The organism is Aliiroseovarius sp. M344, from assembly GCF_025140835.1.
Taxonomy (GTDB): domain Bacteria; phylum Pseudomonadota; class Alphaproteobacteria; order Rhodobacterales; family Rhodobacteraceae; genus Aliiroseovarius.
Genome location: NZ_CP081153.1, coordinates 284,980 through 509,946 on the forward strand (window position 1 = coordinate 284,980; position 224,967 = coordinate 509,946).

A 224,967-nucleotide genomic window follows, 5' to 3' on the forward strand; every position below is an offset into this window, starting at 1 on the left:
CACCCCGAACAGGGCTACCGGAGCTGTCTGGGCGTCATCCGGCTGGCCGACAAGTTCGGTGCCGCCCGCCTTGATGCGGCGTGCCGCCGCGCGCTCGAGATCAACGCCCGTTCTTACTCGTCACTCCAATCCATTCTCAAGAATGGGCTGGAGAGCAAGCCCCGCACCCGCGCCACGGAGGAGCCTGCCATCACCCATCCCAACATCCGTGGCGCCGATTATTTCCATTGAAAGGAACACAATGCTTGATCACCCAACCCTCGATCATCTGAAGGCCCTGCGGCTGGACGGTATGGCCGAAGCTTTTGCCGAGCTGCAGGCGCAGGATGCTGCAGCAGACTTCAGCCACGCAGAATGGCTTGGCTTGCTGGTTGACCGTGAGGTCGCCAGCCGTGAGACCAAGCGGTTTGAAGCCCGGATGCGCTCGGCCAGGCTGCGCCACGTCGGCGCCTGCCCGGAAGATGTCGATTACCGCGCGCGCCGTGGTCTCGACAAGGCGCTGTTCCAGAGCCTGCTCACCGGTAGATGGATCACTGACAAGCGCAATCTGATCATTACCGGCCCCTGTGGTGTTGGCAAAACTTGGCTCGGCTGCGCATTGGCGCAAACGGCCTGTCGCGACGGTGTCACTGTGGCCTACAAGCGGATGCCGCGTCTCTTCGAAGAACTCGAACTGGCCCATGGCGACGGGCGCTTCCCCCGCCTGTTCCGCAGCATCACCAAAGCACAGCTGCTCATCCTTGATGACTGGGGCCCAGACCGACTGACCGCCACGCAACGCCGGGATCTCATGGAGATCGTGGAAGAACGCTACGGCCGCGGCTCAACGATGATCACCAGCCAATTACCCATCAAGGCTTGGCATGACGTCATCGGCGAACCAACCTTCGCTGATGCCATCCTCGACCGCATCGTTCACAACGCTTACCGCCTCGAACTCGAGGGGCAGTCCCTCCGAAAAACCGTCACAAAAATGGATGACGAAAACCCTCAAACCTGATAACCGAAATCCACTGCCTCACGGCAACGCGTCACAAGTGGGCGGATACCCCGGAATAGGTGGGCGCATGTTGTCGGAATGAGTGGGCGGATCCTCCGGAATACGCATTTTTGGGTAGTACGGCAGAAATAGCCATGGCAGCAGACGCGCCGCAAATGGCAACAGATCCGCCTGTGAGCAACCCAAACCGCCATCCGCGTCCCAAGAAACGGGCGCACAGAATTCCGAACAGAATGGTCAGGATCACACCCAAAATAACAACGGCAATCAGTCGCGGCCCCAGGCCAATCATCAACTCAACAGAGATACGCGCGCCAAGCAGCGCCACGCCAATCCGCAATACTGTGCGTGCGGTGAATTCGACACCAGGTTTGCAGGCTCCTTCTTCGGCAAGAAAGTGGAAAGCAATACCCAACAGCAAGGCCATCAACATTGCCGGAGCACCGTAATGCTCTGAAAGGAATTGTGCGGCGGCGGCCACAACAATCGATACGAGGAAACCTTTCCAGTTTTCCTGCGCAAACTCCGCTGCGCGAGGAAAGCGCTCCGTTAACGTGTATTCCGACATGATTTTGAAACTCTTCGTGGGAGAAAGTGCCTCCTCTCTCAAAAGGTGGAAGAAAGAGGAGGCGTGGACGCAACAGGAGCGTAGGCCAGCTCCGGCTGCAGTCGTTTTTTTAAGCTGACCGGTGATTGGTTCGCATGTCGCTTGCGTTGATCCCTGCCACGCTGACGGGTTTTTTCATTGCGTCACGGCGGAAGGGCTCTCCCAGTTCTTGATTCAGAAGAATTTCGATGAATGTGGTTTTACCCTCGTCCATCTGGCGCTTGACGGCCTTATTCAACTCGTCGGTCAGTTCTTCCATCGTGGTGACTGCGATACCTTCGACACCGCAGGCACGTGCGATCCCGGCATAGCTCACTTCTTGCGACAATTCGGTTCCGACAAAGTTGTCTTCAAACCACAAAGTCGTGTTCCGCTTTTCAGCACCCCACTGGTAATTACGGAAGATCACCATGGTTATGGCAGGCCAATCATCACGATTGATGGAAACCATCTCATTCATCGAGATGCCGAATGCTCCATCACCTGCAAACCCAACAACAGGCGTGTCAGGGCAGGCAATTTTTGCACCGCAGATTGCTGGAAATCCATATCCGCAAGGACCGAACAAGCCTGGTGCCAGATATTTCCGAGTTTCTTCGAAAGTTGGGTACGCATTGCCGATCGCGCAGTTGTTACCAATATCAGACGAGATGATCGCATTTTTGGGCAAGGCCGACTGAATAGCGCGCCAAGCCATACGAGGGCTCATTTTTTGTGGTTCACGCCCACGCGCGCGTTCGTTCCAAGTGGTGCCTGGGTCATCATCCTCGTGATCCATCGACGTTAGCTCTTGTGCCCAACGTGATTTCGTTTCCGATATCGCTGTTTCACGCGCTTTGCGACCTTCGTCGCCCGCACCATCGGTAAGTTGCGCCAAGATACTCTGAGCCACTTTCTTGGAATCTCCAACGATGCCCACAGAAACGGTTTTGGTCAGTCCGATGCGGTCGGGATTGATATCAACCTGAATGATCTTGGCGTCACGCGGCCAGTAATCGATCCCATAACCCGGAAGGGTCGAAAATGGACTAAGCCGAGTACCTAGGGCCAACACGACGTCTGCTTTCGAAATTAGCTCCATCGCAGCTTTCGACCCGTTATATCCCAGAGGGCCGGCAAAAAGCGGATGCGAACCCGGGAAAGCATCGTTGTGCTGATACCCCACACAGACAGGAGCGCTCAGACGTTCGGCAAGGGCCATTGAATCGTCGATCGCATCGCCCAAAACAACGCCAGCACCGTTTAGAATTACTGGGTTTTTCGCATTCTGTCCGTCGTCAGAGTTTTTCGGAATGCTGAGGCGTTTTCGTAACGGAGGCTCTGGTTCGGTTTCTGTTTGAGTTTAGGCGGCCGCGGCTTGGTGCTGCAACCGGCGTTTTTGGATTGTCTGTTTCTTGATCTCCTCTCTCCTCTTCAGGATCTTCGCGCCTCGTCCTTGGTAGACATCGGCGGGCGTCAGATTTTTCAGGCTCTCGTGGTAGCGGTGGTTGTTGTAGTGATCGACGAAGGCGCTGATCTGGCGTTCCAAGTCGCCGGGCAGGAAGTAGTTTTCCAAGAGAACACGATTCTTCATCGTCTGGTGCCAGCGCTCGATCTTGCCCTGGGTTTGGGGATGGTGCGGCGCACCACGAACGTGAGCCATGCCTTTACCCTCGAGATAATTAGCCAGATCGGCGGCGACATAGGATGAGCCATTATCACTGAGCAGCCGTGGCTTGTGCACGACGTTCGCGCTGTTGCAGCCAGATGCATCCAACGCCAGTTCCAGCGTGTCGGTGACATCAGCCGCTTTCATGGTGGTGCAGAGCTTCCAGGCGATGATGTATCTGCTGTAATCGTCCAGGATCGTGCTGAGATAAAACCAACCCCAGCCGATGACCTTGAGATAGGTGAAGTCGGTCTGCCACAGCTCGTTCGGTCTGGTTGTCTTGTCACGGAACTCATCGGCGGCGCAGATCACCACATGGGCTGGTGCCGTGATAAGGTCTTCGGCCTTGAGGATACGATAGGCCGAAGATTCCGAGACAAAATACCGTTTCTCATCGGTGTATTTGACCGCCAACTCACGCGGCGTTAGGTCCTCGTGGTCAAGTGCAAAGTCGACAAAGGCCTTGCGGATGGTGTCCGGGATGCGGTTCCATACCGACCTTGGCCGGTGTGAGCGGTCTGCCAGTGCGTCAACGCCACCTTCGACCCACCGCGCATACCAATCGTAGTAGGTGCTGCTGGGGATACCGATCATCTTCAGGGTCTGCCGGGTCGGCAAATGCGAGGCCTCGACCGTACGGATGATCTCAAGCTTCTCAGAGGCGGGGTATCTCATTCGTCGAACTCCCCATCCCCGATCATGCTTTTTTTGAGCAGGCGGTTCTCAAGCGTCAGCTCAGCAACCACCTCTTTCAGAGCGGCAGATTCCGACCGCAGGTCTTTGACTTCAGGAGATGTCGCTTGTCGCGCCGTGTCACCCGCCAGCCGGTTCTTGCCCGCTTCAAGGAACTCCTTCGACCAGGAGTAATACAGGCTCTCTGCAATCCCTTCGCGACGGCACAGCGCGGCGATGCTCTCCTCACCACGTAGACCAGCAAGGACGATCCTGATCTTCTCTTCGGCTGAGTAGTGTTTGCGTGTTTTACGTTTGATACCCCTGACCAGCTTGTCAGCGGCATCCTTCGATGTTCCGGACTTCTTGTTCATCTTCGCTCCTTAATAGCTTCGATGAACCAGAATTCCTCCGTTGTTCAAACCCTCAAATCTGTCCGGTAGGCGCTGACGTCAGACATGTGGCACTGAGCACACCTCCATGAGCTCTTCGGTATTCGATAGCCTTGATGGTCATCTGCAAGATGCCGTAATGGAATCGTCCTACTGGGCACAAACCCACGTGCAGGCAGCAAACGAGGCAGCACTTGTAAAAACAGTTGGTCACTCTGATCCGCAACTGCCTGGTACAATCTTTGCTGAAAACAACGTCCGCAATGCTTTCCTGGCAGATGATCAGATCAAGATGGCAGAAGAGATGTGTTCGCCAGAGTTCCAACCACAACTTTGGGAAGATTGGCGCGAACGTCTGAACGGCTGGGCCGGTGGCATCGACACTTATCAGGAAATCTATGACATCGCGCGTCAGGTTCCCGCAGATATGAAACCTGAAAATGTCGAACCCCGCCGCTGGTGGAAAGGGTAACCAAAGCTGCATTACAGAGGCTGGCGCCGATTTGTGCGTCAGCCAACCAATTTGTGTCTTAGTCAAGATCAACTGGCAGGCACGTCAGGGAGGAAAATATGGCAATCTGGTCAGAGATCGGAGAAATCCTTAGTGCATTTGCATCACAGGATAGCTTCGAAATCCGTAACGCACTGAAATCAGATGCTGCTTGGCTTTTCGGAGCTTTCGCTACGGTGGCAAGTGGACTGCTTGTTTTGTGGATCTACAAAAAGGTACCTTGGCTTGATCGTCATCTGGAACGCACGATCATGGTATACAGCTATCTTGCGATTGCGTTTATCATTTTTTGGGGCGTTATCGATAGGTTTGTATTTGCCAATCAACAGCCTTGGTCGACAACCATCCCTCCTTTGTTGTTCATGATTATGGCGTGGTTTGGCGCAGCCTTTAACGTGCGTCTTAGGACCCATTTGAGCTTTGCCGAATTCAGATCCGTTATGCCGCGCGCTGGCCAGATGGCCTGTCTGACTTTGGATGCGGTGCTGTGGTTCATCTTCTCTGTCATCGTTTTGGTGACAACCGCTCGGGTCACAGCGCTGTCAGCCTCTAATTTCCAGATCGTTCTGGGAACTGACAACATCATGCAGTGGTGGTTTCTTATTACCGCTCCCATGGCATTTGTGCTGATGGCTTCACGTGTTTTTGAAAACTTTTTTGAAGACATCAGAAACTTTCGCAGCGGCGAGCCGCTGATAAAACAAGCCGTAATCGGAGGAGATGTGTGATGACCGATGGAACTCTTGTAACACTGATTTCTCTGGGCGTGACTGGCCTGTTCATGTTAGGGGTGCCGGTTCTGCTGGTCATTGCCTATTGGGTAATTGGCTGCTCCTTCGTGCTTGGTTTGACTCTCGATAACATGGGGGCTGAGTTGCTCAACGTGTTTAACAAAGGCTTTGCGCTGCTTGCGATGCCGCTGTTCATTCTTACCGGAGATCTGATCAACCAATCTGGCATCGCGCGTCGGTTATCGGACTTTGCCTATTCGTGTTTGGGGTGGCTGCGAGGTGGGCTTGCCATGGCTTCGCTTGGCGCATGTGGGTTGTTTGCGGCCATATCAGGTTCAAATTCTGCAACAACGGCCACTATCGGCTCAATGCTGCACCCCGAGATGGTCAAAGGGGGGTACGATGAGCGATTTTCTGCGGCAACAGCTGCAGCGGGCGGAACCGTCGGGATCATCATCCCGCCATCAATTATCTTTATCGTCTATGGTTTCTTGCTAAATCTGCCGATCTCGGATCTGTTTGTTGCGGGTATTTTGCCCGGCACGTTGATGGTTGTCGGAATGCAACTCGCCTGCTGGATCATTTGTCGCATCAATGGTTGGGGCTACCTGATCCCTCTGCAGCTGAACCGGGTTTTGAAAACCGCCTTTGGCGCATGGCTAGGTTTCTTTGCCATCGGTCTTGTCCTTTGGGGGATCTACACTGGCAAGTTCTCTCCAACCGAAGCGGCGGGCGTGACCGTTGGTTTCTGCATTATCGCCGGGCTTATCAGTTATCCACTAAACAAAATACTTGGGACGGATCGGGAAAAGCCCGCCACCGAAAAGAGCTATCTCGAGATGTTCGTAGTCGAAGGGTTCACCATTCCGCAAATCCCATCGATTGTAGTGCGTTCTGCACAGATCAGCGGCATCCTAGCACCTCTGATCGCGGTGTCTGTGGTCATGCAACAGATCCTATCCCTATTAGGCGCTCAGCAAACCATCGGAGATTTTGTAACTGGTATGGGAGGGTACTACGCGGTGTTGTTTACCTCCATGGTTATCGTGTTCTTCTCAGGCATGGTTCTGGAAAGCTTGCCTGTTACAATCATCCTTGCACCGATCCTTGCACCAATTGCAGCATCGGTTGGCATTGACCCGATACACTTCTCAGTAATCTTCCTTGTTGGTGCATCCATTGGGTTTATTACACCCCCATATGGATTGAACCTCTATGTGGCTTCCGGTGTAACAGGTGTTCCCTACTTCCGATTGCTACGTTATACGGTTCCTTACCTTGCAGCGTTGATCAGCGTTTGGGTCCTTGTTTCACTGGTTCCAGAGCTTGCGTTGATCCTATTGCCTAACAGATAGGTGTCGTAAATGCCCAATGATCAGGCTTCTTCAAAAGACAGTCAAATCCCGACCAACCTTCGGCTTTTGATGATAATTGAAGAAGTCGTCAAACGGGGTGTGTCAGTAAGGCCAGTCGATCTTATTGATGTGATAGAGCTTCCAAAACCGACAATTCATCGGCTTCTGCAGACTGCAGAAGCCGAAGGATTCTTGCAACGCGACATTGATGGCCGTTCCTACGGTCCGGGTGACAGATTACGCGCTCTAGCGATCAATACCATGTCGTCAGAGCGCGTGCGTACAGCGCGTCTTGCTATCCTGAAAGGCTTGACCGAGGAAATTGGAGAAACCTGTAATCTGGCCACTCCCGACAGAGAAGGCATGACCTATCTCGACAGAGTTGAAACCAAATGGCCGATTAGAGTTCAACTACCTCGAGGCACACAGGTTCCATTCCATTGTACCGCAAGCGGGAAATTGTACCTATCTTCTCTGCGCTCGAACACACTAACGGGCGTGTTGTCAGCCAGGCCTCTTGAGAAATTGACCGAACACACGATTACATCGCCAGAAACTCTGCGCGATGAATTAGCCAAAACACGCCAAAGGGGATACTCGACAGACAACCAAGAATTCATGACTGGGATGATCGCAATTGGTGTGCCTATTCTAAGTCCCAACGGTAGGCTTTTGGCCACGCTATCTACACATGCGCCAGTTATGCGTTGCTCGCTTGATCATATGAAAGAGTTTCTAGAGCCGCTTAGATTGGCGGCTAAAAAACTATCGGAACTCAACGGCAATCAATAGATAATGCAAGCAGAAGTGAGCTTGTAGCGGTAATGCGAGCGCAGTTTTAAACCGCGTATGCTTTTGCCGTGAACACTGAATTTTTTCACGGTCTGTTTAAAGCCCTTGCAACTGGTTGTAACGTCATCAAAAGGCCGCCGCGCTATCTGAAACTCGGGGTGAGACATGGCCGCTCGCAGCAGAAAACTCGTGGCGGAGCAGCGCCGCAGAGAAAGATTGGTTGATACCTCGTTCAGGTTGGTCTTAGGCAATGATCGGTCCGGCGGCTTCAGCTGAAATGCAAAGCAATCTCTGCTGCGCGGGCGAAGACTTTCTGCATCAGCGAACGCTGCAAGCGCGAGAGGCAGCTAATCCCGCGTAGCCGACTTCCAGACGCGCCCAGCTCAATGTCGGCTTATAAACCGCCCCGGACAACCGTGGCTTGAATTTACCGATCGCAACAAACCAGGAACGTCGCGGAACGGGTGTTATGTTAACCGCCCTGGGGTTGAATCGCTCGGCGCAGCCTGCGCCGTGATCCGCCCTAGTCATCCCCCCACATTTCGTCCAGATAGGCCTTCATGTCGAAATCCGGATCCCCCGGTCCAAGCGCGTCAGCGCGGTCCAGAATGGGTTTTAAGCGTTCCATTAATGGCCTTGGGTTTTCAAGGCACCTGAGCTGGAAACGGACCGCTCCCAGGATCGCTTCGGCTTCGCTTTCAGCCCAGAACAATCGCATTCGCAGTGAACTTCCGGTTCTCGCCCGACAAGCTAAGCGAAGAGCGGAGTATTCTTCATATTGACCCAATGGGATTTGGACAAGCCAAACGCCATTAGACGTTAGGGGGAAGGCGCTGCCTTCCCCCTCGGGCAACCCCATTAGACAAAACCGTGTCCTCGGCTGCGCCTGCGGGCCGCACCACTTTTGTCGAATAGCATTGCCTCGCCCCCATCCGCGTTCGCCACGTGGCAGATCAGCAGGAACAGGCGGCTTCGCCGTCTGACCTGCAAATCAGCCCTGATTTTCCGAAAAGGAACTCAGAAAACTCGAAACCAAAGGCAATGCGATGTGGCGTTCAGGGACACAAAAAAGGAAAGGTTCTGTCGCAAATGGAAGTACTATGTGTCGCCTGACAAAAAGGAAAGTGGCGCTCTGGGGAGGATTCGAACCCCCGACCCCTTGATTCGTAGTCAAGTACTCTATCCAGCTGAGCTACCAGAGCGCGGTAGGCGGGGATTTAGCGGTCCCGTGCAGGGTTTGCAAGGGGCAAATTGGGAATCTGGGAAGTCTTTGTGGCGATCGCTGGGCCAGTGCCATGACATGGGTTTGGTCGAATGCGCTGAACCGAAGCGTCATTCATCTCGACAATGCAGATCGCGGTCTAAGACCATCGCGTCAGCACGTTTTTTGCTGTTTCTGGCTTTTGTTCATCCCCGGCAACAGCTTGTCCAGCCGACGGTGACAGTTTCGGAGCGGCTTCGGGCTGGATTACGGTTTGGATATTGGTAAATGCACTACGCGCTTTGTTGTGCGGGTGATTGGGTGCCTCCTCTAACGACAAGACAGGCGCGCAACAGGCATCTGTGCCTTCAAGTAAGGTTGCCCATTCATCTCGGGTTTTGTGTATGAAAGCGGCAGCAAAAGCGGCGCGCAACTTCGGCCAACCCTCAAGATCCATCTGGTCGGGTAGATCCGTTTTTTCCAATCCCAACCGGGATAACAGTTCTGCGTAAAACTGGGGCTCCAATGCGCCAACCGACATGTGGCCACCGCAGGCGCACTCATAAACAGTATAGAAGGGTGCGCCACCATCCAGCAGGTTCGCCTCGCGTTGGTCGACCCATATCCCTGATCCGTGCATGGAATAGATCATTGCCATCAGATGCGCTGTGCCGTCAGTGATAGCGGCGTCGACCACCGATCCATGACCTGTTTCGCGCGCAGCGTGAAGGGCGGCCAGCATTCCGGCGACAAGATACATGCCGCCGCCTCCAAAATCACCGAGCAGGTTCAGGGGCGGCACTGGGTGGTGCCCCCCTATGGCGTGCAGGGCGCCCGTGATCGCGATATAGTTGATGTCATGTCCGGCAGCGTGTGCCAGTGGACCGGATTGCCCCCATCCTGTCATCCGCCCATAAACCAACCTTGGGTTCGATTGACGGAACGCGTCAGGGCCAAGGCCCAAGCGCTCCATCACGCCGGGTCGCATCCCTTCGATCAACATATCGGCGCGTCTGATCAGCGCGCGGGCGGTGGCGCGACCAGCTTTGTCTTTCAGGTCCAGTTCGACGAAACCACGTCCCCGGTTCAAGACATCAACGTTCTGTGGGATCAGCGGTTTGAGGTTTGGGCGCTGGATGCGCACAACGTCTGCCCCCATATCCGCCAGCCACATTGCGGCAAAGGGGGTCGGGCCAAGACCTTGAATTTCAATGACTTTGACGCCACACAGAGGGCCGCGTGCCGCTGCCTTACTCATCGATCGACCGCGCGATCAGTTCCTTCATGATCTCGTTGGTGCCGCCGTAAATCATCTGGACGCGCGCGTCAGCGTACAGTCGGGCGATGGGGTATTCCATCATGTAGCCATAGCCGCCGAACAGTTGCAGGCATTCGTGCATGACTTCGTTCTGCACCTCACTGCCCCAATACTTCGCCATCGAAGCGGTGGGCGCATCCAACGTGCCGTCGATCAACCGCGCGATCCCATCATTGACGAAGCTGCGCAAGACTTCGGCTTTGGTTTTGCATTCGGCCAATTTGAAACGGGTGTTCTGGAAATCCATCACCCGCTGGCCGAAGGCTTTGCGTTCCTGTGTATAGGCGATGGTTTGTTCCAACGCGAAATCGATCGCACCCAAAGCCTGGATCGCGATCAACAACCGCTCCCACGGAAGTTGTTTCATGAGTTGATAGAAGCCTTGCCCCTCTTCCGAGCCAAGCAGGTTGGTTTGGGGAACTTTTACGTCTTCATAGAACAATTCCGACGTATCGTTCGCTTTCATACCGAGCTTCTTGAGGTTCTGACCGCGCTTGAACCCTTCGCAGTGTTCCGGTTCGACCACGATCAGGGACACGCCCTTCGACCCGGCATCTGGGTCCGTTTTACATACTGTGATGATCAGATCGGCAGCTTGTCCATTGGTGATAAAGATCTTCGAGCCGTTGATCTTGTATTGGTTGCCATCTTTCTCGGCACGTGTGCGGACGGCCTGAAGGTCGGACCCGGTGCCCGGTTCGGTCATGGCGATCGCGCCGACAATCTCGCCTGAGGCAAGGCCGGGCAGCCAACGGGCTTTTTGCTCTTCAGTGCCGTACGCTGTGATGTAGTGGACCACGATGGATTGGATCCCATAGCCCCAACCGCAGTCGCCTGTCCGAGTCTGTTCATAAATGACGATACTTTCGAAACCCATATCTGCACCGGCGCCGCCAAAATCTTCGGGAATGGCGCCGCCCATGATGCCAGCTTGCCCGGCCAAACGCCAAAAATCGCGATCGACGATGCCTTGTTCGACCCAGCGCTCAATGTTGGGTGTCAGTTCATCGGCAAAGAAGCGGTTTGTCATATTGGCGAACATGCGATGCTCGTCGCTGACCCAAGCAGCAGAAGGTGTGAAAAGGCTCATTATCGGCTCCGAATATAGAGGGCTTTTCTGAACTATACCCGACCGGGAATTGTTAAGGCTGGTAACGTCGCGTTACAAAGGATAGACGATTTGCGAAGCAATCCGTGCATTTGCGCGACAATCCACTGCAAACCGTTGTTCCGTGACGGTTTTGCGTGATTTGTCCGCAAGGATCGCGTATTTGAACAAAAAAAGATGTTGAACGGAGATGGCAGTGAGCATTTCTCGGGTGGATTTTTGTAAATTGGCAGCCCTTGGTCTGGCAGCGGCGGCGACGCCCGCAGCGGCAGAGGTTGGCACGTTAACAACAAGCTATACAATTTATGGCACGCCCGGTCTTATCGCGATGCCAACAGCCGAAGCCGCAGCAGATAGTGAGCTGGCTTTTACCTATTCGCAATTCGGACCGAATGCGAACGGCACGTTGAGCTTTCAGATCACCCCGCGTCTTTCAGCCAGTTTCCGTTATGCCAAGATCGCCGATTTCCATCCCGTGGTTGGGGATTACTTCGACCGTAGTTTTGATCTCCGGTATCGGGTGCTAAACGAAAGTAAATATTTCCCGGCAGTGTCAGTTGGTATTCGCGATTTCATCGGCACCGGCATTTATTCCGGCGAGTATGTTGTTGCAACCAAATCCATCGGTGAACGCCTGCGTGTCACAGGCGGCATCGGCTGGGGGCGGCTAGGCAGTTACGAGCCTATCGGCAATACCGGTTCGCGGCCCCCATGGGATTTTGGCCAGGGCGGCACCGTGAATGCAAGCCAATGGTTCAAAGGCGACTTGGCGCCGTTTGCCGGCGTGTCCTATAAAGTTAACGACAAGCTGACGCTGAAAGCTGAATACAGCTCGGATGCTTATGTGCAAGAAGTCGCGGCTGGAGTGATGGAACATAAGTCGCCGTTTAACTTCGCGGTCGACTATCAGGTCTCTCCCGCCATTCACGTTAACGCCTTCTATTTGGCAGGTGATACGATCGGGGCAAATGTCGTCATTCGACTGAACCCGCGCCAACCCATTTCACGTTCCGGAAACGAACGGGCGCCATTGCCGGTCAAACCAAGACCCTCGCGCAGCAATGCAGATGCATGGAGCACTGGCTGGATATCTGATCCAACCAACGAAACCGGTATTCGCAAGGCTGTGGGTGATGCGTTGCACAAAGAAGGGATCACGCTACAATCCCTTGCGCTGGGCTCAACCCGCGCCGAGTTGGAAGTCGACAACCGCAAATACCATTCACAAGCACAGGCTATCGGGCGCACTGCACGGATTTTGACTCATGCCATGCCGCCCTCGGTCGAGACTTTCGTCATAACGCTGGTCGACAAAGGGATACCTCTTTCGACTGTCACCATGCGGCGCAGCGATATTGAGCGTTTGGAACACGCCCCGGCCATCGATATGTTCGATCGCGTGTCTATTGATGAATCCACACCGCGTGCGGTGCGCAGTTCTGAAATGGTTCGCACCGACAGTCGGTTCCGTTGGGCCTTGGCCCCCTATATGGGCTTGAGCTTCTTTGACCCGACCAGCCCCATCCGCGCAGATTTCGGACTGAAGCTGAGCGGGTCATATGAGGTCGCCCCGAACATTTTCCTTTCGGGGGCAATTTCGAAGAGCCTGTGGGGCAACTTGGACGAAGATACGAATGGCAGCTCCTCGGCACTGCCGCCTGTGCGGACGCAGGCCGGGCGATATGCAGCGGAGGGTGATCCTGCGATCTCTCATTTGACCGCAAGCATGTATGGCCGTCCGGGCAAGAACCTCTATAGCCGCGTGACCGTTGGTTACCTTGAAAGCATGTTTGGCGGTGTCTCGGCCGAGGTGCTTTGGAAGCCGGTCGACAGCCAACTCGCGATAGGTGCTGAAGTCGCTTGGGTGAAGCAACGCGCGTTCGATCAGCTGTTCAGTTTCCAAGATTACAGCGTCGTAACCGGGCATGTGTCCGCGTATTATGATTTTGGAAACGGGTTTACCGGCCAAGTTGACGTGGGTCGCTATCTGGCTGGTGATTACGGTGCCACATTGTCCATCGACAGAACCTTTGACAACGGGTGGAAGATCGGCGGCTTTGTGACCAAGACGAATGTTTCGGCAGAGGATTTCGGCGAAGGGTCATTTGACAAAGGCATCCGCCTGTCGATCCCGTTCGAGTGGGCATTCGGCACGCCCTCACGCGGGGCATCAAACGCAGAGCTACGGTCTTTGTCACGTGACGGTGGCGCGCGATTGGAAGTGGATGGCCGCCTGTTCGAATGGGTGGACGAAGGCCACGGAGATGCTTTGGCGTCCCGTTGGGGCAAGTTCTGGAGATGAGCGTGAAAGATCGTTTCACTAAGCAAGCCATGCGTGTGGCCGGCTGCGTTCTTGCCACCTCGCTTGTGCTTGGCGGATGCGGGTCGGACACGGATGCTGTTGAACTGCCGAAGATTACCGCCAGTCTTTTGAAAAACTCAGGCAAACAGCTGGGTGCAAAACTGGGCGGCTCGAAAGAAACTGCACCAACCGCAGAGACGACCGCGCCGACCGATCCCAATGCCGTTGTGAGCAAGGCATTGGCAGCGACAAAGGGGCCAATCGCGCTGGTTGTACGCATCGAGACCAAGGCGGTCTTGGCAATCAGTCCGGTCGGTCGGAACGGCGACTACGTCACCTGGGGCAGCGCCCCTGGTCAGGGTCTGACCTTCAAACGTGGGGTTTTGGCAAACACGCGTGGTCTTGGCGAAGACCTGATGGCATCACGTATTGATGCCGCTGTGTCTGCGATCACTGCGCGCCGCAATGCCACCTACAAGCGCGAACATTTCTATCTTGGTAATTTGGGACAAAGCACAAGTCTTGTGTTGGACTGCTCGCTAACACGCGGCAAATCTGAGCAGGTGAAACTGGGCGCGATCAATGCGAATGCCGTCATCATGAAGGAAAGCTGCAAGCGCGGCGAGATTGCTTTCAGCAACGTCTATTGGGTTGATGGAAACGGCCGCGTCCTGAAGTCCAGCCAATGGGTTGGTCAACGGATCGGCAGTCTGGCCATTCAGAATCTGCGTCTGTAAACCGCGCTGGCACTATTTACTAACTGCGCGAATAGGCGTCCTCGTATCGGACAATATCATCCTCTCCCAAGTAAGGGCCGGTTTGGACTTCGATAAGAACGGCATCAGTCTGGCCATTGTTTTCCAACCTGTGAACCTCACCTGTTGGCACGTATGCGGACTGGTTTGCCGACAACTCCACTGTATTGTTCCCGATAGTCACGCTTGCAACCCCCTCGACCACCACCCAATGTTCGGCGCGATACTCGTGTGACTGAAGTGATAAAACACCCCGCGGGTGCACAGTGATAAGCTTCACTTTGAACCCCGGTCCAGAGACCAGTTCTTCGAACCAGCCCCATGGCCTGAAGTCTTGCGGCCGAACAGTGGCTTGAGGCGTACCCCTGCTTTGCAACATCTCAACCACCGCGCCGATGTCATTAGAGCGCCCGCGATCTGCCACCAGCACAGCATCCCTCATCGCCACGGCAACCAGATCGCGCAGCCCCAAGCCGACAATTGTTTGCTCGGGACTTTCGGACATAAGCAAGCTGCCTTCGCAGTCGATGCTGTGCGCATTCCCAATCGCCACAACACCTGTTTGGGTGTCATCCGACACTACCTTTTCGCGCCAAAGCCCTTGCCAGCTTCCCAGATCGGACCAGTGACCCTTATATGGCACCGCGTAGATATTGTCCGCGCGCTCCATTATCGCGAAGTCCAGCGAGATATCAGGAAGCATCTCCCACGCCTTTTTTTCGAGACGCGAGAAGCCAAGGTCCCGTTCCTTGTGTTCAAGCGCGGCGGAGACATGGGTGACAATTTCTGGCGCATAACGCGCAAACGCCTCTTTGATGGCGGCGCTTCTAAACATGAAAATTCCGGCATTCCACAGGTGCTTGCCGCTGGCCATCATATGTGTTGCGGCTTTGAGGTTCGGTTTTTCAGTGAAAGACAAAACAGGCGCGGGTTGATTGGCGGGCAGATTGTCATCGCATACTTCAAGATAGCCGTAACCAGTCTCGGGCCGATCGGGGGTGATGCCGAACGTCACCAACTTGCCGGAGTTCGCGACGGCAATGCCCTGCTTGACGGCGGCAAGAAACCCATCGGGAGCAGAAAGTAGATGGTCAGACGGCGCGACAATACAAAGTGCGTTGGCGTCGCGATTGGCGAGCTCTGTGGCCGCAGCCAGGACGGCACCAGCAGTGTTTCTTGAAAACGGTTCGAGCAAAATGAGCTCGGGCAGGGTGCCTATTTCCCCCATCTGTTCGACGATATGGAAGCGATAGTTTTCGTGGGTTACGACGATTGGCCGCGCGAAAATTGGGGAGTGAAAGCGAAGCACAGTTTGTTGAAACAGGCTTGGCGCATTATCGATTTTCAGAAACTGCTTGGGGTAGCTTTCGCGAGATATTGGCCAAAGACGCGATCCAACGCCGCCTGCCAAAATGATCGGCGTAATTTTTTGCAATTCAGAGCGCCCTTCGCACCGACGGGTGATAATTCATCCGATGGTGGAATCATGACCTCTGAAAACAAAAACGGCAAGCCCCGAGGACTTGCCGTTTCAGTTTGAACGCTTCCTTAGAAGCGATCAAATTAGTTCGATGTGTCGGTCGAGTCGTCCGAAGCAGCGATGATGCCAGCCACAACAGCCAGACCCAGCAGAGCCAGACCGGTGTTGCCCAGCGAGCTACCAGCTTCTTCAACTACAACTACTTCTTCTTCCACAACTGCGTCGCCGTATGCGCCAGCGAAAGCAGGTGCGGACAGAGCGATCATGCCAGCAGCGGCAAGGGTCATCACTTTTTTCATGTTTCATACTCCATAATTAATTAGCGGGCAGCGCCAATTCAGCGAGCCGTCCATGTTTGTTTTGCATACCACGAACACTATTGGAAGTCTGTTCTTGCATTCAACACCTCCTAAACGCAGAACTTTGCCGCCCTGTGGCAGCGATGCAATAGTCATCATTATCCAGCGAAGATATGGGTAAGGAAAACCGAACCGCAGTACTTCGAACCCGGCTGAACGCCTGCGCCTACGCCACTATAGCGAAGGTTTTTGCGAAGAATATTTTTTCTATGTCCGGGTGATTCCATCCATTTTCGAACAATCAGGCTGGCAAGGCTGTTATAGCTGTGGCGGCCAATTCTGCGACCTCCATTTGTGGTGAAGTGGCATTGTTCGGACGAGCGAATCATGAACCGATTTCCGTCAATTCCATACAAATGCACCCACCCGATGTTCTCGGCTCCGGTCCGAAAGCGCACGCCAGAAGCCCGCAGGCGGTCGGTAAGCGAGCGATTGAACGATCCACTCGCTTTGTGGCTGAGTTTCTGACTGCGAGCCATCCACTGTGAATGTCGTGCCGCCTGCTTTCGAAGACCGGACGCCGTGGTCAGAGCGGGAAGGCCGCGTCGACACCGTTCGGCATTCACCCGCGCAACAACCGCTTTATCGAGCAGGCCCTGATTTAACCCTTTGACAGGAATTACTTTTTCTGCACCTGAAGCCTTTGCAACAGAACAAGAAGTGGCCGCAGCGCTGGTTGGGTTGGCAAGCGATAGAAGCGCAGCGACGCTTAGTGTTTTAAGTACATTCCCAAACATGCTTCAGTCCTAAACATCCAGTCTCACCCCGAAGCGTACAAACTTGCCATGGCAAAGGCATGACGGGAATAGGGCGATGTCAGGATGGGCGGAGGTTCGCCGTCCGTTGACAGTGTTTGCGTGATGCATCATCTCGGCGTAGATTATTTAAAAAAAGAGGTTTCGAGCCAATGAAGATAGCGATGATCGGCACCGGGTATGTGGGCCTGGTCTCTGGCGTGTGCTTTTCAGATTTTGGTCATGACGTCGTCTGTGTCGACAAAGATCCCAGCAAGATCAAAAAACTGGAGGCGGGGCACGTACCAATTTACGAGCCCGGCCTTGAAGAACTGATGGCGAAAAACGTCGCTGCAGGCCGACTTTCCTTCACCCAGAACCTAAAAGAGGCCGTGCAGGGTGCGAAAGCGATTTTTATTGCTGTTGGCACGCCGACTCGCCGCGGAGATGGCCATGCGGACCTGTCTTTTGTTTTTGCCGCTGCGGAAGAGATCGCTGATTCGCTCGAAGATTATGCCGTTGTGGTGACAAAATCGACAGTACCGGTTGGAACCAATCGCAAGGTTAAACAACTGATCCAGAAGGCGCATCCGAAGCTTGAATTTGACGTCGCCTCGAACCCGGAATTTCTGCGCGAGGGCGCGGCAATCGACGATTTCATGCGACCTGACCGCGTCATCGTTGGCGTCCAGAACGATCGCGCCACCGACATCATGGCCGAGATTTATCGGCCGCTTTTTCTTAGGGACTTTCCGATTGTCACGACCGATCTGGAAAGCGCTGAGATGATCAAATATGCAGCGAACGCTTTCTTAGCGACCAAAATCACCTTCGTGAACGAAATTGCAGCTTTGTGCGAACGTGTCGGGGCGGACGTCAAGCAGGTGTCGAAAGGCATTGGTTTGGACGGCCGAATTGGCAACAAGTTCCTACATGCCGGACCGGGCTATGGCGGAAGCTGTTTTCCGAAAGACACCAAAGCCTTGGCGCGGATCGGCCAAGAAGCCGGAATGCCGATGCAAATCACAGAGACTGTGATTACCGTCAATGAAGAAACCAAACGCCGGATGGTCGACAAGATTACTGATCTGTGTGGTGGCTCGGTCTCGGGCAAAACGATTGCAGTTTTGGGTGTGACTTTCAAACCCAACACAGATGATATGCGCGATGCACCCAGTTTAACGATTGTTCCAGCGCTGATCGGCGGCGGCGCTAAAGTGCGCGTCGTGGACCCACAGGGATTAAACGAAGGCGAATCTCTTTTGCCGGGTGCACATTGGTTCGAAGATGCGTATAAGGCTGCTCAGAATGCGGATGCTGTTGTGATTTTGACAGAATGGAACGAATTTCGCGCCCTTGATCTGAAACGGTTGTGTAAGCGAATGGAAACTCCAAGAATGGCGGATTTGCGCAATATTTATTCGCCAAAAGATGCAAAAAAGGCTGGCTTTGTCTCATACTGCGCTGTTGGTCGGCGTGGATTTGGACCGGATGGTTGGGATGGTTGAAGTCACGTATTCGAAGACCGTACAGAGCGAACGGGAAGCACTGGGGATGAAGCGTCTTTTTGATATAGTTCTGGCGTTGATGTTGTGCATCCCTGTCATCCCAACGCTGCTTGTTCTGTATGTGGTCGTGACAATTCGTGACGGCCGACCATTTATTTACCGCTCGGAGCGGAACACCACGTTCGACAAGACCTTCGATCTTTTGAAAATACGGACCATGCGCACTGTGCCCGATCATGAAAATGTCGGTATTACCGGGGGTCACAAACAAGATCGCATAACACCTATGGGAAAATTTCTGCGTGCCCATCGTCTGGATGAGCTGCCACAGGTCTGGAATGTGCTTAAAGGCGAAATGAGCTTCGTTGGTCCTCGCCCACCCGAGCCACGCTATGTTCAAGCGCGCCCGAACATCTACAAGCAGGTTTTGACGGACCGCCCCGGCATCACCGGACTCGCGTCGATCGTTTTCCACAGCCATGAAGAAAAAATGCTGGCGGCGTGTGAAACGCAGAAAGAGTCAGAGGGCGTTTACCTACGTCGTTGTGTTCCCCGGAAAGCCGCGTTGGACCACATTTATCACAAGAATAAATCGCTGCGTTTGGATATCTATATCCTCTACCTGACCGCCGCCAAGTTGTTCCCTTTACCCGGTCGACGCGCAAAACGCATTCGGGGTTAAAACCAGTAACTTCCTGACTCCGCAGCCGATATCTGTCGGCATGCGGGGTCACAAAAAATTTGATGGAGCCGCATCCATGAAGGTCGAAACAACCAAGCTAGACGGTGTTGTGATCGTGACACCAGCGCGCCACGGCGACAATCGAGGTTTCTTTAGCGAAACATTTTCGACCAACGCGATGGGGCAGGCAGGCTTGCCGTCAAAATTTGTGCAGGACAACCTATCGCGCTCGGCCAACAAGGGCACTGTGCGCGGGCTCCATTGCCAAGCACCGCCGCATGCGCAAGCCAAGCTTGTGCGTTGCCTTCGGGGCGCCATTTTGGATGTCGCCGTTGATGTGCGACACGGTTCGCCAACTTATGGCGATTGGGTTGCGGTCGAACTGTCAGACGATAATGGCTCGGCCTTACTGGTACCCGAAGGGTACCTGCACGGGTTTATCACGCTAACTGACGATGTGGACGTATTCTACAAGTGTTCTGATCACTACGCGCCCGAGACCGAAATGTCGGTTCGGTTTGATGATCCGGACATCGGTATAGAATGGGGGATGCCGTCGGACCAGACCACGCTAAGCGGCAAGGATGCCGAAGCGGGATCGTTGTCCGCGTTTGCGACACCCTTTGGCCTAGATGGCGGCCCACGCACATCATGACGAAAACGCCCGCAGAGTTAACAAGCGGGCGTTCGTTTTTCGATTGCGGAAACGTATGATCAGACCGCGCTGCCATCACGGACCTTCAGCCATGACGTTCCATCGCTGTAAGCCAGCTGCGCGCCACCCGTGGCGTCAGAGACAAAGGCGATACCACCCGAGCCAACCGTGTTTGCTGCCGGCAGACCAGCGATCGCAGTCGGTGTCAGTCGTAAGACACCATTCACGTCAAGTTTCGCCACGGGGCTTTTCCCGATGCCGACATCGCCCGCACCGGTCGCGATAATCGCTTCGTTCCAACTGCTACCATCGGCACTGGTTTTGACGCGAAAATTGTCGTCCCCGGTCAAGCCGAATTCAGCGCGTCCAGACCAATTCGATTGAAACAACAGGGACGCGGTGTCGCCCGTGTTCGCCTTGTTGATCTTCACTTGATGCGATGTCCCATTATGCGAAAGAAGTGTAGCATCCGCCGCGACGGCCAGCTTGTTGGTTGCGTCTGCCGTCGTGTTCACGCCGACAAGATCCAGGTTATTTGTTGTACCCGCAGTGTCGACCCATTCGGTTCCGTCAAAGCGTATCTGTTGCGCAGTGCCTGTAATGTCTGCACGCCAACCATCCAATGGGGGGATGAATTGCCACGACCCATCCTGCAGCCAAGTAACGCTCTTCTCTTGCCCGGCCCAATCCCCGGTAGCTCCTGCCGGCACGATGTAACGATCGCCTTCATTTGCCGCAGGGGGCGGGTTGAGTTCGTTGGCAGAGGTGACAGACAATTGCACAAGGATGTCCAATATCCTCACAGCTTCATTGTGCGTGACGTGCTTCTGCGCCTGCGCGGCTTGGATCAGGGGAAGGGATAAAATGGGCGACGTGTCAGGCATATCGGAATCTCCGTTGCAAAAATTGCTCGCTACGATTGATCGCCCCAAAGGGTTTACGTTTACTAACGTCAGCGTTCGCGCACGATTTGATGAGTTTTAATGTCCGACTGGTTATCACATCAGGAAGACATTGTTGTGCAGATATTCGATCTGATCGATATCATCGACCGTCAAAATGTTGCCATTGCCAAAATCGAACACGGCATCTCCATCAATGATATTTGCGTAGGAGAGGATTTCCTGCTGCGTTTTATGCCCGCCGCCCCAGAGCTCTGACGAGAGCAAAATAGTTTCCTGGTCGTGGTCAAAATCAGTGATGCAGTCCTGCCCATCGGTGAAAATGAAGGTGTCGACCTGTTCGCCGCCCGTCAGCAGATCGTCACCATCGTCACCTGAAAGCACATCCATCCCGCTTCCTCCTGACAGGATATCCGCGCCAGAATTACCATTAAGGCGGTCATTCCCCGAACCGCCAAACAACGCGTCGTTTCCCGCAGCACCCCACAATATGTCATCACCGTTTAGGCCCAGTAAGCGGTTGTCGGCTTCATTGCCGACAAATTTGTCGTCGAAGTCGGTACCGATCAGGTTCTCGACACTAAAAAAAGTGTCGCCAACCATACTTCCAAATCCTTTTCCAAGCGCGAGTGAGACCACAGCGCGCGAGGCGGCACCAGACATCAAAACGGTATCCTCGCCGTTTCCCCCGTCATATTTTGCTGTGCCCTGACCTGCAGCAATGAAGATGTCATCGCCATCACCGCCATACAATTTGTCGTTGCCCCCCATGCCTTTCAACTTGTCATTGCCCTGGCCGCCGAACAAAGAGTTGCTTCCTTTGCTGCCTATTATCGTGTCGTCGTGTTCCGATCCAAAAATATTCTCGATGGAAAATAGTTTGTCGCCAAACGCGCCCCCCGCATGCACGTTGTGGATAAGATTGATGATCACTGCCGCGTCCGCGGTTGCATAGCTGGCTGTGTCCCAGCCAGTGCCTCCGAAAAGCCGATCATACCCGGCTCCGCCATCCAGAATATCGTGACCATTGTCGCCTTTCAGGATGTCGTGGTGGTCACCGCCAAACAGCCGGTCGTTTCCGGTGCCGCCGGAAAGCCGATCCTGCCCGCCGTCGCCGTAAAGTTGGTCTGCACCGGCTTGGCCGCGAAGGTCGTCGTTTCCGCCGCGACCTTCGATACGATTGCTACCATTGCTCCCAATGACTAGGTCGTGAAAATCCGAGCCGATCGCGTTCTCGATCGAGTGGAAACGATCAGTCGAACTTGCGGCCATGCCCTTGCCATGAGCAAGTAAAATTTTCACTCGCGTGGCCAATGCCGAATAGTCGACGTAATCCCAACCGTTACCGCCCAGATATCGATCGCCGCCGCCGCCGCCGATAAACCTGTCGTGACCATTCCCGCCCCAGATCACATCCTGTCCAGATCCGCCAACTAGTTGGTCATTGCCTTCCCCGCCGCTGATTTTGTCGTTTCCGTACCCACCGTAAATCCAGTCATCACCCGCGCCGCCAAGCAAGCCGTCATCACCGTCGTCCCCGAACAGCCTATCATCTCCACCGTCGCCTTGAATCCGATCCAAACCAGTGCCGCCATAAAGGGTGTCGCGACCATCTCCGCCGACAAGGGTGTCGTTTCCGCCACCGCCTTGCAGGTTGTCGTCACCTGCCATGCCTCGAATATGGTTTGCCGCTGCATCGCCAATAATGGTGTCAGAAAAAAGCGAGCCCGTTACATTTTCGATCGAGATCAAGGTATCGCCAGGGACTACGGAAAACGATGATGTCGGTGCCAGATTGACCGAAATCGCGCTCGTATCACTGCGGAAATCAACCCAATCGAACCCCGACCCACCATCAAGAATATCAGTGCCCTCGCCACCGATCAGGGTGTCATTGCCCGCCCCGCCCAGTAGATGGTCATCACCGGCCCCACCAATCAGGGTGTCATCTCCAGCAAGACCGATAAGGGTGTTGGCATGAGCATTACCGGTTAGAGCGTCGTGGAAAGAAGAGCCGGTTACGGCCTCGATATCGACCAGTGTATGGCCATGGGCCGCGCCGGCTGCCAGGTTATCCAGCAACGAGATGATGACTGCCTGATCCATGGTCTCGTAACTGACGGTGTCCCAACCCGTCCCGCCATCCATCATGTCGGCACCGAGGCCACCGACAATGGTGTCGTCGCCAGAACCGCCATAGATTTCATTTGCCAAATTATTGCCGATCAGTATGTCGTCGAAGCCTGACCCGATGAGGTTTTCGATCGAGATGTATTGATCGCCAACAGCTGCGCCGTTTGAATCGTTTCTGGTCAGATCCACCGTAACAGCCGCAGGTGCAGAAACATACGACACCGTATCCTCGCCATTTCCGCCGTCAAAAAAGTCGGCGCCTTCAGACCAAAGAAAAGTGTCGTTACCGCTGTGCCCTTTCAATGTCTCGACGCCTTCGTCACCGGCGAGGATATCGTTACCTTCAGTGCCTTCGATGACCTCGGGAATGTAGTTGAAACCACTCGGAGGCCGATCCAGGGCCAATGTGTCTTTGGTTGTGAAATGCTGTGCCGTTAACGCAGCGCCAGAGGCGCTGAAAACGTGTACAACCTCGTTTCGATAGGTAATGTCCGCCCCCCAGCTGCGTGAGGTAATGTTAAGTTGACTGGCATCATACAGCATGAAGAAACCGGAAAGGTCCAAGCGGTCAATGCCGGGCTCGAAATCCTTTATTGTGTCAGGCACATCATCGGCGGTGAGTAAGAAAATATCCGCGCCAGCGCCACCGGTCAGCTGGTCCTGTCCTGTACCATCGTGCAAGATATCGTCGCCAGCTGCGCCATTGATCTGATCATTGCCAGAACCACCGTCTATCAGGTCGTTTTGGGCGGTGCCGGTGACTTGGTCGGCTGATCCATCAGCTTGCACTGTCAAGCCAACCGCACCGACGTCGACTTCAAACTGCGTAATCCCACTTTCAGTTTCGCTTGTTGCATAGACTTGAATCTTGCCTCCGACGAAACCGGCCGAAAGAGAGGCGATATTCTGTAGCGCTGTCGCGTGGCTGTCCGCAATAGTATCGAGCAAAACCAGTTTACCATCCGGCAGCAGTGTAAAAAGCGACAACCCGTCATCAGCGCCACCAGCGATAACATACATGCGGTCGCCAACTTGCACCGAGGTGATTTCCGACGTGTTTTGAAAACGAGTCCACAGGTTGTCGATAACGTGATCAACTGGTTCGAGCGTGCCGTCAGCATGGACTTTTAGAACTGTAAGGGACGAGCTTCCGCTACTTGCAACTACTGCAAAGGTCTGACCAGCGACAGTGCCAGTCGTCAGCGCGGTTGGTACCGCGACGGGTAGCATTTCACCAGACGACAACTCCGAGACTTGATCCGGGTTGCCATCGTTGTTCACAGCATAGCTCTTCAGCCCGTCAAGCTGTCGCGATAGCGAGAGAAGCACTTGGCTTCCTTCTACCATGACAACTTCAAGGGCGGCCATGTCTATTGCGCCGGCCGACGAAGGTGCGCTGAGGTTGTTCTGAACGACAAGCTGAAGCGACCCGTCAACCGTATAATGGGCGAAACCAGTGCTGTTGGCGTTGGCTGCATAGACATGAGTAACACCATCTATCGAGGTAGATCCTAGCGCCGACAGATTGCCCAACCCGCCGGCACCCCAATTAAGCTGGACGCTGCTGCCAAGCTGTCCGCCGCTGTCGACCGGAAGACCCTCTAACAACCAATCATACCTGCCGTAGGCGACAAACTGCGTTTGGCCTGCAATTTCCAGAAACTCGATCTGAGCCGATGGGGATGCCATCAGGTCGTAAGAATATTCAACCTGATCGACGACCTGCGTGATACCGCTGGACGCGATAGAAAAGACGGTTGCTCCGCCTCCATATCCGGTCGTCGAATAAAGGTATGCCGCCCCACCGCGCCATGAAACCTCTAGATCAGTCACACCCGATACATATTGCAACCCGGGGCCCATCAGGGTTCCGGACAATACAAAACTGGTCATGCCAACCACCCCACGTGTCAGCCCCGCAAGAAATACTTGCTTGTTCAGGGTGGCGAACAGACTCTAACAAGTGCTTTGCAAATTGCGGCCAAGGTGGGGAAAGAACTGAAAACTGAAAGTTAACGCTTACAGTTTGACTGCTGAGAAACCGAGCCGCTGCTGCGCCCGTTCAATACGTCTGATCTGAAAATCCGGTTGTCAGATCCGCTTGGTCAGTGTTGCAAACCATAACGCTAAGGTGCCAACCAAAGTCTGCCGGTATATTCCAATACGCCAAACCATTCTGAGGCGCTGCCCGGCAGGGAGTTGTGTTAAACGCGCGAAATCATCAAGGACTGCGCTGTTTTCGGTTAGAAGGCGATGCTTGGAACAGCGCAGTGCGGCGATGTTAGTCTTATTCCAGACAGCATAGTTTCCGCTGAGCAGCATAGAAACGCGTTTTAACTTGGCGCGAGCGCCGTCGTTTGCTCCGATTTCATTGTCGTCATGTTGCCGATACATCAGCGTTGGCTCGTTATCATGTATCAGCTTCCCGCCAACCCCAGAGATAATTTGGTACACCCACCAATCATGGACAACGACCGCTTTAGGTTCATGTGACGCGTCGGCCACCAGTTGTGATGCTGCAGGGTTCAGAAGGATCGTGTTACCGGAGGCCACGTTTTGAACGAGAGCATTGCGAAAGCTCAATCTTCGCGGACGCGGCGCGGACATCCGACGCACGTTCAGTCCAGCATCGGTCAGCCAAGTCCGGCTGCAATATAATGTCGGAACATTTTCTTCTAAAGATCCAAGCGCTGCGATACCGCGCGAAAGGCGGTCGGGAAGCCAAACATCATCTTGGTCGCAAAAAGCCAGGCAGGTTTGCGTCGTGATGTGATCGCGATATCGCTTGAGCAACGACATGAAGTTTGCGCCAGCGCCATGGTACGGACCGTCCAGTAAAGTGACATCGTGCCCTTCGCCTGCAAACTCTTCGATTATCTTGCGAGTGTCATCTGTCGAATTGTCATCGCTTACGATTAGCGACCAGTCAGAGAAGTCCTGTAAAGCGATGCTTTCCAACTGTGCCTGTAAGTTTTTCGCGCCATTATGCGTGGCAAGCAGGATGGTGACGTGAGCGGTTTGCGCCATTTGCAGTTCTCGTTTCAAGCGTTAGCGTTTGCTATTTGCAAGGCGAAGCAGATACCGGCCATAGTCATTTTTTGCGAACAGATCACCACGTTCTTGCAAAGCGCGTGCGCTTATCCAGCCATTCTCGAATGCGATTTCTTCCAAACAACCAACTTGTTGTCCTTGCCGCTTCTCCAGCGTGCGAACGAAGTTACCTGCATCAAGCAAACTGCCATGCGTGCCAGTATCCAACCAGGCATAACCTCGGCCCATCAGTTGAACCGACAGCTGGTCTTCTTGCAGGTACATCTCAAGTAAGGACGTTATTTCAAGTTCGCCGCGAGCAGACGGTTTCACCTTCTTCGCGCGCTCTGGCGCGGTTCCATCAAGAAAATATAGTCCCGTAACAGCATGGTTGGATGGCGGCACCTCTGGTTTTTCGATGATAGATACGACCTTACCGCTATCGTCGAAATCCACGACACCATAACGTTCCGGGTCTGCCACTTGATAGCCGAAGACTGTTCCACCAATTTCCCGTTCGCTGGCTTCAGCCAGCAATTGGGGAAGTCCGTGACCGAAGAAAATATTGTCACCCAGCACCAGCGCTGAAGGCGCGCCGTCCAGAAAGTCTTCGGCCAGGATATAGGCCTGTGCCAACCCGTCCGGTGAAGGTTGTTCGATATAGGTGAAAGACATGCCAAGCTGGCTGCCGTCACCAAGGACGCGGATGAATTGATCCTGATCCTGTGGCGTCGTGATGATTGCGACCTCGCGAATTCCAGCCAGCATCAACGCACTAATGGGATAGAATATCATAGGCTTATCGTAAATCGGCAGCAGTTGCTTCGAGACCGACATGGTAATCGGATACAGCCTTGTTCCCGAGCCGCCGGCGAGAATAATACCTTTTCGGTTGGTCATAATTGTTTTCCTTCATAAAAAAGGGGGGCGGCACTTTTTTGGCCCAAATCTGTTAAGACCGCTGCCAAAGCGTGTTTCCAGTCGGGCGCGTTTATCCCAAAATCCTGAACCAAAGTTGAACAATCCAGTCGGGAGTTCAGCGGACGCGCTGCCGGCGTCGGATAATCAATTGTTGGGATGGCGCTGACTTTGGTCGGTCGACCCGCCTGTAAAAAGATCTCGTTGGCAAATTCGGCCCAGCTTGCGCTGGGTTTACCAGAAAAATGGTAGGTACCGCCTGTTTGCCCAGAAACCATGGCTTGGGCCATAACCAATAGTGCATTTGCGATGTCCGCAGCCGAAGTCGGACCGCCAACCTGATCGCCTACGATGTTCAATTCGGTGTGACTTTCAGACAGGCGCAGCATCGTCTTGACGAAATTGTTGCCGTGAGCTGAAAAAACCCAACTGGTTCGCAGGATCGCATGATTTCCGCCACTTGCCCGCACACCGTTTTCACCAGCAAGCTTTGAGCGACCATAGGCGTTTGTCGGCGCGACCGGATCGCTAGTTTTCCAGGGTTGATCACCGGTGCCGTCAAAAACATAATCAGTTGAGACATGTAGAAAGGGAATGCCTCGCTTAGCCGCAGCACTTGCCATTGCGGCGGGTGCTTCCCCGTTTATTATCGTGGCTAATTCTTCGTCCTCTTCCGCCTTGTCGACAGCCGTGTAGGCGGCGGCGTTGATCACCACATCGGCATCACATGCAAGAATGGCATCGGCGCAAGCCTTGGGGTTCGAAAGATCAGCGTGTTCGCGACCAAGCGAAATCACGTCAGCTTGCCGCTGAAGTTCAGTTGCCACTTGGCCCGTCTTCCCAAACACAAGCACCTTCATTTCAACGTCTCCTGCTTGTTTGAGCTAGCCCGTACCGAGCCGCTTTCCTACACCATCGCGGTTTAGAAGCGCTTGCCACCAATCCTTGTTTTCCAAATACCATTGGACGGTTTTCTTCAGGCCTTCCTCTACCGTGACGGAAGGACGCCAACCCAATTCGTTTCGAATGCGTGTTGGATCAATTGCATAGCGTGCATCATGACCCGGGCGATCTTTTACAAACTCGATCAGATCACCATACCGACCGCTGTTGCGGGGCTGCATTTCGTCCAATATGGCGCAAATAGTCTCGACCAGTTCCAAATTGGTGCGCTCGTTCTCGCCGCCGATATTATAGGAGCGGCCGAGCTCGCCTTTGTTGAGCACTGTCAAAAGCGCATCTGCATGATCTTCGACAAAAAGCCAGTCGCGCACGTTCTTGCCGTTGCCGTAAATCGGAAGCGGTTTCCCAGCCAACGCGTTGATGATGACCACCGGAACCAGCTTCTCTGGGAAATGATATGGACCGTAGTTGTTTGAGCAGTTCGTCAGGACAATCGGCAAGCCATAAGTCTCATGCCAAGCACGCACCAGATGGTCCGACGATGCCTTCGACGCCGAATAAGGGCTGCGCGGGTCATAGGGCGTATCTTCTGTAAATTGGACGGATGGATCATCGGGCAGGGACCCGAAAACCTCGTCTGTTGAAATGTGGTGGAACCGAAACCCGTCGGGTCGACCTTGCGTTTCCCAATATTTGCGGGCCGCTTCCAACATGTTGAACGTGCCGGTGATGTTGGTTTCCACGAAATCGGCTGGCCCGTCGATCGAGCGGTCGACATGGCTTTCGGCAGCAAGATGCATCACGGCATCGGGCTCATGTTCGGTGAAAATTCGGTCAAGCGCATCTCGGTCGCGTATGTCGGCGTGCTCAAAACAGTAAAGTGGGCTTGCAGAAACATCTGCCACATTTTCTAGGCAGGAAGCATAGGTTAAAGCGTCGAGATTAACGACCTCAATGCCCTGATTAACCGATTGGCGAACCACAGCCGATCCGATGAAACCAGCGCCTCCGGTGATGATGAGCTTCATATCTGCACCTCTTATACGCGACAAAACAGCTAGAAAGTCTTGCCCCTTTTGCCAAATGCGCGACCAAGCCGCCAGAACAAATCTACGAATGAGCGCTGGCAGGGTCGTCATGCGATCCGTCCAACACAGCTAGCTGTCACTAGGCGTGTGTTACTGTTTGTTCCTTTTGAACACTTTTCTAAGATTTGCCGAGATTCCGATGTGTTCTTTGCGTAAGAATTCGAACCGCGCGTCGGCTACAATCCGAGCGTGTTCATCAAGCTGTGGTTTGAGTGCAGCGAAGATGTCACCAGACTGTTGGCTGACCAGTTGCTCGACGCGACGATCAAGGTTTGCTGCGACCTGATCCAGACCGAACTGGGCTTCAACATCGCGGGCAGATTCTAAGGCGACGCGCTGCAGCCCACGCGCGAACACGTGCTCGTTGCCAATCTCACCGCCGTTTCGGGTGATCAGTTTGGCCTCAAATGTGGTCGACTTTGTTACCCGCTCGCCGGCAAATGTCATGACGTCTCGCAATACACCGGCCTCAACAGCGCCAAGCGAGCTAAGGTTGCGAAAATCACCATTTGTGCTGGTCCCAAGACACAAGACACCCAAGCCGTTTGAGTGGGTAAAATTGAAGCAGCGCCCAGAGTATTCTTGTTCAAGCTCTTCCCAGAACTGCCAGACACCAAACCCTTCTGTTTTTACCATAGTGTCATGAAACAGAACGACGCCATCCGCTGCCATTTTTGGAAGCCAAGTTTCGAAATCTTCGCGGACCGAAGCATAGTCATGGGCCCCATCAATGTGCAGAAGGTCGATGGAGTTAGCCTTGAACTGCTGGGCGGCATTTACAAAGAAATCCCGAATGGACCGCGCCCGCGGATCCTTGCGGCTGTCAAGTTCAGTATGAAACTGCTTGTGCACGTCTTCGACATAAGCGCCGGTGTGCTGATCGCCTTCCCACGTGTCAATGGCGACGAGGTCCTCAAGCTCTGAAACGCTCTGCGCCGCTTGCAAGAACGAAAAAAAGCTGTCGCCTCGATAAGACCCCAATTCGACTACACGGCGCGGTTTAAGGTCTATGATTGCCCAGGCTGCGATTGGCGTCAGACCTTGCCAGGCTATCTGCGTGGACCGGTATTCAGGAAAAAACTCAATGATCTGCTCGGAAGGAAGGAACATTTTTGGGGACTCCTATTTGCCAACAAAGCGGTCAAGCGCTTGATTATAAAGTATGATGTCGTCAGCACAGTTTTCTTCGATCAACGGATAGGCCGCTGGATCAAGCGGGATAGCCTTAGTGTCCCAAGCCCTGTCTTCACGTGAATTTATGGGTTTGGCGACCAAAGCCTGAATTTTGGGGTGGTTTGGATCAAAACCAACCCCTTCGCAAAAGGCTTCTACGGTCTCGGCAAAATGTTCCTGAATAATGGCATGGGCGAGACGTTCGATTGGCATATCCTTTAGGAACTCGGACTGGGCATTTCCGATAAAGCGGATTTTCGAGAATTCAACCACATCCATTTCACCATCCATAATCTTACGGTGCCGATCATTGTTTCGATCTCCATTCAAAGCGACATGCCGGTACTGCGAGACGACGCGAGCAACAGGATGCCGCAAAGTTGCGAGAACCGGTACGTCGCCAAACACTTCAGCGTATTTAGGATAGTGAAAGTGGCCGTGAATAACGTCGAATTTTTTCCGAAACTTCTCGGGCTTGGCAAGAATGCTTGGCGCACAGGTGCGTGCGGCGGTCAGATCCCGTTCGGTGCCATAGTCAAAATGGATGCGCTTGCCATAGATCAACCGAAGTGTCTCGGTGAAGTTGGTGCCTGCCGTTTTCGGGACATGAATGGAAATGAGTGAGAGCATAGCGTCTTTCTTTGCAATATCGTGTTGGGATCATTCGATCCACAAGTCGACAAACGAGCGTGTGATTTGTCCGACAAGATCTGACTTGACGTGGATTTCATCGTCTTCCCAAGTGTGTTCACGCGGAGAACTCATGACCATCTCATAGGACGGGAAGTAGTCGACGTGATCGAAGCTGTCGCGCGCATCTTCCGCGACGACGCGAAGAAGGCTTTTCGACAAAGTCGACGACGCGACGACATCGTCTGAGGTCATAGTGGCTTGCAACGGCACAGGCGACACAGAGATGACAATCTTGGCGTTGGGCGCATGGGTGCTGATCGTTTTGATCAGGTGATGCATCTTGTCCCGCAGGAACGCGAAGTTTGGACGCATGTGAACGAAGCGATTTGGCTTTTTCTTTATCCAAGACGCCTTCTCACGCACTATTTCAAGCTTCATCGCGCGTCCATGAGGCGACGTGTTGAGATACAGACCGGATGCGCGGTCAAACCATGCTTCGACAAGGCCCAGCGTGATAATCACGCAGTCCGCATCGGCGAGGCGCAAAGTCGTTTCTTTGATGCAGTCGCGAACAATTGCGTGTTGATCGAGGGTTAGAAGCCCCAATCCCGATGTCGCAGGATCAAAGTATTTGTTTAGTCCGACTTCGATATAGCGACCCGGTTCTTTGTGTTCCGGATTAAATGTCCGCTCCACTTCATCGATCATCGAAGGGATATTGAACTTGTTCATCGCAGCCCGCGGGTCGCGCTTGGCGGTGTAGAATTCCTGTGGGATGTTGGTGCCTTCTGTCAGGCACGTCATACCTTGTGCGGACAGTTCTCGTTCGATGTTGCGCGCAAAGCAGGACCCGATACCAAAGAATTTGTCGGTGCGCTTCAGCTTGAACTTGGGAAGGCTTCCGACGAAGAAGAAGTCTTCCTTAAAGCGCTGCTGGGCCGCACGTTCGTCGTTGCCGGTATCAATCCAGCGATTGTACTTGTTCTGCCGCCTGTTCTCTCGAATTTTGTCGTAGGAGGTGATGTGCGGCTCCGGTTTCTGATCATCAGAACTGACCACATAAATCGGCGCGAGATCTTTTTCGACTTTGGTCATTTGCAGGACTCCATTCCTACGAACGTCGCTTGCCATAGATCAACCGAAGTGTCTCGGTGAAGTTGGTGCCTGCCGTTTTCGGGACATGAATGGAAATGAGTGAGAGCATAGCGTCTTTCTTTGCAATATCGTGTTGGGATCATTCGATCCACAAGTCGACAAACGAGCGTGTGATTTGTCCGACAAGATCTGACTTGACGTGGATTTCATCGTCTTCCCAAGTGTGTTCACGCGGAGAACTCATGACCATCTCATAGGACGGGAAGTAGTCGACGTGATCGAAGCTGTCGCGCGCATCTTCCGCGACGACGCGAAGAAGGCTTTTCGACAAAGTCGACGACGCGACGACATCGTCTGAGGTCATAGTGGCTTGCAACGGCACAGGCGACACAGAGATGACAATCTTGGCGTTGGGCGCATGGGTGCTGATCGTTTTGATCAGGTGATGCATCTTGTCCCGCAGGAACGCGAAGTTTGGACGCATGTGAACGAAGCGATTTGGCTTTTTCCTTATCCAACCCTTCTTTTCGCGCCGGATTTCCGCTTGCATCGCGCGAGGGTGCGGCGACGTGTTGAGATACAGACCGGATGCGCGGTCAAACCATGCTTCGACAAGCCCCAGCGTGATGATCACGCAGTCGGCCTCGGCAAGGCGCAATGTGGTTTTCTTAACGCTCTCTCTGACAATTGCATGTTGGTCGAGTGGCAGAAGTTTTACGCCTGACGTCGCTGGATCAAAATATTCGTCTTGCCCGACTTCGATATAGCGACCCGGTTCTTTGTGTTTCGGATTAAATGTCCGCTCCACCTCATCGATCATCGAAGGGATGTTGAACTTATTCATTGCCGAACGTGCGTCACGGTCGCCAACATAGAATTCCTGTGGGATGTTGGTGCCTTCTGTCAGGCACGTCATACCTTGTGCGGACAGTTCTCGTTCGATGTTGCGCGCAAAGCAGGACCCGATACCAAAGAATTTGTCGGTGCGCTTCAGCTTGAACTTGGGAAGGCTTCCGACGAAGAAGAAGTCTTCCTTAAAGCGCTGCTGGGCCGCACGTTCGTCGTTGCCGGTATCAATCCAGCGATTGTACTTGTTCTGCCGCCTGTTCTCTCGAATTTTGTCGTAGGAGGTGATGTGCGGCTCCGGTTTCTGATCATCAGAACTGACCACATAAATCGGCGCGAGATCTTTTTCGACTTTGGTCATTTACTCGGTTCCGTTCTTTGAAAAAATAGCGTGGCCCAATTGCGCAGGTAGATCGGCAAAACTTTCGTCCCAATTGCTTGGGTGATAAGTCTCGGTTGCCGCAAGTCGCGCGTCAATATCGCCCACGCGCGCCGTCGCGCGCTTGATTGCATCAGCAAGCCCGTCCACCGACGGTTCGCCGGGCTCGAAATTCGCAGAAATGCTGCGATACCATTCATCTGGTCGTCTGGGTGTAGTGTTGACCACCGTTACCATGCCCGATCGCACCATCTCAAAGGGCGGGACGGATGGATGTGGGGCATACATAAGGCTTAATCCCACGTCGAAGCCTGCGAGCGTCTCGCGGTAGGCGTCATATCCTTGATAGGGCAGGCACTTCACACGCACACCTTCCAGGTCGAAAGATTTGCCCATGCGTGGTGAACCCATCATGCAAAACTCCCAAGGCTCGGCGTCGAATGCTCCAGACTTCTTGGCTTTGGCGATCGCCATCATAGCAATCGACATCAGATTTCGCTTTGCGTGGTCTTCTGGGCGACCGTAGAAGACAAATCGTCGTGGCGACCGTTTTTCCATGGCTTCGCGGCTCAGTGAGGCCGGGGCGGGAAGGCCTTGCTCGAAAACGCCGACAACTGTTTCATCCGACACCAGACCTTCGGCCCGGTAGTGATCAAGAAGCTTTGCTGAATTGCAGATCAGTCTCGGCTTTGGGTCGTTTAGAAAAACACTTTCCGCAAGAAAGCGGTGACTGTCATTGGAATAGAAGCAGCGCTCGTCTTCCTGCACGAAATAGTAATAGGCCGGATCGTCAAGATGGCGGGACATCGTTGCGGCGGCAATCGATGTCGTCCAATTGTAGGAAACTATCATGTCCTTAGGTGACATTCGCATAGTCTTTGTGGCGTTCATGTCCGATATCTCGCTTTCGGATAGAACTTTGTGCACCAACGCGTTGGATTCAAAAGTCTCAAGAAGCGCTTTTAGGTTACCCACTGGGGTCAGTACAAAGACACCAGTTTTCCAGCCACGATCTTGCAGGAAGTTGGCAAACTGGAATAGCGCCGTATAGCCGCCAAAGATCACTGAAGCATTCAGTTCAGGCAGCAAAAATCGAATTCGGGGTGTCAGATCTGGGTCGATATCAACTTTTATGTCGCGACACACATAGCTGAGAAGGTGATAATCCGCCCACGCGTCAGCGGCAACGGACTTGTCCGATACAGCGCTGGCGTTGCTCCGCAGTCTGGACCTCAGCGCAACCTGCGACAGCTGGCGAAAAGTGCTGATTTTCCCACGTAACCCCGGAGCTTGGTTCACTCTGACAAGGCCTGCGCCGATCTTGTTCCACAGTTTCAAATTGTATCCTTTATTTTCCGGGCTGGCTGGCTTGTTGGTCAACCTTACCTGCTTGGGTCGCAGGCGGAAGGGCATTGCGCGATGCGTAGTAGCGGGCGATCTTCTGTTTGTCGGCGTCTGACATCGCAAGCTTCTTGTTGCCCCATGATAAACGTCGAAGCGGTTTTTCGACCTTTTGCCAGAAGGGTGTATCTCCCAAGTATTCCGGCTTCTCGTCTATTTTTCCAAAAGGCAACCTGTTCCATAGGCGGATTGATTTCTTGGCAGCGCGGTGCAGCTCTGACACAGCGCGGTTTTGCGATACGTTAAGCGGTTGGTTAGTCACAGCCGCAAATTGATCGATTTCGTCGGAGTCGGTATCCAATAACTGGCGTAAGAATTCGGTACTGTCTTTGCGCAACAAAGAGAAATCGACCGCCCGCACCGTTTTGAAATGCGCGCCAAAACTATTTTCAATCAACTGCCAATCGTAATAACGAACAGCGACGTCCCGGTGGTCAAAAGTTGGATTGAACAAAACCTGATCAAGCCACTTTGAGAAACTCAAGTTGGTCCACGCCCTAGCGTATAGCCACCGATGCGAGCTGCGAAGCCCTCCGACTGGATCACGTCGCACGTAGACCACTTCGCTATTCGGGAAAAGAACAGCGAGGCGGCGCGCTATTTCGCTATAATCAACATTATCTGTGATGCAGAGGCGCTCTTCGGACAGAAATCTGGGTAAATAAGAGCCATCGGACTGCTTTTGTGCATCGGGTGCGTGCTCTAACCATTCTGCCACTGCTTGTTTAGCCGCCGTTTCATCAAATGAGGATCGATCCGTCTTTGTGACACTGTCGATTGCCCGATGCAGTCCGACACACTTGTCATACGGTATTTCTGGATTCCACCATGGCTTTCCCAAGAAACAAATGGACGATAGCTTTGCCAGCACATTCTCTTGTACAGTGGTTGTCCCTGTCTTGGGGGGGCCGATGTGGATAATAGTCCGAGGGGAGTTGGCCTGATAGACTTCCATTTATTGTTCGCCTCAACATACTTGACCGCACACAAGGCGATGCCTCCCGCTTTCAGGGCGCACTAATACGTGAGTGAAAGCAGGGTTAAAAGGTATTTTTGGGTCGTTAGTGCAGCTGGCGGGTATGTGTCGTGGTGAAGGCCGCGACTCAAACGGCGAGGTTGGCAGCTCAGCCACGCGGGTTGTGCTGCAAAAAACCTCCTAGCGCGGCAACCAATCGGGGACATTTCCCTTCATTGCGGCTTCGTGGACGTCGATCGCCTTATCAATATCCTGGTAATATTTGGCGTGGCCGTTGATCATGACGATTCCGACGTCGCAGAGCTGTTTCATGAGCGGCATGGAATGAGAAACGATGATCGCCGCGCTATTGCCGATGCGTTGCTTCAGCAACTCAGTGCTCCGCGCACGAAAGGCTGCATCACCAACAGACGTCACCTCGTCGACCAAGTAGGTATCAAACTGAATGCCCATGGACAGACCAAACGCCAGCCGTGACCGCATACCAGACGAATAGGTGCGAAAGGGGGCGTGGAAATGCGCCCCCAGTTCGGCAAAATCTTCGACGAAAGCGATCAACTCATCAGTGTCGACCCCATATACCCTTGCAACAAATCGGGCGTTCTGAGCACCAGTGAGTTCGCCATGAAAACTGCCCGAGAAACCAACCGGCCAAGATATCGTGCCATCAGAGGCGATCGAACCTTTATCGGGATCCTCCACCCCCGCGATCATCCGCAGCAACGTCGACTTTCCTGCACCGTTTCGACCAAACAGCCCTACAGACAGGCCGGAAGGGAACGTAAGGTTCAGGCCGTTTGCGACAACTTTGGGAGTCCCCTTAACATAATAGGTTTTCCACAGGTTGCGGATTTGGATCATCAGCGGCGATCCTTGATGGCATAATAAACCAGCGCGGCGATGGCCCATGAGAAGAACAGGAACAGCCCGACCAGTGCAAGTAGCAACCCCCGTTCGGGATATTCAGCCCGCTCGGCGAGGGTAGGCTTGATGTAGGCCGCGAGATATTTGCTTTTTCGCTGCGCCTCGGTCAGCGCGGCATCATGTGCAGCAAGTGCGGCCAGATAGGTCTGCTCGGCAAATTCTCTATCCACTGCAAGGCGCTCGTACTCACCAACAAGGGTGGGGTAATCTACTTCCCCGTTGCTGCCGACACCGAATTTCAAACGCTCTTCGTCAATGCGTTGCCGAATGACTTCAATTCGCAACTCGGCCTGCGCTATACGTGGGTCATTGGTATTCGCACTTTCACTGAGCAGATCGAAAGCGATCAACGCGTCTGACAGCTTTGTCTGTAGCGCAATCATCATGCCGGTTTGCGCCCCAATTTCTGCTTCAGGATCAACAATTTGATTGCGGGATCGATACTCGGTTACAGCTTGCCGGGCCACTTTCAGGCGTTCGACAGCGCGGTCAAGCTCCTCGCGCGCATAACGCGTCGCATCCTCGCGGGCGATTGCACTGAGGTCGTTGATCATCGCGGAGCTGTTGGTAAAAATACTGTTAGCGATGTTTTTCGCGTCCGTCGGCGTAAACGCATGGACCCGTAACTCGATCAGGCCTGTGCCGCTGTCATAAAAGATTTTGACCATGCGCCCCCAATATTTGGTCAAATCTTCGATAGTGCCGTCATTCGCATATGCGAATACAGGGTCGGTCGAGTAGGGCGCAGAAAACATGCTTCGCAGGTCGAGCTCTTTGTCGATCACGTCCACCAACTCTCGACTCTGAATAAATTCATACAGAATATCTGCGTCTTCCGAGCCACCCGACCCGAACGCACTAAGGCCACCCAACAAATCAATTGCCGAGCTTACATCTTCGGATCGCACCGAAAAGGCGACGTATGAAGCATACTGGTCCTTCGCAAAAGCAAACAGATACCAAGCCGAGATCGCCAATGGTGCCAAGACTACAAACAGGAAGCTGCGCACGATGCGGCGGTGCCGTTTGCGCATGCGTGCAGGCTTTGCCATCGGGGCGGTGGGTCCGACATCCGGTTTAGGCGCAGCAGGCGTTTCGGGCTTTTTGTTTTCCTGCGTCGGGTTTTTGCCAGCAGAATCATCAGGTTCACTAGTCCCGCTGCGGAAAAATTTGGCCGACGTGGGCGGCTGAGGCGTATCGGTCAATGTTTTTCCCATCATTACGAAGCAACTCGTCTATAGCATCGAACTATTTCCGGTGAAAAGAGCCTGCCCCGTCGGTCGGAGTCTTATTTCGACTTGCGGTAGTCCGTTCTTTAAGGTCAACAAGGGGGATGAGCTTTTCGGCCGCAGGACTTCACGCGCGGAGTTTCAAAACCTTCCGCACCATTTTCGCACTGATGATGCGGGAAATGGTTACGACCTATGGCCGTTCTCCGGGTGGTTACCTTTGGGCGATACTTGAGCCGGTCGGCGGGCTCACGGTGATGTCGATTGCATTCTCAATGGCGTTTTCCTCACCGGCCTTAGGGAACAATTTCCCTTTGTTTTATGCGACGGGATTTCTTCCGTTTATGATGTATTCCGACCTTGCCGGAAAACTTGGAAAATCACTTATTTTCTCAAAACCTTTACTGTTCTACCCGTCGGTGACCTATCTTGATGCGCTCGTCGCTCGATTTCTTCTGAATGGATTAACGCACCTTATGGTGCTTTACATCCTGCTGTTCTCGATCATCACTATTTTCGATACAGGAAATATCCTGACTTATCCGTCGATCCTGAACGCCGTTTGTATGGCGCTTGCATTTGGATTCGGAGTCGGTGTCTTTAACTGTTTTTTACTTGCGCGCTTCTCAATTTGGGAGCGGGTTTGGGGAATTATCACGCGGCCTCTTTTTATCATCTCGTCGATTTTTTTCCTGATGGAAAGCCTGCCTTCACAAGCTCGAGATATCCTTTGGTATAATCCTCTGGTCCACATCGTCGGCGTAATGCGACGTGGTGTCTATGCGACCTATGATGCCACATGGGCCAGCCCCATATATGTTTATGGCATTTCAATGGTTTTGACATTTATTGGTCTGGTCTTCTTGGCACGATATCATCGTGAACTGTTGAACAGCCGCTAGGCCCAGCCGATCTTTGGTGAAAATATCGCTTTCGGCGGCAAATCGTGTCTTGATCGACTCGAACAGAAGTTTGTCGCGCATTGCCCGCTTGTCGAGCTTGTGAAAAAAAGCGCCACCACTTATGGTGTCGAAAAGTTGGGCTTGGCCAAAATTCGGGGTTTCATGAAAGTAGCGAACATGCGTTTGGTCTTGGTTGCTTTTGCGCTATTTGCAATGGTGAGCTGTGGACTGCCCCGTGGTGGTGCCATTCAAAACGAAGTCATCGGCAAAGAATCTCAAGCTAGGTCCGATATCGCGGTATACCGGGTGTCGCGAGAGACGCTGTCATCAATATCTCGATGGCCGTCGCCAACAATGAACGGTTCCTATGCTTGGCCGCGCCGTGGCAGCCCAGCTGCCGATACGCCAATTCGTGCGTTTGATAAGGTTGATGTTGTTGTTTGGGACAGTGAAGAAAACTCGCTGTTAACTGCACCAAACACAAACACCGTCCGGATGCAGAATATGACTGTGTCGTCCGCAGGCACCATTTTTTTGCCGTTTGTCGGCACGCTTCACATTGCCGGTTTGCCGCAATCAGCGGCCCGCACGCGAATTCAACGTAAATACGAAGAGGTGATTCCATCTGCGCAAGTGCAATTGGATGTTCACACCGGGACACGCGGCGTAATTTCGATGGTGTCTGGCGTCAATCGCCCCGGCCCAATCCAAGTGTCTGACCCCGATTTCACCGTTCTTAACGCGATCTCGGCGGCAGGAGGGCCTTCGGCGCAACTAGAGAACCCACAATTGAAACTGATTCGTGGCAGCAAGACATATCGGCGTCCGCTTGAACAAGTTTTGAGCAACCCACAGTATGATGCGCTATTGCTCCCAGGCGACAAAGTCGCAATTGAAAATGACGAAAGATATTTCCGTTCCCTTGGTGCGGCGAGCCGCGAGGCCATCGTACCTTTTGGTAAGGCTAGTATCTCAGCCCTTGACGCTATGTCGCTGATCGGCGGTTTGTCAGATTTGCGAGCCAATCCCAAGGGCATCCTTGTGCTGCGGGAATACTCACCAAAGGCAGTTCGATCCGATAGTTCAGGCCCGAACAATGCGCGTAGTGTTTTTGTGATCGATCTGACCACGGCTGACGGGTTGTTTAGTGCCGGGAAGTTCGACATTCATCATCAAGATACTGTGCTGGTCACTGAAAGCTCTGTCGCGTCGGCAACGCTTCTATTTAGTCTGATCCGTCAGATGACAGGCGCTGCATTTGATGTCAGTCGCCTTTAATTAGGCCGCCCACGATGGCCGAGCTCTTGTGCGAAGGCGCTATGCTTCGCGTCCCAAGTGCCGTTCGCCGCGCGCGCGTGCCAGTGCCATTTGTTTCTGCCGCTCTCTAAACCGTTCGCGACGGCCCTCATCGAACTCGCCGAGACATTGGTGGCAGCTGACACCGTCTTCATATTCGGGTCGGCTTTTGTCTTCAGGCAGGATGGGGCGGCGGCAGGCGTGGCATAGCTCGTGCGGACCTTCTGACAGCCCATGTTCGACGGACACGCGATTATCGAAGACGAAGCAAGCGCCGTCCCATTTGCTGTCGTCTTCCGGCACGTCTTCAAGATACTGAAGGATGCCGCCCTTCAGATGATAGACATCGTCGATCCCCTGACTGATCAGAAAGTTGGTCGATTTTTCGCAGCGGATCCCTCCGGTACAAAACATCGCCACCCGCTTGTTGTGGAAGCGGTCTTTGTTTTTGTCCCACCACGCAGGAAACTCGCGGAAAGTTTTTGTCTTGGGATCAACCGCGCCTTCGAATGTGCCAATCGCAACTTCGTAATCGTTGCGGGTATCGATCACCACCACATCGTCTTGCGCGATCAGATCGTTCCAGTCCTCAGGATTGACGTAATGCCCGACCGACGCCAGAGGGTCCACATCAGGCACCCCCATCGTCACGATCTCTTTCTTCAGCCGAACCTTCATTTTGCCAAATGGTTGGTCAAGCGCTGTGGATTCCTTCCACGACAACTCAGCACAACCCGGCAGCGCTCGGATAAAGGCGATGATCGTGTCGATCCCTATACGCGAGCCGGCAATCGTCCCGTTGATGCCTTCATGCGCCAACAGAAGTGATCCACTGATCCCTTCGCGCTGCGCAACCTCCAGCAAGGGCGCTTGCAAAGCTGCAGGATTGTCAAAACGGGTGAAGTGATAGAGAGCGGCGATTGTATACATAAACGCGGCATACGCCCATGTATTCAAAGGTTCAAGACTGCCAATTGCTTGACCCGCCCGAAAGCGATCCTTACCCATTGAGTTTCAAGGAGGATCGCCCATGCGTGATGCAAACGAAGCCCTGATCGTGATCGATGTGCAGAACGATTTCTGCCCCGGCGGCGCACTGGCCGTCGCTGGCGGCGACGAGGTGGTGCCACTGATCAATGAAATGTTGCCAGATTTTCAGGTGAAAGTGTTTACGCAGGATTGGCATCCAGCGGGGCACAGCTCGTTTGCTTCGTCGCACGATGGCAAGGACCCCTATCAGACGACAGAGATGCCATATGGCACGCAGGTCCTTTGGCCTGATCACTGCATTCAGGGCAGCATCGGGGCAAATTTTCACGATCACTTGCACCGTGATCGGGCCGACATGGTGATCCGCAAAGGGTTCCGCACCGAAATAGACAGCTACTCGGCTTTTTTCGAGAATGACCGCACCACCCCCACCGGGTTGGAAGGGTACCTGCGAACCCGTGGCGTCCAGAAATTGACGCTTGTTGGGCTGGCCACAGATTTCTGCGTTGCATATTCGGCCATCGACGGGGCGCGGCTGGGCTTTGAGGTGACCGTGCTGGAACCTGCGTGCCGCGCGATTGACCTGAATGGGTCACTGGATGCCGCCCGCGCTGACATGCGCGCCGCTGGCGTGAAACTGGAGGCCTGAATGGTCGATATTGCAAGCCGGGTTTATAACCACCACTGGAAGATCGACCCGATTGTACGGTCGCTGATCGACACGGATTTCTACAAGCTTCTGATGTGCCAGTCGGTGTTTCGCAACAAGCCAGACACCAACGTCACGTTTAGCCTGATCAACCGCTCAAAACACGTGCCCTTGGCCGATCTTGTCGACGAAGGCGAATTGCGCGAGCAATTGGACCATATCCGTTCGCTCAGCCTGTCGCGCGGGGAAAGCACGTGGCTGCGCGGTAACACGTTTTACGGCAAGCGCCAGATGTTCCGCTCGGATTTCATGGAGTGGTTTGAAAGCATGCGCCTGCCGCCTTATCACCTAGAGCGTGTTGGCGACCAGTATGAACTAACCTTCGAAGGATCATGGCCCGAGGTCATGATGTGGGAAATCCCCGCGCTCGCCGTGCTGATGGAGCTTCGTGGGCGTGCCGTACTGCGCGACATGGGCCGGTTCGAACTTCAGGTCCTGTATGCCCGTGCCATGACCCGCATCTGGGAGAAGATCGAACCGCTACGCGAACTTGACGGCCTGCGTCTTGCTGATTTCGGCACCCGCCGCCGCCATTCCTATCTGTGGCAGGACTGGTGCGTGCAGGCGATGATGGAAGGGCTGGGCGACAACTTCGTCGGCACCTCCAACTGCTCGATCGCGATGAAACGCGATATTGAGGCGATCGGCACCAACGCCCACGAACTGCCCATGGTCTATGCGGCCTTGGCCAAGGACGACGCCGCACTGGCCCAAGCCCCCTATGACGTGCTGGCCGACTGGCACGAGGAACACGACGGCAACCTGCGCATCATCCTGCCCGACACCTATGGCACGCAGGGCTTTCTGGACAACGCGCCGGATTGGCTGGCCGGCTGGACCGGCATCCGCATCGACAGCGGAGACCCGGCCACAGGCGCCGAGATTGCCATCAAATGGTGGAAAGACCGTGGCGAGGATCCGACACAGAAAATGGTCATCTTCTCGGACGGTCTGGACACCGACAAAATCATCGAACTGCACACGCAATTCGCAGGCCGCGTGAAAACCAGCTTCGGTTGGGGCACGCTTTTGACGAATGATTTCCGAGACCTCGTCCCCAACAACGCCCTCGCCCCATTCTCGCTGGTCTGCAAAGCGGTCGAGGCGAACGGGCGCGCGACGGTGAAACTGTCGGACAATCCCAACAAGGCGATGGGGCCAGAGGACGAGATTACTCGCTATAAACGGGTATTTGATGTTGGGAATCAATCTGCTATGGAGGTGGTGGTTTAGGCCTCTCGTGTTTCCGAATTGATGCTTTGAGAGCCGGTTTATCTCTTGTTAAAGAATTTGTGTTGACTTATATGGCAACAATAGAAAAGCTCTGTATAGACAAAAAGCTTGAAAAGGTAAGCGGGCTATTGGACCGTGGAGAGATGCCTCTTAGGGCCATCTATCTACTGCCAGCAGCTGCGGAATGGATGAGAAATGTTCTACCCGGTTTGAAGGCAGATGGGTTCAACGATGGCGCTGTGAGCCCTAATCAACAGGCATTTGTACTCTTGCGTGACTTCGTTGTTGGGAGAGATATGTTTGCTGACGATATGTATCCAAAGCCGATGCGTCCAGACGATGTTGATCACGGGATATGGGAGTTGCGAACGGCGGATTTACGTTTCTTCGGTTGGTTTGTTCGAAAAGGTTGCTTTGTAGTGTCGAGCGTAGAGACAAAAGAAAAGCTTCTTTTGCACAAGCTTTATGCAGGGCATCGCGAGCAAGCGATCCAACGTAGAAATGCTTTGGACTTAGATGATCCAAAGTTCTTAAAGAGGAAAAGAAAAGATGTCTTTTGAATTTTCAATATCGCCAAAAGACAAGGCCTCTGCTGAGTTCATGACACGTGTGCATGGGGTTCTAGCGCGAGAAGTCGTTAATGCGGCTAAGTCGAAAAAGATTAGTCGGTCAGACATTGCGCGTTTGCTAGAAGTTGACCGAAGCGTTGTCACTCGCGCACTGGATGGCAAAGCGAATCTAACGTTGCGTACCATTTCCGAACTCTGCTGGGCTTTGGGAGTAGTGCCAGAGTTCGACGCCTGTGAAAAAGAGTACAAGCATGGCTGTAACCATCGTCAAGGCTCCGATCACAAGTTTGTTTCAACTCCTCTTAGAGGAGGTGGGTTTTCTGGCGACGGAACAAAAAATCCTAAGACCGTAAGTCTCATGAGAACTCCCACGAAAGAAATCCAGAATGTCGGCTAGAATCTCGGCAACCATCTGCGACGACTTTCGCCGCGAAGATAGTGGGAAGTTCATCATAGTTGGTGGATACTCTGGAGGCTTAGGGGCCTTTGAATTTCCAGTAGACGACTCGTTTTCCTGCTTGCTCAGGGGAGATTCGCTGCCGTCTGACACAAAGATTCTCACATTATTTTTTCGCCATGTGGGTTACCCGATGGAAAGCAAAGTACTTGATGTCGATGGGTTGGAAGGAGACCCGTTCCTATTTGCTTTGCCGAAAATACCTGTCCGCGCTAAATCACCTGGTGATTTCTTTATCGAGGTAGCATTGGACGACGGCAGGAAGAAGAAAATCGAAAAACTCTCGATTTTTGATGCTAGGGAAGATAGCTGAATCCCCTCTTTAAACCCTTTAAAACCCACCCCAAAATGCCGTTAAAACCTTTAAAACCCCGACCTGTCCCGCGTAAAAAGCCTTAAACATTTCCGCCCACCTCGCAGCCCCTCATCCCCCAAGAAACCCCCGCGCCGCTGCGACAGCCTTCTGGGCGTACCCAGCAACCTCCGGCCCGGTTGGATTGTATCGAGGAACCGCCCAGCCCATCGACGCAAAGCGGCGCATCATCAGGAACATGGGCAGCAGGTCTTCCGCCTCTTGGCTCAGCGCCCGGTGTTCACGATATCCCGCCAACGCCGCCGCTTTGATCGCCTCATAGGCCGGTTCGCCCTCGTTCTGGGTCATCATCACCGCAAGGTCATATAGTCGAAAGCCAAAGCCCGCGTCGTCAAAGTCGATCAGAGTCAGGGTGCCATCGTGAACAAACACGTTCTCACGCAACACATCCGCGTGGATCAGCCCGAAATCTGCGCCGTTGTCCATGAAAGCGGTTGCCCTATCGTGCGCAACGGCACGGGCGCGTTGGATCAAGGCGCGTTCATCTTCCGTCAGCGCGGGGCATTCCCAGAACTTGCCCCAGAAAGGTGCCTCGCCAAGAAGCCCCGGAATGTCCCAGCGGTGGCGCGCGAAATCAACCGGCAGGGTCATGGCGTCGGTCAGATTATGCAGTGTCGCAATCTCTCCGCCGACCTTCCGATACAGGGCCGCCTGCTCAGCCTTGCTGCCCGGCAAAGGCACGCCGCCTTCGCCGATGGGCGCGCCGTCGACCCACGTGACCACGGTCGCGATTTGACCCGCACCCAGATCGGCAACCGTGTCCCCGGCTCGCGTAGGGATGGGGGCGGGGACGCGCATTCCGGCGGCGGCCAGCCCAGCCATCCAGTCCAGTTCCGACTGGATCGCGGCTTTGCTTTGATAGCCGGGGCGGTGCAGGCGAAGGGCGGCAGGACGTCCGCCCACGCGCACTTCGTGAACGATGTTTTCGCGGTTCTTGATCATGCGGATGTCTTGCGCGCCCCACACCTCCAGCGCCTTTTTCAACGCAGTCATGCGGGCAGGGCCTTCAACGCACCGTCCAGTGTTTCCGCCAGAAGCTCGGCTTGCCCGCGATCAAAACACATGGGCGGGCGGATTTTGATGCCGTGATAATAACGTCCAACAGAATGGAGCAACACACCGCGCTGGCGCATGTCTTCCACCAGCAGCTTGCAGAAATCTGCGGCGGCTTTTGTGTCGCCATCAAGGGCGAACTCCAGCCCCATGAACATGCCCGCGCCACGCACGTCAGCAATCATCGGGTGATCCAGTTGTTTCAGCAGCCCCAGCGCGTAGTCACCGGTGTCGCGCGCGTTGTCCATCAGCTGCTCATCCTCCAACACATCCAGAACCGCCATCGCCGCGGCGGCGGAAACGGGGTTGCCCCCAAACGTGTTGAAATAACCGAAGCGGGTGCGGAACTCGGTCATGATTTCGGGTCGGGTGACGACCGCGGCGACGGGATGCCCGTTGCCCATCGGCTTGCCCATCGTCACGATGTCCGGCGCCAGTCCGATCCTTTGGTGTCCCCAGAAATGCCGCCCCGTGCGACCAAAGCCCGGTTGAACCTCGTCTGCGATAATGACGCCGCCTGCTTTGCGCACAACATCGACCGTCGGATCAAGAAACCCTTGGGGCAGGTCGGGAAAGCCTTCGTTGGCGAAGAACGGACAAAGGATCAACGTGCCAAACCCGTGGCCTTCGGCCTCCAACGTATCAATCGCCTTCTGAATTTCGTCTGCAAATGCCTGCGACTGGGCTTTTAAGCTTCCGCCAAGCGGCGCTAGCGTGTCGGGCGACGGCACTTTCTTGATCCAATCCACCGGGCCACCGATGGGCGTTTTCTTGGCAGACAGATGCGATACCAGATCCGTGTTGCCGTGATAGGTATTGTCGGTGCAGATGATCCCCGTCTTTCCGGTCACCGCACGACCCATACGGAGCGCAATATCATTGGCTTCGGACCCGGTGCAGACCATGATCATGGCGTCCAGATCGTGGTCCATTGTGCTGGTCAGACGCTCGGCATAGTCCAGAATGCCCTCGTGCAGATAGCGTGTATGAGTGTTTAGCGTGGCTGCCTGTTGGGTGATCGCCTCGACGACTTTCGGATGGGCATGGCCGACATGAGGCACGTTGTTATAGCAATCCAAAAACTTTTTGCCGTCCACGTCCCACAACCACGCGCCTTCCCCGCGCACAATATGAACAGGGTCGGCATAGAAGGTCGTCATATTCGGCCCAAGAAGTCGTTCACGACGTTTCAGTATGGTGGCGTTGTCCGACATCTTGTGGCTCCGGTCAGGTTAATCTTCGTTAATAGGTCCGCGCAGGGCTTTGACTTGGCCACGGCGAGTTTTGGCATCCAAACGGCGCTTCTTTGAGCCCAATGTGGGCTTGGTTGCGATGCGCCGTTTCGGTGCGACCAGTGCTCTGCGGATCATCTCAGCAAGTCGGTTTTGTGCAATTTCTCGATTGCGCGCCTGACTGCGTGTGTCCTCGGCGCGGATTACGATAGCTCCATCCAGTGTCCATTTGCGTCCCGCGATACGTTTCAGCCGCGCTTTCACCGCTTGGGTCAGATTGGGGGAGCGTGCGGCCTCAAACCTCAACTCGACGGCCGTCGCCACTTTGTTGACGTTCTGTCCACCAGGTCCAGAACTGCGGGTGAAACTTTCGCTCAGCTCCCAATCTTGCAGGGTGATATCGTCAGTTACTCGGATCATGGGCGCACCCTAGCGAATTGGATCCAATTCGGAAATCCCGGAAACGACAAAAGAAAAGGGCCGCCCGCTTTGGGACGACCCTCTCGAGAATTAAGGAGGTGGGACCGGTTAGACCGCCGTAAAATAGGGATCAAAGAGGTCCGCATTCCTCACCGGGGGCTGCCCCAGAAAGTCGCGACCTAGATTGTCCCGGCACCTCGCTCCGTTGTATCTCTTGACATGGACACCTCCTTTCTCGCTGTTGCTATATCTAGGAGGTTGCCACAGATTTTGCGTTTGTCAAAACTTTTCACGCAGGATTTGGTGAAAGTTTCGTAACGATGAGGCGAAATGGGACCAGTGCGATAAGTGCAAGAGCCAGTTTCACCATCCAGTCGGCCATCGCAAGCGATACCCAAAGAGGGGCATCCGGGCCTTGACCCAGCAGGGGCAGAACCTCTCCTGCCCAGCTGACATCGTTGGCCGGTTCCAAAAATGTCAGGCTCGCCGAGAATGCGATCGTGAAAAAGATGACAGTGTCAACCGAACTGCCAATGATGGTGCTGGTGACAGGTGCGCGCCACCATTTCCCGCCGCGCAGACGATCAAAGACCGCGACGTCCAGAAGTTGGGCGGTTAGGAAAGCAAGGCCAGAACCCATCGCGATGCGCAGGGTAACAAGCGGGCCGAATTCGCCCATGATTTGCGTGCCGATGAAGCTGCAGATAACACCTGTGACGAAACCGGCAAAGACCACTTTGCGCGCAGCATTAACGCCGTAGACGCGGTTCATCACGTCGGTCACAAGAAAAGCGAGCGGATAGGTGAACGCACCCCAGGTCAACCATTGACCGAACAGGTGTTGCACCAGAATATTTGACGCCACCACGATGGCGGCCATGGCAATGACGCCAGGAAGTATGCGGTTCATGTTTTTGATCCGTTTTAGCAAGGTTGCGGAGACTTGGTCCCTGAATGTCAGGAACGCGCCGCGTTTAACCGCTCATTGCCCGTTGATCAAGGGGTCTATTTGGGCACCCGCCCCTTCCGGCACTACGTATTCCACGATCTCGGTGACTTGGAAGAATTTGAAATTATCGTCCGATACCATGGTCAAACGGATCAGCCCGTTTTCATCACGCCACACGGCAAGCCCTTCCAAATTGTCATGCTGGCCAGCTTCAGTTTGAAGTAAAACGGTTTCGTTGACCAGGCCCTCTGGCGCAATGTCGAACCGCCGCACGCGATTGGTAAAACCAAAGATGCCGCTCAGGTGTCGTTCCAGCAGATACAGGCGGCCATCCGGACCGAGGTCTGCGCCCACAGGCACATAAGGGCGATAGCGCGGGATCAAAAAGGCTTTCTCCCAAGACTGTGCACCCGCGCGTAAACGATACGCCGGATGCGGTGTCTTTTGGTTCGCGCTGCCTTCGGGGATCATCAAGACGGAGCCATCCGTCAGGACGGCAAGTGCCTCTTGCGCGGCGTTAGGCTCCATTCTCTTGGTAGCTGGGTTTTTCGGTAAGTTTCGTACTCTTGCCTGTCCGGATGGATACTTAACAATTCGATGTCCAACTTCAAAACTGACAAACATCGTGCCATCTTCGGCAATCGCCAGACCTTCACTGTCAGACCAGATCCCACGCACGTTAACACCACGCGGGGTTGTAAGTTTGATGAGCGCACCGTGGGCAACTTTCGTGATCTTGCCATTTTCACGTAGAAATTTACCGCGTGTGATATCGCCTCGATCAGTTATTGCGACGAAAGAAGACCCATCTTCGCTGACCTCGATACCGGAAAACCCACCAAACGCCGGGTCCTCGCCGCCATACCAACGTGTTGCCGATACAAGCTTCGCATCGGACACCGTCTGCGCCCCAAGATCAACGGCTAAGAAGCCAACCAGCGTAATCAGCGCTCCTAGCGCGATGACAAGACGGAACGGCATTGTTTTGGCAAATCGGATAGCGTCAGAGGTCCACGCGGTTTGCTGGGCTTTGGCGGATTGGGCGGCGGCGGCTTGGGATGGAGGATATCATTGACCCAGTTAACCGCATCTTGGCAGCCATCGCCCGGCGGCGGCGGAGCCTGATCGACACAACCGCGCATACCCTTTGGGCAAGTCAAGCGGACGTGGAAATGATAATGGTGCCCCCACCATGGCCGGATCTTCCTGAGCCAGCTTCGGTTACCTTTCTCGTCCTTACACATTTGAACTTTCGCGCCGGGGAAGACAAAAATCCGCGCGACACGCTTGTCTTTTGCAGCGGCTTTCAAAATTTCATGATGTGCGCGTGTCCAAGACTTATTGACGAATGCGCCCTTGGCGCGTCGCATTGAAATGGACGAGATGCTTTCACGGGCGTTCGCCGACAGGTTCAAACGTTTGGCGGGTAACATCCAGATATCGGCATCCAACCCGATCTGGTGCGATCGGTGGCCAGTCAGCATCGGTCCGCCGCGGGGTTGGCTCATATCACCAACATAGAGCCCGTTCCAGCCGGGTTGCTTTGCAGCTTTGCGCGAGAGTTTCTTGACGAAATCTATCAGTTCAGGATGGCCCCAGTTTCGGTTTCGTGACAGGCGCATGGCTTGCCAAGTAGGGCCGGACTGCGGCAATTGCTCAGCACCCGCAAGGCACCCCTTTGAATACGATCCGAAAGGCGCAGATTTTTGCGTTGAGCCGGCGCGCGCTGCGCCGAACAGCTGCTTGGCGGCCGTTTCGGCACCTGCCTTATCAGGCGCGGTCAATACAGTCGCAAAAAGCAATGCGCTGAACGCGAACGACTTTCTAATGATTTTCATACCCATGAACCTATGACCTCTCACTGCTCGCCTTCTGGTTTAACCCAAAACAGAAGGAAAAGCCCTATTGCAAACAATCCGATCAGCGGAGACACGCCGAGCCGGGCGCTGCCCGTCATTGTCGTAAACCACGCAATCAAGGCGGGGGCCATGAAGGCTGTTGCTCGCCCTGACAAGCCGTAAAGCCCGAAGCTTTCGGTTGGGGCTTTGGGGTCGACATGGCGCACCATCATTGACCGACTGGCTGATTGCAACGTGCCGCCCATCCCGCCGATCAGCATACCGCAGCCGAAAAAGATGATATCGGGAATGTTCGATCCTTCTGGCAACCCGATGCCAAACACGGACTCGCGCGTCATGTTCACGATCAGGAAGCAGACTGCCATCAAGACAAGAACAGACCCGATGATAACCGGTTTTGGGCCACGCTTCTTATCGACACGGCCACCCAGCCAACTGAAACCGGCTGCCGCGAGGCCCGAGATAATTCCGAAAACACCAATCAGCACAATGGACCAGTTCAGAACAAGGCTCGCATAGACCCCGCCGAAGCCATAGAGGCCATTCAACGCATCACGGTAAAACATTGAGCTTCCCAGATAGGCCGCAAGGCTTTTCTTGTGCTTAAGTCCCCGCAGTGTTCGGCCCAGAATTGCAAAGGCACCAGAAAGGCTGTGTTTTGAAGCCTGCTTGGGGGTGTCTTTGACCCACAAGGCATAGGGGATCATGAAAACAACAAACCAAAGCGCCACAAATGGCCCGACAATCCGCGTGCCTTCACGCGCGTCGGCATCCAGAAGACCAAGGCCGGGCGCTATCCCAATCAACGTTTTGCCGTTAGGTTGTTCAACAAATAAAGTCAGCATGATCGCCAGCGCGACCAATCCGCCGATATAGCCGAAGGCAAATCCCGAACCGGAAATCTCTCCGACCTCGGCCTGATCGGCGAGGCTGGGCAGTTGCGAGTTGGTAAAAACCAATGCGAATTCTGCCCCGATGAAGCCAATGGCAAACATCAAGATCATGGCCCACATGTTCGACCCATCGGGTTGCGTCCACCACAAGGACCCAGCCCCGATCACATAAAGCAGCCCGAAAAAAGCGACCCAAGGGCGCACCCGCCCGGCTGTATCAGCCAAGGCCCCCATGATGGGCGCGCCAAACCCGACGATCAAACCTGCGGCCGCCAGACCCCATGACCAGATACTTTGCGCCTTCGCGTCGGCCGCTTGCTCGGCAAGTCCCTGACCCATGAAAAATTCGGTCGCGACGGCTGCAAAGAAGGGGCCGAAAATGAAGGTCAAAATCAGGGTGTGATAGGGCTGGCTGGCCCAGTCGAACCAATACCAGCCCCAGATGCGCTTTCGCGTAGAAATGTCTGCCATGCCTGCTCCCTGTTTGCGTAGATCAAACAGCGAAACCTAGGCGTGGGCAAGGGCTGTCATGCCTCGGGCGGCCAAGGACGCAGAGCATCCGCATCGATCCAGGCCTGGATCCATGGCGGCAACTCAGGTCGCGGACCGTCGAAGCCCAGGGCGTCGGCCACGCGCGTGGTTGGAACGATACCGTTGCGATCCGTCACCGCAGAACGATAAACGATCTGGTTTGCACATTCGCCGCCCAGCCACATGCTTTGCTCGACATAGATAAACCGGTCGTCCCAACCCGCCACTCGGCTGCGCATTTCGATCCGAACAAAAGTGCGGACCCGTTTGCGATAGCGCACTGATGCGCCCGCCATGGTCAAACCCCAACGGTTTTTGATCAACATCCGGCTTAGTCCGGTTCGTCCGGCCAAAGGAATGCGTCCCAAGTCGTAAAGCGTCAGGGTGCGCCCGTTGTTCAACTCGCGCCACAGGTCGATGTCCCACGGCCAACACATGTGATGGCTGATATGGGTGCCGGTCATCGGCAAGGGCTTGGCCCGCACGTTAATGATCAGCTCTTTGAACATACGTATGAACGGGTACATGGCGGCTCCTTCAGGTTGTGGTCGACCTGCCCTTGGTCTTTGGAAACGTCAACTGGAACCACGCGTCACCCTTGCCCTAAGGTGCAACCTTCCCTAGATGGAATTGACAACCCAGTAGGAGCCAACATGCAGTCCTTGTTTCAAATCCTGATGCTCATAGTGGATATCGCCTGGTTTATCCTGATCGCGCATATCGTGATGTCCTGGCTGATTAACTTTCAGGTGCTGAACCTGCGGCAACATGTTGTGGCGCAAATCTGGTATGGGCTGAACCGACTGCTAGAACCGGTCTATTCCCGGATCCGAGGTTTCCTGCCACAAATGGGCGGGCTTGACCTTGCACCGCTCGTTGCCCTGATCGTGCTTTACGCAATCCGGATCATCCTGATCAACAACGCGCAGTCCTTTTACTAAATCCCTTGTCCCTTGCGGTTACGCGTGGGATTGTGCTCTCAAAATAACGAGCAGCACACATGCCCCGCGATCTGGACCTTTTGAAAACCGTTTTCGGTTTCGATGAATTTCGCCCCGGACAGGCCGAAATAGTCGACGCCGTGTCCTGTGGCGAAAACACATTGGCAATCATGCCGACGGGCGGCGGCAAGTCACTTTGCTTTCAACTTCCAGCCTTGATCCGAGACGGTGTCACAGTTGTGATATCGCCTCTTATTGCTTTGATGCGTGATCAGGTGCGGGGACTACAAGCCGCGGGTGTGGCGGCGGGCGCGTTGACCTCGGGCAATACGCAAGAGGAAACGGATGCGGTTTTTGACGCACTGTCCCGGGGCGAACTGAAGCTTCTTTATATGGCGCCAGAACGATTGGCGTCGGGCGGCACGCTGAACCTGTTGCGCAACGTGGGCGTGACCATGATCGCCGTGGACGAGGCGCATTGCGTCAGCCAATGGGGGCACGATTTCCGCCCGGACTATCTGCGGATCGGCGAATTGCGTCGCGCACTGGACGTGCCTTTGGCGGCGTTCACTGCCACGGCAGATGAAGAAACCCGCGCCGAGATTATACAAAAACTGTTTGACGGAGCCGCGCCGCGCAGCTTTTTGCATGGGTTCGACCGGCCAAACATTCATCTGGCCTTTGCAGCCAAAGACAGTCCGCGCACTCAAATCCTGAATTTTGCGGCAGCGCGCAAAGGGCAATCGGGCATCGTCTATTCCGCCACCCGTGCTCGCACGGAAACACTTGCCAAGGCTCTGCGTGACGCGGGTCATCCAGCGGTGTCTTACCACGGCGGAATGGAAGCCGATGACCGCCGCGAGGTCGAGCGTCAGTTCCAACAGGAAGACGGTTTGATCGTTGTGGCTACGGTGGCATTTGGCATGGGGGTCGACAAACCCGATATCCGCTGGGTTGCGCATTCCGACCTACCCAAGTCGATCGAGTCTTACTATCAGGAAATTGGTCGGGCCGGGCGCGACGGTGCACCTGCCGATACGCTGACCTTGTTTGGTGCGGACGACATCCGGTTGAGAAGATCCCAGATAGACGAGGGGCTGGCGCCGGCTGAGCGTCGCGTCGCGGATCACGGTCGATTGAATGCGTTGCTGGGGTTGGCCGAAGCACATGGCTGTCGCCGGCAGCAGCTATTGGCCTATTTTGGGGAGGACACGCCGACCTGTGGCAATTGTGATCTGTGCGCTACGCCACCCGATCTGTTCGATGGTACTGTAGATGTCATGAAAGCGTTGTCTGCCATTTTACGAACTGGCGAGTATTTCGGGTCCGGCCACCTGATCGACGTTTTACGCGGCACGCTGACCGACCGCATTCGTGATCGAGGCCATGACGCGCTGCCGACATTTGGTGTTGGCAAGGATCACGACAAACGCATGTGGCAGGCGATTTTTCGACAGATGCTTGGCCTTGATCTGGTGCGGCCTGATCCAGAACGCCACGGAGCGTTGCGGATCACCGAAAAAGCGCATCCGGTCCTGCGTGGAGATGCGCCGGTTGAATTGCGCCGTGATACGTTAAAAAGCACTTCCCGCAGGCCAGCCGCCAAGATGATGGTGTCGGATGAGGATGCGCCCTTGCTGTCGGCTCTCAAGGCCAAACGCCGCGCTCTGGCAGAAGCGGCGCGCGTCCCGGCCTATGTGGTGTTCAACGACAAGACATTGATCGAGATGGCCGAGAAGCGGCCCTTTGATCTGGACCAAATGGCAGCGATCGGCGGCGTTGGCGCCAAGAAACTGGAAAGCTATGGCCGTGCGTTTCTTGAGGTTATCGCAGGTGACGCCCCGGACCTGCACCCACAGCGGCGAAAATTAGCGGGGCGGGCAACAGGCGGCGTGTTTGATCATTTGCACACCATCGCAACAGATTTGGCGCGCGGGGAAGATGGCACCGGAAAGTACTTGACCGTAAACGCTGCTACATTGCGCCAGATTGCTGAACGAAAGCCAATGACGATTGGCGATTTGGGCCGCATATCAGGCATGAACGAACAAAAGGCGGACCGGTTCGGCGCCGCATTCATTGACGCCCTGACAGAAGGAAGCTGACATGTTGGTTGTTGTTTCACCGGCCAAACGGCTGGACGAAAAGCCTGCGAAAACACCCAGGGGGTCGCAGCCAGTTTTTCAGGATCAGGCGTGCCAACTTGCGGCTGTTGCTCGGGATTTATCGAGCAAGGATCTGGAGCGGCTCATGCACATCTCGCCTGCTTTGGGCGCGTTGAATGTCGAACGGTTCGCCCGGTTTGGTACCGGAACGGGCGAAAAGCCAGCAATAGACATGTTTGCAGGCGACACCTATGCCGGGTTGGACGCGGGAAGTCTGGAAGATGACGAGTTGCGTTATGCTCAGGATCATCTTTCCATCCTGTCTGGGCTCTATGGGCTGCTGCGGCCCTTGGATCAGATCGCGCCACATCGGCTAGAGATGGGCACACGTTTGAAGAACCAAGGGGGCAAGAACCTGTATGAGTTCTGGGCCGATCATATCTCGAGCGAGTTGAACCAGCGTGCCAAAGCGACATCCAGCAATGTCCTCGTCAACTGCGCGTCTGTAGAGTATTTTTCAGCGGTGGATAAGGATACGCTCGATTTGCGCGTAATCACGCCACAGTTTCTGGACATGAAGTCGGGCCAACCAAAAGTGGTCAGTTTCTTTGCGAAGAAGGCCCGCGGTGCGATGGCGCGCTTTATCGTACAGAACCGAGTTCGCGATCCTGAGACGCTGAAAAGTTTCGACCTTGGTGGCTATAGATACCGACCAGACATGGGTGATGGTGACGGTTGGGTATTCTTGCGAGACGAGGCCTAGGGGCAGCTTCCGGGCAAGGGGCAACGTGCTTCATCCGGGCAATGCGTTAATATTTCATGCAAGATTTCGGGTTTTTTCAGCGGTTTCGTAAGATGTTGATCAAGCCCGTGCGCCAGAATTTCGCGATCATCGCCGGTCAATGCGTGGGCTGTTAAGGCAACGATGCGCGTCGGATCCATACCTTGATCGCGCTCAAGTGTGCGGATGCGGTGCGTGGCTTCTTTTCCGTCCATCTCGGGCATAGAGATATCCATAAAGATAATGTCGGGCTGGAAATCCAGAAAGGCTTCGACCGCCTCGATACCATTGTTCGCAAAACGTAATTCCATCTCCAACTCTTTCAGAAGTTTGGTAAAGACGAGTTGGTTGGTCTTGTTGTCCTCGGCGGCAAGGATCCGCATTTTTCGAACCCCGGATTTGCCAGTTTTAGGCATAACAAGGGGCACCTCCGGTTGGGCATCCTGCTTGTCAATCGGAAGGCGTGCAGGTGGCTTGTCGATTTGGTCGATGATCTCGAACACCGTGCTGCGGATCAGCGGCATCTGTAAAACCCGCGTCGCGTCTGCTGCGTCCTGGCTATGTTTGGCGGCGGTCGATCGCGGGGCCGCCAGAAAATAGATCGGCGCAGTTTGGTTTTGTTTTCTCAAACTTTCGATAAGGTTGCAGCCATCCTGACTGCGTGCCTTGGCGCTGCATTGTTCGTCCACAAGTATCATGTACGCATTGCGTACCAACTTCTTATCAGGTTCTTGCGGATCAAAAAGTTCTGTTTGCAACCCCGTCGCTTCCAGCCGCTTTTCCAGAATGGCGCGGTTTAGACGATCTTCCATGGCCAATACTACAGTGCCAGGGATATTGGGTAACTTTGGCAACTTGACGGTTTGCTCTACTGGAAGCGTGATATGGAAGCCGAAACATGACCCGGCACCCTCTTGGCTGTCGACCCAGATCTCTCCACCCATCAACTCTACCAACTGGCTGGAGATGGCGAGCCCAAGTCCGGTGCCTTCGAATTTGCGATTGCGGTCAGAATCGACCTGATTGAATTCCCCGAAGATGTGACTCTGCATGTCCTCTGGAATACCGATGCCGCTATCTTCTACGGTGATGTGAACCTTTTGCTCATCGCTCTCGCCCAATGGCAACCCAATGGCTCGCACCAACACGTGCCCTTCAGACGTGAACTTGACCGCGTTACCGATCAGGTTGGTTAGAATTTGGCGAATTCGCACGACATCGCCAATGAATTTTGACGGCATGAACAAATCGAAATCCAGAATCAACTGAATGCCTTTATCTTGCGCAGCAGGCTGCAACAACGTCACGACATCCAAGATCACCCGCTCAAGGTCGAAAGGTTCGGGTTGTAGAGTCAATTTTGCCGCTTCGATTTTCGAGTAATCGAGGACATCGTTGATAATGGTGAGAAGCGCCTCGCCAGATTGCCGGATCGTGTTCACATAAAGGCGCTGCTCGTCATCCAGATCGCCCTCAGCCATGATTTCTGCCATCGAGACGACACCATTCATGGGTGTGCGTATCTCGTGGCTCATGTTGGCAAGGAATGTGGATTTCGCGCGATTCGCAGCTTCCGCCCGCTGTCGCGCTTCGCTCAGTTCAGCCTGATACTTGACGGTCTCAGTAATGTTCAGCCCTAGGCTGACCATATCGCCATCACGTGATCGACGGTCGACCAGTTTGATATGGGTGCCGTCCCATAACCGCAGCACGACCGGTTCACATGACGGTGCGCGCCAGCGGTCCAGCATCATGTCACGCCAAGCAAGCGGGCGCATGTCGCCAATATCGACGATACCTTCATCGGTCGCGATGTGCAGGATGTCGGTATAGGGGATGCCGGGTGCCACACAGCTTAGCCCGTCAAAAGGTTCAAGATAGGCGCTGTTGGCTGCGATCATTTTGTCCGCTTGATCAAAGACCGCAAAGCCATCTTCGATGGTTTCCAGCGAGTCCCAAAGGCGGCGTTTGGCAATAACGATTTCTTCGTTGGCCTTTTGCAGGTCGGCGCGCACTTGGAAATTTTCGCCCTTGATTTCCTCGACCGCTACGCGCGTCTCAAGAATTTCGTCCGACAAGGTCAGGGCATGCTGCGACAACACGCGATTCGCGCTGGTCAACTCTGCTTGCTTCTGTGCCAAAAGGCGTTCGGCGGCCATTCTGGCACGCCGCTCTTGCGCAAGAATATCTTCGATTTTCATCCCCGGTTCTCCGAGTCCTATGTCCTATGTGACACAGCATTGCGGAACAGGGTGAACAGGGTCTTAACGACCGGACAGAAAACCATCGTGCCAATCAAAAAAGCCCCGGCGCTGGGCCGGGGCTTTGCTGGATCGGGTTTGGATCAATCCTATTTGCCGTCATCCTCGTCGTCTTCGTCATTGTCCGGCAGATTGAAGAAGCTTTCCGCGTCTGGAACAGCTTCCTCTTTATCGTCGTCCGGTGCGCCCGACAGAGTGAAAGTTTCAAGACCCTCAATGGCACTTGGCATTTTCGGCTCTGTGTCCATGGCAAGGCTTTGCTCGGTCGACACCAACTTACGACGCTCGTCATCCGACATCACGCCGCCTTCTTTGGCTTTCTTGGCGGCCGCCTTCTGAACGGCAAGGTCCAGTTCGCTTTGTTTACACAGGCCCAATGCAACCGGATCAATCGGCTCCATATTCCCAATGTTCCAGTGGGTGCGCTCGCGGATCGACTGGATGGTTGGCTTGGTCGTGCCAACCAGTTTCGAGATCTGGGCGTCCGCCAACTCGGGATGGAACTTCACCAGCCACAGGATCGAGTTCGGACGGTCCTGACGTTTGGACAGCGGGGTATAGCGTGGACCGCGGCGTTTTTCTTCGCCGGTGGCGGCCGCATAGAATTTCTGCTTCAGCTTGTGCAGCGGGTCTTTTTCGGCCTTTTCGATCTCGGCCGCGTCCAACTGGTTGTTGGCAACGGGATCAAACCCTTTAACACCAGTCGCGACATCGCCATCGGCAATGCCCTGAACCTCAAGCTCGTGCAGGCCGCAGAAATCTGCGATCTGTTTGAAGCTCAGTGTTGTGTTGTCCACCAGCCAAACGGCAGTGGCTTTTGCCATGATCAGTTTGCTCATCTGAACACTCCTTAAGATATGACCCCGGATACATCTTTCCCGTGCCCTGGCTGGGCTGCCTGGGTCGCTTGGACTGTCTCAGGCCGGTTTCCGTTGTCGGGGAACTTGGGGCCTATATAAGGGGGAAGCGTAAAAGAGGAAAGACAAAATGCGGCAGACCCTTTTTGGCGGCATTCTATGGCTCGCATCGGCGCTCATTGGCTGGGCAGATGGCGAACAGGCGGGCGATTTCGACTATTATGTTCTGTCACTCAGCTGGTCGCCCAATTGGTGCGCCGTTGAGGGCGATCGGCGTGGGTCAGAGCAATGTGATGCGGAGCGTGACCTTGGCTGGGTCGTGCATGGGTTGTGGCCGCAATACGAACGCGGTTGGCCAAGCTATTGCCGCACATCTGCGCGCGCACCGTCGCGTGGCCTGACAAATGCGCAAGCGGACATCTTCGGAGCAGGTGGCGCTGCGTGGTATCAGTGGAAGAAACACGGCGTATGTGCCGGGCTTGAGGCAAAGGACTATTTTGCTTTGGCGCGCGAGGCTTTTGAGCGCGTGAACCGCCCCGAAGTGCTGCGCAAACTTACGAAACCCGTTCGTCTGCCTGCGTCGGTGGTAGAAGAGGCGTTCTTGCAAGCCAACCCAAACTGGCATGCTGATATGCTGACCATCACTTGCCGAAGCGACCGTATTCAGGAGGCGCGGTTGTGCCTGACCAAGGACCTAGAGCCGAGAGTTTGCGCGCGCGATGTGCGAACGGATTGCCGGGCGCAGAAGGCGTTGATGGATCCGATGAGGTAGGTGAAATAGCGAGGCCTCAGGAAGATAACAAAACATCATCTTTGATTGGAACGTGCTGCAAAGTCAGCTTCGAGCCCGGAGTGGGAATTCTGTTTTCTCGCTGCGAGCGCACGCAGCATGTTATATGCCGCAACTGTCAACAAGTTGATTCAACAATGAACTGGATAACCGGTCATCCAAAAGATGTTAGACTTGGCTGGCTGCAAGAGCGCATAGATCGCCGAGAGATTTACTGCGAAACGACGCCGCCCCGGTACGCCAAACTTGGGAGACGGCACAAGCAACAATAGCGCATGCCAAAAGCGCAATGCTGCCGCAATAAAACTAAGCCAAGGTATCATCAGCCCTTAGCCGTTCGTTCTGATTCTATATTTAGGCGTCAGCGCCGTTCTGACGAATGGGTTTGGAGGGAGGATTGGAGGGCATGTTATGCCAAGAGTTCAACGTCCTGCAGTCACCCCAAAGCGTAAAGCCCGGAACAAAGGGCGGATCATCGGCCAGAAACAACCTCTGCTTTCGAAACAGGTCTGGGCCATTCGTGCCCGGCTTGAACCAGCGGGCTATTTCCGCGCTTTGCTGCTTTTGCTTGGCCATACCAAAATCGACAGCACAGTGCGTTACCTTGGTGTTGAACTGGAAGATGCCCTCGGTATTGCGGAGAGCATCGACATTTGAAGCATGTTGTCGGACGGCTCTCGCCGTCCGACACGCTTCATCACAACCTAAAGCGTAAACGCCGCACGGAAGGCTTCTAACGCTGCGACTTCGTCGCCTTGCGCAAAGGCTTCCATACCGACAGGGCCTGAATATCCCAGTTTCGACAACGCTTGCGCCACACCGGAGAAGTTGATCTCTCCGGTGCCGGGCTCACATCGGCCCGGATTATCGGCGACCTGCACCTCACCGACCCAAGGCAGGCATTTCTCGCACCAGCGGATCAGATCACCTTCGCCGATCTGCGTGTGATACAGATCGAGGTTGATGCGCAGCTCAGGCCGGTCGATCGAAGATACCAGCGCCAGCACATCTTCCGTGGACCCAAAAGGGCAACCCGGGTGATCTAGCAGGTTGAGGTTTTCCAGTGTGAAGACAACGCTTTCTTCCTCGGCCAAGTCACAAATGCGGTTGAGCGTGTCGCGGGCCTTGAGCCACATTGCGCCCGGGGTCACCTCGTGTTGCCAGATAGGAATGCCGCCGTCGCCAAGGCCGGTGCCGTGCAGGTTCAGACGGTCCACGCCCAGCCGCTTGCCGATCTGTGCCGTTTCACGCGCAGACTTCAGAAGCATCTCGGCCCCGTCGTCATCGGCCAGTCTGCCCTCGAGATAACCGTTCATGATCGTGAAATTCGCGCCAGTATTCTCAAGCGCGTCAATGTCCCACGCTGGCCAGTTCCAGAGGCCAACGCCAAAGCCCATCTCGTGCAGCTTGGCCGCTCGCCATGCGATTGACTTGTCTTGCCAAAGCATTTCTGCACAGGCAGCGAGTTGAAAAGGTGCAGTCATTTGGAGTGTCCTTAATGAGAATGACAGGTGCGGAACGCTAGATTGATCCGGCTTCGACCATGAAGTTGTTGGCTGTGCACATCGCAGCGTCATCCGACGCCAGAAACAGGACCATGCGCGCCACATAAACGGGGTCTACAGGGTCGGGAAGGCATTGACGGTCCACCTGCTTGGCAAGCGCTTCGGGCGTCACCCAAAGCTCTTTTTGCCGTTCCGTCATTATCCACCCGGGCACAACAGTATTCACGCGAATGCGGTGCTCCCCCAGATCGCGCGCCATTGTCCGTGTCAGACCATGCACCGCAGATTTTGCGGTCGCGTAGGCCGGAAAACCGCCCCCCGCTTCCCACCATGAATTTGATCCGATGTTGACGATAGCCCCACCGCCTGCGTCGATCATCGCGGGTGCAACGTTCTGGATGGCGAAGAACATGTGGCGCAGGTTGGTCGCCATCCGCTCGTCCCAATAGTCTGGCGTGACGTCCCGCCAGTCATGTCGGTCATCATGTGCTGCGTTGTTTACCAGAACCTCGGCATTGCCAAGTTTTGCCGCCAAATTCCTGAAGGCGAATCGTGTTGCCTCGATATCCCTAAGGTCGCATTGCTCAAAGGCGTGATCACCGCCGATCTCCTTGAGCAGCGCCCCTCCGGCGTCCGCGTTGAGATCAACGAAGCCGACCTTGGCCCCCTGCGCAGCGAAAGCCCTGACGGTTTGCGCACCGATGCCGACAGCACCACCTGTCAGAAAAACGGTCTTGCCGCGAAGGCTGGGATAATTGGCAAAATCTGCCATTAGGCGTCCCGTTCCATGATCCACTCGACCTCAGGTGCCGGGACGAAGCGCCATTTGCGTTTTGGCCCGGCCATCACATTTAGGTAGTACATTTCAAACCCGTAGGGGGCGCCGCAGGGGTGGTGGCCACGGGGGACCAGTACCACGTCGCCGTCGCTGACGGCCATTGTCTCGTCCAGTTGCCCATCGTCCGTGTAGACCCGCTGGATGCCGAAACCATCGGCAGGATTCAGGCGGTGGTAATAGGTTTCTTCCAGATAGGTGATGCGCGGAAAATCGTCTTCGTCGTGGCGGTGGCTGGGGTAGGATGACCAGTGGCCTGCTGGCGTGAAGACCTCTGTGACCAACAGGCTGTCACAATAGTCTTCGTTTTCCATCGCAATGTTGTTGATGTGGCGGGTGTTGGTGCCCTTGCCCCGCTCGGTCAGGCTGATGCCATCGGGCCCGATGCGCCGCGCCTCGTGGCCGCCCATGCCGGGGGCAGAGCAGACAGCAATGACGCAATCTGTTTCCGCGACGGCATCCCATTCGGTTCCGTTGGGCAGGTAAAGGCAATGTGGCGGGGTTTTCTCGAATACATTCATCCGCTCGCCCAGAACGCCCCAGTCTTGACCTGCACCGGTGATCTTGGCCTTGCCTTCGACCATCACAAGAATGACCTCGCGCTCGCCAGTCGCCTCGGCTGCCTTATCGCCCGCCTTCAGGTGATAGAGCGAAAAACCAACGTAGCGCCAGCCCGCGCTTTCCGGTGTGATCTGGTGCACCTTACCACGGGTGCCGAACGGTTTTTTCAGAAGATCAGGCATATTGGGTCCTTTAGGTTTTGTGGCGGTTGGTCAACGCATCAAGTGCATCGTGCAGGGCCGCGTCCTCCCAGCCTTCGGCGTGGGCGCGGCGCAGGATATCCGCTTGGGTTTCGGGTGCATTGCCGCCAATGGGCGGATCGGTATCGAGGTTCGTTGGAAAGGCATAGCCTTCGGCGGTTGAGGCGATCACGTTCCGCGCTTGGGTCTTTGGCAATGCCTTCAACGCGGGGTAGACGGTACGGCACATAGCGTCACGGTTGATCGCCTCCATAGCGCGCCCGAAGGGCGAGGAGACCTGCAGCAGGTTCGCCATCCGATCAGTGTCGGCGCTGCGGTTCTCACCTGCGGCATGAAACAGCGCGGGGTTGAAGAATACCGCATCCCCCTTTTCGAGGGGCAGCTGGATATAGTGGTCCTCAAAGAACGCGCTGTGGCCCGTTTGATGAAACGCGATATAGCCCGGCGCGTAGCGTTGCGAAAACGGCAAAAGCTTTGTCGGCCCGCTTTCAACGGGCATGTCGCAATGGGCAACCGCCCCTTGCAGGGTTAGCGTCGCGGTCAGATCATGGACATGCACGGGATAGCTGGCGGCGGTCTCAGCTGTCTGGAAGCCAAGGTGATAGTCCCGATGCGCACGTTGCGCCTTGCCACCGGGGCGGACCTGATTAACTTGCGCGGTCATCTGGTAATGAGGCCCGAGCCACGCGGTCGATGCCGCCGCGATGGCCGCGTTCGCGTAATAGGCAGCAAAGCCTTCGGGATCGCGCGCGCAGTGCTTTTGCAGCGCGTTCCAGATCCGGTCATTCGCACCTGAGGCTGCGAAATGATCACCCTTGCCAGCGCCCTGCGTGCGCTCGTCTTCGATAATCCGCTGAAACACCTGTGTCGCGCGATCCACGGGGGTAGTGTCCGCATAGGTCCGCTTGAGGCAGATCACCCCTGCGCCGCTGCGCAGGACCCGCGCCCATTCGGCCAACAGATCGGGATCGGTTAGATCAAGCGACGGGATATCATAGACCGGCACATTCTTTTGAATATCCGCGGCAAGCGGTACATCCGCGGGGGCCAGATTCTGTTGGATCAGGGCCTCAAGCGTATGAACGTCACCGCTGTCGATCAGATAATAGCCCGTGTCCATAGGATAGAGCCCCTCTATCCCGCTATTGTCAGGCCGGAGCGGCCGCAGATTTCGGTGATGTGGTCAAAGCCGATTTTGGAATACTCATAGGGCGCGGCCTTGGCGGGGTCTTGCTCTGCCTCGACCACGATCCATCCTTTGTAATCCATCGCCTTGAGCTTGTCCGTGATGGCCTGAAAGTCGATGCAGCCTTCCGGATCGCCGGGTACCGAGTAGACCCCGGCGGCAACCCCGTCGAGAAAGCTTTTGTCCTCGGCGCGCACCCAATCCAGCACCGGCTGGCGCACGTCCTTGAAGTGGACGTGAAGCACGCGGTGGCCCCATTTATCCAATACGGCCACCGGATCAGCACCCGCAAAATGCAAATGTCCTGTGTCGTACAAAAGCGTCAGATCATCGGTAGAGCCTTCCATCAGCCAGTCGATATCCTCGGCGTCCTGCACCATCGCACCCATGTGGTGGTGATAGCTGAGGCCGGTGCCGATATCGCGGGCCCATTTGGCGACCTCTGACAGTTTCGCACCATAGGCCATAACCTCGTCGCGGGTCAGCTTGGGGCGTTGGCTGACAGGCTGGCCGATATTGCCCTGAATGGTGTTGGAACACTCCGCATAGACGATGCAGGGCGCGTTCAGGGCTGCGAACTGTTCGACCTGCTGGCGAATGGCTTCTTTCTCGGTCGCAATGTCATTGACCATCAGGTTGCCCGAACACCAGCCACCGCAGAGCGACACGCCATAGCGGTCCAGATAGGCCCGCAGGCCCTCGGTGTCGCCGGGCATCCGGCGGCCACGTTCGACGCCGGTATAGCCGATGCGCCCCGCATCCTCCATCGCGCCTTCGGTGGTGTAGTCTTTCGTCAGCTCTGGCAGATCGTCGTTCTGCCACGCGATCAGGGAAATGCCGATTTTAACAGCCATCAGTCCGCCCTTTGTGTTTTCTTGTTGGTTTCGTACTGGGCGCGCGCGGCGTTTACTTCGGCACGCTCGCTGACTTCCGGGACACCCACGTCCCACCACGTGCCGCCCGGCTCGGTGCTGGGATAGGGGTCTGTGTCGATCACGATCACGTAAGGGCCCTTGGCCTGCGCCCGCTTCGCCAGTGCCTCTTCCAGCTCGGCAATCGAGCTGACTTTGACGCTGACAGCGCCCATGGCTTCGGCGTGTTTGGCAAAGTCGATGTTGGAGTTCTCACCGCCGATCGAGTGATCCAGCAGGTTGTTGAACTCCGCGCTGCCTGTGCCCATTTGCAGCCGGTTGATGCAGCCATAGCCACGGTTGTCGGTCACGACCACAGTGAAGGGAATGCCCATCATTGCCGCCGTCGCCATTTCCGAATTGGCCATCATATAGGTGCCGTCGCCGGTAAAGCAGATCACGTCCCGCTCTGGCTGGGCCATCTTGATGCCCATGGCGCCGGCGATCTCGTAGCCCATGCAGCTAAAGCCGTATTCCATGTGATAACCGCCCGGCTTGCTGGCTTTCCACAGCTTGTGCAGCTCGCCCGGCATGGTGCCAGCCGCACACATCACAACGGTTTCTTCGGTAGATGCCCGTTGCACCGCGCCGATCACCTGCATATCCGTGGCAAGAGCATTGCCCTCGGGTGCATCGGTCAGCGGATCAACCTTGCCGAACCAATCGGGCTTCAACCCGTCGATTTTGCCCGGCGACGTGTAGCCGTTCAGCGCCTCGCCCAATTCGCCCAACCCGACCAAAGCGTCAGAGTTGAGCGGCACAGCCCCGTGTTTCATCGCATCATAGGCCGCCACGTTAAGCGAGATCAGCTTGCGTTCGGGGTTGGCAAACAACCCCCAGGATCCGGTCGTGAAGTCCTGAAAACGGGTGCCAACGCCGATCACAACATCGGCTTCGGCGCAGACGATGTTCGCAGGCTCGCCGCCTGTCACGCCAATCGGGCCGAGGTTCAGCGGGTGGTCCCACGGCAGCACGGATTTGCCCGCCTGCGTTTCCGTCACCGGAATGTTATGCGCCTCAGCGAAAGACGCCAAAGCCTCGGTCGCCTGCGCATAAAGAACGCCGCCGCCCGCCACGATCACAGGGCGCGTCGCGGTGCGGATCAGTTTAGCGGCATCCGCCAGTTCAACCTCATCAGGGCGCATACGGCGCTGGCGCCAGATTTTGGGCTCAAAGAAGCTCTCGGGGTAGTCATAGGCCTCGGCCTGAACGTCCTGACAGAAAGACAGGCACACAGGGCCGCATTCTGCCGGGTCGGTCATGATGCGGAAGGCGCGTGGCAGGGCTGTCAGCAATTGTTCGGGGCGCGTGATGCGGTCGAAATAGCGGGTCACCGGCTTGAAGGAGTCGTTCACCGTCACGGTGCCATCGCCCCAATCCTCGACCTGTTGCAGCACTGGGTCGGGACCACGGTTCGCAAAGACATCCCCGGGGATCAGCAGCACAGGCAGGCGGTTCACATGGGCGAGCGCCGCCGCTGTTACCATATTGGCCGCACCTGGCCCGATAGAGGAGCTCACCGCCATCGCCTTGCGCCGGCCCAACTGCTTGGAATAGGCGATAGCAGCATGGGCCATCGTCTGCTCATTATGGCCACGCCATGTGGGGAAGTCGTCCTTGGCGCCATGCAGCGCCTCGCCGATCCCCGCGACGTTACCATGACCAAAGATCGCCCAGCAGCCTTCGATAAAGCGCTCGCCGTCGTCGTTCTGTTGCGCCGCGATATAACGCACCATCGCCTGAGCGGCGGTCAGTCGGATTGTTTTGTCCATCGGGTCACTCCACGTTCAGGCGGGCCTCTGCCCGCGCATTGTCCCAAATATTACACAGCGCCGTATAGCGTTCGGCCATCTGCGACACCGCCGCATCATCGGCCATATCGCCCTTCAGCCAAGCCCGCGCGGCATCGCCAAAGATTGTCCGACCGACGGCAAAGCCTTTGACCAGCGGCTGTTTGGCCGCCAGCGCGAAACTTGCCGCCAGCTCTGCCTCGGGCGCATCAAGGCCAAGAACCACGATACCACGGGTGCGCGGATCGTTGCGCTCGATCGCGTTGACAGCATTTTGCCACGCCGCGTCCGTTTTGAACGGCTCCAGCTTCCACCAATCGGGGTAAACGCCCGCGTCATAGAATTGCTGGATCAGCGTGGCAGATGTTTCATCATCCACGGGGCCAACCTTGGATGGAATAATCTCAAGCAGGAATTCCAACCCGTTGCGCCGCGCTGCGGTGAACATACGCTTCACCCGCGTCAGGTGCTTTTGTTGCGTTTCGGCATCATCATCGGGATGCACAAAGACCAACAGCTTAACGATATTTTCACGGGGCCATTCGCGCAGCTGGCCGAGGTCGTGGCCAAGCTCCGGTTCAAACTCAATCGGGCGAGATCCGGGCAGTTCTGTCGGGCGACCGATCCACAGGCCACTGCCACTTGCCGCGTGCAACGCGCTGCGGCCGATCCGGTTGTCACACAGGATGCCGAAACCCGGCTGCCCGTTCTGCACTTTTAGCGCGGCCTGAAGGCACAATTCTTTGAAAGCCCCGCCTTTTTCCAGCGAGTACCCGTCCATCTCTTCCAGTTGCAGACGGTGATCGAAGGCAAAGGTTTTCACCGAAGACCAATCACCGTGGCGGTTCGTGGCCCAGTGCACCTGCTCCAGCTCCACATCGTTGCGCAGGTCGGCCTGTTTCATGCCGCGTTCAAAGAAGAATTGCAGCTCGTCCCAGCTTGGATAGGCAGGCGTGCAGCCATGGCGGCTGACGGCAAAGGCCCCGCAGGCGTTGGCGTATTTCAATGTGGTTGGCCAGTCTTCGCCGTCCAGCCAGCCTTTCAGCAGGCCAGACATAAAGCCGTCGCCCGCGCCCAGCACATTAAACACCTCGATCGGGAAACCGGGGCCGGTTTGCCCGTCGTCCAAAGTATCGGGAATATCACCCTCAAAGGCCACCGCGCCATCGGCGCCGCGTTTGCACACCAAGGTCGCACCCGACACAGCACGCACAGCGCGGAGCGCTGCGATTGTGTCGGTGGTGCCGCCCGCGATGTGGAACTCTTCTTCGGTGCCAACAATAAGATCAAAGTAATGCAGCGCCGACTGCAACTTGGCCGTCACTGCTTCGCTTTCGACAAACCGGCTTTCACCGTCGCCGTGCCCCGCCACGCCCCAAAGGTTCGGGCGGTAATCAATGTCCAGCGCCGTCTGCTGGCCGTTGGCGCGGGCAATCTCTAGCGCCTTGATCGTCGCCGCCTCAACCTGTGGGTGGCTCAGGTGGGTGCCGGTGGCCACGACCGAGCGCGCGGATTTGATGAAATCCGCGTCGATATCATCAACCGTCAGCCCCATATCCGCGCATTTTTCGCGGTAGAAGATCAAAGGAAACTGTTCTTCGTCGCGGATCCCCAAAAGCACCAGCGCGGTCAGCCGGTCAGGATCAGTCTTCACCCCGTCCGTATTGACGCCCTCGCGCGCCAACTGCTCAACGATAAAGCGTCCCATGTGCTCGTCACCGACACCGGTAATCACCGCAGATTTCAGCCCTAGCCGCGCCGTACCGCAGGCAATGTTGGTCGGTGAGCCGCCGATATACTTATCAAACGACCCCATGTCCTCCAACCGCCCGCCAATCTGCGCACCGTAAAGATCCACTGAGGACCGACCGATTGTGATGAGATCGAGTTTTGTCATTGTCCACGCCTTAAACATCATTTTGAAAAAGTGGGGCTGATAAGACTTCTCTCATCAGCCCCACTGACCACTTTTTTCTTAGGAGGAAACTGAGTGGTATTCGAGAACCGTGATCAGACCGTCCCGCCGAGCGAGCCTTCCAACTGCGCGAGTTCCTGACCGCCGGCCATGAGCTCTTGCAGTTCTTCCGGACTGATCTCGCCCCTCTTCGCAGTGCCAAGGGTCTTGCCGCGGTTGAGCACGGTGAACCTGTCGCCCACGGCCAGCGCGTGGCGCACGTTGTGGCTGATAAAGACCACGCCGACGCCCTGTTTGCGCACCTTGTCGATGGTCGCCAGCACGTTCGAGGTCTGGCGCACACCAAGCGCCGAGGTCGGCTCATCGAGGATCAGCACCTTCGCGCCGAAATGCACCGCACGGGCAATCGCGACGGTCTGACGTTCACCACCTGACAGAGTGCCAACCGCTTGATCAGGACCGCGAAGGTTGATGCCCATTTTGCGCATCTCGGTCATGGTGATCTCGTTGGCCTTGTCCACATCAAAGCGTTTCGTGATGCCGCGCCCCTTTGTAGGCTCGCGCCCCATAAAGAAGTTACGCGCCACAGACATCAGCGGGATCATCGCGAGATCCTGAAACACGGTCGCAATGCCGGCCTCCATTGAATCGCGCGGCGTCGCAAAGTGAAGCGGTTTACCCTCGAACAGGATTTCCCCATGGGTTGGTTGGTGCACGCCCGACATCGTCTTGATGAAGGTCGATTTGCCCGCGCCGTTGTCGCCCAGCAGGCAGTGGCATTCGCCGGGGCGGATATCAAAGCTGACGCCCGCCAAGGCGATGATGTTGCCGAAGTGCTTTTCGATGTCCTTCATCTGGACAATTGGCGCGACGCTGTCGTTCACGTCACCGTGGTGGAATTTGCTATCTTCGGTCATATCAACGCTCCCCCGTTACGCGTTTGCGAATGGCATTGTTGAACAGAACAGCGATCAGAAGCATGCCGCCCAGGAACACCTGGAACCAATCCTGATCAAAGTTGGTGTAGGTTAATCCGATGACTACCATTCCGAAGATGATGGAACCGAAGAAAGCCCCGATTGCAGAGCCGTAGCCCCCGGTGAGCAGACAGCCCCCGATAACCGCCGCGATGATCGCTTCGAACTCTTTCTGGAAGCCACGACGTGCATCAGTTGAACCCGCGTCGATCACTGTGATGATTGCGACGAGCGCAGCACAGCAGGCGGTAACCATGAACAACGAGATTTTGATCCGATTAACAGGCACACCAGAATTCGAAGCTGCGATGGAATCGCCACCGGCGGCGAAGACCCAGTTACCCGCAGGGGTCCGCAAAAGAATATATGTGGCGACCAGAGCAAGAACGACGAACCAAAGAATTTCGACAGGGATACCTGTAACCTTCGGAGTGCCATTCCTGAAAGTTTCGACCATTCCTTTCTCAGCAAGCCATGCGAACAAGCCTGGGAAGGCATCACCGGAAAAGAACGGTGCAAGCCAGTCGTTTTCGGTCGCTTCGCGCATGCCGCGGAGTTGAGTTGACCCACCAGATGCCCATTTCAGGCCAACAAGCGACAAGCCTCGAAGAATAAATAGGAAAGCCAGAGTTACGATAAATGACGGCAACCCGGACCGGATCACGATCATGCCGTTAATCGCACCGACAAAAGCGGAAAAGATAAACGTAAGTGGTATGGCAACGATCAAGGGCAAGCCCCAGACCATGATGCAAACCCCGAAGAAAAGTCCCGCGAAAGCAACCATGGATCCGATCGACAGATCAAATTCGCCGCCAATCATAAGCATAGCAGCGCCGATCGCCAGAATACCAAGCTGGGCCGCTGGAGTCATAAAGTTGATGATGCCCGAGGTCGTAAACATCGCGCCATCTGCTGTTATCAAGAAGAAGATCGCGACCAGTACGACGCCCGCGATCGCGCCCAGTTCAGGCCGTTTCATCAAGCGTGATATCAGAGGCTCTTCCTTGATCCGTTCGTCACTCGTTTGATTTGGTGTTGTGTCGCTCATTGCGCCCTCTCCCGTTTCTGTTGAAAGCGGCACCGAATGGTGCCGCTTCCGTGTTCTTAATCGCGAGGTCTAGCGGATGCCTTGTGCGGACAGCTCAATTACCTGAGCAGCCTTGTCAGCTGTGATCAAGTTTGGACCAGAAGCAACGTCACCACCTGGCATCAGGCCAAATTTGGCCTGCAGCGCCATAACGGAAACACCCATGTAACCTTGCAGGTACTGCTGCTGGTCAAGTGCGAATGCTGCGTCGCCATCAACGATGGACTGCAAGAAGCCAGGGGACATATCGAACGTCGCAACGTTCACGTCACGGCCGGAAGCTTTAGCAGCAGCAACAGAAGGTTCGCCAGCTGTAGATGCACCAAGAGCCATCACTGTGTCGACGCTTTCGTCAGACGCCAGCGCAGCAGCAACCTTGGATTCAATCTCGGCAGGGTCGTTGGTTGTCGGCAGAACAGTCACTGTGCCGCCGAAGCCTTCCTCGAAACCGGCACAACGCTGGTCGAGAGAGATGTTGCCAACTTCCTGGTTCACACACAGAGCATTCGTGCCGCCCATTTCAGCGAGAGCTTCACCAGCGGCAACGCCGGCGTCATACTCATCTTGGCCAACGTGCATTGCTGTTCCCAGCTCTGCGCCCTGTGCGCCACCAGCGTTGATGGTGATCACTGGGATGCCAGCGTCAATTGCGCGCTGAACAGATGGCCCAAGTGCATCGGGGTCGGGGAACGATACAATAAGGCCATCGGGCTCTTCGTTCACGGCGGCGTCGATCAGCTGCGCCATCAGAACCATGTCGAAGGTCTCTGGCGAGTTGTAGGACACATTGGCGCCCGTATCGGCAGCAGCCTGATCAACGCCAGCTTTGACGACCGACCAGAACGCATCATTTGCCTGACCGTGCACGACGACAGAAATATCCTGTGCCATTGCTGGGGCCGCGACGGCCAAAGCTGTGGCAGCAACTGCGCCTTTCATAAACATTTTCATTTGGGTTTCCTCCCTTTTGGTTTCCCATTGCCGGTTGAACCGACACTCCTTTCACGTGGCATTAAACCACGCATTCGCATCGCCCGGGTGGGCGGTTGCTTCGTATCAGGCCGCCTCCCCGCGGCCTGAATTTCCAATCACTTGCGCCAAGGCAACAGGCTGTCCTGTTTGCGCCGACTGCGTCGCCGCCTCGGCCATCGCCAGCGCGGCAACACCGTCATGCAAATTGACCGGCATGGCCGACTTACCTTTTGCGGCCTCGACAAACGCAGCCCATTCGACTTTGTAGGCCGGCATGTAACGCTCTAGGAAAAAGTATGTTGGCTTGGCACTGCTGACGCCTGCAGTTGTCGATTTAACGACTGTGTTTTCCAGAACGTTCTGCGCCTGAAGCAATCCTTCAGATCCCAGAACTTCAACACGCTGATCATAACCATAAACCGCACGGCGCGAATTCTTGATTACGGCAATACGCCCGTCCGCGTAGGTCAATGTGACAACGGCAGTATCAACATCGCCCGCAGCGCCAATTGCCGGATCAACGATAGATGACCCCACAGCTGACACGGAAACAGGGGCCTCACCCATGATGAAATTCGCCATATCGAAGTCGTGAATCATCATGTCGCGGAACAACCCGCCCGACACTTTGATGTATTCAACAGGTGGTGGCGCCGGATCGAAAGACGTGATCGACAGCAATTCGGTCTTGCCGATATCGCCAGCATCGATTGCAGCTTTTAGGGTTGCAAAGCTTGGGTCAAAACGACGGTTGAAACCGATCATAATACCAGCCGCTTTGTCACCCACGGCTCTCAGGCATTCGGAAGCGCGCTCAAGGCTCAGGTCCACTGGCTTTTCACACAGAACCGCCTTACCCGCTGATGCGGCAGCTTCAATCAGGTCGGAATGCGTGTCCGTTGATGTAGCAATAAGAACAGCGTCGATTGAAGGATCAGCAATAATCCCTTCTGACGAGCGAACATCGCAACCGTAGTTCGCTGCCAACGCCTGTGCATTCTTCTCGAAAGCATCAGAAACCGCAACGAGTTCACTTGCCGGGTGCGAAGATATCGCCTGTGCGTGAACATTCCCAATTCGACCTGCTCCAAGCAAACCAACTCGCATTTTGATACCTCCCGATTCTTTGTTGACCTGAGCATTGGTGGCTTTGCACGCGGGTGCAAGATATATTTGCACGCGGGTGCAAAAATTTTCCGTCCCTCTCGTAAATAATGGACTTTTGCCCGGGATCGTGAGAACACTTCAAGTGAGGGGGACCAATAATATATGAGAAATCAGGACGGTTCTATTACTGCCGACGATGTCGCGGCCCTCGCTGGCGTCTCTCGCTGGACCGTAAACCGTGCCTTCAAGAAAGACGCCTCGATCTCGACCAAATCACGCGAGAAAGTCATGGAGGCGGCGGAAGCGATTGGCTACGTGCCTGACTTGCTAGCGACAAGCCTGGCGACGGACCGCACCAATCTTGTGGCGCTTCTGGTCGACGACTTCGCCAACCCCCACAAACTCGTCATGATGGAGCGTCTGACACGTATCCTGCGCAAGAGCGGCTACGACACATTGCTTGTAAACACGAGCGATGAGGAGGACGCCTCAGCAGCGCTACTCAACGCCAGCCAAAGGCGGGTCGATGCCGCCGTTTTGATTGGGGTCAGCTTTAATGACCATAGTCTTGAGACAGCGCTGGGTGCAAAGAGGGTGAAGAAGCTCATCGTATTTGCCCGAATGTCGAGGAACGACAACACGGTCTCGATTTGCTGCGATGATCGGGCTGCAATGATCGCCCTAACACAGCACGTCATTTCTTCGGGCTATCGTGTTCCGTTTTTTATCGCAGGCCCGCAAACCCAATCCGCTCATCTGCAACGCAAGGAAATTTTCTTGTCACAATGGGAAGAGAGCACCGGCACGCGACCGGAATTCGCAACAGTAGAGAGGTATGACCCCAAGTTGGCGTATGATCTTGTCGCTGAGCGGTTCGGTGGAATGCCTGTCTCAAGTTTGCCGGATGTTTTGGTCTGCGAAAACGATGCGCTGGCGATGGGGACGATCGATGCGATCCGAAACGAGCTTGGCTTACGCGTACCAGAAGATATCGCGGTCACTGGCTTCGATGACGTGCCCCAAGCCTTAAGTCCGCACTACCAGTTAACCACATACCGCCAACCCCTGACAGATATGGCAAACGCGTTGGTGGATGTCCTTGAAGGCAAGAAACGCACTAAAAAGATGAATGCGTTTCTGGGGAACCTGATCGTTCGCAAAAGCGCGTAGCTGCTTTCGATTAGCTGCCTTGAAGGCATTTGCTGGGATCAGCCTTTCAGTACGCGATCTGGTTTGGCTCATCCAATGTTGATACGAAGCGCGCAAAGCGGATTTCAATGGCTGCTTTGGCGCAGCCCACCCTCCGTCGCTGCATCTGCGAACAAATGCTGCGTCAGCAACATGCCCAAACACCAATGACGGCAAAGTCCGCAGAGCCGCCGTTAGCGACTGGGTTAACAATAGGCCGGAAGGCTGGGCCAGCCCTTGCCTCTAAACCTCCAACACAATCTTCCCAATATGCGTACTGGTCTCCATCCGCGCGTGGGCTTTCGCCGCATCCACTAATGCAAATGTCTGATCCATGACCGGTGCAACACGTCCAGATTCAAGCAGAGGCCAAACCTTTTCGGCCAGTTCCTCAGCAATTCGCGCTTTGGCGAGGTCGGATTGTGGTCGCAGGGTTGACCCCGTCACGGTCAGGCGTTTGGCCATGATCATGGCGAAGTTGATCTCGGCCTTGGGGCCAGACAGGAAGGCGATGTGGACCATGCGGCCTTCGACCGCCAGCGCTTTGATGTTGCGCGCGATATAGTCGCCCCCCACCATGTCGAGGATCAGGTTCGGTCCGCCCTCAGGCTTCATCACCTCAACGAAATCCTCGGTCTTGTAGTTGATGGCCCGTTCCGCCCCCAGATCACGGCAGACGGCGCATTTCTCGTCTGAACCAGCTGTCGTGAAGACCCGCGCGCCAAAAGCATTGGCCAGCTGGATCGCTGTCGTTCCGATGCCGGAGCTGCCACCATGCACCAAGAAACGTTCGCCCGCTTGCAACCCGCCGCGCATAAAGACGTTGGACCAGACGGTGAAGAAGGTTTCGGGCAGGCAGGCGGCCTCTTTCATCCCCATGCCATCGGGCACGCGCAGGGCATGGGCCGCAGGTGTGGTCACGTATTCCGCATAGCCGCCACCGGGCAGCAGGGCGCAGACCTTGTCGCCCACAGCCCATTGCGTGACACCGTCGCCCAGCGCTGCAACCTCGCCCGAAGCCTCAAGGCCGGGCAGGGGGCTGGCGGTAGGGGGCGGGGCATAAGCGCCTGCGCGTTGAAGCGCATCAGGCCGGTTCACACCGGCGAAGGCCACGCGGATCAGAATCTCGCCGGGGCCGGGGGGCGGAACGGGCTGTTCTGACAGCTTCAGAACTTCGGGCCCGCCCGGTTCGGTGATCTCAATCGCGCGCATGGTCTCAATCATTCTTTGTCCTCGTGTCTTCTGGTTGCCAACGACCCGGATAGTTCGGGTTCGGCCCACCCGGCGCTTTAATCCCGTCCAGAATTTTCCCCGGCCCAGACATGAACGCCTTGTAAAGCGCGCTGCCGCGGGCTTGGCCTTTGATCTTCTCGATCTTCATGACGTCGTCTATCCGACGGTCAAGAAAAGCCCATGTGGCTTCGCTGCCTTCTGTCTCATCGCCTAACCAGAAGAGTACCACCGAGGAATAGACAGCCGACAGCGTGGCGCGTTTCGTGTACCAGTTCAGGTCAGTCGATTTGTCGCCCAAGGTTTCCCAGATCAAGCCGCAAGTCTGCCAAAGCGCGGCAGCACCGTCGCCTGCATTTTGAGGAAGGGCAAAGAACGCCATGCCTTTGCGTACAAGCTCCTTATCGGCAACCTCTAACCGATAGCGCACACCGGCCGCGATTCGGTCGCGAAACCGCATACCATCCAGGTCGGCGACTTTCAGACGGGCCACCATGTCCTCGTCCCCCTTGCGGTGATATGCCAGCGCAAGGTCCAGCGCGCCGCGCGGGAACATGGCGCGGGCCTCGTCCTCGGTCAGGTCGCAATCATGTGCGGCGGCGATCAGGGTCGCATCGCTCCACCCGTCAAACGGGACATGAGCAATGGCCGCTTCCAGCATTTTCTCTTTCTCGATCATGTGCGGTCCTCGCGTCTGAGGGTGAACTGGACAAATGCAGTCATGGGTGTTAGATGAGCGCTTCCTGCAATTCTGCAAACTCTAACTTAGAAAGGTGGTGACAACCACATGCAGGTTTCGGTTCGCGATAACAACGTAGACCAGGCGCTTCGTGCGCTGAAGAAGAAACTTCAGCGTGAAGGTGTCTTCCGCGAAATGAAGCTTCGGCAACATTTCGAGAAGCCCTCCGAGAAGAAAGCGCGCGAGAAGGCTGAAGCGATTCGCCGTCAGCGCAAGCTGGCTCGGAAGAAAGCACAACGCGAAGGTATGATGTAAGTCATCCCCAAGCGACCCGGCGAGTGGGTTGTCAACTGCTCGCCAAAAACGACCCCCGCAGCAGCCGCTTCGGGGGTTTGTTTTTTCTGGCGTGGCGCTATTGCGCAGCACGCCACGCGTCCAGAATATATCGGCTGGTCATCAGGTCCAGGTGCGCCCCGCCGCCATTCTTGTAAAGCGTGATGTCACCGGGTTGGCGGGTAAACACGCCGGCCTTTTGGTCGTAAAGGTCCCCCACTACATCGTCGCGGGTGATGACGCCACGCGCCAGAGGGTCTTTGAATTCACCAATATGGTCCAGCACGGTGTCGCGACTGTCCATGAACAGGCGGGCACGGGTTAACGCGGTGTCGTCCGCCTCGCGCATGTCTGCGCGATAAGCGCCGATCAGGTCCAGATGCTGGCCGGGTTTCAACCAATTGCCATTGATCAAAGGATCCGTGGTCATGGTGGCCGAAGTGATGATGTCGGCCTGCGTTACGCCGTCCTCAAGTTCTGCGATGGCGTCGGTCTTGTCACACTCGTCCGCAAATCTCCTGGCGCCATCCGGGCTGCGGTTCCAGACTAGGAATCGAGCTTGCGGAAACAGGGCCTTATAGGCGTCGCGCAGGTTTCGCCCGACCGTACCAGCGCCAACGATCAGGATGACTTTGCTGTCAGGGCGCGCCAGCAACCGCGCGCCAAGCACGCTGTCACCAGCGGTTTTCCATTTTGTAACCAAGTGGAAATCGACGATGGCGTCTAACAGGCCGGTGATGTCGTCGTAAAGGTTCACCGCGCCGTGGATCATTGGCTCGCCCCGTCCCGGATTGCCGGGCATGATATTGGCTGTTTTTACCGCAATACCCAAACCGTCAATCCACGCCGAGCGGGTCAGCATCGTGTCATCGCCGCGATACAAAAACGTGTCGCCGATTTGGGCTTTAGGGCGGGCATGGCCTTGGATAAGGGCGTCAGTCAACCTGCGCCAATCCAGAAGCTCCTCGGCCAGAAATGGGATCATGTCCGGGGTCATAAATCCGACCCTTCGATCAGCCCAAGACCGATAATATGATCGGCCCATTGCTCTGGTGAGACGAAGTGGTGGGTTCGCCATCCACGCTGGGCGGCAGCAGCAATATTATCTGCGCGGTCGTCTACGAACAGCAAACCATCAGGTGTAACGCCGCAATCCGCCTCGACCATCTCATAGATACGAGCATCTGGTTTGATCACGCCCATATGGCCCGAAATATAGGGGCGGTCGAAATCGGACAGAAAGTCGAATTTTGTCTTCGCCAGTTCAAAAGTTTCGCGGCCGAAATTGGACAGCGCGAATACCGGAACATTGCGCGCCTTCAGTGCGTGCAGCGTTTTGACAGATAAACTGATGGCGGGTTGCGCCAAGTCCAGCCAGCGATCATGCCACATCAGAATTTCCGTGCGAAAATCGGTATTCGCCTCGGCCGTTTCATCGATCACCTGTCGAAATCCCTCGCCCCTATCGATCCGGTCATTCATCGCATGAAGGTCAACGGCGCCAAACATCTGTCGGCGCCGATCTGGTCCGATCCACTGGTCATACTGTTCTTCGGGTTGCCAGCGAATAAGCACATTGCCGATGTCAAAGACAACGGCATCGGGTTGGGCGGTTTTGGGGTCGGTTTGGATCATTCCCAGACCCTAGCGCAGCATAATGCGATTGCAAGCGAGGTTTGCAGACCAATGCCCTAGCCGCGATCTGAGCTTCCATGGAAGGCGATGACATTTGCCAAATCCTCGGTCGGGATGTCAGCCGACACGCAGGCATGGGCATTAGCGATGTGATTGAACAGCGACCCGTCAGAGAAGAACGTAGACCTGGTCACAAAGATAACACGGGCGTCCGGCGCCCGGAACGCCGCATAATCCGCCAACGCCAACCCTTTTCCGCCTTCAAGGTCAGAATTCAACACCACCACGTCAAATGGCTGTTGATCGAGCAAATCGGTCGCGTCGCCTGAGGAATGCGCGCGGGCAACGGTAATGCCTTGCCGAAACAAGTGACTGGACCAAAGTTTGGCCAGGTCCGGGTTGGCTTCCACGATCAGAACCCGCATTTGCTACACTCCACCTTTCAGGATCGCACGAACAAGAACGCTTATCTATCTGGAAGCAGCGCAATGGTTAATGGGACATTTCGCGCAGAGTTCTCATGGATGACGTTTTGCGCAGAAGGCTTGCCGCATATGCCTCCGATAGCCATTGTCTTTTGCGCCATTTTCCGCTTCAACCCCTGCAGGACAAGGAAGCGCGCGATGACCACCTGGATAACGATCTGTGACACCTGCAAACGGGAAGATTGGGATGCGACGAGCAATCCATTGACGGATGGAGAGGTTCTGGCTGCGCTGATTGAAGAACGGGCCGAAGGTTCCGTGGTCAAAACCCGACGCGTGTCTTGCCTGATGGGTTGTGACAACAGCTGCAATGTCGCAATCCAAGCCGATGGAAAACTGGCTTATACGCTGGGTAAATTCGATCCAACGGATGAGGCCGCGCAGGGGGTTGTGGACTATGCCAAGGCCCATGCAGCTAGCGCATCAGGCCAGGTGCCCTATCGCGAATGGCCACAGGCTGTGAAAGGGCATTTTGTCACGCGCCATATGCCGCTGCCAGATAGCGAATGACCAAGCCCGCACAGATCCGCGACCACGGCGGCGGTCTTGATGCCGCGATGGCCAAGTATGGTGGGTCACGCAGCGATTGGCTTGATTTGTCCACGGGGATTAATCCAGAGCCTTATCCAGTGGGAACCATCGCGCCCCACGCATGGGCAAGCCTGCCAGACGCGGGCGCGTTCGATGCTCTGCAAGCGGCGGCGCGGCGGTTCTGGTCTGTCCCAAATGATGCGGCCGTTTTGGCAGCGCCCGGAGCCTCCGCTCTGATCGCACGAATTCCGGCATTGCTCCTGCCTTCGCGAGCCGTGATCGCGGGACCAACCTATAACGAACACGCCGCCAGCTTTCGCGCCCAAGGGTGGCAAATTGCAGACCATGGCGACGGCGATGCGCGAGTGATCGTCCATCCTAACAATCCGGATGGTCATGTTTGGGACGCCCCCAACTTTAACCAATCTATCACCGTGATTGACGAAAGCTTCTGCGATGTCGACCCGAAGATCAGCCATATTCAGACAGCAACGCAGCCGGGCACATTGATCCTGAAAAGTTTTGGCAAATTCTGGGGGCTGGCCGGGTTGCGCCTTGGGTTTGCCATCGGCGATCCTGACCTGATCGCGCGACTGCGCGAGGCGATTGGTCCGTGGCAAGTCTCTGGCCCGGCACTGGCCATCGGCGCGCGCGCGTTGACCGATGACCAATGGGCTGAGCAAACACGCGAGCGGCTTGGCGACGATGCTGCTCGTTTGGACGCTCTGATGACAGACAACGGGGCCACGCTGGTTGGCGGCACCTCGCTGTTCCGGCTTTATGATGTCGGGAACGCAGCACATTGGCAGGATCGTCTGGCCAAGCGCCATATCTGGTCACGTGTTTTCCCGTATTCCAGCAAATGGCTTCGGCTTGGCCTGCCGCCTTCGTCCGGTTGGCGCCAGCTAGAGGCCGCACTATGAGTGGTGCCGCTATTCTAGCCCTTGCTCTGCTTCTGGATGCCCTGCTGGGCGAACCAGATTGGGCATGGAAGCGCGTGCCGCATCCGGCCGTTCTGATGGGCAAAGCAATCGGCTGGTTAGACGCAACCTTTAACGATGGTGAAAAGCCTTTGGCGAAGGGCGCGTTGGGCATTCTGTCGTTTTGCGCGGTCGCCGCGATCATCGGACTGGCCCTTGCGGATGCGTCATTCGGTGGCGTGTTTGAGGTGCTTGTGGTTGCCATACTTCTGGCACAGAAATCGCTGACCCAGCATGTGCAGGCGGTCGCGGATGCGCTGCGGAAGTCCGTGGCCGACGGGCGCACCGCGGTAGCTATGATCGTCGGGCGGGACACGGCGGATTTGGACGGTCCGGCCATATCTCGCGGCGCCATTGAAAGCGCAGCAGAAAACTTCTCGGATGGGGTCGTTGCTCCCGCGTTCTGGTTTCTTGTCGCAGGACTTCCCGGGATACTGATCTATAAGCTGGTGAATACAGCCGATAGCATGATCGGCTACCGCACCGAACGTCATGAGGAGTTCGGTAAATTTGCAGCTCGGCTGGACGATGTGATGAATTTGGTTCCTGCGCGCCTGACGGCCTTGTTGTTCATGCTGGCCCGCAGAAACACCGCCGCGTGGCGTGTTGTCCGCCGCGATGCCCCTTTGCACCGATCCCCCAATGCAGGCTGGCCCGAAGCGGCAATGGCCGCGACCCTGAATGTCGCCCTTTCGGGCCCCCGGTCATACGAGGGCGAGACGTGTGACTTTCCGTGGGTGAATGGCGATGGCGCGCATGACATTGGGTCGAAAGAGATAGACCAAGCGGTCGATATGCTTTGGGCTGGCTGGCTGGCTCTGTTCGGTATTGTGATCGTGCTGGCGGTTGTCACCTAGCTCCAATCAGGTAACGTTCACGCCTGTACAGTAAACGAGGGCACACGATGCAGAAGATCCTGACCAGCGCCGTCTTGGCGGTTTTTCTTGGTGCTGCACCAACATACGCAGGGCTCGTGAAATGCGGGGGCGGATTTCAAACCTTTACGTCCGCCATGAAGACCGAAGCGGTCGGACGCGGGCATGCCAAGGAAACTGTCGAGGCGTTCTTTGCATCTGTCCGGCAGGACAATGCCACGCTGAAAGCGGACCGATCGCAGGGTATTTTTCAACGCCCCTTCGTCGATTTTTCACGCCGCTTGATCAGCAATGACCGGATGTCGCGTGGCAAGTCGATGATTAAAAAATACGCCAGCGTTTACAATGAGATGGAGCAAAAATATGGCGTCAGTCGGGGCGTGCTGACAGCATTCTGGGCATTTGAAACCGATTATGGTGCGGTGCAGGGTGATTTCAACACACTGAACTCGCTGATGACCCTGTCGCATGATTGCCGCCGCCCGGAGTTGTTCCAGCCGCAGGTCTTTGCCGCGCTGGAGCTTTTTGAACGTGGCAGCTTCAACCCGAAGACATCAAAAGGCGCTTGGGCCGGTGAGATTGGCATGGTTCAGATGCTGCCCGGTGACATAATCGAAGCAGGCGTGGACGCTGACGGTAATGGCACGGTCGATTTGCGTACGTCACCTGCCGATGCGCTTCTTTCCGGGGCGAATATGTTGCGGCGACTGGGCTGGCGCGCGGGCGAGCCATGGCTGCAAGAAGTGAACGTTCCGCAAAATCTGGACTGGTCAAAAACCGGTTTGGATACAACCGCCAGCGTAGCTGATTGGGCAAAATTGGGTGTCACACCGCGCCATGGATCGTTTGGATCGCAGGATCTTCAAGCGTCCGTTCTCTTGCCCCAAGGCCGAAAAGGCCCGGCTTTCATTGCCTATCCGAACTTCAACGTTTATTTCGAATGGAACAAAAGCTTTGTCTATGTGACGACCGCAGCTTATTTCGCCACGCGGCTGGAAGGTGCCCCGGTCTACAATGCAGGTAACCCCGATCCGGCTTTTTCAGATCAACAGATGAAAGCTCTGCAGAACAAGTTGGCGGCGCGCGGTTATGATGTCGGCAAGGTCGACGGTATTCTTGGTGCAAAAACCCGGGCCGCGGTCCAAAAAGAGCAGGTTCGGCTAGGCCTACCAGCGGATGCATGGCCGACCGCGCAACTGCTAAAGGCGCTTTAGGCTCGGCAAAGGTCAAAAGCGTCGTTCCGTTTGTGACGGAGCTATGCCTTTCCAGGACCTCGCATTTAAGACAGCTGCGCTTCGAAGCTCTTGACCAGTTCTGTCCAGATATCAAACATCTCGTCAAAATCATCCGAGCTGACGCCGGCATGGCCGGTATAGATATCGTATTCCAGCTTTTTTCGTCCGTCCGGGTCCTCGTAGACGCGGCCATATCGTTGGTCCGCGTTCCAGGTGTTTAGGGCGTCGCGTGAGATTTCATTTTCTGCGGTATAGCCCGCATAAAGTTGCAGCGAGTTGCAGTTCTCGTTGTCGTTGCAGCCATAAAAGAAAACGGCAAATGTGGTGCCGTAGTATTGAACTTCAATCAACGGATCGCCAACGCTGTCTTCGCTCAGAGTGGCCGGAGCGCCTATCTCTTTGAAATAGCCCAACACACTTTGTGGATCAGAGGCCTTGACGGGATCGGCAAGCGCGCCCGTCGCTAGACTTGCCGCGAGTGTTGCGGCGGCTGCAAGCAATTGAAACTTCATGGTATCTCTCCGGTTGGTCACTGCCAACAGACCCTAGGCGGGTTTGTCATCCAGCGCAACGGAGTGGTTAAGCCACAAGCGCCTCGGCGTTTTTCAGGTCGACACTAACCAACTGGCTGACGCCCATCTCGGCCATTGTCACGCCGAACAGGCGGTCCATGCGAGCCATAGTCACGGCATGGTGTGTGATGATCAGGAACCGGGTGTCAGTTCGGCGGGTCATTTCGTCCAGCAGGTCGCAGAACCGCGTGACATTGGCGTCATCCAGCGGCGCGTCAACCTCGTCCAGCACACAGATCGGGGCGGGGTTGGCCAGGAACACGGCAAAAATCAAAGCCAGTGCAGTCAAGGTCTGTTCGCCGCCTGACAACAAGCTCAGGGTCGACAGTTTCTTGCCCGGCGGTTGGCACATGATCTCTAGCCCGGCTTCCAGCGGATCATCGCTTTCAACCAAGACCAGCTTGGCTTCGCCGCCACCGAACAGGTGCTTGAACAGGTTGCCGAAGCTATCATTGACTTGTTCAAACGCTGTCAAAAGCCGTTCGCGTCCTTCCTTGTTCAAGCTTGCAATGCCGCTGCGCAGTTTCTTGATCGCTTCTTCCAGATCGGTTTTTTCTTTCAGTAGGGTGTCGTGTTCTTCCTGAACCTCTTTCGCGTCTTCTTCGGCGCGCAGGTTCACGGCACCCAACGCATCGCGCTGCCGTTTCAGACGATTCACATCGTGTTCGATTTGTTCGGCGGACGGCATCTTGTCGGGGTCGGCATCAAGCGTATCCAGCAGGGCTTCAGGTGTGGTCTCCATATCCTCTGCGATACGTTCAACGGCATAGGTCACCGTTTCGCGTGCAGCTTCAGTGCGGGCTTCCGCTCGGGCGCGCGCCTCGCGCGCCTCGCCAGCGGCGCGTTCTGCATCGCGCTCTGCAGTGGTCGCTTCACGCTCTGCGGTTTCGCCCTCGGCCAGCTTGTCGGAGGCTGCCTTGCGCCGGGTTTCAGCTTCGTCGATGGCGTTGGCAAGCTCGCCTCGCTTGGCAGCCAGTTCGTCGGGCGCTGCGTTGGCGTCTTTAAGCTCTGCTTCACTTTCGTCCTTGCGGTCTTCAAGCTCGGCAATCCGCTTGCCAGCTGTTTCAAGGCGGTGCTTCCAGCCCGACACTTCCTTGATGATCTCTTGGCTGCGGCGGGTGCGCGCTTCGCCTTCACGGCGCAATTCATCATGGGCCGAGCGTTTGGCCATCATCGTCATGCGCGCAGCTTCAACGGCCATTTTGACGTCATCAACCTGCGCGCGCGCGGCATCCAGATCGCCCAGATCGGCCACGCCGCGCTCCGCTTCAACCAACCTTTGCCGCGCACCCATTGATTCTTCTTCGTGGCGTTTCAGCGCCATACCAAGGTTTTCCAGTTTGCCACCGGCGATGTTTTGGTCTGCCTCGGCGCGTGACAGGGCGCGGTTGGCTTCGGTCATTGCACGATCGGCGTCGCGGCGCGCGTCACGCGCTTGTTTGTCTGCCTCGGTCGTTTCGATCAGCCGTGCCTTTAGGGTTTCATGGGCGGCGCGCGCGCCGTCGGCGCGGGCCGAGGCGTCTTCAAGGTCTTGCTTGAGTTCTTGCAGGCGGTTTAGCTGCTCGAGCCGCAACGCGGCGGTTGACGGCTGATCCTCTGCCGCTGCACGAAAACCGTCCCAGCGCCACAAATCGCCTTCCATCGACACCAAGCGCTGGCCGGGTTTCAGGTCAGCTTGCAGGCGGCTGGCGTCTGCTGTGCTGACCAGACCAATCTGGCTCATTCGGCGGGCCAGCACCTCTGGCACAGTCACGTAGTTGGACAGCGCGTTGACGCCATCCGGCAGTGATTGTGATTGCGCATATGCTGGCAAAGAGGCCCAGCCGGACGGCGCATCACCATCGATTTCTGGCGCACGCAGGTCGTCCGCCAGCGCCGCGCCAAGAGCCTTTTCATAACCCGGCTTTACCCGAAGATCGTCCAGAACCTGCCCGCCTTCAGACGCGTCACGCTCGACCAATCGTGCAAGGGCCTGCACCTCGGCATGCAGTGCGTTGACTTCGCCTTCGGCCGACGAACGCGCGGCGCGGGCATCTGCTTCGCGGGCTTGCGCTTCATCACGCGCTTCGTCTGCGGCAATCAGAGCGGCCTCGGCGGCGGCAGCGGCTTTGGTCGCTGTGGTTTCGGCGGCCTTGGCGGCTTCGTAATCCGCACCGGCCTTGCCCAGGGCAACCTTCGCCTCGTCCATGGCTGCGCGGGCGCGTTCAGCCTCTCCTTCGCTTTTCTCAAGCGTTTTGCGGCTGTCTTCCAGAAGGCGGTGGGCAGATTGGTGCCGCGCCGACAGGCGGGCCACATCTTCGGTCAACTGGGACAGATCACCTTCGCGCTCCTGCAAAATCGCAGCCCCCTCACGCGCCTCGGCATTGGCGGCTTCCAGGGCGGCCTCATGCCCATCAGAGGCTTTGGCGATCTGCGCCTGTTCCCAGTCCAGCCGTTCGATCGTTTCGCCAGCATCCTTGTTCAGGCCGCTTTCGCGCTCGATGTCGCGCGACAACTGGGCGATCCGCGAGGTCAGGGTTTCAATGCGCTGTCGGGCTTGAGCCTCTTGGTCCGACAACTGGTCACGCTGCACTTGCAGACGTTGCAGGATGGCGGCTGCCACTGCTTCTTCTTCGCGAAGTGGCGGCAGGCGATCCTCAGCCTCTTGCCGCGCTTTCGTAGCGGCGCGCGATGCTCCCTCTGCCGCTGCTGCGGCCTTGACGCGGTCGGTCAGTTGAGCTTCGGCTTGCGCGCGGGCGGCGTCCGCTTCTTTCCAGCGACGATACAGAAGCAGCCCTTCAGCCTTGCGCAGATCATCGCCAATGGTGCGATACCGGGCTGCCTGACGTGCCTGCCGGGCCAATTGGCCCAACTGGGAAGCAAGTTGTTCGATCACATCATCGACACGCGACAGGTTTGTCTCGGTGCCTTTCAGTTTCAACTCGGCCTCATGACGTCGTTGATACAAGCCAGAGATGCCGGCCGCTTCTTCCAGAATGCGGCGGCGCGATTTGGGCTTTGCGTTGATCAGCTCGCTGATCTGGCCCTGACGAACCAAGGCCGGGGAATGCGCACCGGTTGACGCGTCAGCAAACAGCATCTGCACATCGCGCGCACGCACATCCTTGGTGTTGACCTTGTAAGCCGACCCGGCATCCCGTGTGATCCGGCGCACAATTTCAAGATTGTCGTTGTCGTTGAAACCCGAGGGCGCCAACCGCTCGCTGTTATCGAGCAGCAGGGCGACTTCGGCAAAGTTGCGGGCAGGACGGGTCGAGGCCCCCGCGAAGATCACATCCTCCATCCCGCCGCCTCGCATGGCGGTCGGGCGGTTCTCGCCCATCACCCAGCGCAGTGCCTCAAGCAGGTTCGATTTGCCGCATCCATTGGGCCCGACCACGCCTGTTAACCCATCCGCGATCACCAGATCGGTCGGGTCCACGAAGCTTTTGAAGCCATTCAGTCGGAGCTTTGAAAACCGCAAGCGGTCTGCCTCATCGTTGATTCTTTTCAGGCTCCGAGTTTTTCGGGGGATTGGGGGTGAGTCAACGACTGACCGCGACATATGGATAATTTTGCCGGGTTATCCACAAGATATTGCTTTTCAGCTGCTCGGCATGTTGAACATCGCCGCCAAAGAGCGGTTTCAGGTCGGTTTCCGTCTTGACCCTGACAAGCGGCACACGGCAAACAGGGTCCGCATGGTTCCCCACTTAGGGGAGAATAGGGAATGCAGTGAGGGTGACCCAATCCGGGACCCGATGCTGCAGCCGCCCCCGCGACTGTAAGCGGCGAGCGTCCACCTGATGCCACTGGCCACAAGGCCGGGAAGGCGGACGGACGCGTCGACCCGCAAAGCCAGGAGACCTGCCATGCGCAACGAAACCCACCCGTCGGGGAGACGGGGCTTGGAGGACAAGATGCAAAGCAAAATACCGGCCACCGTTGTCACGGGCTTTCTGGGCGCGGGCAAAACCACTTTGATCCGCCACATGCTGGACAATGCAAACGGCAAGCGCATCGCGTTGATCATCAATGAATTTGGCGATCTGGGCGTCGATGGTGACATCCTGAAAGGCTGCGGGGATGAAACCTGTAGCGAAGATGACATCATGGAGCTGTCGAACGGTTGCATCTGCTGTACGGTGGCCGAGGATTTCATCCCGACGCTGGAAAAGTTGCTGAACCGCGACACGCCCCCTGACCACATCGTGATTGAAACTTCGGGGCTGGCGTTGCCACAGCCTTTGGTGCGTGCGTTTCAGTGGCCAGAGATTTCGACCCGTGTCACCGTGGATGGCGTGGTGACGGTGGTGGATGGCAAGGCTGTGTCTGATGGTCAGTTTGCCTCGAATCTCGCGGCGGTAGAAGCGCAGCGGAAGGCGGATGAGAATCTTGATCACGAGACCCCACTGTCAGAACTGTTTGCCGATCAGGTCGCTTGTGCTGACATGATTGTGGTGAACAAATCCGACCTGTTGGGTGACGCCGAAGCCGATGCTTTGGTGGGCAAGTTGTCCGCCGATGCACGTCGCGGTGTCCAAGTTGTGCGTACTTCGATGGGTGCGCTGCCGGTCGAGGTGTTGTTGGGGCAGGGTGTTGGTGCCGAAGGCGACATGGCCGCACGCCATGAAATTCACCACCATCACCACCACGATGATGACCATCATGATGATGACCACGACCATGAAGATGATCACCATCACGATCATGACCACGACGCGTTTGAAAGCTTTGTTGTTACCCGTACAGAAGTTACCGATCCGGCGGCCTTCGCCGAACAAGTGGCCCAAACCATCCGGGACCATAACATCTTGCGTCTGAAAGGCTTTGCGGCGGTGTCCGGCAAGCCAATGCGGCTAACTCTGCAAGCAGTTGGCCCGCGGGTTGATACCTATTTCGACCAACCATTTGGGACGCAACCGCGCGAAACCCGTTTGGTCGTCATCGGGCAAGCCGGTCTGGACCGTATCGCGATCGAAAGGGCACTGGTGGCATGACCATCGAAATCGTCCCCGGTGACCCCCGCGACCCGGGGGCGGTGGCTCTGCTGAAGCAAAGCCATGCATTGATGGAAGAGCTGTTTCCGTCCGAGGATAATTTCTATTTGGACATCGACCAGCTTTGTGCACCCGAAATTTCGTTCTTCATGGCGCGTGAAGGGGACAAGGTGCTGGGCACCGCGGCCCTTTATGAAGCGGGTGGTTACGGCGAGGTGAAGTCGATGTTCGTCTCGACCGAAGCGCGTAGCCGGGGGGTCGGCGAGGCGCTTTTGGCGGAACTTGAGGACACCGCACGGGCAAAGGGGTTAAGCGCGATGAAGCTTGAAACCGGCAATGCGTTGCACGCGGCGCACCGTCTTTATCAACGGGCCGGGTTCACAAATTGTGGGCCGTTTGGACGGTATATGAACGCCGCCAGCTCGATTTTCATGGAGAAGGCGCTGTGACTGTCGCTCAGTCCTTCTTGGATTTTTCGGCGGCAGCTTTCATCCGCGCAAGCAGGGCGGCTTTGTCGTCCTTGCGGTTCAGGGGGTTCTTCTCGGTGCCGCGCGCATTGTGTTCGGAATGGCGCGGTGTTCCTTTGGCGGGCTTGGGCGCGCCGGCTGCTTTATAGTCCATAATTCTACCTTGATCGGGTGACTGTTTGCCCGGTCCATAACACCTTATTTCAAGGGACGCGATATGCATCTTCTTGCAGCCACACCCGGTTCCATCGACGATGGGAAAGAACCCGTCGATCTGGGGCAATCGCCTGCGGATGTCGTGTTCATTTCGGCGGCGGATACCGAACTGGCCGGGCTGTCGCAGGCGCGCGCCGAGATGGAAGGCGCGCCCGGATTGCGACTGGCCAACATGATGCATCTGGCGCATCCGATGTCGGTTGATCTGCATATCGATAATTGCGCAACCAAATCCAAACTGGTGATTGCCCGTGTTCTGGGTGGCGTTGGCTATTGGAAATACGGGGCAGAACAGTATGCGGCGCATTTGCGCGACGCAGGCGTGCCGTTGGCGCTGTTGCCCGGTGACGACAAGCCGGACGCAGAATTGCGGGCGATGTCGACCGTGTCAGACGAGGATTACGATGCGCTCTGGGCCTATCTGGTTGAAGGCGGGCCCGAGAACGCGGTTGGGTTTCTTGCTTATGCGAAGACTATTCTGGATGGCGGAGAAAAACCTGAAGCCGCGCGCCCATTGTTGCGCGCCGGCGTCTATTGGCCGGGGGCGGGCGTCGCCGATCTGAGCGCAGCGCAAGCAGACTGGACCGATGGTGCGCCCGTTGTGCCGATTGTTTTTTACCGTGCGCTGGTGCAGGGCGCGGGCTTAAACCCGATCAACCGGCTCGTGCGGGCGTTGTTGCGGCAAGGCCTCAATCCACTGCCTGTCTTTGTCGCATCGTTGAAGGACCCGGTATCGGTCGCGACGATGGAGCATCTGTTCACCGAAGCCGCCCCGGATGTGATCCTGAACTGCACGTCCTTTGCGGTGGGGTCGCCGCATGTGGGCGACACAGCGCAATCCGCAAACCCCTTCCAGATGCCTTGGTGCCAAGCCGCGCCGGTTTTTCAGGTCGTTCTGGCTGGGTCAAGCGAAGCAGCGTGGGAGGAGGGTCTGACCGGTCTGTCGGCGCGCGACATCGCGATGAATGTGGCATTGCCCGAAGTGGACGGCCGTATCCTTTCCCGTGCGATCAGCTTCAAGGGTGAGGCTTTCTTTGACGAGGCTACAGAGTGCCCCATTGCAACCTATCGCGCGCGCGGTGACCGGGTGCAATTCGTGGCCGACCTAGCCGCAAGCTGGGCAAAGTTGCGGCAGGCTGCACCAGCCGACCGGCGCGTGGCGTTGATCATGGCGAATTATCCCAACAAGGACGGGCGGCTGGCCAACGGTGTTGGGCTGGATACACCCGCCGCCGTGGTGCACGCGTTGAGGTTACTAAAGACCGAAGGTTATCGTGTCGCAGATGCGCCCGCAGACAGCGACGCATTGATGCAAGCCGTGATGAAAGGTCCAACCAACTGGCTGACAGATCGCGCCACCCGCACAGGCGGTGTCACCCTGTCGATGGCGGATTATCAGATCAGCTATGGACAATTGCCATGGGCGTTGCGCGAGGCAATTGAAACGCGCTGGGGCAAACCCGAAGCTGATCCGTTCTATACCCCCGGCGACGTCGACTGCGGGTCTTTCGCCCTGTCGGTGATTGAACATAGTAATGTGGTCGTCGGTGTGCAGCCCGCGCGCGGTTACAACATTGACCCAACCGATACCTATCACAGCCCCGACCTAGTGCCGCCGCACAACTACCTCGCCTTCTATTTCTGGCTACGTCACACCTTCGGGGCGCATGCGATGGTTCACATGGGCAAGCATGGCAACCTTGAATGGCTGCCGGGCAAATCGGTGGCGCTGTCGGGCGAATGCTGGCCCGAGGCCGTGCTGGGTCCAACGCCGCATGTCTATCCCTTCATTGTCAACGACCCGGGCGAAGGCACGCAGGCGAAGCGCCGGTCACAGGCCGTCATCATTGACCATCTGACGCCGCCATTGACGCGGGCAGAAACCTATGGGCCGCTGCGCGATCTGGAAGCGCTGGTGGACGAGTATTACGAGGCGGCCGGGGTCGACCCGCGCAGGATTACCCATCTTCGCCGTGAAATCCTGAGCCTGACCTCTGCCACCGGGCTGGATCTCGATGTCGGTATGGCGGGGGATGATGAGGATCAGGATCTGGCCAAGCTGGACGCCTATCTGTGCGAGTTGAAAGAGGCGCAAATCCGCGATGGTCTTCACGTGTTTGGACAGTCGCCTGAGGGGCGGTTGGAGCGTGACTTGGTGCAAGCTTTGGTGCGGGTGCCGCGCGGAACAGGCGATGGTGGGGACGCGTCGCTGATCCGGGCCTTGGCGTCCGATCTTGATCTGAAGTTCGACCCGTTGGATTGCGAGATGGCCGAGCCGTGGGGCGGCCCGCGGCCTGACATCCTATCTGGTGATGATGCTTGGCGCAGCAACGGCGATACAGTTGAGCGGCTGGAGCAATTGGCCGCCCGTATTCTGGACCGAGAAGCTCCCGCACCGGGCAGCGCCAGCACCGCCGTTCTGAATGAGATCAAAGAACGCGTGCGCCCAAATGTGGCAGCCTGCGGCCCCGGCGAAGAAGCGGGGCTGCTCACCGCCCTTGCAGGGCAATTCGTCGCCCCCGCGCCATCCGGCGCGCCGACTCGCGGACGATTGGACACGCTGCCCACCGGGCGCAATTTCTATTCCGTCGACAGCCGTGCCGTGCCGACCCCGACCGCTTGGGCGCTGGGCTGGAAATCGGCCAGCCTGTTGATTGACAAACACCTGCAAACCCATGGCGACTGGCCACGCGCGATGCTGGTCACCGCGTGGGGCACGGCGAATATGCGCACCGGCGGAGATGACATCGCGCAAGCATTGGCCCTGATGGGCGTGAAGCCGAAATGGGACAGCGCCAACCGGCGGGTGACAGGGTTTGAAGTGATCCCCGTGACCGCGCTGGGCCGTCCGCGTGTGGACGTGACCTTGCGCGTGTCGGGCTTCTTCCGCGATGCGTTCCCTCAGTTGATCTCGTTGGTCGATAGCGCCGCGCGCGCCGTGCAGGCGCTGGACGAACCCGATGACGTGAACCCGGCCGCCGCGCGCGTTCGGGCGGGTGAGGCCGCGCACAGGGTCTATGGATCAAAGCCGGGTGCCTATGGCGCGGGACTACAGGCAATGATAGATGAACGACTTTGGGCCAACAAAGCAGATCTGGCCGATGCTTATCTGGAATGGGGTGGCTATGCTTATGGCGCGGGCGGCGAAGGTGCGCGCGACCGGGAGGGGTTCGAGGCGCGCTTGGGTCAGGTCGAAGCTATTGTGCAGAACCAAGACAATCGCGAGCACGACCTTCTGGACAGCGATGACTATTACCAGTTCGAAGGCGGTGCAGCGGCGGCGGTGTCGACGCTGCAAGGGCGCGACCGGCCGATTTATCACAACGACCACTCGCGCCCGGAACGCCCGGTGATCCGCACGCTGGATGACGAGATTGGGCGCGTCGTCCGCTCGCGGGTTGTGAACCCGAAATGGATCGACGGGGTCAAGCGTCACGGCTACAAAGGCGCGTTCGAGATTGCTGCGACCGTCGATTACCTGTTTGCTTTCGCCGCCACCACGGGTGCGGTGAAAGGGCATCATTTCGATCTGGTCTACTCGGCTTTCATCGACGATGACGAGACGCGCGACTTCATCGATGAACATAACGCACCTGCGCTGAAGGAAATCGCTGAACGCCTGACCGAAGCGATCGAGCGGGGCCTTTGGTTGCCACGCTCCAATTCGGCACGTGCGAGGTTGGACGCGCTCAAATGAAGCCCCGTCGGTTGGATCCTGATGAAGACACTGCGCCGTTCCTTGCGCTGCTTCACAATGCGTTTGCCGATATGGAAGGACGGATTGATCCACCCAGTTCCCTGCACCGTCTGACCATGTCAGGGATCGCAGCTCAGGCGCGCGACGGAGAGGTTTGGGTCATTGGGCATATGGCTTGCGTTTTCCTGACGCCGCATCCGGTTGCGACACCCCCCGAGCTTTATGTCGGGAAGCTGGCCGTTGATCCCGCCGCGCAGGGGCGAGGGTTTGCGCGGACCCTTATGACGCTGGCGGAAAGGCGCGCGAGAGCATTGGGATTTGAGCGGCTTGTCTTGCAAACGCGGGTGGAGCTGGTCGAAAATCACGCGATCTTCGAAAAACTGGGGTTTGTGAAGACCGCTGAAACTGCGCATCCGGGATATGACCGGCCCACGTCATACCGTTTTGAGAAAACACTGCGCGGGCGCTAGCTACAGTCAATCTCGGCCCGCTGGATGGCTTGATCGCCAGACAATGATCCCTCGACGACATTGCAATTGGTGGCTTGTTCAATCGCGGTTTTAGCGCGGGCTAGGATGACCGGAATACGCGGCAAGGCTTCGAAACTTGTGCGATAGACCTCAACCCAGTTTTCGCGCCGATGGACCGAGAAGGTCGACCCTTCCGCAGTCACTTTTCTGACAGAGGTATCCGCTGACATGAATTGCGGGCTGGGGCTGTCACAGGCGGCAATAAACGTCATGAGCGTCAGAAGCGTTGTGCCATGCCGGATGATCTTCACGCTGGGTCTCCCTTTTCGACCAAGTTGCGCGGGTGGTGGTTAACAACCGGTTAAGAACCCAGGCGGCTTAGGTGCGACAACGTGTTCTGCGGTTTGGCTTGCTTTGTGGAAAGGTCAAGGATATAAACATTCATAAATATGAATATGAATGGAGTGATCCAATGCAACCCAATCGCCCAGCGGACAAGTATTCGCCGCTCTACTTCCTTGCCTCGGTCGGGGCAGGTGGCCTGTCGGTCACGTTCTTTATGTATCTGATGTTCTGGGTGTCCCATAAGGGTCAGCCGGTTCCTGTGTTCGAAGACATCTTGGCCGCGTTCAACACCGGCACTATCGGCATGAAGGCCGCCATTGCGGTTGCTTGGGCCGGTATCGCCACATTTGTTTTCCTGAACCTGAAATATTTGGTCTGGAACCTGAAAGCGTTCTCGGCGTTTCGAAAAACCGAGGCGTATACCAAATTGAAAGCCTCAAACGCCGAAACCACAATTCTCGCGATGCCTTTGGCACTTGCGATGAGCGTAAACGCGCTGTTTGTCGCGGGTCTGGTCTTCGTGCCAAATCTGTGGATGATCGTCGAATACCTTTTCCCCTTCGCTATGGCTGCGTTCCTGGCCATTGGTATTCTTGCGCTGATCTATATCGGTGACTTTCTTGGCCGTGTGCTGACCCAAGGCGGCGTCTTCGATGTGACGGCACATAACAGTTTTGCCCAGATGCTGCCTGCCTTCGCGCTGGCGATGACCGCCGTCGGCTTTTCAGCACCCGCCGCGATGAGCACCAATACAGTTGTTGTCGGCGTCTCGTTGGTCGGATCGACTTTCTTCGGGATGGCGTCCATCATCTATGCGGCGCTGGCGTTGTTTACCGCCTTCAACTCGATGCTGCACTACGGCACGTCAAAAGAGACCGCGCCGACCTTGATGATCGTGATCCCGCTGATGACCATCCTAGGCATCATGGCTTTGCGTCAGAACCACGGTTTGCATGCCACTTTCGAAGTACACAGCACTGCTGGTGAAACCATGGTGTTCCTGGCGCGACTGGTGGCCATTCAGGTTCTGTTCGGACTGCTTGGCTTGGTGATGCTCGCCCGGCACGGATACTGGAAAAGCTTCGTGTTCGGCAACGAAACCTCGCCCGGTTCCTATGCTTTGGTGTGTCCCGGTGTGGCGCTGTCGGTTCTGCTGCAGTTCTTCATTAACTCGGGGTTGGTGAAGGCCGGTGTGCTGGACAAGTTCTCGGTCACCTACTGGGTGGTCACCGCGATTGCCATCGGGTTCCAGTTCGCCATGGTGGCCTTGGTGTTCCGCTTGAACAAGCAGCATTTCGGTCGCCCGTCGGCGCACGCCGTGCCAGCTGAATAATCTGAAGAGCCATTGAAATGAACGGGGGCGTGCCAGAAACGGCGCGCCCTCTCTTGCATCTGGCCCTTATGACCCGCACAGTGATCGACGAACAATTCATGAGGATGCCATGACCGTAGATCCCGACCGCCACGCCACCAAGATGGCAAAGAAGAAAGCCGCGCGTGACAAGATCATGGCGACCAAGACCGATAAAAAGGGCTTGATCATTGTGCATACCGGGAAGGGCAAGGGCAAAAGCTCAGCTGCGTTCGGTATGATCTTCCGCTGCATTGCCCACGGAATGAAAAGCGCCGTGGTGCAGTTCATTAAGGGTGGTATGGATTGCGGTGAGCGCGACCTGATCAACGCAAAATTCGGTGACATTTGCGAATTTCATACCATGGGGGAAGGGTTCACCTGGGAAACCCAGGACCGCACCCGCGACGTGGAAATGGCGCAAGCCGCGTGGCAAAAGTCGAAAGAACTGATCCGCGACCCGTCGAATACGATGGTCCTGCTGGATGAAATCAACATCGCGATCCGCTATGATTACGTGGACGTGAACGAGGTCGTCAAATTCCTTGTCGAAGAAAAACCCGAGATGACGCATGTGGTTCTGACCGGACGAAATGCCAAGGAAGAACTGATCGAAATCGCTGATCTGGTGACCGAGATGGAACTGATCAAGCACCCGTTCCGGTCGGGCGTCAAAGCGCAAATAGGGGTCGAATACTAGACCTCTGAGGAGGACGAGAATGCCCAAATTCTATATGGCCTATCATGAACCGAGTGATGTGCCCGATGACAAAAAGGCCGAGATGCAAGCCGCCTATAAGGCGTGGATAGCGAAGTATTCCGATGTTTTTGTCATGCCGGAAACGCCATTCAAGGCACAATGGACCGTGGATGGTGACGGCGCGCGTGAAGGCTTCAAGCAACCAATGATGGGTTTTTGCGTAATTGAAGCCGCTGACGCCGACGCGGCATTAGCGATTGCCAGCGAAAACTCGTTCATCCAGATGGGCACGATCCATCTGGCAGAGCTGATGGAAATGCCGCTGGGTTAACAAAACCCAGCAGCGCGTCGTCAGCGATTCTCTCCAACTGCGCGCAACGCATCCAGCGTCATGTTGGGCGTTGCGACCTGTGGATCCAGAACCAGCTCGATGACCGCCAAGCTGTCTGCTGCTTTGGCCCGCGAAAACGCGGCGGCGAAATCCGCGCCGTCAGTCACTGTTTCCCCGTGTCCACCATAGGCACGCGCCAATGCCGCGAAATCGGGATTGGCCATGTCCGTTCCTGAGACACGACCGGGATAGGTGCGTTCCTGATGCATCCTGATTGTGCCGTAACGACCGTTATTCGCGATGATCGCGATGGGATTGGCGCCGTGCTGCTTGGCCGTGGACATTTCATTCAACGTCATCTGAAACTCGCCATCCCCCAGCCAAGCGACAACCGTACGGTCCGGATGTTCTAGGCTGGCGGCAACGGCAGCCGGAAACCCGTAGCCCATCGAACCGGATGTGGGCGCGAGCTGTGTGCCATGCTGTTTGAAGCTGAAATAACGGTGCAGCCAAGTGGCATAGTTTCCAGCGCCATTGGTGACGATTGCATCCTCAGGCAGATTTTCGGACAGCCACAGCACCACCTCTTCAAGCTTCACCTCTCCCGGCGTGGTTGCCGGCGATTGATGGCTTTCATATTCTTCGCGTGCAGATCTGGTCCAGTCTGCCCAGACTGGGGCATCTGTCCCGTTTGTGTGCACAAGAGCAGCCAGCGCGTCTGGGCCTGTGGCTGCTAACGCCAAATCAGCATGAAAGACGCGCCCCAGTTCGTCCGGGTCTGGATAAACATGCACAATACGCTTGCCAGTGGCGGCCGGGTTTAGCAGTTCATACCCACCCGTCACGCTATCGCCCAATCGAGAGCCCAGCACGATCAACGTATCAGCGTCGACTAGCCGCGCGCCCAGTTTCGGGTTCATCCCAACACCCAGATCACCAACATAGTTGCGATGCCGGTTATCCATGAAGTCCTGCCGCCGGAAGGCGCAGGCGACGGGAAGATCGTGCGCTTCGGAAAAACGGGCGAGGTTTCGCGCCGCCTCGGCGTTCCAGCCAGGGCCTCCTGCAATGACCAGCGGCGTCTTGGATTCAGCAAGCACCGAGGTGATCGCTTGGGCATCACTGGTCGTCACATGACCATTCGTTCTTGGCATTGCGGGGCGGTCCGGCACGTCGGCGCGGGCGCTTAGCATATCTTCCGGCAGGGCCACCACGACCGGCCCGGGGCGACCCGACCGGGCCATATGAAAGGCGCGGGCAAGATATTCTGGCAAGCGTTCGGTTTGGTCTACTTCGCAGGCCCATTTGGCAAGCGTTCCGAATACGGCGCGGTAATCGACCTCCTGAAAGGCTTCGCGATCACGGTGGCCGCGCGCAATCTGGCCGACGAACACGACCATCGGCGTGCTGTCCTGCATGGCGACATGTATACCGGCCGAGGCATTCGTCGCGCCGGGGCCTCGGGTCACGAACAGAACACCGGGCTCTCCGGTCAGCTTGCCATGTGCCTCTGCCATCATGGCCGCGCCACCTTCCTGACGGCAGACGACGTTTTCGACCCCACTGTCATGCAACCCATCCAGGGCAGCCAGAAAACTTTCACCGGGCACGGAAAAAACGCGATGCACACGCTCTGCCTTCAGGTGATCGACCAAGATCTGTCCGCCATGTCGCATAATCGCACCCCTTTTATTCCGTTCAGCCGTTGACCTTGGACGTCGCACGCCGCACCTTTGCACCCGCGAAACAGGAGACTGAATTGTCTAAACATCGATTGCTTGGCATGTCCGGATCACTGCGTAAAGACGCAACGAACCGGTTTATGATCCGAAATGCGGCCCGCCTGTATGGCGACGTCGAATATACCGAGGCTGATTTGAACCTGCCCTTGTTCAACGAGGATGAGGAAACGGCAAATGGTGCACCCGAAAGTACCATTCTTTTGGCGGGGCAAATTAGGGCTGCAGATGCGGTGATTATTTCGACCCCTGAGTATAATAAGATGCTGTCTGGCGTTCTTAAGAACGCTTTGGATTGGGTCAGCCGGGTAAAGCCAAACCCTTGGGTCGGCAAGCCGGTTGCGGTTATGTCGGCCGCGGCCGGACGGGCTGGTGGGGATCGCGCGCAAACCTCTTTGGTTTCTTCGATGACGCCGTTTCAGCCGCGCCTGATCATCGGCCCCGAAGTGTCAGTTGCTGGCAGTCGTAAGGAATTTGATGCGGATGGCCAGCTGACAAACGACCGCTATGAGGCCGCACTTACAACGCTGATGGAGAAGTTGCGGGTCGAGGTGGAGAGGGGCTAAGCCAGCCCGTGTTCAAGCGCGGCTAAAGGCTCGCCTCGACCTTGAAATCCACGGGAATCGTGTCCCGACCTTCGAGCACCAGATCAGCCATGACCTCGCCCACCTTCGGCCCCATACCAAACCCAATCTTGAAGCCGCCATTGGCAATGAAGTGACCGGGGCGGCCAGGATAGGCCCCCAGCATCGGGGCGCGGGACTTTGCGCGGGGTCTGACACCGGCCCAACGCTCAACCACAGCGGCGTCGGCGATGGCAGGGCAGACGATGCGCGCACGCGCGATCACATCTTCCAGCGCTTCGTCACAACTGGTGGGATCATCAAAGTCACGCTCGCTTGTTGACCCGATCGCGACGGTGCCATTGGCGTGTGGAATGATGTGCAGGCCGTCCGCGAAGAGCTGCGGAAGCGTTGCGGCATCGTGCCTGAGAAGTGCACTTTGGCCTTTCACGCCGTTACCGACGGGTTTTCCTAATGTGCTTGAAAACTCCTCAAGCCCACGCCAGCCGGTGGCCCACACAACCTGACCTTCCTCCGTTGCACCTTGGACGATGTTCCCGCCTTTGGCCTGAACAGCGCCCGCCAGAGCATGTGCCGCCAGGCGCGGGTTCATCCGCGCCGTCAATGTGTCATGAATTACATACCCCGTGGCGCTGTCGGGCGCCCAGCCGGGGAAGTCTGCGGCGGGTCTAACCTCCCAATTGGCGTTCCCCTGCCACAAGGTTGCGGCCTCTGTACTTCTGTCGCGGGCAAGCGCCAGTGATCGGTCATCGACAATGGGTTGCAAGCGGCCGGTGCGACCGTAACCTGAGGGCAGGCCAGACACGGTTTCGACGTCGGCCCAATATGCCTCTGCCATGATCAGGCTGTCGAATTGAAAGGCCTTCTTGGCGTTCCAGTTTTCCGGCACATGCGGGGCCAGCGCGCCAACCAAACCGCCCGACGATCCGGCCCCGACACCATAAGGGTCGATCACTCGCACCGTCGCGCCGCGTTTTACGCAACTCCAAGCGACTGACAGGCCAAAAATACCTGCGCCATAGATGGTTACATCCACGATTGCCAAAACACCGGTCCTTCTTCATGGTCGCGCAGTGAACCGAGTTCTAGGGCAAGTCGTGACAAAGAGCCAGATTGCAGAAATCTCGTGGAAAGAAAGCGGCGTGCCGGTGGCGACGCGGTTCGATGATCCGTATTTTTCGCTTGATGATGGCCTGGCCGAAACGCGGCATGTCTTCCTGAGCGGCAACGATCTTCCTGCACGATTTGCACCGGGGTTTCACATCGCTGAACTGGGTTTCGGCACCGGCCTGAATATGCTGGCAACTTACCTGTCTTGGCGAGATGCTGGGTTGCCGACGGGGGTACGCTTCACCTCGTTCGAAGCCTTTCCGATGACGGCGGATGATATAGCAAAAGCGCTTGAGGGTTTTCCGGAAGCGCAGGCAGTCTCGGCGCCGTTCCTGGCCGCTTGGGCAGGTGGTGCGCGTGCCTTTGATCTGGATGGCTTTGGTGTGGACGTGATCGAAGGTGACGCCCGCCTTACGCTGACCGGATGGTGCGAAAAGGCCGACGCTTGGTTTCTGGATGGCTTCTCGCCGGCGAAAAATCCTGAACTGTGGGGTGATGATTTGTTGATGCAAGTTGGTGCGCACACCGCCCCTAATGGCACATTCGCGACCTATACGGCTGCAGGCTTTGTGCGCCGCGCCTTGGACGTGGCAGGCTTTGCCGTGGAACGGTCACCGGGGTTTGGGCGCAAGCGGCATATGAGCCGCGGCACCCTGCGCCCCTAAGGAGACGGCGGATGGAACAAAACACCCGCGCGGGCATTTGGCTGATGATTGGGGCAACCTTCGTCTTTGCCATGCAGGATGGAATATCGCGACACCTAGGCGGCTCTTACAATGTCTGGATGATCGTAATGATCCGGTATTGGTTCTTTGCAGCCTTTGTCATCTGGCTGACCCGCCGAAACGGGGGTTTGCGTAAAGCGCTGCGACCCACGAGACCCTATCTGCAAGCGTTCCGCGGTGCGCTTCTCGCGCTGGAAATCTGCGTGACTGTTTTGTCATTTGTACTGCTTGGCTTGGTCGAAAGCCACGCGATCTTTGCCTGCTATCCCTTGCTGGTCGCGGCATTTTCCGGCCCGGTTCTTGGTGAAAGTGTGGGCTGGCGGCGTTGGCTGGCCATTGGCATCGGGTTCGTCGGCATTCTGGTGATTTTGCAGCCTGGCGTCGGCGTCTTTGCGCCAGAAGCGATCGTGCCGTTGATCGGAGCGTTCATGTTCGCCCTCTATGGGCTGTTAACCCGGCTGGCGGCGAAAACTGACAGCACGCAGACTAGCTTTTTCTGGACCGGCGTTGTGGGTGCCGTCGTGATGACCGCCATCGGTGCGACGTTCTGGGAACCGATGATTGCGACGGATTGGGGCTGGATGGCGCTGCTATGCGTCACCGGCGTTTTGGGTCATTGGCTGCTGATCAAATGCTACGAGTTTGCTGAGGCCAGCGTCGTGCAGCCTTTCGCCTATCTGCAACTGGTATTCGTATCGATCCTCGGCGTGTCGTTGTTTGGCGAGGAAATCCGCACCAACGTCGTTGTCGGTGCGGTGATTGTCGTGAGCGCGGGTATATTCACTTTGATCCGCAGTCGGCGGGCACCTCGTCCTACTGCTTAAGCTCTTTGGACAGCGACAAGGGTTCGGTTTTGCCGGTCAAACGCGCGCGATAGACGGGCAGGCTTTCGGCCACCCGCATGACATAGTTCCGGGTTTCGCGAAACGGGATGTGCTCGATCCAATCAATGATATCGGTGGAGCTTGCGCGCACATTGCCCAACTGTTCGGACCAACGGGTCGCGCGTGTTGGCCCTGCGTTATAGGCCGCGGCCACCAACACAGGATTCATGCCGAAATCTTCAATCAGTTTGGCAAGATATTCTGAACCGAGTCGCGTGTTATACGCCGGATCAGTGATCAGGCGCGATTTGGAATAGGGCATTCCAATCCGTTTCGCCATGTCGGAGGCCGTGCCGGGCATAAGTTGCATCAATCCACGAGCGCCAACGCCCGACATGACGCTGGGGTCGAATTCGCTTTCGCGCCGCGCGATGGCAAGCTCCAGCGCCCGCGGCACTGTCCTGTTACCGCGCCCAATGTCAGGCGTCGGGTAATAGGGGCGTGGGATGGTTATGCCAACGCGGGCAGCTTGTTTTGCGATCATGACCTGTAAATGGGGCTCGTTCACGCTTTCAGCCCATGCACCCAGCTGGCCGATTTCTTCACGGGTCAAACTCTCGGCCAGATGCACGGCAAACCGCTCCGCCCAGTATCCTTCGCCAGCAGATTGCAGCAGGCGGGCGGCCTCCATGACCGATCCCCCCCAGAAACGCGCTTGCTTGAAAGGCGGGAAGGGTTCGATCCCAGTCAGGGTGGGGTCCATCGGCATACCCGCTTTTTCGGCGGCGAGAAGGCCATAGAAACTGGTTTGATATTCGCCGCCCAGCTCATAGGACGCCTTGGCCGCCACTGCGTCACCCGCTGCCTCGTGCGCCCGGCCCAGCCAATAGCCGGCGCGCCCCATGCTGATGGGGGTGTCGACGCTAAGCCGGAAGGTTTGAAAATGCTCAAGAGCGGTTACGGGATCGTTGAGCTTACGCAAGGCGACATAACCCGCAATCCATTCAAGGTCGTTTTGATCCGAGCCGCCTGACAAGTGGTGGAAAGAGGCCAGTTGATAGGCTTGTTGCGCTTTCCCTTCGCGCATTGACCAGCGGGCCAGCACCCGGCGCCAACTTGCCCAACGCTGGGGTTGTCCAAGCTTTGTTGCGCTGTCCGAGCGGGACAAAAGCAAATCGATCGCATCCTGATTGCGCCCTTTAGACGCCCGCCAAAGGAACCTTTCATACGCCAAGCCCGGATCATCAGCCAACCCAGCTGGGACGGCGGCGATCAGACCATCCACCCCGTCCTTCTTTTTCCGCAACGCCAAACGCGCGTTGGCCAGAGCCTGCTGATCTTTCCCGACCAAAGGCAACATGCGCGTGGCTTCGGCGGTGTCGCCCCGCCACAAAAGTGTATCGAGCCTGTCCCAATGATACGGCTTCAGCGTGTCACCATAGCGGGACAGAAAGGCATCATGTTCTTCATCGTCCAGCGACAGGGTGGACCAAGCCAAAATGATCCCGGCGCGCGCGTCATCTGCTGTGCCGGTCGCGGTCAAGGCCTCGGCCAGACGCAAAGCGCCACGTCCGGTTTGTGGAGGTTCCGGTTTAAAGAACTCCAGCACCTTCGACGGTTCATACCGATGTGGAATCGTTTCCTCGGATTGCTTGCGCAGATATTTCAGGCCGGGCCAATCTGGGTGCTTTGCCAAAAAGGCGCGACTATCTTCGAAACTGCCTTCGCCTCGGCGCAACCGATGCCATTCCAGCAAATCACGCACCAACGGACCGCCAGCCTGCGCGTCCGAGATCGCGTCAGACCAATTGTTGGACCGAGCCTGCGCAACCGCCTGTTTTAAAGCGGAAACCGCGCCAGCGTCCTGCGACAGCGCGGCAAGCGGTGTGACCAAAATGGGCGCCAAAGACAGGGACAATGCCCCGAGAATATGTTTTATTTTTCTGCTCATGCAGAAAAACTAGTTATGGATGCGGGATACGCAACACACAAACTTGGCATTTGTGTCGAACCCGGCTAGTTTCCGCCGCGTTTGCGGTTGCGATTCAAATGGTCGCCGCATGTAACCTGGAAACACAAAATTTGGAGCGTGTCATGTTCAAAGGATCTCTTCCTGCCCTGGTCACGCCGTTCAAGGACGGCGCCGTGGATTTCGACACGCTTAAACGGTTGGTTGAATGGCATATCTCCGAAGGCTCACACGGGTTGGTGCCCGTGGGAACGACCGGAGAAAGCCCGACCTTGAGCCACAAAGAACATGAACAGGTGATCGAAGCGGTCGTCACGACCGTTGCGGGCCGCGTGCCTGTGATTGCCGGTGCCGGATCAAACAGCACAGCAGAAAGCCTGCGCTTGGTGAAGCACGCCAAGGCGGTGGGTGCGGATGCGGCGCTGGTTGTTACGCCATATTACAACAAGCCGACACAAAACGGGATGATCGCGCATTATACCGTTTTGGCGGAAGTTGGCATTCCGATCATCATCTACAACATCCCCCCGCGGTCGGTGGTGGATATGTCGCCTGCTACAATGGGTGAGCTGGCCAAACTTGATATGATCGTGGGGGTTAAAGATTCCTCTGCTGATCCGGGTCGTGTTGGGATGCAACGGATGACCTGTGGCAAGGATTTCATCCAGCTGTGCGCCGAAGACCCGGCAGCAGTTGGGTATAACGCCATGGGTGGGGTTGGCTGTATCTCAGTCACAGCAAACGTGGCACCGAAGCTGTGCAGTCAAGTGCAGGCCGCAACGCTTGTAGGCGACTATGCCAAAGCGCTGGAACTGTCAGACAAGCTGATGCCACTGCACCGTGCGATTTTCCTTGAGCCGGGTGTGGCTGGCGCGAAATACGCCATGTCACGGCTTGGCCTTTGCGAAGGAGAGCTACGCCTTCCGATGATTGAGGTCACGGACGGCACCAAAGCGCAGATTGACGCAGCCCTACGCCACGCAGGTTTACTGAACTAAATCGACAGCCCGGTCTGAGTGCGATTTGCCAAAGGCCGGGCTGGACAGTGCTTGATCGAACGCCTACATCCGCGTCATGGCCAAGACGAAAGACGACCCTAACTACAAAGTCATCGCCGACAATCGGCGGGCGCGGTACGATTACGCGATCGAAGAAGATATCGAATGCGGCATCGTGTTAATGGGGTCTGAGGTCAAATCCCTTCGCGAGGGCAGTGCCAACATCGCCGAAAGCTATGCGGCGGTGGAAGACGGCGAGTTGTTTCTCACCAACGGTTATATCGCACCTTACAAGCAGGCGATCACCTGGGGTCATCAAGAACGGCGCAAGCGAAAGCTACTGGCCTCGAAGCGCGAGATCGCCAAGATGTGGAATGCGACACAGCGTAAGGGCATGACCCTTGTTCCGCTGGTGATGTATTTCAATCACAAAGGTCTGGTGAAGATCAAGATCGGTATCGCCAAGGGTAAGAAGGCCCATGACAAGCGGGCGACCGAAGCCAAGCGCGATTGGGGTCGTCAGAAGCAGCGGTTGTTGCGGCACGGGGACTAGGGGCTTTGCCCCTCTGCGCTGCGCGCATTCACCCCAGGATATTTCAAACCAGAAGAAGCGGCGGGTCAGGCCAGATCGAAACCCGAATAGGGTAGAAAGCGGACCAGCGTTCCCGGCGTGATGTCCAGCGCATCGTCGGGCAGTTCGACAAGCCCGGTGGCCCAGCTGAGGCTTGAGATACGGCCCGAGCCTTCGGACTTGAACACCTCGACATGGCCGTCTTCAGTAAGGCGCGCGCGGAGATATTCGCGACGACCAGCTTTCTTGGTTTTGGAGAAGGCAGCGGGCAGTTGGAAGGATTGTCGTTCCAGCCAGTTGCCCCCAGCGAGCAGAGACAGGGCCGGGCGTGCGAAAATCAGTGTTGTGACCAGTGCGGCGACCGGGTTGCCCGGCAGGCCGAAAACAGGTGTGCCGTTCCATTGGGCAAGCGCAAGCGGCCGGCCCGGTTTTATTGCGACGCGCCAGTGATGCAGAGATCCGGCCTCAGCAAGTAGGGCCGAGACGTGATCCTCATCGCCAGCAGACGCGCCGCCAGATGTCAGGATGACATCGGCTGTCTTTGCAGCATCATCCAAAGCGCGGCGTAGTGTGTCCCGATCATCCGCGACATGTCCCAGGTCAACAGGGGTATAGCCCCATCTTTTTGCCAGAGACAGCAACATCGGGCGGTTCGCGTCATAGGTTCGGGCAGCGTCCAGTGTTGTGCCGGGTTCGGCCAACTCGTCACCGGTGGACATTACGCCAACGCGAAGGCGGGTATGAACAACGGTATCGGACAGGCCGAGTGCCGACAGCAGCGCAACGTCTGGCGCGCGCATCTTGTGGCCTGCGGGCAGGGCGCGTTGACCGGCTACCATGTCCTCGCCTGCTGCGCGGGCATTTGCGCCGGGTTTCAGCCCCGCGGGAAAGCTGAGCCGGCTGCCGTCAATCTGCACGTCTTCTTGCATGACCACTGTGTCGACACCGTCTGGCAACAGCGCGCCGGTCAGAATGCGGATAGCTTGGCCCAATGGCACGTTACCGGAAAAAGGTGCACCAGCAGCTGCGCGACCTTTGACAAGCGGCATGTGGACGATGTCTCCTGCTGGCAGACCTTCATAGGCAAACGCATATCCATCAACCGCTGCATTTGCGCCGGGTGGATTGGATCGGGCAGCCACATGATCTGCGGCGAGGATGCGATCGCTTGCGTCTGCAACAGGAATTCGCTCAGTCCCAGCAATCGGTTTTAAACGCTTTCTGAGCGTGCTGAGGGCTTCGTCGACCGGCGTCCAGATTACGCCGGGGGGCAGGGCGAAACAATCATTTGCCAGTTTGGTCTTAGAGCGTGACGCCATGTCGGTGGCGTTTTCAATGAAGGCGGCGATGGACGCTGTATCATCAAGATCAAAGATCGGCAGGTCGATGTCTGGCAAAGGGCAGTCGCTGGCCACGGCAAGGACGGTTTGGTTGTGGGGCGCCAGCAGTGGCTCGCCGGTTGTGGCGCGGTGAGCTTCGATTTTGGGATGAGGCGCGGATTTGAAGCCTTCCACGAGCACCAGATCGCAGGGCGCCAGGCGAGCAATCAGGTCGGCAAGACGTGGTTCATCTGTGTCCCGCAGTTCGTGCAGGATCGAAACACGCGCGGACGACGCCAAAACGACTTCTTGTGCACCGGCTTCGCGGTGGCGGTGGGTGTCGGTACCGGGGCGTTCCAGATCGACGCCGTGGTGGGTGTGTTTCAAGGTCGACACCCGCAAACCTTTTGCAGTGAAATGGGCGACCAACCGTTCCATCAAGCCGGTTTTGCCCGAGTTTTTCCAACCGGTGATACCGAAAACCTTCAAGGCGCAGCCTCCAACAGAGATTGTGCATGGGCAAGGTCTTCGGGTGTGTTGACGTTGAAAAAAGGGTCGAACGGGTCTGGCTCGAAAACCGCTTGGGCAGCCCCGTGTTTGTCAGTCCATAGCACGACTTTTCTCAACCCGCTTTCAAGCGCCTCTCTCAGATCACTTCGCAATGACACGTCCCACAACCCGAAGGTTGGTTGGCGCATTGGCCCGCGTGCGGGATCTCGAGTTGCTGCAAGGGCAATCGGGGCGTGCGCCTCAGCTGCGGCGCGGGTTAACCGATCCACGAGGTCACGGGGGAAAAACGGCGTGTCAGCCGCGGCAGAGACCACATAGCTAGCGCCTTGTGCCGCAGCCCAGTCGAGCCCAGCCAGCACACCAGCAAGCGGCCCTGCGAACCCGTCGATGCTGTCTGGCAGCACGGGCAAGCCCATTTCGTCAAAGCGGGATGGATCGCCATTTGCGTTCAGCGCCAGCGCGCCGACCTGCGGTGACAGACGGTTGATTACATGAGACAGCAGCGTTCCATTCCCCAGCGGCAGCAACCCCTTGTCGCCACCCCCCATGCGTGTGGCCAACCCGCCTGCGAGGATGATCCCGACGGGTTTGGTCATGTGTCGGCCCCCTTGCGGCGGTGTTTTCGTTCTTCATGGGCGACATGGGCGGGGTCAACGTCGCGGATCAGGCGGTCTTCACCTGACAGGCAGATGAACCGTTGACCACGCATGCGCCCGATCAGGGTCAGTCCAACTTCGCGTGCAATCTCGACACCCCACGCGGTGAAACCGGAGCGAGAGACCAGTATTGGAATGCCCATCTGGGCTGTCTTGATCACCATTTCAGAGGTCAGTCGGCCGGTGGTGTAAAGAATTTTGTCAGCCCCTGAGATTTGTTCTGACAACATCCACCCAGCCACTTTGTCGACAGCGTTGTGGCGCCCGACATCCTCCATATAAACGAGAGGCCGATTTTCCTGACACAGCACAGTGCCATGGATCGCGCCCGCATCAAGGTAAAGCGACGGCGTGCGGTTAATCTTCTGCGCCAGGGTATAAAGCCACGAAGTTTTTAGAGGTGCAGGCGGCAGGGTCAGGTCCTCCAACCCCTCCATCATGTCGCCAAACACCGTGCCGACCGCACAACCGGATGTCCGTGTCTTGCGGGCCAGTTTGTCCTCGTAGTCGGTTTCGCGGGCGGTGCGCACAACGACCGTATCGATGTCGGCATCAAAATCCACACCAGTGATCTGATCGTCGTCTGACAGCATCCCCTGATTGCGCAGAAAACCAAGCGCCAGATAGTCAGGGTAGTCGCCAATCGTCATGGCTGTCACGATTTCGCGCTTGTTCAGAAAGATCGTCAGTGGGCGTTCTTCGACAACCGAAATCCGAACCGGCGCGCCCGTTTCATCATAGCCTTCGACCGCGCGAGTCAAGCGTGCCGCCCCAGGATCTGGTGCGATCAGGTAATCGGAAGTTTTGTCTTCGGTGGTCAATTGCAACTCCAGTCGAGACGCCGTAAGCGGGTGAGGTAATCTAGGATCCGATGATGACTTCGTCCAACCCCAAAAGACACTTCTTTCGTGGCACGCGCGACGCCTTGCCTTTCGTTCTGGTAATTGTACCTTTCGCCGCGCTGTTTGGTGTGGTTGCGACCGAGGCTGGGCTGAACGTCGCAGAAGTCATGGGCTTTTCTGTGTTGGTAATTGCCGGAGCAGCGCAGTTTACCGCTGTGCAACTGATGACAGAAAATGCGCCGACATTCATCGTTATTCTGACCGCGTTGGCGGTGAACTTACGGATGGCGATGTACAGTGCATCGCTCACGCCGTATCTGGGTGGCGCGCCAGTTTGGCGACGTGCGATTGTAGCCTACCTGATGGTCGATCAGGCATACGCATTGTCGCAAATTAAATTTGAGTTAGAGCCAGAGCTCTCCCTCACTGAACGCTTTGCCTATTATGTAGGAACCGTCGCTCCACTTGCACCACTTTGGTATATAGCAACCTATTTAGGAGCGGTCGCGGGCACGCAAATTCCACCAGCACTGGCACTTGATTTTGCGTTGCCAATCACCTTTCTGGCGATGATTGCGCCCGCGCTGCGAACGCTGGCGCATGTAGCCGCGGCAACGACATCGGTTGTTCTTGCGTTGCTGATGGCCTGGCTGCCCTACGGATCAGGCCTGTTAGTTGCAGCACTTGGTGCGATGATCGTTGGGGCACAGGTCGAGCTGTTCTTGGCAAGAAAGGTGCAACCATGACAGTTGATCATACCACTGTTTGGATAGTCATTTTCGCACTGGCGATTGGCAGCTTTCTTATCCGGTTCAGTTTCTTGGGGTTGATTGGTGATCGGGCGATGCCTGAATGGGTTCTGCGGCATTTGCGATATACGCCAGTTGCCGTACTGCCGGGATTGGTCGCGCCATTGGTGCTTTGGCCACCCGCGACCGCAGGGTTGACGGATCCTGCGCGCTTGTGCGCGGCGTTGGTCACATTAGTCGTCGGATATTTCAGCCGAAACGTTCTGGTGGCGATCCTGTCCGGCGCAGCCACTCTTTATGGTTTGCTGTATTTGCTGGGATAACGCGCGATCAGATGCCGCGCGTCAGGATCTCGCCGTTTTCTTCCGGGTCATTGTCATAGAACTTGCGTTCGGTCACACCCGGCAGGGCACCGAATTGCTCCATGATTTTCTTGGGAAACATTGAGGGAGAGATGGACTGGAAACCCGGCAGGCTGCGCAGGATTGCTCCGACCGAGGTTGCACATTGTGCCTTGGGGACAGCGCCATAACGTTCAACAGCCCGAATGGCCATTTCTGCCACTTGCGGGCTGACCACGATGTCCTGCCGCACAACGTGATAGGTGATACGCGCGTGGTAATCGATATAGAAATCAACGGCACGGTCGGTCATGCCGTAATGCACATCGTGCCGTTCAGGCAAGTTGGGGTGGTGCCAGGTACCCGCCGGATCGAAGATCAGCCGCTCGGACCCATTGATCAGCAGGGACGAATGTGCCCCGGCACCAGATTTATTCGAGATGACCGAGAACAAAGTAATCGTGGACGGCGCTGAATGGCGGTATTTCGCGCGCGAGACGGCTTCGTCACTTGCCCAGACATTGTCTGCGCCTCCGCAGGCCGTAAGGATCAGCATCAGCGACAAGGCCGTGATCAATCGCAACATAGAAAATTCCTACTCAGACAGCTCGGGCAGCGCTTCAGGCGTTGACAAGGGCCATAAAGACCAAAACCAACAGTATTGCCACGACCGAGCGCCCGGAAAATTTCACAAACCCTTCAAAGGTTTTTTCCTGCGTGCTGGTGTCCATCGTCCCGTGTACGTGATCTTCCATCGTTTGTCTTCCTGTTCACAAAAAAGCGTTGATGTTTCGAATAACCGATTTGAAACCGCCTGTCACGGCCCGGAATGCGCGTTATGTGTCTGGTAGGTCGTCGTCTTCCAACTCGGCAGCGAGACGAAAGCCAATGCGATTAGGTGCCGCGCTTTCCACAAGCTTGGGTAGCGCGCGCAACATGACCGAAAGCTGGCTGACATGCTGGATCAGTTGGGTTTTCATGCCCTCACCGTCAGATCCATAGAATGTCAGAACATCAGGGTCGAAATAACCAATGCCCTCGATCCTAAGGACACCCGCGTCGCCGCCGACAAAACCCATCGCCACTTCGTGCTCGTTGTCCAACTGCTCTTCGAAGGTCTTGATATAAAGAATCAGGCGCTCATAAGCCCATTGCGCAGGGCTTTTCTGTTCAAGCGGCGTTTCTGCGACCTTTTTGGGTAGCGGATGGTCCTTGACCACAACCGGTCCGTCTTCGCTACACTTCGCGGTATGGGCACGCGGCGGATTGCTGCGCGCGGATTGTTTTTTCTTCGCCATTTAGGTCTCACTACAGTTCGTCGCTTGTTGAGCCATTTGTGGCACAAGCGGCGTTTGGCGTCACGTGGCGATCTCGTGATCGGTTCTCAAAGGTCGCAAATGAGCGCGCGATGACCATGCGGGTCAGGATTACTGGTCCGAAATACAGGGGAGAAAAAATGAAAATTGGATTCGTTGGATTGGGAAATGTCGGCGGCAAGCTGGCAGGCAGCTTGCTGCGTAATGGGAAAGACCTAACCGTGTTGGACCTGAACCCTGACTTTGTCAGTGGTTTTGTTGCTCGGGGCGCAAAAGCGGCAGACAGCCCGGCGGGCCTGATGCGGGATTGCGACGTGGTCATCACATGTTTGCCGTCGCCCGCAGCGTCAGACGCAGTGGTCAGCGAGATGCTTGACGAGATGCAGCCGGGTAAGATTTGGCTGGAGATGTCTACGACGGATGAGGCCGAAGTCAAACGGTTGGGGGCGGAAGTGATCGCAAGGGGGGGCGCTGCGGTTGATTGCCCAGTGTCAGGCGGGTGTCATCGGGCAGACACCGGCAACATCTCGATATTTGCAGGCTGCGATCGGGCGACATTTGAGCGTATCCTGCCGCTTTTAACCACGATGGGGCGGCGTGTTCTGCATACCGGCGAACTTGGATCAGCGTCGGTTTTGAAAGTCATGACCAATTATCTGGCGACCGCCAATTTGCTGACCTGCTGCGAGGCTATGGTGACGATGAGAGCCGCCGGGCTTGACCTTGCAACAACCTATGAGGCGATCAAGATTTCGTCGGGCACCTCTTTCGTGCACGAGACAGAAAGTCAGGTGATCTTGAATGGCTCACGAGACATTTCTTTCACTATGGATCTGGTGAAAAAGGACATAGGCCTGTTTCAGGCCATCGCGGACCGGACGAATGTGCCGCTGGAAATATCACCGCTGATGATTGAGATTTTCAATGACGGTATCGCCCGCTATGGCGAACGCGCGCAGTCAGACGACATCATTCGCAGGTTGGAAGAGGCCACCGGGCTGGACATCACCGCGCCCGGATTCCCGGCCGAGATGGTGGATGATGAGCTGGAAGAACCGGGCTATGAAGTTGTTCCGGGCGCGCGCAGTTAGACCCGCTGCCAAAGCCACGCGCCGTCATCTCGGCGCGAGCGCGTGGCGCGGCCTTCGTGCAGCAAATGGTTCAGGTGGCCGACGGCTTCGACCAAGGCCAGCCCATATTCGCCGCCTGAAATCTCGCGCTTGAACAGCGGCGGAAAACAATCACCGGCAACATGCGGGTCGGCCAAAAAAGCTTCCAGCCGGTCCAAAGCGCTGTGGTGGTTGTTGATCAGCTGGCGCATCCGCGTGGGCAGACCGGTGAACGGTAATTTGTGACCCGGCAGAACAAGTTGGCTGGGTGTCGCGTATTGGGACAGGCGTTCGCAGGCTTCCAGCCAGTCACCGACCGGATCGGCTTCGGGTTCCGTGGCATAGACGCCAAGGTTGGGGCTGATCGTGGCCAGTAGCTGATCGCCGCCGATGACCAGCGCTCCATCGGTTGACCACAGTGTCGCATGTTCCGGCGCGTGGCCGTTGCCAATACGCACGTCCCAATCACGTCCGCCAAACCGGATGCGACTGCCTTCCTTAATGCGCTGAAAGCCAAGCGGCATGTCTGCGACGATGTCGGCATAGTTAAACGGGCGCTCATTCAGGCGTTTTTCATAAACCTCAGGCGCCATACCTGCAGCGCGCCAATAGGCCAGTGTTTCATCCACCGGCACCATTTGTTCATCCAGAAGCAGCATGCGCGCAAACAGCCAAGCCGTGCGCGTGGTTACAAGATCGGCCCCATGTTCGCGCTGGAACCAACCGGCAAGTCCGACGTGATCGGGGTGGTGGTGGGTCACGATTACCCGCACCACCGGTTTGTCGCCCATAGGCCCGGACAGGAGCTTTTCCCAGATGCGGCGTGTCTTTTGGCTATCAAAACCAGTGTCGACGATTGTCCATCCCTCTGGGTCGCTGAAGGCAAAGACGTTCACGTGATCCAGTGCCATAGGCAACGGCAGGCGCATCCATAAGACGCCCTTCGCCACTTCGACCGCTTCGCCTTCGCCCGGAGCATCCGGATAGGGGAAGCGCAGGGTGCTTGGCGTCGGCTTGTTCACGATGCCAGATCTTCCGGGCTGAGCGCATAGAGCCCTGCCGCCCCGGTGCGTGCCTGTGCAAATTGCGCGGTATGCTCAGGCAATAAGCGGTTGATGTGGAAGCGCGCAAGGTTCGAGCGCGGGCCTTTGCCACCTTCAGCAATCGCCGCGCGCAGGTGGAAATGCGCGCCCAATACGCGGGCAAACCCCATCAGGAAGGGCACGGCACCGGCGAAGCGATCCTGCATGTCGGATTGTTCAACCATCCATTCGGTGGTTTCGCGCAGGTCTTCTGCGGCCGACCAGACGGCTTCGGACATGTTGGGGAAATCGGCGCGGGCGGCTTCGGCCTGGCTTTCGATCTCATCCAGCAGACGGAATGCGGCTTCGCCCCCGTCCATCATTTTGCGACCCACAAGGTCCATCGCCTGAATGCCGTTCGTGCCTTCATATATCGCGGTGACGCGCACGTCGCGGGAATGCTGGGCGGCGCCGGTTTCTTCAATGAACCCCATGCCGCCATGAACTTGAACACCAAGGTGGCTGACCAGCATCCCGACTTCGGTGCCATAGGCCTTGACGATGGGGGTCAGAAGGGCAGCGCGCGCCTTCCATTCCTCGTCGCCCGTCGCGCGGGCCATATCAATCGCAAGCGCCAGCGACATCGCCATGGAGCGGGCGGCGAAAAGCTCGGTGCGCATTTGGGTCAGCATGCGGCGCACATCGGCGAAATCGATGATTGCACCAGTGCCAGCCTTGCCCAGCGGGGTGCGGCCCTGCTTACGTTCCATCGCATAGGCCAACGCTTCTTGATACGCACGTTCGCCAACGCCGTACCCCTGCACGCCCACGCCCATACGGGCGTTGTTCATCATGGTGAACATCGCGGCCATGCCCTTATGTGGCTCGCCGACCATCCAACCTGTCGCCCCTTCGAAGGACATGACGGCGGTCGGGCTGCCGTGCAGACCCATTTTATGTTCTAGGCTGACCACGCGCAGGCTGTTTTTTTGACCCGGGTTGCCGTCGGCATCTGGAATCAGTTTTGGAACCATAAACAGGCTGATGCCCTTGGTGCCCGGCGCGCCGTCTGGAAGACGGGCCAGTACAAGATGGCAGACATTCTCGGTGATATCGTTGTCGCCCCACGAGATGAAAATCTTTTGCCCGGTGACGGAATAGGTGCCATCGCCGTTGTCTTCGGCCTTAGACGACAGCGCGCCCACATCCGACCCGGCTTGCGGCTCGGTCAGGTTCATTGTACCAGCCCATTCGCCCGAGATGAGTTTAGGCAAATAGAGGTCTTTCAGCGCATCCGACGCGTGATGTTCCAAAGCCTCGATCTGGCCTTGAGTCATCAGCGGGCAAAGTTGCAGCGACAGGCAACTGGCTGACATCATGTCGTTCACCGCAGTCTGCAAAGTCAACGGCAGGCCCATGCCGCCATATTCGGGGTCGGCGGCCATGCCGATCCAGCCCCCTTCAGCGACCGCTTTGTAGCCATCAGCGAAACCGGGCGAGGTGCGCACGACGCCGTTTTCCAGCATGGCGGGGGTCAGGTCGCCGTTGCGGTTAAGGGGGGCCAGGATGTCTTCGCACATCTTGCCCGCCTCGGTCAGAACGGCCATCGCCACATCCGGTGTGGCGTCCGCAAACAATTCGGTTTCGGGCAGTTGGTCATAGCCGATGACATGATCAAACAGGAATTGGAAATCGTCGGTTGTCGCGCGGTAGGTCATGGTTGGTCCTCGGCAAAACTCTTGGCATCTGGGCTGTAGGCCATTAACTGGGCCTTTATCCCCCTTACCGAAGGTAAGAGGGACGGCAAAGGGAAACGCAGCGTCATGAGTGCGGACAGCTTGAATACGGAAATTCTGGCAGCCGATGCAGCCGGCGTCGCGCGGGCGGCTGAATTGTTGCGCGCTGGTGCGCTTGTGTCATTTCCGACCGAGACGGTTTATGGGCTTGGGGCGGATGCTACGAATGATCACGCCATCGCCCAGATATTCGAAGCCAAGGGGCGCCCGCATTTCAACCCTTTGATCGTGCATGTACCTTCTTCAGACGCAATTGCAGAGATTGCGGTGTTGGAGGGGGCGGCGTTGGATCTGGCGCAAGCTTTCTGGCCGGGGCCGCTGACCCTCGTTCTGCCGCTTAAGCCTAACGGCCCACTGTCGGCGCTTGTCTCTGCTGGCTTGCCGACCGTCGCCGTTCGCGTGCCTGCCCACGCCTTGGCCCACAGGCTTTTAGAAGCCGCAGGCGTCCCCATCGCTGCCCCGTCCGCCAACCCATCTGGCCGCATCAGCCCGTCAACTGCGCAGCACGTGCTGGACGGCTTGTCTGGTCGGATCGCGGCTGTTCTGGATGGCGGCCCTTGCGATGTTGGTCTGGAAAGTACGATCGTGGGTCTGGAGCCAGAACCAGTGCTGTTGCGTCCCGGCGGGTTGCCGGTCGAGGCGATTGAGGCAGCGCTTGGCCGCACGATAGAAGGCCGACAGACAGGCGCAGCCGTCAACGCCCCGGGTCAATTAGAATCACACTACGCACCGAACGCGCTTATGCGCCTGAACGCGGATGTTGAGCTACCCGGCGAGCGTTTGTTGGGATTTGGCCATGTCGACGCCGCCCTGAACCTGTCGCCATCTGGCGATCTGGTCGAAGCGGCGGCTAATCTTTTCCGTTTTCTTCACCAATTGGATGCGGACGGAGATGCCCCGATCGCAGTGTCGCCCATCCCTGATCACGGAATGGGTCGCGCCATTAATGATCGTTTGCGACGGGCTGCTGCGCCGCGCGGCTAGGCGTGACCGCCTTCTGCCGACAATAACAACGGATCAACGCCAAGTTTTGCCAGCGCCGCTTTCCATTTTCCGTCACTGTCGTCGGAGAAGACGATGGCTTTTTCGGCGTCACATGTCAGCCATGCATTCTGCTGGATTTCGCTTTCAAGCTGACCGGGTGACCACCCCGCATAACCAAGGGCCGCCAAGGTCTTTTCCGGACCGACGCCGTTCGCCATCGCTTCAAGAATGTCGCGTGTGGCGGTCATGGAAAACTCTGCGTCTACCTTAAGCGTCGAGGCGTCATTGTCGTATTCGCCAGAATGCAGAACGAAACCGCGCGCGCCCTCGACAGGACCGCCGAAAAACACGTTCGTCGCCTTCGTAGTCGAACCAGCGTCGATATCAAGCTGCGTTAGAATATCGCCCAGCGAAACTTCGGGCGCTGGCTTGTTGATAATCAACCCCATGGCCCCTTCCGGCGAATGGGCGCACATGAAGACGACTGAGTGTTCAAATCGCGGATCACCCATGCCGGGCATGGCGATCAGAAGCTTGCCGCTCAGGTCCAAAGCTGTGTTGTCCGGTGCACTCATACCCTCAGCAAAGCGCTGTGGGTGGGGAAACGCAAGACTGAAAAAGGGGAATGGTAACGTTCTCTCCCTGAAATGTGATTTCACATTGGCCGTCCGCCGCCTATGTATCGACATATGAGTATGAGGTCCGCCATATCCGCAGCCCTGATTGGGCTTACAGCATTTGCGACCGCAGCTTTTGCGGGCAACGGTCTGCCTCCTGCTGCAGATGAGGTCGTAAAGATTGATGTCCTACCCGGGTGGCGGGATGAAAATGGACACCACATGGCCGCGCTGCATATCCAGCTTGCAGATGGTTGGAAAACATACTGGCGCGCGCCCGGCGAGGCGGGAATACCACCCAGCCTGAATTGGAAAGGCTCTGGAAATCTGGCCGGGGTCCAATTCCATTGGCCTGTGCCACAAGTTTTCTACACCAGCGGCTTGCAAACCATAGGCTATTCGCACGAGCTGGTGTTGCCGATGACGTTGGTGCCTGAAGCGGACGGAAAACCAATTAACTTGACGGGTACCGTCAATCTTGGCGTCTGCCTTGATGTTTGTATGCCGAAGGACGCGAAGGTTTCTATTGTCTTGCCAGCGCAAGCGAACGGCCCCAAAGCGCCGATAAAACGTGCCCTGCGGCAGCGACCCGACACCGCCAAAGAGGCTGGTCTGCGCCGTGCGGTCTGCGACGTCGAGCCAATTGCAGACGGGCTGCGTGTCACCGTGAAGATTGATATTCCGAAAGTAGGTTCGAACGAGGTCGTTGTCGTTGAAACTCCTGATCCATCGGTATGGGTGTCCGAGGTGTCAACGACCCGCAGCGCGGGCGTCCTGACAACTGTTGCTGAACTTGTTCCCGGTTCAGGCAAACCTTTTCTATTAAATCGATCTGACTTGCGCATGACAGTGTTGGCAGATGGGCGCGGTGTCGACATTCGCGGTTGCACGGGCAGCTAATTCCAACACCACGAGCAGCGCAAGTTTGCGGTAACTGGTCGCCGACGCGCGCCATCTTGCCGTCTTTCCCGTTGCGACTCCCCCACGCTCTGCCTATACGGATGAACGACGAAGCCCATTGGGCCAGAGAGGTTGGCTGCCGAAGATCGACCCATAACGGGGATCAGACGCAGCGTCGTTAATGACAAGGGACAGCCTCTTTGCGCCCAGATTTTGCGTGAAAGGATGTCTGCATGACCCGTCTGATACTTCTTGCCCTTGGCCTGCTGGCTGGCCCCGCCATCGCCCACCCCGGTCATATCGGAGAGATTGCCGGGCATGGTCATGTTGGCGGTATGATCCTGATTGGACTCGCAGCAGCGATTGGCCTTTGGGCGGCGCTGAAAGGCGCGAAAGACGCAAAAGCGCAGCGCGACGACGAAAGTGCCAGCGACGACGCTGACGCCGAAGAAGCGCAGGAGGCTTAGCCGATGACGAAAATAGGTGTGATGATCTGCGGGCATGGCTCGCGCAGCCAGGACGCTGTGGATCAGTTTGCGGTTCTGGCCGAAAAACTGCCCGCGTTGCTGCCGAAAGACTGGATGACAGACTATGGGTATCTGGAGTTCGCCAACCCGGTGATCCGCGACGGGCTGGACCGTTTGCGTGACGCAGGATGTGATCGCATCCTTGCCGTGCCCGGGATGCTGTTTGCCGCGATGCACACGAAGAATGACATTCCGACCGTCCTGAACACCTATGCCAAGAAAAACGGGATAGCGGTTAGCTATGGCCGCGAGTTGGGCGTTGACCCCAAGATGATCGCTGCAGCGGGTGATCGCGTGCGTCAAGCAGTGGACGCGGCAAATGCCGAACATGGCGACGTGCCGTTGGAAGACACCTGTCTGGTGGTGATTGGCCGCGGCGCATCGGACCCTGATGCCAATGGCAACGTCGCCAAAGTGGCGCGTTTGTTGCAGGAAGGCATGGGGTTTGGCTGGCTAGAGGTCGGATATTCCGGTGTGACCTTCCCCTTGGTTGAACCCTGTTTGAACCATGTGGTCAAACTGGGCTACAAGCGTGTTGTCGTATTCCCCTATTTCCTGTTCTCAGGCATCCTGATCGACCGGATCTATGGTTTCACCGACAAAGTCGCCGCCGCCCATCCCGAGATCGAGTTCGCGAAGGCCGGGTATCTGAACGATCATCCAAAAGTGCTGGAGACCTTCGCCGAACGTATCACCGAACAACTTGGCACGGTGCCGCCGCCCAACTGTGGAACCTGTGGCTATCGCACGCAGGTCTTGGCGTTGGATAGCGACGAAGATCGCACAATTCCGGTCGAAGAGCGCGCAAAGCACCCGGCCTATGCCGACGTGCCGCCGCCGACCTGCGTGATGTGCAAATACCGCGTGGAAGTTCTGGGTTTCGAAGCTGAGGTCGGTGCCATCCAGGAAAGTCATCACCACCATGTCGAAGGCCAGGGGGCGTCCGCGCCGGGGTCGAATGTGGCTGATTGCTCGTACTGCGATACCTTCTGCACGGGCGAATGCCGCCTGCATCTGGGGCATCACCACCACCATCATGATCACGACCATCACCACGATCACCACCACCACCATGACCATGATCACGTGCATGCGGAATACCCGCACGCGAAGCACCCGCACGGCCCAGAATCGGCCCGCTCGAAATGAGTGAAGGCGGTCGCTCTTCGGGCCCCAACGGGGCCGCTCCGGCGCGCCCCGCGCTCAGGTATGAGCGCGACCCGTCCGCGATCTATGCGCAGTCTTTTGCAACCTTGCGAAAAGAGGCGCGGTTGGATCGGTTTCCTGGTGGGATGGCAGCCCTCGCAACGCGTGTGATCCACGCTTGCGGCATGGTAGAGGTCGCGGACCGTTTGGCGTTTTCGCAGAACGCCTATGAAGTGGGACAAGCGGCCCTGAAAGCTGGTGCGCCCGTTCTTTGTGATTGCGAAATGGTGGGGGCGGGGATCATCCGCAGATATCTGCCAGCCGGTAATGACGTGATCGTCACCCTGAATGACCCTTCGGTTCCCGACTTGGCGAAGAAGATTGGAAACACCCGGTCCGCCGCCGCGGTCGAGCTGTGGTTGGATCGTCTTGAAGGCGCGGTTGTCGCCGTGGGAAACGCGCCAACGGCGTTGTTCCACCTTCTCGAATTGATCGACGCGGGCGCGCCGAAGCCTGCCTTGATCCTGGGGTTTCCGGTGGGTTTTGTCGGGGCTGCTGAAAGCAAAGCCGAACTTGCGAACAATCCGCGCGGGTGTGACTTTGTCGCCTTGCGGGGTCGGCGTGGCGGGTCGGCGATTGCGTCTGCTGCCGTGAATGCGTTGGCTGCAGGATTGCCGGAGGAAAAATCGTGACCACCCCTTGGCTTCATATCGTGGGCATCGGCGAAGATGGCATCGCCGGCCTGACACCCGCCACCCGCGCTGTTGTGGATGCCGCCGAGGTTGTCGTCGGCGGATCGCGTCATCACGACTTGATTGAGGGGGATGCCGAGCGTCTTGCGTGGCCGTCGCCCTTTGACAGCCTGATTGGCGAACTCACCAAACGTGAAGGTAAACGCGTGGTGGTTCTGGCGACCGGTGATCCGCTTTGGTATTCGGTCGGCGCCAAGATCGGCCGCCACATTGATCCGTCGCATATCGTCTATCACCCGCAGGTTGGGGCGTTCCAACTGGCCGCCGCGCGGATGGGCTGGTCGATGGCCGATCTGGAAACACTGACCGTGCATGGTCGCCCGGTGGAACAGATGATCGCTTTTATCCAGCCCAATATCCGGCTGTTGGTACTGACCACCGGTTCGGAAACGCCCGGTCAGATTGCCCGCTTTCTGACTGAACGCGGGTTTGGCAAGTCGCGCATGTCCGTGTTGGCCCATATGGGCGGCAAGGACGAGGCGCGCTTTGACGGTGTCGCAGAAAGCTGGAGCCACGAGGTGCCAGAATTCAACACGCTGGCCGTTGAATGCGTGGCTGCACCCGATGCGGCCTTGTTGCCGAGGGTGCCGGGACTTGCCGACAAGCTGTTCCAAAGCGACGGGACGATGACCAAGCAAGAGGTGCGCGCGGTCACTCTGGCCAAGCTCATGCCAATGCGCGGTGCGCTTTTGTGGGATATCGGAACCGGCTGCGGGTCAATTGCTATCGAATGGATGCGTGGCGCACGTTATGCGCGTGCTATTGGGATCGAACCACGGGCAGATCGTCGGGCCATGGCGGCAGCCAATGCACTGGCGCTGGGCGTTCCGAAGCTAGATCTGGTGGATGGAGAAGTGCCCGCTGCGTTGGATGGTCTGGAGACGCCGGACGCGATTTTCATCGGTGGCGGGCTGTCAGAAGCTGTGTTTGATGCGGCTTGGGCTGAGTTGAAGCCGTTGGGGCGGTTGGTGGCAAACGCCGTGACCATCGAAAGCGAAATGTGCCTTACCGCACTGCACCGGAAACATGGCGGGCAACTGGTGAAATTATCAGTCGAACGCGCCGAGCCGTTGGGTCCGCATCAAGGGTGGAAACCTTTGCGCCCTGTCACCCAGTGGAGCCTGATCAAAAGATGACCGGAACCCTTTATGGTGTGGGCCTTGGGCCGGGCGATCCCGACCTGATGACGCTCAGGGCTGCGCGACTGATCGGGGCAGCAAAGGTTGTGGCGTATCCGACGCTCGCCGGTGGGGACAGTTTTGCGCGCTCAATAGCGGCGCATCTTATTGGCGATGACGCGGACGAGATTGTCATGGATGTCCCGATGACCGTCGAACGCGCGCCTGCGCAGGCTGCATATGACAAAGGCGCTGCACAGATCGCGGCTCGACTAGAAGCTGGGGATGACGTGGTTGTTCTGTGCGAGGGCGACCCGTTCTTCTATGGCTCGTTCATGTATCTGTTTGCGCGACTTGCGGACCGCTTTCAGACCGAGATCGTGCCAGGCGTCACGTCGGTTACCGCCTGCGCGGCACGCGCGCGCCGCCCGCTTGTGGCTCGAAATGAGCGTCTGACTGTTCTGCCCGGCCCGCTTCCCGAAGACGAATTGCGCGCCCGCATCGAAGGTGCCGAAAGTGTTGCCATCATGAAAGTTGGCCGCCACCTTCTTAAAATCCGTGGTGTGATCGAAGCGCTGGGGCTTGTTGACAAAGCCACCTATATCGAACGCGCGTCGCTGCCTGAAGAAGTGGTTCTGCCCTTGGCCGACGCCCCTGAAAAAGCCCCTTATTTCTCGATGATCCTTCTTGCGAAAGGAAATGATCCATGGCTGTGACGCCCGTTGTTGTCTGCCTTAACCGATCCGGCGAGGCACTGGCCCATCGTTTGGCCAAACTGCTGGATGCCCAAGTCCATGGCCGCGAAATGCGGGTGGATCAAGCGGATGCGTTTTTCCCCAACGCTCTGGATCATGTGCGGATGTTGTTCGCGGCAGGCACGCCGATTGTGGGGGTTTGCGCGTCAGGTATTTTGATCCGCGCGGTCGCTCCAATTCTGGCCGACAAAACCGCTGAGCCGCCGGTCGTGTCCGTGGCCGATGATGGGTCGGTTGTGGTGCCTCTTCTAGGCGGGCATCGCGGCGCGAACCGTTTGGCCAAGCAAATCGCGGATGAGATCGGCGCGATCGCTGCCGTCACCACCGCTGGCGACGTTTCGCTGGGTATCGCCTTGGACGAGCCTCCCGCCGGTTGGCGCTTGGTCAATCCGGGCGACGCCAAAACCGCGATGGCTGCTTTACTGGCAGGTGGCGGTGCCACTGTGGGTGATGACGAAGCCTCAAAAGCAAGTTGGCTTGATGCTTTGCCAGCCGGCGATGCGGTCAAGATTTCCTGCACGATGGAGCCGGTTGAAACGGGTCCTGAGCACCTGCACTTTGCGCCGCAACGTGTGGCGCTGGGTGTCGGCTGTGCGCGAAATTGTCCGCCAGAAGAGTTGGCCGCGTTGGTGACCGAAGTGATGAAAGAGGCTCAGCTAACGCCGGATGCGATCCACTCGGTCAACACAATCACCCTGAAAGCTGACGAACCTGCGATCATCGAACTGGCGAAGTCGCTGGGGGCACCGCTGCGCCTGTTCGATGCTGAAACGCTTGAGGCAGAAACGCCGCGTTTGGAAAATCCATCCGACGTCGTTTTTGCCGAAGTTGGCACCCAAGGTGTGTCAGAGGCTGCGGCTTTGGCGCAAACCGGTGAAGACGGCATATTGTGGTATCCGAAACGCAAGACGGCCAACGCAACCTGTGCTTTTGCGCTGACAACAGAACCAATGGTCGAGGTGAAGGGCCGCACGCGCGGCAAGCTGTCGATCGTCTCAATCGGGCCGGGCCAACATACATGGCGCACGCCCGAGGCCAGCCATCTGTTGCAAGAAGCGGAAGAGCTTGTGGGTTATGGCCTTTACATCGACTTGATTGGTCCGATGGCCGCCGGCAAGACACGGTCCGACTTCCCGCTGGGTGGCGAGGAAGATCGCTGCCGTTATGCGCTTGAGCAAGCAGGCAAAGGCAAGAATGTCGCGCTGGTCTGTTCGGGCGATGCGGGCATCTATGCGATGGGGGCGTTGGTTTATGAACTGCTTGACCGTGACCCCGACGAAAAGGGCGTCAGCGATGCCGCGCGTCGGGTTGAGGTGGTATCGACCCCCGGCGTGTCCGCGCTGCAAGGTGCCGCTGCCCGAGCTGGTGCCCCCTTGGGTCACGATTTCTGTGCCATCTCGCTGTCGGATTTGCTGACTCACCGCGAAGACATCGTGAAACGTCTGCACGCTGCTGCCGAGGGCGATTTCGTGATCGCCTTCTACAATCCTGTGTCCAAGAAACGCCGCACGCTTCTGGCCGAGGCGCGGGATATCCTGTTAAAGCACCGGCCAGCCGATACACCGGTGATGTTGGCGTCTAATCTGGGTCGTCCGACCGAGCAAATTCGTTACCGCAAGCTGTCTGAGCTTGAGGTTGACGAGGTCGACATGCTGACCGTGGTACTGGTCGGATCGTCGAATTCACGCTTAGCCCAACTGGGCGAAGGCCCCCGCATGTTTACCCCGCGCGGCTATGCCCGCCGCATTGATGGAGACCTGTCATGACCGTCTATTTCATTGGTGCAGGCCCCGGCGATCCAGAACTTCTGACCCTCAAGGCGCAGCGGATCATTGGTGAGTGTCCGGTATGCCTCTACGCAGGGTCTCTGGTGCCGCCCCAAGTTGTTGCCTGTGCGCCCGATGGAGCGAAGGTGATGGACACGGCGGCGATGACGCTGGACGACACACATGCCGAGATCAAAGCCGCCCACGCGCGCGGCGAAGATGTGGCCCGTGTGCATTCCGGCGACCCTTCGCTTTACGGTGCCATCGCCGAGCAGATCCGCCGCCTGAAAGCTGATGGCATCGACTATCAGGTGATCCCCGGCGTGCCTGCCTATGCTGCCGCCGCTGCTGCCTTGGGGCAAGAGTTGACCATCCCAGAGATCGCGCAGTCCATCGTGCTGACGCGGATGTCGATGCAATCCACGTCGATGCCCGAAGGCGAAACGCTGGAAAACTTCGCCAAGACTGGCGCGACGCTGGCCATTCATCTGGCTGTTCGCAACATGCGCGAGATCGAGCGGGTGCTGACGCCCTATTATGGAGCGGATTGCCCAGTAGTCGTTGCCTATCGCGTGGGCTGGCCGGACGAGTTGTTCATTCGCGGCACTGTCGCCGATATCCGCAAAAAGGTGCGCGCCGAAAAGATCACCCGTACGGCGCTGATCCTTGTCGGGCCAGCGCTGGACCGTGGCCGTGATTTCAAAGATTCTGCGCTTTATGATCCCGCCAAGCCGCATGTGCTGCGACCGGTGGTCGGCGTTGATCTGGTCGAGGATCACAATACCTGACCTGAAAAGCTGATCCAAAGCCGGTTGTTGTGCGTATATTTCCTTAGACGCGGCCCAAAATAAGGACATGGGATGAGCACACCCGAGCCCTCCAACGCGATCTTGCTGTTTCGCGACGATTTACGGCTGTCGGATCATCAAGCTCTGACTGCTGCCGTGCAAGCTGGGCATCGGTTGACCTGCGCGTTCATTCACGATCCCCACGCGCCTTATCCGCCCGGAGGAGCGCGTCGGTGGTGGCTACACCATGCGTTGGACGTGCTTGCAAAACATCTGGCAGGTCACGGCGGGCAATTGGTGGTGCGTCATGGCGCTGCGGCTGACGTGTTGGCGGACCTGCGCGCAGAAACTGGAGCGCAGCATGTGTTTTGGAGCAGGCGGTATACACCCGATGAAGTCGCCGCAGATACCGCCTTGAAGGCTGCTCTGACGTCGCAAGGTTGCACGGTGCACAGTCATGCTGGTCGTTATTTATTAGAGCCCTGGCATGTCACGACCAAAGCCGGCACCCCATTCAAAGTGTTTACGCCTTTCTGGCGGGCCAGCCGCGAACACATCCGCGCCACAGGTTTAGGTGATGCGTTGCCTGTGCCAAAAAGCATTACGTTTGCCGATACCATTGCCACCGCGCCGCTTGAAGAATTCGACCTGCTGCCCACGTCCCCGAACTGGGCCGAAGGGTTTGAACCGCTCTGGCAGCCCGGTGAGGAGGGCGCTCTGGCCCGGCTGGACGCGTTTCTGGAAGAGGGTGCGCACGGCTATGCCAAGGGGCGCGATTTTCCGGCAGAGCCGCATACCTCGCGCCTGTCGCCTTACTTGCAGTCCGGCAATATCAGCCCGCGTCAGATCTGGGCGGCACTGGATCGGGCCGAGCATCTGGGCCAGATGTCGGGCCGCGATGCTGACAAGTTCCGCGCCGAACTGGGCTGGCGTGACTTTGCGGCCTATCTGCTGTTTCACAATCGCGACTTCGAAGACATCGAATTCCAACCCCGGTTCCGCAGCTTTCCATGGCGGTACGACACTAACCACCTGACAAGGTGGCAGCGCGGCCAAACCGGATATCCGATCGTCGATGCCGGGATGCGCGAGCTTTGGCAGACCGGTTACATGCATAACCGCGTGCGCATGGTGGTCGCGTCGTTTCTGGTGAAACATCTGCGCATCGACTGGCGCGCGGGGCGCGATTGGTTTTGGGACACGTTGGTTGATGGAGATTTGGCTTCGAACGCAGCCAGTTGGCAGTGGGTAGCAGGGTGCGGCGCGGATGCGGCGCCTTACTTCCGCGTGTTCAACCCGATGATGCAGGCTGCGAAGTTTGATCCTGACGGGAAATTCATTCGCCAGTTTGTGCCAGAAATAGCAGACCTGCCTGACAAATACCTAGCCGCACCGTGGACTGCGCCACTGGATGTGTTGTCGAAAGCGGGGATAAAACTGGGCGAAACCTATCCATGTCCCATGGTCGATCATGCCGACGCCCGGCGGGCTGCGTTGACGGCGTTTGATGAATTGTCCGCCAACGAAACTGGCGCAGACTGAAACTGGCCTCCGGCTTGATCGGACCCGCTACACACGCAAAAGCTTTACTTGACCGTTACACTTTCCATGCCATCATGTGCTGGGTTTGGAGGTGGTGCATGCTGGAAATTTTGCCAAAAGAGGTGCGCGAGGGGCTGGAAGCCGCGCGAAAAAAAGACCTTAAAACAAGAAGCCGACTGCGGATCAGGGTGAATGAAGAAGTGTTTCCGGTGCTGAAGTTCTGGGAAACAGGATTCGCACTCGATGCCGAACGCGCACCGCATTTGCGCGGACTTGTCGATCTTTATGACGGGTCACGCCACCTGTATCAGTGTCTGATCATCGCGTCCGAAGAAGAAGACGGGCAGATGAAATACGATTTCAAACGCAAGGCCGAAGCGCACGACCGCCCGCCATTGGATTTCGCAATGGAAGAAAATGCGCCCGTTGCATTGATTGAAAGGCAAGGTTAAGCGCCTTCGTGCGATGGCCTCAGGGCCTTATCTCTACCCTTGTGCCAATGGGAGTGACGGACCAAAGCTCCTCCATCTCAGTGTTGGACAGCGCGACACAGCCATTCGTCCAATCGTTCGCGATCGGATCACGGTTTTTGCGCCCATTGGGCTGGCCGTGTATGAAAATATCTCCGCCGGGATCGATGCCGTCAGCAGTTGCGCGGGCGCGTTCCTCGGGCAAGGGGTAGTCAATCCCCAGCGACAAATGAAACGCGCTTTGACCATTGCGGCGATCAATTTTGTACACCCCTTCCGGAGTTTTTCCGTCGCCCTGCATGACCTTGTCGCCGTCGGGGGCAAACCCCAAGGCGACCGCGTAGGTACGAACGGCCGTTTCCCCCTGAAATACCGACATTCTGCGTTGGGACTTTTCAATGATGATTCGGTCAATCTGGCCGATGATCGGATCCAACGTCGCAGGTGGAGCGGACGGTGAATACCGATCCCAAAGAAAGAAGACCACCACGCCTAAAAGGACCAGAAGTGAGAGCCGGGAGGTGAAGCGCTTTTGTCTTTTCATGGCGCGCTTGTTTGCGAAGCGCGCCATGTGTTCAAGGAAGAAATAGCACGCCGATTCCCGCTGGGCGGTTCTCTGCCGGCAGTATTGCTACTGCAGGTCGCTGAAAGCTTGCTGCATACGCGCCACTGCGTCTTCAACCCGCGCGCCCTGCGTCGCCAGATTAAAGCGCTGAAAACCGTCGCCACCTGTGCCGAAATCAGGACCAGGGCTGACGGCAATCTTTGCGTCATTGCGAATGCGTGCTGTCACTTCTTCATGCGACATGCCTGTGGCCGAGAAATCGACCCACGCCAGATAGGTGGCTTGAAGCGGCATAGAGGAAACGCCGGGAATGCTATTGATCCCCGCATCAAACACGGCCTTGTTTCGGGCTAGATGCGCCATTTGTTCATCAACCCAAACCGCTCCTTCTGGCGAATACGCGGCGGTTATCATGGCCACGGCCAGCATACCGGGCGCATAGTCCAGTTTGCTGAGTTGATTGTGCATCTCTGCCCTAAGCCGGCTGTCTGAGATGATCATGTTGCCGGTTCGTTGGCCCGCGATGTTGAATGTCTTCGATGGGGCTGTCAGTGAGACCAACCGCGATCTTGCGTCCGCCGCAGCCACCGCCATTGGAACGAAAGTGTTTCCGGGATAAACCAGATCGTGGTGAATCTCATCTGACACGAGCAGCAACCCGTTTCGGGCGGCAAATTCGGCCACCGCCCGCAGTTCATCTTCCCTCCAGATCCGGCCCGAGGGGTTCTGTGGCGAACACCAAATGAGTATCTTTTCGCTGCCGGTCAGGCGCGATTGCGCATCGTCCAGATCAAGCTCGTACTGATCACCCTTCAAGGCCAGCGGGCATTCTACGACCTCACGGCTGTTCTTGCGGATCTTTATCGCGAATTCATGATAGACGGGTGTGAAGATCACGACGCCGTCACCCGGTTTGCTCCAGACATTCAGACACAGGGCAATTGCGTTGCCCAACCCTTGGCTGGTCAGAACCCATTGCGGATCGACGTCCCAACTGTGCCGGGTCTTCATCCACCAAGCAACAGCGTTCCGATACTCGGGATATTCCCATGAGTAGCCAAAGACACCATGGTCGGCGGCGCGTTTCACAGCGTCAATCACACAAGGCGCAGTAGGATAGTCACTGTCGGCAGTCCACATCGCCAGACCGTCGTCAGGGGATACGCCAAACAGCTTTTCCATCTTGTCCCATTTGGACGCATTGGTGCCGCGACGGTCGATGATCTTGTCAAAATCCATGAGGTCTCCTTCCGGATCGCACGGTAGCGGATTGGGCGTCAGGTGCAAGTCGAGTTGCGTCTTGGATGACGTACCGTTTCGGGCCAGCGGGGCACGCACCCATTGCGCAGCGGCGACCCATACCCTAAATCGACCGCATGAGCATTAAACCGATCCTGATACACCCCGATTCACGGCTTAAGAAAGTCGCGGATGCGGTACCTGATTTGTCCGACGAGCTTCGCCAGTTGGCGGACGATATGTTGGAAACCATGTATGACGCGCCGGGCATTGGTCTGGCGGCACCACAAGTTGGTGTGCTGACACGGTTGATCGTTATGGATTGCGTCCGCGATGACAGTGAACCGCCGCAACCCCTGATCATGTTCAACCCCGAGGTCATTCTGTCCTCAGACGATCTGAACACCTATGAAGAAGGCTGCCTTTCGATCCCTGAGCAATATGCCGAGGTGACGCGCCCGAAAGAGGTTTCGGTCCGATGGGTCGACCGGGATGGGAATGTGCAGGAACAGGATTTCGATGGGTTGTGGGCCACCTGCGTGCAGCACGAGATCGACCACCTGAATGGCAAACTATTCATCGACTATCTGAAGCCGCTGAAACGTCAGTTGATTACGCGCAAGATGCAAAAGCTGAAACGAGAGCTGGCGCGCGCGTGACCCATCGCACCTTTCTCAAGTATCCGCATAAATCCCTGCGCACGGCCGCAGCGCCGGTCGAAGCCATCACTGATGAAACGCGGGCAATCTGGGACGAAATGATCGAGGCGATGGACGCAATGCCAGGCGTAGGGCTTGCTGCCCCGCAGCTTGGCATCATGCAGCGCTTGGCGGTTGTGGATGCGTCGGACGAGCGCGGCAAGGCGGTCAGGATGGCCAACCCTGAGATCCTGCACCGCTCGATCGAGTTTCGCGACCATGAAGAGGCCAGCCCGAACCTGCCCGGCGTTTCCGCTGTGATCAGCCGTCCGCGCGCGGTGACGGTGCAGTTTCTGAACGCTGACGGCGTCGAGCAGCAACAGGACTTCGTCGGCATCTGGGCCACATCGGTGCAGCACCAGATCGACCATCTGAATGGCCGCATGTATTTCGACAACCTGTCGAAAATGAAGCGGGACATGTTGATCAAGAAGGCAAGGAAATTGGCACGATGAGACTTGTGTTCATGGGATCCCCTGACTTCTCGGTGCCGGTGCTGGAGGCCTTGGTTGAGGCCGGTCATGACATCGCCGCTGTGTATTGCCAGCCGCCCCGGCCCGCCGGCCGCGGCAAAAAAGATCGCCCCGGTCCTGTCCATGCCCGCGCCGAGGAGTTGGGATTGGAAGTGCGCCACCCCGTATCCTTGAAGGGTGTGGATGAACAAAAAGCTTTTGACGAGTTGAATGCTGACGTGGCCGTGGTCGTGGCCTATGGGCTGATCCTGCCACAGGCGGTTCTTGATGCGCCCAAACATGGGTGCCTGAATATCCACGCATCATTGCTCCCGCGTTGGCGTGGTGCGGCGCCCATTCATCGGGCAATTATGGCGGGTGACACGGAAACTGGGGTCTGCATCATGCAGATGGAGGCGGGACTGGACACTGGCCCGGTGCTTCTGCGTGAAGCTACGCCAATAGGAGAGCAGGAAACCACCGCGCAACTCCACGACCGCCTGTCTGTGATGGGCGCGCGGCTGATCGCCGATGCGCTTGCGCAACTGGGAAACCTGACGGCCAACCCCCAGCCCGAAGACGGCGTCATCTATGCCCACAAGATCGACAAAACCGAAGCAAAGATCGACTGGACGCGTCCAGCGGTTGAGGTTGACCGGCTGATCCGCGGACTGTCCCCCTTTCCGGGTGCGAAATGTGACATGGAAGGCGAGCAAGTTAAGCTTTTGGCCTCACGCGTGGTGGACAAGACTGGCGCGCCGGGTCAGGTGCTTGATGGGCTGGTGATCGCCTGTGGTGAAGGCGCAATTGAAGTGCTGCGCGCCCAACGCCCGGGCAAGCGCGCGATGGATGCGGACGACTTCTTGCGAGGCTTTGATTTGCCTGAGGTCGTGAAATAGCGCCTTACAATCCGCACCCGCTGCCCCCATATTACAAGCATGCCAGTAATATTTCTGATCATCATTGGCGCTGCAGCTGGGTTTCTAGCAACCCGTATTATGGATCTGCATACCGACGTTCCAACCACCATCGCCATTGGCGTGGCGGGTGCCTTGATTGGTGGTCTTTTGCTGCGCTTCATCGCGATGATCGGTGGGCTTGCTTTTGGCTTTGTTGGCGCTGTTCTGGGCGCGATTTTGCTAATTTGGTTATGGCAGCGATACAGCGGACGCTCCTGACGCGCCGCCGCGCCACTTAACACTTACTTAACCAATCGCAGCGAAGCTCGCGATTATGGTTGTCCGACTTCTTATCCTTTCTCTGATGATGCTCTGTGGGACGGGTGACCGCGCCCACGCGGGCGCATGGCCGCGCGAAAAAGGTGAGGTCTTCGTATCAGGTCAGGTGAGGCAGAACGCCGATACATTGGATGATGTGCCGATGATCAGCGCGTATGGCGAATACGGACTGACCGATCGTTTCACAGTCGGCACCAAGTTGGATTACGCACTGGCCACAAAAGAATTCACCGATATGAAAGTTTTCGGGCGATGGCACATGCAAGACAGTGGCGGACCTTGGTTGGCCGCGATTAGTTTGGCAGTTGAAGGGACCGAGGACGATCCCTATTTGTCGCCCGCTTTTCATTTGGGCCGTGGGTTTGACAGCGCTATTGGCCCTGGTTGGTTGGATGTTGAGGTTCATGCCAATGTGTCGATCCTTGATGCCAGCGTTGACGTTGGCGCGTTCGCGTTGGTCGGGGTGAAACCGCATGCCCGCTTGATGGCGATGATGGCGCTGGATGTGACACCGATGGACGTGGGAACGCAGGTCGATGTGATCCCGTCCGTGGCGTGGCAGTTCAAACAGGGCAAGCATCTGCAGCTGGAATGGACGCACGCGCTGGACGGCGCCATCAAAGATGAAGTCGCGGCGGGTATCTGGTTGGAGTTCTGAGGCGGGAGCTAGCCCTTGAATGGGTCCATGCCGGCGCGGGCTAACTCGTCGGCGCGCTCGTTTTCGGGGTGGCCAGCATGACCCTTGACCCATTCCCAAGTCACGTGATGGCGCGCTTGAGCCGCGTCCAGTCGTTGCCAAAGCTCAACATTTTTCACCGGCTTTTTCGATGATGTCTTCCACCCGTTTCGCTTCCACCCATGAATCCAGCCAGTGACGCCGTTTTTCACATAAGCGCTGTCGGTGATCACTGTAATCGCGCAAGGCTTGCCAAGGGTTTCCAGCGCCATGATGGCGGCCATCAACTCCATTTGGTTGTTGGTTGTTTCAGCCGCGCCGCCGTTCAGCTTGCGTTCCTTGATAACGACGCCGTTCTCATGGGCCTGCAGCAATGCGCCCCAGCCACCCGGACCGGGATTGCCTGAACAGGCACCGTCTGTATATGCGAAAAACTCAGCCATGCGCCAATACCACCATCCAATCTGAAACCGTCCCTTCCAACCCGCGCCCAGCACCAAGTGTGCGTGAGTAGGTCGTGAACCCACTTCGCCTCAAAGCAGATTCAAGATCGTCGGGTTGGTAATAGGTATAGAAACGGCCCAACCGGTCGCGGCCCTCGCCCTTCCCCAGTTTCATGCCGATATGAAAAAGCCCGCCGGAGCGAAGCGCCGCCTGCAATCGGGTTAGCGTTGGCTCGAACTCTGAGCGAGGCAGATGCAGCAAACTGAAATTCGCCCAAATCCCGTCATACGCATTGGTCGCATCAATGTCCGAGAACAGTGCTTGCCGCGCGGGGACACCATTTGCACAGGCGCGTGTCACCATCGCGGCTGACCCATCAACGGCATCAACACTATGGCCAGCAGCTTGTATCGCCACAGCCGACAGGCCGGGACCACATCCCAGATCAAGCACATGGGCATAGGCTGGCAAATGGTCAAGAAAAGCCTGCAGGCCAGGGGACGACTTTTCGGCCACTCGCTTTTCATAGGCGTCCGCCTCGGCGTCATAGACAGCCAGCGTTTCGGAGTCTTTGCTCATGCGGTTTCGCGCAGGACGCGGGGGACTTTAAATTCGATGTCTTCCTTGGCGGTCTCAACCCGTTCGACAGTGACGTCAAAACGATCCCGAAAAGCGTCGACGACCTCGTCCACCAAAACCTGTGGTGCAGACGCGCCAGCTGTCAGGCCAACCGTCTGGATGCCGTCGATGGCGCGCCAGTCAATCTCGGTCGCACGTTGCACAAGCATGGCATAGGCGCAGCCATTGGCCCGCGCCACTTCAACCAGCCGGCGTGAATTCGAGCTGTTGGGTGCACCGATCACCAGCAACGCGTCGACTTTGGGTGCGACGGCTTTAACGGCCTCTTGCCGGTTCGTGGTTGCATAACAGATGTCTTCTTTGTGCGGCCCAACGATCTGTGGAAAGCGCGCACGCAATGCCTCGACCACGCCAGCGGTGTCGTCGACCGACAGGGTGGTTTGTGTGATATAGGCCAATTGCGCCGGATCGCGCGGCGTCAGAGTAGCAACATCATCGGCTGTTTCCACAAGCAGAACCTCACCATCAGGCAATTGACCCATTGTGCCAATTGTTTCTGGGTGACCTGCGTGGCCAATCATGACCATCTGCAGCCCATTTTGGTGATGGCGTTCAGCTTCGATATGAACCTTGGATACCAAAGGACAGGTTGCATCGACAAAAACCATCTCGCGGCGGTTGGCTTCGGCGGGCACAGCCTTTGCAACGCCATGGGCCGAAAAAATTACCGGGCGATCATCTGGGCATTCGTCCAGTTCTTCGACAAATACCGCGCCTTTTTCGCGCAACCCATCCACGACGAATTTGTTGTGCACAATCTCGTGGCGCACATAGATCGGCGGTCCCCACTTCTCAATCGCCATTTCGACGATCTTGATGGCGCGATCCACACCGGCGCAAAAGCCGTTAGGTGCAGCGAGATAGAGCGTGAGAGCAGGCTTGGTCATGGCATCCTCCGATTGGGGGGATGGGTAAGCATTTTGTGCGGCGAGGTCCAGTGCGAAGCGATTGAACGCACGGGACGAAAAAAGGCCGAGCCCAAGGCCCAGCCTTTCTTGTTCTTCTATTGCGGAGCTCTTAGTCCTCGGTTGGTTCGGGACGATCGAATTCCCGCGGTGGTCGACCCACCACGTCTTTTAGCTCTTCCAACTCGATAAAGTTGTCCGCTTGGCGACGCAGTTCGTCTGCAATCATCGGCGGTTGGCTACGTATGGTCGACACGACCGACACGCGCACGCCCTGCCGCTGCAACGATTCGACCAGCGGGCGGAAATCGCCATCGCCGGAAAACAAAACCGCGTGGTCAATATGTGGTGCAAGCTCAAGCGCATCCACGGTCAGCTCGATGTCCATATTGCCTTTGACTTTGCGCCGACCCATCGAGTCGGTGTATTCTTTGGCAGGCTTGGTTACCATCGAGAAGCCGTTATAATTCAACCAGTCCACCAAGGGACGGATCGGCGAATATTCCTCGTTCTCAAGAAGGGCCGTATAGTAGAAAGCCCGGAGCAGTTTGCCCCGGCGCATGAATTCCTGACGAAGAAGTTTGTAGTCGATGTCAAAACCCAGCGATTTGGCGGCCGCGTAAAGGTTTGAACCATCGATGAACAGCGCAAGCCGTTCGTCTCGGTAGAACATAATAATTCCTTTCCAATTCGCTTCGCCGAACAATCCCGTGAGTGGTATTTAAGAAATTAACCAACGAAGAAACATCTTAAGCAATCTAGGGAAACAGTGCCGTGTCGCAAGCAGATAATTTGCATCAAACCTGTCCAAAAGTGCTGGTTTCACTCGGGAGTAACGCTACGTCAACTTTACGGGATTCGGCGAACTTAATACGCGACGCTATCGAACACTTGGCTGAACAAGATTTAAGAATCACTAGAATAAGCCACTATTATAGCACGCCTTGTTTTCCGCCCGGCGCAGGTCCCGACTTTGTGAACGTTGCGATTGGGATCGAAACCGATTTGCTGCCTGATGATATCCTAAAATTTTTGCACATAGTCGAAGCTGAATTTGGGCGCGAAAGACCATCGCGTTGGGCACCGCGCACATTGGATTTGGACCTGATCGCATATGAGGACATGGTTTTGCCGGACAAAGCCAAGCTGAAACACTGGATGAGTTTGCCGTTGGACGACCAAATGCGTTTGGCGCCTGATCAACTGATCTTGCCGCACCCGCGGATGCATGAACGTGCCTTTGTACTGATTCCCCTCGCCGACATTGCCCCAAGCTGGCGCCACCCAATCGTTGACCGAACAGTACAAGAATTGGTCAACGACTTGCCTGATGCGGAAAAAATGGGGGTAAAGCGCTATGAGACCCCTTAAACCGCCCTTGTTTTTGCTTGTATCTGTCCGACAACGGCCCTAGATAAGCCTTTCACATCCCCTTGCAAGGAATGGAGTTTGATCATGGCCCGCGTGACGGTTGAAGATTGCGTAGATAAAGTACCGAACCGGTTCGAGCTTGTAATGCTCGCCTCGCACCGCGCCCGCGAGATTTCAGCGGGTGGCCCGATTACCGTGGACCGCGATAACGACAAAAACCCTGTTGTTGCGCTGCGCGAAATCGCGGATGAAACTCAGACCGCCGATGAACTGCGTGAACGCATGATCGAAAGCAACCAGACTCAGATCGAAGTTGATGAACCTGAAGAAGACAGCATGGCGCTGTTGATGGGTGCCGAAGCTGCCGACAAACCAGCTGATGATGACCTGTCAGAAGAGAAGCTTTTGCGTGCATTGATGGAAGCGCAAGGTCAGGGTTAAACGGATCTAAGATCCCCGCGGGGTGGCGGACCGGATGAACGACCTTCCAGATCTAGACCTTGATCTTGACGGGCTGATCGAGCGGATCCGCCGCTACAATCCCAAATCCGACGGCAAATTGCTGAGCGCGGCGTATGAATACGGCGCGCGTATGCACGACGGGCAGACCCGCCATTCCGGCGAGCCCTATTTTACGCACCCTTTCGCTGTCGCCGAGATTTTGGCTGATATGCGGCTGGATGACGCCACCATCATCACAGCCCTTTTGCATGATACGATCGAAGACACCCGGTCGACCTATTCCGAAGTTACAAATAAGTTTGGAACAGAGGTCGCTGAATTGGTTGATGGCGTCACCAAACTGACCAATCTGCAGCTCAGTTCGTCCGAGACCAAGCAGGCCGAAAACTTCCGCAAATTGTTCATGGCGATGTCCAAAGACCTGCGAGTGATTTTGGTCAAACTGGCTGACCGCCTTCACAACATGCGCACGATCCGCGCGATGCGTCCTGACAAGCAGGTGCAAAAGGCCCGCGAAACCATGGATATCTATGCGCCGCTTGCGGGCAGGATGGGTATGCAATGGATGCGCGAAGAACTGGAAGACCTCGCGTTCCATGTCTTGAATCCGGAGGGCCGCAATTCAATCATGCGCCGGTTCTTGAGGCTTCAGAAGGAAAGCGGCGACGTGATCGAAAAGATCACAAGCGACATTCGGCTGGAACTGGACAAGGCCCAGATCACCGCAAAAGCGTTTGGACGCGCCAAGAAGCCGTATTCGATCTGGCGCAAGATGCAGGAGAAAAACCAAAGTTTTTCCAGGCTTTCTGACACTTACGGCTTTCGTATCATCACGGGAAGCGAGGCTGACTGTTACCGTGTTCTGGGCGTGATCCACCAACGTTGGCGTGCCATTCCAGGGCGGTTCAAAGATTATATCAGCCAGCCTAAATCCAACGGCTATCGGTCGATCCATACAACGGTTTCGGGTCGGGATGGCAAGCGGGTCGAAGTGCAAATTCGCACCTACGAAATGCATGACGTGGCCGAGGCCGGTGTTGCGGCGCATTGGTCATACCGGGACGGTGTCCGCGCCGAAAACCCATTTGCGGTGGATCCCGCCAAATGGATTTCATCTCTGACCGAACGGTTTGAGGCGGCGGAAGATCACGATGAATTCCTCGAGCATGTGAAGCTCGAAATGTATCAAGACCAAGTGTTCTGTTTTACCCCGAAGGGCGAGGTTGTGAAATTGCCGCGTGGTGCGACACCGTTGGATTTTGCCTATGCGATCCACACCCGCATTGGCGACAGTTGCGTCGGGGCCAAAGTTGACGGGATTCGCGTCCCCCTCTGGACGCGCATCAAGAATGGCCAGTCGGTCGACATCATGACGGCCGAGGGGCAAAGCCCGCAGGCCACATGGATCGACATCGTGGTCACAGGCCGCGCCAAGGCCGCCATTCGCAAAAGTCTGCGCAGCGTTGACCGAGACAGGTTTGTGCGGTTGGGCAAAGAGCTTGCAAGGGTGGCATTTGAACATGTCGGTCGGAAATCGACCGATAAGGCTCTGGCGACTGCGGCAAAACAGCTGCGCTTGAAGGGCGTGGAAGAACTTTTGGCGCGATTGGGTTCGGCCGAGTTGCAGGCGCGCGATGTTGTCTCCGCGCTCTATCCCGAAAGTGTTGAAGCCGAGGCCGAAGTCGACCGCGATGCGGTCGTGGTGGGCCTTGAAACCGGGCAGGACTTCGCTCGTGCACAATGTTGCCAGCCCGTTCCGGGTGAACGGATTGTCGGGATCACCTATCGCGGCAAGGGTGTCATGGTGCACACCATTGATTGCGATGCGCTTGCGGATGTCGCTGAAGACAGCGCCCGTTGGGTCGATCTTCATTGGCATTCCGGACAGCATCCACCGATCCATACCGTCAGCATTGAACTGACAATTTCGAACGATGCGGGCGTCTTGGGGCGCATTTGCTCATTGATTGGCGAGCAAAAGGCCAATATCTCGGACTTGAAGTTTATTGACCGAAAACCAGATTTTTATCGCCTTCTTGTTGATGTCGATTTGCGCGATATTGAACATCTGCATGCCATTATGCTGACATTAGAAGCAGATAGTGACGTTGCCGAGGTTCGCCGGCACAGGGATGTAGACCGTAAGCCGTAACCTGCCAATGTTGGCCGAAAGGGATCATCCGTGTTCAAGAGAAATCCGCGCTCATACCTGCGTACTACTGCGGAATTTTTCTATCCACGCGGCGGTTGGTATCGGGCGTCTCGCTATGTGATCTATCGGGTCAGGCGTTTGCCGGATCCTGCACACCGGATATCACGCGGAATTGCAGCGGGAATATTTGCCTCGTTCACGCCGTTCTTTGGGATGCACTTTCTGACAGCGGCAATCATATCCTGGGTTATGCGTGGAAATGTTCTGGCGGCACTGCTGGCGACTTTTGTTGGCAACCCGTTGACCTTCCCCTTGATCGCAGAAGTGTCGGTCAATCTGGGCAATGCAATGTTAGGCCAGCCTTCAAACGTCCACCTTCCAGAGATTATTTCCCAGTTCGCAGCGGCAACCACGGATTTCTGGTCGAACATCAAGGCACCTTTTACCGATCATCTCGTCGATTGGTCCCGCCTTTCCGAATTCTTCCATCGCGTGTTCATTCCCTATTTGGTGGGGTGCATCATTCCCGGCATTATTGCGGGTACGATCGGCTACATTCTGTCCAACCCCGTTATTCATGCCTATCAGCGCCGGCGCATTAAGAAACTTAAAGATCGATATGAAAAACGTTTGAAAGTTCGGCGAGACGAAGCTGGCGATGCCAGCAAAAACCCTTAAGACTTGGCGCGTCGACAGATCGAATAGAACGAGAGGGACGCGACATGAACAACCCGACTGGAAAATTGCGTCTGGGCATCAACATTGACCACGTGGCGACGGTTCGCAATGCACGCGGGTCGGCATATCCTGACCCGGTGCGTGCGGCGAAACTGGCGGAAGAGGCTGGCGCAGATGGTATCACCGCCCACCTGCGCGAAGATCGTCGGCATATTCTGGATGACGATATCGAACGGCTGGTCGCTGAACTGAAAACACCTTTGAATTTCGAATGCGCCGCCACGGACGAGATGTTGGCAATTGCCCTTCGCCACAAACCCCATGCGGTTTGTCTGGTGCCCGAGAAGCGCGAAGAACTGACCACCGAAGGCGGGCTGGAAGTGGCGCGTCAGGACAACAAGCTGGCCGAGTATGTCGCACCGTTACGCGACGCGGGTTGCCGCGTGTCGCTGTTCATCGCCGCAGACCCCAAGCAGATCGAAGCGTCTGCCCGCATAGGCGCAGCCGTGGTCGAATTGCACACAGGCGCCTATTGCGACTTGCACGCTGCGGGTCGGTTTGACGAACGTGACGCCGAACTTGAACGGCTGCAAAAGGGCGCAGCGCTTGCGCACTCACTGGGGCTCGAGGTGCACGCTGGCCACGGAATAACCTATGACACGGTGAAACCCATCGCCGCGATGCCCGAGGTGGTCGAGCTGAACATCGGACATTTTCTGATTGGCGAAGCCATCTTCCGCGGCCTGCCCGATGCCATGTCCGACATGCGCCGCTTGATGGATGAGGCGCGGGGATGACGAGCGCGACGCTCATTGCGGTGCTGGTCGGCTGGATTGTTGCAGGTGGCAGCCCCGGTCCAGCAACGCTGGCTATCTCTGGAACTTCTATGGAGCAAGGCCGCATCGCAGGCCTTTCTCTGGCGTTTGGTATTCTTGCCGGGTCCGCGATGTGGGGGATCGCTGCGGCCTTCGGGTTCAGCGCCTTGATGCTGGCGCATTCCTGGATGTTCGAGGTGGTACGATATGCTGGCGCCGCGTACCTATTGTATCTTGCGCTGAAGTCACTGAAGTCCGCGTGGCAGCCGAAGCCACTTGCGGCGTCACAAGCCGCGAATGGGCACGTGTTTTTCAAAGGGTTTTTGATCCATCTGACCAATCCCAAAGCGGTTTTGGCTTGGGGCAGTATTTACGCAATCGCATTGCCCGCATCGCCCGAACCCGTTCAAATCTGGAACCTGTTCGCCTTGCTGATAATCGCGTCCGCTTTGGTGTTTTTGGGATATGCAGTTCTGTTTTCCAACCCGGCGATTGCGTTTGGATACCGGCGCGCCAAACGGGGGTTCGACCTTGTGTTTGGCCTTCTGTTCGGCGCGGCTAGCGCGAAAATTTTGACGGCAAAGCTGGAGGTCTGAATGATCCTTGGTATTGGCACCGATCTTGCAAATATCGACCGGATCTCTGGCACGCTCGACCGGTTTGGGGACCGTTTTCGCAATCGGGTATTTACCGAAATAGAGCTTAAGAAGGCTGCGCGCCGAAAAGACGAGGCGGGCACGTTGGCCAAGCGCTGGGCAGCGAAAGAAGCGTGCTCCAAGGCATTGGGCACCGGGCTTGCGATGGGGATCAGTTGGCGCGACATGGCAGTCAGCAATCTGCGCACCGGGCAACCTGTTATGGCGGTCACGGGTTGGGCGGCTGATCGGTTGGCGCAAATGACACCTGATGGGCACGAGGCGATCATTCATGTCACCCTGACCGATGATCACCCTTGGGCGCAGGCCTTTGTGGTGATCGAGGCGCGACCTGTCGAAAAGGTGCCAACATAAGGGCGTCGTTACCTTGCAAACTTGACACTTCCCGCGCATCCGCCCATATCGCCACACATCCCCAATGGGCTGGCACAGATCAGTCCGATGAAAGAGGCAGACGTGAATATGGCTGAAAAGAAACAAGATGGCATCTTGGAAACGATCAAGACGATCTTCTGGGCGCTGATCATCGCAGGTGTGTTCCGCACTCTGTTCTTCCAGCCCTTCTGGATCCCGACCGGTTCGATGAAAGACACGCTGCTGATTGGCGACTTCTTGTTTGTGAACAAGATGGCATATGGATACTCCCGCCATTCCTGCCCGTTCTCAACCTGTCCTATCTCTGGCCGCCTGTTCGGATCAGAGCCGGAGCGCGGAGATGTGGTTGTGTTCCGCCATGCGACCCTGGGCACCGACTACGTTAAACGGCTTATCGGCCTGCCAGGTGATAAATTGCAGGTCAAGAACGGCATCCTGTTTATTAATGGTGAGGAGGCCAAGCAAACACCCAACGGGACGTTTGAGGAAATTAAACGCGCGCAGGGCCGGTTTGGAACGTTCCCACAATGTACCAACAGCCCGGTCGGCGAAGGCGGCACCTGCATTAAGGAAAAGGCCATCGAGACGTTGCCAAATGGCGTCAGCCACTCGGTGCTGAATGTCCGCAACACACGGTTGGACAACACGAACGTATTCACTGTGCCGCAAGGCGAGTACTTCTTCATGGGTGATAACCGCGACAACTCGACGGACAGCCGGGTTAGCCCGAACGCTGGTGGCGTGGGTTTCGTTCCGGCCGAATACCTTCTGGGCCGCGCGGATCGCATTATGTTCTCGGCGGCGGGCAAGCGGTTGTTTTATTTCTGGACGTGGCGGTCTGACCGTTTCTTCAAGGCGATCGAGTGAAGCTGTCGAGTGATCTTCAAGCCTTTCAGGGCCGTATCGGGTATGAGTTCCAAGATCCCGAATTGTTGATCCGCGCGCTGACACACGGCTCGTTTTCGTCCCCAACCCGCCCCGATAATCAACGGCTGGAATTTCTGGGTGATCGGGTGCTGGGGCTGGTGATATCCGAAAAGCTGTTGCGTGACGATCCAGATGCGCCAGAGGGCACTCTTGCGCCGCGCTACAATGCGCTCGTGCGCAAGGAAGCCTGCGCCGATGTGGCGCGGCAGGTGGATGTTGGGGCGGTGTTGAAGCTGGGACGCTCCGAGATGAAAACCGGTGGCCGTCGTAAACTGGCCCTTTTGGGTGACGCGATGGAGGCGGTGATTGCCGCGGTTTATCTTGATGGCGGTTTGGAACCAGCGCGCACGATGATCGTGACGCTTTGGGGCGATCGTATCGACCAAGTAGAAGATGACGCACGAGATCCCAAAACTGCGTTGCAGGAATGGGCGCAGGCACGAAAAATGCCGCCGCCAGAGTATATCGAAACCGGTCGCGAAGGCCCTGATCACGAGCCGATGTTTACCATCGAAGCAAAACTGTCCAATGGACGGTCGGCCGAAACCAAGGCCAATTCAAAACGCGCCGCTGAACAAGCGGCTGCCCGCGCGCTGCTCAAGCAGCTGGAGAGCAAACAATGACTGATCAACCGCAACGTGCCGGTTTTGTCGCCCTGATCGGTGAACCCAATGCCGGAAAATCAACGCTGACCAACCAGATGGTCGGGGCCAAAGTCTCGATCGTGACGCATAAGGTGCAGACGACACGGGCGCGTATTCGTGGCGTGGCCGTTGAAGGTGACGCGCAGATCGTGTTCGTCGATACCCCCGGCCTGTTCCAGCCGCGCCGCCGTCTGGACCGCGCGATGGTTGCCGCAGCGTGGGGCGGAGCGGCGGATGCCGATATCACTGTCTTGCTGGTCGAGGCGCATCGCGGCGTGACCGAAGGCGTGAAGCGCATTCTTGAAGGGTTGGAAGGGATCGGCAAAGGCCGCACGGTCGCGCTTGCCATCAATAAAATTGACAAGGTCAAAGCCGAAGGTTTGCTTGCGTTGACCAAGGAGCTGAACGAGCGTTTCGACTTTGCCGAGACATTCATGATCTCGGCCGAGAAAGGTCATGGCGTCCCCGCCTTGCGTAAATGGCTGGCAGAACGTTTGCCCGAAGGACCGTGGCTGTACCCCGAAGACCAGATTGCCGATTTGCCGATGCGGATGATTGCCGCCGAGATGACGCGCGAAAAGCTGACCCTCCGGCTGCATCAGGAATTGCCATACCAGTTGACGGTCGAGACTGAGAACTGGGAAGAACGCAAAGATGGTTCGGCCCGTGTGGACCAGATCATCTATGTCGCGCGCGACGGTCACAAAGGCATCATCCTTGGCAAGAAGGGTGAAACCATCAAAGCCGTGAGCCAGTCCGCTCGCGCCGAGTTGGAAGAATTCATGGGCCGCAAGATCCACCTTTTTCTGCAGGTCAAAGTGCGACCGAACTGGTTGGACGAAAAAGAGCGCTATTCAGAAATGGGCCTTGATTTCAAGGACGGGAACGCTTGACCCGGCTGACGGCTGATCTTTGGGTGGCGGCGTATCTGACGCGGCTTCGCCTGTCCGACATACCTGCGTTTATTACCCAAAAAGGTGATGCGACTGCCGGGGCGGTGTTGGTGAAGATGAACACGCTGGACGGCAAAGCGGCTGCATATCAACGCAGTTTTGACCTTATGACCGGGGACCGCTGTTGGGTCATTCTGGCTGAGGGCGATGAGAGTGATGTCGACGCGGCACTGGGTCGGCAAAAAGGCTTCGATCCAGACCTTTGGGTGATTGAAGTCGAAGACCGCGCAGGACGGCACTTGTTGGACGAGCCGGGATTGTCAGACTGACGCCATTGCCAACCTCGTATTGAGGGCTAGTCTGACGGCAGGAGGTTAAGGCGTATGGATTGGCGGGACGAAGGCGCGCTTTTGTCAGTGCGCAAGCACGGCGAGACCTCGGTCATTATCGACGTCTTTACCGAGAAGCACGGACGACATGCAGGTGTCGTGCGCGGCGGGACCAGCAGAAAAATCGCCCCAATCTTGCAGCCCGGTGCACAGATTGATGTCGCGTGGCGCGCGCGCCTTGAAGAGCATATCGGCAGCTTCAGCGTCGAGCCGATCAGAAGCAGAGCGACAATTCTGTCCGATCGCACGGCTCTTGCCGGTTTGAATGCCGTGACCTCGCTGTTGACTTTTTCACTGCCTGAACGTGAAGCGCACCCCGTGCTGTATCGCCAAACGCTGGCGATGCTCGACCTGTTGGGTGTGAATGAAGCTTGGCCAACAGCCTATCTGAAGTGGGAACTTGCTCTGCTTGAGGAGCTGGGCTTCGGGTTGGACCTGTCCACCTGTGCTGTGACCGGGGCGTTAGACGACCTTGCTTACGTCTCCCCGAAAACCGGCAGGGCGGTGTCGGTCGAGGCGGCAGGTGAATGGGCAGACCGGCTGTTGCCGCTGCCGCCCGATTTGATTGGTGCAGGACGTGGTGCGCGGGAAAGCGTGATCGCAGGTCTGCAGACCACTGGCTTTTTCCTTACACACTGGTTGGCGCATTCCTTGGGCAACAGGCCGCTACCAGACGCGCGAGAACGCCTGATTGATCGCCTCAAGCGCGAGGCGCGCGACGAACAAAGCGGACAACCTTAGCGCTGTGCCAGGAACACCATCTGCCGCCCGGCCTCGTTCGACATGATCAACATGTCGCCCGATGTCTCGACTTGGCGCATTTGCCCTAAAGCTTTGAAATACTTGTTTTCCTCAGCTTGGGCGTCGCAGGTCATTCGGGTCGCCGCAATGGGGCCGATTTCGAACCAAGGATAGGGTGCTTTTTGCTCGCTTGAATACCTGTTGCACGGCGCGTCGCCGACGATCTGGCCGAGCTTCGGGAACGATATTGTAGCGTTGGCATCAAAGGGCTTTCTGTCGATCTCAAGCAGTTTCCAGACGGCTTTCCGATCAGCATATCCCGATATGGTTTCATCCTTGCACCCCATCAGCATGAGGGACGCGGCTGTCGCGGTTATTAGCAAAGCATTTTTCATGGGACCAACTTACGCCTGAAGTGCCGCCATGCCAACGCGATTAAGCGTCGCGGAGTGCGAGAATTGCCGCCATTAGGGTCGACATAGCGTTCTTATTGTCAATTTCGTCGGCGGCAGACAATGTGCCCATCCCAACATAAGCGCCATAAATGATCCGCGCGAAATCTGGGTTGGTCAGGTCAAGCTGACTTAGAATCTCTTTGAGAAAGGCCGCTCGTTTTTCGTCTACACGCTGAACGGCCAATGACACATCCGGATCACCATACGCCCACGCACGGATAGCAGGTTCGGCTGCGTCTCCACCATATTTCGGGTTTGCTGAGGCGGAAATGTCGCCAAGTTGATACAGTCGTTTTACCGGGTCGTTTTCCTGCGTCAGTTTCCGAGTAATCGCGTCTATTGACTGTTCTTCCCATAGGGCCAGCATGCGCCGGTGGAAGTCGGGAACATCTTTGAAATGCCAGTAAAATGAACCTTTTGTGGTTTTTAAAGCGCGTGCAAGTGGCTCTGCCTTGAGGGCCGCAGGGCCGCTGGACGCCAAGGCGCGAAAGCCAGCGAGGATCCAGTCTTCTGCCGTCAGGCGCGGCTTTGTCTCTGACATTTCTCAGCTCCAGATAACCATACGGTAGCGTACTGACAGCTATCGTCATTGCATTCCATACGCAAGCGTATAGTCGCGAGCGACTTCCGGTGCTACTCTAGCCCAGCAAGCGACGCGCGATCACCTGCGCCTGAATTTCCGCAGCCCCTTCGAAGATGTTCAGGATGCGGGCGTCGCACAGCACACGGCTGATCTGGTATTCCAACGCGAACCCATTGCCGCCGTGGATTTGCAGCGCATTGTCTGCACAGGCCCACGCGACACGGGCCCCCAGAAGTTTCGCCATACCCGCTTCCAAATCGCAGCGCTGGTCGTGGTCCTTCTCCCATGCCGCGAAATAGGTAAGTTGCCGGGCGACCATGATTTCGACGGCCATCATCGCCAGCTTATTGGCAACGCGCGGGAAGTTGATCAGCGACTTGCCGAATTGCTTACGGTCCTCGGCATATTGCATACCGATTTCCAACGCATTCTGCGCGACCCCAATCGCGCGGGCTGCGGTTTGGATGCGGGCGGCCTCAAAGGTTTTCATCAGTTGCTTGAAGCCCTGACCTTCCTCGCCACCCAGCAAGTTTTCGCCTTTCACTTTGAAGCCATCAAAGCCAAGCTCAAATTCCTTCATGCCGCGATAACCCAGCACTTCGATCTCGCCACCGGTCATGCCCTCGGTCGGAAACGGGTTTTCGTCGTCGCCGGGTTGTTTTTCGGCCAGAAACATCGACAAACCACGGTGGTCGGTCGAATTCGGGTCGGTCCGCGCCAAAAGTGTCATGACATGCGTCCGCGCGGCATGGGTGATCCAGGTCTTGTTGCCGGTCACTTCATAATCGCCATCGGCGGTCTTGGTGGCGCGGGTGCGCAAGCTGCCAAGGTCCGAGCCTGTGTTCGGCTCGGTGAATACGGCAGTGGGTAGGATTTCGGCTGACGATATTTTGGGAAGCCACCGTTCCTTTTGTGCGTCAGTGCCGCCCGCAAGGATCAGTTCTGCTGCGATTTCAGACCGCGTACCCAACGAGCCGACGCCGATATAGCCGCGCGAAAGCTCTTCGGATACAACGACCATCGAAGCTTTCGACAGACCCAGCCCGCCGTATTCTTCTGGGATGGTCAGGCCGAACACGCCCATTTCTGCCAGTTCTTCAAGGATCTCCATCGGGATATAGTCATCGTTGAGGTGCCATTCATGCGCGTTGGGTGTGACCCGTTCGTCGGCATAACGACGGAAGGTTTCGCGGATCATCTCAAGTTCTTCATCAAGGCCGGAAGTGCCGAAGGTCGCGTGACCCGCATTGTCGCGCATCAACGCGACCAACCGCGTGCGCGCGGCTTGGCTGTTGCCACCAGCGATAAGCGTGTTAACGGCGTCGGTGTCCAAGGCTCTCGTGTCCAAGCCCATATCCGACAGGCGCGCCATTTCATTTTGGCTCATCATGATGCCGCCGGTCATCTGCGCAAGGTATTCTCCGAAAGCGATCTGCAGGATAAGCTTCTCCATCTCGCCCAACTGACCGGAGTCATTCAGGCGGTTGGCCCATGCGTTCATCTGGCGCAGGCTTTCGGTATAGGTCGCAAACCAAGACAGCGCGTGCGCGGCCGCCTGTTGTTCCTCGAGCTTCGAGCCGGATATCCGATCGCCATCTGCAACCATTTCGCGCACCGATGTCTTAGCGGCCTCGAAAACGGTTTCGACCGGCACCAGCGCATCCGTCGTGAGGGTCATAAGATTGTCGATCAGAGCACCTGTCATCACTGTCTCCTGTTACAGCTGCGGCCGGGATTCGTTCGACCATTTCGCACCTGCAGAGAAATAATCCTTTTGCAGGTGCAGCGCAATAAAAAGACGGAAAATATATCGAAAACGAACAAAAGTGACGCAAGGATTTAGCTGCTGCATCCGCATATCCGCTCCGATACAAAGAATGCAAACAGGATTGGATCCCATGGGATTAGTGTCAGAGCTTCCGCTAATTACGCTTCTGTTCGCAGCGCTGGTTGCTCTTTTTGCAGGCTTTGTGAAGGGAACGGTTGGATTTGGGATGCCGTTGATCATGATTTCGGGCTTGGCGACTATGTTGCCAGCCGAGGTGGCTTTGGCCGGACTGATCGTGCCGACGCTTGTTACCAACGGATACCAAGCTTTCCGCCATGGGTTGGTTGCGGCTTGGCAAGCTGTAGGGCAGTTTCGCGTGTTCCTGATTTCACTCCTGGCGTTCCTGGCGCTCAGCGCCCAACTGGTTACGGCGCTTTCGCAGTCGTTGCTGTTTATCATCATCGGCGTGCCAGTTGTGGCGTTCTGCCTACTGCAACTCAGTGGTTGGCAACCCAAGCTGAGACCCGCAAACCGGGTTCGGGATGAAAGTCTGATCGGGGGCTTAGCGGGCGTGTCTGGTGGCATCTCGGGAATATGGGGCCCACCAACCATTGCCTACCTGACGGCCATTGATACCCCGAAATCCGAGCAGATGAGGGTACAGGGCGTCATTTATGGGCTGGGCGCGGTGGTGCTATTCTTCGCGCATATTAAGTCTGGTGTCCTGAACGCCGCAACAATCCCACTATCAGTCTCAATGCTACCACCATCGCTTGCGGGGATGGTTCTTGGGGGATTGGTGCATGATCGGATGCCGCAGGCGACTTTCAAGCGGGTGACGTTGATCGTCTTGACCGTGGCGGGTCTGAACTTGATCCGCAAAGGTCTGTTAGGATAATCCCAGATGTCAAAAAAACGCGCCCCAGTTCGGAGCGCGTTTTGACTGATTTGTAGGGCGTTCTATCCGATTGCGACGGCTTTGACGTCGTCGTCAATGTCACTTTCGTACTGAACGAAGTTTTTCGCGAACATATCGACCAGCTTTTCGGCCTGCGCGTCGTAAGCCGCTGCATCCTGCCACGTGCGGCGCGGGCTCAACAGAAGGTCTGGCACGCCTTCAACGGTCACTGGCACCTCAAAGCCGAAGTTGTCGTCTTTACGGAAGTCCGACTTGGCAAGCGAACCGTCCAATGCTGCAGTCAGCAGCGCACGTGTCGCGCGGATCGGCATGCGCGATCCGGTGCCGTAAGCACCCCCGGTCCAACCGGTATTGACCAGCCAGCAGGTTGCGCCGTGTTTGGCGATCTTGTCACGCAGCAACGCGCCGTATTCGGCGGGACGACGCGGCATGAAAGGCGCGCCGAAACAGGTCGAGAATGTCGGCTCGGGTTCGGTGACGCCCTTTTCGGTGCCAGCCACTTTGGACGTGAAGCCTGACAGGAAGTGATACATCGCTTGTGCCGGTGTCAGGCGCGCAATCGGCGGTAATACGCCAAATGCATCACAGGTCAGCATGATGATGTTTTTCGGATGGCCGCCGATAGCCGTCTTCGACGCATTGGCGATATAGTGCAGCGGATAAGCGCAACGCATGTTGGCCGTCAGGCTGTCATCTTCGAAATCGAGTTCCTTGGTCTCTTCGTCAAAGACCATATTCTCGATAACTGTCGCAAACTTTTTGGTCGTGGCGTAAATTTCCGGCTCGGCTTCTGCGGACAAGTTGATTGTCTTCGCGTAGCAGCCACCTTCGAAATTGAAGGTGCCGGTGTCTGACCAGCCGTGTTCGTCGTCACCAATCAGCGTGCGTTCCGGATCAGCGGAAAGGGTGGTCTTACCGGTACCCGACAAGCCAAAGAAAATCGCAGTGTCGACGGGGTTCCCGGTGGCATGGTTGGCCGAGCAATGCATGGGCATCACGCCCTTTTCCGGTAGCATGTAGTTCAGAAGTGTAAAGACCGACTTTTTGTTTTCGCCCGCGTATTCAGTTCCGCCAATCAGGATAAGTTTCCGATCGAAGTTCATTGCGATGACGGTTTCTGACCGACAGCCGTGCCGTTTTGCGTCGGCTTTGAAGGTCGGGCAGTTGATGACTGTGAACTCGGGTTCGAATTCGTCCAATTCTTCACGGTCAGGGCGGCGTAACATGTGGCGAATAAACAGGTTGTGCCATGCGAGCTCGGTCACAAGGCGGACGTCCAACCGGTAGGCAGGGTCTGCGCCGCCGAACAGATCCTGAACGTAGTAGTCTTTGCCCTTCATATGCTCGAGCATGTCGTCATACAGAACATCGAACTTGGAAGGGTCCATCGGCGGGTTATTTTCCCACCAGATGTGGGGCTCGACGCTGGGCGTTTTGACAACAAACTTGTCCAGCGGTGAGCGGCCGGTGTGTTTGCCGGTCGTGACCAGGAATGCACCGCCCTGACCCAGAGACCCTTCGCCACGCTCCAGCGCGGCTTCGATCAAAGCAGGCTCCATCAAGTTGTAATAGACATTGCCCAACCCCGTGATGCCTTGATCTTCCAAGCGGCGTTCTGGGTTTACCCGTCCAGTGGTCATATTTTGCTCCTGTCACCGGCACGTCATTCACCGGCGTATATAGGTTTCACATGAGACCGCGTGGCACCCACCACGCGCGCCAACCCTCATGTGAACGAGGGCTGATAAGCGCGCTATAACATGGTGGCTTTCAAATGGAACAGGTCGCTTTAACGCAGTTAGCGCAACCAAGCACGTGTTTGCGCAATCATCTTGCGGCAGGCGTCGGGAAATAATGCCTTAAATTCGCCAGCATTTTGCGCAAAACGTCTGACGCACACACACTTCGATGGTCGATTCGCAGTTCGTTGTTGATTCGCATGACCGAAAACAGGACAATGACGCAAAACAAAATTGAAACGAGCAGCGCAAGGAGACCCCTATGTCGAGGATCGCATTGGTGGACGATGACAGGAACATCCTGACATCCGTCGCAATGACACTCGAGGCCGAGGGCTTCGAAGTCGAAACTTACAACGATGGTCAGAGTGCATTGGATGCGTTCATGCAGCGAATGCCGGACATGGCCGTTCTGGACGTTAAAATGCCCCGGATGGATGGCATGGACCTGTTGCAGCGTCTGCGCCAGAAAACCAAAACCATGCCGGTGATTTTTCTCACGTCGAAAGACGATGAGATTGACGAGGTTCTGGGTCTTCGCATGGGCGCCGACGATTACGTGACCAAGCCTTTCAGCCAGCGGCTTCTGGTTGAACGCATCCGCGCGCTTCTGCGGCGGCAAGAAGTGATTGCCAAGGATGACGCGGGCGACGTGGAAGAAAGCAAATCGCTCATTCGCGGAGAATTGACCATGGATCCACTGCGCCATGCCGTGTCCTGGAAGGGCAAGGATGTGTCGCTGACCGTGACCGAATTTCTGCTGCTACAGGCGCTGGCGCAACGACCGGGCTTTGTCAAAAGCCGCGATCAATTGATGGACGTCGCCTATGACGATCAGGTCTATGTCGACGACAGAACCATCGACAGCCACATCAAGCGTCTGCGCAAAAAGATGCGCACCGCGGATGATGATTTCTCGGCGATCGAAACGCTCTATGGCATTGGCTATCGGTATAACGAGGAATAGCGCGGCGTGCGTTTGACAAGATGGTGACAAAGGTGAAGGACACCAAAGCCACATCCCGAAGTGATCTTGTTCTGGGCGAAGACTGGGTCTCGCCAAGCGGCGAGATGGACTTTGAACTGCGTGACAAGCGTGCGCAACGGGGTCTGATTTCGATCAATCGGTCGCCACTGGCGCGAAAAATCATCACCTTCAACCTGCTGGGTTTGGTGGTTTTGGTTGCCGGCGTGCTGTATCTGAATCCGTTTCGCGATAGCCTTCTGATCCAGCGGGAACGCGGTCTGGTGGTTGAAGCTGAATTGATCGCGGATGTGTTCGAAGCCCAACTGGAACAAGTCAGCGATATTCAGGCTGCCGCCACCACAGAGGCTGACGACGTGTTGTTGCCTGAGGGCGAAGTCGCGCCAGAACTTGCCCCTCCGGTCGAGCAGGTCGCACCCAACTACGCTGAAACGCTTTCTGATTTGCAGTTGCCAGTCGGGCTAGAGGTCTTCGTTTTCGATGCAGGCGGGGCGTTGCTGGCGCGGTCCGTTGGGGTGCCGCAAGCCGAGCCGACGCCTGTTGATGGGCTAAGGCGCGACGTGGGATCGACGATCATCACCGATCTGTTGAACGCGGTTTGGGAAGGAATTTCCGGCATCATCGCAAAAGGGGATGGTCAATCCATGCCCTTGGACACCGAAGTGATGGCGCGGACGCTGTATCCCGGTGCCATGAACGGCTCGACGCGGGTGTCGAACGGTGTGGACGAAAACGGCGGCACGGTCTTTTCTGTCGCAACACCGATTTTGCAGGGTGGCGTGCCCGCTGGCGTGGTGGCGATCACCAGCGCCACAGGCGAATTGGACCAACTGGTCCGGGCTGAACGCGAGCAGCTTTTGCAGATGTTTGTCATCGCGATCCTTGTTTCGATTGGCTTGAGCCTAGTTTTGGCGTCGACCATTGCTAACCCTTTGTCGGATCTTGCAGCCGCGGCCGAGTTGGGGCGCGATAAAGATACCAACAGCGTGCGCACTGGACGTGTCCGCATTCCCGACCTAACTGCCCGCCCTGATGAAATCGGCCGCCTGTCTGGCGCGCTGCGCGGTATGGTCGCCGCACTGTATGATCGGATCGATTCAAACGAACAGTTTGCGGCGGATGTGGCGCACGAGATCAAAAACCCTTTAGCAAGTTTGCGCTCTGCCATCGGCACACTTCGTCTGGCCAAGAAAGACGAACATCGCGGCAAGCTTCTGGATGTTATTGACCATGACGTGCGCCGGTTGGACCGTCTGGTCAGCGACATTTCAAACGCATCGCGTTTGGACAGCGAGTTGGTGAAGGAGGAAGAGGAAGAGTTCAACCTTCTGAAAATGCTTCACAACCTGACAGAATATCTGGGCAACGAAGGCAGCGACAAGGGCGTTGAGTTCATTACTGATCTGCCACCTGATCCGATTTTCATCCGGGGACTTGAGGCACGGCTAGCGCAGGTTTTTGTGAACCTGATCACCAATGCGCTGAGCTTCTGCGACGAAGGGGACGCCATCCGCGTTTGGGTTCGCCGACGTGAAAACCGCGTATTGGTGGTCATCGAGGATACCGGACCAGGCATTCCCGAGCAGGCATTGAGCAAGATTTTCAAGCGCTTCTATTCAGAACGCCCCGAAAACCAATTTGGCAACAATTCAGGCCTTGGTCTGGCGATCTCAAAACAGATCGTCGAGGCGCATGGTGGCGTGATCTGGGCAGAAAACATCCGCCCGACTGACGCTGATGTGACCTCGGATCCGCTGGGTGCGCGTTTTGTGGTTGGTTTGCCGGTTTGACCGTCGAAGGCATGGCCGAACCGCACAGCTTCCACGCCACCACAGTCGCCGTCGGAAATTCGGCAGCAATGATCACTGGCCCTTCAGGATCAGGGAAGTCGTCTTTGGCATTGGAACTCATCGGACTTGGCGCAAAACTTGTCGCGGATGACCTGAGCAGAGTGGTGGCAGAGAACGGTGTTGTGCAAGTGCTGGCCCCGGATCGTCTGCAAGGTGTGATCGAAGCGCGTGGTGTGGGGCTGATTCACGTGCCCTGGGTGCCCTCTGCCCGGCTACAGCTTGTCATTGATATGTCAGAAAGCGAACTTGAGCGTCTTCCGCGATCACATCGGGTCACAACTGTGGCCGGATGTGATATCGACCTTGTTTTGCGGGTTGACGCGCCCTATTTCACCAGTGCCATATACCATTTGCTGCAGGGCGGCAGGTATGCCGCGCCGAAATAGGCGACGATGATGACAGATGATAAAACCAATACCGGACAGAAAGTTGTTCTGGTCACCGGGCCTTCGGGCGCGGGCCGGACGACAGCAATTCGAGTGCTGGAAGATATCGGATATGAGGTCATCGACAACTTGCCGCTGTCGTTGATCGGTCGGGTCCTGAGCGGACCAGCTTTGGACCATCCTTTGGCGCTGGGCGTCGATGTGCGAAATCGGGATTTTTCGACCGAGATGATGCTGCAGACGATTGAAGATCTGCGCGAAGACCATACGCATGACGTAGAAGTGCTCTATCTGGATTGTTCGCGCGATGTGTTGATCCGTCGCTATTCGGAAACGCGCCGCCGCCACCCGCTGGCACCTGCGGAAACACCTGATCATGGAATCACCCGCGAGATTGAGCTGCTGGTTCCTGTTCGGGGACGCGCGGATGTGCTGATCGACACCTCGGAACTGTCACCGCACGATCTAAAAGAAGAGCTTATGCGATGGCTGTCGCAGTCCGGCGCAGAAAACTTGGCTGTCTCGGTTCATTCGTTTTCATATAAACGTGGCGTGCCGCGGGGGCTCGACATGGTGCTGGACGCACGCTTTCTGCGCAACCCGCATTGGGAGCCGGCGCTGCGTCTGTTGGATGGGCGCGACGCGGAAGTTGCTGACTATGTTTCTAAAGATGAGCGGTTCGAAGAATTTTTCACGCGCGTCTCTGAACTGGTCGAGTTTTTGATCCCAGCATATGGGGACGAGGGGAAATCGCATCTGGCGATTGGGTTTGGCTGTACCGGAGGGCAACACCGTTCTGTTGCCCTAACGGAAAGATTGGCAAAGGCGCTTGCACAGAAGGGCTGGCAAGTGTCAATTAGACATCGGGAATTGGAACGCCGGGCCGAAACGGGGCAGGCGTCAAAGCAGTTGGGGTAACGAGCGTGATCGGTATCGTGATCGTCGCGCATGGCGGGCTTGCTAGGGAATATCTGGCCGCTGTCGAACATGTCGTCGGCAAGCAACCGGGTGTGCGCGCCATATCAACTGCAGCGGAATGTGATCGAGACGACAAGCGCGACGAAATTTCGGATGCAGCAGATGCGGTTGATCAAGGCGACGGCGTGGTGGTGGTCGTCGATATGTTTGGCGGATCGCCTGCCAATCTGTCGCTTCCGGCCTGCAGTAAAGCAGACCGAAAAATCCTATATGGCGCCAACCTTCCCATGCTGGTGAAACTTGCCAAGACACGACATCTTCCGATCGACATGTCTACAAGCAAGGCGCTTGCAGCGGGTCGCAAATACATCGACTGTATTGATGGTATACAGGAGGCGTAAGGTATGAGCACGAGCCGCGATTTGGAGATCATCAACGTAAAAGGGCTGCACGCGCGTGCATCCGCCAAATTTGTTGATACAGTTGAGAACCACGACGCCTCTGCGCGCGTATCAAAAGATGGGATTGATGCAGAAGGTGACTCGATCATGGGTCTTTTGATGCTGGCCGCTTCGCAGGGCACCAAGATACATGTTGAAACGTCAGGTCCACAAGCCGCCGAGTTGATGAATGCCCTGAACGACCTGATTGCCGATAAGTTCGGAGAAGGCATGTAAGCCGCATGCTGCGTGTTGAGAATGGGACAGAACCTAGTGAACAATACTGAAAGCGATGTGGTCGATGGTGGGCAGGAACCCCTGTCCCACGACCAATATGATCGCAGCAGTCTTAGCTATGCCAACTCTCTGAATAACCCGCTTCAGTCGTGGATAATCCGGGTCTTGGAATGGTTCACGGGCAAGATATCCATCTTGCGCATGGTCCGCCGCCTTGAAAAGCGTGGCGCGCCCAAAGGCCAAGCATTTTGGGGCGCCTGTTTCGAGGTGATGGGTATTGCCATCGAAACGCCGGAAGAGCAGCTTCAAAATATTCCGGACGATGGTCCCGTTATCGTGGTAGCCAACCATCCACACGGTTTGGTGGATGGCATGGTTCTGGCAGAATTGATCGGGCGTCGACGCAACGATTACCGCATTCTGACCCGGTCTGTTCTGGATGGGTTGGATGAGGTTGCATCATCTTACATGATCCCGGTGCCTTTCCCACATGAACCAAACGCGCAACAGAAGATGGTTGTGATGCGGGCCCAAACGATGGCGCATCTTAAGGCGGGCGGCTTGATCACACTTTTCCCGTCCGGTGTTGTCGCGTCATCTGACACGCTTCTGGGGCCGGTGATCGAACGGGAGTGGAATGTATTTACCGCGCAGTTGATCCGCCGGTCAGGCGCAAAGGTCGTGCCGATCTTCTTCCCGGGCGCAAATACACGTTGGTATCAGATGGCCAATTACCTGTCGGCTACCCTGCGGCAGGCATTGCTGCTGCACGAGATCGTAAAAAGCTGCAACCGTCCGCAGCGCCCGGTTATCGGCAAGGTACTGACGGACGAACAATTGGATAGCGTGCAAACCAACCCGCGTGGCTTCATGGCTTGGCTGCGTGCGCACACGCTCTCGCTGGGCGATGGCAAATAGGGGCGACCCCGCGCGACACGGCTAACGTGTTGGCACAGGAGTTTCACCGCGATAATCATAAAAACCGCGTTTCGATTTGCGACCCAACCAACCGGCTTCCACATATTTGGTCAGCAATGGGCAGGGACGGTATTTCGTGTCGGCCAGTCCCTCGTGCAGCACGTTCATAATGGCAAGACAGGTGTCCAGCCCGATGAAATCGGCCAGCTCAAGCGGCCCCATTGGATGATTGGCACCCAGTTTCAATGACGTGTCGATACTTTTGACCGAGCCCACGCCTTCGTACAGCGTATAGACGGCTTCATTGATCATCGGCATCAGGATGCGATTTACGATGAAGGCCGGGAAATCTTCGGCGCTGGCGGCCGTTTTGCCAAGCCGCTCAACAACACCGTGACACGCCTTGAAGGTCGGTTCGTCCGTAGCAATGCCGCGGATCAGTTCAACAAGCTGCATCACAGGGACTGGGTTCATAAAGTGAAACCCCATAAACCGTTCCGGGCGATCCGTGCCGCTGGCCAGGCGCGTGATCGAGATAGACGAGGTGTTCGATGTCAGGATTGTGTCCGGCTTCAAGTGGGGCAGAAGACCGTCGAAGATCTTCTTTTTCAGGGCTTCGTTTTCAGTTGCCGCCTCGATGACAAGATCAGTCGATCCTATGTCGGGCAACTTCATGGTGGTCGAAATGAGACCCATCGCCTTGTCGCGATCATCCGAGGAGATTACCTCGCGCGAAACTTGGCGTTCCATGTTCTTCGCGATCCGGGCCATCGCCGCATCCAGACTGTCCTGACTGATGTCATTCAAGCGGACTTCGTAACCAGCCAGTGCCATCACATGTGCGATTCCGTTGCCCATTTGCCCGGCACCCACAATGCCAATCGTCTCGATGCTCATCTCGTCCCTTTCGTTGTCTGCCAGCAGAGTATGCGGCGGTGCGGCGGGCGTGCAAGGGTTAAGCGCATCCTAAGGAAATTTGCTGCATTTGAAGATTAGCCAATTGGAAACCGCTTTGTGCGAATCATCGGCTTGGGTGAGAATTACTGGAGTGGGTGGAATGGCTTACGACACCTTGGGCAAGGGCCCCTTGAACTATCAATTGTGCCGATATGGCACGTCGAAAATCTTGTTTCGTGGTCCCAAAAAGAAACTAGCTGCACCCTTCATTGCGGTGTTGGGTGGGACTGAAACTTATGGCAAGTACGTTGAACACCCCTATCCCGACTTGTTGCAATTGACCTTGGGAACGCAAGTGGCCAATTTTGGCTGCCAGAATGCCGGTGTGGATGCATTTCTGCATGATCACGGGGTCCAAACCCTTAGCAACAAAGCCAAAGTAACGGTCCTTCAGGTACTGGGCGCGCATAACATGTCGAACCGGTATTATGCTGTCCATCCCCGGCGCAATGACAGGTTTCTGCGCGCCTCGAACCAGTTGAAAGAGCTGTTTGGCGAGATTGATTTTACAGAGTTCAATTTTACGCGTCATCTTCTGACCGCACTGCATGACACATCAGCAGACCGATTTGCTTTGGTCGTCAAAGAATTACGCACCGCGTGGGTCGCGCGGATGAAGCTTCTGATCTCAAAACTCGACAGCGACATCTTATTGCTTTGGCTTGCTGATCACCGGATCAGGGATGGGGGCTTAGGTGGCATTCACGGCACCGACCCCCTGTTTGTCGATCAGCAGATGATGCAAGAAATTGCGCCGTTCGTACGGGAAGTGGTTGAAATTGTACCAACTGAGCAAGAGTTGAAGGACGGACGGCAAGGGCTGGTTTATGCTGATATGGAAGAAGGCGCCACGCGCGATATGCTTGGAACCTTTGCCCACCGCAGGGCCAGCCTGGTCCTTCATGATGCAGTGGATCGCATTCTCTGAAGATGGGGGTGTGAAATGAAAAAAGGCCCGCCGGTTAGGGCGGGCCTTTGTCTGATTGCGACAGAAACGATCAGAGCTTTTCGGTCAGCGCCGGGACGGCATCGAACAGGTCAGCAACCAGTCCGAAATCTGCAACCTGGAAGATAGGTGCTTCTTCGTCCTTGTTGATTGCAACGATGATCTTCGAGTCCTTCATACCGGCCAAGTGTTGGATGGCGCCTGAGATACCAACCGCAATGTACAGATCCGGCGCGACAACCTTACCGGTCTGACCCACCTGCCAGTCGTTAGGGGCATAGCCCGAGTCAACGGCAGCGCGCGACGCGCCAACGGCGGCACCAAGCTTGTCGGCAAGTGCTTCGATCAGTTTGAAGTCCTCTTCGGATCCAACGCCACGACCACCGGATACAACGACGCCAGCCGATGTCAGCTCGGGGCGATCACTTGCGGCAACCTTGTCTTCAACCCATTCCGACAGACCGGGATTGTCGGCAGCTGAAATGGTTTTGACTGAGGCCGAACCACCTTCGCCAGCAGCGTCAAACGTTGAGGTGCGGAAGGTGATAACCTTCTTCGCATCCGACGACTTCACGGTCTGAACAGCGTTACCGGCATAGATTGGACGCTCGAACGTATTGCCGTCGACAACGCCGGACGCGTCCGAGATCACCATAACGTCCAAAAGTGCGGCCACGCGGGGCATGACGTTTTTGGCGTCAGTGGTGGCCGGGGCGACGATATGCTCGTAATCTCCTGCCAGCGACACGATCAGCGCCGCAGTTGATTCCGCAAGGCGGTGACCCAGCGATGCGTCCTCGGCTACCAGAACTTTTGACACGCCATCGATTTTCGCGGCGGCGTCACCAGCGGCAGCGGCGGATGCGCCAGCGGCCAGAACAGTCACGTCACCCAAAGCCTTGGCGGCGGTGACAGCTTTGGCGGTGGCATCCATCGCCAGTTCGCCATTGTTGACTTCTGCGAGAAGAAGAACAGCCATTATACAGCCCCCGCTTCTTTGAGTTTCTCTACCAATTCGTCGACCGAACCAACGATGATGCCGGCGGCACGGGCTGCGGGCTCGGTGGTGGAAACGATCTCAAGGCGCGGCGTGACGTCGACGCCGTAATCGGCGGCGGTCTTTTCGTCCAGCGGCTTTTTCTTCGCCTTCATGATGTTTGGCAGCGACGCATAACGCGGCTCGTTCAAACGAAGGTCGACAGTGATGATCGACGGCATGTTGACCTTGATGGTCTGAAGGCCGCCGTCCACTTCACGGGTCACGACGGCTTTGTCACCGTCAATGTCCAGCTCGGAGGCGAAAGTGCCTTGCGACCAACCCAGAAGTGCCGACAGCATTTGGCCGGTGGCGTTCATGTCGTTGTCGATCGCTTGCTTACCTGCTAGCACGAGGCCCGGCTGCTCTTCCTCAACGACCTTCGCCAGAATCTTCGCAACCGCCAGCGGTTCGATGTCGTTATGAACATCTTCAGCCGCGACCACCAGAATGGCGCGATCTGCGCCCATCGCCAAAGCCGTGCGCAACGTTTCCTGCGACTGCTTCACGCCGATCGACACGACGACAATCTCGTCGGCCTTACCAGCTTCTTTCAGGCGAATAGCCTCTTCGACGGCAATCTCGTCAAAGGGGTTCATCGACATTTTTACGTTTGCAAGATCGACACCGGATCCGTCCGCTTTCACACGAACTTTCACGTTGTAGTCGATCACGCGCTTCACAGGCACAAGCACCTTCATTGGCGTGTCTCTCCCAATTAGGCCCCGGATGGGGCGGTCTCAGTTCTTCTCCCGTTTACCGGGTCGGGGTCGCTGAAAACAGCGCAAAATCGTCACGTTCTGCGCAAAGGACGCCGCGTTTTTCTGTTTTGGCGGTGATTCATTGCGAGAATGTTTCCGCTCTGCGGCATTCCGGGTGTTTTGCATTGATGAGCGGCGAGGGCTCAAAATGACGGGAATCAGTGGAATGGCTGACAGGCGCAAGTCGGGTTAGCGATTGGCCCCCGGCACCCACAGCACATCGGCTTTGCCGTCGTCATTTGCGACCCGCGCTGCGACAAAGCACCAATCCGAAAGGCGGTTCAGGTATTTGATCGCTGCGGGATTGACGTCTTCTTGTGTTGCCAGCTCTGTCGCCATCCGCTCAGCGCGGCGGCTGACGGTGCGCACAAGATGCAAATGCGCCGCCAATGCAGAGCCACCCGGCAGGATGAAACTGCGCAGCGGTTCCAGCACTTTGTTCATCGCGTCAATCTCTGACTCCAGCCGGTCTACTTGCGCGTCGATCATGCGAAGGGGCGGATATTCCGCGTCGTCGTCTTTTTCCATATGTGGGCGGCACAGGTCTGCGCCCAGGTCGAACAGATCGTTTTGGATGCGCGCAAGGGCTGCGTCCATGTCACCTTCTGCGTGAAGGCGAACCAGACCGATTGTGGCGTTGGTTTCGTCGACTGTGCCATAAGCGTCCACACGGGCGGAATGCTTGGCCACGCGGGACCCGTCGCCCAAAGCAGTCTCACCTTTATCACCGGTGCGGGTATAAATCTTGTTCAGGACAACCATCAGCCGTTTCCTCCCCTCAGCCAGACGAACAACAGGATCAGCGCGATCGCAATCGCTTGTGCTGCGACCCGCCAGCGCATCATCTTGTTTGAATACTTGTGGGCGGTCTTGCCGCCGACCCCAAAGGACCCGATGCCCAACATAAGGATGATCAGAACCGCGGCGCAAGCCACGACAACAAGGGCAAAAAGAGGATCGTCAAACATGCTGTTTCCTTGGGCCAATCGGTGCGTTCCAGATAATACCCAACGCACCAAATAGCGAGGGGCAATCCGCCGCGCCTAACCCTTTGGCGTAAATCGGTCGCCGATGCGCGTCGACAACAGCCTGCGTCCTATCCCGGCGATGCGGGTGGCTGTTGTGACGTAGTAGCGCGGCTTTGGGTTGCTGCTTTCCAGTGCGTGGATCAGCTTGTCGGTCACGGCTGAAGCGGGCAGTTCGAACGTGTCCAGTGTGCCGCTGTCATCATAAAGCCGTTCGCGCAGCTTCGTGTAAAGCCCGCGCCGTGGGCTGTTTTCCCAATCAATCCAGCGTTCGAAATGCGGCTGTGCGTTTTCACGGATCTTGGTGGTGATCGGACCCGGCTCGATCAGAATGATATCAATTGGCTGTCCGCGCATCTCAAGCCGCAGGGTATCGGTTAACCCTTCCAACGCGAACTTTGTGGACACATACGCGCCGCGCCACGGCATAGCGGCAAATCCCAGCACCGAAGAGTTGTTGATGACCCGGCCATGACCTTGTGCGCGCATGACCGGAAGGGCGAGGCGCGTCATATGATGGTAGCCAAAAAAATTGGTTTCGAAGATGGCGCGCAATGCATCCGTCGGCAGGTCTTCCACCGCGCCCGGCGTGGCAAAAGCGCCATTGTTGAACAGGGCATCCAGCGTGCCGCCGGTGCGATCCAAAACCTCGGCCATTGCGGCTTCCATGCTGGCTTCGTCGGCGTGGTCCAGTATGAAGCTTTCCAACCCATCCGCGCGCAGACGTGCGCAGTCCGCCTCTTTCCGGCAGGTTGCAAAGACACGCCAGCCACGTTTGGCAAGCGTATGCGCTGCATCATAGCCAATGCCTGACGAGCAGCCGGTGATTAGAATGGATTTGCCTGAAACGTTCATCGAATTACCCTGTTTGTGCGCAAACGACACTAAGTCGGCAGAACAAGATGGGGTCAACGAAAAACGACGCGCCGTTGTTGATGGGGCGCGTCGTCGAATGCTGTTTGTATTATGCTGCTGGGTCGCTCAGAGTTGCGGCGCGAGGAACCTTGAAGCCATAAAACCGCGCGCTCCAGTGTCCACAACTTTGATTTGGCTCCAGCCACCGCCAGCAGGGCCCATGTCGATGACTTCGGTGCCCCGCGTGAGCTTTGCGACCACGCCGTGACTTGTGGTTGGCCCCGCACGCATGTTTACAGTGTTGCCGCTGACAAAGACAGTTTGCTGGGTGTTCGACGCGGCGTTCGATGCGGCAGCAAGTGTTGGCTTAGCCACTTTCGACGCCATCTGACGGGCGGCAGCCTCTGCGATTTCGGCTGGTGACTGCGGCGCAGCTGCACTTGCCAGCGTGACGGGCACGACAGACAAACCAGATGAAGACGCAGGCGCGGCAACAGGTGCAGCATTTGCCGTCGCAATCACTTCGCCAACCGCAGTTTCCGGCGATGCGGCAATGCCCGCATCCAGCGTTGCAGAAACCGGCACGATTGTATCTTGCGCGATTGTTGGCTCACGTCCGATACGGTCGGCGGGCAGATCGCCATCCCGTCCAAAATGCATCATCGACGCGCCGACGATACCAATCGTCAGGCAGCTTAATTTCAGTATCCCCACAATTTTCCCCTTCAACCAATTACTCTTGACGAGATCTTTTCGATCTTCTGTTCGATTTATTAACGCTCAAACCCCCAAGCAGTTCCGATTGAAACCGCGCTTCAATAAGAGGGTCGTGATTTGGTGTTAAAAAATACACCATGCCTTCTAAAATATTAGGGGAAAGATTGGCATCCCTTCCCGCAGTAGCTTTACCCTTCCGACAGCACTCGATACACATCAATTATGACCGATTTGACCGATGACAGCAATATAAAGTCCGCCTCTATTTCAGAGCCACTTCGCCGTGCCATCGGTGATCGCTATCTGACCTATGCACTGTCGACAATTATGCATCGGGCCTTGCCTGACGCGCGTGACGGGTTGAAACCGGTGCATCGCCGCATCCTTTATGCGATGTCACGGCTGAAGCTGGCATCTGGCGGTAAGTTCTTGAAATCGGCCAAAATCTCCGGTGACACGATGGGGGATTTCCACCCCCACGGCGACGCTGCGATCTATGACGCCATGGCGCGTCTGGCACAGGATTTCGCGGTGCGTTACCCGCTGGTCGATGGGCAAGGCAACTTCGGAAATATTGACGGAGATAACCCCGCGGCAAGCCGTTACACCGAAGCCCGGATGACCTTCGTTGCAGAGGCAATGTTGAACGGTCTTGACGAAAACGCCGTTGATTATCGCGACAATTACGACGGTCGCCTGACCGAGCCGCTGGTCTTACCCGCCGAATTTCCGAATCTGTTGGCTAATGGGTCATCGGGCATTGCCGTTGGCATGGCCACCAATATTCCACCTCACAATATTGCTGAACTGATCGACGCCTGTTTGCATCTGATCAAAGTGCCGGATGCGCGGGACGACACGCTTCTGAACTATGTGCCGGGCCCTGATTTCCCAACTGGCGGCATCATTGTCGAGCCCGCCGAGAATATCGCACAAGCCTATCGCACAGGGCGCGGGTCGTTCCGCCTGCGTTGTAAATGGGACGTCGAGGATTTGGGCCGCGGGCAGTGGCACATCGTCGTGACGGAAATCCCGTATCAGGTTCAGAAATCGAAACTGATCGAGAAAATTGCCGAACTGATTCAGACCAAGAAGGTTCCTATTCTTGGTGACATTCGTGATGAAAGCGCCGACGACATTCGCATCGTGCTGGAGCCGAAATCAAAGAATGTGGATGCCGAACTTCTGATGAACTTGATGTTCCGCAACTCGGATCTGGAAACGCGGTTCAGCTTGAACATGAACGTGTTGATCGACGGTGTGACGCCAAAAGTATGTTCGATGAAAGAGGTGCTGCGCGCCTTCCTTGATCATCGGCGCGATGTTCTGTTGCGCCGCTCTGTTCATCGGATGGAAAAGATTGATCACCGTCTTGAGGTGTTGGAAGGCTTCATTGTCGCTTTCCTGAATCTCGACCGCGTGATCGACATAATCCGCTATGATGACGACCCCAAAGCCGCGCTGATGCGCGAGGATTGGGGCCGGGAGCACGTTCGCGCCATGAACGAAACGGACTATGTCAGCCCCGCCCCCGGTGAGGGTGAACTGTCCGATGTTCAGGCCGACGCGATCCTGAACATGCGGCTGCGCAGCTTGCGGCGCCTGGAAGAAATCGAGCTTGTCCGTGAACGTGACACCTTGATGGAAGAACGTGCGGCGCTCGAAGATCTTCTGGAAAGTGGCGACCTGCAATGGACCCGGATTGCAGAGCAGTTGAAAGAAACCAAGAAACTGTTTGGCAAAAACTACGAAGGCGGCGCACGGCGCACACAGTTTGCGGAAGCGGGCGAAGTTGAAGATGTGCCCTTGGAAGCGATGATCGAGAAAGAACCGATCACCGTTGTGTGCTCGCAAATGGGTTGGATCAGGGCAATGTCGGGTCACATTGATCTGTTGCGGGAACTGAAGTTCCGCGATGGCGATGCCCCCCGATTTGTTTTCCATGCAGAAACTACCGACAAATTGTTGGTATTCGATTCCAACGGCAAGTTCTTCACGCTTTCGGCGGCAAACCTGCCGGGCGGGCGTGGCATGGGCGAACCGCTGCGTCTGATGGTCGATCTGCCCAACGAGGCCGAGATCGTGGACCTGTTCATTCACCAGCCTAAACGGCGATTGCTTGTCGCGTCGACTGAAGGGAACGGTTTTATCGTCAACGAAGACGACGTTCTGGCGCAAACCAAGAACGGAAAGCAGGTGCTGAACGTAGGGGATGCGCGGGCCAAGATCTGCAAGCCGGTCGAAGGTGATCATGTTGCGATCGTGTCCGAGAACCGCAAGCTGCTGGTGTTCCCAGTGTCTGAGGTCAACGAGATGACGCGCGGCAAGGGTGTGCGGCTTCAGAAATACAACAGCGCGCGGGGCAAGCAGGGCGTGCTTGAGTTGGATGGCGGCCTGTCGGACCTCAAGACTTTTGATCTGGACGTTGGCCTGTCGTGGCCCGCTACCGGTGACCGCACCAGAACCGAGGCCGACATGTCACCTTGGCTGGGCAAACGCGCTGGCGTTGGCAAGGCCCCGCCTCACGGCTTCCCGCGCGACAACAAATTCGATTGATCGATGCCGGCAAGTAGATTGAAGATATCCTATTCGGGTCGAAAGGGCCCAATGCTGGGGTTGGCGCTGAAGACAGGCGTTTTGACAATCCTGACGCTGGGCTTCTATCGCTTCTGGGCCAAAACCCGTTTGCGCCGTTATTACTGGAGCGCCATTCGCCCCGGCGGCATCCCCTTGGAATATGTTGGCGACCCGCTTGAAAAGCTTCTGGGGTTTTTGGTCGCTGTGGTGTTCATGGCCTTTTATATCGGCGTCGTGAATCTGATCCTGATGTATTTCAGTTTCGCGTTGTTCAAAGGTAACGTCGCAGCCTATTTCCTGAGTTTTGTCGGTTTGGCACCGATCATATTTTTCGCGCAGTATCGCGCGCGCCGGTACATTCTGGCCCGCACGCGCTGGCGGGGCATCCGGTTCGGATTAGAGCCGGGCGCCTGGGGCTATGCTTGGCGGGCCATATTGCATTGGGTGCTGGCCGCGTTGACCGTGGGCCTGACCTGGCCACTGACCACACTTTGGCTGGAGAAATACAAGGTTGGCCACACCTATTATGGCGATCAGGTCTTCGTTCAAGGTGGGCGTCGCGGCCTGCTATTTGGGTCGATGAAGCACATCTATTACCCTCTCGGTCTGTCAACCGTGGCTGGCGGGATGGGCGTGATGGCCGAGAACCCGGCTTGGTTCGCGATGTTCGCGCTGACTGGGCCTTGGTTGGTTTATGGGTTGGCCTATTGGCAGGCTGACAGCTTCAAGCGCATGACCGAAGCCAAAGAGCTTGGATCGATGCGATTTCAAACTGCGCCGCAACCCTGGACCATTGTGGGCATATATGCGCTGGGTTGGTTCCTAATCTATCTGGTTTTTACCGGGCTAATTCTGGTGATTATGGGCGTTGCCGTTTTTCTTATCGCCGGAACAGGGTTCGACGTCGAAAACATTGAACAAATAGAACCTGTTCTGGCTGCCAGCGCGCCGATGCTGGTTCTGGCCTATTTCTGCATCTTCCTTGGCTACCGGGCGATGACCCATGCCTGGATCACGCTACCCATCGCGGCGCATTTCGCCGAGGTGACGCAGATCGTGAATGCTGAAGATCTGCACCTGATCACGCAGCGTGACCGGGATGAGTTTGCCGAAGCCGAAGGATTTGCTGAAGCCTTGGATGTGGGGGCAGCGATTTGACCCAAACGCTGAAGCAGCCATCGGGTTTTGCCGATTTTGTCGCCGGGGAGCGTGCCGTGCTGACGCGGGTATCGGTGCGTGTGGTGCCTGACGGGGTAGAGTTGTTGTTGCCGGATGGTCAGCCACTTGTCTGGCGATGGGCCGACCTGAGACGCTTGCCAGATCAGGCTGAAAAAGATGCGCTGGTAATCAGGCGCGCGGGAAACATGGTGGCAAGACTTTATCTGCGAGACAGCGAATTGCGCACGCAGATCCAATCGCGTGCGCCCCACCTAAAAAAACGCGACCGATCCATTCCGATGTCAATGCTTGCAGTGTGGGCTGGCGGCGCTGCGGCGGCTGTCGCGGTGATCATCTTTTTCCTTGTTCCTGTGATGGCTGCGCAGCTTGCGGTATTGCTGCCCGCTGAAGGCGAGAAAGCCTTGGGTGACACTACTTTCGAACAAATCCGGATGGCACTGGATGAAACCGGGTTGGGCAGCACAGCGATCTGCGAAGGGGATGACGGCAATGCGGCAATGCGGGCGATGTATGATCGTCTGAACCCGACGCCTGATTTACCTTATGACGTGCAGATCCACATCCTTGACCACGATATGGTCAATGCTTTTGCCTTGCCGGGTGGTCGCATTGTCTTTTTCCGTGGATTGATTGACCAAGCCGATAATCCAGAAGAGGTTGCCGCCGTGCTGGCCCATGAAATTGGGCATGTTGTGAACCGTGACCCGACCCGTGATGCACTGCGCTCGGCGGGTTCGCTTGGCGTCCTGGGCCTGTTGTTCGGCGACTTTGCAGGTGGAACAATTACGTTGTTTTTGGCGAACCAGTTGATCAACGCGTCCTATAGCCAATCGGCTGAAACCACTGCGGATGACTATGCACATGACCTTCTGGATACGGCTGGTGTTTCACCCGCCGCGCTGGGCACGATGTTTGAGCGCTTGCTTGACGAACACGGTGACGCAGAAGGGATCATTGCGCATTTTATGTCCCATCCACAAATGGGGGCACGGATTGCAGCTGCGCAGGCGGCTGTCGTAGATGGCCGCGACTACGGCTCTGTTCTGAACGATGTGGAGTGGCAGGCGTTGCAGACGGTATGCGGAAGCGCTTCCCCACGGCAATCAGACCCCGACAGTCTGGACAAGAAAGTCTGGCCTGACGGCGAATAGGCTCCTGTTGTAAGGCTTTGCAGCCGTTTCGCGAATCCCAAATGAAACAATAGTTGCTTTCCCGCCAATCCACGCGAGGGAAGTCTTGATTTTCTTTGCGTGAACGAGTAGTCAGCGCGCGATATTGAACCCGGGTTCGGCGGAACCCGCCCAGACAAGAGGCTTTTGGCACATGGCTAAGGAAAAGTTTGCGCGTAACAAACCGCACGTCAACATTGGCACGATTGGCCACGTTGACCACGGCAAGACGACCTTGACGGCAGCGATCACCAAGTATTTTGGCGATTTCAAAGCGTATGATCAGATTGACGGCGCGCCGGAAGAGAAAGCCCGCGGGATCACGATCTCGACGGCGCATGTTGAGTATGAGACCGACGCGCGTCACTACGCCCACGTCGACTGCCCCGGCCACGCTGACTATGTGAAGAACATGATCACCGGTGCGGCGCAGATGGACGGCGCGATCCTGGTTGTGAACGCTGCTGACGGCCCGATGCCGCAGACCCGCGAGCACATTCTGCTGGGCCGCCAGGTTGGTATCCCGACCATGGTTGTCTACATGAACAAGGTTGATCAGGTTGACGACGACGAGCTTCTTGAGCTGGTTGAGATGGAGATCCGTGAGCTTCTGACCGAATACGGTTACCCTGGCGACGACATCCCTGTCATTCCGGGTTCGGCTCTGGCCGCTCTGGAAGGCCGTGACGAAAACATTGGCGAAGAGTCGATCCGCAAGCTGATGGCGGCTGTGGACGAGTTCATCCCGACCCCGGCCCGTCCTGTTGACGGCGCGTTCCTGCTGCCGATCGAAGACGTGTTCTCGATCTCGGGCCGCGGTACGGTTGTCACCGGTCGTATTGAGCGTGGCGTTGTGAATGTTGGCGACGAGATTGAAATCGTTGGCATCAAGGCGACCCAGAAAACGACCTGTACCGGCGTTGAAATGTTCCGCAAGCTGCTGGATCGCGGTGAAGCAGGCGACAACGTTGGCGTTCTGTTGCGCGGCATCGACCGTGAAGCGGTTGAGCGTGGCCAGGTTCTGTGTAAGCCAGGTTCGGTGAACCCGCACACGAAGTTCGAAGCCGAGGTCTATATCCTGACCAAGGAAGAGGGTGGCCGTCACACGCCGTTCTTCGCGAACTACCGTCCTCAGTTCTACTTCCGCACGACCGACGTGACCGGGACTGTTGAGCTGCCGTCGGGCACCGAGATGGTTATGCCGGGCGACAACCTGAAGTTCGGCGTTGAGCTGATCGCGCCGATCGCGATGGAAGACGGCCTGCGCTTCGCGATCCGCGAAGGCGGCCGCACCGTCGGCTCGGGCGTTGTGTCGAAAATTATCGAGTAAGACCGCCACGCGTTCTTACAGCGACCGGCGATTTGGCAGCGACGCCAAATCTGCCGAGCGCTTTACTGCAAAGCAGAAGGGCCGCTCAATCGAGCGGCCCTTTGGTTTTGGGGTCTTTATGTCAACTGGCGTTCTATCTATGGTATAGCAATTGCCCCAACATATATTTTAAGGCGCTCAATCTTGCTGTTCTTGTTCGTTGTTTCATTTCTGTCTTTTTTCTTCACAATTTTCGCATTTCTAGAGCCGGCTTGGACAGACTTCGTCTTGATCTCGCTGCCAATCGCGCTGGCAAGCTTGTTTTTGCTGCTCCAGCTGTATCAAAAACAGGCGCAACCAAAGCCGAAACAATCAAGGCGGCCGAAGCAACCGAAAGTCTGGGCGATCATCGACGGATCGAATGTTATGTATTGGGTTAACGGCGAACCTAGTGTTGATCCATTGCGCGCTGTTACACGACGATTGTCAGAACTTGGCTTTTCTCCCCGCGTCTTTTTTGATGCAAATGCAGGGTACCTTCTTTGCGGACGATACTTACACGATCGCGATTTTGAAAATATACTGAGGTTGCAGACCGCGTCAGTCACTGTCGTGCCCAAAGGAACAATCGCGGATGAAGCAATCTTGCGTGAGGCCCGCAAACTAAAGGCCATAGTGGTGACAAACGACCGTTATCGAGATTGGGCCGAATTGTATCCAGAGGTGCAGTCAGACGGGTTTCTAATGCGCGGCAAATATCACTCAGAACGGTTGTTTCTGGATGCAGATGTTAAGGTTGCGTCTTAGGGCCCCACTCAACAACGAAAAAACCGACTACTTATCAGGATCGCCCATCCTGTGACCCGTCCGCACCCCCGGATTGGCTTTGATAGCTCGTTTCATCCGATAGATACGCTGTTTCTTGCGCCAACTTCGGGCCAGCGGCTGAACTTCGGTCAGGTAGTCTATGAGCGCGTCATCGTCTAGGTTGCTGACTTTGCCAACCCTCAACGCTTCGTCATCTATCTGTCGGGTGTTCTGAAAGATCACAGTATCATCCGGGCAGAAAGCCACCGGTCGGAACCAATCTTTCATCAAATGCATCTGAACCGGGATCCAGGGCAACCGCCAATGAAAATAGTCCTGCTGCACAACCAATGACTGGCCGGGTATCAAGGATGGAAAGAACCTTTCGGCAATGCCGTCGGTGGCGTCAGCAGATTTGGCCGCATCCATGACCAGCAGTTCAATGGGTGAACCGTCCCATGTTTTGGTCATGATGTCACCGCGATGCAGGGTGACACAGTCTTCCCAAGGCTCTAAAAGGTCGCGTGCCAACCAATAAGTGTTCGTGCCTTTGAACTCGGCAATGCCCTTTCGATACAATTCGGATGCTTTTGTTCGCTCATCTGCTTTGAAGCGGTCGTAGGCGTGGATCCAGTTCTTTTTGCCAGCGTCCATATGCCCGTCAGCCAGACGGGCAGTCGATCCGCCAACGAAACATCCCAGATCGACCACAGCGCCAACGTCATTGGTCCAGTGCGACGTCAGCCAATAGTACAATTTCTGCTCACGTGGGGCCAACATGGTTGGCACGCTCATGGACTGCTCCATCTCGGCACGACCGATCACGCGCCAGGGGGCGGCCTTAAACTCGTTGATGTCTCGTATCATCTTGTTTCCGTGTTACCGCATCGCTTGGTAGGTAAACAGCCGAAGTTTTAAGCTTGGATTGATTTCTTCGCCGACAGCCGCTGAAAGCGCTTGAAAATCGCCGCGCCTTGCCGTAATCCCACCCTCGGTCCTAGGGGTATAGCTCAGTTGGTAGAGCGACGGTCTCCAAAACCGTAGGCCCACAGTTCGAGTCTGTGTGCCCCTGCCATTTCCACCGCATCGTTGACCCTGACCGCGTCTTTTCGGCTTAATAGTTGAGGCGCAGGACCGACGAGGCTTGAAAACCCCGCGCGCATTGCGTAATTGACCGCCTGACTCATGAGAGGCTGAGAGACGATATGACCAATCCGCTGCAATTCATCCAGCAGGTGCGCGCCGAAGTGTCCAAAGTGACATGGCCAACCCGCCGCGAGGTGCTTCTGACCACAGGTATGGTCTTTGTGCTGGCCGCTTTGACGGCACTGTTCTTCTCGCTCGTGGATTTGGGTATTCGCAGCGGCCTGTCTGCTGTGCTTGGCCTGTTTGGCTGAGTTTTTGCCTGACCCCTTGAAATGAACACGTATCAGGGGTAGTTCGGGCGACACTTCGGGACGGGCGTGTGGCGATTCGAGTTACACGCCGCTTTTTTGTTCCCGGAAACGGATTTTGAATGGCCCATTGGGCGCAAGAAGGCAGAGGCTGATATGGCGAAACGGTGGTATTCGGTGAGCGTGCTCTCGAACTTCGAAAAGAAGATTGCCGAGCAGATCAAGACCTCGGTCGAAGAAAAAGGTCTTGGCGAGGAAATCGACGAAGTTTTGGTCCCCACCGAAGAGGTGATCGAGGTTCGTCGTGGCAAGAAGGTGACCACTGAACGCCGCTTCATGCCCGGCTATGTACTGGTGCATATGGAAATGTCGGACGAAGGATATCATCTGATCACATCGATCAACCGCGTCACTGGCTTTCTGGGTCCGCAAGGTCGCCCGATGCCGATGCGCGATGCCGAAGTGAACGCGATCCTGAACCGCGTTGAAGAAGGTGTCGATGCGCCGCGCACCCTGATCCACTTTGAAGTGGGTGAGAAGGTTGCCGTAACAGACGGACCGTTCGAAGGCTTCGACGGGATGGTCGAGGATGTGGATGATGACAACCAGCGCCTGAAGGTGACGGTGTCGATCTTTGGCCGGGCAACCCCGGTCGAACTGGAATACACGCAGGTCACCAAACAGGCCTGACGCGTAAATCGCCCAGTCGGGCGGGCGTGGGAGGGGCAGGGATCGCGATCCCTAATCCAGACCACGACAATGGAAGGCTGCGGGACGCGTCCCAAAGCTGTTGTTAAAGGAGAAGCCAAATGGCTAAAAAAGTAGCTGGCACGATGAAGCTGCAGGTTCCTGCAGGTCAAGCCAACCCCAGCCCCCCCGTCGGCCCCGCACTGGGTCAGCGCGGCATCAACATCATGGAATTCTGCAAGGCGTTCAACGCCAAGACGCAGGAAATGGAGGCCGGTGCGCCGTGCCCGACCGTGATCACTTATTATCAGGACAAGTCTTTCACCATGGACATCAAGACGCCACCTGCGTCTTATTTCCTGATCAAGGCTGCTGGCCTGAAATCTGGTGCCAACAAGCCCGGCCATGAAACCGTAGGTTCGGTGACCGCTGCTCAGGTGAAAGAAATCGCCGAAGCAAAAATGAAAGATCTGAACGCGAATGACATCGAAGCTGCGATGTTGATCGTTCTGGGCTCTGCCCGGTCTATGGGCATTGAGGTGAAGTAAGATGGCAAAACTGGGAAAACGTACCACTGCCGCACGCGAAGCATTCGCCGGCAAAGATAACCTTTCTGTTGAAGAAGCTGTTGCGCTGGTTAAAGGCAATGCGAAAGCTAAATTCGACGAAACCATCGAAATCGCAATGTCGCTGGGTGTTGATACACGCCATGCAGACCAAATGGTCCGCGGTGTGATCGGCCTGCCAAACGGCACCGGCAAAACCATGCGCGTTGCTGTGTTTGCTCGTGGCCCGAAGGCTGAAGAAGCTCAGGCAGCTGGTGCAGACATCGTTGGTGCAGAAGACCTGATGGAAGCCATTCAAGGTGGCACAATCGAGTTCGATCGTTGCATTGCAACACCGGACATGATGCCGATCGTTGGTCGTTTGGGTAAAGTTCTTGGCCCACGCAACCTGATGCCAAACCCGAAGGTTGGCACCGTAACGATGGACGTTAAGGAAGCTGTTGAAGCTGCTAAAGGCGGCGAAGTCCAGTTCAAAGCTGAAAAAGGAGGCGTGGTTCACGCTGGCCTTGGCAAGGCGTCGTTTGACGAAGCCAAACTGGTTGAGAACGTGCGCGCCTTCGTCGAGGCCGTTCAGAAGGCCAAACCAACCGGCGCCAAAGGCACCTATATGAAGAAAATCGCGCTGAGCTCGACCATGGGTCCGGGCATCACCATCTCGGTGGACAACGCGACTGGCAACTGAGCCGCAATCAAACCAAGAAATTCAAAAGCCCCGCGATATACACGCGGGGCTTTTTGCTTTAGACGGTTTGGGGTTGAGTTTACCTAGTGTATCTGCTGGCCTAGCCTTCAGGCAGCGCACTTGGTCAATAGCAGTTGATGGGGTTCGATTGAGCATTACTCTTAGCAGAGCGCAGCTTGCCCAGCTGAATAAGCGGGGAATAAAAATTCACGCTTCAAAAGGTGCTGAAGAAATCAGGCTTCCCGACACGCCCCATCCGCTAGAGAGGTATTCCAATCATTCCCCATCCGGCATCATGCCATTGGGTGCCTATAGTTATTCGCATAGTTTTTGCCGGGGCATTTCATGGATAGGTCGCTATTGCTCGATTGGGACCGGACTGAACCTGATCACCAATACTCACCCGACTGACAGGGTTTCCAGCAGTCCAGTTTTCTATTCCAACAGAAAATTTCGCGAATGGGGCGGAAGCCGTGAAGGGTTCGAACACGTGGTCCCATTCGAAGAGGAAAGCGCCGACGTGACCATCGGTCATGATGTCTGGATCGGCGGAAATGTCAGCATTCGAGCTGGCGTTAGAATTGGAAATGGCGCTGTGATCGCGGGTGGTGCGACCGTAACAAAAGATGTACCGCCCTATGCGATTGTCGGCGGATTGCCGGCAAAACTAATTCGCATGAGGTTTGATGAGCAAACAGTGGAGGCACTCCTGGCTACAGAATGGTGGCAGTACCCCGCGCCACAGTTGATCGAGCTTTCACCTCATGCTCCGCATATCTTCATAGAAAAATTTGGCCACGCACTTGCGGAGGGGAAGTTGAAAAAGCAGCCAGAGGAAAGGCTAGCTTTTCGCACCATTGTCCGTAATTTGGGACGTTCGAAGTGAGCAGATTTTCAACCTCTTTTTTGCGACACGCGAACCGATTGAATTCAGCAAAGAAGAGCCGAAATGATTTATCCCGCCTACGCAGGCTGGTATAGTCTTGATGGCAAACAGATGTGAAATTAGTAATTCAGGAGTTGATATGAGTAGAGAACGCCGTCAAATGCGGCACCAGTTTAAACAGCTGGTGGCAGAACGCTTGGCCAATGCCGAAGTTGAAAGCGCCGACGGCATGAAGTTGCTGAAATATGAAACGGATGGCAAATTCGATTACGAGCTCTACAAAGAAGCTCAGACGTTGGGCAATAAAATCAAGATCCAAAACCAATGGGTTCCTGAAGAACACATCGAAATACTGGCGAAGTATTTGAAGGCGAATGGTGAGGAAACAAAGAATGGTATCTGCCACGGCACGCGCCAAGGCTATGAACAAACATGGTTTATGGCCCATTTGGGTGATGGGTCAGACGTTTTTGGAACCGAAATTTCCGATACAGCGACCGAGTTTCCACATACGATCCAGTGGGATTTTCACGAAGTGAAAGACGAATGGGTGAGCGCAAAAGACTTCGTTTACTCCAATTCATGGGACCACAGCTTTGATCCGAAGATGGCATTTCGAAATTGGGCGAGTTGCTTAAAGCCAGGCGGTTTCTTATTGCTCGACCACGGCTGGAATTATCAGGTTGATCGCGTCAATCCGTTGGATCCATTTGGAATCAGCGAGGAGGGTCTTGTTGATCTTTTAAACGCCGAACTTGCCGACCTTGGTGTGGTCGTCGAAGTGATAGACGGCGGACGCCACAAGCGCTTTCCTATCCGGACTGTGATCTTCCGGAGAAAGAAGTGACAGACAGGGTCGGTTCGCCGGTTGCAGATCCAATCAACAGGGTCGTTGTCTATTCTTGCTACTTTGGGCAGCATGAACCTTTGAATGTCAAAAGTATGGGGGTCGGGGGTGCCTACGACAGGGTGATCTTTACCGATCAGCGCGACCTTATTTACCCTGGGGCCAAAGTTGTTCATTTGGATGACTATGGTCTGGGACCAGCCCTGATATCCCGCAAGCCCAAGATTCAACCCCATCTGTTTTTCGCCGAATACGACTGGGTAATGTATGTAGATAATAGGGCGCAGCTCAAATGTGACCCGAATGAAATTGTTTCGGATATCGACGACCAACATAAAGGCAATGCGCCTGCTGGCCGTTACTTGTTCGAGCATCCCAACCGAGATTGTGCATGGCGTGAACTGAGGGTGTGTTTTGACAAAAAAATGGTCAGCAAAGAACAGCTAGAGCATTTGAGAGCGCTGTTTCGTGAGCAAGGTTTTCCGCGACGACAAGGTCTATTTGTGAATACGATGATGATCCAAAAGATGGGGTGTGAACATACGGACAAGTTGAATAGCGCATGGTGGGATCTTTTCCTTACCCATTGCCCGCGTGACCAAGTGACGCTGGGATATATCGTGTGGAAGTTGGGTATCGAAACGCACCGGATGCATATATCACCGTACGATCTGATCGATTGGCCCGTATACTCGTTTCGGGACAGACGACGGTTTCAGCGCCAATTGCGTGCTTCGGATGGTTGAGCGCAGATATAGGCACGCCTATATCACTTGATTGAGCGCTTGCCCTGCTGGCGGTTATCCCGTGCACTATTATTCGCTTGGAAATCCCCCCCAAACATCCTAAGTAACCCCTGCAGCTCAGCGTGCGATTCGTCGTGCGCTGTTTTGCGTTTCGTCCGAGACGGTGGGTGACGCTGGTGGGCCAAGCTGAAAAGCGACCGCGCACATGGGTCATAATTCCTGCCTGAGATGGGAAATGAACAAAAGAATTCTCGCGGCCACTTGGCCTTGAGGCGATTTTGCGAAGGACCCGTACAACGGACCCGATTGCCGGGTTTTCTCTGAAAATCTGGTGAAATATGAGCCGGAGGGTCTGACCCTCCACACTTGGAGTAAAACTGTGGATAGAGCCCAGAAAGAGAAAGTGGTCGAGGAACTCGGCCAGATCTTCGAAAGCTCTGGCGTAGTAGTGGTTGCCCACTACGCGGGTCTCACGGTTGCCGAGATGCAGGACCTGCGTTCGCAAATGCGCGAAGCTGGCGGGTCGGTGCGTGTTGCCAAGAACAAGCTCGCCAAAATCGCCTTGGAAGACAAGTCGGTCGCTTCGATCGCTGAGCTTCTTTCGGGCATGACTGTTCTTGCCTATTCCGAAGACCCTGTGGCTGCGGCCAAGGTCATGGATAAGTACGCCAAAGATAACGAGAAGCTCGTGATCCTTGGTGGTGCTATGGGCGAGACCACTCTGGATCTGGCCGGTATCAAAGCCGTTGCCGCCATGCCGTCACGTGACGAGCTTATTGCTTCGATCGTTGGCTGTATTGGTGCACCTGCTGCGAACATTGCCGGGGCCATTGGCGCGCCTGCTTCGAACATCGCATCCATCTTGTCCACAATCGAGGACAAGGCTGCTTAAGCAATCTGAGCCCCGTGTAGCGGAACACCGCCTCACGTTGGAACACATCTAATAACGGAAAGAAGTCAAATGGCTGATCTGAAAAAACTTGCTGAAGAGATCGTGGGTCTGACCCTTCTCGAAGCACAAGAACTGAAAACCATCCTCAAAGACGAGTATGGCATCGAGCCCGCCGCTGGCGGCGCAGTGATGATGGCTGGTCCTGCTGGCGACGCTGGCGCAGCTGCTGAAGAGAAAACCGAGTTCGACGTCGTTCTGAAGAACGCTGGCGCTTCGAAAATCAACGTCATCAAAGAAGTTCGCGGCATCACCGGTCTTGGCCTGAAAGAAGCCAAAGAACTGGTCGAAGCTGGCGGCAAGATCAAAGAAGGCGTGGACAAAGCCGAAGCAGAAGACGTCAAAGCCAAGCTGGAAGCAGCTGGCGCTGAAGTCGAGCTGGCCTAAGCCCTGCGCTTTTGGGCCGGTTCAGGCCCGCAAAATATGGCTGGGTCCGGAGAAATCCGGGTCCAGCCGAACCTGTCTTGGAGAGGGCCTGCGCGTCAATGCGGGCTCTTTCCAAGGAAAGGTTCACTGGATCGGGAGGAAGCCTTTGGGATGGCTTTCGGGAATTGGTCCGAACCCCCTCTCTCGGACGAGGCGTCGCCGGTGACCCAACGGTTGGCGCATCAGTTGAGAAATGAAAGGTAATTACCTTATGGCGCAGTCCTATCTTGGCCAGAAACGCTTGCGTAAGTACTACGGTAAAATCCGTGAAGTGCTTGAGATGCCGAACCTGATTGAGGTTCAAAAAAGTTCATATGATCTTTTCCTGAACTCGGGCGATCAGCTCGAGCCGATGGATGGCGAAGGCATCAATGCGGTTTTCCAATCGGTTTTCCCGATCAAGGATTTCAATGAAACAGCAATTCTGGAGTTCGTAAAATACGAACTGGAAGAGCCGAAATTTGATGTCGAAGAGTGTCAGCAGCGCGATCTGACATATTCAGCACCGCTGAAAGTGACGCTTCGCCTGATCGTATTTGATATTGATGAAGATACTGGCGCGAAGTCGGTCAAAGATATCAAAGAACAAGACGTGTTCATGGGCGACATGCCCCTGATGACGCCGAACGGCACCTTTGTCGTGAACGGCACCGAGCGTGTGATCGTGTCCCAGATGCACCGGTCGCCCGGTGTGTTCTTTGATCATGATAAGGGCAAGACGCACTCGTCAGGCAAACTTTTGTTCGCCTGCCGCATCATTCCATATCGTGGCTCGTGGCTGGACTTTGAATTTGACGCCAAAGACATCGTCTTTGCGCGCATCGACCGTCGCCGCAAACTACCTGTGACCACGCTATTGTATGCGCTTGGTCTGGATCAGGAAAGCATCATGGATGCTTACTATGATACGGTTCAGTACAAACTGAAGAAGAACAAGGGTTGGGTTACCAAGTTCTTCCCCGAGCGTGTTGCGGGTACACGCCCGACGCGTGATCTGGTGAACGCCAAGACTGGTGAAGTTATTGCCGAAGCCGGCAAGAAGATCACACCGCGCGCCGTTAAGAAGCTGATGGAAGATGGTAAAACCATCGAGCTGCTGGTGCCGTTTGATGCGATCATTGGCCGCTATGTTGCCAAAGACATCATCAACGAAGACACCGGTGCAATCTATGTTGAAGCTGGCGATGAGCTGACGCTGGAGCATGACAAAGACGGCGAACTGATCGGCGGTTCGCTGAAAGAACTGATGGATGCGGGCATCACCGATATTCCGGTTCTCGATATCGACAACGTCAATGTTGGCCCCTACATCCGCAACACGATGGCGGCAGACAAAAACATGGGCCGCGACACCGCTCTCATGGACATCTACCGCGTCATGCGTCCGGGCGAGCCGCCCACCGTCGAAGCAGCGTCGGCCCTGTTCGACACGCTGTTCTTCGATTCAGAGCGCTATGACCTGTCCGCTGTAGGTCGTGTGAAAATGAACATGCGTCTGGATCTGGACGCCGAGGACACCCAGCGCACGTTGCGTCGCGAGGACATTGTCGCTTGTATCAAAGCGCTGGTTTTGTTGCGGGACGGCAAGGGCGACATCGACGACATTGACCATCTGGGCAATCGTCGTGTGCGTTCGGTTGGCGAACTGATGGAAAACCAGTACCGTGTTGGCCTTCTGCGAATGGAGCGCGCGATCAAGGAGCGTATGTCGTCGGTCGAGATCGACACCGTGATGCCGCAAGACCTGATCAACGCCAAGCCGGCTGCGGCGGCTGTCCGTGAATTCTTCGGCTCTTCACAGCTGTCGCAGTTCATGGACCAAACAAACCCGTTGTCGGAAGTCACCCACAAACGCCGCCTTTCGGCGCTTGGGCCGGGTGGTCTGACCCGTGAACGTGCTGGTTTTGAGGTGCGCGACGTGCATCCGACCCACTATGGTCGCATGTGTCCGATTGAAACGCCGGAAGGACCGAACATCGGTCTGATCAACTCGCTGGCCACTTTTGCCCGCGTCAATAAATACGGCTTCATCGAAACGCCCTATCGTAAAGTTGTGGATGGCAAGGTCACGGACGAAGTGAACTACATGTCCGCGACGGAAGAAATGCGCCACACGGTGGCTCAGGCCAACGCACATCTGGACGAAAACGGTCGGTTCGAGAACGATCTGGTGAACACTCGTAAGTCGGGCGAATACACGATGGCGCAGCGCGAAAGCGTTGACCTGATCGACGTGTCGCCCAAGCAGCTGGTCTCGGTTGCTGCGTCGCTGATCCCGTTCCTTGAAAACGACGATGCTAACCGTGCCTTGATGGGCTCGAACATGCAACGTCAGGCGGTTCCGCTTCTGCGCGCCGAGGCGCCTTTTGTCGGCACCGGTATCGAAGGCAAGGTTGCCATCGACTCTGGCGCGGCCATTCAGGCCAAGCGTGGCGGCGTCATCGACCAGGTTGACGCGACACGTATCGTTGTGCGTGCAACCGAAGACCTTGGTCTGGGTGACGCTGGCGTCGACATCTATCGTCTGCGCAAGTTCCAGCGGTCGAACCAGAACACCTGCATCAACCAGCGTCCGCTGGTGAAAGTGGGTCAACAGGTATCGAAAGATGAAGTCATTGCCGATGGTCCGTCTACGGATATGGGTGAATTGGCTTTGGGTAAAAACGTGGTCGTCGCGTTTATGCCTTGGAATGGCTACAACTACGAAGACTCGATCCTGATTTCCGAGCGCATCGCGCGTGACGACGTTTTCACTTCGGTGCACATCGAAGAATTCGAAGTTGCGGCCCGTGACACGAAGCTTGGGCCGGAGGAAATCACTCGCGACATTCCAAACGTCGGTGAAGAAGCGCTGCGCAACCTCGACGAGGCTGGCATCGTTTACATCGGTGCGGATGTAGAGCCGGGCGATATTCTGGTTGGTAAGATCACACCGAAGGGCGAAAGCCCGATGACGCCGGAAGAAAAACTTCTGCGCGCCATCTTCGGTGAAAAAGCATCGGACGTTCGTGACACCTCGCTGCGTGTAAAGCCGGGCGACTTCGGCACGGTTGTCGAAGTGCGCGTCTTTAACCGCCACGGTGTGGAAAAAGACGAACGTGCCCTGCAGATCGAACGGGAAGAGGTCGAAAGCCTTGCCCGTGACCGCGACGACGAGCTGCACATTCTGGAGCGCAACATCTATGCGCGCCTGCGCAGCATGATCGAAGGCAAGGTTGCGGTGAAGGGGCCGAAAGGCGTCAAAGCCGGATCGAAAATCAATGACGAGCTTCTGGAAAGCCTGAGCCGCGGCCAGTGGTGGCAGCTTGCGCTGGAAGACGAAGATGATGCCAAGATCGTCGAAGCCCTGAACGACCAGTTCGAAGCACAGAAACGTGCGCTCGATGCTCGTTTTGAAGACAAAGTGGAAAAAGTCCGTCGTGGCGACGATCTGCCGCCGGGCGTCATGAAGATGGTCAAAGTCTTCGTCGCCGTGAAGCGCAAGCTTCAGCCGGGTGACAAGATGGCCGGTCGTCACGGGAACAAAGGTGTTATTTCCAAGGTTGTACCGATGGAAGACATGCCGTTCCTTGCGGATGGTACCCCGGTCGACTTCTGCCTGAACCCACTAGGTGTGCCGTCGCGTATGAACGTTGGTCAGATTCTTGAAACCCACATGGGTTGGGCCGCGCGCGGTCTGGGTCTGAACATCGACGACGCGCTGGGTGAATACCGCCGTTCTGGCGATCTGACCCCGGTTCGCGAAGCGATGCGCATCGCTTATGGCGACGATGTCTATGAAGAAGGCATTGCCGGCATGGACGAAGACACGCTGGTCGATGCCGCTGGCAACGTGACCCGCGGTGTGCCGATCGCAACGCCCGTCTTTGACGGCGCGAAAGAGGCTGACGTAAACGACGCGTTGACCCGCGCGGGTTTCGACACTTCGGGCCAATCGGTGCTGTTTGATGGTCGCACGGGCGAGCAGTTCTCGCGCAAAGTGACGGTGGGTGTGAAATACCTGCTGAAACTGCACCACCTTGTGGACGATAAAATCCACGCGCGGTCGACCGGTCCGTACTCGCTTGTTACTCAGCAGCCGCTGGGTGGTAAGGCGCAGTTCGGTGGTCAGCGCTTCGGTGAGATGGAGGTCTGGGCCCTTGAAGCGTATGGCGCTGCCTACACGCTGCAGGAAATGCTCACGGTCAAATCGGATGACGTTGCCGGACGGACGAAAGTCTATGAAAGCATCGTCAAAGGCGAGGACAATTTCGAAGCCGGCGTGCCGGAATCGTTCAACGTGCTTGTCAAAGAAGTCCGCGGCCTCGGCCTTAACATGGAACTCCTGGATGCGGAGGGCGAGGAGTAAGGCGCTCGCCTTACCCCTCCCACCCAATCCTCTGATGTAAGGAACGCAAAATGAACCAGGAACTGACAACAAACCCGTTCAACCCGCTGGCGGCCCCAAAAACCTTTGATGAAATCAAAGTGTCGCTGGCCAGCCCGGAACGGATTCTTTCGTGGTCGTACGGCGAGATCAAGAAGCCCGAGACCATCAACTACCGCACGTTCAAACCCGAACGCGACGGTCTGTTCTGTGCCCGTATCTTTGGCCCCGTCAAAGACTACGAATGCCTGTGCGGTAAATATAAGCGCATGAAGTATCGCGGCGTTGTCTGCGAGAAATGTGGTGTGGAAGTTACCCTTCAGAAAGTACGCCGCGAGCGTATGGGCCATATCGAGCTGGCAGCCCCTGTCGCTCACATCTGGTTCCTGAAGTCGCTGCCATCGCGCATCGGCCTGATGCTGGACATGACGCTTCGTGATCTGGAACGTATCCTCTATTTCGAAAACTACGTTGTGATCGAACCGGGCCTGACGGACCTCACCTACGGTCAGTTGATGACCGAAGAAGAGTTTATGGACGCCCAAGACACCTTCGGCATGGACGCCTTCACCGCCAACATTGGTGCTGAAGCCATCCGTGAAATGCTGTCGGCGATTGATCTTGAAGCCGAAGCCGAACAGCTGCGTGCTGATCTGGCCGAAGCGACGGGCGAGTTGAAACCCAAGAAGATTATCAAGCGTCTGAAGATCGTTGAATCGTTCATTGAATCGGGCAACCGCCCGGAATGGATGATCATGACCGTTATCCCGGTTATCCCGCCCGAGTTGCGCCCGCTGGTGCCGCTGGATGGTGGTCGTTTCGCGACCTCGGATCTGAACGATCTGTATCGCCGCGTGATCAACCGGAACAACCGTCTGAAGCGTCTGATCGAACTGCGTGCACCTGACATCATCGTCCGCAACGAAAAGCGGATGCTGCAAGAGTCGGTTGACGCTCTGTTTGACAACGGCCGTCGTGGCCGCGTCATCACGGGGGCCAACAAGCGCCCGCTGAAGTCGCTCAGCGACATGCTGAAAGGTAAGCAAGGTCGCTTCCGTCAGAACCTTTTGGGTAAACGCGTCGACTTCTCGGGTCGTTCGGTCATTGTGACTGGCCCCGAGTTGAAGTTGCACCAATGTGGTCTGCCGAAAAAGATGGCTCTGGAGCTATTCAAGCCCTTCATCTACTCGCGCCTCGAAGCCAAAGGCCTGTCTTCCACGGTGAAGCAAGCCAAGAAACTGGTGGAAAAAGAGCGTCCCGAAGTTTGGGACATCCTGGACGAAGTGATCCGCGAACACCCCGTCATGCTGAACCGTGCACCGACGTTGCACCGTCTTGGCATTCAGGCGTTCGAACCGGTTCTGATCGAAGGGAAAGCCATCCAGCTGCATCCGCTCGTTTGTTCGGCCTTTAACGCCGACTTTGACGGTGACCAAATGGCTGTTCACGTGCCGCTCTCGTTGGAAGCCCAGCTGGAAGCACGTGTTCTGATGATGTCGACGAACAACGTTCTGTCGCCAGCAAACGGCGCGCCGATTATCGTTCCGTCGCAGGATATGATCCTGGGTCTTTACTACATCTCGATGGAACGTGAAGGCATGAAGGGTGAAGGTATGGCCTTCGCTGACGTTGACGAAGTACAGCACGCGCTGGACGCTGGCGAAGTGCATCTGCACGCCAAGATTCAGGCCCGAATGAAGCAGATCGACGAGGAAGGTAACGAAGTGACGGTTCGCTTCGACACCACGCCGGGTCGTATTCGTTTGGGTGCCCTTCTGCCGCTGAATGCGAAAGCGCCGTTTGAACTGGTGAACCGTCTTCTGCGGAAGAAAGAGGTGCAGCAGGTCATCGACACCGTTTATCGGTATTGCGGTCAGAAAGAGAGCGTCATCTTCTGTGACCAGATCATGTCTGTGGGCTTCAAAGAAGCGTTCAAGGCTGGCATCTCGTTCGGCAAGGATGACATGGTTATCCCGGACAGCAAATGGCCGATCGTGGACGAAACCCGCGATCAGGTGAAAGGGTTCGAACAGCAGTATATGGACGGCCTGATCACACTGGGCGAGAAGTACAACAAAGTGGTTGATGCTTGGTCGAAGTGTAACGACAAAGTCACTGACGCCATGATGGACACGATCTCGTCTTCCAAGCGTGACGAGAACGGGGCCGAAGCGGAACCGAACTCGGTCTATATGATGGCCCACTCCGGTGCGCGTGGTTCTGTCACTCAGATGAAACAGCTGGGCGGCATGCGTGGCCTGATGGCGAAACCTTCGGGCGAGATTATCGAAACGCCGATCATCTCGAACTTTAAAGAAGGTCTGACCGTGCTTGAGTACTTCAACTCGACCCACGGTGCCCGTAAGGGTCTGTCGGATACTGCTCTGAAAACCGCGAACTCGGGTTATCTGACACGTCGTCTGGTTGACGTGGCACAGGACTGCATCGTCCGTATGGTCGATTGTGGCACCGAGAATTCGATCACTGCAGAAGCAGCGGTCAATGACGGTGAAGTTGTTGCGTCGCTGGGCGAACGTGTTCTGGGCCGCGTGGCCGCCGAGGACGTTCTGGTTCCTGGCACCGAAGAGGTGATCGTCGCCAAGAACGAACTGATCGACGAGCGTAAAGCGGACGAGATCGAGAACTCGGGCGTTGCAACTGTGCGTATGCGCAGCCCGCTGACCTGTGAAGCCGAAGAAGGCGTGTGCGCCAACTGTTATGGTCGTGACCTTGCGCGCGGTACGCGTGTAAACACTGGCGAAGCCGTTGGCATTATTGCGGCGCAGTCGATCGGTGAACCTGGCACACAGTTGACGATGCGGACTTTCCACATCGGCGGTGTTGCGCAAGGTGGTCAGCAGTCGTTCCAAGAAGCAAGCCAGGGCGGTAAGGTCGAATACCGCAATGCAAGCGTTCTGGAAAACCGCGATGGTGAAATTGTTGTCATGGGCCGTAACACGGTGCTGGCAATCATCGACGAGAATGGCGCGGAGCGTGCCACATTCAAACTGGGCTATGGCACCAAACTGCACGTCAAAGACGGCGCAAAAGTGGGTCGTGGCGACAAACTGTTTGAATGGGATCCCTACACTCTGCCAATGATCGCCGAGAAAGACGGGACGGTTAAATTCGTTGATCTGATCAGCGGCATCTCTGTCCGTGACGAAACCGATGATGCAACTGGCATGACCCAGAAGATCGTCACGGACTGGCGTTCAGCCCCGAAAGGCAATGAACTGAAGCCCGAGGTGATCCTGGTTGGTGAAGATGGCGAGCCTGTGCGCAATGACGCTGGTAACCCTGTGACCTATACCATGTCGGTTGATGCCATTCTGTCGATCGAAGAAGGGTCGAATGTTCAGGCTGGTGACGTTATCGCGCGGATCCCGCGTGAAGGCGCCAAGACCAAGGACATCACCGGTGGTCTGCCGCGAGTGGCCGAATTGTTCGAAGCCCGTCGTCCGAAAGATCACGCGATCATCGCCGAAATCGATGGTTACGTGCGCTTTGGCCGCGATTACAAGAACAAGCGTCGCATCTCGATCGAGCCGGCCGATGAAAGCATGGAGCCCGTCGAATACATGGTGCCAAAGGGCAAGCACATTCCGGTTGCGGAAGGTGACTTCATCCAGAAGGGCGAATACCTCATGGACGGCAACCCCGCGCCACATGACATCCTGTCCATCATGGGTGTCGAAGCGCTGGCTGACTACATGATCGACGAGGTTCAGGACGTCTATCGCCTGCAAGGTGTTAAGATCAACGACAAGCACATCGAGGTGATCGTTCGCCAGATGCTGCAAAAGTGGGAGATTTTGGACTCTGGCGAAACAACGCTTCTGAAAGGCGAGCATGTCGACAAGGCTGAGTTCGAAGCTGCAAATGAAAAAGCAGCTGCCGAAGGTCGTCGTCTGGCTTCGGGTGAGCCGATCCTGCTGGGGATCACCAAGGCTTCGTTGCAGACACGGTCGTTCATCTCGGCGGCATCGTTCCAAGAGACAACCCGCGTACTGACCGAGGCGTCTGTCCAAGGTAAGCGCGACAAACTGGTTGGCCTTAAGGAAAACGTCATCGTTGGGCGCTTGATCCCGGCGGGTACTGGTGGGGCAACCCAACGTGTGCGTCAGGTCGCTCATGCGCGTGATCTGAAGGTCATTGAAGAAGCGCGTGCCGAAGCTGAAAAGGCAGCGGCACTTGCTGCACCTGCCGATGATGTTTTCGGAGACGTGACCGAGGACGACAGCGGGTTGGTCGAAACGCCAGAGTTCGGCGGATCAGAACAACCCTGATCGACCGCAAAGCAATGTTAGAAAGCCCCGCCATCTGGCGGGGCTTTTCATTTGCCTGACCCATATCTCTTTGACTAGTGTCCAGACTGTGGTGTTGACCAATTTGAACGACCAAGCACGCATTTTTTAAAGATAAGAGACAGTTAACTTGATGCCAGTTTCAGACAACATGAAAGGCGCTGCGCTGATGTCTGGCTCGATGGCGGGCTATACGTTCAACGACGCCTGTTTGAAAGCAATGTCGGGGGACCTTCCGCTGTCACAGGTGGTCTTTCTGCGCGGTATAGTGACATGCATCCTGCTGTTTGGTCTGGGCTTGGCCCTTCGCAAGCTGACATTCCGGCTTGGCGCGCGTGAATGGAAACTGATGTTCTTGCGGTCTCTTGCCGAGATGGGCGCCACCTATTGCTTTCTAAGCGCCCTGTTCAACATGCCGATTGCCAACGTAACAGCCGTTTTGCAAGCGCTGCCGCTGACAATTGCCTTGGCGGCCTGGGTGTTTCTGGGCGAACCGCTGGGATGGCGTCGACTGCTTGCCATTCTGGTCGGCTTCCTCGGCGTGATCCTGATTGTCAAACCTGGTGGTGACGGGTTCACAGCGTGGTCTGTTTACGCGTTGTTCGCTGTTGGATTCATCACCTTTCGTGACCTCGTGGTGCGCAAGATGTCGCGCGACACGCCGTCCATGACGGTGGCTCTGGTAGCGGCTGTAATGATCACATTCGTCTTTGGCTGCGCGTCGCTGGGCGTCGAGTGGGCGCCGGTCTCACCAAAAAATTGGGGGCTTTTGCTTCTGTCGGCTGTGTTTATCTTCCTTGGTTATCTTTTTGCAGTGATGGTTATGCGGGTGGGTGACATCGGCTTTGTCGCACCCTTCAGATACACCGGGCTGATCTGGGCGCTTCTTATCGGGTTGGTCGCCTTTGGTGAATGGCCGGATGCCATGACCTTTGCGGGGGCGGTCATCGTGGTCGCAACAGGCCTGTTCACATTGGTTCGGGAACGGCAGCTCGCGCGGCGTTCAAGAGCGCCTGCATTGCCTTAATACCATATCAGCCAGCTGACGTTGTAATGTCTTGGCCAGCAGTTGACAGGGCGGGCGACTCCTCATATACGCGCCCCATCCAGCCGGGATACTTCCGGCACAATCAGAATTGAGGGATCAAGGTCGGCGCTACTTCGAAGCACTGATCCTCTGTGAACCAACCGCGTCGCTTGCCTCGGAATGGAAGCGGTCGCGGATTTTCGCTTTGCAGACGTGCTGAGCGAGGAAATGCAAACCGCACGGGGACACTCGTGCAAACACATGTGTTGAGAAACGGGAAAAGAGCCCTATGCCAACGATTCAACAGCTGATCCGCAAACCGCGCCAGCCTAAAGTAAAACGCTCCAAGTCTATGCACCTGGAGTCCTGCCCGCAGAAACGTGGCGTTTGCACGCGCGTTTATACAACAACACCGAAAAAGCCGAACTCGGCCATGCGTAAGGTTGCCAAAGTGCGCCTGACCAATGGTTTCGAGGTCATCAGCTATATCGGCGGCGAAAGTCACAACCTTCAGGAGCACTCGGTGGTTCTGATCCGTGGCGGTCGTGTAAAAGACCTTCCGGGTGTGCGTTACCACATCCTTCGCGGTGTTCTGGATACTCAGGGCGTCAAAGACCGTAAGCAACGCCGTTCGAAATACGGCGCCAAGCGTCCGAAGTAAGGAGATCTCGGAATGTCTCGTCGTCACGCTGCTGAAAAGCGCGAAATCCTGCCCGACGCCAAATTTGGCGATCGCGTGCTGAGCAAATTCATGAACAACCTGATGATCGACGGTAAGAAGTCGGTCGCAGAAACAATTGTCTATAACGCACTGGATCGCGTTGAAGACAAAATCAAGCGTGCGCCAGTGGAAGTGTTCCACGAAGCGCTGGACAACATCAAACCGACTGTCGAGGTTCGTTCGCGTCGTGTTGGTGGTGCCACCTACCAGGTTCCGGTCGAAGTGCGCCCTGAGCGTCGCGAAGCCTTGGCAATCCGCTGGCTGATCAAGGCTGCCCGTTCGCGCAACGAGAACACCATGGAAGAGCGCCTTGCCGGTGAACTTCTGGATGCTGTGAACTCGCGCGGTACTGCCGTCAAGAAACGCGAAGACACCCATAAAATGGCCGACGCTAACAAAGCGTTCAGCCATTATCGCTGGTAACGCCAAGGAAGGAAGAAAACCATGGCTCGCGACTATCCACTCGAACGATATCGTAACTTCGGTATTATTGCGCATATCGATGCAGGTAAAACGACCTGCTCGGAGCGCATCCTGTTCTATACTGGCAAATCCCACAACATTGGTGAGGTGCACGATGGTGCGGCCACCATGGACTGGATGGAGCAGGAACAGGAACGTGGGATCACCATTACTTCGGCTGCGACAACCACATTCTGGGAACGCACTGAAGATGGCGTTACTGCGGACAGCAAAAAGCACCGCATGAACATCATCGACACCCCCGGCCACGTTGACTTCACAATTGAAGTTGAGCGTTCGCTGGCGGTACTTGATGGTGCTGTTTGTGTTTTGGATGCCAACGCTGGTGTTGAACCCCAAACCGAAACTGTGTGGCGTCAAGCTGACCGTTATAAAGTTCCGCGTATGGTGTTCATCAACAAGATGGACAAAATCGGCGCTGACTTCTTTAACTGCGTTCGCATGATCGAAGACCGTACCGGCGCACGCGCTGTTCCGGTTGGTATCCCAATCGGTGCAGAAACCGAACTGGAAGGCCTGATCGATCTGGTCACCATGAAAGAGTGGCTGTGGCAGGGTGAAGACCTTGGTGCATCTTGGATCCAAACCGACATTCGCGACAGCCTGAAAGACATGGCTGACGAATGGCGTGGCAAAATGGTCGAAGCCGCCGTCGAAGAAGACGACGACGCCATGATGGAATACCTGGAAGGCAACGAGCCTGACGTGCCGACACTGCGCAAACTGCTGCGTAAAGGCACGCTGGCTCTGCATTTCGTTCCGGTTCTTGGTGGTTCGGCCTTCAAGAACAAAGGTGTTCAGCCGCTGCTCAACGCAGTGGTCGACTATCTGCCCAGCCCGATGGACGTTGTTGATTACATGGGCTTCAAGCCCGGTGATGAAACCGAAACCCGTAACATCCCGCGTCGTGCGGACGATGAAATGGCGTTCTCCGGCCTGGCGTTCAAAATCATGAACGACCCATTTGTCGGCTCGCTGACCTTTACCCGCATCTACTCGGGTGTCCTGAACAAGGGCGATACGCTCTTGAACTCGACCAAAGGTAAGAAAGAACGCGTTGGTCGGATGATGATGATGCACTCGAACGAGCGTGAAGAAATCACGGAAGCGTTCGCGGGCGACATTATCGCGCTGGCAGGTCTGAAAGACACCACCACAGGTGACACGCTTTGCGCCGTCAACGACCCGGTGGTTCTGGAAACCATGACCTTCCCGGATCCGGTGATCGAGATCGCGGTTGAGCCGAAAACAAAGGCTGACCAAGAGAAAATGTCGCAAGGTCTGGCCCGTCTGGCAGCTGAAGACCCATCCTTCCGTGTGGAAACTGACATCGAAAGCGGTCAGACCATCATGAAGGGCATGGGCGAACTTCATCTGGACATTCTGGTGGATCGTCTGAAGCGTGAATTCAAAGTGGAAGCCAACATCGGTGCCCCTCAGGTTGCGTATCGTGAGACGATTTCGAAAGAAGTCGAGCACACCTACACCCACAAGAAACAGTCGGGTGGTTCGGGTCAGTACGCCGAGGTGAAGATGATCATCTCTCCGACCGAAGCTGGCGAAGGGTTTTCTTTCGAAAGCCGCATCGTTGGTGGTGCCGTTCCGAAGGAATACATCCCCGGCGTTGAAAAAGGCATCAAGTCGGTTATGGATAGCGGCCCCTTGGCTGGCTTCCCCGTGATCGACTTCAAAGTTGCCCTGATCGACGGTAAGTTCCATGATGTTGACTCGTCGGTTCTGGCCTTTGAAATCGCAGGCCGTATGTGCATGCGCGAAGGTATGCGTTTGGCTGGTGCCAAATTGCTTGAGCCGATCATGAGTGTGGAAGTGATCACGCCAGAAGAGTACACCGGTGGCATCATCGGCGATCTGACTTCGCGTCGCGGTCAAGTTTCGGGTCAAGAGCCACGCGGCAACGCGATTGCAATTGACGCAAACGTGCCGCTGGCAAACATGTTTGGCTACATCAACACATTGCGCTCCATGTCTTCGGGCCGCGCGCAGTTCACGATGCAGTTCTCGCATTACGATCCGGTTCCGCAGAACATCTCGGACGAAATTCAGGCGAAATTCGCCTAACTGAAAATGCCGGGCAGGGGATCTTCTTGCCCGGTGCATAGATTAATAGGAGGCCACCATGGCTAAGGAAAAGTTTGCGCGTAACAAACCGCACGTCAACATTGGCACGATTGGCCACGTTGACCACGGCAAGACGACCTTGACGGCAGCGATCACCAAGTATTTTGGCGATTTCAAAGCGTATGATCAGATTGACGGCGCGCCGGAAGAGAAAGCCCGCGGGATCACGATCTCGACGGCGCATGTTGAGTATGAGACCGACGCGCGTCACTACGCCCACGTCGACTGCCCCGGCCACGCTGACTATGTGAAGAACATGATCACCGGTGCGGCGCAGATGGACGGCGCGATCCTGGTTGTGAACGCTGCTGACGGCCCGATGCCGCAGACCCGCGAGCACATTCTGCTGGGCCGCCAGGTTGGTATCCCGACCATGGTTGTCTACATGAACAAGGTTGATCAGGTTGACGACGACGAGCTTCTTGAGCTGGTTGAGATGGAGATCCGTGAGCTTCTGACCGAATACGGTTACCCTGGCGACGACATCCCTGTCATTCCGGGTTCGGCTCTGGCCGCTCTGGAAGGCCGTGACGAAAACATTGGCGAAGAGTCGATCCGCAAGCTGATGGCGGCTGTGGACGAGTTCATCCCGACCCCGGCCCGTCCTGTTGACGGCGCGTTCCTGCTGCCGATCGAAGACGTGTTCTCGATCTCGGGCCGCGGTACGGTTGTCACCGGTCGTATTGAGCGTGGCGTTGTGAATGTTGGCGACGAGATTGAAATCGTTGGCATCAAGGCGACCCAGAAAACGACCTGTACCGGCGTTGAAATGTTCCGCAAGCTGCTGGATCGCGGTGAAGCAGGCGACAACGTTGGCGTTCTGCTGCGCGGCATCGACCGTGAAGCGGTTGAGCGTGGCCAGGTTCTGTGTAAGCCAGGTTCGGTGAACCCGCACACGAAGTTCGAAGCCGAGGTCTATATCCTGACCAAGGAAGAGGGTGGCCGTCACACGCCGTTCTTCGCGAACTACCGTCCTCAGTTCTACTTCCGCACGACCGACGTGACCGGGACTGTTGAGCTGCCGTCGGGCACCGAGATGGTTATGCCGGGCGACAACCTGAAGTTCGGCGTTGAGCTGATCGCGCCGATCGCGATGGAAGACGGCCTGCGCTTCGCGATCCGCGAAGGCGGCCGCACCGTTGGCTCGGGCGTTGTGTCGAAGATCATCGAGTAAGAACGCCTAGCGTTCTTACAGCGACCGGCGATTTGGCAGCGACGCCAAATCTGCCGAGAGCCTGATAGATAGAAGATGAAGAAGGGCCGCTCAATCGAGCGGCCCTTTGCTTCTTGAGGCGCTAGGTAATGGGAAGCGCAGTTTCGAACCTGTGTCGATGCCACGGGAAGGTGGAGTACATTAGGAATTACAGGAAGCTATTTCGAAAAACGTGCGCGCACTGTTTCGATATCGAGCTGGTGTTCCGTCAACCCTTCGGCCTCCCATTCGCTTCTTTCCGCTTCGAAGAAGTCTCCACCGTAGACGTGCAACGCCGCGGTTAGCCGTGGAATTGGGTTGGTGACGGAATGGATGATATCTTCGCCCAAAGGGCAAACATCGCCAGTCGAAAGAGCCTGGGCGCCAGCCGCCTCGATGAGCCCGTCTGGATGGTCCTTAATGCGGCGCCAGAATATGTTATCCTCACGCCCCCCCAAAATACCAATGACCGCCCACATTTCGTGGTTGTGAGGCGGTATCGTCGTGGATGGCTTCCAAGCGAGGCTTAAAATAGTCAATTTTGAAGATTGATACAACGGCGTGATCCCTGGCTCGGCCGGTTCTCCGATAGCGTCGAGGACTTTTGAAGGTTCAGCCATTGCCCGCCGCACTACCTCCGCAGCCGATTTGTGGGTTGGGTCGTTTTCTACTGCATCACAGCAGTCAGATACAAATCTATCTATGTCGAACATGTCATTACCTCCCTGCCCAGCACATTACCACAAATTGGGGTTCCAGTCTGCCGTGCGTGCGAAGCAGCCATTGACCCATTTCCCAACATTCCCCCTTGCCACCCCCCCTCAAACCCCTGTAAGACGCGCGAGTTCGCTAAGGAAGCGGCCAAGCGGGATTCGGTCCCGCTTTTCGTTTTCCTTGGGGTTCGACGAGGGCAGGGGGAATGAGCTTCCTGTCGTCCTATCAACTCTCTGCCTGAAAGGGCGAATGCTATGACAAGTCAAAACATTCGTATCCGTCTTAAGGCGTTTGACTATCGTGTGCTGGATGCCTCCACACAAGAGATCGTCAACACTGCCAAACGGACCGGTGCAAACGTTCGCGGCCCCATCCCGCTGCCGAACAAGATCGAGAAGTTCACGGTTCTCCGTGGTCCTCACGTTGACAAGAAATCCCGCGACCAGTTCGAGATCCGCACGCACAAGCGTCTGCTCGACATCGTCGACCCGACACCACAGACCGTGGACGCGCTGATGAAGCTCGACCTGGCTGCTGGCGTTGACGTTCAGATTTCGGTCTAAGGAGGGTATCACAGATGCGCTCTGGTATTATCGCAAAGAAAGTCGGCATGACCCGGCTTTTCATGGAAGACGGAAAGCAGATCCCTGTGACCGTTCTTCAAATGGACAACCTGCAGGTCGTGGCCAACCGCACCGCTGAGAAAGACGGCTATACGGCTGTTCAGCTCGGCGCTGGCGAAGCCAAGGCAAAACGCACGTCGAAGCCTATGCGCGGCTACTTTGCCGCTGCGAAAGTGGCACCGAAGCGTAAGCTTGTGGAATTCCGCGTGTCGGAAGACGCTCTGATCGCCGTTGGCGAAGAGCTGTCGGCTGAGCACTTTCTGGAAGGCCAAAAAGTTGACGTAGCCGGTACCTCGATTGGTAAAGGTTTTGCCGGTGCTATGAAGCGCCACAACTTTGGCGGCCTGCGTGCCACGCACGGTGTGTCGATCAGCCACCGTTCGCACGGTTCGACAGGTCAGTGTCAAGACCCCGGTCGCGTGTTCAAAGGCAAGAAAATGGCCGGACACATGGGTTCGGTTCGTGTGACCACGCAAAACCTGGAAGTCGTGAAGACCGATGCCGATCGTGGCTTGGTGTTCATTAAGGGCGCAGTCCCCGGCTCGAAAGGTGGCTGGGTCACCGTAAAAGACGCCGTGAAGAAAAAGCTTCCCGAGAACGTTCCGTTCCCGGCGGCGCTGAAATCGGCTGCAACTGCTGCAACGGAAGCACCTGCGGAAGAAGTAGCCGCGGAAGGTGGTGAAGCATGAAATTTGACGTAATCAAACTGGACGGCAAAAAAGCCGGTTCGGTCGAGCTGGACGAGGCCCTGTTTGGCCTTGAACCGCGCGCCGACATTCTGCACCGCGTGGTCCGCTGGCAGCGTAACAACGCACAAGCCGGTACCCACAAGGTGAAAACGCGGTCCGAGGTCAAATACTCGACCAAGAAGATCTATCGCCAAAAAGGCACCGGTGGCGCACGCCACGGCGCACGTTCGGCTCCGATCTTCCGCGGTGGTGGTGTCTATAAGGGTCCGGTTGTTCGCAGCCATGGCCACGACCTGACCAAGAAGTTCCGCAAACTGGGTCTGAAGCACGCCCTGTCCGCCAAAGCGCAAGCTGGCGAACTGGTTGTGATCGATACGGCTGACGCCAACGGCAAAACCGCTGTTCTGGCGAAGGCAGTCAAGGACCTGGGCTGGAAACGCGCTCTGGTTATCGACGGTGCAGAAGTGAACGAAATGTTCGCCAAAGCCGCTCGTAACATCGAAGGCCTGGATATCCTGCCGTCGATGGGCGCCAACGTCTATGACATCCTGAAGCGTGACACACTTGTGCTCACCAAAGCTGGTGTCGAAGCTCTGGAGGCTCGCCTGAAATGACCGATAAAGCTGCACTCTATGACGTGATCCGCAAGCCGCTTATCACTGAAAAAGCAACCATGGCGTCAGAAAATGGCGCAGTTGTTTTCGAAGTGGCTATGGAATCCAACAAGCCGCAGATCAAAGAAGCTGTTGAAACCCTGTTTGGTGTGAAGGTGAAAGCCGTCAACACCACCATCACAAAGGGTAAAGTCAAACGCTTCCGCGGCCAGTTGGGCAAGCGTAAAGACGTCAAGAAAGCCTATGTAACCCTGGAAGAGGGCAACACGATCGACGTGACCACCGGTCTCTGATCGTCAGGCTGAATTGAGAAACAGAAAAGCCCCTGCCGAACGGTGGGGGCTTTTTCATTTTTTGGGCGACTGTTTGCTTTGATCCCAGGCAACCCAAAGCTGCGGAGTGCATGAATGATGTTTGTTGGAATGTCGCACCTACAACTCAGAGGTTCTTGGGCCGTACCCTGGTGTCTTGTAGCATTGCTTTTGCCAGTTCGACAAATCGATCAACTTCATCGCGTGTAAGCGCTTCGGTGAAGTTGGCGTTCACGGCGCGCGAGCATTCCTGCATCTCCTTCGCAAGTGCCTCGCCGCGAGGCAGAACTTGCAAGACGATCGACCGCCTGTCTCTTTTATCTCGGGCTCGGGCAATCAACTCTTGAGCTTCGAGCTTGTCGAGCAGCCGTGTCACAGCAGCCCTGTCCACACCTATTGAATCGGCGATGCCTGACGGGGTCACGTGGCCACCAAACGCCATGGCAGCAAGTACGGCATACGACATGCGCGTCAATCCATGGGGTGCCAGGTGGCGACTGAACTCCGCCTCCATGGTGCGCGACAGCAGGCTAACCCAGTAGCCTAGGCTCTTGTGAATGGATGTCTTGGGGTCGGTTTCGAGGTCAGTCTCCATATCTAGTTGATATCCACAAAGATTGCCATTATCAATTAAATAGTGATTGATAGCAACAACTACCGTGACTGGGCAGATGGGCGACAGCCGAAGCTCAGTAACAGGGGGAACTGAAAGGAGAACCACGTGAAACATAGCCACAAAATCGCAACCGTTATTTGGGTACTATGGGGCATCTTGCACGCAGCAGGAGGGGCATTTCTTCTTTACAATCTCTTGGGAACTGGCGCCGCCTTTATTCTGTCACGCTTCAGCGGAACCGACGTGCCCGCCAGTTCATTTCCTGCTGAAATTTATGATATTGCCGGTGCCATCTACAGCCAGCATGCATGGAACCTGATCTGGATTGGTCTTCTGGGGATCGCCGTTGCTGTTTTGCTGAACTGGAGAAATAGCAAACTCGGTTTCTGGTTCAACCTCGCGCTCATAAGTTCCGCCGACATGGGTCAGGTCCTGTTTCTTCAGGTGCCTGGTCATATTGGATGGGTGGATGGGAGTGCCGGGCCAATTCTCTGGATATCGGGTGCGATCTTTGCCGTCCATGCGTACCTGAACAATGCCAGGACAAGCTAGGCTTCGCACCTTACAGAGCGACCCGGTCAATAGCGGGATTAAAGGCGGTTGGTTTCTGGTGGGCTGGCTGAGAGCGGACCTTGCTAGCCCAACGAAGCGATGTCTGCTCCGCCCCGCAACGATGCCATCGCATGCTTAACCAATGGGGTTATTCGGTCACGTTTTTAGGTCGCTTTACTCCGCACACCGGAAATTGACTCGCGATTCGCGCCCACATGAATAAATTGGAACGGTTCGATGATCTGCTCATCTGGAAATGAGGTTTGTAATAATGTTGACCCGACGCCATTTTGTAATCACGTCTGCCGCGATGTTTTCGGCGCCTATTGCCACACCAGTCTGGGCACAGGATACGACACCTACGCCTACACCGGCAGCTGCGCCTGCGCCGACGAAAACCAAACGGCGCCCGGTGTCAGACAGCTCAAGATGGGCGGCGTATGACGCGCAGGTGACGCCGGCAAACTACGACCCCAGCACATCAAACCCGTGGGGTCTGCATCCGCGTTTCCTTCCGAAACTCGTGCAGGCAAATTCCGGACTCAAGCCGGGTGACATTCACGTCGATGCCGTCGCGCGCTATCTTTACCACATCCGGGACAACGGCACGGCCATGCGCTATGGCGTGGCGATTGCACGTGGGAATTTGTATGAGCCGGGAAATTACACGATCCGCCGCAAGGCCAAGTGGCCAACTTGGATCCCAACCAAAGAGATGGTGGCACGTGACCCAAAGGTCTATGGACCGCTAGAGGATGGCATGGATGGTGGACCGCGCAATCCGCTGGGTTCGCGCGCGTTTTATCTGTTCCAGGGTAATCGCGATACGTATCTGCGCATCCACGGCTCGCCCGCACCACGCTCCATTGGTGGGCGTGCAAGCTCGGGCTGCGTGCGCATGGTTATGGCGCATATCATCGGGTTGTATGATCAGGTCGAAACCGGCGTCACAGCACATCTTTATCCGGCTGAAAGCATCACGGCGCGCAGCTAAGGCGCGCCGTCTGGACGTTACGCTGCCGGTGTCTCTTCACGCTTGGCGCAGATCGGCTGGCCTTTGCGATTGCGTAGGGGCAGATAGGTCGTCTCGACCGGGCCTTGATAGCGATAAACAAAACAGCCATCCGTGTTGTTGAGCCGCACATCGCTGAGGTCTTGCCCCGGCGCTGCAATCGCGCGAACGTTCTCTGGCACCGCACCCATCGCCCGCGTGTTTGTATTGCCGCTTACACCTTCCGAGCTGACGCAGGCCGACAGTGAAACCACAACCGCACTAGACAGAATACTCAACTTCTTCATCGCAAATGTCCCCATAGACTTCTTTTGGGGAGGATGGGGGATTTTGGTGCAGAGGGGAAGGGGGTTGTTGAGCGTCGCCGCGTTTGTGCTCTGTTTACGAGTAGCGGCTAAGGGATAGATGGCAGTTGCTTTTATTTGGGAAATTCGTAACAAAAACAGAAACGGCCAATGCTACACACTGGCCGTTTCAGGTTTTTTCTATTAGCTAGGTTATGCGGCGTTTTCACGCTTCCGCCGCCATCCTGCAAATCCCAAAAGGGCCAACGCGCCGCCCATCAAGGGCAAGGCAGCCGGAACAGGAACTGCTGCGACATGGATGTTATCCAAACCGATATATTGGTCGCCTGACCCAGCCAAAGAGTTGAAAACAACGCTGCTGAGGCCAGTCCAATCCAAATTGTAAGTCGAAAAACCACCCAGTGCCAAAATCACTGAAGTCGCTCCGCCTCCGGTCATATAGCCATCGATTTGCACAGATGTGGATGGTTCGAACCACCCCCCTATATCTAGGCTAGCAAGGCTGAAGGATCGGCCATCGACCCGCGACATTGTCAGGGTGCTTAGTCCTGCAAAGTTATCGAAGCCAAAAAATGTCGAGCCGCTGTCGCCGCCGCCATAATTATTGGCGAAATGCGTGTGATTGGTCGAGGAGTCGAACAAGTACCCCATCGATGTTACATCGCCCAAGGTCACTGGCGTTGCACCTGAGACCGCTGGTGTTTCTTCAAAGTCGATTACAGCTGCACTGGCTGCCCCAACCGCGAGACCATATAAAAGTCCGGCAATAAGTAATTTACGTTTCATAAAAGGTATCCCCCTCCAGAATGTTGTTGTGAAATAGGTAATCGTGATAAAAATGGTTAACGTGAAACCTAGATTACACCAATATGGCGAAAAAACCAAGATTAGAGCACTTTTCACCTTAAAGAAGAGCAAATTTCACCTTTAAGGGAAAAAATGATCTTTTGATGCGCGAACTGAGTGCATGGTATGTTCTCAGTGCTTGGCTGGCCTTGAAGCCTGATAGCGAAGTCCTTTGCGCCCACTAGACACCCCTAACCTTCCCTGATACATCCCCCCAATCGCGTGGCCTCGGATTCGTTCTGGGGCCTCTTGATATTTGAAATTTGGGGACCTTCGGGGCCCTTCACACACAGGCAGGTGACTGCCTCAAAGCAACGGAAGACAGAAAGCATGGCACTCAAGTCGTATAAACCGACGACGCCAGGCCAGCGTGGGCTGGTTCTGATCGACCGTTCGGAGCTTTGGAAAGGTCGCCCGGTTAAGTCCCTGACAGAGGGTCTTACGAAATCGGGTGGTCGGAACAATACCGGACGGATCACGTCGCGCCGCCGTGGTGGTGGTGCAAAGCGTCTCTATCGTATCGTGGACTTCAAACGGAACAAGTTTGACGTCGCCGCAACAGTTGAGCGGATCGAATACGACCCCAACCGCACAGCCTTCATCGCACTCGTGAAATACGAAGACGGCGAACAGGCTTACATTCTGGCCCCGCAGCGTTTGGCTGTTGGCGACCAGATCATCGCATCGGCCAAGGCCGACGTGAAACCCGGTAACGCGATGCCCTTCTCGGGCATGCCGATTGGTACCATCGTCCACAACATCGAGATGAAACCGGGCAAAGGCGGCCAGATCGCCCGTGCAGCCGGCACATATGCTCAGTTTGTTGGTCGTGATGGTGGTTACGCCCAGATCCGTCTGAGCTCGGGTGAACTGCGCCTTGTGCGTCAGGAATGCATGGCCACCGTTGGTGCCGTGTCGAACCCCGACAACTCGAACCAGAACTACGGTAAAGCCGGTCGTATGCGTCACAAAGGCATCCGCCCCAGCGTTCGTGGTGTTGTCATGAACCCGATCGACCACCCCCATGGTGGTGGTGAAGGCCGGACCTCGGGTGGTCGTCACCCGGTTACCCCGTGGGGCAAGCCGACCAAGGGTGCGCGCACCCGCAACAAGAACAAGGCGTCGTCGAAGCTGATCGTCCGCTCGCGTCACGCCAAGAAGAAGGGTCGCTAAATATGGCACGCTCTGTCTGGAAAGGCCCTTTTGTTGACGCTTACGTCCTCAAAAAAGCCGAGAAAACCCGCGAGTCGGGTAAAAACGAGGTCATCAAGATCTGGTCGCGTCGTTCGACCATTCTGCCCCAGTTCGTGGGTCTGACCTTTGGCGTCTATAACGGCCACAAGCACATCCCTGTGAATGTGACCGAAGACATGATTGGCCAAAAGTTCGGTGAATATTCTCCGACACGGACCTACTATGGTCACGCGGCTGATAAAAAAGCGAAGAGGAAGTAAGCCATGGGTAAGGATAAAAATCCCCGCCGCGTGGCCGATAACGAAGCTATGGCGAAAACCCGTATGCTCCGTACGTCCCCGCAGAAACTGAACTTGGTTGCTGGAATGATCCGCGGCAAGAAGGTTGAAAAGGCCCTTACGGACCTGACCTTCTCGAACAAGCGTATCGCTCAGGACGTGAAGAAATGTCTTCAGTCTGCCATCGCAAATGCCGAGAACAACCACAACCTGGACGTCGATGAACTGATCGTCGCCGAGGCTTATGTCGGTAAAAACCTGACCATGAAACGCGGTCGCCCTCGTGCCCGTGGTCGTTTCGGCAAAATCATCAAGCCGTTCTCGGAACTCACCATCAAGGTGCGTCAAGTTGAGGAGCAAGCGTAATGGGTCAGAAGGTTAATCCAATTGGCATGCGTCTTCAGGTCAACCGCACCTGGGACAGCCGCTGGTACGCAGACACGAAAGATTACGGCGATCTTCTTATGGAAGACCTGAAAATTCGTGACTTCATCAAAACCGAATGCAAGCAGGCTGGTATCAGCCGTGTGATCATCGAACGTCCGCACAAAAAGTGCCGCGTGACGATCCACACAGCGCGCCCCGGTGTGATCATTGGCAAGAAAGGTGCAGACATTGAAACTCTGCGCAAGAAAATCGCCAAGATCACTGACTCGGAACTGCACCTCAACATCGTTGAAGTTCGCAAGCCCGAGCTGGACGCTGCCCTGGTTGCAGAATCCATCGCTCAGCAACTTGAGCGCCGTGTGTCCTTCCGTCGTGCCATGAAGCGCGGCGTGCAGAACGCAATGCGTATGGGTGCCCTTGGCATCCGTGTGAATGTTGCTGGTCGTCTTGGTGGTGCTGAAATCGCCCGTACCGAATGGTATCGCGAAGGCCGTGTGCCGCTGCACACCCTGCGCGCTGACATCGACTACGCCCACGCCGAAGCAATGACGCCTTACGGCATCATCGGCATCAAAACCTGGATCTTCAAAGGCGAAATCATGGAGCACGATCCTGCTGCTCGTGATCGTCGTCAAGCGGAACTCCAGGAAGGTCCCGCGCCCCGTGGCGCTGGCGGCCGTCGTTAAGGAGGGCTGAGACATGCTTCAACCAAAGCGTACAAAATTCCGCAAGATGCACAAAGGCCGGATCAAGGGTGAGGCCAAAGGCGGCTCTGACCTGAACTTCGGTTCTTACGGTCTTAAAGCTCTCGAGCCTGAGCGTGTGACAGCACGCCAGATCGAAGCTGCACGTCGTGCCATGACGCGTCATATGAAACGTCAGGGTCGTGTTTGGATTCGCATCTTCCCTGACACCCCGGTAACTGCCAAACCCATCGAAGTTCGTATGGGTAAAGGTAAAGGTTCCGTGGACCGTTGGACCTGCAAAGTGAAGCCGGGCCGCGTGATGTTCGAGATCGACGGCGTCAATGACGACGTCGCACGCGAGGCCCTGCGCCTTGCTGCGATGAAACTGCCGATCAAATCACGCGTCGTCCTTCGCGAGGACTGGTAAGCTTCAATTTGCCGTTGGCAAACTGAAGCAACGCGGTGTAGCGAATTTCCGAAGGAAACTCGCGGGCCGCACCCTGGTAGAGAAAAAGAAGCCCCCGTCGAGAAATCGGCGGGGGTTTTGTGTCTTGCTTGCAGCAGGCATCGCCTTGCCGAAGAACTAAGATGAAGCTCAAACGAATATGGCGATGGGCAGGATGTGGATAGCTGGCCCTTCCAGTTCGTGATCACCTTCTGGTACCGTGAAATCGCCCGATTGCAGTAGGCTATCACTCATTTCCTTCATGGCATCTATAAAAACTGGGAGCTTCGAAACTGGAGTTTTGCGAAGTAAGCTAAGTGGCGCGTCGTTAGATGTGATCGCTCGGCTTACCTTGCCGAGTATTTTGTATTCGCCGTCGATCAAGTTGGCCATCTGGGCGTCATCTAGATATCTTTGATCAACGGTGATAATCGTTTTGGTCCCATCGCCAAGCTCTGAAAATAGATCAATGGTATTACCCTGTGTTAGACTTTCCCGGACTGCGTTCATCTGATTAAGCAGTTCTTTGACTTCCTTTTGTTTCGACGTGGCTATTTTTTTGTTCCCGACTTCTTGGCTCGCAAATTGCATAGCAAGCGGCAGAATCCCTAGCATCGTATCCATTAATTCAATGAAAGGATTGCGCTTCAAGATCACGGTGATTTCGATTAACTCGCCAGCTTTTGGCAGGTGTGTTTGGTCGCGTTCATATGCGGAAAGAAGGTCCGCTTCGCGTAACTCCTGCCGCAGCGATTGCAGCATAGAAGCGGGTGTATGAACACGTTCTTGCGTTGATGTCTGTTCGTTCCCGGTGCTTTTGGAGTTCCCCCTTCGCGCGGAAAGGTCGATCTTCAGCAGGGGCGTAAGCATGCTGCCCAAACCTATGTTCCCTTGTGCCTCACCTGATGAACTCGCTTTTGAACTACTTGTTTCGGTGACAGAGGTGACGGTCGATAATCCATCCTTGAGCATGGCCAAAAGGTCAAAGACGTAGTTCTGATTAAGATAGATAGGAATGATCGGGCTAAGCTTTTCCATGAAATTCTCTACTGTGAAATCTAAGGGACTTGTTTGCTCCATTATCTACCAAAGATAGAAAATGCTGTGAAGTCTCAGCCTGGTATTGTTTAGATTTTTAGTGGTTGAAGGTTCGTTACAACCCAACCCCCAAAACCCCAATCGCCTCTTCCAACTGCGTTTCTTCATACCCGAAATGCGAGCGCACCACGGTTTCCAACTGCCGGAACACCGCGCGGGCCTCGTTGAATTTCTCTTGGTCCACTTCGAACATCAGCGCCATTGCGGCACGTTCCAGACGGACCAGCAGTTCGTGCACGACTTTATGTTCCTCCATCAGCCGCGCAACGACCGCACGCAGGGCGTCGTTGCCGTTCTGGGCCAGTTGGGGGAACAGGCTGAATTCCTCGGCGTCGTGGTGGTAGGTCAGCACTTTACATTCCCGTCCGCAGAGCGACCCGAATTGCCGGACATTCTGCGCGAACTCAGCCGAGGACAGAGCGTCTGTCAGATCACTGCCTGATGCCTCGCCCGCCTCGATCTGATCCAACACGATGCCGATCCGGCCCACATCGTTCAGGTGCATCCTATGGATCGCCGCCAGCCGTCGTCCCATACGCCGATCCGCATCGGTTGCCTTGGGCATTGCGGGCATTTCCGGGCGCGTGCCAAACTCGACCGTCAGGTCGGCAAGGGGTGTGTCGCTAAGTGGGTTCATTGTGTCCTCATTCGTGCCGCGGACAACAATGCCCGGGGACCCTTAGCGCAGCAACTCATCCATCAACCCGATCACCTCTAGCACTTTGAACGTGGTGGGATCGGCGCGATAAATCATTTCGCCCACACGATAATAGCGATAGTTCGGGTCGAGCCGATAACGGTCATAATCAGTGAAGTGATAATGCTCATAATCGTCCAGATCATCGCCAATCCGCGGTTTCGCGTGTCCCGGTGGAATGCAGGGCGGGTTCTTTTTGGCCAGTCCGGGCGGGCACCACTTTGTGGCTACGCCCTTGTGGTTCGCGTTGCCTTTTACCTTACCATGGCCCTTGCCGTTTCCGGCAAGACTTGCCGTCGCCATCAATGGGACCATAACAAGGACCAGAGCGACCTTCGTGATGGTTTTCATCATTCTCTCCATGCGTTCGGTGAGGCGGTCCTTAAAAACGGTCCGCCATCTTTCAGCTTACAATCGGAGTGAAATTGCGCGGGACTGGATTGATATACAATATCACGCGCCAGCCCGCTAACACGGGTTGCGGTTTTCCGCCGTAGAAGGCTCCGATGAACGCGCCTAATCGCCCCACTTATAGTTAAAGCTCACCGACAGGCGTTCTTCGTCGCCGGTGTTTTGCATCACCTCGTGGCGCAACCAACTTTCCCACAACAGAACGTCGCCCTCGGCGGGGCGTTTGGTGATGAAGCTTTTCAGCTCCTCACGCGCGTTTTTGCGACGCGGGGGCGCAGCCATCATCATGGCGTGGCGCGGGTCTTCATAGCGCAGCGCCCCCGCGCCTTCGGGCAGGGCCAGATATGTGGTGCCAGAGATCACCGAATGCGGATGGATATGGGCCGAGTGGTATCCTCCGGGCGGTAGGATGTTGATCCAAATATCCTCAAGCTCCAGCTTGCGATCATCCAGATTGAACTCCAGATCTTCGGCAAAGGCGGCAACATGCTTGTCCAGCGCGTCCACCACATCCTTGAAGATCGGAAAGCGCCACGGCAGGTCGGTCAGGGACGCGTAAGAGGTATAGCCGGGATAGCCCTCGGCCTCGCACCATTCCTGCCCCGCCTCGTCATCCTCGGCGATGGAATAGCAGCTGTCATAAAGCTCATCCTGGCTGACCTTGGGGTCAAACTCGGACAGTTGAGCGTGGTAAAGGCGGGTCACGAAGAGGGAAGATATATTGGGCATGGGGCAGGGATAGCGCACTTGTAAAAAAGGGGCGAGCCTTAATGCGACAAATTTGCACTCTAGTTGAAGGCACATCGCGGACACTTATGTAATTTAGGAACACAGAAAAAAAGGAATTCGACATGACCAATGCCGCGATTTGTAAGCACCTGAATACCGCGCTCCAAATGGAAATGACGGCAGCGCACCAGTATCAACTACACGCACATGTGCTTGAAGATTGGGGGCTGGACAAACTGGCACAAACCATGCGCGGCGAATTTGAAGAAGAGCTGGTCCACTCCGGTCGATTCATGGCGCGAATTCTGGAGTTGGGGGGAGAGCCCGAAGTTGCCTTTGCGGCCACGCCCAAAGTGTCCAAGACGCTCAAAGAGATGTTTGAGTCAGATCTGAAAGACGAAAAAGAGGCCATCGTTTTCTATACGCAAGCCTCCAAGGCGGCCTATAAGGCAGACGATCTTGCGTCGAAAGCCTTGTTTGAAGAGATTGCAATTGATGAGGTTGGCCACCGCGGCTGGCTTGAACTTCAACTCAGCTTGATCGAGCGGATCGGTGAACAGCGGTATGCTTCCAAATTTGTTGGCGACATCACCCAAGACGAAGCATAGGAGCATCTAAAGAAAACAGTTGCTTTCCTGTTGCCATGCGGTCTGGGGTCACCTATAGACGCACATCTCGCGGATTCCCGGCAACGGGATTCGTGTGTATTGCATATAACCCACCAGATTTAGGGTGACCTGCCAGCAACGACGGGTAGAGCTCTCTGGTGCAAGGAAAGGAATAGGCGAATGAACGCCAAGGAACTGCGTGATCAGTCTCCTGACCAGCTGCGCGAAAAGCTGGCAGAGCTGAAAAAAGAGGCTTTCAACCTGCGTTTCCAGCAGGCCACTGGTGCCATCGAAAACACAGCCCGTATGCGTACAGTACGTCGCGACGCCGCGCGCGTTAAAACCGTATTGAACGAACAAGCCCGCGCTGCAGCTGAGTAAGAGGAGCCAGTAGAATGCCCAAACGTATCCTGTCAGGCACTGTAACCAGCGCCGCCAACGAACAAACAGTCACCGTATCCGTAGAGCGTCGCTTTACGCACCCGGTTCTGAAGAAAACCATCCGTAAGTCCAAGAAGTACCGGGCTCACGATGAAAAGAATGCCTATAAGGCAGGCGACACCGTCCGCATCATCGAATGCGCGCCGAAGTCGAAAACCAAGCGTTGGGAAGTTCTGGAAGGCTAAGTTTTGCCTTCCCGGACGACTTAACAAGTCGAAACCCTGGGGGTTCCGCCAAGCATCGGCGCCCCAAAGGTCGGGAGAAACCACATGATCCAGATGCAAACAAATCTGGATGTAGCTGACAACAGCGGCGCGCGCCGTGTTCAGTGCATCAAGGTTCTGGGTGGTTCCAAGCGTAAGTACGCATCCGTCGGCGACATCATTGTCGTCTCGGTTAAGGAAGCCATTCCGCGCGGTCGCGTTAAGAAAGGTGATGTCCGTAAGGCCGTCGTCGTTCGCACCGCCAAAGAAGTCCGTCGTGATGACGGCACTGCCATCCGGTTTGACCGCAACGCAGCGGTTATTCTGAACAACAACAACGAGCCTGTTGGGACCCGTATCTTCGGCCCGGTTGTTCGCGAACTTCGCGCGAAGAACTTCATGAAGATCATCTCGCTGGCTCCGGAGGTGCTGTAAGATGGCTGCTAAGTTGAAAAAAGGCGACAAGGTTGTCGTTCTGGCCGGCAAAGACAAGGGTAAGCAGGGCGAGATCTCGTCGGTTGACCCGAAAGCTGGCAAAGCCGTTGTTGACGGCGTGAACGTTTCGATCCGCCACACCCGTCAAAGCCAGACCAGCCAAGGTGGCCGCATCCCGAAAGCGATGCCGATCCAACTGTCGAACCTGGCTCTGCTGGATAAGAACGGCAAAGCAACGCGCGTTGGCTTCCGCGAGGAAGACGGCAAAAAAGTGCGTTTCGCCAAAACCACAGGGGAGACTGTCTGATGCTTGATACTGCAAACTACACCCCCCGCCTGAAAGCTCTTTACAAGGACAGCATTCGTGCCTCCATGAAAGAGGAATTCGGTTACAAGAACGACATGCAGATCCCGCGTCTGGATAAAATCGTTCTGAACATCGGTTGTGGTGCTGAAGCCGTTCGTGACTCGAAGAAAGCCAAGTCGGCTGTTGCTGACCTGTCTGTGATCGCTGGCCAACAGGCTCTGACGACCAAAGCCAAGAAATCCATCGCTGGTTTCCGTGTTCGCGAGGACATGCCGCTGGGTGCGAAAGTGACCCTGCGCGGTGACAGGATGTATGAATTTCTGGACCGTCTGATCACCATTGCGATGCCCCGTATCCGCGACTTCCGCGGCGTTCCGGGCACGTCTTTTGACGGCCGTGGCAACTATGCCATGGGTCTGAAAGAGCACATCGTGTTCCCGGAAATCGACTTTGATAAAGTTGATGAAAACTGGGGCATGGACATCGTGATTGCCACCACCGCGAAAACCGACGCGGAAGCAAAGAGCATGCTGAAGCATTTCAACATGCCCTTTAACAGCTGATCCGCGGGAAGGAATAGACATGGCTAAAAAAGCAATGATCGAACGCGAGAAGAAGCGTCAGAAGCTGGTGGAAAAATACGCCGCCAAGCGTGCTGCGCTGAAAGAGATCGCAAACGACGAGAGTAAGACGATGGAAGAGCGTTTCACCGCCCGCCTGAAGCTTGCAAAACTGCCGCGCAACAGCTCGGCGACCCGGCTGCACAACCGTTGCCAGCTGACCGGTCGTCCGCATGCTTACTATCGTAAGCTCAAAGTGTCGCGGATCGCGCTGCGGGAACTTGGCTCGAATGGCCAAATCCCCGGCCTGGTGAAATCAAGCTGGTAAGGGAGAGATAGATATGAACGATCCTATCGGCGATATGCTCACCCGTATCCGCAACTCGCAAATGCGCGGCAAGTCGGTTGTTTCGACACCGGCCTCCAAACTGCGCGCTTGGGTTTTGGATGTCCTTCTTGATGAAGGTTACATCCGCGGCTACGAAAATGGCACTGACGAGCGTGGGCATCCCACACTCGAAATCAGCCTCAAATACTACGACGGTGTTCCGGTTATCCGCGAACTGAAGCGGGTTTCGACCCCTGGCCGTCGCGTCTATATGGGCGTGAAAGACATTGCACAGGTCCGTCAGGGCCTTGGCGTTTCTATTGTCTCGACCCCCAAAGGCGTCATGTCCGATGCAAACGCTCGCAACCAGAATGTTGGTGGCGAAGTGCTTTGCACCGTATTCTAAGGAGGCTCTTGAATGTCTCGTATTGGTAAAAAACCGGTCGAGCTGCCCGCTGGCGTAACTGTTACGCAATCGGGTCAGTCCGTCGAAGTTAAGGGGCCGAAAGGTGTCCTGAACTTCACCGCAACCGATGATGTCACCATCACCGTTGAGGACAATCAGGTTAACGTTGCGCCGCGTGGCAAGTCCAAGCGCGCCCGTCAGCAGTGGGGCATGAGCCGCACGATGGTTGCCAACATGGTCACCGGTGTTTCTGACGGTTTCAAGAAAGAGCTGGAAATCAACGGTGTTGGTTACCGGGCCCAAATGCAGGGCAATGTTCTGAAACTGAACCTCGGCCTGTCGCATGACGTCGACTATGTTGCTCCGGAGGGCGTCACTGTGACCGCTCCGAAGCAAACTGAAATCGTCGTTGAAGGCATCGATCCACAACTCGTCGGTCAAGTCGCGGCCAACATCCGCGCTTGGCGCAAGCCCGAGCCCTATAAAGGCAAAGGCATCAAATACAAAGACGAGTATATCTTCCGCAAGGAAGGTAAGAAGAAGTAAGGACCAGACAGATGGCAAACAGCAAACGGACCCTGTTCCTCAAGCGCCGCCTGCGCGTCCGGAACAGCCTGCGCAAGCACAACGTAGGCAAGATGCGCCTGTCGGTGCATCGCTCAAACAAGAACATCAGCGCTCAGCTGATCGACGATGTGAATGGCGTCACCCTAGCTTCGGCTTCTTCCCTCGAGAAGGATCTGGGCGTGGTTGGCAAAAACAACATCGACGCAGCCACCAAAGTGGGTGCAGCGATCGCAGAACGTGCCAAGAAAGCCGGTGTCGAAGTATGCTATTTCGACCGCGGCGGCTTCCTGTTCCACGGCAAAGTGAAGGCTCTGGCCGAAGCTGCGCGTGAAGGCGGCCTGAAGTTCTAAGAACCCTGCGGAGGGCGGTTGCGCCCTCCCGATGATCCGGGGGCCATGTGCCACGTCATGTGGCCCACCTGGATTGAAGTTTTACGGCGCCAAGCAGCGCCACCATGAAAGGATTGCCTGATGGCAGAACGTGACAACCGCCGGGGAAACCGTCGTGACCGCGACGAGACACCCGAATTTGCAGATCGCCTGGTCGCGATCAACCGCGTTTCCAAAACCGTAAAAGGTGGTAAGCGCTTTGGCTTCGCCGCACTTGTCGTTGTTGGTGACCAAAAAGGCCGTGTTGGCTTCGGTAAAGGTAAAGCGAAAGAGGTCCCCGAGGCCATCCGCAAAGCCACCGAGCAAGCCAAGCGCCAAATGATCCGCGTGCCGCTGCGCGAAGGCCGCACCCTGCACCACGACATCGAAGGTCGTCATGGCGCTGGTAAAGTGGTCATGCGCACAGCACCAGAAGGTACTGGTATTATTGCCGGTGGTCCGATGCGTGCCGTGTTCGAAATGCTGGGCGTCAAAGACGTGGTGTCCAAGTCCTTGGGTTCCGCAAACCCATACAACATGATCCGCGCCACCATCGACGGGCTGCAAAAAGAAGCCAGCCCCCGCATGATCGCCCAACGTCGCGGCAAGAAAGTCGCCGACATCCTGGGTGCAAAATCTGAAGCTCCGGCAGATGCCGAAGCTGCAGACGCGTAAGGAGACTGATCCATGGCTAAAACCATCGTCGTCAAGCAGGTCGGTTCGCCGATCCGCCGCCCCGCCAAACAGCGTCAAACGCTGATCGGCCTGGGCCTGAACAAGATGCACAAAACCCGCGAACTCGAAGACACCCCCGCCGTCCGTGGCATGGTCTCGTCGATCTCGCATATGGTAGAGATCATCGAAGAGAAGGGCTGAAGTCAGCCACCTTCTTGAAGATTTGAAGCACCCCGGTCGGAAATGGCTGGGGTGTTTTGTTTTTGGAACCTTGATCGAAGCTTTGATGTGCATTTATCAAGTATGCGTCCGGCTTCGGTGTCGTAACTTTCCAACTCTTTCCCGAGTTCCAGATTCTGAAACCGAGACAGTGATTGCAGTTTGTTTGGTTCTCTTTTCGATTGGCAAAGTACTATCTTCGAATAGCTGATTTCACCTCTAACAACATAGCAGCTTTTAGCTCCTTGCATGTGATTGGGGTGGCCAGCAACGAGATGTCTAGTTTCTCTTAACCTGTACCATGCAGGGTAATCTGCTTTCCTCTGACACGGTTCGCGATTGTTGAAGAGTGAGAAGTTTAGCTCTCTCAATGCGTCTTGATCAATTAGGAGAGTTTGAAGAATGCCAATAAGCTCAAGATAGGCGAGATTTGTCGAGCGAGAAAAACCGCGTTTTCGGTGCACTAACAACGCCTCCCCGCTGTCTTGAAGAAGGCTCATTGCTATACAGTAAGCAGAATAGCTGTCGTCGCTATCAAACCCCATGTTTCGGTGTTCTGCGACTACTGTCCGATTTCCGTCGAACAGTCTGTACAGGTCGTCCCGTTTCTTTACGAAATTGTAGGTGGTTGTGTTCATCTCGTTTCTCCGATTGGAAGCAGTAGAAGTAACTTAGATGCGCTGTTTTTCGGTGCCTATGCACGTTGTTCGCTTCACGCCCACCCAGGATCGAGCGCCGCTCTTTGTAGAGGGCACGTGACAACCCCAACCCATGCACTCCCCGCAACCCAGCCTTTCTCAATCAGCTATGGTCGCCAACGCAAACCCCTCATATGAGGGCGCAAACACCATATTCCCTTTTTAGGACCACTGACATGAACGCCATCGTAAGCCCCGTCACCCCTTTGGCAAACGCCATCGCCGAGGTGATCATTGCTGCTCTATCCGCGACCCGTCGCTTCCTGTCGTCGGATCCCATACCGACCCGGACCGAGTATTTGCGCGGCCGCAACAAGTAAGCCAGCCCCACATCGCATGACGAACCCCGGCTGCAACGCTGGGGTTTTTCGTTTCGGGATGGCGCGAAGGTGATTGGCAGGGTGGTACCCGCGGCGGTATGGCTGGGACACCTCGAAAAGGCCGATGACTTGAGACTTCTTGCCCTGACCACTCTGACCATGGTGGCTTTTGCCGCCAACTCGCTTCTGAACCGGGCGGGGCTTGCGGGTGAACATATCGGCCCCGCCAGTTTCGCGCTTGTGCGGGTGATCGCTGGCGCGTTGGTGCTTTGGGTGCTGATCGCGGTGAACGCGAAAGGGCTTCCGCAGCGGCGCAAGGTTGATTGGACTGCCGTCCTGTCCCTTGTTGTCTATCTGGTCGGGTTTTCCTTTGCCTATCTGGCCTTGGATGCCGGGCTTGGTGCGCTGATCCTATTCGCCGTGGTGCAGGTCACCATGTTCGCCGGCGCTGTTCTGGCGCAGGAAGTGTTGCCGACCAGACGCTGGACCGGGATGGCGGTGTCTCTGGTGGGTTTGACCATTCTGGTGTGGCCGTCCGGTGGCACGCGTATGGATCCAACTGCAATCGTTCTGATGGTTCTGGCCGCAGTGGGGTGGGGCGTCTATTCACTGGTTGGTCGGCGCGCTGCTGCTCCGCTGACGGCCACCGCCTGGAATTTTGTCTATGCTGCGCCTTTCGTGTTGGTGGCAAGCCTGCCCTTTGTGGCCGCTGAAAACGCGTCAGCCATCGGGGTCGTGCTGGCCGTAACCTCTGGCGCGCTGACGTCGGGATTGGGGTATGCGCTCTGGTATCGCGTGTTGCCACAGCTCGGGGCTAGCACCGGCGCGCTTGTGCAGCTTTCGGTTCCTGTGATTGCCATGCTGGCAGGGGTGCTGCTGCTAGGAGAGGTCCTGAGCCTCCGCGCGCTTCTTGCCTCAGCACTGGTTCTGGGCGGGATTGCCATCGGTCTTCTGCCCCGCAGATAGCAAGGACAGGCTTGCACGACAGGCGGCTTGGGTCTATACGCCCCCGGTGGCGTCTCGCGTCACAGAATCAAAACCAAGAAAAGCCGTGTTTGGCCCCTTCCGCTTCATGGGTCAGTTCCGGCAAGGAGAAGCGAAATGAAACTGAATGAACTGCGCGACAATCCTGGCGCAACAAAACCCCGCAAACGCATTGGTCGTGGTCCGGGTTCCGGCACCGGTAAAATGGGTGGCCGTGGTATCAAAGGTCAGAAATCCCGTTCAGGTGTGGCGATCAAAGGTTACGAAGGCGGCCAAATGCCTTTGTACCAACGTCTGCCCAAGCGCGGATTTAGCAAGCCGAACCGTAAAAAATTCGCTGTTATCAATCTGGGCCTGATCCAGAAATTCATCGACGAGAAAAAGCTCGACGCAAAAGACATCACCGAAGACACATTGGTTGCTTCGGGTCTTGTTCGTCGCAAGCTGGACGGTATTCGGGTGCTGGCAAAGGGCGAATTGTCCGCCAAAGCCACGATCACCGTAACCGGCGCGTCGAAATCGGCTGTTGAAGCTGTCGAAAAAGCTGGCGGTAAATTGACCGTCGCTGCTCCGGCTGCAGCTGAATAAGACCTTGTGAGGGGCGTCGCTGCCCCTTACATATCTTGCTATGTTTTCAAGCGCCGCCGGAGCCGGGAACGGTCCGGCGGTGTTTTACTTGAATAGGGGGCCTTATGGCATCTGCAGCAGAACAAATGGCCGCAAACATGAGCTGGGGCGCCTTCGGTAAGGCGACCGAGCTGCGTCAGCGGATCTTCTTCACGATCGGGCTTCTGATCATTTATCGCCTTGGCACGTATATTCCCATTCCGGGGATCGACGGTGCCGCGCTCCGCGAGTTTATGGAGCAAGCCCAGTCCGGCATCGCGGGTGTGCTTGGCATGTTCACCGGCGGCGCGCTGAGCCGGATGGGTGTTTTCGCGCTTGGGATCATGCCGTACATCTCGGCCTCGATCATTGTGCAGCTTCTAAGCTCCATGTGGGAGCCCTTGAAGCAGCTGAAGAAAGAAGGCGAGCAAGGCCGCAAAAAGATCAACCAATATACCCGTTATGGCACGGTTCTGCTTGCCACGGGGCAGGCTTTCGCGCTGGCAAACAGCCTGCAAGCTGGTGATTTGGTCACAAACCCCGGTAGCTTTTTCATCGCCGCCTGTGTGATCACTCTCGTCGGCGGCACTATGTTCCTGATGTGGCTGGGTGAGCAGATCACTGCACGTGGCATCGGCAACGGTATCTCACTGATCATCTTCGTTGGTATTGTCGCCGAGATCCCCGCTGCTATGGCACAGTTCTTGGCTTCGGGCCGTTCTGGCGCAATCAGCCCTGCCGTCATCATCGGTGTTCTGGTGATGATCGTTGCTGTCATCGCCTTCGTTGTGTTCATGGAACGCGCATTGCGCAAGATCCACATTCAGTATCCGCGTCGCCAAGTGGGCATGAAGGTCTATGACGGTGGCTCCAGCCACCTGCCGATCAAAGTGAACCCTGCCGGGGTTATTCCTGCGATCTTCGCGTCTGCGCTTCTGCTGCTGCCGACGACGATCTCAACCTTCTCTTCTGGTCAGGCTGGACCGGTCATGTCGACCATCCTTGCCTATTTCGGACCCGGCCAACCGCTTTATCTGTTGTTCTTTACGGCGATGATCGTGTTCTTCACCTTCTTCTACACCAAAGAAGTTGCGTTTAAGACGGACGAGGTTGCCGACAACCTGAAGAACCAAAACGGGTTTGTGCCCGGCATTCGCCCCGGAAAGAAAACCGCTGAATATCTGGATTACGTGGTGACACGCCTTCTGGTTCTTGGTTCGGGTTATTTGGCCGCTGTGTGTCTGTTGCCAGAAATCCTGCGCAGTCAGCTGGCTATTCCGTTCTATTTTGGCGGCACATCGGTATTGATCGTCGTTTCTGTGACGATGGATACGATCCAGCAGGTGCAATCTCACCTTCTGGCCCACCAATATGAGGGTCTGATTGAGAAGTCGCAGCTTCGCGGCAAGAAACGTGCCAAGAAAGGACCCGCGCGTAGATGAATATTATTCTGCTTGGACCGCCGGGAGCCGGCAAAGGAACGCAAGCCCGTTTGCTCGTTGAAGAGCGTGGCATGATCCAACTTTCGACAGGTGACATGCTGCGCGATGCGCGATCATCCGGCACCGAGATGGGCAACAAGGTTGCAGCGATCATGGATGCGGGCGAGCTTGTCACGGACGAGATCGTTATTGGCCTGATCGAAGAAAAGCTGGAAGGCGATAACGGTGGTGGGTTTATCTTTGACGGCTTCCCCCGAACTTTGGCCCAAGCAGATGCACTAGGTAATCTTCTGGACAAGCACAGTGCCAAGCTGGACGCTGTTGTTGAAATGCGTGTGGATGACGAAGCTTTGGTGTCTCGGATCACTGCACGTTCGACCTGCGGCAACTGTGGTGAAGGTTACAACGACATTTCGAAGCCGATTCCCGCAGACGGGAAATGCTCGAACTGTGGCGGCACCGAATTCAAGCGCCGCGCAGATGACAACGAAGAAAGCCTTCGGACCCGTCTTATGGAGTACTATAAGAAGACCTCGCCCCTGATTGGTTACTATTATGCCAAGGGCGATCTTCAGTCTGTGAACGGGCTGGGAGAGATCGACGAGGTCAAGGCCGAGATTGCTGGCGTCTTGGATACCTGATCCGGCCTGATCGATAAACTTCAAGCGCCGTTCATCCGTTCCGACGCTTGTTCTTTTCGGGATTGCGTGCCGGATATCCTGACCTAGTCGCCAAGATGGGTTGACGCCCGCGGCATTCCCTTCTAAGTCACCCCATCCCTAACGGGAATCGGCGGTTTGTCCGGGGTCGCTCCCTAACACCGCCAGACCAGAAATTCAGCGCGGCCCGCAGGAATAATCCGGCGGGCTTCCGTTGTGAAAAAAGGTTCCGGCGTTACGGAACCGCAACGAAAAGGAAAGTGACACGTGGCACGTATTGCCGGCGTAAACATCCCGACCCATAAACGGGTCCCGATCGCCCTGACATATATCACCGGAATTGGTCATACTTCGGCCAAAGCCATCTGCGAAGCTGTGAAAATCGACCCGTCCCGTCGTGTAAACGAACTGTCGGACGCCGAAGTTCTTGCGATCCGCGAGCACATCGACGCGACGTTCACCGTAGAAGGTGACCTGCGTCGCGAAGTGCAGATGAACATCAAGCGCCTGATGGATCTGGGGGCCTATCGTGGTCTGCGTCATCGCCGCAACCTTCCCGTACGCGGTCAGCGTACTCACACCAACGCTCGTACTCGCAAAGGCCCTGCAAAGGCCATTGCTGGTAAGAAGAAATAAGGGAGGGTTTGACCAATGGCTCGCGATAAGACTCGTACGAAGAAAAAAGAGCGCAAGAACATCGCCTCCGGCGTTGCTCACGTGAACTCTTCTTTCAACAATACAAAAATCCTGATTTCTGACGTTCAAGGCAACGCAATTGCCTGGTCGTCGGCTGGCACCATGGGCTTCAAAGGTTCGCGCAAGTCGACGCCTTATGCTGCCCAGATGGCCGCAGAGGACGCAGGCAAGAAAGCTCAGGAACACGGCGTCAAGACGCTGGAAGTCGAAGTTCAAGGCCCCGGTTCGGGTCGTGAATCGGCTCTGCGCGCGCTGGCTGCTGTCGGTTTCAACATCACCTCGATCCGTGACGTGACTCCGATTGCACATAACGGCTGCCGCCCCCCGAAGCGCCGCCGCGTTTAATTAGATTTTTCGCCGGGCTGCGGTTGTCGCAGCCCGGTTTCCGTCATTTTAACCTCGGGCGTCCTGCCCTTTGGACATGGGGACAGGACAAGTATGGAGGGACGCATGATCCATAAAAATTGGGCAGAACTGATCAAGCCGACTCAGCTGGACGTAAAGCCGGGCAATGACCCAGCGCGTCAAGCGACCGTGATCGCCGAACCGCTGGAACGCGGCTTTGGTCTGACTTTGGGCAACGCCCTGCGCCGCGTGCTGATGAGCTCGCTGCAAGGTGCCGCTATCACGTCGGTTCAGATTGACAACGTTCTGCATGAATTCAGCAGCGTGGCAGGTGTGCGTGAAGACGTCACCGACATCGTTCTGAACCTCAAAGGTGTTGCAATCAACATGGAAGTCGAAGGCCCCAAGCGCCTGTCGATTTCGGCCAAAGGCCCCATGGTTGTGACAGCTGGCGACATCTCGGAAACCGCAGGCATCGAGATCCTGAACAAGGATCACGTGATCTGTCACCTGGATGACGGCGCGGACCTGTTCATGGAGCTGACTGTTAACACCGGAAAAGGCTATGTCGCGTCTGACAAGAACAAGCCGGAAGATGCGCCAATTGGCCTGATCCCGGTTGATGCGATCTATTCGCCGGTCAAGAAAGTTAGCTACGACGTTCAACCAACCCGTGAAGGTCAGGTTCTGGACTATGACAAGCTGACACTGAAGTTGGAAACCGACGGTTCGGTCACCCCGGAAGACGCCGTGGCTTTTGCCGCGCGCATCGTTCAGGACCAGCTGTCGATCTTCGTGAACTTCGACGAGCCGGAAGCCGCTGGGCGTCAGGACGAAGATGATGGTCTTGAGTTCAACCCGCTTCTCTTGAAGAAAGTGGACGAGCTGGAACTGTCTGTGCGTTCGGCAAACTGCCTGAAGAACGACAACATCGTTTACATTGGCGATCTGATCCAGAAAACCGAAGCCGAGATGCTGCGCACCCCGAACTTCGGCCGCAAGTCGCTGAACGAGATCAAAGAAGTGCTTTCGGGCATGGGTCTGCACCTAGGCATGGATGTCGAAGAGTGGCCGCCTGAGAACATCGAAGAGCTCGCTAAGAAATTCGAAGATCAATTCTGATCATCGGCGGGGGCCGGATTTCTGGCCCCCTCAATGCCCGCCTGATGCGGGGAACATCTGGGCAATCCTGCCCCAAGGAGAGGGACCGACACGCATCGGTTCTCGGACAAAGCACCGCTCGTTCAAGAGCACCAAAGAAGGATTAAGAAAATGCGTCACGCTCGTGGTTACCGCCGCCTGAATCGCACCCATGAACACCGCAAAGCGATGTTCGCCAACATGGCGGGTTCGCTGATCGAACATGAACAGATCAAAACGACCCTGCCGAAAGCCAAAGAACTGCGCCCGATCATCGAAAAGATGATCACGCTGGCCAAACGTGGTGATATTCACGCCCGTCGCCAAGCTGCGTCGCGTCTGAAGCAAGACCAGCATGTTGCCAAACTTTTTGACGTGCTTGGCCCGCGCTTTGCTGAACGTCAGGGTGGATACGTCCGCGTTCTGAAAGCCGGCTTCCGCTATGGTGACATGGCACCGATGGCAATCATCGAATTCGTCGACCGCGACGCAGACGCCAAAGGCGCTGCTGACCGTGCCCGTCTGGAAGCTGAAGAAGCTGCCGACGCTGCCGTCGAATAAAAATTGACCGACATTCGGTCAGAATTGACCCCGCGCGATTTGCGCGGGGTTTTTTTGTCGGCGGAGCCCGAATTATTCGACGATTGAGAAAATCCACCTATAAAACGCAGGCGATCAATTTAAGGTTGTTTGACTTCGGCTCTACTGTCTAAAAGGATAGGTGCGGGGAATGGGGTTAGAAATATGGTCGAAGATTTTGGCCTGGATCAAGGGTTGGCCAAGTTGTCTGACTTGGCGCCGAAAGGCTATGCGCTGGGTTTGCACATTCGTTACGCATCTGCCCACATCATGATTCAAACCTATGACCCGCGGTGGAGTCAGATTTACACTGAAAAGGGTTACATGTTGGCGGACCCGATGGTGTTTTGGGGGTTTGGCCACGAAGGCACGATAAGGTGGAGCGCACTTGATCTGCCAGACCCGCATGGGATCTTGTCGCAGGCAGCGGGTTTTGGATTGAAGTATGGGGTGGCGGTTTCGCATGGTTCCACCGCGTCGCGCACAATCGGTGGGTTCGCCCGAGAGGATCGAGAGTTCACCGATGACGAGATCGACAAAATCCACCAATTGGTTATCGAGTTGCACGACAAGTCCACGCCGCCCGAGCAGCTTACCTCGGCGCAGCGTATGGCGTTGCGCCTGATTGCCAAGGGCAGCCGACATGCCGAAGCGGCCTCGCTTCTGGGTATCTCGGAAAGCGCGCTGAAAGCCAGATTGCGAAGTGCCCGTGAACGTTTGTTTGTGCGCACAACCGCCGAAGCAATCCAGCGCGCGCAAGAATACAATCTGCTTTGAACCGGTGTCTTTGGTCTTTTCGCCTTTTAACGACCGCGCACCCCCCTTAGATTTGTCTTATGGCAGATCTGTTTGACAGCAATCCCCCAGCCGCTGGCATAGGCAAAGACGCGCCACGCCCATTGGCTGACCGGCTCAGGCCCCGCACCTTGTCTGAGGTGATCGGGCAGGAGCAGGTTCTGGGTCCGGACGCCCCCTTGGGTACCATGCTTGCCGCAGGCAGTCTTGGGTCGCTGATTTTCTGGGGTCCACCGGGCGTTGGCAAAACGACCATTGCGCGGCTTCTGGCGCAGGAAACCGACCTGCATTTCGTACAGATCAGCGCGATTTTCACTGGTGTTCCTGAACTTCGAAAAGTGTTCGAAGCCGCGCGCCACAGGCGATCAAACGGGCAGGGCACCTTGCTGTTCGTCGACGAAATCCACCGCTTTAACAAAGCGCAACAGGATGGCTTCTTACCTCATATGGAGGACGGGACCATCCTTCTGGTCGGGGCCACAACCGAAAACCCGTCGTTCGAGCTGAATGCTGCTGTGCTTTCGCGCGCGCAGGTTCTTGTGCTGACCCGTTTGACGCTCGCGGATCTTGAACGCTTGGCCCAAAGGGCTGAAAAGGAAATGAACCGCCCCCTGCCGCTGACCGCTGAGGCACGCGCCGCGTTGCTGGAAATGGCAGACGGCGATGGGCGCGCACTTCTTAATCTCGCCGAACAGGTGTTCGCATGGAAGGCCGACAAGAAGCTTGATGTCGAAGGGCTGTCATCGCGTTTGATGAAGAGGGCCGCTGTTTACGACAAGTCGGGTGATGAGCACTACAACCTAATCTCTGCCCTGCACAAATCTGTGCGCGGGTCAGACCCCGATGCCGCGCTGTACTGGCTGGCGCGGATGCTGACGGGTGGCGAAGACCCCCGCTTTCTGGCGCGCCGCATTACCCGAATGGCAGTCGAAGATATCGGTTTGGCAGACCCGCAAGCGCATCGTGTTTGTCTGGATGCATGGGAGACATATGAGCGGCTAGGCAGCCCCGAAGGGGAGCTGGCATTGGCACAGGCGATCACCTATCTGGCGCTCGCGCCGAAATCCAACGCGGTCTATGTGGCTTATAAGGCCGCCATGGCTGCAGCGAAAAAAACCGGTTCGGAACCTCCACCCAAGCACATCCTGAATGCGCCGACCCGATTGATGGAAGATCAGGGATACGGTGCCGGATATGCCTATGACCATGATGCGCCGGATGGGTTTTCTGGCCAAAACTACTTCCCGGACAGCGTCAAACGCGGTGTCTATTATGTCCCCGTTGAACGAGGATTCGAGCGCGAATTGAAGAAGCGCACCGACTATTTCGCGCGCCTACGGTCCAAACGATCTGACTAGTCGCGTTTTCCGACACTGATTGCATTGGTTGAGATGTAATAGCGATGACAAGCAAGCCGCAGAAACGACGGATTTGAGACCCGTGCCCCCAACTTTTTCACTGGTTGGGGTGGTCGCTGGGCGGTTTGATCAGGCGATCCTGACGGCACCTTCTTATCCGCGCGACTTGGTGGCTGCACCGTTGGTCTTTACAATGCTGATCGTTCAGGCTTTGCAGGCCGCAAAGAGGTGCGCCGGTCACCACCCCAATACAAGGCGTAAAACAGATGCAATGCTTGACAACTGCCCCTGTGCATCCGAGTTAGACCCCATGATGACACCCCTTCTTCAAGTCGCTCTTGGTGGCGCAATCGGCGCTTCGGCTCGGTATCTGACTGGCAACGCGGTGACGCGGATGCTGGGGCATGGCTTCCCGGCGGGCACGATGGTTGTGAATGTGCTCGGGTCGTTTCTGATGGGCATTCTGGTGGTGGCCTTGGCCCGCAAGGGCGGCAATGCCGCGGCACCGTTTTTGATGACGGGGCTGTTGGGCGGCTTTACGACCTTCTCGGCCTTTTCGCTGGATGCCATCACATTGTACGAGCGCGGCCAGATTGCGGCAGCCGGTTCCTATATTGCCGGGTCGGTCGTGCTGTCGCTCGCGGGGCTTTTTGCGGGGCTCCTCGTAGCTCGAATGGTGCTGGCATGAGTGGGGTGCAGGTTATCACCGTCGGTCCGGATGAGGCTGAACAGCGGCTGGATCGATGGGTCAAACGAATGTTCCCGCATGTCGGGCAAGGTCGGATCGAAAAGGGATGCCGAAAAGGCGAATTCCGTGTGAACGGCACCAAGGTTAAAACGTCGACCCGGATCGCGCCCGGTGACGAGGTACGGGTGCCTCCGTTGCCAGTACCGGAAAATGGACCGGAACGACCGCAACCTCAGCCGCGTGTGTCAGATGCCGATGCCAAGCTGATTCAGTCCTGTGTGCTTTACCGTGATGATCACATCATTGCGCTGAACAAACCGCCAGGTTTGCCAAGCCAAGGTGGCAGCAAACAGACCCGCCATGTTGACGGGCTGGCGGAAGCGCTGAAATTTGGTCGCGACGACAAACCGCGGCTTGTTCATCGGTTGGACAAGGATACATCCGGCGTTCTGTTATTGGCGCGCAGCCAAAAGATGGCGGGCGAACTGACACAAGCCTTCCGCGCACGTGATACCCGCAAGATCTATTGGGCCGTCGTCGCGGGTGTGCCGCAACCCCGCTGGGGCACCCTGCGCTGGGGCTTGGTGAAGGCACCCGGTCACGGAGGCAAGGGCGAGGGTGAAAAGATGGTTTGCGTCCACCCCCGTCATGTCGATGAAACGCCCGGTGCCAAGCGCGCGACCACGGATTATGCGGTGCTGACCACGCTGGCCAGTCGTGCGGCATGGGTCGCACTTGTGCCTGTCACAGGCCGCACCCACCAGCTTCGTGCCCATATGGCCGAGCTTGGCCACCCCATAGCAGGTGACGGAAAATATGGCGGATCAAGTCAGGAAAACCTTGGCGACGGGTGGGGCGCGCAGCTTGGCGGTGAGATATCTAAGAAGTTGCACCTTCATGCCCGCTCGATCACGTTCACGCATCCTGTCACTAAGAAATCTATGACCATCACTGCGCCGCTGCCTGAACATATGCAGCGGACGTGGGACTATATGGGGTGGCAGGACGGAGACGTGCCCGCCGACCCGTTCGAGGATCTGGAATGACCGACACGCCTTTGCGTCTGGTGGTTTTTGACGTCGACGGCACGCTGATCGACAGTCAGGATTTCATTGTCGAGGCGATGAATCGCGCCTTTGGCGAGATGGGCGTCGCCTGTCCCACACGTGCCGAAGTTCTTTCGATCGTTGGCCTGTCACTGCACGACGCAATTGAGCGCCTCGTGCCCAGTATGTCGCAGACCGAAGTTGCCGAGGCGACCCGGAAATATAAAGACATGTTCATCAAACTGCGCGCCGAAAAAGGGGGCGAGGCTGCGGCCCCGCTTTATCCCGGCGCGCGACAGGCTTTGGACGCGCTGCACCAAAAGGACGAAGTGTTGCTGGGTGTCGCAACCGGCAAAGCGCGGCGCGGACTGGACCACGCCTACGACGCGCATGACCTGCGTCATTACTTTGTTACCAGTCAGACCGCCGACAACCATCCGTCAAAACCACACCCGTCCATGTTGCGCGCCGCTTTGTCCGAAACCGGGGCAGAGGCCGCGCAGGCGGTGATGATCGGTGACACCAGTTTTGATATCGAAATGGGCCGGGCAGCAGGCTATCGCACCATCGGTGTGACGTGGGGCTATCACCCCCGTGAGGGCCTGCTGGCAGCTGGCGCGGACCTGCTGATCGACACATATGCCGAATTGACTGCGGCACTGGACGAACTTTGGGGGAAAGCATGAGCGACTGGGCGGCAAAACGCTTCTGGAAAGAGGCGAAAGCGGTCAAGGCCGACGATGGTTACACTGTTGAACTTGACGGACGCTCGATCCGGACACCAGCAAAGACATTGCTTTTGGTTCCAACCTTGGCGCTGGCAGAGGCGATCGCGCAGGAATGGGACGCGCAGGAGAAAAAAATTGACCCTGCAACCATGCCTGTGACCCGCATGGCAAATTCGGCATTGGATAAGGTCGCGCATCAGTTTTCGGAGGTCGCCAATATGTTGGCCGCCTATGGCGACAGTGATCTTTTATGTTATCGCGCCATAGACCCGGAAAGCCTTGTCGCGCGCCAATCCGAGCAGTGGGATCCAATATTGGATTGGGCGTCCGATTCTTTAGACGCGCGCTTGCGGCCCGTCGCGGGAATCATTCATCAACCGCAGGATAGTGACGCGCTCGCCCGGCTCTCCGAACGGGTGCATGCGTTGTCCGATTTCGAACTTGCGGGCTTCCACGATCTTGTTGCAATCAGTGGATCGCTTGTGTTGGCGCTGGCTGTTACGTCCGAAAGGTTATCTGCGGACGAGGCGTGGCAATTTTCCCGTCTGGATGAGACCTGGCAGGCCGAACAATGGGGAGTCGATGAAGAAGCCTCAGAACTTGCAGAGAAAAAACGTATCGAATTTGTGAACGCCGCTTGGTTCTTCCACGCAAGTGGTCGTGAAACATAATGCAACCAATGTGTTAGCTTCGATAATATTCTTGCTTTCCCCTAGGTTAAGCATCGCATTTGGCGATGTAACCCTTGACGATAACTGATCAATTCTTTCAAACTCCACCCCATGCCGAAAGGGTTCAATCCTTTCGCTAACATCTTGTGGCCACAATGGCTGCGAATTTAGCCCGAAACTACGGGTAACTATCAGGAAGAGGTAAACATGAAAAAATCCGTTTTTCTTGGCGCACTGACTATCGCCAGCATTGCTGCTGGCGCTTCGGCAGCTGCGACCCTTGATGACGTCAAGGCGCGCGGCAAGCTGAACTGCGGTGTGACCACCGGTCTTGTCGGCTTTGCCGCACCGGATGCAAACGGCAAGTGGGAAGGTTTCGACGTCGATTTCTGCCGCGCTGTAGCAGCTGCGGTGCTTAATGACGCAAATGCGGTCGAGTTTGTTCCGACCACCGGCAAAACACGCTTCACCGCCCTTGCTTCGGGCGAAGTTGATATGCTGGCCCGCAACACCACATGGACGTTGTCGCGCGATGTCGATCTGAAGTTCGATTTCATTGGCGTCAACTATTATGACGGCCAGGGTTTCCTTGTCTCGAAAGAGATGGGTGTAAGCTCAGCCAAGGATCTGGACGGCGCAACCGTTTGTATCCAGACCGGCACCACAACCGAGCTGAACCTGGCGGATTTCTTCCGCGCAAACAACATCAGCTACGAGCCTGTGCCGATCGAAACCAACGCTGAGGGTCAGCAACAGTACCTTGCTGGTGCTTGCGACACCTACACCACGGACGCTTCTGGTCTGGCTGCAACACGCGCCACGTTCGAAGATCCGTCGGCGCACGTTGTTCTGCCAGAAATCATCTCGAAAGAGCCGCTGGGCCCGTTGGTCCGTCACGGCGACAACGAGTGGGGTGACATCGTTCGTTGGACGCTGAACGCTCTGATCTCTGCTGAAGAGATGGGCATCACTTCTGCAAATATCGGCGAACTGTCGGCAGCTGCTGGTGATAACCCGGAAATCAACCGGATCCTTGGTACCGAAGGCAATTTGGGCGAAATGCTCGGCCTCGACGCTGACTGGGCGAAGCGCGCCATCATGGCGGGCGGTAACTACGGTGAAGTGTTCGCCAAGAACATTGGCGAAAGCACACCGATCGCTCTGGCCCGCGGCCTGAACGCACAGTGGAAAGATGGCGGCCTTATCTATTCGCCTCCCTTCCGCTAAAACTTCTGAGGAAAGGGCGTGGTTTATCCACGCCCTTTTCGTATCTATCTGAACGCACCTTGGCACCGCAGCAAAAGCCGCGATCTAAATAAACAAAGCCAAGGGCAACGGGGACGTCTTCTATGACAACTATAACCGACCCTCATCAGGGCCAGTTCCGGCTATCCATGCTGTTATATGACAGCCGGTATCGCTCGATGACCATTCAGATTATCGCCTTGATTGGCTTTCTGATGCTTATCTTTTGGTTGCTGTCAAATACAGCACAGAACCTCGCGGATCTTGGGAAAGAGCCCAGCTTCAACTTCATGTTTGAACCCGCAGGTTACGATATCAACCAACGCCTTCTCGATTATAATTCTCAAGATTCGCATTTGCGCGCGTCGCTCATGGGGCTCTTGAATACGCTTCTGGTCGCTGTGATGGGATGTGTTGCGGCAACGATTATTGGCGTAGTCGTTGGTGTTTTGCGCCTGTCGCCAAACTGGATCGTGTCGCGCCTGTCTGCGGTGTATGTCGAAGGTTTCCGCAACGTGCCGGTCCTGCTGTGGATCGTGTTCATAATGGCGGTGCTGATCGAAACCCTTCCGCAACCCAGTGCATTCCGAAAAGGCGAGGCTACTATGTCCCTTTGGGACAGCGTGGCAATCACCAATCGCGGGATATACGTTCCCGAGCCGCTGTTCTCGCGCACGCTCGGGGATATTCATCTTCTGGGCAACTCCAGCCTGCGATTTGATGTCAGCCTTGATTTGCTGGCATTGCTGGCTGTGCTTATTGCCGGCGTTCTGACGTCGCTGCTGATCAAGCGCCGGGCAGATAGTATTCAGGAAGCCACTGGTGATCGGCCGCGGACATGGCATGTGCGCCTTGCCGCTGTCGTCGTACCATTCTTACTGGTTCTTTTCGTGTTAGGTTTCTACCTTGGCTATCCCGAGCTGAAAGGGTTCAACTTCTCGAACGGAACACATTTGCGCAACTCGTTGATCGCCCTGTGGCTCGCGTTATCGCTCTATACCGGGGCGTTTATAGCCGAGATCGTGCGAGCGGGTATTCTGGCCGTGTCGAAAGGGCAAACCGAAGCTGCCGGAGCATTGGGTATGCGTCCAAACCGGACGATGAGCCTCGTGGTCCTGCCGCAGGCACTGCGCGTGATTATCCCACCGCTGATCTCGAACTACCTGAACCTCACAAAGAACAGCTCATTGGCGATTGCCGTGGGTTACATGGACATCACGGGTACTTTGGGCGGCATCACAATGAACCAAACAGGCCGCGAGCTTGAGACGGTTCTGCTGCTCATGCTGGTGTATCTGACCATCTCGCTGACCATTTCAGCGGTGATGAACTGGTACAACGAATCCGTAAAGCTGAAGGAGCGCTGATATGTCTGATATGTCTTATGTTCGCTCTGAAATGTTGCCCGAACGCGCCCCGCCCGCATCGCAGGTTGGTTTCGTCGGATGGGCAAGAGCAAACCTTTTCAACGGGATCGGTAACTCGATTCTGACAGTTCTGGCCATCGTGCTTCTGTGGTACGTTCTTGCCTTCCTTCTGCCTTGGATATTTTCACCGACTTGGAACAGCGGATCGCTGAACGAATGCCGTGAGATCGTAGGTGGCGGGCACGGCGGCGCCTGTTGGGGCGTGATCAATGAACGCTGGCAACAGCTACTTTTTGGTTTCTATCCAAATGGATCTGAAGAAGGAACGGTCGACCAGAGGTGGCGTCCGATACTGGCTTTCGCATTGCTGTTCGTGGCGGTGATCCCGGTTTTGTTCAATATGATTTCACGTCGTATGAACTGGGTGATATTGTTGGCTGTTCTGGGCGTAACTGCACTGTATCAGGGCGGAGGCTTCGGCATCGTTCTGGGTCTGGCGCTTCTGGGTGCAGCTGCTTTTGTCGGCTTCAAAGCGTTTTCGACTTCGAAACAGGATCGGGCCGCTGAGATAGCCGCGGGTGCAAAACGCCTGCCAAATCCGCTGATCTTCTCGGCGATCTATCCCTTCATAGCGCCTTGGCTTTTGTGGGGCGGTTCGATCTGGTTGCCGGTCAGTGCGGCGTTGGGCTTTGTGGTGGGCTACATCGCCTATCGTTTTCTCGCGCCGATTGTTGGCAGCCTGTTGGGAATGATCATTGCGGTGGTTGCGTCCCTGATCTGGTGGCTCTTCCTCGTGGGTGGTTTTGCAAACCTAATGCAAAGCATCATCCCAATTGGATTGGATGTCGTCGAAAGTCGTAACTTTGGTGGCTTTATGCTGTCGATCACCATTGGTGTTGTCGCCATTGCCTGCTCATTGCCCATCGGCATTGTTCTGGCATTGGGGCGTCAGTCAGATTTGTTGATCGTGAAAGCGCTTTGCGTGGGCTTTATCGAGTTCATTCGCGGCGTTCCCCTGATCACACTTCTGTTCGTGGCCTCGACGCTGTTGAACATCTTCCTGCCACCCGGCACCAACTTCGACATCATCTTGCGTGTACTAATCATGGTGACCCTTTTTGCAGCGGCTTACATGGCCGAGGTTATTCGGGGCGGGCTTGCCGCACTTCCAACAGGTCAATACGAAGCTGCAGATGCGCTTGGTCTTGATTACTGGAAGGCACAACGCCTGATCATCATGCCACAGGCGCTGAAGATTTCGATCCCTGGGATCGTGTCGACGTTCATCGGCGTGTTCAAGGATACGGTGTTGGTGTCGATCATCGGTCTGCTCGACCCGCTGGGCTTGTCGAATGGTATCCGTGGTGACCAAAACTGGAACGGTATCGTGTGGGAGCTTTACGGCTTCATCGCCCTAATGTTCTTCATCTTCTGCTTCTCGATGTCGCGTTATTCGATGTATCTCGAACGCCGGCTTCGTACGGACCACCGTTAAAGGAGAGACTTATGTCTTCTATTACTCTCGACCATCACGCCGATCGCTCCAAAATGGAAGTGTCGGACGAACTTGCCATCGAAATTCGTGGCATGAACAAGTGGTACGGTGCATTCCACGTACTGCGCGACATCGACCTGACCGTGTATCAGGGCGAGCGGATCGTTATTGCGGGACCTTCGGGGTCCGGTAAATCGACGCTGATCCGTTGCATCAACCGGCTTGAAGAACATCAGGAAGGTCAGATCATCGTCGACGGGACCGAGCTCACTTCGGACCTGAAAAACGTTGATAAAGTGCGCTCGGAAGTTGGGATGGTGTTTCAGCACTTCAACCTCTTCCCGCACCTGACCATTCTGGAAAACTGCACGCTCGCCCCCATCTGGGTGCGCAAAACGCCCCGGAAAGAGGCGGAAGAAGTTGCGATGCACTTCCTTGAGAAGGTGAAGATCCCGGAACAGGCCCACAAGTATCCGGGCATGTTATCGGGTGGTCAGCAGCAACGTGTGGCCATTGCCCGCTCGCTGTGCATGATGCCGCGCATCATGCTGTTTGACGAACCTACGTCAGCGCTTGACCCCGAGATGATCAAGGAAGTTCTGGAAACCATGGTGGAGCTTGCCGAAGAAGGCATGACCATGCTCTGCGTGACCCACGAAATGGGTTTCGCGAAAGAGGTCGCCAACCGCGTGATCTTCATGGATGCCGGCCAGATCGTGGAGCAGAACGAACCCAACGAGTTCTTCAACAACCCGCAGAACGAACGGACCAAACTGTTCCTCAGTCAGATCCTCTGATCCGGCTCACATTGAACGAAAAGAAAGCCCCGCCAACTGGCGGGGCTTTCTGTTTTTGGGTTATTGGATAACTGTAAGATGTGAATAAGGCCAACAACGATTGCAACTCGAGCCTGCGGCGCCAATGTCGGTCAGGGCATCAGTAAGTGGATGAACTTTGGGTCATCCGATGTGGGTTCGAGAACAACGTAAAGATTGGCGAACTCAGTCTGCTTGATGGTGACGGCTTCAAACACACCAAGGTGTTCTAGAATTCGCGGAATGGTTTCAGCATGGGCGACAATCAGTGCTGTGCCTTCGCTGTGACCGAATTCTAAAGTGTCAACCAGACCAGCAACATCGCCTTTGGGCAAGGCGCTCGTTTGAAGACTTAGAGCGTCGGCAATTATTCCACCAGTTTGTTGGGTTCGCAGTGCATCCGACGTGATGATGACGTCTAGGCCGACGTTCCGAAGTAACACAGCCCAAGCTGCCGCACGCTTTCTTCCTTCGGGCGTGAGTGCAGGATCAGCCCCAGAGAGTTCTTTTTCACCATGCCTGATCAGATAGACCGCGTCCTGAGCCTCAGCAGGAGACCCCGTTGAAAAAAATAGCAGTAGGCCAGCATAGAACATACGCATGGTTTTTGCCTCCCGGTATTGATCGTAGGTCAATTTTTCCAGTATGAGCCTTGCAGATCAAGAGGGTGGTCGCACCGGCCCCGCAAATCGACATTCACGCCCGTGTTTTCTGGCGTCGATCCATGATAGTTATATCAGTTCACGCGGCACCACGAAGTCCACAACGCGGCCGGTGCCCCAATTCACATCCGCCCAGGAGTCCTCGTCGAACTCGATCACCGCTGTCGCTGCGGTTGGATAGTGGTGGAACCTTTGATGTGGGTATGGCTCGCGCGCCAGACGGCGCGCCATATAGGCTGAGCCTGGGTTGTGGGCGACGATCATAGCGACTGGCGCGTCTGCTTTGCGCACCACGTTTAGCATGACCTCTGGGTCCGCCAAATACAGCTCGCGCAAATAGTGGGCTTTTGGCGCACCTACAAACCTGTCCGCGATCAATGCCCATGTTTCGCGGGTGCGTTCTGCGTCCGAGCAAAAGACCTCTTCGGGGGTATACCCTTTGCTCACCAGCCAACGCCCGATCGCCTTGGCTGACGCGCGCCCCCGCTTATTTAGCGGGCGGGCGTGATCATTCAAATCTGCATCGCCCCAGCTTGATTTCGCGTGTCGGGTCAGGATCAGTGTCAAAGTCATTTCGGGTTGAACGCTTTCATATGGAAGGCCGATTGAGCGGCCAACCTGCCATAAGATCGACTGACGGGGCAAGAGCGGCGAACCGCGCATCCTGCCCCCATGCAATCGGCATTGTCGGCGCCATTCAAGTATGATTTGCAGAGTGGGACATCGTAGGCGTCGGACCCCAGCGCATCGACTGGGCAGGCCGTGCGGCAAGGCGCGTCACAGCCTTCGCAGGGACAGGTAGACCCACGCGGTAGCGTTAGCCGTCCTGAAAGCCGCACCGCACCGCGATAGCTGGCCCATAGCCCTGCAGTGTCATGTACAAGCAGCGCCACGGGGGATTGCCACGCACGACCCGACCGCAACGCCCAATCGAAGAAGGGAGGATAGGGCGGTCCGTCTGACGGAAAAATGGCCGTGCCTTGCCAGCGTTTTGCCAAACCTTCGATCACGGCCTTGGACCAGCGATCCATAGGGTCGGGTGATCCGTCCTGATACGCGGCGCTTTGCGTGAAATGCGCCCAGAAGCCGGGTTCCAGCGGACCGAGCAGAACTATCGTTTCAGACCCGTCATGCAATGCGCCAAACACGTCCAGCTGTTGGGCATGGGCATCCTGCGTCAGCTGCTCAAGCGTCACTTCCGCCGAAACGGCAACATCAGGCTCCAGCCCAGTTTCGATGGTTCGTCGTTTTGCCATTGCAGCCCAATCACCATGTCGTCATGCCCGTCACGGGGCTGATCTGTGTATGTCTTGAACATACGATCCCAGACCGACAGACAGAAGCCATAGTTGCTGTCTGTTTCATCTCTGTGAACGGAATGATGAACGCGGTGCATGTCGGGGGTAACCAGAACCAGCCGTAGCCACCGATCCAGACCCAGCGGCAAGCGCATATTGGCATGGTTGAACATAGCCGAGCCGTTCAGGATGACCTCGAACAGGACCACACCCAAAGCCGGCGCGCCCAACAGATAAACCATCCCGATTTTGATGATCATCGAGGCGGCGATCTCGACCGGATGGAACCTTAGAGCGGTGGTCACATCGAAATCCCGGTCCGCATGATGAACCCGGTGCAACCGCCACAAGACCGGCACTTTGTGAAACACCAGATGCTGCGCCCAGATGGCAAGATCAAGGATGACCATGGCGGCGACAACCTCGACCCAAATGGGCAGGGCAATCACGTTGAACAGCCCCCAGCCCTGTGCGGCTGCATCTATTGCCGCGCCGACTGCCAGCAATGGCATCAGGACGCTCATCAGCCGCAGGGTCAGGCTGTCGATGACAATGATTGCCAGATTGGTGGTCCAGCGGGTCTTGCGCGGCTGGGTGCGCGGTCGCCGCGGAGCTTTTGCCTCAACAATGGCGAAAAGCGCAAACAGCCCGACAAACGTGCCCAAACGGATCAGAAGTTCGTATTCCATGGGGTGAATTTATGGACTACCTGCCCAAGCGCAAGACACATTACCGCGACGGCAATCGCCCGATTGGCTAGGCGCGGATCAGAGAGCCTGCGCCGTGATCTGTGTAAAGCTCCAACAAACAGGCGTTGGGTGCGCGACCATCCAGAATGACCACTGCGCGAACGCCGCCGTCAATGGCATCCAACGCGGTTTCGGTCTTGGGGATCATCCCGCCAGCAATCACGCCCGACGCCGTCATGTCGCGGATCTGCGTTGGCGTCAGTTGCGTCAGCACCGCACCGTCCGCATTTTTCACGCCTTCAACATCGGTCAGCAGAAGCAAGCGATCAGCCTTCAAGCCAGCCGCAATCGCGCCGGCCATTGTGTCGCCGTTGATATTGAACGTCTCACCATTTCGACCTGCGCCCAAGGGGGCAATAACCGGAATAGTTTCGGTGGCGGCAAGGTCGCGCAAAATGGAAACGTCCACCTCTGACGGCGTACCAACATACCCGAGGTCGGGATTGGTTTGATCGCAGGTCACAAGGCGGGCGTCTTTCCCAGACAGGCCAACCGCCTTACCGCCTTCGGCGTTGATCGCTTGAACAATCCGCTTATTGACCCGGCCGGACAAAACCATTTCGACCACTTCGACGGTCGCGGCGTCTGTCACGCGTTTTCCGTTCACAAATTCGCTTTTGATTTGCAGCCGATCGAGCATCGAGTTGATCATCGGACCGCCGCCATGCACGACCACAGGTTTCACGCCAACCTGACGCATCAGGACGATGTCGCGCGCAAAGCTGGCCATCGCCTCATCATCACCCATGGCATTGCCGCCAAACTTGATAACAACGGTGGCACCGGTATAGCGCTGCAAGTATGGCAAGG

General features: G+C 56.2%; 238 protein-coding genes, 2 tRNA genes, 3 pseudogenes and 1 riboswitch (2 of these 244 cut by a window edge). Of the genes and pseudogenes, 145 read left to right on the forward strand and 98 right to left on the reverse strand.

Annotation, left to right across the window (positions count from 1 at the left end; all coding sequences use genetic code 11):
• Positions 1–231, forward strand: the 3' portion of a protein-coding gene (gene istA, locus K3556_RS01275) for an IS21 family transposase (RefSeq protein WP_260517931.1). Its footprint begins 1,299 nt before the window's first position; the window shows 231 of its 1,530 coding nt (coding positions 1,300–1,530); the start codon falls outside the window, past its left edge; its stop codon occupies positions 229–231.
• A 10-nt stretch (positions 232–241) separates the two neighbouring features.
• Positions 242–1,000 carry an IS21-like element helper ATPase IstB gene (istB, locus tag K3556_RS01280; RefSeq protein WP_260517932.1) on the forward strand — a complete coding sequence of 253 codons (759 nt, stop codon included), beginning with the start codon at positions 242–244 and terminating at the stop codon, positions 998–1,000.
• A 97-nt stretch (positions 1,001–1,097) separates the two neighbouring features.
• Here istB and K3556_RS01285 read toward each other — a convergent pair.
• The 3 genes and pseudogenes from K3556_RS01285 to K3556_RS01295 all read right to left on the reverse strand — a co-directional run.
• Positions 1,098–1,568, reverse strand: a pseudogene (locus tag K3556_RS01285) (YeiH family protein); the annotation flags it as partial.
• A gap of 109 nt (positions 1,569–1,677) precedes the next feature.
• Positions 1,678–2,874: pseudogene (locus tag K3556_RS01290) on the reverse strand (sulfoacetaldehyde acetyltransferase); the annotation flags it as partial.
• 75 nt (positions 2,875–2,949) lie between these two features.
• A protein-coding gene (locus tag K3556_RS01295) for an IS3 family transposase (protein WP_260517520.1) occupies positions 2,950–4,301 on the reverse strand; the annotation gives its coding sequence in 2 pieces (ribosomal slippage) (positions 2,950–3,965 and positions 3,965–4,301; 1,353 coding nt in all).
• An 85-nt stretch (positions 4,302–4,386) separates the two neighbouring features.
• On the opposite strand from K3556_RS01295, the pseudogene K3556_RS01300 reads away from it, so the two are divergent.
• From K3556_RS01300 to K3556_RS01315, 4 genes and pseudogenes are all read left to right on the forward strand, one after another.
• Positions 4,387–4,791: pseudogene (locus tag K3556_RS01300) on the forward strand (TRAP transporter substrate-binding protein DctP); the annotation flags it as partial.
• 98 nt (positions 4,792–4,889) lie between these two features.
• Complete coding sequence (locus K3556_RS01305; RefSeq protein ID WP_260517933.1) at positions 4,890–5,558, forward strand: TRAP transporter small permease; 669 nt, start codon at positions 4,890–4,892, stop codon at positions 5,556–5,558.
• On the forward strand, positions 5,558–6,916 hold the full coding sequence (locus K3556_RS01310; protein ID WP_260517934.1) for a TRAP transporter large permease: 1,359 nt from the start codon (positions 5,558–5,560) through the stop codon (positions 6,914–6,916). The genes K3556_RS01305 and K3556_RS01310 overlap by 1 nt, the downstream gene beginning before the upstream one ends.
• Before the next feature lie 9 nt (positions 6,917–6,925).
• Complete coding sequence (locus K3556_RS01315) at positions 6,926–7,708, forward strand: IclR family transcriptional regulator (protein WP_260517935.1); 783 nt, start codon at positions 6,926–6,928, stop codon at positions 7,706–7,708.
• 1,125 nt (positions 7,709–8,833) lie between these two features.
• On the opposite strand, the gene K3556_RS01320 is transcribed toward K3556_RS01315, so the two are convergent.
• From K3556_RS01320 to K3556_RS01330, 3 genes are all read right to left on the reverse strand, one after another.
• Positions 8,834–8,910, reverse strand: a tRNA-Arg gene (locus tag K3556_RS01320).
• 159 nt (positions 8,911–9,069) lie between these two features.
• Complete coding sequence (locus tag K3556_RS01325; protein WP_260517936.1) at positions 9,070–10,167, reverse strand: CaiB/BaiF CoA transferase family protein; 1,098 nt, start codon at positions 10,165–10,167, stop codon at positions 9,070–9,072.
• Positions 10,160–11,317, reverse strand: a complete 1,158-nt coding sequence (locus K3556_RS01330) for an acyl-CoA dehydrogenase family protein (protein ID WP_260517937.1) — start codon at positions 11,315–11,317, stop codon at positions 10,160–10,162. Before K3556_RS01330 ends, K3556_RS01325 begins: the two co-directional genes overlap by 8 nt.
• A gap of 208 nt (positions 11,318–11,525) precedes the next feature.
• Here K3556_RS01330 and K3556_RS01335 point away from each other — a divergent pair, with 208 nt between their 5' ends.
• Both K3556_RS01335 and K3556_RS01340 read left to right on the forward strand, forming a co-directional pair.
• Complete coding sequence (locus K3556_RS01335) at positions 11,526–13,637, forward strand: YjbH domain-containing protein (RefSeq protein ID WP_260517938.1); 2,112 nt, start codon at positions 11,526–11,528, stop codon at positions 13,635–13,637.
• 2 nt (positions 13,638–13,639) lie between these two features.
• Positions 13,640–14,374, forward strand: a complete 735-nt coding sequence (locus K3556_RS01340) for a YjbF family lipoprotein (RefSeq protein WP_260517939.1) — start codon at positions 13,640–13,642, stop codon at positions 14,372–14,374.
• A 19-nt stretch (positions 14,375–14,393) separates the two neighbouring features.
• Here K3556_RS01340 and K3556_RS01345 read toward each other — a convergent pair whose 3' ends face one another.
• The 3 genes from K3556_RS01345 to K3556_RS01355 all read right to left on the reverse strand — a co-directional run bounded on the left by K3556_RS01345 (position 14,394) and on the right by K3556_RS01355 (position 16,968).
• Positions 14,394–15,827, reverse strand: a complete 1,434-nt coding sequence (locus tag K3556_RS01345; RefSeq protein WP_260517940.1) for a mannose-1-phosphate guanylyltransferase/mannose-6-phosphate isomerase — start codon at positions 15,825–15,827, stop codon at positions 14,394–14,396.
• Between the two features lie 128 nt (positions 15,828–15,955).
• A complete protein-coding gene (locus K3556_RS01350) occupies positions 15,956–16,171 on the reverse strand; it encodes a hypothetical protein (protein WP_247038358.1) in 216 nt (71 codons plus the stop codon).
• Between the two features lie 158 nt (positions 16,172–16,329).
• Positions 16,330–16,968, reverse strand: a complete 639-nt coding sequence (locus K3556_RS01355; RefSeq protein WP_260517941.1) for a CAP domain-containing protein — start codon at positions 16,966–16,968, stop codon at positions 16,330–16,332.
• Positions 16,969–17,138: 170 nt separating this feature from the next.
• On the opposite strand from K3556_RS01355, the gene K3556_RS01360 reads away from it, so the two are divergent.
• From K3556_RS01360 to rfbC, 3 genes are all read left to right on the forward strand, one after another.
• Positions 17,139–18,473, forward strand: a complete 1,335-nt coding sequence (locus K3556_RS01360; protein WP_260517942.1) for a UDP-glucose dehydrogenase family protein — start codon at positions 17,139–17,141, stop codon at positions 18,471–18,473.
• Positions 18,466–19,155 (forward strand): sugar transferase, encoded by a 690-nt coding sequence (locus K3556_RS01365; protein ID WP_260517943.1) that lies wholly within the window; start codon positions 18,466–18,468, stop codon positions 19,153–19,155. Before K3556_RS01360 ends, K3556_RS01365 begins: the two co-directional genes overlap by 8 nt.
• 76 nt (positions 19,156–19,231) lie before the next feature.
• A complete protein-coding gene (gene rfbC / locus K3556_RS01370) occupies positions 19,232–19,810 on the forward strand; it encodes a dTDP-4-dehydrorhamnose 3,5-epimerase (RefSeq protein WP_260517944.1) in 579 nt (192 codons plus the stop codon).
• A gap of 59 nt (positions 19,811–19,869) precedes the next feature.
• On the opposite strand, the gene K3556_RS01375 is transcribed toward rfbC, so the two are convergent.
• The 14 genes from K3556_RS01375 to K3556_RS01440 form a co-directional block, all read right to left on the reverse strand.
• Complete coding sequence (locus K3556_RS01375) at positions 19,870–20,694, reverse strand: DUF2793 domain-containing protein (protein ID WP_260517945.1); 825 nt, start codon at positions 20,692–20,694, stop codon at positions 19,870–19,872.
• 114 nt (positions 20,695–20,808) lie between these two features.
• Entirely contained in the window at positions 20,809–24,738 is a 3,930-nt protein-coding gene (locus tag K3556_RS01380; protein WP_260517946.1) for a calcium-binding protein, read from the reverse strand.
• A gap of 198 nt (positions 24,739–24,936) precedes the next feature.
• Positions 24,937–25,890 (reverse strand): glycosyltransferase family 2 protein, encoded by a 954-nt coding sequence (locus K3556_RS01385; protein WP_260517947.1) that lies wholly within the window; start codon positions 25,888–25,890, stop codon positions 24,937–24,939.
• A 3-nt stretch (positions 25,891–25,893) separates the two neighbouring features.
• The gene (gene rfbA / locus K3556_RS01390; protein ID WP_260517948.1) at positions 25,894–26,775 is read right to left on the reverse strand and encodes a glucose-1-phosphate thymidylyltransferase RfbA; all 882 of its coding nucleotides are present in this window, start codon (positions 26,773–26,775) and stop codon (positions 25,894–25,896) included.
• The gene (gene rfbD, locus K3556_RS01395) at positions 26,772–27,653 is read right to left on the reverse strand and encodes a dTDP-4-dehydrorhamnose reductase (RefSeq protein WP_260517949.1); all 882 of its coding nucleotides are present in this window, start codon (positions 27,651–27,653) and stop codon (positions 26,772–26,774) included. The genes rfbA and rfbD overlap by 4 nt, the downstream gene beginning before the upstream one ends.
• Positions 27,654–27,677: 24 nt before the next feature.
• Positions 27,678–28,724 (reverse strand): dTDP-glucose 4,6-dehydratase, encoded by a 1,047-nt coding sequence (gene rfbB / locus K3556_RS01400; RefSeq protein WP_260517950.1) that lies wholly within the window; start codon positions 28,722–28,724, stop codon positions 27,678–27,680.
• Positions 28,725–28,874: 150 nt separating this feature from the next.
• On the reverse strand, positions 28,875–29,894 hold the full coding sequence (locus K3556_RS01405) for a class I SAM-dependent methyltransferase (protein ID WP_260517951.1): 1,020 nt from the start codon (positions 29,892–29,894) through the stop codon (positions 28,875–28,877).
• Positions 29,895–29,906: 12 nt separating this feature from the next.
• Complete coding sequence (locus K3556_RS01410) at positions 29,907–30,587, reverse strand: sulfotransferase family protein (RefSeq protein ID WP_260517952.1); 681 nt, start codon at positions 30,585–30,587, stop codon at positions 29,907–29,909.
• Between the two features lie 30 nt (positions 30,588–30,617).
• A complete protein-coding gene (locus K3556_RS01415) occupies positions 30,618–31,685 on the reverse strand; it encodes a GSCFA domain-containing protein (protein WP_260517953.1) in 1,068 nt (355 codons plus the stop codon).
• A 139-nt stretch (positions 31,686–31,824) separates the two neighbouring features.
• Entirely contained in the window at positions 31,825–32,892 is a 1,068-nt protein-coding gene (locus K3556_RS01420) for a GSCFA domain-containing protein (RefSeq protein ID WP_260517954.1), read from the reverse strand.
• The gene (locus K3556_RS01425; protein WP_260517955.1) at positions 32,893–34,248 is read right to left on the reverse strand and encodes a hypothetical protein; all 1,356 of its coding nucleotides are present in this window, start codon (positions 34,246–34,248) and stop codon (positions 32,893–32,895) included. It lies immediately after the preceding gene.
• A gap of 10 nt (positions 34,249–34,258) precedes the next feature.
• Positions 34,259–35,266, reverse strand: coding sequence for a sulfotransferase (locus K3556_RS01430; RefSeq protein ID WP_260517956.1), 1,008 nt, complete (start codon positions 35,264–35,266; stop codon positions 34,259–34,261).
• 201 nt (positions 35,267–35,467) lie between these two features.
• Positions 35,468–36,148, reverse strand: a complete 681-nt coding sequence (locus K3556_RS01435) for an ABC transporter ATP-binding protein (protein ID WP_260519284.1) — start codon at positions 36,146–36,148, stop codon at positions 35,468–35,470.
• Positions 36,148–37,245, reverse strand: a complete 1,098-nt coding sequence (locus K3556_RS01440; protein ID WP_260517957.1) for a sugar transporter — start codon at positions 37,243–37,245, stop codon at positions 36,148–36,150. The genes K3556_RS01435 and K3556_RS01440 overlap by 1 nt, the downstream gene beginning before the upstream one ends.
• A gap of 299 nt (positions 37,246–37,544) precedes the next feature.
• On the opposite strand from K3556_RS01440, the gene K3556_RS01445 reads away from it, so the two are divergent.
• Together K3556_RS01445 and K3556_RS01450 are read left to right on the forward strand one after the other, a co-directional pair.
• Positions 37,545–38,342 carry an ABC transporter permease gene (locus tag K3556_RS01445; RefSeq protein ID WP_260517958.1) on the forward strand — a complete coding sequence of 266 codons (798 nt, stop codon included), beginning with the start codon at positions 37,545–37,547 and terminating at the stop codon, positions 38,340–38,342.
• Between the two features lie 162 nt (positions 38,343–38,504).
• Positions 38,505–39,620, forward strand: coding sequence for a polysaccharide biosynthesis/export family protein (locus tag K3556_RS01450; protein ID WP_260517959.1), 1,116 nt, complete (start codon positions 38,505–38,507; stop codon positions 39,618–39,620).
• Positions 39,621–39,659: 39 nt separating this feature from the next.
• On the opposite strand, the gene K3556_RS01455 is transcribed toward K3556_RS01450, so the two are convergent.
• Positions 39,660–40,568, reverse strand: coding sequence for a rhodanese-related sulfurtransferase (locus K3556_RS01455; protein WP_260517960.1), 909 nt, complete (start codon positions 40,566–40,568; stop codon positions 39,660–39,662).
• Between the two features lie 100 nt (positions 40,569–40,668).
• Here K3556_RS01455 and pncA point away from each other — a divergent pair, with 100 nt between their 5' ends.
• From pncA to K3556_RS01480, 5 genes are all read left to right on the forward strand, one after another.
• Entirely contained in the window at positions 40,669–41,277 is a 609-nt protein-coding gene (pncA, locus tag K3556_RS01460; protein ID WP_260517961.1) for a bifunctional nicotinamidase/pyrazinamidase, read from the forward strand.
• On the forward strand, positions 41,278–42,570 hold the full coding sequence (gene pncB / locus K3556_RS01465) for a nicotinate phosphoribosyltransferase (protein ID WP_260517962.1): 1,293 nt from the start codon (positions 41,278–41,280) through the stop codon (positions 42,568–42,570).
• 62 nt (positions 42,571–42,632) lie between these two features.
• Positions 42,633–43,130 carry a hypothetical protein gene (locus K3556_RS01470; protein WP_260517963.1) on the forward strand — a complete coding sequence of 166 codons (498 nt, stop codon included), beginning with the start codon at positions 42,633–42,635 and terminating at the stop codon, positions 43,128–43,130.
• A complete protein-coding gene (locus K3556_RS01475; RefSeq protein WP_260517964.1) occupies positions 43,120–43,536 on the forward strand; it encodes a helix-turn-helix transcriptional regulator in 417 nt (138 codons plus the stop codon). Before K3556_RS01470 ends, K3556_RS01475 begins: the two co-directional genes overlap by 11 nt.
• A complete protein-coding gene (locus K3556_RS01480; protein ID WP_260517965.1) occupies positions 43,526–43,909 on the forward strand; it encodes a hypothetical protein in 384 nt (127 codons plus the stop codon). Before K3556_RS01475 ends, K3556_RS01480 begins: the two co-directional genes overlap by 11 nt.
• Before the next feature lie 111 nt (positions 43,910–44,020).
• Here K3556_RS01480 and K3556_RS01485 read toward each other — a convergent pair whose 3' ends face one another.
• From K3556_RS01485 to K3556_RS01520, 8 genes are all read right to left on the reverse strand, one after another.
• Complete coding sequence (locus K3556_RS01485; RefSeq protein WP_260517966.1) at positions 44,021–44,962, reverse strand: phosphotransferase enzyme family protein; 942 nt, start codon at positions 44,960–44,962, stop codon at positions 44,021–44,023.
• Positions 44,959–46,236 (reverse strand): aspartate aminotransferase family protein, encoded by a 1,278-nt coding sequence (locus K3556_RS01490; RefSeq protein ID WP_260517967.1) that lies wholly within the window; start codon positions 46,234–46,236, stop codon positions 44,959–44,961. Before K3556_RS01490 ends, K3556_RS01485 begins: the two co-directional genes overlap by 4 nt.
• A gap of 18 nt (positions 46,237–46,254) precedes the next feature.
• Complete coding sequence (gene arfB / locus K3556_RS01495; protein ID WP_260517968.1) at positions 46,255–46,674, reverse strand: alternative ribosome rescue aminoacyl-tRNA hydrolase ArfB; 420 nt, start codon at positions 46,672–46,674, stop codon at positions 46,255–46,257.
• A gap of 289 nt (positions 46,675–46,963) precedes the next feature.
• A complete protein-coding gene (locus K3556_RS01500; RefSeq protein WP_260517969.1) occupies positions 46,964–47,584 on the reverse strand; it encodes a queuosine precursor transporter in 621 nt (206 codons plus the stop codon).
• 72 nt (positions 47,585–47,656) lie between these two features.
• The gene (locus tag K3556_RS01505; RefSeq protein WP_260517970.1) at positions 47,657–48,604 is read right to left on the reverse strand and encodes an esterase-like activity of phytase family protein; all 948 of its coding nucleotides are present in this window, start codon (positions 48,602–48,604) and stop codon (positions 47,657–47,659) included.
• Positions 48,577–49,461, reverse strand: coding sequence for a penicillin-insensitive murein endopeptidase (gene mepA, locus K3556_RS01510; RefSeq protein WP_260517971.1), 885 nt, complete (start codon positions 49,459–49,461; stop codon positions 48,577–48,579). Before mepA ends, K3556_RS01505 begins: the two co-directional genes overlap by 28 nt.
• Before the next feature lie 20 nt (positions 49,462–49,481).
• On the reverse strand, positions 49,482–50,846 hold the full coding sequence (locus K3556_RS01515) for an MFS transporter (RefSeq protein ID WP_260517972.1): 1,365 nt from the start codon (positions 50,844–50,846) through the stop codon (positions 49,482–49,484).
• Between the two features lie 56 nt (positions 50,847–50,902).
• On the reverse strand, positions 50,903–51,433 hold the full coding sequence (locus tag K3556_RS01520) for a thioesterase family protein (RefSeq protein WP_260517973.1): 531 nt from the start codon (positions 51,431–51,433) through the stop codon (positions 50,903–50,905).
• A 126-nt stretch (positions 51,434–51,559) separates the two neighbouring features.
• On the opposite strand from K3556_RS01520, the gene K3556_RS01525 reads away from it, so the two are divergent.
• The 3 genes from K3556_RS01525 to yaaA are packed head-to-tail and all read left to right on the forward strand — an operon-like array spanning position 51,560 to position 54,715.
• Complete coding sequence (locus K3556_RS01525) at positions 51,560–51,847, forward strand: YggT family protein (RefSeq protein ID WP_260517974.1); 288 nt, start codon at positions 51,560–51,562, stop codon at positions 51,845–51,847.
• A 59-nt stretch (positions 51,848–51,906) separates the two neighbouring features.
• Positions 51,907–53,952 (forward strand): DNA helicase RecQ, encoded by a 2,046-nt coding sequence (recQ, locus tag K3556_RS01530; RefSeq protein ID WP_260517975.1) that lies wholly within the window; start codon positions 51,907–51,909, stop codon positions 53,950–53,952.
• A 1-nt stretch (position 53,953) separates the two neighbouring features.
• Positions 53,954–54,715, forward strand: coding sequence for a peroxide stress protein YaaA (gene yaaA, locus K3556_RS01535; protein ID WP_260517976.1), 762 nt, complete (start codon positions 53,954–53,956; stop codon positions 54,713–54,715).
• Here yaaA and K3556_RS01540 read toward each other — a convergent pair.
• Positions 54,712–56,934 carry an ATP-binding protein gene (locus K3556_RS01540; RefSeq protein ID WP_260517977.1) on the reverse strand — a complete coding sequence of 741 codons (2,223 nt, stop codon included), beginning with the start codon at positions 56,932–56,934 and terminating at the stop codon, positions 54,712–54,714. The genes yaaA and K3556_RS01540 overlap by 4 nt on opposite strands.
• A gap of 149 nt (positions 56,935–57,083) precedes the next feature.
• Entirely contained in the window at positions 57,084–57,833 is a 750-nt protein-coding gene (locus tag K3556_RS01545) for a DUF1013 domain-containing protein (protein ID WP_260517978.1), read from the reverse strand.
• Positions 57,834–57,981: 148 nt separating this feature from the next.
• Between K3556_RS01545 and K3556_RS01550 the strand changes: the two genes are divergently transcribed.
• The gene (locus tag K3556_RS01550) at positions 57,982–58,623 is read left to right on the forward strand and encodes a ribonuclease T2 (protein WP_260517979.1); all 642 of its coding nucleotides are present in this window, start codon (positions 57,982–57,984) and stop codon (positions 58,621–58,623) included.
• A gap of 429 nt (positions 58,624–59,052) precedes the next feature.
• A complete protein-coding gene (locus K3556_RS01555; RefSeq protein WP_260517980.1) occupies positions 59,053–59,298 on the forward strand; it encodes an integrase in 246 nt (81 codons plus the stop codon).
• A gap of 47 nt (positions 59,299–59,345) precedes the next feature.
• On the opposite strand, the gene K3556_RS01560 is transcribed toward K3556_RS01555, so the two are convergent.
• From K3556_RS01560 to iolG, 11 genes are all read right to left on the reverse strand, one after another.
• On the reverse strand, positions 59,346–60,125 hold the full coding sequence (locus K3556_RS01560) for a TIM barrel protein (RefSeq protein ID WP_260517981.1): 780 nt from the start codon (positions 60,123–60,125) through the stop codon (positions 59,346–59,348).
• 37 nt (positions 60,126–60,162) lie between these two features.
• Positions 60,163–60,918 carry an SDR family NAD(P)-dependent oxidoreductase gene (locus K3556_RS01565; protein WP_260517982.1) on the reverse strand — a complete coding sequence of 252 codons (756 nt, stop codon included), beginning with the start codon at positions 60,916–60,918 and terminating at the stop codon, positions 60,163–60,165.
• Positions 60,918–61,724, reverse strand: a complete 807-nt coding sequence (gene iolB / locus K3556_RS01570; RefSeq protein WP_260517983.1) for a 5-deoxy-glucuronate isomerase — start codon at positions 61,722–61,724, stop codon at positions 60,918–60,920. Before iolB ends, K3556_RS01565 begins: the two co-directional genes overlap by 1 nt.
• A gap of 10 nt (positions 61,725–61,734) precedes the next feature.
• A complete protein-coding gene (locus K3556_RS01575; protein WP_260517984.1) occupies positions 61,735–62,862 on the reverse strand; it encodes a phytanoyl-CoA dioxygenase family protein in 1,128 nt (375 codons plus the stop codon).
• A 14-nt stretch (positions 62,863–62,876) separates the two neighbouring features.
• Entirely contained in the window at positions 62,877–63,782 is a 906-nt protein-coding gene (iolE, locus tag K3556_RS01580; RefSeq protein ID WP_260517985.1) for a myo-inosose-2 dehydratase, read from the reverse strand.
• Positions 63,782–65,611 carry a 3D-(3,5/4)-trihydroxycyclohexane-1,2-dione acylhydrolase (decyclizing) gene (iolD, locus tag K3556_RS01585; protein WP_260517986.1) on the reverse strand — a complete coding sequence of 610 codons (1,830 nt, stop codon included), beginning with the start codon at positions 65,609–65,611 and terminating at the stop codon, positions 63,782–63,784. The genes iolE and iolD overlap by 1 nt, the downstream gene beginning before the upstream one ends.
• Before the next feature lie 4 nt (positions 65,612–65,615).
• On the reverse strand, positions 65,616–67,526 hold the full coding sequence (iolC, locus tag K3556_RS01590) for a bifunctional 5-dehydro-2-deoxygluconokinase/5-dehydro-2-deoxyphosphogluconate aldolase (RefSeq protein ID WP_260517987.1): 1,911 nt from the start codon (positions 67,524–67,526) through the stop codon (positions 65,616–65,618).
• 113 nt (positions 67,527–67,639) lie between these two features.
• A complete protein-coding gene (locus K3556_RS01595) occupies positions 67,640–68,461 on the reverse strand; it encodes an ATP-binding cassette domain-containing protein (RefSeq protein WP_260517988.1) in 822 nt (273 codons plus the stop codon).
• Position 68,462: 1 nt separating this feature from the next.
• Positions 68,463–69,572 carry an ABC transporter permease gene (locus K3556_RS01600; protein ID WP_260517989.1) on the reverse strand — a complete coding sequence of 370 codons (1,110 nt, stop codon included), beginning with the start codon at positions 69,570–69,572 and terminating at the stop codon, positions 68,463–68,465.
• 69 nt (positions 69,573–69,641) lie between these two features.
• Positions 69,642–70,562 (reverse strand): sugar ABC transporter substrate-binding protein, encoded by a 921-nt coding sequence (locus tag K3556_RS01605; RefSeq protein WP_260517990.1) that lies wholly within the window; start codon positions 70,560–70,562, stop codon positions 69,642–69,644.
• 105 nt (positions 70,563–70,667) lie between these two features.
• On the reverse strand, positions 70,668–71,690 hold the full coding sequence (iolG, locus tag K3556_RS01610) for an inositol 2-dehydrogenase (protein ID WP_260517991.1): 1,023 nt from the start codon (positions 71,688–71,690) through the stop codon (positions 70,668–70,670).
• A gap of 162 nt (positions 71,691–71,852) precedes the next feature.
• Here iolG and K3556_RS01615 point away from each other — a divergent pair, with 162 nt between their 5' ends.
• The gene (locus K3556_RS01615; protein WP_260517992.1) at positions 71,853–72,860 is read left to right on the forward strand and encodes a LacI family DNA-binding transcriptional regulator; all 1,008 of its coding nucleotides are present in this window, start codon (positions 71,853–71,855) and stop codon (positions 72,858–72,860) included.
• 261 nt (positions 72,861–73,121) lie between these two features.
• Here K3556_RS01615 and K3556_RS01620 read toward each other — a convergent pair whose 3' ends face one another.
• Both K3556_RS01620 and K3556_RS01625 read right to left on the reverse strand, forming a co-directional pair.
• Positions 73,122–74,102, reverse strand: coding sequence for an NAD(P)H-quinone oxidoreductase (locus K3556_RS01620; RefSeq protein ID WP_260517993.1), 981 nt, complete (start codon positions 74,100–74,102; stop codon positions 73,122–73,124).
• The gene (locus K3556_RS01625; RefSeq protein ID WP_260517994.1) at positions 74,095–74,787 is read right to left on the reverse strand and encodes a COQ9 family protein; all 693 of its coding nucleotides are present in this window, start codon (positions 74,785–74,787) and stop codon (positions 74,095–74,097) included. Before K3556_RS01625 ends, K3556_RS01620 begins: the two co-directional genes overlap by 8 nt.
• A 108-nt stretch (positions 74,788–74,895) precedes the next feature.
• Here K3556_RS01625 and rpsU point away from each other — a divergent pair, with 108 nt between their 5' ends.
• Positions 74,896–75,102 (forward strand): 30S ribosomal protein S21, encoded by a 207-nt coding sequence (gene rpsU / locus K3556_RS01630; protein ID WP_091427324.1) that lies wholly within the window; start codon positions 74,896–74,898, stop codon positions 75,100–75,102.
• Positions 75,103–75,199: 97 nt separating this feature from the next.
• Here rpsU and K3556_RS01635 read toward each other — a convergent pair whose 3' ends face one another.
• The 3 genes from K3556_RS01635 to K3556_RS01645 are packed head-to-tail and all read right to left on the reverse strand — an operon-like array spanning position 75,200 to position 77,180.
• On the reverse strand, positions 75,200–76,117 hold the full coding sequence (locus K3556_RS01635; protein ID WP_260517995.1) for an ornithine cyclodeaminase family protein: 918 nt from the start codon (positions 76,115–76,117) through the stop codon (positions 75,200–75,202).
• Entirely contained in the window at positions 76,114–76,755 is a 642-nt protein-coding gene (locus K3556_RS01640) for an HAD family hydrolase (RefSeq protein WP_260517996.1), read from the reverse strand. The genes K3556_RS01635 and K3556_RS01640 overlap by 4 nt, the downstream gene beginning before the upstream one ends.
• Before the next feature lie 56 nt (positions 76,756–76,811).
• Positions 76,812–77,180 (reverse strand): response regulator, encoded by a 369-nt coding sequence (locus tag K3556_RS01645; protein WP_260517997.1) that lies wholly within the window; start codon positions 77,178–77,180, stop codon positions 76,812–76,814.
• Positions 77,181–77,378: 198 nt separating this feature from the next.
• Between K3556_RS01645 and K3556_RS01650 the strand changes: the two genes are divergently transcribed.
• The 4 genes from K3556_RS01650 to K3556_RS01665 are packed head-to-tail and all read left to right on the forward strand — an operon-like array spanning position 77,379 to position 80,840.
• A complete protein-coding gene (locus tag K3556_RS01650) occupies positions 77,379–77,750 on the forward strand; it encodes a DUF1636 domain-containing protein (protein ID WP_260517998.1) in 372 nt (123 codons plus the stop codon).
• Positions 77,747–78,694, forward strand: a complete 948-nt coding sequence (locus K3556_RS01655; RefSeq protein ID WP_260517999.1) for a threonine-phosphate decarboxylase — start codon at positions 77,747–77,749, stop codon at positions 78,692–78,694. The genes K3556_RS01650 and K3556_RS01655 overlap by 4 nt, the downstream gene beginning before the upstream one ends.
• A complete protein-coding gene (gene cbiB, locus K3556_RS01660; protein WP_260518000.1) occupies positions 78,691–79,608 on the forward strand; it encodes an adenosylcobinamide-phosphate synthase CbiB in 918 nt (305 codons plus the stop codon). The genes K3556_RS01655 and cbiB overlap by 4 nt, the downstream gene beginning before the upstream one ends.
• A gap of 47 nt (positions 79,609–79,655) precedes the next feature.
• The gene (locus tag K3556_RS01665; RefSeq protein ID WP_260518001.1) at positions 79,656–80,840 is read left to right on the forward strand and encodes a lytic murein transglycosylase; all 1,185 of its coding nucleotides are present in this window, start codon (positions 79,656–79,658) and stop codon (positions 80,838–80,840) included.
• Between the two features lie 65 nt (positions 80,841–80,905).
• On the opposite strand, the gene K3556_RS01670 is transcribed toward K3556_RS01665, so the two are convergent.
• Both K3556_RS01670 and smc read right to left on the reverse strand, forming a co-directional pair.
• Positions 80,906–81,373: a YbjN domain-containing protein gene (locus tag K3556_RS01670; protein WP_260518002.1), complete on the reverse strand. Its 468-nt coding sequence runs from the start codon at positions 81,371–81,373 to the stop codon at positions 80,906–80,908.
• A gap of 67 nt (positions 81,374–81,440) precedes the next feature.
• Complete coding sequence (gene smc, locus K3556_RS01675; protein WP_260518003.1) at positions 81,441–84,896, reverse strand: chromosome segregation protein SMC; 3,456 nt, start codon at positions 84,894–84,896, stop codon at positions 81,441–81,443.
• A gap of 201 nt (positions 84,897–85,097) precedes the next feature.
• Positions 85,098–85,302: riboswitch (cobalamin riboswitch) on the forward strand.
• 30 nt (positions 85,303–85,332) lie between these two features.
• On the opposite strand from smc, the gene cobW reads away from it, so the two are divergent.
• Positions 85,333–86,412, forward strand: a complete 1,080-nt coding sequence (gene cobW, locus K3556_RS01680) for a cobalamin biosynthesis protein CobW (protein ID WP_260519154.1) — start codon at positions 85,333–85,335, stop codon at positions 86,410–86,412.
• Positions 86,409–86,861, forward strand: coding sequence for a GNAT family N-acetyltransferase (locus K3556_RS01685; protein WP_260518004.1), 453 nt, complete (start codon positions 86,409–86,411; stop codon positions 86,859–86,861). Before cobW ends, K3556_RS01685 begins: the two co-directional genes overlap by 4 nt.
• A gap of 7 nt (positions 86,862–86,868) precedes the next feature.
• Here the strand turns inward: K3556_RS01685 and K3556_RS01690 are convergent, their stop codons facing one another.
• A complete protein-coding gene (locus K3556_RS01690; RefSeq protein ID WP_260518005.1) occupies positions 86,869–87,033 on the reverse strand; it encodes a hypothetical protein in 165 nt (54 codons plus the stop codon).
• 63 nt (positions 87,034–87,096) lie between these two features.
• Here K3556_RS01690 and cobN point away from each other — a divergent pair, with 63 nt between their 5' ends.
• A complete protein-coding gene (gene cobN / locus K3556_RS01695) occupies positions 87,097–90,792 on the forward strand; it encodes a cobaltochelatase subunit CobN (protein WP_260518006.1) in 3,696 nt (1,231 codons plus the stop codon).
• Positions 90,789–91,262 carry a GNAT family N-acetyltransferase gene (locus K3556_RS01700; protein ID WP_260518007.1) on the forward strand — a complete coding sequence of 158 codons (474 nt, stop codon included), beginning with the start codon at positions 90,789–90,791 and terminating at the stop codon, positions 91,260–91,262. Before cobN ends, K3556_RS01700 begins: the two co-directional genes overlap by 4 nt.
• Here the strand turns inward: K3556_RS01700 and K3556_RS01705 are convergent.
• On the reverse strand, positions 91,259–91,573 hold the full coding sequence (locus K3556_RS01705) for a hypothetical protein (RefSeq protein WP_260518008.1): 315 nt from the start codon (positions 91,571–91,573) through the stop codon (positions 91,259–91,261). The genes K3556_RS01700 and K3556_RS01705 overlap by 4 nt on opposite strands.
• A gap of 161 nt (positions 91,574–91,734) precedes the next feature.
• On the opposite strand from K3556_RS01705, the gene K3556_RS01710 reads away from it, so the two are divergent.
• The 3 genes from K3556_RS01710 to K3556_RS01720 all read left to right on the forward strand — a co-directional run bounded on the left by K3556_RS01710 (position 91,735) and on the right by K3556_RS01720 (position 93,989).
• Complete coding sequence (locus tag K3556_RS01710) at positions 91,735–92,940, forward strand: TsoY family (seleno)protein (protein WP_260518009.1); 1,206 nt, start codon at positions 91,735–91,737, stop codon at positions 92,938–92,940.
• Positions 92,941–93,049: 109 nt separating this feature from the next.
• Positions 93,050–93,658 carry a cob(I)yrinic acid a,c-diamide adenosyltransferase gene (gene cobO, locus K3556_RS01715; RefSeq protein ID WP_260518010.1) on the forward strand — a complete coding sequence of 203 codons (609 nt, stop codon included), beginning with the start codon at positions 93,050–93,052 and terminating at the stop codon, positions 93,656–93,658.
• 19 nt (positions 93,659–93,677) lie between these two features.
• The gene (locus K3556_RS01720) at positions 93,678–93,989 is read left to right on the forward strand and encodes a YciI family protein (protein WP_260518011.1); all 312 of its coding nucleotides are present in this window, start codon (positions 93,678–93,680) and stop codon (positions 93,987–93,989) included.
• A 20-nt stretch (positions 93,990–94,009) separates the two neighbouring features.
• Here the strand turns inward: K3556_RS01720 and K3556_RS01725 are convergent, their stop codons facing one another.
• A complete protein-coding gene (locus K3556_RS01725) occupies positions 94,010–95,665 on the reverse strand; it encodes a thiamine pyrophosphate-binding protein (RefSeq protein WP_260518012.1) in 1,656 nt (551 codons plus the stop codon).
• Between the two features lie 83 nt (positions 95,666–95,748).
• On the opposite strand from K3556_RS01725, the gene K3556_RS01730 reads away from it, so the two are divergent.
• Entirely contained in the window at positions 95,749–96,294 is a 546-nt protein-coding gene (locus tag K3556_RS01730) for an NADPH-dependent FMN reductase (RefSeq protein ID WP_260518013.1), read from the forward strand.
• Positions 96,295–96,316: 22 nt separating this feature from the next.
• On the opposite strand, the gene K3556_RS01735 is transcribed toward K3556_RS01730, so the two are convergent.
• Complete coding sequence (locus tag K3556_RS01735; RefSeq protein ID WP_260518014.1) at positions 96,317–97,357, reverse strand: NAD(P)/FAD-dependent oxidoreductase; 1,041 nt, start codon at positions 97,355–97,357, stop codon at positions 96,317–96,319.
• Positions 97,358–97,385: 28 nt separating this feature from the next.
• On the opposite strand from K3556_RS01735, the gene mnmD reads away from it, so the two are divergent.
• Complete coding sequence (gene mnmD, locus K3556_RS01740) at positions 97,386–98,087, forward strand: tRNA (5-methylaminomethyl-2-thiouridine)(34)-methyltransferase MnmD (protein ID WP_260518015.1); 702 nt, start codon at positions 97,386–97,388, stop codon at positions 98,085–98,087.
• Positions 98,088–98,098: 11 nt separating this feature from the next.
• Positions 98,099–98,971, forward strand: coding sequence for a DMT family transporter (locus K3556_RS01745; protein ID WP_260518016.1), 873 nt, complete (start codon positions 98,099–98,101; stop codon positions 98,969–98,971).
• Here the strand turns inward: K3556_RS01745 and K3556_RS01750 are convergent.
• Positions 98,961–100,922: a lytic transglycosylase domain-containing protein gene (locus K3556_RS01750; protein ID WP_260518017.1), complete on the reverse strand. Its 1,962-nt coding sequence runs from the start codon at positions 100,920–100,922 to the stop codon at positions 98,961–98,963. The two genes, K3556_RS01745 and K3556_RS01750, sit on opposite strands and share 11 nt — an antisense overlap.
• A 143-nt stretch (positions 100,923–101,065) precedes the next feature.
• Here K3556_RS01750 and dapA point away from each other — a divergent pair, with 143 nt between their 5' ends.
• Complete coding sequence (dapA, locus tag K3556_RS01755; protein WP_260518018.1) at positions 101,066–101,938, forward strand: 4-hydroxy-tetrahydrodipicolinate synthase; 873 nt, start codon at positions 101,066–101,068, stop codon at positions 101,936–101,938.
• A gap of 76 nt (positions 101,939–102,014) precedes the next feature.
• On the forward strand, positions 102,015–102,491 hold the full coding sequence (gene smpB, locus K3556_RS01760; RefSeq protein ID WP_260518019.1) for an SsrA-binding protein SmpB: 477 nt from the start codon (positions 102,015–102,017) through the stop codon (positions 102,489–102,491).
• Between the two features lie 65 nt (positions 102,492–102,556).
• Here smpB and K3556_RS01765 read toward each other — a convergent pair whose 3' ends face one another.
• The 3 genes from K3556_RS01765 to K3556_RS01775 are packed head-to-tail and all read right to left on the reverse strand — an operon-like array spanning position 102,557 to position 105,821.
• Positions 102,557–104,317 (reverse strand): bifunctional molybdopterin-guanine dinucleotide biosynthesis adaptor protein MobB/molybdopterin molybdotransferase MoeA, encoded by a 1,761-nt coding sequence (locus tag K3556_RS01765; RefSeq protein ID WP_260518020.1) that lies wholly within the window; start codon positions 104,315–104,317, stop codon positions 102,557–102,559.
• Positions 104,314–104,934, reverse strand: coding sequence for a molybdenum cofactor guanylyltransferase MobA (gene mobA, locus K3556_RS01770; RefSeq protein ID WP_260518021.1), 621 nt, complete (start codon positions 104,932–104,934; stop codon positions 104,314–104,316). The genes K3556_RS01765 and mobA overlap by 4 nt, the downstream gene beginning before the upstream one ends.
• Positions 104,931–105,821 carry a formate dehydrogenase accessory sulfurtransferase FdhD gene (locus K3556_RS01775; protein ID WP_260518022.1) on the reverse strand — a complete coding sequence of 297 codons (891 nt, stop codon included), beginning with the start codon at positions 105,819–105,821 and terminating at the stop codon, positions 104,931–104,933. The genes mobA and K3556_RS01775 overlap by 4 nt, the downstream gene beginning before the upstream one ends.
• A gap of 47 nt (positions 105,822–105,868) precedes the next feature.
• Here K3556_RS01775 and K3556_RS01780 point away from each other — a divergent pair, with 47 nt between their 5' ends.
• Together K3556_RS01780 and K3556_RS01785 are read left to right on the forward strand one after the other, a co-directional pair.
• Positions 105,869–106,582, forward strand: a complete 714-nt coding sequence (locus K3556_RS01780; RefSeq protein WP_260518023.1) for an AzlC family ABC transporter permease — start codon at positions 105,869–105,871, stop codon at positions 106,580–106,582.
• Positions 106,579–106,908, forward strand: coding sequence for an AzlD domain-containing protein (locus K3556_RS01785; RefSeq protein WP_260518024.1), 330 nt, complete (start codon positions 106,579–106,581; stop codon positions 106,906–106,908). Before K3556_RS01780 ends, K3556_RS01785 begins: the two co-directional genes overlap by 4 nt.
• A 7-nt stretch (positions 106,909–106,915) precedes the next feature.
• Here the strand turns inward: K3556_RS01785 and K3556_RS01790 are convergent, their stop codons facing one another.
• The 3 genes from K3556_RS01790 to K3556_RS01800 form a co-directional block, all read right to left on the reverse strand.
• Positions 106,916–107,512, reverse strand: coding sequence for a hypothetical protein (locus K3556_RS01790; protein ID WP_260518025.1), 597 nt, complete (start codon positions 107,510–107,512; stop codon positions 106,916–106,918).
• Positions 107,513–107,546: 34 nt separating this feature from the next.
• A complete protein-coding gene (locus K3556_RS01795; protein ID WP_260518026.1) occupies positions 107,547–107,681 on the reverse strand; it encodes an aa3-type cytochrome c oxidase subunit IV in 135 nt (44 codons plus the stop codon).
• An 81-nt stretch (positions 107,682–107,762) separates the two neighbouring features.
• Positions 107,763–108,224, reverse strand: coding sequence for a DUF6173 family protein (locus K3556_RS01800; protein WP_260518027.1), 462 nt, complete (start codon positions 108,222–108,224; stop codon positions 107,763–107,765).
• A 158-nt stretch (positions 108,225–108,382) separates the two neighbouring features.
• On the opposite strand from K3556_RS01800, the gene K3556_RS01805 reads away from it, so the two are divergent.
• Positions 108,383–109,333: an NAD(P)-dependent oxidoreductase gene (locus K3556_RS01805; RefSeq protein ID WP_260518028.1), complete on the forward strand. Its 951-nt coding sequence runs from the start codon at positions 108,383–108,385 to the stop codon at positions 109,331–109,333.
• On the opposite strand, the gene K3556_RS01810 is transcribed toward K3556_RS01805, so the two are convergent.
• Together K3556_RS01810 and K3556_RS01815 are read right to left on the reverse strand one after the other, a co-directional pair.
• Positions 109,330–110,373, reverse strand: a complete 1,044-nt coding sequence (locus K3556_RS01810) for an MBL fold metallo-hydrolase (protein WP_260518029.1) — start codon at positions 110,371–110,373, stop codon at positions 109,330–109,332. The genes K3556_RS01805 and K3556_RS01810 overlap by 4 nt on opposite strands.
• On the reverse strand, positions 110,370–112,091 hold the full coding sequence (locus tag K3556_RS01815) for an acyl-CoA dehydrogenase (RefSeq protein WP_260518030.1): 1,722 nt from the start codon (positions 112,089–112,091) through the stop codon (positions 110,370–110,372). Before K3556_RS01815 ends, K3556_RS01810 begins: the two co-directional genes overlap by 4 nt.
• 105 nt (positions 112,092–112,196) lie before the next feature.
• Between K3556_RS01815 and K3556_RS01820 the strand changes: the two genes are divergently transcribed.
• Entirely contained in the window at positions 112,197–113,153 is a 957-nt protein-coding gene (locus tag K3556_RS01820) for an L-threonylcarbamoyladenylate synthase (RefSeq protein ID WP_260518031.1), read from the forward strand.
• Here the strand turns inward: K3556_RS01820 and K3556_RS01825 are convergent.
• Positions 113,150–113,728: a YqgE/AlgH family protein gene (locus K3556_RS01825; protein ID WP_260518032.1), complete on the reverse strand. Its 579-nt coding sequence runs from the start codon at positions 113,726–113,728 to the stop codon at positions 113,150–113,152. The two genes, K3556_RS01820 and K3556_RS01825, sit on opposite strands and share 4 nt — an antisense overlap.
• Before the next feature lie 114 nt (positions 113,729–113,842).
• Here K3556_RS01825 and K3556_RS01830 point away from each other — a divergent pair, with 114 nt between their 5' ends.
• From K3556_RS01830 to K3556_RS01875, 10 genes are all read left to right on the forward strand, one after another.
• The gene (locus K3556_RS01830) at positions 113,843–114,670 is read left to right on the forward strand and encodes a protein-disulfide reductase DsbD domain-containing protein (RefSeq protein ID WP_260518033.1); all 828 of its coding nucleotides are present in this window, start codon (positions 113,843–113,845) and stop codon (positions 114,668–114,670) included.
• Between the two features lie 233 nt (positions 114,671–114,903).
• Positions 114,904–115,137, forward strand: coding sequence for a DUF6732 family protein (locus tag K3556_RS01835; protein ID WP_260518034.1), 234 nt, complete (start codon positions 114,904–114,906; stop codon positions 115,135–115,137).
• Between the two features lie 3 nt (positions 115,138–115,140).
• Positions 115,141–116,346: a sirohydrochlorin chelatase gene (locus K3556_RS01840; protein ID WP_260518035.1), complete on the forward strand. Its 1,206-nt coding sequence runs from the start codon at positions 115,141–115,143 to the stop codon at positions 116,344–116,346.
• Positions 116,343–117,035 carry a precorrin-8X methylmutase gene (locus K3556_RS01845; protein ID WP_260518036.1) on the forward strand — a complete coding sequence of 231 codons (693 nt, stop codon included), beginning with the start codon at positions 116,343–116,345 and terminating at the stop codon, positions 117,033–117,035. Before K3556_RS01840 ends, K3556_RS01845 begins: the two co-directional genes overlap by 4 nt.
• Positions 117,032–118,231 (forward strand): precorrin-6y C5,15-methyltransferase (decarboxylating) subunit CbiE, encoded by a 1,200-nt coding sequence (cbiE, locus tag K3556_RS01850; protein WP_260518037.1) that lies wholly within the window; start codon positions 117,032–117,034, stop codon positions 118,229–118,231. The genes K3556_RS01845 and cbiE overlap by 4 nt, the downstream gene beginning before the upstream one ends.
• Positions 118,228–118,929 (forward strand): precorrin-2 C(20)-methyltransferase, encoded by a 702-nt coding sequence (cobI, locus tag K3556_RS01855; protein WP_260518038.1) that lies wholly within the window; start codon positions 118,228–118,230, stop codon positions 118,927–118,929. Before cbiE ends, cobI begins: the two co-directional genes overlap by 4 nt.
• On the forward strand, positions 118,920–120,734 hold the full coding sequence (cobJ, locus tag K3556_RS01860) for a precorrin-3B C(17)-methyltransferase (protein ID WP_260518039.1): 1,815 nt from the start codon (positions 118,920–118,922) through the stop codon (positions 120,732–120,734). Before cobI ends, cobJ begins: the two co-directional genes overlap by 10 nt.
• Positions 120,731–121,522, forward strand: coding sequence for a precorrin-4 C(11)-methyltransferase (cobM, locus tag K3556_RS01865; protein ID WP_260518040.1), 792 nt, complete (start codon positions 120,731–120,733; stop codon positions 121,520–121,522). The genes cobJ and cobM overlap by 4 nt, the downstream gene beginning before the upstream one ends.
• Positions 121,523–121,594: 72 nt before the next feature.
• Positions 121,595–123,064: a cryptochrome/photolyase family protein gene (locus K3556_RS01870; RefSeq protein WP_260518041.1), complete on the forward strand. Its 1,470-nt coding sequence runs from the start codon at positions 121,595–121,597 to the stop codon at positions 123,062–123,064.
• Positions 123,065–123,162: 98 nt separating this feature from the next.
• The gene (locus K3556_RS01875; RefSeq protein ID WP_260518042.1) at positions 123,163–123,516 is read left to right on the forward strand and encodes a hypothetical protein; all 354 of its coding nucleotides are present in this window, start codon (positions 123,163–123,165) and stop codon (positions 123,514–123,516) included.
• Positions 123,517–123,535: 19 nt separating this feature from the next.
• Here K3556_RS01875 and K3556_RS01880 read toward each other — a convergent pair whose 3' ends face one another.
• Entirely contained in the window at positions 123,536–124,078 is a 543-nt protein-coding gene (locus K3556_RS01880; protein WP_260518043.1) for a murein L,D-transpeptidase family protein, read from the reverse strand.
• Positions 124,079–124,165: 87 nt separating this feature from the next.
• Complete coding sequence (locus K3556_RS01885) at positions 124,166–125,338, reverse strand: MalY/PatB family protein (protein ID WP_260518044.1); 1,173 nt, start codon at positions 125,336–125,338, stop codon at positions 124,166–124,168.
• Between the two features lie 137 nt (positions 125,339–125,475).
• Between K3556_RS01885 and def (K3556_RS01890) the strand changes: the two genes are divergently transcribed.
• From def (K3556_RS01890) to K3556_RS01910, 5 genes are read left to right on the forward strand one after another with little or no spacing between them, the layout of a single operon-like run.
• On the forward strand, positions 125,476–125,997 hold the full coding sequence (gene def, locus K3556_RS01890; protein WP_260518045.1) for a peptide deformylase: 522 nt from the start codon (positions 125,476–125,478) through the stop codon (positions 125,995–125,997).
• Positions 125,994–126,491 carry a peptide deformylase gene (def, locus tag K3556_RS01895; protein WP_260518046.1) on the forward strand — a complete coding sequence of 166 codons (498 nt, stop codon included), beginning with the start codon at positions 125,994–125,996 and terminating at the stop codon, positions 126,489–126,491. Before def (K3556_RS01890) ends, def (K3556_RS01895) begins: the two co-directional genes overlap by 4 nt.
• Positions 126,488–127,387 carry a methionyl-tRNA formyltransferase gene (gene fmt, locus K3556_RS01900; RefSeq protein WP_260518047.1) on the forward strand — a complete coding sequence of 300 codons (900 nt, stop codon included), beginning with the start codon at positions 126,488–126,490 and terminating at the stop codon, positions 127,385–127,387. The genes def (K3556_RS01895) and fmt overlap by 4 nt, the downstream gene beginning before the upstream one ends.
• 39 nt (positions 127,388–127,426) lie before the next feature.
• Complete coding sequence (locus K3556_RS01905) at positions 127,427–127,666, forward strand: GlsB/YeaQ/YmgE family stress response membrane protein (RefSeq protein WP_260518048.1); 240 nt, start codon at positions 127,427–127,429, stop codon at positions 127,664–127,666.
• A gap of 55 nt (positions 127,667–127,721) precedes the next feature.
• A complete protein-coding gene (locus K3556_RS01910) occupies positions 127,722–128,384 on the forward strand; it encodes a hypothetical protein (RefSeq protein ID WP_260518049.1) in 663 nt (220 codons plus the stop codon).
• 8 nt (positions 128,385–128,392) lie between these two features.
• Here the strand turns inward: K3556_RS01910 and rnhA are convergent, their stop codons facing one another.
• From rnhA to K3556_RS01930, 4 genes are all read right to left on the reverse strand, one after another.
• The gene (gene rnhA / locus K3556_RS01915) at positions 128,393–128,845 is read right to left on the reverse strand and encodes a ribonuclease HI (RefSeq protein WP_260518050.1); all 453 of its coding nucleotides are present in this window, start codon (positions 128,843–128,845) and stop codon (positions 128,393–128,395) included.
• On the reverse strand, positions 128,838–129,425 hold the full coding sequence (locus K3556_RS01920; RefSeq protein WP_260518051.1) for a class I SAM-dependent DNA methyltransferase: 588 nt from the start codon (positions 129,423–129,425) through the stop codon (positions 128,838–128,840). Before K3556_RS01920 ends, rnhA begins: the two co-directional genes overlap by 8 nt.
• Entirely contained in the window at positions 129,422–130,372 is a 951-nt protein-coding gene (gene ispH, locus K3556_RS01925) for a 4-hydroxy-3-methylbut-2-enyl diphosphate reductase (RefSeq protein ID WP_260518052.1), read from the reverse strand. The genes K3556_RS01920 and ispH overlap by 4 nt, the downstream gene beginning before the upstream one ends.
• Positions 130,373–130,502: 130 nt before the next feature.
• Positions 130,503–131,063: an NYN domain-containing protein gene (locus K3556_RS01930; protein WP_260518053.1), complete on the reverse strand. Its 561-nt coding sequence runs from the start codon at positions 131,061–131,063 to the stop codon at positions 130,503–130,505.
• 101 nt (positions 131,064–131,164) lie between these two features.
• On the opposite strand from K3556_RS01930, the gene folK reads away from it, so the two are divergent.
• From folK to recO, 12 genes are all read left to right on the forward strand, one after another.
• Positions 131,165–131,761, forward strand: coding sequence for a 2-amino-4-hydroxy-6-hydroxymethyldihydropteridine diphosphokinase (gene folK, locus K3556_RS01935; RefSeq protein WP_260518054.1), 597 nt, complete (start codon positions 131,165–131,167; stop codon positions 131,759–131,761).
• A gap of 84 nt (positions 131,762–131,845) precedes the next feature.
• Complete coding sequence (gene rpoZ, locus K3556_RS01940; RefSeq protein ID WP_260518055.1) at positions 131,846–132,202, forward strand: DNA-directed RNA polymerase subunit omega; 357 nt, start codon at positions 131,846–131,848, stop codon at positions 132,200–132,202.
• A gap of 34 nt (positions 132,203–132,236) precedes the next feature.
• Complete coding sequence (locus K3556_RS01945) at positions 132,237–134,375, forward strand: RelA/SpoT family protein (protein ID WP_260518056.1); 2,139 nt, start codon at positions 132,237–132,239, stop codon at positions 134,373–134,375.
• Positions 134,376–134,405: 30 nt separating this feature from the next.
• Positions 134,406–135,053: a DUF2062 domain-containing protein gene (locus K3556_RS01950; RefSeq protein ID WP_260518057.1), complete on the forward strand. Its 648-nt coding sequence runs from the start codon at positions 134,406–134,408 to the stop codon at positions 135,051–135,053.
• 44 nt (positions 135,054–135,097) lie between these two features.
• Positions 135,098–135,850, forward strand: a complete 753-nt coding sequence (locus K3556_RS01955) for a pyridoxine 5'-phosphate synthase (protein ID WP_260518058.1) — start codon at positions 135,098–135,100, stop codon at positions 135,848–135,850.
• Positions 135,847–136,464, forward strand: a complete 618-nt coding sequence (locus K3556_RS01960) for a LysE family translocator (protein WP_260518059.1) — start codon at positions 135,847–135,849, stop codon at positions 136,462–136,464. Before K3556_RS01955 ends, K3556_RS01960 begins: the two co-directional genes overlap by 4 nt.
• The gene (gene acpS, locus K3556_RS01965; RefSeq protein ID WP_260518060.1) at positions 136,465–136,878 is read left to right on the forward strand and encodes a holo-ACP synthase; all 414 of its coding nucleotides are present in this window, start codon (positions 136,465–136,467) and stop codon (positions 136,876–136,878) included.
• Positions 136,879–136,965: 87 nt separating this feature from the next.
• The gene (gene lepB / locus K3556_RS01970) at positions 136,966–137,766 is read left to right on the forward strand and encodes a signal peptidase I (protein WP_409557760.1); all 801 of its coding nucleotides are present in this window, start codon (positions 136,966–136,968) and stop codon (positions 137,764–137,766) included.
• Positions 137,763–138,449 (forward strand): ribonuclease III, encoded by a 687-nt coding sequence (gene rnc / locus K3556_RS01975; protein ID WP_260518061.1) that lies wholly within the window; start codon positions 137,763–137,765, stop codon positions 138,447–138,449. The genes lepB and rnc overlap by 4 nt, the downstream gene beginning before the upstream one ends.
• Positions 138,446–139,363 (forward strand): GTPase Era, encoded by a 918-nt coding sequence (gene era, locus K3556_RS01980; RefSeq protein ID WP_260518062.1) that lies wholly within the window; start codon positions 138,446–138,448, stop codon positions 139,361–139,363. Before rnc ends, era begins: the two co-directional genes overlap by 4 nt.
• Positions 139,360–139,692, forward strand: coding sequence for a DUF1491 family protein (locus K3556_RS01985; RefSeq protein WP_260518063.1), 333 nt, complete (start codon positions 139,360–139,362; stop codon positions 139,690–139,692). Before era ends, K3556_RS01985 begins: the two co-directional genes overlap by 4 nt.
• A 54-nt stretch (positions 139,693–139,746) precedes the next feature.
• Complete coding sequence (gene recO, locus K3556_RS01990; RefSeq protein ID WP_260518064.1) at positions 139,747–140,493, forward strand: DNA repair protein RecO; 747 nt, start codon at positions 139,747–139,749, stop codon at positions 140,491–140,493.
• Here the strand turns inward: recO and K3556_RS01995 are convergent.
• The 3 genes from K3556_RS01995 to K3556_RS02005 form a co-directional block, all read right to left on the reverse strand.
• Positions 140,490–140,888: an META domain-containing protein gene (locus tag K3556_RS01995; RefSeq protein WP_260518065.1), complete on the reverse strand. Its 399-nt coding sequence runs from the start codon at positions 140,886–140,888 to the stop codon at positions 140,490–140,492. The two genes, recO and K3556_RS01995, sit on opposite strands and share 4 nt — an antisense overlap.
• Before the next feature lie 40 nt (positions 140,889–140,928).
• The gene (locus K3556_RS02000) at positions 140,929–141,489 is read right to left on the reverse strand and encodes a TetR/AcrR family transcriptional regulator (protein WP_260518066.1); all 561 of its coding nucleotides are present in this window, start codon (positions 141,487–141,489) and stop codon (positions 140,929–140,931) included.
• Positions 141,490–141,586: 97 nt separating this feature from the next.
• The gene (locus tag K3556_RS02005; protein WP_260518067.1) at positions 141,587–143,236 is read right to left on the reverse strand and encodes an acyl-CoA dehydrogenase family protein; all 1,650 of its coding nucleotides are present in this window, start codon (positions 143,234–143,236) and stop codon (positions 141,587–141,589) included.
• 193 nt (positions 143,237–143,429) lie between these two features.
• On the opposite strand from K3556_RS02005, the gene K3556_RS02010 reads away from it, so the two are divergent.
• Positions 143,430–144,197: a sulfite exporter TauE/SafE family protein gene (locus tag K3556_RS02010; RefSeq protein ID WP_260518068.1), complete on the forward strand. Its 768-nt coding sequence runs from the start codon at positions 143,430–143,432 to the stop codon at positions 144,195–144,197.
• 62 nt (positions 144,198–144,259) lie between these two features.
• On the opposite strand, the gene K3556_RS02015 is transcribed toward K3556_RS02010, so the two are convergent.
• Entirely contained in the window at positions 144,260–145,858 is a 1,599-nt protein-coding gene (locus tag K3556_RS02015) for a phosphoenolpyruvate carboxykinase (RefSeq protein WP_260518069.1), read from the reverse strand.
• Between the two features lie 361 nt (positions 145,859–146,219).
• Here K3556_RS02015 and K3556_RS02020 point away from each other — a divergent pair, with 361 nt between their 5' ends.
• Genes K3556_RS02020 through K3556_RS02050 form a run of 7 tightly spaced genes read left to right on the forward strand, consistent with a single transcriptional unit; the run spans position 146,220 to position 151,691 of the window.
• Positions 146,220–146,924: a response regulator transcription factor gene (locus K3556_RS02020; RefSeq protein ID WP_260518070.1), complete on the forward strand. Its 705-nt coding sequence runs from the start codon at positions 146,220–146,222 to the stop codon at positions 146,922–146,924.
• Between the two features lie 20 nt (positions 146,925–146,944).
• Positions 146,945–148,732, forward strand: coding sequence for a sensor histidine kinase (locus K3556_RS02025; protein WP_260518071.1), 1,788 nt, complete (start codon positions 146,945–146,947; stop codon positions 148,730–148,732).
• 11 nt (positions 148,733–148,743) lie between these two features.
• On the forward strand, positions 148,744–149,178 hold the full coding sequence (locus tag K3556_RS02030) for an HPr kinase/phosphorylase (RefSeq protein ID WP_260518072.1): 435 nt from the start codon (positions 148,744–148,746) through the stop codon (positions 149,176–149,178).
• A 9-nt stretch (positions 149,179–149,187) separates the two neighbouring features.
• The gene (gene rapZ, locus K3556_RS02035; RefSeq protein WP_260518073.1) at positions 149,188–150,096 is read left to right on the forward strand and encodes an RNase adapter RapZ; all 909 of its coding nucleotides are present in this window, start codon (positions 149,188–149,190) and stop codon (positions 150,094–150,096) included.
• Positions 150,097–150,101: 5 nt separating this feature from the next.
• Complete coding sequence (locus tag K3556_RS02040; protein WP_260518074.1) at positions 150,102–150,497, forward strand: PTS sugar transporter subunit IIA; 396 nt, start codon at positions 150,102–150,104, stop codon at positions 150,495–150,497.
• A 3-nt stretch (positions 150,498–150,500) separates the two neighbouring features.
• Positions 150,501–150,773 carry an HPr family phosphocarrier protein gene (locus tag K3556_RS02045; RefSeq protein WP_260518075.1) on the forward strand — a complete coding sequence of 91 codons (273 nt, stop codon included), beginning with the start codon at positions 150,501–150,503 and terminating at the stop codon, positions 150,771–150,773.
• A 21-nt stretch (positions 150,774–150,794) separates the two neighbouring features.
• Positions 150,795–151,691: a lysophospholipid acyltransferase family protein gene (locus tag K3556_RS02050; RefSeq protein ID WP_260518076.1), complete on the forward strand. Its 897-nt coding sequence runs from the start codon at positions 150,795–150,797 to the stop codon at positions 151,689–151,691.
• Positions 151,692–151,712: 21 nt separating this feature from the next.
• Here K3556_RS02050 and K3556_RS02055 read toward each other — a convergent pair whose 3' ends face one another.
• Positions 151,713–152,588 (reverse strand): 3-hydroxybutyryl-CoA dehydrogenase, encoded by an 876-nt coding sequence (locus K3556_RS02055; RefSeq protein ID WP_260518077.1) that lies wholly within the window; start codon positions 152,586–152,588, stop codon positions 151,713–151,715.
• Between the two features lie 160 nt (positions 152,589–152,748).
• Here K3556_RS02055 and K3556_RS02060 point away from each other — a divergent pair, with 160 nt between their 5' ends.
• Positions 152,749–153,576: a DUF6473 family protein gene (locus tag K3556_RS02060; protein ID WP_260518078.1), complete on the forward strand. Its 828-nt coding sequence runs from the start codon at positions 152,749–152,751 to the stop codon at positions 153,574–153,576.
• Positions 153,577–153,646: 70 nt separating this feature from the next.
• Here the strand turns inward: K3556_RS02060 and K3556_RS02065 are convergent, their stop codons facing one another.
• The 6 genes from K3556_RS02065 to K3556_RS02090 form a co-directional block, all read right to left on the reverse strand.
• The gene (locus K3556_RS02065) at positions 153,647–154,573 is read right to left on the reverse strand and encodes an electron transfer flavoprotein subunit alpha/FixB family protein (protein WP_260518079.1); all 927 of its coding nucleotides are present in this window, start codon (positions 154,571–154,573) and stop codon (positions 153,647–153,649) included.
• Positions 154,573–155,331: an electron transfer flavoprotein subunit beta/FixA family protein gene (locus K3556_RS02070; RefSeq protein WP_260518080.1), complete on the reverse strand. Its 759-nt coding sequence runs from the start codon at positions 155,329–155,331 to the stop codon at positions 154,573–154,575. Before K3556_RS02070 ends, K3556_RS02065 begins: the two co-directional genes overlap by 1 nt.
• 249 nt (positions 155,332–155,580) lie before the next feature.
• Positions 155,581–156,153 carry a cob(I)yrinic acid a,c-diamide adenosyltransferase gene (locus tag K3556_RS02075; RefSeq protein ID WP_260518081.1) on the reverse strand — a complete coding sequence of 191 codons (573 nt, stop codon included), beginning with the start codon at positions 156,151–156,153 and terminating at the stop codon, positions 155,581–155,583.
• Positions 156,153–156,359 carry a twin transmembrane helix small protein gene (locus K3556_RS02080; protein ID WP_260518082.1) on the reverse strand — a complete coding sequence of 69 codons (207 nt, stop codon included), beginning with the start codon at positions 156,357–156,359 and terminating at the stop codon, positions 156,153–156,155. Before K3556_RS02080 ends, K3556_RS02075 begins: the two co-directional genes overlap by 1 nt.
• Positions 156,360–156,434: 75 nt before the next feature.
• Positions 156,435–157,271 carry an SDR family NAD(P)-dependent oxidoreductase gene (locus K3556_RS02085; RefSeq protein WP_260518083.1) on the reverse strand — a complete coding sequence of 279 codons (837 nt, stop codon included), beginning with the start codon at positions 157,269–157,271 and terminating at the stop codon, positions 156,435–156,437.
• Between the two features lie 126 nt (positions 157,272–157,397).
• Positions 157,398–157,985, reverse strand: a complete 588-nt coding sequence (locus tag K3556_RS02090; RefSeq protein ID WP_260518084.1) for an SH3 domain-containing protein — start codon at positions 157,983–157,985, stop codon at positions 157,398–157,400.
• Positions 157,986–158,210: 225 nt separating this feature from the next.
• On the opposite strand from K3556_RS02090, the gene parC reads away from it, so the two are divergent.
• The 5 genes from parC to K3556_RS02115 all read left to right on the forward strand — a co-directional run bounded on the left by parC (position 158,211) and on the right by K3556_RS02115 (position 165,029).
• Positions 158,211–160,544, forward strand: coding sequence for a DNA topoisomerase IV subunit A (gene parC, locus K3556_RS02095; protein WP_260518085.1), 2,334 nt, complete (start codon positions 158,211–158,213; stop codon positions 160,542–160,544).
• 51 nt (positions 160,545–160,595) lie between these two features.
• Positions 160,596–161,723: a YjgN family protein gene (locus K3556_RS02100; protein ID WP_260518086.1), complete on the forward strand. Its 1,128-nt coding sequence runs from the start codon at positions 160,596–160,598 to the stop codon at positions 161,721–161,723.
• Complete coding sequence (locus K3556_RS02105; RefSeq protein ID WP_260518087.1) at positions 161,720–162,895, forward strand: M48 family metallopeptidase; 1,176 nt, start codon at positions 161,720–161,722, stop codon at positions 162,893–162,895. The genes K3556_RS02100 and K3556_RS02105 overlap by 4 nt, the downstream gene beginning before the upstream one ends.
• A gap of 172 nt (positions 162,896–163,067) precedes the next feature.
• Entirely contained in the window at positions 163,068–164,243 is a 1,176-nt protein-coding gene (gene tuf / locus K3556_RS02110) for an elongation factor Tu (RefSeq protein ID WP_260518088.1), read from the forward strand.
• A 183-nt stretch (positions 164,244–164,426) separates the two neighbouring features.
• Complete coding sequence (locus K3556_RS02115) at positions 164,427–165,029, forward strand: NYN domain-containing protein (protein WP_260518089.1); 603 nt, start codon at positions 164,427–164,429, stop codon at positions 165,027–165,029.
• Between the two features lie 27 nt (positions 165,030–165,056).
• Here the strand turns inward: K3556_RS02115 and K3556_RS02120 are convergent, their stop codons facing one another.
• Positions 165,057–165,896 (reverse strand): hypothetical protein, encoded by an 840-nt coding sequence (locus K3556_RS02120; RefSeq protein ID WP_260518090.1) that lies wholly within the window; start codon positions 165,894–165,896, stop codon positions 165,057–165,059.
• 132 nt (positions 165,897–166,028) lie between these two features.
• Here K3556_RS02120 and K3556_RS02125 point away from each other — a divergent pair.
• From K3556_RS02125 to tuf (K3556_RS02205), 17 genes are all read left to right on the forward strand, one after another.
• A tRNA-Trp gene (locus K3556_RS02125) sits at positions 166,029–166,104 on the forward strand.
• Between the two features lie 130 nt (positions 166,105–166,234).
• Positions 166,235–166,426: a preprotein translocase subunit SecE gene (secE, locus tag K3556_RS02130; RefSeq protein WP_248370368.1), complete on the forward strand. Its 192-nt coding sequence runs from the start codon at positions 166,235–166,237 to the stop codon at positions 166,424–166,426.
• Between the two features lie 153 nt (positions 166,427–166,579).
• On the forward strand, positions 166,580–167,113 hold the full coding sequence (nusG, locus tag K3556_RS02135; protein WP_260518091.1) for a transcription termination/antitermination protein NusG: 534 nt from the start codon (positions 166,580–166,582) through the stop codon (positions 167,111–167,113).
• 119 nt (positions 167,114–167,232) lie between these two features.
• Positions 167,233–167,658: a 50S ribosomal protein L11 gene (gene rplK, locus K3556_RS02140; protein ID WP_260518092.1), complete on the forward strand. Its 426-nt coding sequence runs from the start codon at positions 167,233–167,235 to the stop codon at positions 167,656–167,658.
• A 1-nt stretch (position 167,659) separates the two neighbouring features.
• Positions 167,660–168,358: a 50S ribosomal protein L1 gene (gene rplA, locus K3556_RS02145; protein ID WP_260518093.1), complete on the forward strand. Its 699-nt coding sequence runs from the start codon at positions 167,660–167,662 to the stop codon at positions 168,356–168,358.
• Positions 168,359–168,506: 148 nt separating this feature from the next.
• Positions 168,507–169,244, forward strand: coding sequence for a CatB-related O-acetyltransferase (locus tag K3556_RS02150; protein WP_260518094.1), 738 nt, complete (start codon positions 168,507–168,509; stop codon positions 169,242–169,244).
• A 139-nt stretch (positions 169,245–169,383) separates the two neighbouring features.
• On the forward strand, positions 169,384–170,091 hold the full coding sequence (locus K3556_RS02155) for a class I SAM-dependent methyltransferase (RefSeq protein WP_260518095.1): 708 nt from the start codon (positions 169,384–169,386) through the stop codon (positions 170,089–170,091).
• Positions 170,088–170,837, forward strand: a complete 750-nt coding sequence (locus tag K3556_RS02160) for a hypothetical protein (RefSeq protein ID WP_260518096.1) — start codon at positions 170,088–170,090, stop codon at positions 170,835–170,837. Before K3556_RS02155 ends, K3556_RS02160 begins: the two co-directional genes overlap by 4 nt.
• 379 nt (positions 170,838–171,216) lie before the next feature.
• Positions 171,217–171,729, forward strand: a complete 513-nt coding sequence (gene rplJ / locus K3556_RS02165; RefSeq protein ID WP_260518097.1) for a 50S ribosomal protein L10 — start codon at positions 171,217–171,219, stop codon at positions 171,727–171,729.
• Between the two features lie 69 nt (positions 171,730–171,798).
• Positions 171,799–172,173 (forward strand): 50S ribosomal protein L7/L12, encoded by a 375-nt coding sequence (gene rplL, locus K3556_RS02170; protein ID WP_260518098.1) that lies wholly within the window; start codon positions 171,799–171,801, stop codon positions 172,171–172,173.
• Positions 172,174–172,423: 250 nt separating this feature from the next.
• Positions 172,424–176,560: a DNA-directed RNA polymerase subunit beta gene (rpoB, locus tag K3556_RS02175; protein WP_260519156.1), complete on the forward strand. Its 4,137-nt coding sequence runs from the start codon at positions 172,424–172,426 to the stop codon at positions 176,558–176,560.
• A 50-nt stretch (positions 176,561–176,610) separates the two neighbouring features.
• Entirely contained in the window at positions 176,611–180,867 is a 4,257-nt protein-coding gene (rpoC, locus tag K3556_RS02180) for a DNA-directed RNA polymerase subunit beta' (protein ID WP_260518099.1), read from the forward strand.
• A 151-nt stretch (positions 180,868–181,018) separates the two neighbouring features.
• Positions 181,019–181,912, forward strand: coding sequence for a DMT family transporter (locus tag K3556_RS02185; RefSeq protein WP_260518100.1), 894 nt, complete (start codon positions 181,019–181,021; stop codon positions 181,910–181,912).
• A 289-nt stretch (positions 181,913–182,201) separates the two neighbouring features.
• Positions 182,202–182,573, forward strand: a complete 372-nt coding sequence (gene rpsL, locus K3556_RS02190) for a 30S ribosomal protein S12 (RefSeq protein WP_248370378.1) — start codon at positions 182,202–182,204, stop codon at positions 182,571–182,573.
• A 12-nt stretch (positions 182,574–182,585) separates the two neighbouring features.
• Positions 182,586–183,056: a 30S ribosomal protein S7 gene (gene rpsG / locus K3556_RS02195; RefSeq protein WP_260518101.1), complete on the forward strand. Its 471-nt coding sequence runs from the start codon at positions 182,586–182,588 to the stop codon at positions 183,054–183,056.
• A 21-nt stretch (positions 183,057–183,077) separates the two neighbouring features.
• Positions 183,078–185,195, forward strand: coding sequence for an elongation factor G (fusA, locus tag K3556_RS02200; RefSeq protein WP_260518102.1), 2,118 nt, complete (start codon positions 183,078–183,080; stop codon positions 185,193–185,195).
• Positions 185,196–185,253: 58 nt separating this feature from the next.
• Positions 185,254–186,429 carry an elongation factor Tu gene (gene tuf / locus K3556_RS02205; protein WP_260518088.1) on the forward strand — a complete coding sequence of 392 codons (1,176 nt, stop codon included), beginning with the start codon at positions 185,254–185,256 and terminating at the stop codon, positions 186,427–186,429.
• A gap of 197 nt (positions 186,430–186,626) precedes the next feature.
• Here tuf (K3556_RS02205) and K3556_RS02210 read toward each other — a convergent pair whose 3' ends face one another.
• The gene (locus K3556_RS02210; RefSeq protein ID WP_260518103.1) at positions 186,627–187,160 is read right to left on the reverse strand and encodes a hypothetical protein; all 534 of its coding nucleotides are present in this window, start codon (positions 187,158–187,160) and stop codon (positions 186,627–186,629) included.
• A gap of 255 nt (positions 187,161–187,415) precedes the next feature.
• Here K3556_RS02210 and rpsJ point away from each other — a divergent pair, with 255 nt between their 5' ends.
• The 4 genes from rpsJ to K3556_RS02230 are packed head-to-tail and all read left to right on the forward strand — an operon-like array spanning position 187,416 to position 189,380.
• Positions 187,416–187,724: a 30S ribosomal protein S10 gene (gene rpsJ, locus K3556_RS02215; RefSeq protein WP_091428130.1), complete on the forward strand. Its 309-nt coding sequence runs from the start codon at positions 187,416–187,418 to the stop codon at positions 187,722–187,724.
• A 14-nt stretch (positions 187,725–187,738) separates the two neighbouring features.
• A complete protein-coding gene (gene rplC, locus K3556_RS02220; protein ID WP_260518104.1) occupies positions 187,739–188,473 on the forward strand; it encodes a 50S ribosomal protein L3 in 735 nt (244 codons plus the stop codon).
• Positions 188,470–189,087 carry a 50S ribosomal protein L4 gene (gene rplD, locus K3556_RS02225; RefSeq protein ID WP_260518105.1) on the forward strand — a complete coding sequence of 206 codons (618 nt, stop codon included), beginning with the start codon at positions 188,470–188,472 and terminating at the stop codon, positions 189,085–189,087. Before rplC ends, rplD begins: the two co-directional genes overlap by 4 nt.
• Positions 189,084–189,380, forward strand: a complete 297-nt coding sequence (locus K3556_RS02230; RefSeq protein ID WP_260518106.1) for a 50S ribosomal protein L23 — start codon at positions 189,084–189,086, stop codon at positions 189,378–189,380. Before rplD ends, K3556_RS02230 begins: the two co-directional genes overlap by 4 nt.
• 145 nt (positions 189,381–189,525) lie before the next feature.
• Here K3556_RS02230 and K3556_RS02235 read toward each other — a convergent pair whose 3' ends face one another.
• Positions 189,526–189,993, reverse strand: a complete 468-nt coding sequence (locus K3556_RS02235; protein ID WP_260518107.1) for a MarR family winged helix-turn-helix transcriptional regulator — start codon at positions 189,991–189,993, stop codon at positions 189,526–189,528.
• A gap of 126 nt (positions 189,994–190,119) precedes the next feature.
• Here K3556_RS02235 and K3556_RS02240 point away from each other — a divergent pair, with 126 nt between their 5' ends.
• Together K3556_RS02240 and K3556_RS02245 are read left to right on the forward strand one after the other, a co-directional pair.
• Positions 190,120–190,566: a hypothetical protein gene (locus tag K3556_RS02240; RefSeq protein ID WP_260518108.1), complete on the forward strand. Its 447-nt coding sequence runs from the start codon at positions 190,120–190,122 to the stop codon at positions 190,564–190,566.
• Between the two features lie 271 nt (positions 190,567–190,837).
• Positions 190,838–191,560: a L,D-transpeptidase gene (locus K3556_RS02245; protein ID WP_260519157.1), complete on the forward strand. Its 723-nt coding sequence runs from the start codon at positions 190,838–190,840 to the stop codon at positions 191,558–191,560.
• 17 nt (positions 191,561–191,577) lie between these two features.
• Here K3556_RS02245 and K3556_RS02250 read toward each other — a convergent pair whose 3' ends face one another.
• Positions 191,578–191,865, reverse strand: a complete 288-nt coding sequence (locus tag K3556_RS02250; protein ID WP_260518109.1) for a hypothetical protein — start codon at positions 191,863–191,865, stop codon at positions 191,578–191,580.
• Positions 191,866–192,075: 210 nt separating this feature from the next.
• Positions 192,076–192,801: a PEP-CTERM sorting domain-containing protein gene (locus tag K3556_RS02255; RefSeq protein WP_260518110.1), complete on the reverse strand. Its 726-nt coding sequence runs from the start codon at positions 192,799–192,801 to the stop codon at positions 192,076–192,078.
• Between the two features lie 258 nt (positions 192,802–193,059).
• Between K3556_RS02255 and rplB the strand changes: the two genes are divergently transcribed.
• Genes rplB through rplP form a run of 5 tightly spaced genes read left to right on the forward strand, consistent with a single transcriptional unit; the run spans position 193,060 to position 195,701 of the window.
• Positions 193,060–193,902 carry a 50S ribosomal protein L2 gene (rplB, locus tag K3556_RS02260; protein ID WP_260518111.1) on the forward strand — a complete coding sequence of 281 codons (843 nt, stop codon included), beginning with the start codon at positions 193,060–193,062 and terminating at the stop codon, positions 193,900–193,902.
• A 2-nt stretch (positions 193,903–193,904) separates the two neighbouring features.
• Positions 193,905–194,183 (forward strand): 30S ribosomal protein S19, encoded by a 279-nt coding sequence (gene rpsS / locus K3556_RS02265; RefSeq protein ID WP_246928015.1) that lies wholly within the window; start codon positions 193,905–193,907, stop codon positions 194,181–194,183.
• A gap of 3 nt (positions 194,184–194,186) precedes the next feature.
• Positions 194,187–194,567 (forward strand): 50S ribosomal protein L22, encoded by a 381-nt coding sequence (rplV, locus tag K3556_RS02270; RefSeq protein ID WP_260518112.1) that lies wholly within the window; start codon positions 194,187–194,189, stop codon positions 194,565–194,567.
• Complete coding sequence (rpsC, locus tag K3556_RS02275) at positions 194,567–195,274, forward strand: 30S ribosomal protein S3 (protein WP_260518113.1); 708 nt, start codon at positions 194,567–194,569, stop codon at positions 195,272–195,274. The genes rplV and rpsC overlap by 1 nt, the downstream gene beginning before the upstream one ends.
• A gap of 13 nt (positions 195,275–195,287) precedes the next feature.
• Positions 195,288–195,701: a 50S ribosomal protein L16 gene (rplP, locus tag K3556_RS02280; RefSeq protein WP_260518114.1), complete on the forward strand. Its 414-nt coding sequence runs from the start codon at positions 195,288–195,290 to the stop codon at positions 195,699–195,701.
• A gap of 168 nt (positions 195,702–195,869) precedes the next feature.
• On the opposite strand, the gene K3556_RS02285 is transcribed toward rplP, so the two are convergent.
• The 4 genes from K3556_RS02285 to K3556_RS02300 form a co-directional block, all read right to left on the reverse strand.
• Positions 195,870–196,757 carry a hypothetical protein gene (locus K3556_RS02285; protein WP_260518115.1) on the reverse strand — a complete coding sequence of 296 codons (888 nt, stop codon included), beginning with the start codon at positions 196,755–196,757 and terminating at the stop codon, positions 195,870–195,872.
• A gap of 115 nt (positions 196,758–196,872) precedes the next feature.
• Complete coding sequence (locus K3556_RS02290; RefSeq protein WP_260518116.1) at positions 196,873–197,454, reverse strand: hemerythrin domain-containing protein; 582 nt, start codon at positions 197,452–197,454, stop codon at positions 196,873–196,875.
• Positions 197,455–197,496: 42 nt separating this feature from the next.
• Entirely contained in the window at positions 197,497–197,865 is a 369-nt protein-coding gene (locus tag K3556_RS02295; protein ID WP_260518117.1) for a hypothetical protein, read from the reverse strand.
• Between the two features lie 165 nt (positions 197,866–198,030).
• Complete coding sequence (locus K3556_RS02300) at positions 198,031–198,654, reverse strand: TIGR02466 family protein (RefSeq protein WP_260518118.1); 624 nt, start codon at positions 198,652–198,654, stop codon at positions 198,031–198,033.
• A 122-nt stretch (positions 198,655–198,776) separates the two neighbouring features.
• Between K3556_RS02300 and K3556_RS02305 the strand changes: the two genes are divergently transcribed.
• The 12 genes from K3556_RS02305 to rpmD all read left to right on the forward strand — a co-directional run bounded on the left by K3556_RS02305 (position 198,777) and on the right by rpmD (position 203,753).
• A complete protein-coding gene (locus tag K3556_RS02305) occupies positions 198,777–199,262 on the forward strand; it encodes a bacterioferritin (RefSeq protein ID WP_260518119.1) in 486 nt (161 codons plus the stop codon).
• A 180-nt stretch (positions 199,263–199,442) separates the two neighbouring features.
• The gene (gene rpmC, locus K3556_RS02310; protein ID WP_247032914.1) at positions 199,443–199,643 is read left to right on the forward strand and encodes a 50S ribosomal protein L29; all 201 of its coding nucleotides are present in this window, start codon (positions 199,443–199,445) and stop codon (positions 199,641–199,643) included.
• Positions 199,644–199,657: 14 nt separating this feature from the next.
• Entirely contained in the window at positions 199,658–199,888 is a 231-nt protein-coding gene (gene rpsQ, locus K3556_RS02315; RefSeq protein ID WP_260518120.1) for a 30S ribosomal protein S17, read from the forward strand.
• An 84-nt stretch (positions 199,889–199,972) separates the two neighbouring features.
• Entirely contained in the window at positions 199,973–200,341 is a 369-nt protein-coding gene (gene rplN / locus K3556_RS02320) for a 50S ribosomal protein L14 (protein ID WP_007118848.1), read from the forward strand.
• Between the two features lies 1 nt (position 200,342).
• On the forward strand, positions 200,343–200,648 hold the full coding sequence (gene rplX / locus K3556_RS02325; protein WP_260518121.1) for a 50S ribosomal protein L24: 306 nt from the start codon (positions 200,343–200,345) through the stop codon (positions 200,646–200,648).
• On the forward strand, positions 200,648–201,211 hold the full coding sequence (gene rplE, locus K3556_RS02330; RefSeq protein WP_260518122.1) for a 50S ribosomal protein L5: 564 nt from the start codon (positions 200,648–200,650) through the stop codon (positions 201,209–201,211). The genes rplX and rplE overlap by 1 nt, the downstream gene beginning before the upstream one ends.
• Before the next feature lie 19 nt (positions 201,212–201,230).
• A complete protein-coding gene (gene rpsN / locus K3556_RS02335) occupies positions 201,231–201,536 on the forward strand; it encodes a 30S ribosomal protein S14 (RefSeq protein ID WP_260518123.1) in 306 nt (101 codons plus the stop codon).
• 13 nt (positions 201,537–201,549) lie between these two features.
• Entirely contained in the window at positions 201,550–201,942 is a 393-nt protein-coding gene (rpsH, locus tag K3556_RS02340; protein ID WP_260518124.1) for a 30S ribosomal protein S8, read from the forward strand.
• A gap of 12 nt (positions 201,943–201,954) precedes the next feature.
• Complete coding sequence (gene rplF, locus K3556_RS02345; RefSeq protein ID WP_260518125.1) at positions 201,955–202,488, forward strand: 50S ribosomal protein L6; 534 nt, start codon at positions 201,955–201,957, stop codon at positions 202,486–202,488.
• A gap of 11 nt (positions 202,489–202,499) precedes the next feature.
• Complete coding sequence (gene rplR, locus K3556_RS02350; protein WP_260518126.1) at positions 202,500–202,859, forward strand: 50S ribosomal protein L18; 360 nt, start codon at positions 202,500–202,502, stop codon at positions 202,857–202,859.
• A 120-nt stretch (positions 202,860–202,979) separates the two neighbouring features.
• The gene (rpsE, locus tag K3556_RS02355; RefSeq protein ID WP_260518127.1) at positions 202,980–203,552 is read left to right on the forward strand and encodes a 30S ribosomal protein S5; all 573 of its coding nucleotides are present in this window, start codon (positions 202,980–202,982) and stop codon (positions 203,550–203,552) included.
• Between the two features lie 12 nt (positions 203,553–203,564).
• Positions 203,565–203,753 (forward strand): 50S ribosomal protein L30, encoded by a 189-nt coding sequence (gene rpmD, locus K3556_RS02360; RefSeq protein ID WP_248368089.1) that lies wholly within the window; start codon positions 203,565–203,567, stop codon positions 203,751–203,753.
• A gap of 2 nt (positions 203,754–203,755) precedes the next feature.
• On the opposite strand, the gene K3556_RS02365 is transcribed toward rpmD, so the two are convergent.
• Positions 203,756–204,409 (reverse strand): hypothetical protein, encoded by a 654-nt coding sequence (locus K3556_RS02365; RefSeq protein ID WP_260518128.1) that lies wholly within the window; start codon positions 204,407–204,409, stop codon positions 203,756–203,758.
• A 236-nt stretch (positions 204,410–204,645) separates the two neighbouring features.
• On the opposite strand from K3556_RS02365, the gene K3556_RS02370 reads away from it, so the two are divergent.
• The 19 genes from K3556_RS02370 (at position 204,646) to K3556_RS02460 (ending at position 221,430) form a co-directional block, all read left to right on the forward strand.
• Positions 204,646–204,789, forward strand: coding sequence for a hypothetical protein (locus K3556_RS02370; RefSeq protein ID WP_260518129.1), 144 nt, complete (start codon positions 204,646–204,648; stop codon positions 204,787–204,789).
• Between the two features lie 129 nt (positions 204,790–204,918).
• Complete coding sequence (locus tag K3556_RS02375; RefSeq protein WP_260518130.1) at positions 204,919–205,755, forward strand: DMT family transporter; 837 nt, start codon at positions 204,919–204,921, stop codon at positions 205,753–205,755.
• Between the two features lie 135 nt (positions 205,756–205,890).
• The gene (gene rplO / locus K3556_RS02380; RefSeq protein WP_260518131.1) at positions 205,891–206,361 is read left to right on the forward strand and encodes a 50S ribosomal protein L15; all 471 of its coding nucleotides are present in this window, start codon (positions 205,891–205,893) and stop codon (positions 206,359–206,361) included.
• Between the two features lie 104 nt (positions 206,362–206,465).
• Positions 206,466–207,821 (forward strand): preprotein translocase subunit SecY, encoded by a 1,356-nt coding sequence (secY, locus tag K3556_RS02385; protein ID WP_260518132.1) that lies wholly within the window; start codon positions 206,466–206,468, stop codon positions 207,819–207,821.
• Positions 207,818–208,462: an adenylate kinase gene (locus K3556_RS02390; protein ID WP_260518133.1), complete on the forward strand. Its 645-nt coding sequence runs from the start codon at positions 207,818–207,820 to the stop codon at positions 208,460–208,462. The genes secY and K3556_RS02390 overlap by 4 nt, the downstream gene beginning before the upstream one ends.
• A 285-nt stretch (positions 208,463–208,747) precedes the next feature.
• Positions 208,748–209,116: a 30S ribosomal protein S13 gene (gene rpsM, locus K3556_RS02395; protein ID WP_260518134.1), complete on the forward strand. Its 369-nt coding sequence runs from the start codon at positions 208,748–208,750 to the stop codon at positions 209,114–209,116.
• 15 nt (positions 209,117–209,131) lie between these two features.
• Positions 209,132–209,521, forward strand: a complete 390-nt coding sequence (gene rpsK, locus K3556_RS02400; RefSeq protein WP_260518135.1) for a 30S ribosomal protein S11 — start codon at positions 209,132–209,134, stop codon at positions 209,519–209,521.
• Between the two features lie 105 nt (positions 209,522–209,626).
• Positions 209,627–210,643 carry a DNA-directed RNA polymerase subunit alpha gene (locus K3556_RS02405; RefSeq protein ID WP_260518136.1) on the forward strand — a complete coding sequence of 339 codons (1,017 nt, stop codon included), beginning with the start codon at positions 209,627–209,629 and terminating at the stop codon, positions 210,641–210,643.
• Between the two features lie 150 nt (positions 210,644–210,793).
• Complete coding sequence (gene rplQ / locus K3556_RS02410; RefSeq protein ID WP_260518137.1) at positions 210,794–211,222, forward strand: 50S ribosomal protein L17; 429 nt, start codon at positions 210,794–210,796, stop codon at positions 211,220–211,222.
• A gap of 183 nt (positions 211,223–211,405) precedes the next feature.
• Positions 211,406–212,017, forward strand: coding sequence for a helix-turn-helix transcriptional regulator (locus K3556_RS02415; protein ID WP_260518138.1), 612 nt, complete (start codon positions 211,406–211,408; stop codon positions 212,015–212,017).
• Positions 212,018–212,076: 59 nt separating this feature from the next.
• Positions 212,077–213,393 (forward strand): replication-associated recombination protein A, encoded by a 1,317-nt coding sequence (locus tag K3556_RS02420; RefSeq protein WP_260518139.1) that lies wholly within the window; start codon positions 212,077–212,079, stop codon positions 213,391–213,393.
• A 310-nt stretch (positions 213,394–213,703) separates the two neighbouring features.
• Entirely contained in the window at positions 213,704–214,081 is a 378-nt protein-coding gene (gene crcB, locus K3556_RS02425) for a fluoride efflux transporter CrcB (protein ID WP_260518140.1), read from the forward strand.
• Positions 214,078–215,127: an RluA family pseudouridine synthase gene (locus K3556_RS02430; RefSeq protein WP_260518141.1), complete on the forward strand. Its 1,050-nt coding sequence runs from the start codon at positions 214,078–214,080 to the stop codon at positions 215,125–215,127. Before crcB ends, K3556_RS02430 begins: the two co-directional genes overlap by 4 nt.
• Positions 215,124–215,813, forward strand: a complete 690-nt coding sequence (locus K3556_RS02435) for an HAD-IA family hydrolase (RefSeq protein ID WP_260518142.1) — start codon at positions 215,124–215,126, stop codon at positions 215,811–215,813. Before K3556_RS02430 ends, K3556_RS02435 begins: the two co-directional genes overlap by 4 nt.
• Positions 215,810–216,526 (forward strand): ATP12 family chaperone protein, encoded by a 717-nt coding sequence (locus K3556_RS02440; RefSeq protein ID WP_260518143.1) that lies wholly within the window; start codon positions 215,810–215,812, stop codon positions 216,524–216,526. Before K3556_RS02435 ends, K3556_RS02440 begins: the two co-directional genes overlap by 4 nt.
• 207 nt (positions 216,527–216,733) lie before the next feature.
• Positions 216,734–217,753: an amino acid ABC transporter substrate-binding protein gene (locus K3556_RS02445; protein ID WP_260518144.1), complete on the forward strand. Its 1,020-nt coding sequence runs from the start codon at positions 216,734–216,736 to the stop codon at positions 217,751–217,753.
• A 122-nt stretch (positions 217,754–217,875) separates the two neighbouring features.
• Positions 217,876–219,138: an amino acid ABC transporter permease gene (locus K3556_RS02450; RefSeq protein WP_260518145.1), complete on the forward strand. Its 1,263-nt coding sequence runs from the start codon at positions 217,876–217,878 to the stop codon at positions 219,136–219,138.
• 1 nt (position 219,139) lies between these two features.
• Positions 219,140–220,633, forward strand: a complete 1,494-nt coding sequence (locus tag K3556_RS02455; RefSeq protein ID WP_260518146.1) for an amino acid ABC transporter permease — start codon at positions 219,140–219,142, stop codon at positions 220,631–220,633.
• Between the two features lie 11 nt (positions 220,634–220,644).
• Positions 220,645–221,430, forward strand: a complete 786-nt coding sequence (locus K3556_RS02460; RefSeq protein WP_312847276.1) for an amino acid ABC transporter ATP-binding protein — start codon at positions 220,645–220,647, stop codon at positions 221,428–221,430.
• A 131-nt stretch (positions 221,431–221,561) separates the two neighbouring features.
• Here the strand turns inward: K3556_RS02460 and K3556_RS02465 are convergent, their stop codons facing one another.
• From K3556_RS02465 to argB, 5 genes are all read right to left on the reverse strand, one after another.
• Entirely contained in the window at positions 221,562–222,050 is a 489-nt protein-coding gene (locus tag K3556_RS02465; RefSeq protein ID WP_260518147.1) for a SixA phosphatase family protein, read from the reverse strand.
• Between the two features lie 129 nt (positions 222,051–222,179).
• Entirely contained in the window at positions 222,180–222,683 is a 504-nt protein-coding gene (locus K3556_RS02470) for a histidine phosphatase family protein (RefSeq protein ID WP_260518148.1), read from the reverse strand.
• Positions 222,680–223,366: a ferredoxin gene (locus tag K3556_RS02475; protein WP_260518149.1), complete on the reverse strand. Its 687-nt coding sequence runs from the start codon at positions 223,364–223,366 to the stop codon at positions 222,680–222,682. Before K3556_RS02475 ends, K3556_RS02470 begins: the two co-directional genes overlap by 4 nt.
• Positions 223,303–224,097, reverse strand: coding sequence for a sterol desaturase family protein (locus K3556_RS02480; RefSeq protein ID WP_260518150.1), 795 nt, complete (start codon positions 224,095–224,097; stop codon positions 223,303–223,305). Before K3556_RS02480 ends, K3556_RS02475 begins: the two co-directional genes overlap by 64 nt.
• Positions 224,098–224,164: 67 nt before the next feature.
• On the reverse strand, positions 224,165–224,967 hold the 3' portion of the coding sequence (gene argB / locus K3556_RS02485) for an acetylglutamate kinase (protein WP_260518151.1). 58 nt of this gene lie beyond the right edge of the window; only the last 803 of its 861 coding nucleotides appear in the window; the start codon falls outside the window, past its right edge; it ends in the stop codon at positions 224,165–224,167.

Bases quoted from the DNA above. Each gene is read 5' to 3' on its own strand.
- iolG (WP_260517991.1), bottom strand. From the start codon at position 71,690: ATGCGAGTTGGTTTGCTTGGAGCAGGTCGAATTGGGAATGTTCACGCA.
- K3556_RS01355 (WP_260517941.1), bottom strand. From the start codon at position 16,968: ATGTTTGGGAATGTACTTAAAACACTAAGCGTCGCTGCGCTTCTATCG.
- iolD (WP_260517986.1), bottom strand. From the start codon at position 65,611: ATGGACAAAACAATCCGACTGACCGCCGCTCAGGCGATGGTGCGTTAT.
- K3556_RS02295 (WP_260518117.1), bottom strand. From the start codon at position 197,865: ATGAAAACCATCACGAAGGTCGCTCTGGTCCTTGTTATGGTCCCATTG.
- rpsH (WP_260518124.1), top strand. From the start codon at position 201,550: ATGAACGATCCTATCGGCGATATGCTCACCCGTATCCGCAACTCGCAA.
- K3556_RS02120 (WP_260518090.1), bottom strand. From the start codon at position 165,896: ATGATACGAGACATCAACGAGTTTAAGGCCGCCCCCTGGCGCGTGATC.
- K3556_RS02440 (WP_260518143.1), top strand. From the start codon at position 215,810: ATGAGCGACTGGGCGGCAAAACGCTTCTGGAAAGAGGCGAAAGCGGTC.
- cbiB (WP_260518000.1), top strand. From the start codon at position 78,691: ATGAGTGGTGCCGCTATTCTAGCCCTTGCTCTGCTTCTGGATGCCCTG.
- K3556_RS02065 (WP_260518079.1), bottom strand. From the start codon at position 154,573: ATGGCTGTTCTTCTTCTCGCAGAAGTCAACAATGGCGAACTGGCGATG.
- K3556_RS01475 (WP_260517964.1), top strand. From the start codon at position 43,120: ATGTCTTTTGAATTTTCAATATCGCCAAAAGACAAGGCCTCTGCTGAG.
- rpsG (WP_260518101.1), top strand. From the start codon at position 182,586: ATGTCTCGTCGTCACGCTGCTGAAAAGCGCGAAATCCTGCCCGACGCC.
- K3556_RS01365 (WP_260517943.1), top strand. From the start codon at position 18,466: ATGGTTGAAGTCACGTATTCGAAGACCGTACAGAGCGAACGGGAAGCA.
- cobO (WP_260518010.1), top strand. From the start codon at position 93,050: ATGACCGTAGATCCCGACCGCCACGCCACCAAGATGGCAAAGAAGAAA.
- K3556_RS02430 (WP_260518141.1), top strand. From the start codon at position 214,078: ATGAGTGGGGTGCAGGTTATCACCGTCGGTCCGGATGAGGCTGAACAG.
- iolC (WP_260517987.1), bottom strand. From the start codon at position 67,526: ATGACAAAACTCGATCTCATCACAATCGGTCGGTCCTCAGTGGATCTT.
- iolB (WP_260517983.1), bottom strand. From the start codon at position 61,724: ATGCCTGATCTTCTGAAAAAACCGTTCGGCACCCGTGGTAAGGTGCAC.
- recQ (WP_260517975.1), top strand. From the start codon at position 51,907: ATGCCCCGCGATCTGGACCTTTTGAAAACCGTTTTCGGTTTCGATGAA.
- K3556_RS02455 (WP_260518146.1), top strand. From the start codon at position 219,140: ATGTCTGATATGTCTTATGTTCGCTCTGAAATGTTGCCCGAACGCGCC.
- K3556_RS02050 (WP_260518076.1), top strand. From the start codon at position 150,795: ATGGGACAGAACCTAGTGAACAATACTGAAAGCGATGTGGTCGATGGT.
- K3556_RS01920 (WP_260518051.1), bottom strand. From the start codon at position 129,425: ATGAGCAAAGACTCCGAAACGCTGGCTGTCTATGACGCCGAGGCGGAC.
- fmt (WP_260518047.1), top strand. From the start codon at position 126,488: ATGAGACTTGTGTTCATGGGATCCCCTGACTTCTCGGTGCCGGTGCTG.
- def (WP_260518045.1), top strand. From the start codon at position 125,476: ATGAGCATTAAACCGATCCTGATACACCCCGATTCACGGCTTAAGAAA.
- K3556_RS01410 (WP_260517952.1), bottom strand. From the start codon at position 30,587: ATGCTCTCACTCATTTCCATTCATGTCCCGAAAACGGCAGGCACCAAC.
- K3556_RS02435 (WP_260518142.1), top strand. From the start codon at position 215,124: ATGACCGACACGCCTTTGCGTCTGGTGGTTTTTGACGTCGACGGCACG.
- K3556_RS02000 (WP_260518066.1), bottom strand. From the start codon at position 141,489: ATGTCAGAGACAAAGCCGCGCCTGACGGCAGAAGACTGGATCCTCGCT.
- K3556_RS01450 (WP_260517959.1), top strand. From the start codon at position 38,505: ATGAAAGTAGCGAACATGCGTTTGGTCTTGGTTGCTTTTGCGCTATTT.
- K3556_RS01725 (WP_260518012.1), bottom strand. From the start codon at position 95,665: ATGCGACATGGCGGACAGATCTTGGTCGATCACCTGAAGGCAGAGCGT.
- K3556_RS01820 (WP_260518031.1), top strand. From the start codon at position 112,197: ATGAGTGCGGACAGCTTGAATACGGAAATTCTGGCAGCCGATGCAGCC.
- K3556_RS02070 (WP_260518080.1), bottom strand. From the start codon at position 155,331: ATGAAGGTGCTTGTGCCTGTGAAGCGCGTGATCGACTACAACGTGAAA.
- K3556_RS02475 (WP_260518149.1), bottom strand. From the start codon at position 223,366: ATGGCAAAACGACGAACCATCGAAACTGGGCTGGAGCCTGATGTTGCC.
- iolE (WP_260517985.1), bottom strand. From the start codon at position 63,782: ATGGCTGTTAAAATCGGCATTTCCCTGATCGCGTGGCAGAACGACGAT.
- K3556_RS02450 (WP_260518145.1), top strand. From the start codon at position 217,876: ATGACAACTATAACCGACCCTCATCAGGGCCAGTTCCGGCTATCCATG.
- rplD (WP_260518105.1), top strand. From the start codon at position 188,470: ATGAAATTTGACGTAATCAAACTGGACGGCAAAAAAGCCGGTTCGGTC.
- ispH (WP_260518052.1), bottom strand. From the start codon at position 130,372: ATGACCAAGCCTGCTCTCACGCTCTATCTCGCTGCACCTAACGGCTTT.
- K3556_RS02020 (WP_260518070.1), top strand. From the start codon at position 146,220: ATGTCGAGGATCGCATTGGTGGACGATGACAGGAACATCCTGACATCC.
- rplQ (WP_260518137.1), top strand. From the start codon at position 210,794: ATGCGTCACGCTCGTGGTTACCGCCGCCTGAATCGCACCCATGAACAC.
- K3556_RS01305 (WP_260517933.1), top strand. From the start codon at position 4,890: ATGGCAATCTGGTCAGAGATCGGAGAAATCCTTAGTGCATTTGCATCA.
- K3556_RS01845 (WP_260518036.1), top strand. From the start codon at position 116,343: ATGAGTGAAGGCGGTCGCTCTTCGGGCCCCAACGGGGCCGCTCCGGCG.
- K3556_RS01955 (WP_260518058.1), top strand. From the start codon at position 135,098: ATGAACAACCCGACTGGAAAATTGCGTCTGGGCATCAACATTGACCAC.
- K3556_RS01445 (WP_260517958.1), top strand. From the start codon at position 37,545: ATGAGCTTTTCGGCCGCAGGACTTCACGCGCGGAGTTTCAAAACCTTC.
- rpsE (WP_260518127.1), top strand. From the start codon at position 202,980: ATGGCAGAACGTGACAACCGCCGGGGAAACCGTCGTGACCGCGACGAG.
- K3556_RS01335 (WP_260517938.1), top strand. From the start codon at position 11,526: ATGGCAGTGAGCATTTCTCGGGTGGATTTTTGTAAATTGGCAGCCCTT.
- rpsN (WP_260518123.1), top strand. From the start codon at position 201,231: ATGGCTAAAAAAGCAATGATCGAACGCGAGAAGAAGCGTCAGAAGCTG.
- K3556_RS02025 (WP_260518071.1), top strand. From the start codon at position 146,945: ATGGTGACAAAGGTGAAGGACACCAAAGCCACATCCCGAAGTGATCTT.
- cobJ (WP_260518039.1), top strand. From the start codon at position 118,920: ATGGCTGTGACGCCCGTTGTTGTCTGCCTTAACCGATCCGGCGAGGCA.
- K3556_RS01650 (WP_260517998.1), top strand. From the start codon at position 77,379: ATGACCACCTGGATAACGATCTGTGACACCTGCAAACGGGAAGATTGG.
- K3556_RS02470 (WP_260518148.1), bottom strand. From the start codon at position 222,683: ATGACTTTGACACTGATCCTGACCCGACACGCGAAATCAAGCTGGGGC.
- K3556_RS01685 (WP_260518004.1), top strand. From the start codon at position 86,409: ATGACCATCGAAATCGTCCCCGGTGACCCCCGCGACCCGGGGGCGGTG.
- tuf (WP_260518088.1), top strand. From the start codon at position 163,068: ATGGCTAAGGAAAAGTTTGCGCGTAACAAACCGCACGTCAACATTGGC.
- K3556_RS01325 (WP_260517936.1), bottom strand. From the start codon at position 10,167: ATGAGTAAGGCAGCGGCACGCGGCCCTCTGTGTGGCGTCAAAGTCATT.
- K3556_RS01930 (WP_260518053.1), bottom strand. From the start codon at position 131,063: ATGTTCTACCGAGACGAACGGCTTGCGCTGTTCATCGATGGTTCAAAC.
- nusG (WP_260518091.1), top strand. From the start codon at position 166,580: ATGGCGAAACGGTGGTATTCGGTGAGCGTGCTCTCGAACTTCGAAAAG.
- K3556_RS01420 (WP_260517954.1), bottom strand. From the start codon at position 32,892: ATGACCAAAGTCGAAAAAGATCTCGCGCCGATTTATGTGGTCAGTTCT.
- rpsQ (WP_260518120.1), top strand. From the start codon at position 199,658: ATGCCCAAACGTATCCTGTCAGGCACTGTAACCAGCGCCGCCAACGAA.
- K3556_RS01840 (WP_260518035.1), top strand. From the start codon at position 115,141: ATGACGAAAATAGGTGTGATGATCTGCGGGCATGGCTCGCGCAGCCAG.
- K3556_RS01490 (WP_260517967.1), bottom strand. From the start codon at position 46,236: ATGTCGGACAACGCCACCATACTGAAACGTCGTGAACGACTTCTTGGG.
- K3556_RS02390 (WP_260518133.1), top strand. From the start codon at position 207,818: ATGAATATTATTCTGCTTGGACCGCCGGGAGCCGGCAAAGGAACGCAA.
- K3556_RS02085 (WP_260518083.1), bottom strand. From the start codon at position 157,271: ATGAACGTTTCAGGCAAATCCATTCTAATCACCGGCTGCTCGTCAGGC.
- K3556_RS01605 (WP_260517990.1), bottom strand. From the start codon at position 70,562: ATGAAAATGTTTATGAAAGGCGCAGTTGCTGCCACAGCTTTGGCCGTC.
- K3556_RS02230 (WP_260518106.1), top strand. From the start codon at position 189,084: ATGACCGATAAAGCTGCACTCTATGACGTGATCCGCAAGCCGCTTATC.
- K3556_RS01360 (WP_260517942.1), top strand. From the start codon at position 17,139: ATGAAGATAGCGATGATCGGCACCGGGTATGTGGGCCTGGTCTCTGGC.
- K3556_RS01780 (WP_260518023.1), top strand. From the start codon at position 105,869: ATGACTTCGTCCAACCCCAAAAGACACTTCTTTCGTGGCACGCGCGAC.
- K3556_RS02285 (WP_260518115.1), bottom strand. From the start codon at position 196,757: ATGGAAAAGCTTAGCCCGATCATTCCTATCTATCTTAATCAGAACTAC.
- era (WP_260518062.1), top strand. From the start codon at position 138,446: ATGACTGATCAACCGCAACGTGCCGGTTTTGTCGCCCTGATCGGTGAA.
- secY (WP_260518132.1), top strand. From the start codon at position 206,466: ATGGCATCTGCAGCAGAACAAATGGCCGCAAACATGAGCTGGGGCGCC.
- rplK (WP_260518092.1), top strand. From the start codon at position 167,233: ATGGCTAAAAAAGTAGCTGGCACGATGAAGCTGCAGGTTCCTGCAGGT.
- K3556_RS01625 (WP_260517994.1), bottom strand. From the start codon at position 74,787: ATGATCGAGAAAGAGAAAATGCTGGAAGCGGCCATTGCTCATGTCCCG.
- K3556_RS01830 (WP_260518033.1), top strand. From the start codon at position 113,843: ATGAGTATGAGGTCCGCCATATCCGCAGCCCTGATTGGGCTTACAGCA.
- K3556_RS02210 (WP_260518103.1), bottom strand. From the start codon at position 187,160: ATGTTCGACATAGATAGATTTGTATCTGACTGCTGTGATGCAGTAGAA.
- K3556_RS02185 (WP_260518100.1), top strand. From the start codon at position 181,019: ATGCCAGTTTCAGACAACATGAAAGGCGCTGCGCTGATGTCTGGCTCG.
- K3556_RS01435 (WP_260519284.1), bottom strand. From the start codon at position 36,148: ATGATCCAAATCCGCAACCTGTGGAAAACCTATTATGTTAAGGGGACT.
- mepA (WP_260517971.1), bottom strand. From the start codon at position 49,461: ATGAAAATCATTAGAAAGTCGTTCGCGTTCAGCGCATTGCTTTTTGCG.
- rpoB (WP_260519156.1), top strand. From the start codon at position 172,424: ATGGCGCAGTCCTATCTTGGCCAGAAACGCTTGCGTAAGTACTACGGT.
- cobW (WP_260519154.1), top strand. From the start codon at position 85,333: ATGCAAAGCAAAATACCGGCCACCGTTGTCACGGGCTTTCTGGGCGCG.
- pncB (WP_260517962.1), top strand. From the start codon at position 41,278: ATGGTCGATATTGCAAGCCGGGTTTATAACCACCACTGGAAGATCGAC.
- K3556_RS01790 (WP_260518025.1), bottom strand. From the start codon at position 107,512: ATGTTGCGATTGATCACGGCCTTGTCGCTGATGCTGATCCTTACGGCC.
- K3556_RS02075 (WP_260518081.1), bottom strand. From the start codon at position 156,153: ATGGTTGTCCTGAACAAGATTTATACCCGCACCGGTGATAAAGGTGAG.
- rplP (WP_260518114.1), top strand. From the start codon at position 195,288: ATGCTTCAACCAAAGCGTACAAAATTCCGCAAGATGCACAAAGGCCGG.
- tuf (WP_260518088.1), top strand. From the start codon at position 185,254: ATGGCTAAGGAAAAGTTTGCGCGTAACAAACCGCACGTCAACATTGGC.
- K3556_RS01405 (WP_260517951.1), bottom strand. From the start codon at position 29,894: ATGTTCCTTCCTTCCGAGCAGATCATTGAGTTTTTTCCTGAATACCGG.
- K3556_RS01945 (WP_260518056.1), top strand. From the start codon at position 132,237: ATGAACGACCTTCCAGATCTAGACCTTGATCTTGACGGGCTGATCGAG.
- rplR (WP_260518126.1), top strand. From the start codon at position 202,500: ATGGCAAACAGCAAACGGACCCTGTTCCTCAAGCGCCGCCTGCGCGTC.
- K3556_RS01525 (WP_260517974.1), top strand. From the start codon at position 51,560: ATGCAGTCCTTGTTTCAAATCCTGATGCTCATAGTGGATATCGCCTGG.
- K3556_RS01350 (WP_247038358.1), bottom strand. From the start codon at position 16,171: ATGAAAAAAGTGATGACCCTTGCCGCTGCTGGCATGATCGCTCTGTCC.
- rplX (WP_260518121.1), top strand. From the start codon at position 200,343: ATGGCTGCTAAGTTGAAAAAAGGCGACAAGGTTGTCGTTCTGGCCGGC.
- K3556_RS02060 (WP_260518078.1), top strand. From the start codon at position 152,749: ATGGCTTACGACACCTTGGGCAAGGGCCCCTTGAACTATCAATTGTGC.
- K3556_RS02080 (WP_260518082.1), bottom strand. From the start codon at position 156,359: ATGTTTGACGATCCTCTTTTTGCCCTTGTTGTCGTGGCTTGCGCCGCG.
- K3556_RS01485 (WP_260517966.1), bottom strand. From the start codon at position 44,962: ATGACTGCGTTGAAAAAGGCGCTGGAGGTGTGGGGCGCGCAAGACATC.
- K3556_RS01505 (WP_260517970.1), bottom strand. From the start codon at position 48,604: ATGCCGTTCCGTCTTGTCATCGCGCTAGGAGCGCTGATTACGCTGGTT.
- rpsJ (WP_091428130.1), top strand. From the start codon at position 187,416: ATGACAAGTCAAAACATTCGTATCCGTCTTAAGGCGTTTGACTATCGT.
- K3556_RS01745 (WP_260518016.1), top strand. From the start codon at position 98,099: ATGGAACAAAACACCCGCGCGGGCATTTGGCTGATGATTGGGGCAACC.
- K3556_RS02480 (WP_260518150.1), bottom strand. From the start codon at position 224,097: ATGGAATACGAACTTCTGATCCGTTTGGGCACGTTTGTCGGGCTGTTT.
- K3556_RS02250 (WP_260518109.1), bottom strand. From the start codon at position 191,865: ATGAAGAAGTTGAGTATTCTGTCTAGTGCGGTTGTGGTTTCACTGTCG.
- K3556_RS01545 (WP_260517978.1), bottom strand. From the start codon at position 57,833: ATGAGCAAACTGATCATGGCAAAAGCCACTGCCGTTTGGCTGGTGGAC.
- parC (WP_260518085.1), top strand. From the start codon at position 158,211: ATGACCGATTTGACCGATGACAGCAATATAAAGTCCGCCTCTATTTCA.
- K3556_RS01560 (WP_260517981.1), bottom strand. From the start codon at position 60,125: ATGACTGCACCTTTTCAACTCGCTGCCTGTGCAGAAATGCTTTGGCAA.
- rpoC (WP_260518099.1), top strand. From the start codon at position 176,611: ATGAACCAGGAACTGACAACAAACCCGTTCAACCCGCTGGCGGCCCCA.
- cobI (WP_260518038.1), top strand. From the start codon at position 118,228: ATGACCGGAACCCTTTATGGTGTGGGCCTTGGGCCGGGCGATCCCGAC.
- K3556_RS01995 (WP_260518065.1), bottom strand. From the start codon at position 140,888: ATGAAAAATGCTTTGCTAATAACCGCGACAGCCGCGTCCCTCATGCTG.
- K3556_RS02465 (WP_260518147.1), bottom strand. From the start codon at position 222,050: ATGCGTATGTTCTATGCTGGCCTACTGCTATTTTTTTCAACGGGGTCT.
- K3556_RS02420 (WP_260518139.1), top strand. From the start codon at position 212,077: ATGGCAGATCTGTTTGACAGCAATCCCCCAGCCGCTGGCATAGGCAAA.
- K3556_RS02405 (WP_260518136.1), top strand. From the start codon at position 209,627: ATGATCCATAAAAATTGGGCAGAACTGATCAAGCCGACTCAGCTGGAC.
- K3556_RS01310 (WP_260517934.1), top strand. From the start codon at position 5,558: ATGACCGATGGAACTCTTGTAACACTGATTTCTCTGGGCGTGACTGGC.
- rfbC (WP_260517944.1), top strand. From the start codon at position 19,232: ATGAAGGTCGAAACAACCAAGCTAGACGGTGTTGTGATCGTGACACCA.
- K3556_RS02055 (WP_260518077.1), bottom strand. From the start codon at position 152,588: ATGAGCATCGAGACGATTGGCATTGTGGGTGCCGGGCAAATGGGCAAC.
- rfbA (WP_260517948.1), bottom strand. From the start codon at position 26,775: ATGACCAACCGAAAAGGTATTATTCTCGCCGGCGGCTCGGGAACAAGG.
- recO (WP_260518064.1), top strand. From the start codon at position 139,747: ATGGATTGGCGGGACGAAGGCGCGCTTTTGTCAGTGCGCAAGCACGGC.
- rpsC (WP_260518113.1), top strand. From the start codon at position 194,567: ATGGGTCAGAAGGTTAATCCAATTGGCATGCGTCTTCAGGTCAACCGC.
- K3556_RS02365 (WP_260518128.1), bottom strand. From the start codon at position 204,409: ATGAACACAACCACCTACAATTTCGTAAAGAAACGGGACGACCTGTAC.
- K3556_RS01880 (WP_260518043.1), bottom strand. From the start codon at position 124,078: ATGAAAAGACAAAAGCGCTTCACCTCCCGGCTCTCACTTCTGGTCCTT.
- K3556_RS02010 (WP_260518068.1), top strand. From the start codon at position 143,430: ATGGGATTAGTGTCAGAGCTTCCGCTAATTACGCTTCTGTTCGCAGCG.
- rplV (WP_260518112.1), top strand. From the start codon at position 194,187: ATGGGTAAGGATAAAAATCCCCGCCGCGTGGCCGATAACGAAGCTATG.
- K3556_RS01330 (WP_260517937.1), bottom strand. From the start codon at position 11,317: ATGAGCCTTTTCACACCTTCTGCTGCTTGGGTCAGCGACGAGCATCGC.
- K3556_RS01670 (WP_260518002.1), bottom strand. From the start codon at position 81,373: ATGAAGTTTCAATTGCTTGCAGCCGCCGCAACACTCGCGGCAAGTCTA.
- K3556_RS01555 (WP_260517980.1), top strand. From the start codon at position 59,053: ATGCCAAGAGTTCAACGTCCTGCAGTCACCCCAAAGCGTAAAGCCCGG.
- K3556_RS01565 (WP_260517982.1), bottom strand. From the start codon at position 60,918: ATGGCAGATTTTGCCAATTATCCCAGCCTTCGCGGCAAGACCGTTTTT.
- rplL (WP_260518098.1), top strand. From the start codon at position 171,799: ATGGCTGATCTGAAAAAACTTGCTGAAGAGATCGTGGGTCTGACCCTT.
- rpsL (WP_248370378.1), top strand. From the start codon at position 182,202: ATGCCAACGATTCAACAGCTGATCCGCAAACCGCGCCAGCCTAAAGTA.
- K3556_RS02305 (WP_260518119.1), top strand. From the start codon at position 198,777: ATGACCAATGCCGCGATTTGTAAGCACCTGAATACCGCGCTCCAAATG.
- K3556_RS01440 (WP_260517957.1), bottom strand. From the start codon at position 37,245: ATGCGCAAACGGCACCGCCGCATCGTGCGCAGCTTCCTGTTTGTAGTC.
- lepB (WP_409557760.1), top strand. From the start codon at position 136,966: ATGAAAGAGGCAGACGTGAATATGGCTGAAAAGAAACAAGATGGCATC.
- rfbB (WP_260517950.1), bottom strand. From the start codon at position 28,724: ATGAAGCTCATCATCACCGGAGGCGCTGGTTTCATCGGATCGGCTGTG.
- K3556_RS01835 (WP_260518034.1), top strand. From the start codon at position 114,904: ATGACCCGTCTGATACTTCTTGCCCTTGGCCTGCTGGCTGGCCCCGCC.
- K3556_RS01640 (WP_260517996.1), bottom strand. From the start codon at position 76,755: ATGATCCAAACCGACCCCAAAACCGCCCAACCCGATGCCGTTGTCTTT.
- K3556_RS01635 (WP_260517995.1), bottom strand. From the start codon at position 76,117: ATGACCCCGGACATGATCCCATTTCTGGCCGAGGAGCTTCTGGATTGG.
- rfbD (WP_260517949.1), bottom strand. From the start codon at position 27,653: ATGAAGGTGCTTGTGTTTGGGAAGACGGGCCAAGTGGCAACTGAACTT.
- K3556_RS01905 (WP_260518048.1), top strand. From the start codon at position 127,427: ATGCCAGTAATATTTCTGATCATCATTGGCGCTGCAGCTGGGTTTCTA.
- rnhA (WP_260518050.1), bottom strand. From the start codon at position 128,845: ATGGCTGAGTTTTTCGCATATACAGACGGTGCCTGTTCAGGCAATCCC.
- K3556_RS02445 (WP_260518144.1), top strand. From the start codon at position 216,734: ATGAAAAAATCCGTTTTTCTTGGCGCACTGACTATCGCCAGCATTGCT.
- rplB (WP_260518111.1), top strand. From the start codon at position 193,060: ATGGCACTCAAGTCGTATAAACCGACGACGCCAGGCCAGCGTGGGCTG.
- K3556_RS01375 (WP_260517945.1), bottom strand. From the start codon at position 20,694: ATGCCTGACACGTCGCCCATTTTATCCCTTCCCCTGATCCAAGCCGCG.
- K3556_RS01665 (WP_260518001.1), top strand. From the start codon at position 79,656: ATGCAGAAGATCCTGACCAGCGCCGTCTTGGCGGTTTTTCTTGGTGCT.
- K3556_RS01795 (WP_260518026.1), bottom strand. From the start codon at position 107,681: ATGGAAGATCACGTACACGGGACGATGGACACCAGCACGCAGGAAAAA.
- rplC (WP_260518104.1), top strand. From the start codon at position 187,739: ATGCGCTCTGGTATTATCGCAAAGAAAGTCGGCATGACCCGGCTTTTC.
- rplF (WP_260518125.1), top strand. From the start codon at position 201,955: ATGTCTCGTATTGGTAAAAAACCGGTCGAGCTGCCCGCTGGCGTAACT.
- K3556_RS01690 (WP_260518005.1), bottom strand. From the start codon at position 87,033: ATGGACTATAAAGCAGCCGGCGCGCCCAAGCCCGCCAAAGGAACACCG.
- dapA (WP_260518018.1), top strand. From the start codon at position 101,066: ATGTTCAAAGGATCTCTTCCTGCCCTGGTCACGCCGTTCAAGGACGGC.
- K3556_RS01595 (WP_260517988.1), bottom strand. From the start codon at position 68,461: ATGACCGAAGATAGCAAATTCCACCACGGTGACGTGAACGACAGCGTC.
- K3556_RS01380 (WP_260517946.1), bottom strand. From the start codon at position 24,738: ATGACCAGTTTTGTATTGTCCGGAACCCTGATGGGCCCCGGGTTGCAA.
- K3556_RS01720 (WP_260518011.1), top strand. From the start codon at position 93,678: ATGCCCAAATTCTATATGGCCTATCATGAACCGAGTGATGTGCCCGAT.
- K3556_RS02235 (WP_260518107.1), bottom strand. From the start codon at position 189,993: ATGGAGACTGACCTCGAAACCGACCCCAAGACATCCATTCACAAGAGC.
- K3556_RS02290 (WP_260518116.1), bottom strand. From the start codon at position 197,454: ATGAACCCACTTAGCGACACACCCCTTGCCGACCTGACGGTCGAGTTT.
- K3556_RS01805 (WP_260518028.1), top strand. From the start codon at position 108,383: ATGAAAATTGGATTCGTTGGATTGGGAAATGTCGGCGGCAAGCTGGCA.
- mobA (WP_260518021.1), bottom strand. From the start codon at position 104,934: ATGACCAAACCCGTCGGGATCATCCTCGCAGGCGGGTTGGCCACACGC.
- K3556_RS02155 (WP_260518095.1), top strand. From the start codon at position 169,384: ATGAGTAGAGAACGCCGTCAAATGCGGCACCAGTTTAAACAGCTGGTG.
- fusA (WP_260518102.1), top strand. From the start codon at position 183,078: ATGGCTCGCGACTATCCACTCGAACGATATCGTAACTTCGGTATTATT.
- K3556_RS01615 (WP_260517992.1), top strand. From the start codon at position 71,853: ATGAGAAATCAGGACGGTTCTATTACTGCCGACGATGTCGCGGCCCTC.
- K3556_RS01430 (WP_260517956.1), bottom strand. From the start codon at position 35,266: ATGGAAGTCTATCAGGCCAACTCCCCTCGGACTATTATCCACATCGGC.
- rpsS (WP_246928015.1), top strand. From the start codon at position 193,905: ATGGCACGCTCTGTCTGGAAAGGCCCTTTTGTTGACGCTTACGTCCTC.
- secE (WP_248370368.1), top strand. From the start codon at position 166,235: ATGACCAATCCGCTGCAATTCATCCAGCAGGTGCGCGCCGAAGTGTCC.
- K3556_RS01515 (WP_260517972.1), bottom strand. From the start codon at position 50,846: ATGGCAGACATTTCTACGCGAAAGCGCATCTGGGGCTGGTATTGGTTC.
- rplN (WP_007118848.1), top strand. From the start codon at position 199,973: ATGATCCAGATGCAAACAAATCTGGATGTAGCTGACAACAGCGGCGCG.
- K3556_RS01415 (WP_260517953.1), bottom strand. From the start codon at position 31,685: ATGACCAAAGTCGAAAAAGATCTCGCGCCGATTTATGTGGTCAGTTCT.
- rplO (WP_260518131.1), top strand. From the start codon at position 205,891: ATGAAACTGAATGAACTGCGCGACAATCCTGGCGCAACAAAACCCCGC.
- K3556_RS01875 (WP_260518042.1), top strand. From the start codon at position 123,163: ATGCTGGAAATTTTGCCAAAAGAGGTGCGCGAGGGGCTGGAAGCCGCG.
- K3556_RS01785 (WP_260518024.1), top strand. From the start codon at position 106,579: ATGACAGTTGATCATACCACTGTTTGGATAGTCATTTTCGCACTGGCG.
- K3556_RS02005 (WP_260518067.1), bottom strand. From the start codon at position 143,236: ATGACAGGTGCTCTGATCGACAATCTTATGACCCTCACGACGGATGCG.
- K3556_RS02300 (WP_260518118.1), bottom strand. From the start codon at position 198,654: ATGCCCAATATATCTTCCCTCTTCGTGACCCGCCTTTACCACGCTCAA.
- K3556_RS02045 (WP_260518075.1), top strand. From the start codon at position 150,501: ATGAGCACGAGCCGCGATTTGGAGATCATCAACGTAAAAGGGCTGCAC.
- K3556_RS01825 (WP_260518032.1), bottom strand. From the start codon at position 113,728: ATGAGTGCACCGGACAACACAGCTTTGGACCTGAGCGGCAAGCTTCTG.
- crcB (WP_260518140.1), top strand. From the start codon at position 213,704: ATGATGACACCCCTTCTTCAAGTCGCTCTTGGTGGCGCAATCGGCGCT.
- cobN (WP_260518006.1), top strand. From the start codon at position 87,097: ATGCATCTTCTTGCAGCCACACCCGGTTCCATCGACGATGGGAAAGAA.
- K3556_RS01500 (WP_260517969.1), bottom strand. From the start codon at position 47,584: ATGAACCGCATACTTCCTGGCGTCATTGCCATGGCCGCCATCGTGGTG.
- K3556_RS01870 (WP_260518041.1), top strand. From the start codon at position 121,595: ATGAGCACACCCGAGCCCTCCAACGCGATCTTGCTGTTTCGCGACGAT.
- K3556_RS01645 (WP_260517997.1), bottom strand. From the start codon at position 77,180: ATGCGGGTTCTGATCGTGGAAGCCAACCCGGACCTGGCCAAACTTTGG.
- rpoZ (WP_260518055.1), top strand. From the start codon at position 131,846: ATGGCCCGCGTGACGGTTGAAGATTGCGTAGATAAAGTACCGAACCGG.
- rapZ (WP_260518073.1), top strand. From the start codon at position 149,188: ATGACAGATGATAAAACCAATACCGGACAGAAAGTTGTTCTGGTCACC.
- K3556_RS02030 (WP_260518072.1), top strand. From the start codon at position 148,744: ATGGCCGAACCGCACAGCTTCCACGCCACCACAGTCGCCGTCGGAAAT.
- K3556_RS01540 (WP_260517977.1), bottom strand. From the start codon at position 56,934: ATGAAAATCGAAGATATTCTTGCGCAAGAGCGGCGTGCCAGAATGGCC.
- K3556_RS01655 (WP_260517999.1), top strand. From the start codon at position 77,747: ATGACCAAGCCCGCACAGATCCGCGACCACGGCGGCGGTCTTGATGCC.
- arfB (WP_260517968.1), bottom strand. From the start codon at position 46,674: ATGATCCGAGTAACTGACGATATCACCCTGCAAGATTGGGAGCTGAGC.
- K3556_RS01600 (WP_260517989.1), bottom strand. From the start codon at position 69,572: ATGAGCGACACAACACCAAATCAAACGAGTGACGAACGGATCAAGGAA.
- smpB (WP_260518019.1), top strand. From the start codon at position 102,015: ATGGCCAAGACGAAAGACGACCCTAACTACAAAGTCATCGCCGACAAT.
- cobM (WP_260518040.1), top strand. From the start codon at position 120,731: ATGACCGTCTATTTCATTGGTGCAGGCCCCGGCGATCCAGAACTTCTG.
- K3556_RS01750 (WP_260518017.1), bottom strand. From the start codon at position 100,922: ATGAGCAGAAAAATAAAACATATTCTCGGGGCATTGTCCCTGTCTTTG.
- K3556_RS02460 (WP_312847276.1), top strand. From the start codon at position 220,645: ATGTCTTCTATTACTCTCGACCATCACGCCGATCGCTCCAAAATGGAA.
- K3556_RS01885 (WP_260518044.1), bottom strand. From the start codon at position 125,338: ATGGATTTTGACAAGATCATCGACCGTCGCGGCACCAATGCGTCCAAA.
- rpmD (WP_248368089.1), top strand. From the start codon at position 203,565: ATGGCTAAAACCATCGTCGTCAAGCAGGTCGGTTCGCCGATCCGCCGC.
- K3556_RS02370 (WP_260518129.1), top strand. From the start codon at position 204,646: ATGAACGCCATCGTAAGCCCCGTCACCCCTTTGGCAAACGCCATCGCC.
- K3556_RS02245 (WP_260519157.1), top strand. From the start codon at position 190,838: ATGTTGACCCGACGCCATTTTGTAATCACGTCTGCCGCGATGTTTTCG.
- K3556_RS01620 (WP_260517993.1), bottom strand. From the start codon at position 74,102: ATGATTGAGACCATGCGCGCGATTGAGATCACCGAACCGGGCGGGCCC.
- K3556_RS01960 (WP_260518059.1), top strand. From the start codon at position 135,847: ATGACGAGCGCGACGCTCATTGCGGTGCTGGTCGGCTGGATTGTTGCA.
- K3556_RS01455 (WP_260517960.1), bottom strand. From the start codon at position 40,568: ATGTATACAATCGCCGCTCTCTATCACTTCACCCGTTTTGACAATCCT.
- K3556_RS01800 (WP_260518027.1), bottom strand. From the start codon at position 108,224: ATGGCGAAGAAAAAACAATCCGCGCGCAGCAATCCGCCGCGTGCCCAT.
- istB (WP_260517932.1), top strand. From the start codon at position 242: ATGCTTGATCACCCAACCCTCGATCATCTGAAGGCCCTGCGGCTGGAC.
- acpS (WP_260518060.1), top strand. From the start codon at position 136,465: ATGATCCTTGGTATTGGCACCGATCTTGCAAATATCGACCGGATCTCT.
- rpmC (WP_247032914.1), top strand. From the start codon at position 199,443: ATGAACGCCAAGGAACTGCGTGATCAGTCTCCTGACCAGCTGCGCGAA.
- K3556_RS01910 (WP_260518049.1), top strand. From the start codon at position 127,722: ATGGTTGTCCGACTTCTTATCCTTTCTCTGATGATGCTCTGTGGGACG.
- K3556_RS02015 (WP_260518069.1), bottom strand. From the start codon at position 145,858: ATGACCACTGGACGGGTAAACCCAGAACGCCGCTTGGAAGATCAAGGC.
- rplA (WP_260518093.1), top strand. From the start codon at position 167,660: ATGGCAAAACTGGGAAAACGTACCACTGCCGCACGCGAAGCATTCGCC.
- rpsU (WP_091427324.1), top strand. From the start codon at position 74,896: ATGCAGGTTTCGGTTCGCGATAACAACGTAGACCAGGCGCTTCGTGCG.
- K3556_RS01700 (WP_260518007.1), top strand. From the start codon at position 90,789: ATGAAGCCCCGTCGGTTGGATCCTGATGAAGACACTGCGCCGTTCCTT.
- yaaA (WP_260517976.1), top strand. From the start codon at position 53,954: ATGTTGGTTGTTGTTTCACCGGCCAAACGGCTGGACGAAAAGCCTGCG.
- K3556_RS01575 (WP_260517984.1), bottom strand. From the start codon at position 62,862: ATGGACACGGGCTATTATCTGATCGACAGCGGTGACGTTCATACGCTT.
- pncA (WP_260517961.1), top strand. From the start codon at position 40,669: ATGCGTGATGCAAACGAAGCCCTGATCGTGATCGATGTGCAGAACGAT.
- K3556_RS01710 (WP_260518009.1), top strand. From the start codon at position 91,735: ATGCAACCCAATCGCCCAGCGGACAAGTATTCGCCGCTCTACTTCCTT.
- K3556_RS01815 (WP_260518030.1), bottom strand. From the start codon at position 112,091: ATGACCTACCGCGCGACAACCGACGATTTCCAATTCCTGTTTGATCAT.
- K3556_RS01315 (WP_260517935.1), top strand. From the start codon at position 6,926: ATGCCCAATGATCAGGCTTCTTCAAAAGACAGTCAAATCCCGACCAAC.
- K3556_RS01550 (WP_260517979.1), top strand. From the start codon at position 57,982: ATGCGGCAGACCCTTTTTGGCGGCATTCTATGGCTCGCATCGGCGCTC.
- K3556_RS02415 (WP_260518138.1), top strand. From the start codon at position 211,406: ATGGTCGAAGATTTTGGCCTGGATCAAGGGTTGGCCAAGTTGTCTGAC.
- K3556_RS02100 (WP_260518086.1), top strand. From the start codon at position 160,596: ATGCTGGGGTTGGCGCTGAAGACAGGCGTTTTGACAATCCTGACGCTG.
- rplE (WP_260518122.1), top strand. From the start codon at position 200,648: ATGCTTGATACTGCAAACTACACCCCCCGCCTGAAAGCTCTTTACAAG.
- K3556_RS01480 (WP_260517965.1), top strand. From the start codon at position 43,526: ATGTCGGCTAGAATCTCGGCAACCATCTGCGACGACTTTCGCCGCGAA.
- K3556_RS01520 (WP_260517973.1), bottom strand. From the start codon at position 51,433: ATGTACCCGTTCATACGTATGTTCAAAGAGCTGATCATTAACGTGCGG.
- rpsK (WP_260518135.1), top strand. From the start codon at position 209,132: ATGGCTCGCGATAAGACTCGTACGAAGAAAAAAGAGCGCAAGAACATC.